At 65.1% G+C, this 224,659-nt stretch carries 211 protein-coding genes, 4 tRNA genes and 1 riboswitch (2 of these 216 running past the window's edge); of the genes, 113 read left to right on the forward strand and 102 right to left on the reverse strand.

Going from position 1 to position 224,659, the window contains the following annotated elements:
- The 4 genes from CIT40_RS06000 to ychF form a co-directional block, all read left to right on the forward strand.
- Positions 1-77 carry the end of an accessory factor UbiK family protein gene (locus CIT40_RS06000; protein ID WP_094895026.1) on the forward strand. Its footprint begins 172 nt before the window's first position, so the window shows 77 of its 249 coding nt (coding positions 173-249); the start codon falls outside the window, past its left edge; the stop codon is at positions 75-77.
- 245 nt (positions 78-322) lie between these two features.
- The gene (locus tag CIT40_RS06005; RefSeq protein WP_094895027.1) at positions 323-1,033 is read left to right on the forward strand and encodes a 50S ribosomal protein L25/general stress protein Ctc; all 711 of its coding nucleotides are present in this window, start codon (positions 323-325) and stop codon (positions 1,031-1,033) included.
- Between the two features lie 58 nt (positions 1,034-1,091).
- Positions 1,092-1,697 (forward strand): aminoacyl-tRNA hydrolase, encoded by a 606-nt coding sequence (pth, locus tag CIT40_RS06010; protein WP_094895028.1) that lies wholly within the window; start codon positions 1,092-1,094, stop codon positions 1,695-1,697.
- Positions 1,698-1,702: 5 nt separating this feature from the next.
- Entirely contained in the window at positions 1,703-2,800 is a 1,098-nt protein-coding gene (gene ychF / locus CIT40_RS06015; RefSeq protein ID WP_094895029.1) for a redox-regulated ATPase YchF, read from the forward strand.
- A 142-nt stretch (positions 2,801-2,942) separates the two neighbouring features.
- Here ychF and CIT40_RS06020 read toward each other — a convergent pair whose 3' ends face one another.
- A complete protein-coding gene (locus CIT40_RS06020) occupies positions 2,943-3,239 on the reverse strand; it encodes a DUF4282 domain-containing protein (protein WP_094895030.1) in 297 nt (98 codons plus the stop codon).
- 167 nt (positions 3,240-3,406) lie between these two features.
- Here CIT40_RS06020 and CIT40_RS06025 point away from each other — a divergent pair, with 167 nt between their 5' ends.
- The 3 genes from CIT40_RS06025 to CIT40_RS06035 all read left to right on the forward strand — a co-directional run bounded on the left by CIT40_RS06025 (position 3,407) and on the right by CIT40_RS06035 (position 4,689).
- A complete protein-coding gene (locus CIT40_RS06025) occupies positions 3,407-3,859 on the forward strand; it encodes a MaoC family dehydratase (protein ID WP_094895031.1) in 453 nt (150 codons plus the stop codon).
- A complete protein-coding gene (locus CIT40_RS06030; protein WP_094895032.1) occupies positions 3,859-4,344 on the forward strand; it encodes a MaoC family dehydratase in 486 nt (161 codons plus the stop codon). Before CIT40_RS06025 ends, CIT40_RS06030 begins: the two co-directional genes overlap by 1 nt.
- A gap of 198 nt (positions 4,345-4,542) precedes the next feature.
- Complete coding sequence (locus tag CIT40_RS06035) at positions 4,543-4,689, forward strand: hypothetical protein (RefSeq protein ID WP_162859507.1); 147 nt, start codon at positions 4,543-4,545, stop codon at positions 4,687-4,689.
- Between the two features lie 40 nt (positions 4,690-4,729).
- On the opposite strand, the gene CIT40_RS06040 is transcribed toward CIT40_RS06035, so the two are convergent.
- The 5 genes from CIT40_RS06040 to CIT40_RS06060 form a co-directional block, all read right to left on the reverse strand.
- The gene (locus tag CIT40_RS06040) at positions 4,730-4,867 is read right to left on the reverse strand and encodes a hypothetical protein (protein ID WP_167443326.1); all 138 of its coding nucleotides are present in this window, start codon (positions 4,865-4,867) and stop codon (positions 4,730-4,732) included.
- Positions 4,868-5,185: 318 nt separating this feature from the next.
- Complete coding sequence (locus tag CIT40_RS06045) at positions 5,186-5,608, reverse strand: hypothetical protein (RefSeq protein WP_028140177.1); 423 nt, start codon at positions 5,606-5,608, stop codon at positions 5,186-5,188.
- Between the two features lie 241 nt (positions 5,609-5,849).
- Positions 5,850-6,767, reverse strand: coding sequence for a hypothetical protein (locus CIT40_RS06050; RefSeq protein ID WP_094895033.1), 918 nt, complete (start codon positions 6,765-6,767; stop codon positions 5,850-5,852).
- A 272-nt stretch (positions 6,768-7,039) separates the two neighbouring features.
- Complete coding sequence (locus CIT40_RS06055) at positions 7,040-7,480, reverse strand: nuclear transport factor 2 family protein (protein ID WP_094895034.1); 441 nt, start codon at positions 7,478-7,480, stop codon at positions 7,040-7,042.
- A 230-nt stretch (positions 7,481-7,710) separates the two neighbouring features.
- Entirely contained in the window at positions 7,711-8,157 is a 447-nt protein-coding gene (locus CIT40_RS06060; RefSeq protein WP_094895035.1) for a nuclear transport factor 2 family protein, read from the reverse strand.
- A gap of 193 nt (positions 8,158-8,350) precedes the next feature.
- Here CIT40_RS06060 and CIT40_RS06065 point away from each other — a divergent pair, with 193 nt between their 5' ends.
- The 3 genes from CIT40_RS06065 to CIT40_RS06075 all read left to right on the forward strand — a co-directional run bounded on the left by CIT40_RS06065 (position 8,351) and on the right by CIT40_RS06075 (position 9,512).
- Positions 8,351-8,587 (forward strand): hypothetical protein, encoded by a 237-nt coding sequence (locus CIT40_RS06065; protein WP_094895036.1) that lies wholly within the window; start codon positions 8,351-8,353, stop codon positions 8,585-8,587.
- A gap of 170 nt (positions 8,588-8,757) precedes the next feature.
- Positions 8,758-9,144, forward strand: a complete 387-nt coding sequence (locus CIT40_RS06070; RefSeq protein ID WP_094895037.1) for a hypothetical protein — start codon at positions 8,758-8,760, stop codon at positions 9,142-9,144.
- Positions 9,145-9,149: 5 nt separating this feature from the next.
- Positions 9,150-9,512, forward strand: coding sequence for a hypothetical protein (locus CIT40_RS06075; RefSeq protein WP_094895038.1), 363 nt, complete (start codon positions 9,150-9,152; stop codon positions 9,510-9,512).
- A 101-nt stretch (positions 9,513-9,613) separates the two neighbouring features.
- On the opposite strand, the gene uvrB is transcribed toward CIT40_RS06075, so the two are convergent.
- From uvrB to CIT40_RS06095, 4 genes are all read right to left on the reverse strand, one after another.
- Positions 9,614-12,589: an excinuclease ABC subunit UvrB gene (gene uvrB, locus CIT40_RS06080; protein WP_094895039.1), complete on the reverse strand. Its 2,976-nt coding sequence runs from the start codon at positions 12,587-12,589 to the stop codon at positions 9,614-9,616.
- A gap of 93 nt (positions 12,590-12,682) precedes the next feature.
- The gene (locus CIT40_RS06085; RefSeq protein WP_094895040.1) at positions 12,683-12,913 is read right to left on the reverse strand and encodes a hypothetical protein; all 231 of its coding nucleotides are present in this window, start codon (positions 12,911-12,913) and stop codon (positions 12,683-12,685) included.
- Positions 12,914-12,970: 57 nt separating this feature from the next.
- Complete coding sequence (locus CIT40_RS06090) at positions 12,971-13,195, reverse strand: hypothetical protein (protein ID WP_094895041.1); 225 nt, start codon at positions 13,193-13,195, stop codon at positions 12,971-12,973.
- 103 nt (positions 13,196-13,298) lie between these two features.
- Positions 13,299-14,216: a LysR substrate-binding domain-containing protein gene (locus CIT40_RS06095; RefSeq protein WP_094895042.1), complete on the reverse strand. Its 918-nt coding sequence runs from the start codon at positions 14,214-14,216 to the stop codon at positions 13,299-13,301.
- 317 nt (positions 14,217-14,533) lie between these two features.
- Between CIT40_RS06095 and CIT40_RS06100 the strand changes: the two genes are divergently transcribed.
- From CIT40_RS06100 to CIT40_RS06110, 3 genes are all read left to right on the forward strand, one after another.
- Positions 14,534-15,313 carry a sulfite exporter TauE/SafE family protein gene (locus tag CIT40_RS06100; protein WP_094895043.1) on the forward strand — a complete coding sequence of 260 codons (780 nt, stop codon included), beginning with the start codon at positions 14,534-14,536 and terminating at the stop codon, positions 15,311-15,313.
- A complete protein-coding gene (locus tag CIT40_RS06105; protein ID WP_094895044.1) occupies positions 15,310-15,540 on the forward strand; it encodes a hypothetical protein in 231 nt (76 codons plus the stop codon). Before CIT40_RS06100 ends, CIT40_RS06105 begins: the two co-directional genes overlap by 4 nt.
- A 115-nt stretch (positions 15,541-15,655) precedes the next feature.
- A complete protein-coding gene (locus tag CIT40_RS06110; protein WP_094895045.1) occupies positions 15,656-16,354 on the forward strand; it encodes a glutathione S-transferase family protein in 699 nt (232 codons plus the stop codon).
- A 103-nt stretch (positions 16,355-16,457) separates the two neighbouring features.
- Here CIT40_RS06110 and CIT40_RS06115 read toward each other — a convergent pair whose 3' ends face one another.
- The 3 genes from CIT40_RS06115 to CIT40_RS06125 all read right to left on the reverse strand — a co-directional run bounded on the left by CIT40_RS06115 (position 16,458) and on the right by CIT40_RS06125 (position 17,705).
- Positions 16,458-17,102, reverse strand: a complete 645-nt coding sequence (locus tag CIT40_RS06115; RefSeq protein WP_094895046.1) for a SagB/ThcOx family dehydrogenase — start codon at positions 17,100-17,102, stop codon at positions 16,458-16,460.
- The gene (locus tag CIT40_RS06120) at positions 17,099-17,326 is read right to left on the reverse strand and encodes a hypothetical protein (protein WP_148667172.1); all 228 of its coding nucleotides are present in this window, start codon (positions 17,324-17,326) and stop codon (positions 17,099-17,101) included. The genes CIT40_RS06115 and CIT40_RS06120 overlap by 4 nt, the downstream gene beginning before the upstream one ends.
- Before the next feature lie 175 nt (positions 17,327-17,501).
- Positions 17,502-17,705: a cysteine-rich CWC family protein gene (locus CIT40_RS06125; RefSeq protein WP_094895048.1), complete on the reverse strand. Its 204-nt coding sequence runs from the start codon at positions 17,703-17,705 to the stop codon at positions 17,502-17,504.
- A 114-nt stretch (positions 17,706-17,819) separates the two neighbouring features.
- Here CIT40_RS06125 and CIT40_RS06130 point away from each other — a divergent pair, with 114 nt between their 5' ends.
- The 3 genes from CIT40_RS06130 (at position 17,820) to hmuQ (ending at position 20,979) form a co-directional block, all read left to right on the forward strand.
- Positions 17,820-19,367, forward strand: a complete 1,548-nt coding sequence (locus CIT40_RS06130) for a DUF1800 domain-containing protein (RefSeq protein WP_094895049.1) — start codon at positions 17,820-17,822, stop codon at positions 19,365-19,367.
- A 2-nt stretch (positions 19,368-19,369) separates the two neighbouring features.
- Positions 19,370-20,584, forward strand: a complete 1,215-nt coding sequence (locus tag CIT40_RS06135; RefSeq protein WP_162307827.1) for a DUF1501 domain-containing protein — start codon at positions 19,370-19,372, stop codon at positions 20,582-20,584.
- A gap of 80 nt (positions 20,585-20,664) precedes the next feature.
- A complete protein-coding gene (hmuQ, locus tag CIT40_RS06140; RefSeq protein ID WP_094895051.1) occupies positions 20,665-20,979 on the forward strand; it encodes a heme-degrading protein HmuQ in 315 nt (104 codons plus the stop codon).
- A gap of 16 nt (positions 20,980-20,995) precedes the next feature.
- On the opposite strand, the gene CIT40_RS06145 is transcribed toward hmuQ, so the two are convergent.
- The 6 genes from CIT40_RS06145 to CIT40_RS06170 all read right to left on the reverse strand — a co-directional run bounded on the left by CIT40_RS06145 (position 20,996) and on the right by CIT40_RS06170 (position 24,871).
- Positions 20,996-21,937 (reverse strand): aldo/keto reductase, encoded by a 942-nt coding sequence (locus CIT40_RS06145; RefSeq protein ID WP_094895052.1) that lies wholly within the window; start codon positions 21,935-21,937, stop codon positions 20,996-20,998.
- Between the two features lie 250 nt (positions 21,938-22,187).
- Complete coding sequence (locus tag CIT40_RS06150; RefSeq protein ID WP_094895053.1) at positions 22,188-22,643, reverse strand: GNAT family N-acetyltransferase; 456 nt, start codon at positions 22,641-22,643, stop codon at positions 22,188-22,190.
- Between the two features lie 71 nt (positions 22,644-22,714).
- A complete protein-coding gene (locus tag CIT40_RS06155) occupies positions 22,715-23,527 on the reverse strand; it encodes a PAS-domain containing protein (protein ID WP_094895054.1) in 813 nt (270 codons plus the stop codon).
- A gap of 129 nt (positions 23,528-23,656) precedes the next feature.
- Positions 23,657-23,815, reverse strand: a complete 159-nt coding sequence (locus CIT40_RS06160) for a hypothetical protein (RefSeq protein WP_094895055.1) — start codon at positions 23,813-23,815, stop codon at positions 23,657-23,659.
- Positions 23,816-23,888: 73 nt separating this feature from the next.
- Complete coding sequence (locus CIT40_RS06165; RefSeq protein ID WP_167443327.1) at positions 23,889-24,065, reverse strand: hypothetical protein; 177 nt, start codon at positions 24,063-24,065, stop codon at positions 23,889-23,891.
- 155 nt (positions 24,066-24,220) lie between these two features.
- Positions 24,221-24,871, reverse strand: coding sequence for a glutathione S-transferase family protein (locus tag CIT40_RS06170; RefSeq protein ID WP_094895056.1), 651 nt, complete (start codon positions 24,869-24,871; stop codon positions 24,221-24,223).
- A 528-nt stretch (positions 24,872-25,399) separates the two neighbouring features.
- Here CIT40_RS06170 and CIT40_RS06175 point away from each other — a divergent pair.
- The 7 genes from CIT40_RS06175 to CIT40_RS06205 all read left to right on the forward strand — a co-directional run bounded on the left by CIT40_RS06175 (position 25,400) and on the right by CIT40_RS06205 (position 33,578).
- Positions 25,400-26,602 carry a pyridoxal phosphate-dependent aminotransferase gene (locus CIT40_RS06175; protein WP_094895159.1) on the forward strand — a complete coding sequence of 401 codons (1,203 nt, stop codon included), beginning with the start codon at positions 25,400-25,402 and terminating at the stop codon, positions 26,600-26,602.
- Between the two features lie 159 nt (positions 26,603-26,761).
- Positions 26,762-27,241 (forward strand): DUF992 domain-containing protein, encoded by a 480-nt coding sequence (locus CIT40_RS06180; protein ID WP_094895057.1) that lies wholly within the window; start codon positions 26,762-26,764, stop codon positions 27,239-27,241.
- Between the two features lie 201 nt (positions 27,242-27,442).
- Complete coding sequence (locus CIT40_RS06185) at positions 27,443-29,491, forward strand: elongation factor G (protein WP_094895058.1); 2,049 nt, start codon at positions 27,443-27,445, stop codon at positions 29,489-29,491.
- A gap of 333 nt (positions 29,492-29,824) precedes the next feature.
- Entirely contained in the window at positions 29,825-30,097 is a 273-nt protein-coding gene (locus CIT40_RS06190) for a helix-turn-helix domain-containing protein (protein ID WP_094895160.1), read from the forward strand.
- Between the two features lie 109 nt (positions 30,098-30,206).
- Positions 30,207-31,949: a SulP family inorganic anion transporter gene (locus CIT40_RS06195; protein WP_094895059.1), complete on the forward strand. Its 1,743-nt coding sequence runs from the start codon at positions 30,207-30,209 to the stop codon at positions 31,947-31,949.
- A 97-nt stretch (positions 31,950-32,046) separates the two neighbouring features.
- Positions 32,047-32,886 (forward strand): shikimate dehydrogenase, encoded by an 840-nt coding sequence (locus CIT40_RS06200; protein ID WP_094895161.1) that lies wholly within the window; start codon positions 32,047-32,049, stop codon positions 32,884-32,886.
- A gap of 65 nt (positions 32,887-32,951) precedes the next feature.
- The gene (locus tag CIT40_RS06205) at positions 32,952-33,578 is read left to right on the forward strand and encodes a hypothetical protein (RefSeq protein ID WP_162307370.1); all 627 of its coding nucleotides are present in this window, start codon (positions 32,952-32,954) and stop codon (positions 33,576-33,578) included.
- A 155-nt stretch (positions 33,579-33,733) separates the two neighbouring features.
- On the opposite strand, the gene CIT40_RS06210 is transcribed toward CIT40_RS06205, so the two are convergent.
- Entirely contained in the window at positions 33,734-34,870 is a 1,137-nt protein-coding gene (locus CIT40_RS06210; RefSeq protein ID WP_094895061.1) for an alpha-hydroxy acid oxidase, read from the reverse strand.
- A gap of 117 nt (positions 34,871-34,987) precedes the next feature.
- Between CIT40_RS06210 and CIT40_RS06215 the strand changes: the two genes are divergently transcribed.
- The 11 genes from CIT40_RS06215 (at position 34,988) to CIT40_RS06265 (ending at position 46,056) form a co-directional block, all read left to right on the forward strand.
- The gene (locus CIT40_RS06215; protein ID WP_167361667.1) at positions 34,988-35,155 is read left to right on the forward strand and encodes a hypothetical protein; all 168 of its coding nucleotides are present in this window, start codon (positions 34,988-34,990) and stop codon (positions 35,153-35,155) included.
- A 220-nt stretch (positions 35,156-35,375) separates the two neighbouring features.
- Complete coding sequence (gene glmM, locus CIT40_RS06220; protein WP_094895063.1) at positions 35,376-36,719, forward strand: phosphoglucosamine mutase; 1,344 nt, start codon at positions 35,376-35,378, stop codon at positions 36,717-36,719.
- A 140-nt stretch (positions 36,720-36,859) separates the two neighbouring features.
- On the forward strand, positions 36,860-38,110 hold the full coding sequence (locus CIT40_RS06225; protein ID WP_162307371.1) for an MFS transporter: 1,251 nt from the start codon (positions 36,860-36,862) through the stop codon (positions 38,108-38,110).
- A 226-nt stretch (positions 38,111-38,336) separates the two neighbouring features.
- Positions 38,337-39,167 (forward strand): outer membrane protein, encoded by an 831-nt coding sequence (locus CIT40_RS06230; protein ID WP_094895064.1) that lies wholly within the window; start codon positions 38,337-38,339, stop codon positions 39,165-39,167.
- A gap of 168 nt (positions 39,168-39,335) precedes the next feature.
- On the forward strand, positions 39,336-40,097 hold the full coding sequence (locus CIT40_RS06235; protein WP_193550907.1) for an outer membrane protein: 762 nt from the start codon (positions 39,336-39,338) through the stop codon (positions 40,095-40,097).
- A 74-nt stretch (positions 40,098-40,171) separates the two neighbouring features.
- Entirely contained in the window at positions 40,172-40,762 is a 591-nt protein-coding gene (locus CIT40_RS06240) for a glutathione S-transferase family protein (protein WP_094895065.1), read from the forward strand.
- Positions 40,763-40,779: 17 nt separating this feature from the next.
- The gene (locus CIT40_RS06245; RefSeq protein ID WP_094895066.1) at positions 40,780-41,244 is read left to right on the forward strand and encodes a GNAT family N-acetyltransferase; all 465 of its coding nucleotides are present in this window, start codon (positions 40,780-40,782) and stop codon (positions 41,242-41,244) included.
- Between the two features lie 172 nt (positions 41,245-41,416).
- Positions 41,417-41,608, forward strand: coding sequence for a hypothetical protein (locus tag CIT40_RS06250; protein ID WP_244611917.1), 192 nt, complete (start codon positions 41,417-41,419; stop codon positions 41,606-41,608).
- Between the two features lie 80 nt (positions 41,609-41,688).
- Positions 41,689-42,861 carry a phosphoserine transaminase gene (locus tag CIT40_RS06255; RefSeq protein ID WP_094895068.1) on the forward strand — a complete coding sequence of 391 codons (1,173 nt, stop codon included), beginning with the start codon at positions 41,689-41,691 and terminating at the stop codon, positions 42,859-42,861.
- Between the two features lie 124 nt (positions 42,862-42,985).
- On the forward strand, positions 42,986-44,575 hold the full coding sequence (serA, locus tag CIT40_RS06260; RefSeq protein WP_094895069.1) for a phosphoglycerate dehydrogenase: 1,590 nt from the start codon (positions 42,986-42,988) through the stop codon (positions 44,573-44,575).
- A 308-nt stretch (positions 44,576-44,883) separates the two neighbouring features.
- On the forward strand, positions 44,884-46,056 hold the full coding sequence (locus CIT40_RS06265) for a thiolase family protein (protein ID WP_094895070.1): 1,173 nt from the start codon (positions 44,884-44,886) through the stop codon (positions 46,054-46,056).
- Between the two features lie 46 nt (positions 46,057-46,102).
- Here CIT40_RS06265 and CIT40_RS06270 read toward each other — a convergent pair whose 3' ends face one another.
- Positions 46,103-47,146 carry an AI-2E family transporter gene (locus CIT40_RS06270; RefSeq protein WP_244611918.1) on the reverse strand — a complete coding sequence of 348 codons (1,044 nt, stop codon included), beginning with the start codon at positions 47,144-47,146 and terminating at the stop codon, positions 46,103-46,105.
- A 369-nt stretch (positions 47,147-47,515) separates the two neighbouring features.
- On the opposite strand from CIT40_RS06270, the gene CIT40_RS06275 reads away from it, so the two are divergent.
- On the forward strand, positions 47,516-49,489 hold the full coding sequence (locus tag CIT40_RS06275; RefSeq protein WP_094895072.1) for a methyl-accepting chemotaxis protein: 1,974 nt from the start codon (positions 47,516-47,518) through the stop codon (positions 49,487-49,489).
- Positions 49,490-49,600: 111 nt separating this feature from the next.
- Here the strand turns inward: CIT40_RS06275 and CIT40_RS06280 are convergent, their stop codons facing one another.
- Positions 49,601-53,023 carry a PAS domain-containing sensor histidine kinase gene (locus tag CIT40_RS06280; RefSeq protein WP_094895073.1) on the reverse strand — a complete coding sequence of 1,141 codons (3,423 nt, stop codon included), beginning with the start codon at positions 53,021-53,023 and terminating at the stop codon, positions 49,601-49,603.
- A 661-nt stretch (positions 53,024-53,684) separates the two neighbouring features.
- Here CIT40_RS06280 and CIT40_RS06285 point away from each other — a divergent pair.
- Positions 53,685-54,119 (forward strand): phasin, encoded by a 435-nt coding sequence (locus CIT40_RS06285; RefSeq protein ID WP_094895074.1) that lies wholly within the window; start codon positions 53,685-53,687, stop codon positions 54,117-54,119.
- 497 nt (positions 54,120-54,616) lie between these two features.
- Positions 54,617-54,693: transfer RNA gene (locus CIT40_RS06290), tRNA-His, on the forward strand.
- Between the two features lie 44 nt (positions 54,694-54,737).
- Here CIT40_RS06290 and CIT40_RS06295 read toward each other — a convergent pair.
- Together CIT40_RS06295 and CIT40_RS06300 are read right to left on the reverse strand one after the other, a co-directional pair.
- Entirely contained in the window at positions 54,738-55,340 is a 603-nt protein-coding gene (locus CIT40_RS06295; protein ID WP_094895075.1) for a mobile mystery protein B, read from the reverse strand.
- On the reverse strand, positions 55,337-55,804 hold the full coding sequence (locus CIT40_RS06300; RefSeq protein WP_094895076.1) for a mobile mystery protein A: 468 nt from the start codon (positions 55,802-55,804) through the stop codon (positions 55,337-55,339). Before CIT40_RS06300 ends, CIT40_RS06295 begins: the two co-directional genes overlap by 4 nt.
- A gap of 324 nt (positions 55,805-56,128) precedes the next feature.
- On the opposite strand from CIT40_RS06300, the gene tenA reads away from it, so the two are divergent.
- Entirely contained in the window at positions 56,129-56,794 is a 666-nt protein-coding gene (tenA, locus tag CIT40_RS06305) for a thiaminase II (protein ID WP_094895077.1), read from the forward strand.
- 53 nt (positions 56,795-56,847) lie between these two features.
- On the opposite strand, the gene CIT40_RS06310 is transcribed toward tenA, so the two are convergent.
- The 4 genes from CIT40_RS06310 to CIT40_RS06325 form a co-directional block, all read right to left on the reverse strand.
- Positions 56,848-57,252: a nuclear transport factor 2 family protein gene (locus CIT40_RS06310; RefSeq protein ID WP_094895078.1), complete on the reverse strand. Its 405-nt coding sequence runs from the start codon at positions 57,250-57,252 to the stop codon at positions 56,848-56,850.
- Positions 57,253-57,599: 347 nt separating this feature from the next.
- Entirely contained in the window at positions 57,600-58,538 is a 939-nt protein-coding gene (locus CIT40_RS06315; protein WP_094895079.1) for an AEC family transporter, read from the reverse strand.
- Positions 58,539-58,764: 226 nt separating this feature from the next.
- Positions 58,765-59,688 (reverse strand): HpcH/HpaI aldolase/citrate lyase family protein, encoded by a 924-nt coding sequence (locus CIT40_RS06320; RefSeq protein WP_094895080.1) that lies wholly within the window; start codon positions 59,686-59,688, stop codon positions 58,765-58,767.
- A 2-nt stretch (positions 59,689-59,690) separates the two neighbouring features.
- Complete coding sequence (locus CIT40_RS06325; protein ID WP_094895164.1) at positions 59,691-60,857, reverse strand: CaiB/BaiF CoA transferase family protein; 1,167 nt, start codon at positions 60,855-60,857, stop codon at positions 59,691-59,693.
- Positions 60,858-61,341: 484 nt separating this feature from the next.
- Here CIT40_RS06325 and CIT40_RS06330 point away from each other — a divergent pair, with 484 nt between their 5' ends.
- Together CIT40_RS06330 and CIT40_RS06335 are read left to right on the forward strand one after the other, a co-directional pair.
- Positions 61,342-61,686: a hypothetical protein gene (locus CIT40_RS06330; protein WP_094895081.1), complete on the forward strand. Its 345-nt coding sequence runs from the start codon at positions 61,342-61,344 to the stop codon at positions 61,684-61,686.
- A 384-nt stretch (positions 61,687-62,070) separates the two neighbouring features.
- On the forward strand, positions 62,071-62,748 hold the full coding sequence (locus CIT40_RS06335) for a ParA family protein (protein WP_028150667.1): 678 nt from the start codon (positions 62,071-62,073) through the stop codon (positions 62,746-62,748).
- A gap of 77 nt (positions 62,749-62,825) precedes the next feature.
- On the opposite strand, the gene CIT40_RS06340 is transcribed toward CIT40_RS06335, so the two are convergent.
- The 5 genes from CIT40_RS06340 to trxB form a co-directional block, all read right to left on the reverse strand.
- Entirely contained in the window at positions 62,826-62,972 is a 147-nt protein-coding gene (locus CIT40_RS06340) for a hypothetical protein (protein ID WP_162307302.1), read from the reverse strand.
- A 130-nt stretch (positions 62,973-63,102) separates the two neighbouring features.
- Positions 63,103-63,249, reverse strand: coding sequence for a hypothetical protein (locus CIT40_RS06345; protein WP_167443328.1), 147 nt, complete (start codon positions 63,247-63,249; stop codon positions 63,103-63,105).
- A gap of 203 nt (positions 63,250-63,452) precedes the next feature.
- Entirely contained in the window at positions 63,453-64,361 is a 909-nt protein-coding gene (locus CIT40_RS06350) for a 4-hydroxy-tetrahydrodipicolinate synthase family protein (protein ID WP_094895083.1), read from the reverse strand.
- 458 nt (positions 64,362-64,819) lie between these two features.
- Complete coding sequence (locus CIT40_RS06355; protein WP_026201990.1) at positions 64,820-65,743, reverse strand: LysR family transcriptional regulator; 924 nt, start codon at positions 65,741-65,743, stop codon at positions 64,820-64,822.
- A 5-nt stretch (positions 65,744-65,748) separates the two neighbouring features.
- A complete protein-coding gene (trxB, locus tag CIT40_RS06360) occupies positions 65,749-66,714 on the reverse strand; it encodes a thioredoxin-disulfide reductase (protein ID WP_094895084.1) in 966 nt (321 codons plus the stop codon).
- 266 nt (positions 66,715-66,980) lie between these two features.
- Between trxB and CIT40_RS06365 the strand changes: the two genes are divergently transcribed.
- Positions 66,981-67,460: an Lrp/AsnC family transcriptional regulator gene (locus CIT40_RS06365; RefSeq protein ID WP_027547667.1), complete on the forward strand. Its 480-nt coding sequence runs from the start codon at positions 66,981-66,983 to the stop codon at positions 67,458-67,460.
- 298 nt (positions 67,461-67,758) lie between these two features.
- Here CIT40_RS06365 and greA (CIT40_RS06370) read toward each other — a convergent pair whose 3' ends face one another.
- The 3 genes from greA (CIT40_RS06370) to CIT40_RS06380 all read right to left on the reverse strand — a co-directional run bounded on the left by greA (CIT40_RS06370) (position 67,759) and on the right by CIT40_RS06380 (position 73,234).
- Entirely contained in the window at positions 67,759-68,232 is a 474-nt protein-coding gene (gene greA / locus CIT40_RS06370; RefSeq protein WP_027534300.1) for a transcription elongation factor GreA, read from the reverse strand.
- A 225-nt stretch (positions 68,233-68,457) separates the two neighbouring features.
- Positions 68,458-71,922 (reverse strand): carbamoyl-phosphate synthase large subunit, encoded by a 3,465-nt coding sequence (gene carB, locus CIT40_RS06375; protein ID WP_094895086.1) that lies wholly within the window; start codon positions 71,920-71,922, stop codon positions 68,458-68,460.
- A gap of 142 nt (positions 71,923-72,064) precedes the next feature.
- Positions 72,065-73,234, reverse strand: coding sequence for an MFS transporter (locus tag CIT40_RS06380; RefSeq protein ID WP_094895087.1), 1,170 nt, complete (start codon positions 73,232-73,234; stop codon positions 72,065-72,067).
- Positions 73,235-73,347: 113 nt separating this feature from the next.
- Between CIT40_RS06380 and CIT40_RS06385 the strand changes: the two genes are divergently transcribed.
- On the forward strand, positions 73,348-73,713 hold the full coding sequence (locus tag CIT40_RS06385; protein ID WP_094895088.1) for an ArsR/SmtB family transcription factor: 366 nt from the start codon (positions 73,348-73,350) through the stop codon (positions 73,711-73,713).
- Between the two features lie 175 nt (positions 73,714-73,888).
- Here the strand turns inward: CIT40_RS06385 and CIT40_RS06390 are convergent.
- Positions 73,889-73,964, reverse strand: a tRNA-OTHER gene (locus CIT40_RS06390).
- A gap of 54 nt (positions 73,965-74,018) precedes the next feature.
- Positions 74,019-74,720 carry a class I SAM-dependent methyltransferase gene (locus CIT40_RS06395; RefSeq protein ID WP_094895089.1) on the reverse strand — a complete coding sequence of 234 codons (702 nt, stop codon included), beginning with the start codon at positions 74,718-74,720 and terminating at the stop codon, positions 74,019-74,021.
- A 104-nt stretch (positions 74,721-74,824) separates the two neighbouring features.
- On the opposite strand from CIT40_RS06395, the gene CIT40_RS06400 reads away from it, so the two are divergent.
- The gene (locus CIT40_RS06400; protein WP_094895090.1) at positions 74,825-75,349 is read left to right on the forward strand and encodes a Dps family protein; all 525 of its coding nucleotides are present in this window, start codon (positions 74,825-74,827) and stop codon (positions 75,347-75,349) included.
- A 120-nt stretch (positions 75,350-75,469) separates the two neighbouring features.
- On the opposite strand, the gene CIT40_RS06405 is transcribed toward CIT40_RS06400, so the two are convergent.
- Entirely contained in the window at positions 75,470-75,991 is a 522-nt protein-coding gene (locus tag CIT40_RS06405; RefSeq protein WP_162307372.1) for a cupin domain-containing protein, read from the reverse strand.
- Between the two features lie 39 nt (positions 75,992-76,030).
- Between CIT40_RS06405 and CIT40_RS06410 the strand changes: the two genes are divergently transcribed.
- Positions 76,031-76,345 carry a hypothetical protein gene (locus tag CIT40_RS06410; RefSeq protein WP_244611919.1) on the forward strand — a complete coding sequence of 105 codons (315 nt, stop codon included), beginning with the start codon at positions 76,031-76,033 and terminating at the stop codon, positions 76,343-76,345.
- 42 nt (positions 76,346-76,387) lie between these two features.
- Here CIT40_RS06410 and carA read toward each other — a convergent pair whose 3' ends face one another.
- On the reverse strand, positions 76,388-77,578 hold the full coding sequence (carA, locus tag CIT40_RS06415; RefSeq protein WP_094895093.1) for a glutamine-hydrolyzing carbamoyl-phosphate synthase small subunit: 1,191 nt from the start codon (positions 77,576-77,578) through the stop codon (positions 76,388-76,390).
- Positions 77,579-77,724: 146 nt separating this feature from the next.
- Here carA and CIT40_RS06420 point away from each other — a divergent pair, with 146 nt between their 5' ends.
- The 4 genes from CIT40_RS06420 to CIT40_RS06435 all read left to right on the forward strand — a co-directional run bounded on the left by CIT40_RS06420 (position 77,725) and on the right by CIT40_RS06435 (position 81,881).
- Entirely contained in the window at positions 77,725-78,435 is a 711-nt protein-coding gene (locus tag CIT40_RS06420) for an alpha/beta fold hydrolase (RefSeq protein WP_094895094.1), read from the forward strand.
- 51 nt (positions 78,436-78,486) lie between these two features.
- Positions 78,487-78,942 (forward strand): GatB/YqeY domain-containing protein, encoded by a 456-nt coding sequence (locus CIT40_RS06425; RefSeq protein ID WP_094895095.1) that lies wholly within the window; start codon positions 78,487-78,489, stop codon positions 78,940-78,942.
- 68 nt (positions 78,943-79,010) lie between these two features.
- Positions 79,011-80,147 carry an epoxide hydrolase family protein gene (locus tag CIT40_RS06430; protein WP_094895096.1) on the forward strand — a complete coding sequence of 379 codons (1,137 nt, stop codon included), beginning with the start codon at positions 79,011-79,013 and terminating at the stop codon, positions 80,145-80,147.
- A gap of 123 nt (positions 80,148-80,270) precedes the next feature.
- A complete protein-coding gene (locus CIT40_RS06435; RefSeq protein ID WP_162307373.1) occupies positions 80,271-81,881 on the forward strand; it encodes an acyl-CoA synthetase in 1,611 nt (536 codons plus the stop codon).
- Here the strand turns inward: CIT40_RS06435 and CIT40_RS06440 are convergent.
- Positions 81,878-84,124 (reverse strand): ATP-binding protein, encoded by a 2,247-nt coding sequence (locus tag CIT40_RS06440; protein WP_094895098.1) that lies wholly within the window; start codon positions 84,122-84,124, stop codon positions 81,878-81,880. The genes CIT40_RS06435 and CIT40_RS06440 overlap by 4 nt on opposite strands.
- A 241-nt stretch (positions 84,125-84,365) precedes the next feature.
- Between CIT40_RS06440 and CIT40_RS06445 the strand changes: the two genes are divergently transcribed.
- On the forward strand, positions 84,366-85,139 hold the full coding sequence (locus CIT40_RS06445) for a DUF2189 domain-containing protein (protein ID WP_094895165.1): 774 nt from the start codon (positions 84,366-84,368) through the stop codon (positions 85,137-85,139).
- Positions 85,140-85,498: 359 nt separating this feature from the next.
- Positions 85,499-85,678: a hypothetical protein gene (locus tag CIT40_RS06450; protein ID WP_094895099.1), complete on the forward strand. Its 180-nt coding sequence runs from the start codon at positions 85,499-85,501 to the stop codon at positions 85,676-85,678.
- A gap of 18 nt (positions 85,679-85,696) precedes the next feature.
- Here CIT40_RS06450 and CIT40_RS06455 read toward each other — a convergent pair whose 3' ends face one another.
- Genes CIT40_RS06455 through CIT40_RS06465 form a run of 3 tightly spaced genes read right to left on the reverse strand, consistent with a single transcriptional unit; the run spans position 85,697 to position 86,983 of the window.
- Positions 85,697-86,209 (reverse strand): SRPBCC family protein, encoded by a 513-nt coding sequence (locus tag CIT40_RS06455; protein ID WP_094895100.1) that lies wholly within the window; start codon positions 86,207-86,209, stop codon positions 85,697-85,699.
- The gene (locus CIT40_RS06460; RefSeq protein ID WP_094895101.1) at positions 86,206-86,676 is read right to left on the reverse strand and encodes an SRPBCC family protein; all 471 of its coding nucleotides are present in this window, start codon (positions 86,674-86,676) and stop codon (positions 86,206-86,208) included. The genes CIT40_RS06455 and CIT40_RS06460 overlap by 4 nt, the downstream gene beginning before the upstream one ends.
- Positions 86,669-86,983: an ArsR/SmtB family transcription factor gene (locus tag CIT40_RS06465; protein ID WP_094895102.1), complete on the reverse strand. Its 315-nt coding sequence runs from the start codon at positions 86,981-86,983 to the stop codon at positions 86,669-86,671. Before CIT40_RS06465 ends, CIT40_RS06460 begins: the two co-directional genes overlap by 8 nt.
- Before the next feature lie 116 nt (positions 86,984-87,099).
- On the opposite strand from CIT40_RS06465, the gene CIT40_RS06470 reads away from it, so the two are divergent.
- Both CIT40_RS06470 and CIT40_RS06475 read left to right on the forward strand, forming a co-directional pair.
- On the forward strand, positions 87,100-88,545 hold the full coding sequence (locus tag CIT40_RS06470) for an LVIVD repeat-containing protein (protein ID WP_094895103.1): 1,446 nt from the start codon (positions 87,100-87,102) through the stop codon (positions 88,543-88,545).
- A gap of 195 nt (positions 88,546-88,740) precedes the next feature.
- Positions 88,741-89,361, forward strand: a complete 621-nt coding sequence (locus CIT40_RS06475; RefSeq protein ID WP_162307374.1) for a LysE family translocator — start codon at positions 88,741-88,743, stop codon at positions 89,359-89,361.
- 3 nt (positions 89,362-89,364) lie between these two features.
- On the opposite strand, the gene CIT40_RS06480 is transcribed toward CIT40_RS06475, so the two are convergent.
- Positions 89,365-90,168, reverse strand: coding sequence for an N-formylglutamate amidohydrolase (locus CIT40_RS06480; protein ID WP_094895104.1), 804 nt, complete (start codon positions 90,166-90,168; stop codon positions 89,365-89,367).
- 75 nt (positions 90,169-90,243) lie between these two features.
- On the opposite strand from CIT40_RS06480, the gene CIT40_RS06485 reads away from it, so the two are divergent.
- Complete coding sequence (locus tag CIT40_RS06485; RefSeq protein ID WP_094895105.1) at positions 90,244-90,642, forward strand: gamma-glutamylcyclotransferase family protein; 399 nt, start codon at positions 90,244-90,246, stop codon at positions 90,640-90,642.
- On the opposite strand, the gene CIT40_RS06490 is transcribed toward CIT40_RS06485, so the two are convergent.
- The gene (locus CIT40_RS06490) at positions 90,639-91,202 is read right to left on the reverse strand and encodes a chlorite dismutase family protein (RefSeq protein ID WP_094895106.1); all 564 of its coding nucleotides are present in this window, start codon (positions 91,200-91,202) and stop codon (positions 90,639-90,641) included. The genes CIT40_RS06485 and CIT40_RS06490 overlap by 4 nt on opposite strands.
- Before the next feature lie 271 nt (positions 91,203-91,473).
- Here CIT40_RS06490 and dnaG point away from each other — a divergent pair, with 271 nt between their 5' ends.
- The 4 genes from dnaG to CIT40_RS06510 all read left to right on the forward strand — a co-directional run bounded on the left by dnaG (position 91,474) and on the right by CIT40_RS06510 (position 99,281).
- The gene (dnaG, locus tag CIT40_RS06495; protein ID WP_094895107.1) at positions 91,474-93,510 is read left to right on the forward strand and encodes a DNA primase; all 2,037 of its coding nucleotides are present in this window, start codon (positions 91,474-91,476) and stop codon (positions 93,508-93,510) included.
- Between the two features lie 374 nt (positions 93,511-93,884).
- Positions 93,885-96,044, forward strand: a complete 2,160-nt coding sequence (gene rpoD, locus CIT40_RS06500) for an RNA polymerase sigma factor RpoD (RefSeq protein ID WP_094895108.1) — start codon at positions 93,885-93,887, stop codon at positions 96,042-96,044.
- 491 nt (positions 96,045-96,535) lie between these two features.
- On the forward strand, positions 96,536-97,609 hold the full coding sequence (locus tag CIT40_RS06505) for an AAA family ATPase (RefSeq protein ID WP_094895109.1): 1,074 nt from the start codon (positions 96,536-96,538) through the stop codon (positions 97,607-97,609).
- 766 nt (positions 97,610-98,375) lie between these two features.
- Positions 98,376-99,281, forward strand: a complete 906-nt coding sequence (locus CIT40_RS06510) for a DUF817 domain-containing protein (RefSeq protein ID WP_094895111.1) — start codon at positions 98,376-98,378, stop codon at positions 99,279-99,281.
- Between the two features lie 28 nt (positions 99,282-99,309).
- Here the strand turns inward: CIT40_RS06510 and CIT40_RS06515 are convergent, their stop codons facing one another.
- From CIT40_RS06515 to CIT40_RS06525, 3 genes are all read right to left on the reverse strand, one after another.
- Positions 99,310-99,546, reverse strand: a complete 237-nt coding sequence (locus tag CIT40_RS06515; RefSeq protein ID WP_094895112.1) for a hypothetical protein — start codon at positions 99,544-99,546, stop codon at positions 99,310-99,312.
- 469 nt (positions 99,547-100,015) lie between these two features.
- Positions 100,016-100,351 carry a hypothetical protein gene (locus CIT40_RS06520; protein ID WP_094895113.1) on the reverse strand — a complete coding sequence of 112 codons (336 nt, stop codon included), beginning with the start codon at positions 100,349-100,351 and terminating at the stop codon, positions 100,016-100,018.
- A 167-nt stretch (positions 100,352-100,518) separates the two neighbouring features.
- Complete coding sequence (locus CIT40_RS06525) at positions 100,519-101,046, reverse strand: hypothetical protein (protein WP_094895114.1); 528 nt, start codon at positions 101,044-101,046, stop codon at positions 100,519-100,521.
- Between the two features lie 234 nt (positions 101,047-101,280).
- Between CIT40_RS06525 and CIT40_RS06530 the strand changes: the two genes are divergently transcribed.
- Positions 101,281-102,087 carry a lytic murein transglycosylase gene (locus CIT40_RS06530; protein WP_094895115.1) on the forward strand — a complete coding sequence of 269 codons (807 nt, stop codon included), beginning with the start codon at positions 101,281-101,283 and terminating at the stop codon, positions 102,085-102,087.
- Between the two features lie 141 nt (positions 102,088-102,228).
- On the opposite strand, the gene CIT40_RS06535 is transcribed toward CIT40_RS06530, so the two are convergent.
- A complete protein-coding gene (locus CIT40_RS06535) occupies positions 102,229-103,059 on the reverse strand; it encodes an SDR family NAD(P)-dependent oxidoreductase (RefSeq protein ID WP_094895116.1) in 831 nt (276 codons plus the stop codon).
- 121 nt (positions 103,060-103,180) lie between these two features.
- Here CIT40_RS06535 and CIT40_RS06540 point away from each other — a divergent pair, with 121 nt between their 5' ends.
- The 4 genes from CIT40_RS06540 (at position 103,181) to CIT40_RS06555 (ending at position 106,933) form a co-directional block, all read left to right on the forward strand.
- Positions 103,181-103,555, forward strand: a complete 375-nt coding sequence (locus CIT40_RS06540) for a response regulator (protein WP_094895167.1) — start codon at positions 103,181-103,183, stop codon at positions 103,553-103,555.
- Positions 103,556-103,796: 241 nt separating this feature from the next.
- Complete coding sequence (locus CIT40_RS06545) at positions 103,797-104,408, forward strand: LysE family translocator (protein ID WP_094895117.1); 612 nt, start codon at positions 103,797-103,799, stop codon at positions 104,406-104,408.
- Between the two features lie 653 nt (positions 104,409-105,061).
- Positions 105,062-106,273, forward strand: coding sequence for a GGDEF domain-containing protein (locus CIT40_RS06550; RefSeq protein ID WP_162307828.1), 1,212 nt, complete (start codon positions 105,062-105,064; stop codon positions 106,271-106,273).
- Positions 106,274-106,306: 33 nt separating this feature from the next.
- On the forward strand, positions 106,307-106,933 hold the full coding sequence (locus CIT40_RS06555) for a peptidoglycan recognition protein family protein (RefSeq protein ID WP_094895119.1): 627 nt from the start codon (positions 106,307-106,309) through the stop codon (positions 106,931-106,933).
- A gap of 59 nt (positions 106,934-106,992) precedes the next feature.
- Here CIT40_RS06555 and CIT40_RS06560 read toward each other — a convergent pair whose 3' ends face one another.
- The 4 genes from CIT40_RS06560 to CIT40_RS06575 all read right to left on the reverse strand — a co-directional run bounded on the left by CIT40_RS06560 (position 106,993) and on the right by CIT40_RS06575 (position 110,416).
- Positions 106,993-107,385 (reverse strand): hypothetical protein, encoded by a 393-nt coding sequence (locus CIT40_RS06560; RefSeq protein WP_094895168.1) that lies wholly within the window; start codon positions 107,383-107,385, stop codon positions 106,993-106,995.
- Between the two features lie 264 nt (positions 107,386-107,649).
- The gene (locus CIT40_RS06565; protein WP_094895120.1) at positions 107,650-107,991 is read right to left on the reverse strand and encodes a hypothetical protein; all 342 of its coding nucleotides are present in this window, start codon (positions 107,989-107,991) and stop codon (positions 107,650-107,652) included.
- Between the two features lie 175 nt (positions 107,992-108,166).
- Positions 108,167-109,066 carry an RNA polymerase sigma factor RpoH gene (rpoH, locus tag CIT40_RS06570; RefSeq protein ID WP_094895121.1) on the reverse strand — a complete coding sequence of 300 codons (900 nt, stop codon included), beginning with the start codon at positions 109,064-109,066 and terminating at the stop codon, positions 108,167-108,169.
- Positions 109,067-109,285: 219 nt separating this feature from the next.
- The gene (locus CIT40_RS06575) at positions 109,286-110,416 is read right to left on the reverse strand and encodes an RluA family pseudouridine synthase (protein WP_414645422.1); all 1,131 of its coding nucleotides are present in this window, start codon (positions 110,414-110,416) and stop codon (positions 109,286-109,288) included.
- On the opposite strand from CIT40_RS06575, the gene CIT40_RS06580 reads away from it, so the two are divergent.
- From CIT40_RS06580 to CIT40_RS06595, 4 genes are all read left to right on the forward strand, one after another.
- Complete coding sequence (locus CIT40_RS06580) at positions 110,307-110,651, forward strand: hypothetical protein (protein WP_094895123.1); 345 nt, start codon at positions 110,307-110,309, stop codon at positions 110,649-110,651. The genes CIT40_RS06575 and CIT40_RS06580 overlap by 110 nt on opposite strands.
- A 57-nt stretch (positions 110,652-110,708) precedes the next feature.
- Positions 110,709-110,783: transfer RNA gene (locus tag CIT40_RS06585), tRNA-Glu, on the forward strand.
- A gap of 119 nt (positions 110,784-110,902) precedes the next feature.
- Entirely contained in the window at positions 110,903-112,720 is a 1,818-nt protein-coding gene (locus tag CIT40_RS06590) for a UvrD-helicase domain-containing protein (RefSeq protein WP_094895124.1), read from the forward strand.
- 54 nt (positions 112,721-112,774) lie between these two features.
- Positions 112,775-113,308 (forward strand): 2'-5' RNA ligase family protein, encoded by a 534-nt coding sequence (locus CIT40_RS06595; protein ID WP_094895125.1) that lies wholly within the window; start codon positions 112,775-112,777, stop codon positions 113,306-113,308.
- Positions 113,309-113,365: 57 nt separating this feature from the next.
- On the opposite strand, the gene CIT40_RS06600 is transcribed toward CIT40_RS06595, so the two are convergent.
- From CIT40_RS06600 to CIT40_RS06615, 4 genes are all read right to left on the reverse strand, one after another.
- Complete coding sequence (locus CIT40_RS06600) at positions 113,366-114,319, reverse strand: alpha/beta hydrolase (protein ID WP_162307375.1); 954 nt, start codon at positions 114,317-114,319, stop codon at positions 113,366-113,368.
- A 185-nt stretch (positions 114,320-114,504) separates the two neighbouring features.
- A complete protein-coding gene (locus tag CIT40_RS06605; protein WP_094895127.1) occupies positions 114,505-114,939 on the reverse strand; it encodes a hypothetical protein in 435 nt (144 codons plus the stop codon).
- A 177-nt stretch (positions 114,940-115,116) separates the two neighbouring features.
- On the reverse strand, positions 115,117-116,559 hold the full coding sequence (locus CIT40_RS06610; protein ID WP_094895128.1) for a PepSY-associated TM helix domain-containing protein: 1,443 nt from the start codon (positions 116,557-116,559) through the stop codon (positions 115,117-115,119).
- A gap of 2 nt (positions 116,560-116,561) precedes the next feature.
- On the reverse strand, positions 116,562-118,832 hold the full coding sequence (locus tag CIT40_RS06615; RefSeq protein ID WP_094895129.1) for a TonB-dependent receptor: 2,271 nt from the start codon (positions 118,830-118,832) through the stop codon (positions 116,562-116,564).
- 107 nt (positions 118,833-118,939) lie between these two features.
- Positions 118,940-119,135: riboswitch (cobalamin riboswitch) on the reverse strand.
- A gap of 961 nt (positions 119,136-120,096) precedes the next feature.
- Between CIT40_RS06615 and CIT40_RS06620 the strand changes: the two genes are divergently transcribed.
- The 3 genes from CIT40_RS06620 to CIT40_RS06630 all read left to right on the forward strand — a co-directional run bounded on the left by CIT40_RS06620 (position 120,097) and on the right by CIT40_RS06630 (position 123,844).
- Positions 120,097-121,257: an alpha/beta hydrolase family protein gene (locus tag CIT40_RS06620; RefSeq protein WP_094895130.1), complete on the forward strand. Its 1,161-nt coding sequence runs from the start codon at positions 120,097-120,099 to the stop codon at positions 121,255-121,257.
- 166 nt (positions 121,258-121,423) lie between these two features.
- A complete protein-coding gene (locus tag CIT40_RS06625) occupies positions 121,424-122,914 on the forward strand; it encodes an amidohydrolase family protein (RefSeq protein WP_244611991.1) in 1,491 nt (496 codons plus the stop codon).
- Between the two features lie 3 nt (positions 122,915-122,917).
- Positions 122,918-123,844, forward strand: coding sequence for a CobW family GTP-binding protein (locus tag CIT40_RS06630; protein ID WP_094895131.1), 927 nt, complete (start codon positions 122,918-122,920; stop codon positions 123,842-123,844).
- Positions 123,845-123,857: 13 nt separating this feature from the next.
- Here CIT40_RS06630 and CIT40_RS06635 read toward each other — a convergent pair whose 3' ends face one another.
- The gene (locus tag CIT40_RS06635) at positions 123,858-124,235 is read right to left on the reverse strand and encodes a tautomerase family protein (protein WP_094895132.1); all 378 of its coding nucleotides are present in this window, start codon (positions 124,233-124,235) and stop codon (positions 123,858-123,860) included.
- 157 nt (positions 124,236-124,392) lie between these two features.
- On the opposite strand from CIT40_RS06635, the gene CIT40_RS06640 reads away from it, so the two are divergent.
- Complete coding sequence (locus CIT40_RS06640; RefSeq protein ID WP_094895133.1) at positions 124,393-124,992, forward strand: TetR/AcrR family transcriptional regulator; 600 nt, start codon at positions 124,393-124,395, stop codon at positions 124,990-124,992.
- A 3-nt stretch (positions 124,993-124,995) separates the two neighbouring features.
- Here CIT40_RS06640 and CIT40_RS06645 read toward each other — a convergent pair whose 3' ends face one another.
- Together CIT40_RS06645 and CIT40_RS06650 are read right to left on the reverse strand one after the other, a co-directional pair.
- Positions 124,996-125,463, reverse strand: coding sequence for a hypothetical protein (locus CIT40_RS06645; protein ID WP_094895134.1), 468 nt, complete (start codon positions 125,461-125,463; stop codon positions 124,996-124,998).
- An 11-nt stretch (positions 125,464-125,474) separates the two neighbouring features.
- Positions 125,475-126,188 (reverse strand): hypothetical protein, encoded by a 714-nt coding sequence (locus CIT40_RS06650; protein WP_244611920.1) that lies wholly within the window; start codon positions 126,186-126,188, stop codon positions 125,475-125,477.
- Positions 126,189-126,316: 128 nt separating this feature from the next.
- Between CIT40_RS06650 and CIT40_RS06655 the strand changes: the two genes are divergently transcribed.
- From CIT40_RS06655 to CIT40_RS06665, 3 genes are all read left to right on the forward strand, one after another.
- Complete coding sequence (locus CIT40_RS06655) at positions 126,317-128,002, forward strand: methyl-accepting chemotaxis protein (protein WP_094895135.1); 1,686 nt, start codon at positions 126,317-126,319, stop codon at positions 128,000-128,002.
- Between the two features lie 283 nt (positions 128,003-128,285).
- Positions 128,286-131,588, forward strand: a complete 3,303-nt coding sequence (locus CIT40_RS06660) for an acetyl-CoA carboxylase family protein (RefSeq protein WP_094895136.1) — start codon at positions 128,286-128,288, stop codon at positions 131,586-131,588.
- Positions 131,589-131,685: 97 nt separating this feature from the next.
- The gene (locus CIT40_RS06665; RefSeq protein ID WP_162307377.1) at positions 131,686-133,551 is read left to right on the forward strand and encodes a sigma-54-dependent Fis family transcriptional regulator; all 1,866 of its coding nucleotides are present in this window, start codon (positions 131,686-131,688) and stop codon (positions 133,549-133,551) included.
- A gap of 182 nt (positions 133,552-133,733) precedes the next feature.
- Here CIT40_RS06665 and CIT40_RS06670 read toward each other — a convergent pair whose 3' ends face one another.
- On the reverse strand, positions 133,734-134,255 hold the full coding sequence (locus tag CIT40_RS06670; RefSeq protein ID WP_094895170.1) for a flavin reductase family protein: 522 nt from the start codon (positions 134,253-134,255) through the stop codon (positions 133,734-133,736).
- A gap of 125 nt (positions 134,256-134,380) precedes the next feature.
- Positions 134,381-135,478 (reverse strand): LLM class flavin-dependent oxidoreductase, encoded by a 1,098-nt coding sequence (locus tag CIT40_RS06675; RefSeq protein WP_094895138.1) that lies wholly within the window; start codon positions 135,476-135,478, stop codon positions 134,381-134,383.
- A gap of 214 nt (positions 135,479-135,692) precedes the next feature.
- On the opposite strand from CIT40_RS06675, the gene CIT40_RS06680 reads away from it, so the two are divergent.
- The 3 genes from CIT40_RS06680 to poxB all read left to right on the forward strand — a co-directional run bounded on the left by CIT40_RS06680 (position 135,693) and on the right by poxB (position 139,093).
- Complete coding sequence (locus CIT40_RS06680) at positions 135,693-136,619, forward strand: 2-dehydro-3-deoxygalactonokinase (RefSeq protein ID WP_094895139.1); 927 nt, start codon at positions 135,693-135,695, stop codon at positions 136,617-136,619.
- A 1-nt stretch (position 136,620) separates the two neighbouring features.
- The gene (locus CIT40_RS06685) at positions 136,621-137,253 is read left to right on the forward strand and encodes a 2-dehydro-3-deoxy-6-phosphogalactonate aldolase (protein ID WP_094895140.1); all 633 of its coding nucleotides are present in this window, start codon (positions 136,621-136,623) and stop codon (positions 137,251-137,253) included.
- Positions 137,254-137,356: 103 nt separating this feature from the next.
- Positions 137,357-139,093 (forward strand): ubiquinone-dependent pyruvate dehydrogenase, encoded by a 1,737-nt coding sequence (gene poxB, locus CIT40_RS06690; RefSeq protein ID WP_094895141.1) that lies wholly within the window; start codon positions 137,357-137,359, stop codon positions 139,091-139,093.
- On the opposite strand, the gene CIT40_RS06695 is transcribed toward poxB, so the two are convergent.
- Positions 139,090-139,455 (reverse strand): hypothetical protein, encoded by a 366-nt coding sequence (locus tag CIT40_RS06695; protein WP_162307378.1) that lies wholly within the window; start codon positions 139,453-139,455, stop codon positions 139,090-139,092. The two genes, poxB and CIT40_RS06695, sit on opposite strands and share 4 nt — an antisense overlap.
- Positions 139,456-139,522: 67 nt before the next feature.
- Entirely contained in the window at positions 139,523-140,431 is a 909-nt protein-coding gene (locus CIT40_RS06700) for a PaaI family thioesterase (protein ID WP_094895142.1), read from the reverse strand.
- A gap of 115 nt (positions 140,432-140,546) precedes the next feature.
- Here CIT40_RS06700 and CIT40_RS06705 point away from each other — a divergent pair, with 115 nt between their 5' ends.
- Positions 140,547-140,867 carry a hypothetical protein gene (locus CIT40_RS06705; protein ID WP_162307379.1) on the forward strand — a complete coding sequence of 107 codons (321 nt, stop codon included), beginning with the start codon at positions 140,547-140,549 and terminating at the stop codon, positions 140,865-140,867.
- Positions 140,868-141,045: 178 nt separating this feature from the next.
- Here CIT40_RS06705 and CIT40_RS06710 read toward each other — a convergent pair whose 3' ends face one another.
- The 3 genes from CIT40_RS06710 to CIT40_RS06720 form a co-directional block, all read right to left on the reverse strand.
- Positions 141,046-142,515, reverse strand: a complete 1,470-nt coding sequence (locus tag CIT40_RS06710; protein WP_162307380.1) for an amidase — start codon at positions 142,513-142,515, stop codon at positions 141,046-141,048.
- Between the two features lie 109 nt (positions 142,516-142,624).
- A complete protein-coding gene (gene atzD, locus CIT40_RS06715; RefSeq protein ID WP_094895144.1) occupies positions 142,625-143,728 on the reverse strand; it encodes a cyanuric acid amidohydrolase in 1,104 nt (367 codons plus the stop codon).
- A gap of 292 nt (positions 143,729-144,020) precedes the next feature.
- Positions 144,021-145,304, reverse strand: a complete 1,284-nt coding sequence (locus CIT40_RS06720) for an IS701 family transposase (protein ID WP_094890650.1) — start codon at positions 145,302-145,304, stop codon at positions 144,021-144,023.
- A gap of 1,212 nt (positions 145,305-146,516) precedes the next feature.
- Here CIT40_RS06720 and CIT40_RS06725 point away from each other — a divergent pair.
- Positions 146,517-148,856, forward strand: a complete 2,340-nt coding sequence (locus CIT40_RS06725) for a Tex family protein (RefSeq protein ID WP_162307381.1) — start codon at positions 146,517-146,519, stop codon at positions 148,854-148,856.
- 160 nt (positions 148,857-149,016) lie between these two features.
- Here CIT40_RS06725 and CIT40_RS06730 read toward each other — a convergent pair whose 3' ends face one another.
- From CIT40_RS06730 to CIT40_RS06740, 3 genes are all read right to left on the reverse strand, one after another.
- Entirely contained in the window at positions 149,017-149,388 is a 372-nt protein-coding gene (locus tag CIT40_RS06730; protein WP_094891707.1) for a response regulator transcription factor, read from the reverse strand.
- Positions 149,385-150,242 (reverse strand): S1C family serine protease, encoded by an 858-nt coding sequence (locus CIT40_RS06735; protein WP_094891706.1) that lies wholly within the window; start codon positions 150,240-150,242, stop codon positions 149,385-149,387. Before CIT40_RS06735 ends, CIT40_RS06730 begins: the two co-directional genes overlap by 4 nt.
- A gap of 174 nt (positions 150,243-150,416) precedes the next feature.
- Positions 150,417-151,559 (reverse strand): GGDEF domain-containing protein, encoded by a 1,143-nt coding sequence (locus CIT40_RS06740; protein ID WP_094891705.1) that lies wholly within the window; start codon positions 151,557-151,559, stop codon positions 150,417-150,419.
- Positions 151,560-151,750: 191 nt separating this feature from the next.
- Between CIT40_RS06740 and CIT40_RS06745 the strand changes: the two genes are divergently transcribed.
- Positions 151,751-152,626, forward strand: coding sequence for a dihydrodipicolinate synthase family protein (locus CIT40_RS06745; RefSeq protein ID WP_094891704.1), 876 nt, complete (start codon positions 151,751-151,753; stop codon positions 152,624-152,626).
- A 195-nt stretch (positions 152,627-152,821) separates the two neighbouring features.
- Complete coding sequence (locus CIT40_RS06750) at positions 152,822-155,143, forward strand: xanthine dehydrogenase family protein molybdopterin-binding subunit (RefSeq protein WP_094891703.1); 2,322 nt, start codon at positions 152,822-152,824, stop codon at positions 155,141-155,143.
- Between the two features lie 114 nt (positions 155,144-155,257).
- Here the strand turns inward: CIT40_RS06750 and CIT40_RS06755 are convergent, their stop codons facing one another.
- The 3 genes from CIT40_RS06755 to CIT40_RS06765 are packed head-to-tail and all read right to left on the reverse strand — an operon-like array spanning position 155,258 to position 158,469.
- Positions 155,258-156,454, reverse strand: coding sequence for an acyl-CoA dehydrogenase family protein (locus tag CIT40_RS06755; protein WP_094891702.1), 1,197 nt, complete (start codon positions 156,452-156,454; stop codon positions 155,258-155,260).
- A 15-nt stretch (positions 156,455-156,469) separates the two neighbouring features.
- On the reverse strand, positions 156,470-157,609 hold the full coding sequence (locus CIT40_RS06760; RefSeq protein WP_094891701.1) for an acyl-CoA dehydrogenase family protein: 1,140 nt from the start codon (positions 157,607-157,609) through the stop codon (positions 156,470-156,472).
- 5 nt (positions 157,610-157,614) lie between these two features.
- Positions 157,615-158,469, reverse strand: coding sequence for an enoyl-CoA hydratase (locus tag CIT40_RS06765; protein ID WP_094891700.1), 855 nt, complete (start codon positions 158,467-158,469; stop codon positions 157,615-157,617).
- A 180-nt stretch (positions 158,470-158,649) separates the two neighbouring features.
- Here CIT40_RS06765 and CIT40_RS06770 point away from each other — a divergent pair, with 180 nt between their 5' ends.
- The 6 genes from CIT40_RS06770 (at position 158,650) to CIT40_RS06795 (ending at position 163,978) form a co-directional block, all read left to right on the forward strand.
- A complete protein-coding gene (locus CIT40_RS06770) occupies positions 158,650-159,252 on the forward strand; it encodes a LemA family protein (protein ID WP_094891699.1) in 603 nt (200 codons plus the stop codon).
- Positions 159,253-159,384: 132 nt separating this feature from the next.
- A complete protein-coding gene (locus CIT40_RS06775) occupies positions 159,385-160,284 on the forward strand; it encodes a TPM domain-containing protein (protein ID WP_162307382.1) in 900 nt (299 codons plus the stop codon).
- A 5-nt stretch (positions 160,285-160,289) separates the two neighbouring features.
- A complete protein-coding gene (locus CIT40_RS06780) occupies positions 160,290-160,787 on the forward strand; it encodes a TPM domain-containing protein (RefSeq protein ID WP_094891697.1) in 498 nt (165 codons plus the stop codon).
- A 397-nt stretch (positions 160,788-161,184) separates the two neighbouring features.
- On the forward strand, positions 161,185-162,168 hold the full coding sequence (locus tag CIT40_RS06785; protein ID WP_162307829.1) for a hypothetical protein: 984 nt from the start codon (positions 161,185-161,187) through the stop codon (positions 162,166-162,168).
- 92 nt (positions 162,169-162,260) lie between these two features.
- The gene (locus CIT40_RS06790) at positions 162,261-163,778 is read left to right on the forward strand and encodes a hypothetical protein (RefSeq protein WP_094891695.1); all 1,518 of its coding nucleotides are present in this window, start codon (positions 162,261-162,263) and stop codon (positions 163,776-163,778) included.
- Positions 163,779-163,813: 35 nt separating this feature from the next.
- Positions 163,814-163,978: a hypothetical protein gene (locus tag CIT40_RS06795; RefSeq protein ID WP_167443329.1), complete on the forward strand. Its 165-nt coding sequence runs from the start codon at positions 163,814-163,816 to the stop codon at positions 163,976-163,978.
- A gap of 36 nt (positions 163,979-164,014) precedes the next feature.
- Here the strand turns inward: CIT40_RS06795 and CIT40_RS06800 are convergent, their stop codons facing one another.
- From CIT40_RS06800 to putA, 3 genes are all read right to left on the reverse strand, one after another.
- Positions 164,015-164,662 carry a glutathione S-transferase family protein gene (locus CIT40_RS06800; RefSeq protein WP_094891694.1) on the reverse strand — a complete coding sequence of 216 codons (648 nt, stop codon included), beginning with the start codon at positions 164,660-164,662 and terminating at the stop codon, positions 164,015-164,017.
- 150 nt (positions 164,663-164,812) lie between these two features.
- Positions 164,813-166,018: a CaiB/BaiF CoA transferase family protein gene (locus CIT40_RS06805; RefSeq protein ID WP_094891693.1), complete on the reverse strand. Its 1,206-nt coding sequence runs from the start codon at positions 166,016-166,018 to the stop codon at positions 164,813-164,815.
- Positions 166,019-166,134: 116 nt separating this feature from the next.
- On the reverse strand, positions 166,135-169,134 hold the full coding sequence (gene putA / locus CIT40_RS06810; protein WP_094891692.1) for a bifunctional proline dehydrogenase/L-glutamate gamma-semialdehyde dehydrogenase PutA: 3,000 nt from the start codon (positions 169,132-169,134) through the stop codon (positions 166,135-166,137).
- 113 nt (positions 169,135-169,247) lie between these two features.
- On the opposite strand from putA, the gene CIT40_RS06815 reads away from it, so the two are divergent.
- Positions 169,248-169,709 (forward strand): Lrp/AsnC ligand binding domain-containing protein, encoded by a 462-nt coding sequence (locus CIT40_RS06815; RefSeq protein WP_094891691.1) that lies wholly within the window; start codon positions 169,248-169,250, stop codon positions 169,707-169,709.
- 169 nt (positions 169,710-169,878) lie between these two features.
- Here the strand turns inward: CIT40_RS06815 and CIT40_RS06820 are convergent, their stop codons facing one another.
- The 4 genes from CIT40_RS06820 to CIT40_RS06835 all read right to left on the reverse strand — a co-directional run bounded on the left by CIT40_RS06820 (position 169,879) and on the right by CIT40_RS06835 (position 173,866).
- A complete protein-coding gene (locus tag CIT40_RS06820) occupies positions 169,879-170,079 on the reverse strand; it encodes a cold-shock protein (protein WP_008134691.1) in 201 nt (66 codons plus the stop codon).
- 208 nt (positions 170,080-170,287) lie between these two features.
- Positions 170,288-170,590 carry a SorB family sulfite dehydrogenase c-type cytochrome subunit gene (gene sorB, locus CIT40_RS06825; RefSeq protein ID WP_162307383.1) on the reverse strand — a complete coding sequence of 101 codons (303 nt, stop codon included), beginning with the start codon at positions 170,588-170,590 and terminating at the stop codon, positions 170,288-170,290.
- A 12-nt stretch (positions 170,591-170,602) separates the two neighbouring features.
- The gene (gene sorA / locus CIT40_RS06830; RefSeq protein WP_094891689.1) at positions 170,603-171,802 is read right to left on the reverse strand and encodes a SorA family sulfite dehydrogenase catalytic subunit; all 1,200 of its coding nucleotides are present in this window, start codon (positions 171,800-171,802) and stop codon (positions 170,603-170,605) included.
- Positions 171,803-172,132: 330 nt separating this feature from the next.
- Positions 172,133-173,866, reverse strand: a complete 1,734-nt coding sequence (locus tag CIT40_RS06835; protein ID WP_094891688.1) for an adenylate/guanylate cyclase domain-containing protein — start codon at positions 173,864-173,866, stop codon at positions 172,133-172,135.
- A gap of 419 nt (positions 173,867-174,285) precedes the next feature.
- Here CIT40_RS06835 and CIT40_RS06840 point away from each other — a divergent pair, with 419 nt between their 5' ends.
- Positions 174,286-175,824, forward strand: a complete 1,539-nt coding sequence (locus CIT40_RS06840) for a glycosyltransferase family 39 protein (RefSeq protein WP_094891709.1) — start codon at positions 174,286-174,288, stop codon at positions 175,822-175,824.
- A gap of 113 nt (positions 175,825-175,937) precedes the next feature.
- Here CIT40_RS06840 and CIT40_RS06845 read toward each other — a convergent pair whose 3' ends face one another.
- Together CIT40_RS06845 and CIT40_RS06850 are read right to left on the reverse strand one after the other, a co-directional pair.
- Positions 175,938-176,966, reverse strand: a complete 1,029-nt coding sequence (locus CIT40_RS06845) for a YcjF family protein (RefSeq protein WP_094891687.1) — start codon at positions 176,964-176,966, stop codon at positions 175,938-175,940.
- Entirely contained in the window at positions 176,963-178,432 is a 1,470-nt protein-coding gene (locus tag CIT40_RS06850; RefSeq protein ID WP_094891686.1) for a YcjX family GTP-binding protein, read from the reverse strand. Before CIT40_RS06850 ends, CIT40_RS06845 begins: the two co-directional genes overlap by 4 nt.
- A gap of 178 nt (positions 178,433-178,610) precedes the next feature.
- Between CIT40_RS06850 and trhA the strand changes: the two genes are divergently transcribed.
- On the forward strand, positions 178,611-179,306 hold the full coding sequence (trhA, locus tag CIT40_RS06855; RefSeq protein WP_094891685.1) for a PAQR family membrane homeostasis protein TrhA: 696 nt from the start codon (positions 178,611-178,613) through the stop codon (positions 179,304-179,306).
- A gap of 60 nt (positions 179,307-179,366) precedes the next feature.
- Positions 179,367-180,161 carry an SDR family oxidoreductase gene (locus CIT40_RS06860; RefSeq protein ID WP_094891684.1) on the forward strand — a complete coding sequence of 265 codons (795 nt, stop codon included), beginning with the start codon at positions 179,367-179,369 and terminating at the stop codon, positions 180,159-180,161.
- A 140-nt stretch (positions 180,162-180,301) separates the two neighbouring features.
- Here the strand turns inward: CIT40_RS06860 and CIT40_RS06865 are convergent, their stop codons facing one another.
- Positions 180,302-180,757, reverse strand: coding sequence for a MarR family winged helix-turn-helix transcriptional regulator (locus tag CIT40_RS06865; protein WP_162307384.1), 456 nt, complete (start codon positions 180,755-180,757; stop codon positions 180,302-180,304).
- A 75-nt stretch (positions 180,758-180,832) separates the two neighbouring features.
- On the opposite strand from CIT40_RS06865, the gene CIT40_RS06870 reads away from it, so the two are divergent.
- Positions 180,833-181,609, forward strand: a complete 777-nt coding sequence (locus tag CIT40_RS06870; protein ID WP_094891682.1) for an SDR family NAD(P)-dependent oxidoreductase — start codon at positions 180,833-180,835, stop codon at positions 181,607-181,609.
- Between the two features lie 79 nt (positions 181,610-181,688).
- On the opposite strand, the gene mdlC is transcribed toward CIT40_RS06870, so the two are convergent.
- From mdlC to CIT40_RS06890, 4 genes are all read right to left on the reverse strand, one after another.
- Positions 181,689-183,311, reverse strand: a complete 1,623-nt coding sequence (gene mdlC / locus CIT40_RS06875; protein WP_094891681.1) for a benzoylformate decarboxylase — start codon at positions 183,309-183,311, stop codon at positions 181,689-181,691.
- Between the two features lie 134 nt (positions 183,312-183,445).
- Positions 183,446-184,297 (reverse strand): HTD2 family dehydratase, encoded by an 852-nt coding sequence (locus tag CIT40_RS06880; RefSeq protein WP_094891680.1) that lies wholly within the window; start codon positions 184,295-184,297, stop codon positions 183,446-183,448.
- 14 nt (positions 184,298-184,311) lie between these two features.
- Positions 184,312-185,415 (reverse strand): CaiB/BaiF CoA transferase family protein, encoded by a 1,104-nt coding sequence (locus tag CIT40_RS06885; protein WP_094891679.1) that lies wholly within the window; start codon positions 185,413-185,415, stop codon positions 184,312-184,314.
- A 10-nt stretch (positions 185,416-185,425) separates the two neighbouring features.
- The gene (locus CIT40_RS06890) at positions 185,426-186,595 is read right to left on the reverse strand and encodes an acyl-CoA dehydrogenase family protein (protein WP_094891678.1); all 1,170 of its coding nucleotides are present in this window, start codon (positions 186,593-186,595) and stop codon (positions 185,426-185,428) included.
- Between the two features lie 126 nt (positions 186,596-186,721).
- Here CIT40_RS06890 and CIT40_RS06895 point away from each other — a divergent pair, with 126 nt between their 5' ends.
- Entirely contained in the window at positions 186,722-187,642 is a 921-nt protein-coding gene (locus CIT40_RS06895) for a LysR substrate-binding domain-containing protein (RefSeq protein ID WP_094891677.1), read from the forward strand.
- 249 nt (positions 187,643-187,891) lie between these two features.
- Here CIT40_RS06895 and CIT40_RS06900 read toward each other — a convergent pair whose 3' ends face one another.
- Positions 187,892-189,166, reverse strand: a complete 1,275-nt coding sequence (locus tag CIT40_RS06900; protein WP_094891676.1) for a cytochrome P450 — start codon at positions 189,164-189,166, stop codon at positions 187,892-187,894.
- A gap of 174 nt (positions 189,167-189,340) precedes the next feature.
- Positions 189,341-190,606: a cytochrome P450 gene (locus tag CIT40_RS06905; RefSeq protein ID WP_094891651.1), complete on the reverse strand. Its 1,266-nt coding sequence runs from the start codon at positions 190,604-190,606 to the stop codon at positions 189,341-189,343.
- Positions 190,607-190,989: 383 nt separating this feature from the next.
- Between CIT40_RS06905 and CIT40_RS06910 the strand changes: the two genes are divergently transcribed.
- The gene (locus CIT40_RS06910; protein WP_094891652.1) at positions 190,990-192,144 is read left to right on the forward strand and encodes a DUF898 family protein; all 1,155 of its coding nucleotides are present in this window, start codon (positions 190,990-190,992) and stop codon (positions 192,142-192,144) included.
- Positions 192,145-192,147: 3 nt separating this feature from the next.
- Complete coding sequence (locus tag CIT40_RS06915) at positions 192,148-193,260, forward strand: M48 family metallopeptidase (protein ID WP_094891653.1); 1,113 nt, start codon at positions 192,148-192,150, stop codon at positions 193,258-193,260.
- A 188-nt stretch (positions 193,261-193,448) separates the two neighbouring features.
- Here CIT40_RS06915 and upp read toward each other — a convergent pair whose 3' ends face one another.
- The 3 genes from upp to CIT40_RS06930 all read right to left on the reverse strand — a co-directional run bounded on the left by upp (position 193,449) and on the right by CIT40_RS06930 (position 196,734).
- Complete coding sequence (upp, locus tag CIT40_RS06920) at positions 193,449-194,078, reverse strand: uracil phosphoribosyltransferase (RefSeq protein WP_094891654.1); 630 nt, start codon at positions 194,076-194,078, stop codon at positions 193,449-193,451.
- Positions 194,079-194,243: 165 nt separating this feature from the next.
- Positions 194,244-195,470, reverse strand: coding sequence for a URC4/urg3 family protein (locus CIT40_RS06925; protein WP_094891655.1), 1,227 nt, complete (start codon positions 195,468-195,470; stop codon positions 194,244-194,246).
- A 7-nt stretch (positions 195,471-195,477) separates the two neighbouring features.
- The gene (locus CIT40_RS06930) at positions 195,478-196,734 is read right to left on the reverse strand and encodes a GTP cyclohydrolase II (RefSeq protein ID WP_094891656.1); all 1,257 of its coding nucleotides are present in this window, start codon (positions 196,732-196,734) and stop codon (positions 195,478-195,480) included.
- A gap of 312 nt (positions 196,735-197,046) precedes the next feature.
- Between CIT40_RS06930 and CIT40_RS06935 the strand changes: the two genes are divergently transcribed.
- The gene (locus tag CIT40_RS06935) at positions 197,047-198,171 is read left to right on the forward strand and encodes a threonine synthase (protein WP_094891657.1); all 1,125 of its coding nucleotides are present in this window, start codon (positions 197,047-197,049) and stop codon (positions 198,169-198,171) included.
- Positions 198,172-198,345: 174 nt separating this feature from the next.
- Here the strand turns inward: CIT40_RS06935 and CIT40_RS06940 are convergent, their stop codons facing one another.
- Complete coding sequence (locus tag CIT40_RS06940; RefSeq protein WP_094891658.1) at positions 198,346-199,161, reverse strand: DUF2927 domain-containing protein; 816 nt, start codon at positions 199,159-199,161, stop codon at positions 198,346-198,348.
- 123 nt (positions 199,162-199,284) lie between these two features.
- Positions 199,285-199,863, reverse strand: a complete 579-nt coding sequence (locus tag CIT40_RS06945; protein WP_094891659.1) for a L,D-transpeptidase — start codon at positions 199,861-199,863, stop codon at positions 199,285-199,287.
- Positions 199,864-200,114: 251 nt separating this feature from the next.
- Between CIT40_RS06945 and CIT40_RS06950 the strand changes: the two genes are divergently transcribed.
- The 4 genes from CIT40_RS06950 (at position 200,115) to CIT40_RS06965 (ending at position 203,210) form a co-directional block, all read left to right on the forward strand.
- On the forward strand, positions 200,115-201,662 hold the full coding sequence (locus tag CIT40_RS06950; RefSeq protein ID WP_094891660.1) for an acetolactate synthase large subunit: 1,548 nt from the start codon (positions 200,115-200,117) through the stop codon (positions 201,660-201,662).
- A 154-nt stretch (positions 201,663-201,816) separates the two neighbouring features.
- Positions 201,817-202,332 carry a hypothetical protein gene (locus CIT40_RS06955; protein ID WP_094891661.1) on the forward strand — a complete coding sequence of 172 codons (516 nt, stop codon included), beginning with the start codon at positions 201,817-201,819 and terminating at the stop codon, positions 202,330-202,332.
- A 351-nt stretch (positions 202,333-202,683) separates the two neighbouring features.
- The gene (locus CIT40_RS06960; RefSeq protein ID WP_094891662.1) at positions 202,684-202,878 is read left to right on the forward strand and encodes a hypothetical protein; all 195 of its coding nucleotides are present in this window, start codon (positions 202,684-202,686) and stop codon (positions 202,876-202,878) included.
- Between the two features lie 146 nt (positions 202,879-203,024).
- Positions 203,025-203,210 (forward strand): hypothetical protein, encoded by a 186-nt coding sequence (locus CIT40_RS06965; protein WP_148667173.1) that lies wholly within the window; start codon positions 203,025-203,027, stop codon positions 203,208-203,210.
- Positions 203,211-203,508: 298 nt separating this feature from the next.
- Here CIT40_RS06965 and CIT40_RS06970 read toward each other — a convergent pair whose 3' ends face one another.
- The gene (locus CIT40_RS06970; RefSeq protein WP_094891673.1) at positions 203,509-203,742 is read right to left on the reverse strand and encodes a DUF3551 domain-containing protein; all 234 of its coding nucleotides are present in this window, start codon (positions 203,740-203,742) and stop codon (positions 203,509-203,511) included.
- A 285-nt stretch (positions 203,743-204,027) separates the two neighbouring features.
- On the opposite strand from CIT40_RS06970, the gene CIT40_RS06975 reads away from it, so the two are divergent.
- The 4 genes from CIT40_RS06975 (at position 204,028) to CIT40_RS06990 (ending at position 206,382) form a co-directional block, all read left to right on the forward strand.
- Entirely contained in the window at positions 204,028-204,363 is a 336-nt protein-coding gene (locus tag CIT40_RS06975; RefSeq protein WP_094891674.1) for a hypothetical protein, read from the forward strand.
- A 144-nt stretch (positions 204,364-204,507) separates the two neighbouring features.
- A complete protein-coding gene (locus CIT40_RS06980; RefSeq protein ID WP_094891675.1) occupies positions 204,508-205,035 on the forward strand; it encodes a hypothetical protein in 528 nt (175 codons plus the stop codon).
- Between the two features lie 63 nt (positions 205,036-205,098).
- Positions 205,099-205,581: a transcription elongation factor GreA gene (gene greA, locus CIT40_RS06985; RefSeq protein ID WP_094891664.1), complete on the forward strand. Its 483-nt coding sequence runs from the start codon at positions 205,099-205,101 to the stop codon at positions 205,579-205,581.
- Positions 205,582-205,704: 123 nt separating this feature from the next.
- Positions 205,705-206,382 carry a hypothetical protein gene (locus CIT40_RS06990; RefSeq protein ID WP_094891665.1) on the forward strand — a complete coding sequence of 226 codons (678 nt, stop codon included), beginning with the start codon at positions 205,705-205,707 and terminating at the stop codon, positions 206,380-206,382.
- Positions 206,383-206,528: 146 nt separating this feature from the next.
- Here CIT40_RS06990 and CIT40_RS06995 read toward each other — a convergent pair whose 3' ends face one another.
- On the reverse strand, positions 206,529-207,302 hold the full coding sequence (locus CIT40_RS06995) for an SDR family NAD(P)-dependent oxidoreductase (protein WP_094891666.1): 774 nt from the start codon (positions 207,300-207,302) through the stop codon (positions 206,529-206,531).
- A 151-nt stretch (positions 207,303-207,453) separates the two neighbouring features.
- Between CIT40_RS06995 and CIT40_RS07000 the strand changes: the two genes are divergently transcribed.
- On the forward strand, positions 207,454-208,227 hold the full coding sequence (locus CIT40_RS07000; protein ID WP_094891667.1) for an outer membrane protein: 774 nt from the start codon (positions 207,454-207,456) through the stop codon (positions 208,225-208,227).
- Positions 208,228-208,423: 196 nt separating this feature from the next.
- On the opposite strand, the gene CIT40_RS07005 is transcribed toward CIT40_RS07000, so the two are convergent.
- From CIT40_RS07005 to CIT40_RS07015, 3 genes are all read right to left on the reverse strand, one after another.
- Positions 208,424-208,498 (reverse strand) — tRNA-Val (locus CIT40_RS07005).
- Positions 208,499-208,658: 160 nt separating this feature from the next.
- Complete coding sequence (locus tag CIT40_RS07010; RefSeq protein ID WP_094891668.1) at positions 208,659-209,951, reverse strand: coiled-coil domain-containing protein; 1,293 nt, start codon at positions 209,949-209,951, stop codon at positions 208,659-208,661.
- A gap of 119 nt (positions 209,952-210,070) precedes the next feature.
- On the reverse strand, positions 210,071-210,676 hold the full coding sequence (locus tag CIT40_RS07015; protein WP_094891669.1) for a DUF1134 domain-containing protein: 606 nt from the start codon (positions 210,674-210,676) through the stop codon (positions 210,071-210,073).
- Between the two features lie 139 nt (positions 210,677-210,815).
- Between CIT40_RS07015 and CIT40_RS07020 the strand changes: the two genes are divergently transcribed.
- Positions 210,816-211,301: a YHS domain-containing (seleno)protein gene (locus tag CIT40_RS07020; protein WP_094891670.1), complete on the forward strand. Its 486-nt coding sequence runs from the start codon at positions 210,816-210,818 to the stop codon at positions 211,299-211,301.
- Positions 211,302-211,308: 7 nt separating this feature from the next.
- Here CIT40_RS07020 and CIT40_RS07025 read toward each other — a convergent pair whose 3' ends face one another.
- A complete protein-coding gene (locus CIT40_RS07025; RefSeq protein WP_094891671.1) occupies positions 211,309-212,091 on the reverse strand; it encodes a 3'(2'),5'-bisphosphate nucleotidase CysQ family protein in 783 nt (260 codons plus the stop codon).
- A 259-nt stretch (positions 212,092-212,350) separates the two neighbouring features.
- Here CIT40_RS07025 and chpT point away from each other — a divergent pair, with 259 nt between their 5' ends.
- The 7 genes from chpT to CIT40_RS07060 all read left to right on the forward strand — a co-directional run bounded on the left by chpT (position 212,351) and on the right by CIT40_RS07060 (position 220,139).
- The gene (gene chpT, locus CIT40_RS07030; protein WP_162307385.1) at positions 212,351-213,004 is read left to right on the forward strand and encodes a histidine phosphotransferase ChpT; all 654 of its coding nucleotides are present in this window, start codon (positions 212,351-212,353) and stop codon (positions 213,002-213,004) included.
- A gap of 195 nt (positions 213,005-213,199) precedes the next feature.
- Positions 213,200-216,010 carry a hybrid sensor histidine kinase/response regulator gene (locus tag CIT40_RS07035; protein WP_109862214.1) on the forward strand — a complete coding sequence of 937 codons (2,811 nt, stop codon included), beginning with the start codon at positions 213,200-213,202 and terminating at the stop codon, positions 216,008-216,010.
- A 25-nt stretch (positions 216,011-216,035) separates the two neighbouring features.
- A complete protein-coding gene (locus CIT40_RS07040) occupies positions 216,036-216,512 on the forward strand; it encodes a chemotaxis protein CheW (protein ID WP_094894697.1) in 477 nt (158 codons plus the stop codon).
- 73 nt (positions 216,513-216,585) lie between these two features.
- Positions 216,586-216,951 (forward strand): response regulator, encoded by a 366-nt coding sequence (locus CIT40_RS07045; protein WP_007600538.1) that lies wholly within the window; start codon positions 216,586-216,588, stop codon positions 216,949-216,951.
- Between the two features lie 75 nt (positions 216,952-217,026).
- On the forward strand, positions 217,027-218,223 hold the full coding sequence (locus CIT40_RS07050; protein ID WP_094894694.1) for a protein-glutamate methylesterase/protein-glutamine glutaminase: 1,197 nt from the start codon (positions 217,027-217,029) through the stop codon (positions 218,221-218,223).
- Complete coding sequence (locus CIT40_RS07055; RefSeq protein WP_094894691.1) at positions 218,220-219,092, forward strand: CheR family methyltransferase; 873 nt, start codon at positions 218,220-218,222, stop codon at positions 219,090-219,092. The genes CIT40_RS07050 and CIT40_RS07055 overlap by 4 nt, the downstream gene beginning before the upstream one ends.
- 87 nt (positions 219,093-219,179) lie before the next feature.
- On the forward strand, positions 219,180-220,139 hold the full coding sequence (locus CIT40_RS07060) for an IS5 family transposase (protein ID WP_094894031.1): 960 nt from the start codon (positions 219,180-219,182) through the stop codon (positions 220,137-220,139).
- Positions 220,140-220,391: 252 nt separating this feature from the next.
- On the opposite strand, the gene CIT40_RS07065 is transcribed toward CIT40_RS07060, so the two are convergent.
- Positions 220,392-221,552, reverse strand: coding sequence for a glutathionylspermidine synthase family protein (locus tag CIT40_RS07065; protein WP_094895172.1), 1,161 nt, complete (start codon positions 221,550-221,552; stop codon positions 220,392-220,394).
- Between the two features lie 857 nt (positions 221,553-222,409).
- Here CIT40_RS07065 and CIT40_RS07070 point away from each other — a divergent pair.
- A protein-coding gene (locus CIT40_RS07070; RefSeq protein WP_094895173.1) for a hypothetical protein crosses the window boundary here: on the forward strand, positions 222,410-224,659 show its 5' portion. 675 nt of this gene lie beyond the right edge of the window; 2,250 of the gene's 2,925 nt are visible here — the first part of the coding sequence; it begins with the start codon at positions 222,410-222,412; its stop codon lies off the right edge, out of view.

A 224,659-nucleotide genomic window follows, 5' to 3' on the forward strand; every position in this document is an offset into this window, starting at 1 on the left:
ACATGGCCCGCCTGGCGCGCGAGGAGAACGAGGCGCTGAAGGCGCGCATCGCGGCGCTGGAGGCCAAGCTCGGGTAGGTTCAATTGAGGTCGTCATGGCCGGGCTTGACCCGGCCATCCATCCGTCTCGAAAGGTCATTTTGACGATGGATGCCCGGGTCAAGCCCGGGCATGACGAGCCGCCCATTCTCCTTGTCATTTCCGCATCTTCCGGGTAAAAGCCCGCCAGTTCGTGGCCCCCGCACCCCTGGAGGCTTGCTGCGAACGATGCCATGGGCCGCGCTGCGGCCCATTAACTTTTGCAAAAACAAGGACTTAACGACATGGCGACGACCGTCAAGGAATTGAAGGCGACCGCACGTCCGAAGAGCGGCAAGGGGGCCGCCCGGGCTGAGCGTCGCGCCGGGAAAGTGCCCGGAGTGATCTACGGTAACAAGCAACCCCCGCTCCCGATCTCGGTTGACGATCGTGAATTGCGCCAGCGCATCCTCGCCGGCCGGTTCCTGACCACGCTGGTCGACATCGACCTCGACGGCAAGAAGCACCGCGTGATTCCGCGCGACTATCACCTCGATCCGGTCAAGGACTTCCCGATCCATGTCGACTTCATGCGGCTCGGCGAAGGCGCCACCATCCGCATCAGCGTTCCCTTGCATGTCGTGAAGGCGGAAGGCTCGCCCGGCGTGAAGCGCGGCGGCGCCGTCAACATCGTGGCTCATGCGATCGAGATCGAATGCGGCGCCGAGAGCATCCCGCAGTACATCGAGGCCGATGTCGGCTCGCTCGAAATCGGTCACTCCTTGCATCTGTCGGACGTCAAGCTGCCGGCCGGCGTGAAGGCGCTGACCCGCGAGGACGCGACCCTCGTCACCATCGTGCCGCCGTCCGGCTACGCCGAAGAGCAGAAGGCCGCGGCTGCGGCTGCAGCTCCTGGCGCTGCTGCGGCTGCTCCGGCGGCTGGTGCTGCTCCGGCTGCGGGTGCTGCTCCGGCGGCCGCTGCCAAGGCTCCCGCCGGCGGCGACAAGAAGAAGTAATCTCTCAAAGCTGGCGCGCGGTCTCTGACCGCGCGCCGAGCGAGGGGCGCGCCGCGTCATGCGACTCTTTGTTGGGCTCGGCAATCCCGGCGCGAAATACGCACGCAACCGGCACAATATCGGCTTCATGGCCGTCGACGAGATCGCGCGGCGTCATGGTTTCGCACCATGGCGCCGTCGTTTTCAGGGCGAGACCTCGGAAGGCACGCTCGGCACCGAGCGCGTGATCCTGCTCAAGCCCACGACCTACATGAACGATTCCGGCCGCAGCGTTCAGGAAGCGGCGAGCTTCTTCAAGATCGCCATGGGCGACGTCACCGTGTTTCATGACGAGCTCGAGCTGCCGCCGGGCAAGGTGCGGGTGAAGATCGGCGGCGGGATCGCCGGCCATAACGGCCTGCGCTCGATCTCGGCGCATATCGGCAACGAGTATCGCCGTATCAGGCTCGGCATCGGTCATCCCGGCGTCAAGGAACTGGTGCACGGCCACGTGCTGTCGGACTTCGCCAAGGCCGACAACGACTGGGTGGCGACGCTGTGCGAGGCGGTGGCCGAGCACGCAGGCCTGGTCGCCAAGGGCACGGACGCGACTTTCGCCAACAGGGTGCATCTCGCGATGCAGGCGAAGGGATTTTTGACCAAGGACGACAACGGCAAGGAATAACGCTCGTGGGATTCAAATGCGGGATCGTCGGATTGCCCAATGTCGGCAAGTCGACCTTGTTCAATGCGCTGACCGAGACGGCCGCGGCGCAGGCTGCGAACTATCCGTTCTGCACCATCGAGCCGAATGTCGGCGAGGTCGCCGTGCCGGATCCCAGGCTCGACAAGCTCGCGGCGATCGCCAAGTCCGGCCAGATCATCCCAACCCGGCTGACCTTCGTCGACATCGCCGGCCTCGTCCGCGGCGCCTCCAAGGGTGAGGGCCTCGGCAACCAGTTCCTCGCCAACATCCGCGAGGTCGATGCCATCGCGCATGTCGTGCGCTGCTTTGAAGATTCCGACATCACTCATGTCGAGGGCAAGATCGCCCCGCTCGCCGACATCGAGACCATCGAGACCGAGCTGATGCTCGCCGACCTCGACAGCCTCGAGAAGCGCGTCGACAACCTCACCAAGAAGGCCAAGGGCAACGACAAGGACGCCAAGGAGCAGCTCGACCTCGTCAACCGCACGCTGGTGCTGCTGCGCGAGGGCAAGCCCGCCCGCCTGGTCGAGCGCAAGGCGGAGGAGGAGCGCGCCTTCGGGATGCTCGGCCTGCTGTCGTCCAAGCCCGTACTCTATGTCTGCAACGTCGAGGAAGGCTCGGCCGCGACCGGCAATGCGTTCTCCAAGGCGGTGCAGGAGCAGGCCGCCAAGGAAGGCGCCGTCGCCGTCGTCATCTCGGCCAAGATCGAATCCGAGATCGCCACCATTTCACGCGATGAGCGCGCCGACTTCCTGGAGACGCTGGGTCTCGAAGAGGCCGGTCTCGATCGCCTGATCCGCGCCGGCTACACGCTGCTCGACCTCATCACCTACTTCACGGTGGGCCCGAAGGAAGCGCGCGCCTGGACCATCTACCGCGGCACCAAGGCGCCGGGCGCGGCCGGTGTGATCCACACCGATTTCGAGAAGGGCTTCATCCGCGCCGAGACGATCGCATATGAGGATTACGTGGCACTCGGCGGCGAAGCCGGCGCCCGCGATGCCGGCAAGCTTCGCCTCGAAGGCAAGGAATACGTCGTCGCCGACGGCGACGTGATGCACTTCCGGTTCAATACGTAAGGCTGGATCGCGTGCCCCGGACGCAGCGCAGCGCGCTTGCGGTGCGCTGCAGAGCCGGGGCCCAGAAGTCTTGATTGTTGATGCATGGGTCCCGGCTCTGCGTCGCGTCATTTCATGCCGCGCCGCGTCCGGGACACGAGACTCACCGCAGCCCGCCGCCCTGGTCGCGGATCGCGCCGAGATGCTCGTTGATGCGGAAGACGATCAGGATCAGCTCGGCAAGGATGCGCGAGAACACGATCCCGACGACGACGCTCGCGATCGACGACAGCAGCACCAGGAAACCGCCGAACGGGCTGATCGCCATCGCAGCGAGCCCTGAGAAGATGCCGGAGAGGCCGAACAGGCAGATCAGCGCGATCACCAGCCAATAGAAGGTCTTGATGATCGTCGGCGTGATGAAGCGGTCCCACTGAAACAGATCGCTGAATGAAAACATTGCTCTCCCCAGGGCATTGGGCCTTGGTAAATGGATCTCGGTCCTCGGTTGATCCGACTCAAGACCAACGCTGCCACCCCGTATGTAGCACGAGCCATGCGGACCGGCGGGTTGAGATTGCCGCAAAGTGCGGCCACAATCTGTCATTCCCTCAAAGCTTTCCCAAGATGACCCTGACCTTTGAAGATTTCCCGCCCGGCCGGTTCGGAACATTCGGCCCGCGCCACGTTACCCGCGACGAAATTCTGGCTTTCGCGGCCGAGTTCGATCCGCAGCCGATGCACCTCGACGAGGAGGCCGCAGCCAAGAGCATGCTGCGCGGCCTCTCCGGCTCGGGCTGGCACCTCTGTTCGCTGATGATGCGGATGATGGCCGACGGATTCATTACCCGTGCCGCCTCGCTCGGCTCGCCCGGCGTCGACGAGGTGCGCTGGCTGTCGCCGCTCAGACCCGGCGACGATCTCATGCTCGATGTCGACGTGTTGGAAGCGCGCCCCTCGAAGAGTCGGCCCGAGCTCGGCATCGTCAAGTTCAAATGCACCGTGCACAACGCCAAGGGGGAGGCGCTGGGCGAGATGACCTCGCCGATCCTGATCAAGCGGCGCGAAGGGGCGGTCTGATGCGGTTCTTCCACGATATCGAGATCGGCCAGCGCCGCGAGATCGGCAGCTATACGTTCACGGCCGAAGGCATCAAGAATTTCGCGGCGAAGTTCGATCCGCAGCGTTTTCATCTCGACGAGGAAGAGGGCAAGAACTCGTTGTTCGGCGGACTTGCCGCCTCGGGCTGGCATGTCGGCTCGGCCTGCATGAGCCTGCTTGTCGCCGACGGCCAGCGCCTGGCGCGCGAAGCCGCAGCGCGCGGCGAGGAGGTCGCGGTGTGGGGGCCGTCGCCGGGCTTTCGCGACCTGCGCTGGATCCGGCCGGTGCTCGCCGGCGACACCGTCGCCTACGTCAATGTCGTCATCGACAAGCGTATTTCCGCCTCGCGCGCCGGCTGGGGCATCCTGACCGCCCGCACCACCGGCACCAACCAGCGCGGCGAGGAGGTCTATTCCATCACCGCCAGCGCCTTCGTGCCGATGCGTGCGAAGAGCGGTGGTTAGACCTGTTCCAAAATGAACGCGGCAAATGATGCGCGAGTGTTGCCCGCGCGCTATGGACGCGATTCCGGGCGGCTGCCATAAGCCTGCGCAAGATGGTTACCGCGACGCAGTTTTGCGGAACTAGTCAGTTGCTAACTAATTATGAACCTGTCGCTGTCTATTTGAAACGAATTGGGCAGACGACAGGGGACGAGGACCATGGCTGATCGCGGCGCACTCAAGTTTGTTGGATTTCTCTTCGCGACCGCGACGCTGGCAGTGATGCTGGTCGCCGGCATGGTGGTGAAGGGCTATGCCGATGGCGCCTACACCCTGGAAGCCTCGGCCGTCGACGCGAGCCGGTAAGCGTTCGTTAACTTCGCGGGGCCGCAAGCGGCTTCCGCCCTCAGCGGCTATAGACGAGCCCCAGCACCGCGATCGCGACCGCCAGCAATCCCACGAAGCGCAGCATGATCGTGCCGAATTGATTCGGCGCGGGCCGCATCGGAATCGGGTCGGTGTTGTCGGGCCGAATGCTTTCCATCTGAAATGTCCCCAAGCGCGGCCGCAAAGGCTGCGGGCGCTCGGCATTGGTCGGTGGAGAGCGGCAGACGGTTCAAAGGGCACTTCGTGTCCCGGACGCGCTGCAGCGTGCAACGCTGCTGCGCAGAGCCGGGACCCATCTCGAAGCCATTTCGACTGAGGCATGGGCCCCGGCTCTGCGGCGCGTCACCATAGCGCGTCGAAGACGCGCGTCACCGCGCTTGTGGTGCCGCACCGCGTCCGGGGCACGAGACCGCCGGAATCAAAACCGCCGCGCTCCTTTCGGAACGCGGCGGCTGATGATGGGCGGTGCTTGCGATCAGCTGTTGCGCAGGCCGTCGGCGGCGCGCTTCCACTGCGCGACGTTGTCGGCGATCATGCGGGTCGACTTCATCGCGGCCTGGCTGAGCTGGGCGTAGCCGGAGATCTCGCGCTGGACGCGCTGGCCTTCGGCATGGAGCAGGTCGCGCAGGCTCTCGAGCTCGGAGATCAGATTCTCGATCTCGGCGAGCGACGTGCCGGCGACGCGCTGGATCAGCGAATTGACGTTGGTGACGGTGGCCTCTGCGCTCGGGTCGAGCGGCGGCGCGTCGGTGGTCGTCGCCGCCGGGCGGCGCAGATAGGCGATATCGTTGCGGACGAAGTCGCGGATGCCGGCTTCGACTTCCGTGACTGCGGCGAGGTTGGTGTCGACCGTCTCGGTCTCGGCGGCTTCGGTCTTTTCCGGACGCATGGCGTTCATCGTTATTCCCCTGTTCGCGTTGAGCGCAGCGCGAGTGTCCCCCGCACGACGAATTCGGTCAGCCCGACTAGGACGTCGGATTTTGACCGCAACTTGGCCGAGATACGGCAAGGGCGGACGATTCGGGGGCTTTGCCGTGGCGTATGGTTAGGAGAGTGTGAATGCTGGCCCCGCGGCGAAGTGAATGCGGCTCGGCCGGTGCTTCATTCCCTCTCCCCGCAAGCGGGGCGAGGGCAGTGAACTACCAGCTCTTCTTGAAACCCGCCGTGACGCTCTTGTTGATGGCGCCTTGCGAGGTCTCGCCGACCGAGCCGGAGACGGTGACGTTGTCGAACAGCTTCTGCTCGGCGCCGACCTTGCGCAGCCATTTGTCGTCGGTGGTCGACAGCGTCTGGCCGGCGGTGACGCTGGTGCCGGTGTCGGTGAGGGTGACCTTGGCGGACTGGTCGGTTTCGTAATTGCGGGTGACGTGGCCGCCGATGCCGGGGACCGCACTCGTGCCCTGCTGGTTGACGCTGTAGCCGTTCTGCAGCGTCAGCGAGGTGTCGCCGGACAGCGGCACCGATTTGATCAGCGACGCCCCGAGCCTGCTCTGTTCCGAACCGGGATCGACGCGGGCTTCCACCGCGGTCTTGTCCCAGATCACGCCCGCGCCGGGCGCGGTTGCCGTCGCCCAGGCGCTGCCCGAGGATTGCGGCAGGTTGCCGCCATTGCTGGCCTTTTGCGCCAGCAGCTCGGACATCGTCCTGGGCTCGCTCGCCACCGTCATGTCGGCGCCGATCCGCGTATCCCAGAACGAAAACACGGATTGCTTCACCGTCACCGCCGAGGAGCCGTTGGCATTGGCGTTCGACGACCAGTCCAGCCCGTCCTTGGCGGCGGCCTGGGCGCGCTTCTTGGCGGCCATGGGGTCGATGCCGGTGCCGGCGTCGACCGCGAGCTGGCTCCAGTCGAGCTTGTCGACGTCGACGCCCTTCATCACGTCGGGGTCGTTGACGTCGGGGACCTCTGCCGCTTCGGTCTCCTCGTCGTCGGCGACGGCCGCGGGCGGGGAGAAGGGCGGAATGATCTGCGCCTGTAACGTCAGCACCGAGCCCAAGATGAACGCGGCCGCCAGCACCGGCAGCCTGGTCCAGCCAAAACCTGTCGAGAATTCCATCGTCCTGCCCGTGAACCCCAGCGCATGTGGTCCGCCAATATAAGGCGGTCCCTGGTGATGACCATGCGCCATTCGGTCTGCTTGCATCAATGCGGATTTATCGTTGCGAAATTGTGGCAACTCGCGTGGGGGACGCGAACCAACGGGCCGCGCGAAAGGCGCGCGCCCGACGACGAGCTCTCGATGCGACGGCATCCGGCGGGGCTGGAGGCCAGGACGTCGCGTCAGGCATCGTCATCGGTCCCGAACGGCGGGGCCCGTTGGTGTCCCCCTCAGCCGACGCTGGTCATCTTCGGCAGATGAATGGCGCGGCCGAGTGCCTGCTCGACCAGGTCGAAGGTGTCGATCAGGACGCGCATGCTGGTGAGCTTGCCCGCCCTGAACTGGGCGAACTGCGCGACCCGCAAGCTGATCGGCTTGTTGGAATCAAGTGCCGTCAGCGAATAACGCAGCATCGAGGCGGCGGAATCGACGCCCAGCATGATGCTCTCGCGGTCGAAGCGGCGGACCTGGAAATTGTCGGCGAGCTGGCGGACGACGTCGAGCACGGCGTCCTTGCCCTGGCGCGCGCCGAGGAACGGAAACATGTCGATCGGGCCGTAGAGCGCCCATTCGACGTCCTCGTCGATCAGGGCCTCGATGTCCTCGAAATGCCGGTCGTTGATCGCGCGGTGCAACGCGCGCGAGAAACGCCAGAGGCTGTGCTCTGTCATTTTGGGCAGTCCTGACGCTGGCTTTGCGATAGAAAACGGAAAACGACCCCAGGCGCAGTCAGGCGGTGGGGCTCAACTCATTCGTATACAAACAAAATAGGTGATTTCGGCCAAAACGCAATTCACGTTTTTGCAATGCACAATTGATGGCGATGTGTGAGATTTGCAATAGAACCCCGTAATTTCCCGGTGCGACGGGGCCGTCTGCCGGGTTCCAGGGCAGGAACGGTTCAGTCCTCCCGCTGCCCCTCGATCAGCGGCCCGATCTCGCGCTCGAGCACCTGTTGCACCAGATCGTAGGAATCAATGATCTCGCGGATCTCCGCCACCAGCCCGCCGCGGAAGCTGTAGAACACCGCCATGTCGAATTGCACGATGCGGTCGTTGTTTCGCTTCCTGAAATAGGTGTGCATGTAGGTCGCGACCTCGTCGCTCTCGGCAACGATGTGCCGCGCCTTGTAGCGGACCTCCGAATAGCGCGACCAGATCGTCTGCCAGAGTTCGCGCAGCTCTTGCTTGCCGTGGCGGGGCACCATATGCGGCAGCACGTCGATCGGCGCGTGGGTCAGGAAGTCGACGTCCTCGGTACAGCACGCCAGCGCGGCCTCGAGATCGCCGCGCGCGAAGGCGTCGAGCAGATGCAGCACGCGTTGCCTGTTCAGCTTTTCAACCGTCATGCTGCTCCCGCCCTGGTTGGCCGTGGATTGCCAACGCTACCGCGGGTAACGCGGGTACATCAATCGGCAAAAACACAGGGGGGCTGCTTCTCTCCGTGCGTCTCTGGACCATGGTGTCTTGTTGCCTAATAGGGAACCCGGACCCATCCGCTTTCGTTGAGGGGGCCAACGCCGCATCCGGAGACATCGACCCATGAAAACGCCGCTTCTCGCCGTCACCGCCGCGCTGCTCATGCTCGGCGCGACTTCCGCCGCCAACGCCAAGGGCTGCATCAAGGGCGCTATCGTCGGCGGCGTCGCCGGCCATTATGCCGGCCATCACGGCGTCTTGGGCGCCGCCGCCGGCTGCCTCTACGGCCGCCACCACGCCAAGGAGCAGGAAAAGCAGCGGCAGCAGCAGAGCCAGGTGAACGGGCAGGGGAAGCTGTAATTCTCTGTCATTCCGGGGCGCGCCAATTGGCCCGAACTCAGATGCGCAATTGCGCATCTGAGACTCCATCTCGCCCCTCGTTCCGCAGCCCAAAAAGTGCGTGACCCAGCTCACATCACGCCCGACCCGGCGCGCCTATCGTCATCCCTATGTCATCAGGGAGACGTGCCATGGCCGCCATCGCAACCGTCAGAAAGTCCCGCCTGCACAACGCGATCGAGGGACTCGCGCTGACCGCGATCCTGCAGAGCTTCCCGACCTTCGCCGCCGCCGCCTTCCTGCTCAAGCTCGTCGGCAACCACGACCTCGTCGGCGACCCCGGCGTCGCCATCTTCGTCGCCATCGCCTCGCTCGCCCATGCGATGCTGGCGGTGACGTTCGGCCCGAGCTTCCCGGTCTTCTTCAAGACCGTCTACGAGCCGAAATTCTTCGAGGCCCATCTGTCGTTGTCCGACAAGATCACGGCCTGGCGCACCCAGCCGGTCGCCTCGCTGCAACTGGTGACGATCGTGCTGCTGCTGTCGGTGATGGCGGTGGTGACGGCGAGCGTGGGGTGAGTATCATGACTTCGATCACCGCACCGAAATCCGCCCCCCTCAACTGCCTCGAAGGCTTTGCGTTGACCGCGATCCTGCAGGGCTTCCCGATCTTCGCCGCAGCATCGCTGATGGTGAAGCTGCTGGCCGACCATCGCGGCGGCAATCCCGTGCTCACCATTGCAATGGCGACGATCCTCTACAGCTTGCTCGCGATCTGGGCGGGATCGACATTCCCGAGATTTGCGAAGGCCTATGAGCCATCGTTCTTCGACGCCAGCCTGTCCTTCTCCGAAAAGATCGCCCGCTGGCGCGCCAAGCCAGAGACGTCGGTACAACTCATCGCGTCGGTGCTGCTGTTGTCGCTGCTGGCGGCAAGCGCGGGGTGAGGCCCCATCGTCATTACGGGGCGCCGCGAAGCGGCGAGCTAAGATGCGCAATTGCCCATCCGAGAATCCATAGCCACGAATGGCGCGGATGATACCGCCCCCTACCTCTTCTTCCATCCCCCGCGCCGTCCCGGCATCCCACCCGTCGACTTCGGCGCCGGCCCGAACTCCGGTCCCGACTGCCGTGAGTCCGTCGGCTGGATGATCCGGCTGGTGCTGCCGAACGGCTTTGACGGCAGCGTCTGCTTCTCCCGAAAGGGCAGCGACTCCGGCCCATGCATCTCGTCGAGATGCGGCTTGTGCACCCTAGAGCCACTGCCGCCGCCGCTGGCTTTAAGCGCGGAGCTGACCGTTTTCTTCTTCATCGCGCTGACCGGCAGATTGGCGGCATCGCCGTACTTCTTGCTGCCGGCATAGGCGCCGGCCTTGCCCTGCACAACGCGCTGCTTCGCGGTGGGATCGTCGACCACGGCAAGCTCGGTGGCGCGCAGGCGCTTGACTTCGTCGCGGAGGCGCGCGGCTTCCTCGAAGTTCAGGTCGGCGGCGGCCTCGCGCATGCGGGTTTCGAGATCGCCGAGCACGGCTTCGAAATTGTGGCCGATCGAGATGACGTCGTCGGTCATGTCGTGGCCGCCGACCTCGACCAGCACGTGGTCGCGCTCGTAGACGGAGTTGAGGATGTCGCCGATCTGCTTCTTCACGCTCTCCGGCGTGATGCCGTTGGCGGTGTTGTACTCGACCTGCTTTTCGCGACGGCGGTTGGTCTCGGCGATGGCGCGCTCCATCGACCCCGTCATCTGGTCGGCATAGAGGATCACCTTGCCGTCGACGTTGCGCGCGGCGCGGCCGATGGTCTGGATCAGCGAGGTCTCGCTGCGCAGAAAACCTTCCTTGTCGGCATCGAGAATCGCGACCAGCGCGCATTCGGGAATGTCGAGGCCCTCGCGCAACAAATTGATGCCGACCAGCGCGTCGAAGGCGCCGAGGCGCAAATCGCGGATGATCTCGATGCGCTCGATGGTGTCGATGTCGCTGTGCATGTAGCGGACGCGGATGCCCTGCTCGTGCAGATATTCGGTGAGATCCTCCGCCATGCGCTTGGTCAGCACCGTGATCAGCGAGCGATAGCCGGCCTGTGCGGTGGCGCGGACCTCGCCGACGAGATCGTCGACCTGGGTGCGGGCCGGGCGGATGTCGACGGGCGGATCGATCAGCCCGGTGGGACGAATGACCTGCTCGACGAACACGCCGCCGCTCTCGTTCAGTTCCCAGGCGCTCGGCGTCGCCGACACCGCGACCGTCTGCGGCCGCATCATGTCCCATTCCTCGAAGCGGAGCGGGCGGTTGTCCATGCAGGAGGGCAGACGGAAGCCGTATTCGGCCAGCGTCGCCTTGCGGCGGAAGTCGCCGCGGAACATGCCGCCGATCTGCGGCACCGTGACGTGGCTCTCGTCGGCGAACACCAGCGCGTTGTCGGGGACGTATTCGAACAGCGTCGGCGGCGGCTCGCCGGGCAGGCGCCCGGTGAGATAGCGCGAATAGTTCTCGATGCCGGCGCAGCTCCCCGTCGCCTCCATCATCTCGAGGTCGAAGGTGGTGCGCTGCTCGAGACGCTGCGCCTCCAGCAGGCGCCCCTGGTCGTGGAGCTGGTCGAGCCGCTGCTTCAGCTCCGCCTTGATCGACTTGATCGCCTGCACCAAGGTCGGGCGCGGCGTCACATAGTGCGAGTTGGCGTACATCTTGATGAATTCGAGCTCGTCCTGCTTGTGGCCGGTGAGCGGATCGAACTCCTCGATGGTCTCGATGGTGTCGCCGAACAGGTTCACGCGCCAGGCCCGGTCTTCATAGTGCGCCGGGAAGATGTCGATGACGTCGCCCCTGACACGGAAGGTGCCGCGGGTGAAGTCGTGCTGGGTGCGTTTGTACTGGAGCGCGACGAGGTCGGCGATGAGCTGGCGCTGGTCGATCCGCTCGCCCTTCTTCAACGCAAAGGTCATCGCGGTGTAGGTCTCGACCGAGCCGATACCGTAGATGCAGGACACCGAGGCCACGATGATGACGTCGTCGCGTTCGAGCAGCGCGCGCGTCGCCGAGTGGCGCATGCGGTCGATCTGCTCGTTGATCGACGAGTCCTTTTCGATGTAGGTGTCGGTGCGCGGAACGTAGGCTTCCGGCTGGTAGTAGTCGTAATAGCTGACGAAATACTCGACCGCGTTGTCCGGGAAGAAGCTCTTGAACTCGCCGTAGAGCTGGGCGGCCAGCGTCTTGTTCGGCGCCAGGATGATGGCGGGGCGCTGCGTCGCCTCGATCACCTTGGCCATGGTGTAGGTCTTGCCGGAGCCGGTGACGCCGAGCAGCACCTGCGAACGGTCGTTGCGCTGGATGCCTTCGACCAGCTCCTTGATCGCGGTCGGCTGGTCGCCGCGCGGCTCGTAGGGGGACTTGATCTCGAAGCGCACGCCGCCTTCCGACTTTTCCGGCCGCGGCGGCCGGTGCGGGGTCCACACCTTGGTGGAGCCGTCATTCTTGCGGAACTCCGGCCGGCCCTCGCGGATCAGCGATTCCAGCGCGTCCGCAGTCGCCTTGACGCCGAGCGCCTCCATCTTGCTGCGCGGCGGCCGCGCCAGCGCTTCGGCATCGTCCTCCTCGGTGGGCAGGCCGAGCTGCCGCGCCAGTTCCGGATCGAGCGTGGGGATCGTGGCGGCGGTGCCGTAATTGGCCTGCGGCGCTTCGTCGAAGCCGCCGCCCTCGGCGGCCGCACGGGCGCCCGGTGGCTGGGGATTGGGCCGCAGCGGCATCGATCGCGCCGCATCCTGCGGAAACTGCTTCTGAAGGTCTTTGGGCGTCGAGGCCCGCGCGCGATGCGCGGCAGCCTCGCCGCCGGAGCGGCGGTCGCGCGAATTGTCCGGCGGCGGCTGCAGTCCGGTGCCCGATCCAAGCCCGGCGTCACCGCGATTGATCGCGGGATTCAGCAGCTCAGCCAGCGCCGGCCCGATCGGCTGCACATCGGGCCGATGTGCCTTCGAGTTCGGAGCCTTGGTTTTCGGGGATTTCGGGGGAGCAGGTTTCTTCGCCATGGGGCGAATATGGGATGAGTCCGCCTCCCGATAAAGGGCGAATGACCGCCGCCATGCAGCCTGCTGACAGCAGGTTGGCAGCAGGGCAGGGGCTCACGCCGCCGGCAGTGGACCCTCGTCGTCCCCGCTCGCCAGATACGGCTCGAGGATGTCGAGGTGGATGCCGCCGCACGCGTCGCAGCGCATGGCCCAGTACTCGCATCCGGAGCGGCCACCAATCACACGGAGCACCGTAAGATCACCGCTGCATTCGGGGCATTTCGACACCACATCGCGGCTGTAGATCCTCGGTCGCGACCGGTCTTCGATTTCGATGACTGTCATGACCCGGTTCCCCCCTGTACGCTGTGTTGTCTTTGGTTTGCTTGCCGTCCCGCCGGCTTATTCGTCGTCGCTGTCGGCCCGGCGGCGGAAGCGGTCGATGTGGTGCTTGGCGTCGGCGATCGCGGCGCTCTGATCGGGCCAGGCGAAACCGACTTCCATCGCGGGAAACAGCACGCCGTCGATGGCGAGGGGGCTGAGGTCGGCGCGGCGGATGCGGGCGTGCCAGAGGCCTTTGCCGGCCTCGAAGGATTCAATGTCAAAGCCGTCGTAAAGGGTCGTCATTCCAGTCGGTCCCACGTTTCTTTTCGGAGGGTCAGGGGACCACGTTTACGGACTTCGGAATGTGAAGCCGTTCACAAGCGGCGGGCTTTTTTGCCTCCCGCCGTCAGTTCCGCCCGGTGACACGGCCCGTCCGCTTGACGGGGCGCGCGGCGGGTTCCGAGGCCGCGCGCATGATCCAGCGGCGGAACGCGGCAAAATCGCGCTGCTCGGTCTGGAAGCTGCGATAGACCAGATACCAGCGCATGCCCTTGGGTACCGAGAGGTCGAACGGTGCGACCAGCCGGCCGGCGGCGAGGTCGTCGTCGATATAGGGGCGGATGCCCATGGCGATGCCGAGCCCGTCGGCGGCGGCCTGCAGCGCCTGGCCGTAGAACTGGAACTCGGGCCCGCGCGGGTTGATGCGGGTGAGGTTCGCGGCTTTCAGCCAGATCGGCCAGTCCTCCGGCGAATGTTCGACGCGGATCAGGCTCGGTCCCTTCAGGTCGGACGGGCGCTTCAGACCGGTCGCGAGGCGGGGCACGCAGACCGGGGTGAGATCGCCGGCGAACAGCGGCTCGGCGACGAGGCCGGGCCAGTCGCCGGTGCCGAGCTTGATGCCGCAGCTCCAGTCCTCGCCGAACGGCACCGACGCGCCGCCGGTGGTGAAGCGCACCTCGATGTCGGGCTCTTCGCTGCGAAACTCCGACAGGCGTGGAATCAGCCAGCGCATCGCAAAGGTGTGGCCGACGCCGATGGTGAGCACGCGCACGCTGGCCGGCGCCGTCACCTGCGCGGTCAGGCTGGCCAGCGCGTCGAAGATCGGTGTCAGCCCGCTCTGATAGGCGCGGCCGGCCTGGGTCAGGACCAGGCGGTTGGCCTTGCGCTCGAACAGCGCGACGCCGAGCCGCTCTTCCAGCAGATGCACCATGCGGCTGACCGCGGCCGCCGACACGCTCAGCTCGAGCCCGGCCGCAGCAAAGCTGCCGGTCCGCGCCGCCGCCTCGAATGCCTTGATGCCGTTGAGAAACAGCAGACGCCGCAAATGCAGGACCCTATACCGGACCCTCAGGAAAGCTGAGGCCAGGCCAAGATAACTCAGTTTGCGAAGCTGGGGCAAGCGGGGCAGAAATATAAGCGTCATTGGGGCTGATTGTTGAAGTGAAGACAGTGCCCTTCGCCTCTCCGCGTGCGGGGAGAGGCTGGGACCAAGCAAAGCCTGGATTCCGGGTGAGGGGACTCTCCGTATCCAACTTTCACCGTCTCCGCGGAGACCCCCCTCACCCCACGCTCTCCCGCAAGCGCGGCAAGGGAGTGAGGCGGCTTCGGTCCCTTACGTGCCCATCACAGGAGATTCCCCACGTGACGCCCATCATGATCGCTGCCCTCGGATTGCTGATGGTCGCCACCGCGTTCCTGTCGGGGCTGTTCGGCATGGCGGGCGGGCTGATCCTGATCGGCGTGCTCTTGGCGCTGATGCCGCTGCCGACCGCGATGGTGCTGCATGCGATCACGCAGATGGCCTCGAACGGCTGGCGCGCGTTGCTGTGGCGGGCGCATATCCGCTGGCGGCCGGTCGCGAATTATATGGTCGGCGCTGCCATCGCGCTCGCGGCGTGGTCGCTCACCCGCTATGTGCCGGACAAGCCGATGGCGCTGCTGCTGCTCGGCATCACCCCGTTCATGGCGCGGCTGTTGCCCGCGAACATCAAGCCGGACCCCGACCGTCTGTGGCAGGGAACGGTCTACGGCACGATCTGCATGGGCCTGATGCTGATGACCGGCGTGTCGGGCCCGCTGCTCGACACCTTCTTCCTCGGCGGCGATTTCGGCCGGCGCGAGAAGGTCGCGACCAAGGCGATGTGCCAGCTCGTCAGCCATTTCACCAAGCTGATCTATTTCGGTGGCATCATCGACCAGGCCGCGAGCCTCGATCCCGTGCTCGCCGGCGTCGCCATCCTCGCCTCGATGCTCGGCACCACGCTGGCGCGGCGCATCCTCGAAGCCATGACCGACCAGCAATTCGTGGCCTGGTCGAACAAGCTGATCCCCACCATCGCCTGCTACTATATCGCCTATGGCGGCTGGCTGATGCTTCGCGTGCCGGTTCTGGCCGCCTTCGACAGGGGAGGTTTGCAATGAGCGAAATTGCCGATCCGCTGGTGCTGGACTTCGTCGAATGGGTCGCGCGCGAGCCGCGCGCCTATGCCGAGGTGATTTCGACCTGGAAGACCTCATGCCCGCGCCTCACCATCTGGGAAGACGCAGCCGACCGCGGCTACGTCGCGCGTGAGACGATTGCCGGTGTGGGGCTGGTGATCGCGGTGACGGAAGGCGGCGAAAAGCTGCTGCGAGCGCATGGGCGGTAGTTGCGAGTGTTTCGGCCTCCACAACGTCATTGCGAGTGCAAGCGAAGCAATCCAGAATGTCTCGGCGGCGGTAGTCTGGATTGCTTCGCTGCGCTCGCAATGACGGAGCCCCACCATGTCACTCAAGCTCTACGAACTCGTCGGCACCGATGCTGCGCGTCCGTTCAGCCCGTATTGCTGGCGCACGCGGATGGCGCTGGCGCACAAGGGCCTCGCGGCGGAATCGCTGCCCTGGCGCTTCACCGAAAAGAGCGCGATCGCGCCGCACGGCTCGGAGAAGGTTCCGGTACTGCTGCACGATGACAAGCCGGTGGTCGATTCCTGGGCGATCGCGAATTATCTCGAGGACAATTTCCCGGACCGCCCGTCGCTGTTCGGCGGCGAGGGCGGCCGTGCCATGGCGCGCATGATCAACGCTTGGGGCGACATCGTCATCGTCGGCGGCATCTTTCCGCTGATCGTCGCCGACATCCCGAACAATCTCGACGAGGTCGACGCCGCCTATTTCCGCCAGTCGCGCGAGGCGCGCTTCGGCGGCAGGACGCTGGAGCAGGCCATGGCAAGCCGCGACACCGGCGTGGTCGCGTTCCGCAAATCGCTCGAAGTGATGCGGCAAACCGTGAAGAAGCAGCCCTTCATCGGCGGCGCCGCGCCGAACTATGCCGACTACCTCGTGTTCGGCGGCTTTCAATGGGCGCGCGCGACGAGCCCGTTCAAGCTGCTCGAAGCCGATGATCCCGTCTATGCGTGGCGGGAAAAGCTGCTCGACGCGTTCGATGGCATGGCGCGGACATCGCCCGGATTCTCGGTCTAGCCGATCGGCGGATCAGCTGGCCGAAGGCGCAGCCCGCCGCGATGCGCGGTGCATCCTTGCTGGCAGCGCGCCGAACTGCCGTGCGGGCTCAATTGGCTGCGGATCAGCTCGCGGGAAAGCCGACCGTCTGCGACAGCAGCACCTGGTGGTCGTGAGGCAGTCCGAGCGCTTCCGCAATCGCCTCGCGGTTGATCCATGCGCGGATCACGGTGGCAAGGCCGCTGCTGGCCGCAAACAGATAGACGTTTTCCGTGATCGCGCCGGCCGCGACGGACGCGAAGCTTTCGCGGCTTGCGACCGGGATCAGCGTCATGCGGCCGTGGTCAGCGACATAGACGAGGTCGAGCGGAGCCTCGTCGACGAAATCCTGGTAGCCGGTAATGCGCCGGATGTCGCTGCCGGCGACCAGTTGCAGCGCATTGTCCCCGGCGTCGTAGCGATAGGCGCCGGAGGGAAGCGCGACGTAGATGTCGATTTCATTGGCATGCATCGCCGACGGTGCGGTGCGGCCGCCATCGTCCCGATTGATGCCATTGGCCGCCCACAGCAGGTTCGACAACATCGGCATCGGCAGCTCCGTGCGGGCGAATTCACGCTGCGACCGCCTGGCCGCTATCGCCTCCATCAACGGCAAACCGCCGGCCTTCTCGGGCGCAGGCAACACGATCCTGGGCGGCGCATCGCCCGTCGCGGGCTTGGGCCGGAGCCGCCCCATGGCGCCAAGCGCCAGCTTTGTCAGCGTGCTCATCGTGTTTGCCTTCTGTTCGCCCCGTCCTGTCGTTGCGGCGGGGGATCTTCCAGATTGGACGCGATCAGCGTGGCATGGCCCTGATTGACCAGTTCGACCGCGCGCTGCGCCTCGGTGGCCTGCGCTTCGAACAGCGCGCAACTGTCCACTTCGCCGTCGATCATCATCCCCTGCGCGGTCTGGAATCGCGCCATCGCGACACGCTTCGTGGCGAAGGCCTTCAAATCGAAATCCTCGTTGGGACGTTTGAGACGGACCACGAACATGCTTGCCTCCGCAGCGGCAGATAACCCGCATATTAGGGCGCACATTTGCCGCGGGGACGTTGCTCTAGGTCAAGGCCGGGGAACTCGTCGGCCGGGAGCTCTCCTTCGCAAGGCAAGCCGGTCGCCAGCCGATCTACTCCACTGCTTCCGCAGTCGCCGCAGCCTTGCGCAGGCAATCCCGGCACAGGCAATCCTCACCCTTCACCGGCATCGGCAGCCGTGCCGTCTCCTCCGCGCACCAGCAGTTGCCGGAGAGATCGCAGCCGAACTCGGTGCCGCAGCGCGCGCAGGTGAGGCGACGCGGTTCCGGGGCCGAGGATTCTTTCGGATTTGTCATGATTTACGTCGAAGCTTCGCCGTGACTTTCATGTCGGGTTCATCTGTCGCTGGGGTATATTAGGCGTCGCGCGCGGACTCCGAAAGCGGCTCCCGACACGCGAAGGACAAATCGATGGCCCGCGATTCGCAAGCCGCGCTCGTCGCGCTCAACCGCTTCGGCCTCGGCGCCCGCGGCGGCGCCTCGGGCGATCTCATCAACGCCGCCTCCGATCCGCGCGGGTTCGTGAAGGCAGAGCTCGTCCGTGGGAGCGGAGTGCTGCTGGAAGCGCCCGGTCTGCAATCGACCCAGCAACTCGGGCTGGCCGTCTTCGCCTATCAGGATCAGGTCAAGCAGGCGCGCGAAGCGGCCAAGGCCGCCGCGCCCGCCGGGACGCCGTCGCCTGCGGAACAGAAGCCCGGGCTCCGCCGCAATCTTTCGCTGAATGCGGCAGCAACGGAGGTCGCTGGCCAGATGACGGAGGCCAGGCCGGCGGACAATGCGGCAAAGCCGGACGCGATGCAGCCCAATGCGGCACCGCCGGCGGCGAAGCCGGCCCCGCAGCCGCTCAACGTGATTCAAAAGACCTTCCGCACCGAGGCGTTGGCGCGCCTGCAACGCGCGACGCTCGCGACCTGCGGCTTCACCGAGCGTCTCGTTGCGTTCTGGTCCAACCATTTCTGCATTTCCGCGACAAAGGGCGAGCTGGCGCGGATCTGGGCCGGCGCGTTCGAGCGCGAGGCGATCAGGCCGCATGTGCTCGGACGCTTCGCCGACATGCTAAGAGCGGTCGAGCAGCATCCAGCGATGCTGTTCTTCCTCGACAACCAGCAATCGCTGGGGCCGGATTCGCGCGCGGGCCAGAATCGCAAGCGCGGGCTCAACGAGAATCTCGCGCGCGAGATCATGGAGCTGCATACGCTCGGCGTCGGCGGCGGCTACACGCAGGACGACGTCACCTCGCTCGCGCGCATCATCACCGGCTGGACCTTTGCCGGACGGCAGGGGCAGCTCGGCACGCCCGGCTCCTTCGTGTTCAACAGCAATGCGCACCAGCCCGGCGCGCAGATGCTGCTCGGCAAGACCTATGAGCCGACCGGCCTGGCGCAAGGCGAAGCCGCGCTCGCCGAAATCGCGCGCCATCCGTCGACCGCGAACTTCATCGCCACCAAATTCGTCCGGCATTTCGTCGCCGATGATCCGCCGCCGGGATTGGTGGCGCAGTTGCGGGATGTCTTCGTCAGGACCGACGGCGACCTCAAGGCGCTCGCCGCGGCGCTGATCGATTCCGACGAGGCCTGGAAGGCGCCGCTGACCAAGATGCGCAGTCCCTACGATTTCCTCGTCGCGAGCGGCCGGCTGCTCGCGCGCGTGCCGGAGGATCCCGGCGCCTATCTGAACAGTCTGAATCTGCTGGGACAGCCGCTGTGGTCGCCGGCGGGGCCGAACGGTTTCCCCGATACCGGCGCCGCGTGGGCTGCGCCCGAGGGCATGAAGCTCAGGCTCGATATCGCAGCTCAAATGGGCGCGCGGCTCGGGCCCAATATCGATCCGCTGGATCTGCTGGAATTCGCGGCGGCGGATGCGGCCTCCATCGAAACGCGCAGAACCATCGAGCGGGCGGAGTCGCGCCAGCAGGCGCTGGCGCTGCTCCTGATGTCGCCGGAAATGCAGAGGAGATGATGATGATCGACTGCGTCGAGAACCGCCTCCTCACCTCGCGTCGTAGCCTGCTGCTCGGCGGCGCCTCGTTTGCAGCCTGGGCTTATTTGCCGAAGTTCGCACGTGCCGCCGATGGGCGCGATCCCCGGCTGATCGTGGTGATCCTGCGCGGCGCGCTCGACGGTCTCTCGACCGTCGCGCCGATCGGCGATCCCGACTATGCCGGCCTGCACGGCTCGATCGCGCTCGCCGCGGATGGAGCGCATCCCGCGATCATGCTGGATTCCTTCTTTGCGCTGCATCCGGCGATGCCGGAATTGGCGCGCATGTATCGCGACAAGCATGCCGCGGTGGTTCACGCGGTGGCGACGCCCTATCGCGACCGCTCGCATTTCGACGGCCAGGATGTGCTCGAAAGCGGGTATGCCGGGCCGGGCCGCGTGCAGTCCGGCTGGCTCAATCGCGCGCTGGAAGCGCTGCCGCGCGGCGAGCGGGTATCGAGCGCTCTCGCGGTCGGGCCCACCACGCCGCTGGTGCTGCGCGGCAACGCGCCGACCGTCGGCTGGGCCCCTGTGGCGCTGCCGCAAGCCGATGATGACACCGCGATGCGCCTCGTCGATCTCTACCGTCATCGCGATCCCGCGCTGGCGATCGCCTTGTCGCAAGGCCTCCAGTTCGACAAGGCCGCTGTTGGCGACGACATGAAGCCGAAGGCCGGCAATCAGGTTGCGCAGATGCGCCAGGTCGCGCGCGGCGCGGCCAAGCTGATGGCGTCCGACGACGGCCCGCGCATCGCCGCGCTCGCCTTCGACGGCTGGGACACGCATGCCAACGAAGGTGGACCGGTCGGGCGTCTCGCCTTCCTGCTCGGCGGTCTCGACGGTGCACTCGCCGAATTCGAAAGCGGCCTGGGCGAGCGCTGGCGCGACACCGTCGTCGTCGTCGCCACCGAATTCGGCCGCACTGCGCGCATCAATGGCACCGACGGCACCGATCACGGCACCGGCACGATCGCGCTGCTCGCCGGCGGCGCCGTGAAAGGCGGCCGCGTCATCTCCGACTGGCCGGGCCTCAAGCTGGCCAACCTCCATGAGGGGCGTGACCTCAAGCCGACCACCGATCTGCGCTCGGTGATCAAGGGCGTGCTGCAAGGACAGTTTGGCCTGTCCGATCGTGTGCTGGCGGAGACGGTGTTTCCGGATAGTGTCACAGCGAAGCCGATGCAGGGGCTTGTGTAATTCGTCATTCCGGGGCCCGCGCCTTGCGGCGCGTCCCGGAATGACGACATGATGATGCGAGCATCAGGAGAAACCGCCCCATGTACATCGCCATGAACCGCTTCCGTGTCACCAAGGGCTCCGAGGCCGCTTTCGAGCAGGTTTGGCTCGGCCGCGACACGCATCTGGACAAGGTGCCGGGCTTCGTCGAATTCCATCTGCTGCGCGGACCGGAAGCCGAGGACCACACGCTCTATGCCTCGCACACGGTGTGGGCGAACTACGCCGCATTCGAGGCCTGGACCAAGTCCGAGGCGTTTCGCGCGGCGCATGCGCGGGCGGGCGACACCAAGCCCACCTATCTCGGCCATCCCCAGTTCGAAGGCTTCGAGGTGATACAGACCGTGGCGAAGTAGCGCCGCGCCGTGAAAATCAGCCCAGCGTGATCTTGTCGATCTCAGCCATCTCCTCGGCACGGAGCTTCCAGGCGATCGCCTTGACGTTCTGCTCGATCTGCTCGACGCGGGTGGCGCCGGCGATCACGCTGGATACCTGCGGGCGGGCGGCGAGCCAGGAGAAGGCGAGCTCGAGCATGCTGTGGCCGCGCGCCGTGGCGAAAGCCTGCAGCTTCTCGACCATGTCCTCGTTGCGCGGCGTGACGTAGCGGTCGCGCAGCCGCGGTGTCTGGCCGAAGCGGGTATCACCGGGCGCGGCCTCGCCCTTCTTGTACTTGCCGGTCAGAAGGCCGCTGGCCAGCGGGAAGAACGGCAACAGGCCGAGCTTGTATTCCGTTGCTGCCGGCAGCAGGTCCTTCTCGATGTCGCGCACGACGAGCGAGTATTCGTCCTGGCACGACACGAAGCGGCTGACATTCATCGCGCGCGCGACGTACTCGGCCTCGGCGACGCGCCAGGCCGGAAAGTTCGAATTGCCGATGTAGCGAACCTTGCCCTGGCGGACGAGATCGTCGAGCGCGCGCAGGCTTTCCTCGATCGGCGTCAGGGGATCGTAGTCATGCTGCTGATAGAGATCGATGTAATCGGTCTTCAGCCGCGTCAGGCTCGCCTCGACCGCCGCCATGATGTAGCGGCGCGAGGCGCCCTGCTTGGTGCCGTCTTCCGCCATGGGCTTGGCGTATTTCGTCGCCAGCACGATGTCCTTGCGGCGGTCGCCCAGCACGGTGCCGAGCACCGTCTCCGAACCGCCCATGTTCGAGTAGATGTCGGCGGTGTCGAACAAGGTGATGCCGAGGTCGAGCGCACGATGGATCACCTTGCGCGAGGTCTCCAGATCGGTGCGCTGGCCGAAATTGTTGCAGCCGAGGCCGACCGCGGACACGCGCAGGCCGGAGGCGCCGAGATTACGAATTTCCATGGGAGATCCTGTCAGGTGAGCTGCGGCGCATTGTGACCAGCGCGGGCCGGGTCAGCAAGGCGCGCGCCGCGCTGCTGCCATGCCGACAGGGCGGACAAAAAAATGCGGCCCCTGTCAGACGCGGCGACTGACGGGGACCGCTTGGGGCGCTTGATCGGTGACGGGGGGCCTGATCAGACGCAGCTGCAGCATAGTCCCGCTATGTTACGCGCGGGTGACAGGCGGAGTTATCCACAGGTGCGCGCGGGGGTCAGAACAGCTTGCGATAGACGATGAAGCCGGAACGCTCCGCGACCTTGTCGTACAGGCGTTGCGCCGTGACATTGGTCTCGTGCGTCTGCCAATAGACCCGCGGCGATCCTGCCAGTTTCGCCTGCTCATACACGCCGTGAATCAACGCCGCGCCGACGCCCTGGCCGCGCGCTCCCTCTGAGGTGAACAGGTCCTGCAGATAGCATGACGGCTCGATCGCCGTGGTGCTGCGATGAAACAGGTAGTTCGTCATGCCGAGCAGCTTGCCGTCGCTCTCGGCGACCAATCCGTGCACCGGCTCGTAAGCATCGAAGAAGCGCTGCCACGTCACGCGCGTGATCTCGGGTGCAAGCGCGGTCGGGCCGGAGCGGCCGTAGAAAGCGTTGTAGCCGTCCCACAGCGGCAGCCATTGATCATAGTCCTGCCTGGTGACGGCGCGAATGGTGAGCGACATGTGGATTTCCTGCGATCGATGGGACGTCCTTCATACGTGAAGACGGGCGTGCCGATCAATCGCAAGTCGCATCACTCCGCGACCCGCAGGTACCGGATCAGCCTCCGGCCGGCGGGATCGCGCAGCGAGCGGTAGTAGTCGGCGCGTGAGGGCGCGTCGGTGTGGCGCACGAGGTCGGTCACCGGCGTGGTGCTGAGCATCCGTCCGCCGTCGGGCAGGGCGGTGCAGACGAAGCGCAGCACCTCGCCGTTGCGCAAGGCGATGTTGATCGGCGTGGCATCGCCGCTCCGCACCGTCTCCATCCGCTGCGCGATGAAGGTGCCGAGCTCGTCTTCGGGCAGCTCGAACGCGCCGGTGTCGCGGCCGTGATACATCAGCGCGATGAAGGGCGGCTTGCCGTCGGCGATCTCGTCCGGCACCGCGAAATAGTCGCGGAACGCGCGGTTGATGAACTCGGCCCGCGTCTCGACATCGAGCAGCACGATGCCGATATCGACCTGGTCGAGCGCGGCCGACAGCCGTGCCGCGATGGCGTGGCTCCGGCGCTCGGCTGCGACCGTACCGAGCAGCCGCTCGCGCATCAGGCCAGTGATGCCGGCGGTGCCCGCAGCCGTGATCGCCAGGAAGCCGAGCGGGATCAGATCGGCGCTAGTCAAGCCGAAACCGCCGTGGCGGCCGAGGAGGAGCAGCGCCGCACCGATCACCGCGATGGCCATGCTGGTGATGGCGGAGGCGAGACCCGACAATGCGCCGGCGAGCGCCACGATGCCAACGAGCAGCGGTGCGGGCGAGGCTGTGGGGATCAAGCGATCGAGAGCCATCGTCAGCAGCAGGGTCGCTGCCGTCAGCACTGGACCGTAGATCGCACGCCATCCGAACCGCATCGACCAGTCTCGCTCCTCCCCGAACGAGCTAAGGCGGCAACACTGACTGATCGTTCCGCCAATGCGATGCGTTTTCGCGCGGTGTGCTTAAGCTGCGCTTGCGCACAAGCGTAAGGCTTTCGGATGATTTTAGACCAGGTGCGTGTGCTCGAGGGGCTGCTGCAGCGAGGGAGCATTCAGCGTCGAGATTCCCGGGCCCTTGCGGGTGCCGACGAATATCAACAGCGAGGCCGCGACCAGGATGGCCGCAGTCAGGGTGATTGCAACAACTACCACAGGTGACTTCATCGACGTCCCGTCACGATGCCGGTCGGCGCGGGTCGCTCGGCGCCTCGAAGGCTCAACCAGGATGAAACGGAAATCAGACCGGCAGGCCCATCGCCATGGTCGCCTTGGTGGAGAGCACCGTCAGGGCGACGATCAGGCACAGCGAGAGCGCGGCGACGGCCAGCGAGGCCGCGACGGCGTGGATTAACCGGGAGGATGCGACGGGTGCGGGCTGGCCCTGAAAGCCTGCCGTGCCGGACGCCCGAATCATAGCCTAAATCCTTCAACGCGCGAGCGAATCACCCGCGACGTCGAACAATTTCACCGCTGCAACAGGCAATATTGCGGCGGCTATCGCGAGGAAAATGGCGGGATTGCGGCGAACACTCCCTTTGTGCCCGCTATTCGCCCGAGCACATGGCGCGCTCAGGCGCCGGCGGCAACGCTGGCGGGGTCGTCGACGTCGGCCGGCCGCCAGTCCATCGACACGAAGCCTGGCGCAGCTTCCACTCGCTCGAGCCAGTCGCGGATCGCCGGGAACGCCTGGAGGTCGAAGTCGCAGCGGTCGGCGAGGTGAGTGTAGCCGTAGAGCGCGATGTCAGCGACGGTCAGTTGGCGCGCGGCGAAATAGGCGTTGGTCTTGAGATGGTTCTCCATCACCTGGAGCGCGCCATAGCCGCGCTCCATCCAGTCCTCCAGCGAATGGGTCTGGAGGTCGCGGCCGCCCTTGACCAGCGACAGCCAGAAATAGGCTGCGCCGATGTTCGGCTCGAGTGCGTGCTGCTCGAAGAACATCCATTGCAGCGCCTCGGCGCGGTCGATGCGGTTCTCCGGTGCGAGCGGCGTGCCGACGGCGACGTACCAGAGGATGGCGTTGGACTCGGCGAGAAAGCGGTCGTCGCCGACCTCGAGCAACGGCACCTGTCCCGACGGGTTCTTGGTCAGAAAGTCGGGCGTGCGGCTCTCGCCGCGCAGAATGTCCACCTCGATCGCTTCGTAAGGCAGGTTCAGCAGCGCCAGCGCAAGGCGGACCTTGTAGCTGTTGCCCGAGCGTTGCATCGAATAGAGCTTGTACATTCTGGGAATGATTCCGGAAGACAGGGAGGCGCGGCGCTTGTTGCCCCGCGACGCGGCTAAACAATGATGCCGATGCGAATCCGCCGCAAGGGCCGGCCAATAGAAAAACTCGAAAACCCTACCGCACTGCAGCGCTGAAGAAGATCGTTTCCGTGTGGCCATGCAACGCAGTTCACGCTTGCGTTAACATGCGACGCATCGCGTCGCGTGATCGTGTGCGGCTGGACGATATGTGTCTCTGCTCGTCACGGCCAGGACAAGCCGGAGCATGACGGCGTATCGATTTCATGGCGACGCGCAACGCGCAAAAATTGCTCCGAGGACAAGCCTTCCGAAATATGAGGGATTCGCGCGGTAAAGTTGCGGAAAATTGCTGGAAATCGCTGCTCGAACCGCTCCAAATCCGCAAGTTTTTCTGAGATCTGGCCGAAGTTTCTTGCGGTGCAGCGGCACACGTTTTAGGGTATCTCATTCCCACAATCAGAGTCGTGAGGCCCAGGGCTTTTCGACGCTTGTCAGGAGATGATGATGTCCTTCCTTGCCGCTGCGCTCGACCGTGTGAAGCCGTCCGCGACCATCGCGGTCACGGATAAAGCACGTGCGCTGAAAGCGGCGGGCCGCAACGTCATCGGCCTGGGTGCCGGCGAGCCCGACTTCGACACGCCCGCCAACATCAAGCTGGCGGCGATCCACGCCATCGAGGCCGGCAAGACCAAGTACACCGCGGTCGACGGCATCCCCGAGCTGAAGGAAGCCATCATCGGCAAGTTTCAGCGCGAGAACGGTCTCACCTACAAGCCGAACCAGATCATCGTCGGCACCGGCGGCAAGCAGGTGCTGTACAACGCGCTGATGGCGACCACCAATCCGGGCGACGAGGTGATCATTCCCGCACCGTACTGGGTCAGCTACCCCGAAATGGTGGCGCTCGCCGGCGGCGAGCCGGTGCCGGTGGTCTGCACCGCCGCGACCGGCTTCAAGCTTCAGGCCGAGGCGCTCGAACGTGCGATCACGCCGAAGACCAAATGGGTGATCCTGTGCTCGCCATCGAACCCGACGGGCGCGGCCTACACGCGTTCGGAACTGAAGGCGCTCACCGACGTGCTGGTCAAGCATCCGCATGTGTGGGTGATGACCGACGACATGTACGAACATCTCGTCTATGACGATTTCGTCTTCACGACCGTGGCGCAGGTCGAGCCGAAGCTCTACGACCGCACCCTCACCGTGAACGGCGTGTCGAAGGCCTATTGCATGACCGGCTGGCGCATCGGCTATGCCGGTGGCCCCGCGCAGCTGATCAAGGCGATGGCGACGATCCAGTCGCAGTCGACCTCGAACCCGTCCTCGATTGCGCAATGGGCGGCGGTGGAAGCGCTGAACGGACCGCAGGATTTCATCCCCGCCAACAACAAGGTTTTCAAGGAGCGGCGCGACCTCGTCGTCTCCATGCTCAACCAGGCCAAGGGCATCGAATGCCCGCGTCCCGAGGGCGCCTTCTACGTTTATCCATCCTGCGCCGGCACGATCGGCAAGACCGCGCCGTCGGGCAAGGTGATCGACAACGACGAGACCTTCGTCACCGAGCTCCTTGAGACCGAAGGAGTCGCGGTGGTGCAGGGTTCTGCCTTCGGTCTTGGACCTGCGTTCCGCATCTCCTATGCGACCAAGACCTCGGACCTCGAAGACGCCTGCAAGCGCATCCAGCGCTTCTGCGGTAATTTGCGCTAAGCGCGTCTGCAGCAATATCGCGAAAAGGCCCGCTCAGGCGGGCCTTTTTTATTGCATCACGAAATCTGGCACGGGGATTACTCTTGTGGCATAGAACTCCCGCGCGGCTTGCATCGTCCCTTCCAACGCTCGCCTCATATTCATTGCCGGAGATATTTCATGCGCCGTCCACTCCTTCTCGCCGGGCTTGCCGTAGCCAGCCTCGTTGCCTCCGTTGCGGGTGCCAGCGCGCAGTCGCGGATGGTGAAGGTCGGCGTGCTCGAATGCCGCGGCGGTGCCAGCGTAGGCTTCATCGTGGGCTCGGTGACCCATCTCGGCTGCGTGCTGCGCGCCGACGGTCTGCCGGAAGACCGCTACGTCGCGACGATCCGCAAAGTGGGGCTCGACATCGGCATCACCCAGGAGACGGCGCTCGCGTGGGGTGTGTTCGCCCCGGTGAATCGGCTAGGGCCCGGCGACCTCGCCGGCAATTACGCTGGCGCGCAGGGCAGCGCCTCGGTTGGCGTCGGCCTCGGCGGCAACGTGCTGGTCGGCGGCTCCAACAATTCGATCGCGCTCCAGCCCCTCAGCGTGCAGGGCCAGGTCGGCCTCAACGTGGCCGCCGGCCTCGAAAGCCTGGAACTACGTCCGGGCCGTTAACGATTTGCGAGCTGGGCGCTTTCAATCTCTCCCACGAGGAGAGGTGGAACACCGCATTTGCGATCATGGAATTATAAGACTTGATCTAACTGACGACGCACCGCAGCGACGTTTGACGCTTGCCAAATCTCGGGGACGGGCAGAGCATCTGCGCTTGCCGACCCAATCATGGGCCGAGCTCCACACCAAGGAGGCGGCGAAATGGGACAAGACGTCAGAAGTCCCCGAGGTCCACGGTGCATTGCGCTGGTGGGCCCTTTCCAAAGCGGTAAAACCACCCTTCTCGAAGCAATACTGGCGCGAACGGGCGCAATCCCGCGCGCCGGCAGCGTCGATGCCGGAACCTCCGTCGGCGACGCCACGCCCGAGGCCCGTCATCACAAGATGAGCGTCGGCCTGACTGCCGCCACCACGAGTTTCATGGGCGACAGCTACACCTTCCTCGATTGTCCCGGTTCCGTCGAGTTTGCGCACGACATGCGCGCCGCGCTGCCTGCGGTCGATGCCGCCATCGTGGTCTGCGAGGCCGACGAGAAGAAGCTGCCGCAGCTCCAGATCATCCTGCGCGAGCTGGAAGAGCTCAAGATCCCGCGTTTTCTGTTCCTCAACAAGATCGACCGCGCCAACAAGCGCATCCGCGAAACGCTCGCAACGCTGCAGCCCGCCTCCCGCGTGCCGCTGGTGCTGCGCCAGATCCCGATCTGGAAGGACGAGCTGATCGAGGGTTTCGTGGATCTCGCGCTGGAACGCGCCTTCGTCTATCGCGAGCACAAGGCCTCCGAAGTGGTCGCGCTCGAAGGCGGCGATCTCGATCGCGAGAAGGAAGCCCGCTTCTCGATGCTGGAGAAGCTCGCCGATCACGACGACTCGCTGATGGAGCAATTGCTCGAGGACATCCAGCCGCCGCGTGATGCAGTGTTCGACGATCTCGCCCGCGAACTGCGCGAAGGCCTGATCTGTCCCGTGCTGCTGGGCGCTGCCGCGCGCGAAAATGGCGTGCTGCGTTTGATGAAGGCTTTGCGCCACGAGGCGCCGGGAATAACGGAGACCGCAAGACGTCTCGGCGTTGCCGAGACCCGGGACGCGCTCGGCTTCGTGTTCAAGACGCTGCATTCGCAGCATGGCGGCAAACTGTCATTGACGCGGCTGCTCGCCGGCCATCTCGACGACGGCGCAACGCTGCAATCCGCTTCCGGAGGAGCAGGCCGCGTCTCCGGCATCCTCGCCGTCAACGGCGCCTACGACACCAAGCGTGCCGCAGCCGAAGCCGGCGACACGGTGGCGCTCGCCAAGCTCGATCCGATCAAGACCGGCGACACGGTCTCGAGCGGCAAGACTCCGCCTGCGGCGCTCGCGGTCGCGGAGCCGACACCGCCGGTGCTTGCGATCTCGGTCGCGGCCACCGATCGCAAGGACGACGTCAAGCTCGGCCAGGCGCTGACGCGGCTGCACGAGGAGGATCCCTCGCTGGTCATCGTGATGAACGCCCAGACTCACGACACCGTGCTGTGGGGGCAGGGCGAAATGCATCTGCGTGTCGCCGGCGAGCGGCTGCGCGACCGCTTCGGCGTCAAGATCACCTCGCATCCACCCGCCATCGGCTATCAGGAGACCATCCGCAAGCCGATCGTCCAGCGTGGCCGCCACAAGAAGCAGTCCGGCGGCCACGGCCAATTCGGCGACGTCGTGCTCGACATCAGGCCGTTGCCGCGCGGCGAGGGCTTCAAGTTCGCCGAGAAGGTCGTTGGTGGCGCCGTGCCGCGCAACTACATCGGCGCGGTGGAAGAAGGCGTCGTCGACGGATTGACGCGCGGTCCGCTCGGTTTCCCCGTCACCGATTTGCAGGTGACGCTGACCGACGGCTCCTATCACAGCGTCGACTCGTCCGATCTTGCCTTCCGCACGGCGGCGCGGATCGGACTGAACGAAGGCCTGCCGCAGTGCCAGTCGGTGCTGCTGGAGCCGATCCACGTGGTCGAGATCGTCTGCCCGACCGAGGCCACCGCCAAGATCAACGCGATCCTGTCGGCGCGGCGCGGCCAGATCCTCGGCTTCGACACCCGCGACGGCTGGGGCGGCTGGGACTGCGTCCGAGCCATGATGCCGGAAGCCGAGATCGGCGAGCTGATCGTGGAGCTGCGCTCGGCCACCGCCGGTGCCGGCAGCTTCACCCGCACGTTCGACCACATGGCCGAAGTCACCGGCCGCGCCGCCGACCAGATCATCGCCGCGCATCAGCACGCGGCGTAGGTAGGCTGCGAGCGATAACGCACAACTCTCTCACCCTCTCCCGTCCTTACTGGGAGAGGGCTGGGGTGAAGGCGCTGACGTGTGTCCCGGACGCGCTGCAATGCGCAGCATTGCTGCGCAGAGCCGGGACCCAGAGAGCCACGGAGCGCTGCCGCATGGGCCCCGGCTCTGCGGCGCACCACTTCGTGCTGCGCCGCGTCCGGGCACGAGGCCGGGGTCTTGCGCGCAAAATTACACAAGGACGCAGGCCTTGCGTTTTGCATCAAATGATGTATTTTACATCATTGTACACGTTCTAGATATCATTTATAATCGTTGATACGTGAGGCCAAGGTGATCACGTCGTTCCAGATGCGGGCGGCCCGTGCGCTGCTCGGCATCGACCAGAAAACCCTGGCCGAGCTTGCCGGCGTTTCGCTTCCGACCATCCAGCGGATGGAGGCCTCGACCGGCAATGTGCGTGGCGTGGTCGAAACCCTGATGCGGGTGGTCGATGCGTTCGAGCGGGCCGGCGTCGAGCTGATCGGCGAACAGGCGCGCAGTGAAAGCGGCGGCCGCGGCGTTCGGCTGAAAGAGCCGGGGCCACCGCGTCGGGTGGGAGCGTGATCCCGCAATGATCATGCTCTGGAGCAGGTTGAAATAACGCACCGTCGCGCCGAAGCACGCGGCCGCACGATGCATCGGAGCGTTGTGGGCAGCGGAGCACTTTGCTGAAATGAGCATCACGGGCGAACACGCAGGCAAGCTGCACCAGCTTCGTCGACCAAGCTTTACCGAACTCTATCTGCCAAAGCTCGTGACAGTCTGGCGTGAAGGCTACGGCATCGCAGACTTCCGCGCCGACGTCTTCGCGGGCCTGACGGTTGCGATCGTGGCGCTGCCGCTGTCGATGGCGATCGCGATCGCCTCGGGCGTGACGCCGGACCGCGGCCTCTACACCGCCGTGGTCGGCGGCTTCATCGCTTCGCTGCTCGGCGGCAGCCGGTTCCAGATCGGCGGACCCGCCGGTGCCTTCATCGTCCTGGTCGCAGCGACCGCTGAGCGTCACGGCGTCGACGGCGTCATTCTCGCCACCCTGATGGCGGGGCTTTTCCTGGTCGTGGCCGGCTTCCTGCGCATCGGCACCTACATCAAGTTCATTCCCTATCCAGTGACGGTCGGCTTCACCGCCGGCATCGCCGTGATCATCTTCGCCAGCCAGCTCCGCGATCTCGGCGGGATCACGCTTGCGGGGAAAGAGCCCAGCGAGTTCGTTCCAAAACTGGTCGCGCTCGCCGGCGGCCTCAACACCATCAATCCATCCGCCGTCGCGGTCGCCATCGTCAGCATTGCCATCATCGCGGCCCTGCGGATCTGGCGGCCGTCCTGGCCCGGCATCCTGATTGCGGTCGTGCTCGCCGCCGTCGCATGTGCCGTGCTGTCGCTGCCGGTGGAAACCATCGGCTCGCGCTTCGGCGGCATTCCGCGCGAATTGCCCTCGCCGGCGCTGCCGGCCTTCTCGGTTGCGAAGGCGACCGCCGTGCTGCCGGATGCGATCTCGTTCGCGCTGCTGGCCGCGATCGAATCGCTGTTGTCGGCGGTGGTGGCCGACGGCATGACCGGGCGCCGTCACCGCTCCAACTGCGAACTGGTGGCGCAAGGCGCCGCCAATATCGGCTCGGCACTGTTCGGCGGCATCTGCGTCACCGGCCTGATCGCGCGCACGGCGACCAACATCCGCGCCGGCGCGCGCGGGCCGCTGGCAGGCATGCTGCACTCCGTGTTCCTGCTGCTGTTCATGCTGATCGCGGCGCCGCTCGCAAGCTACATCCCGCTGGCCGCGCTCGCCTCGGTGCTGGTCGTGGTGGCCTGGACCATGGCGGAGAAGCACGAATTCGCCACGCTCGTGCGCTCGTCATGGGGCGATGCCGTCGTGCTGCTCGCGACCTTCCTGCTGACGGTCTTCCGCGACCTGACCGAAGGCATCCTGGTCGGCTTCGCGCTCGGCGCGGTGCTGTTCATCCATCGCATGGCGGAGATGACTGGCATCGAGGAACGCTCGCCCTTGGTCGCCGGCGATCGCCCCGACGATGGCAACGGCGATCGCGTTCGCTACGATCCTGCGCTTGCGGTCGATCGCGACGTGCTGGTCTATCGCATCACCGGCGCGTTCTTCTTCGGTGCGGCTTCGGCGATCGGGAGCGTGCTCGACGAGGTCGCCGACAAGCGCAAAGCCTTCGTGGTCGATTTCGCCGCGGTGCCGTTCCTGGATTCGACGGCCGCCAACGTGCTCGGCCGCGTCGCCGCCAAGGCCCACCGCCAAGGCATCCGGCTGTTCATCACGGGCGCCTCGCCCGCGGTCCGCCGCGCGCTGCTCACCCATGGCGTGACGCCGCCGCGGGCGCGCTATCGCCAGAGCCTCGAACGCGCCATTGCCGACATCAAGGGCGGTTCGGGCGAGGAGACTGCGCCGAGCTGACGGCGGCTATTCTCCCGCCGCCACCACGGCGCTTGCGCGCTTGACAGAGCGGGCGCGACGCGAAATGGATCGCCTCGGATACGACCCCGAGGAAACGATGACCGTGCCCAAAGCTCCTGCAGCCTGTCTGATCGGATGGCCGGCCGCGCATTCGCGCTCGCCGCTGATCCATCATTACTGGCTGCGCACGTTGGGCATCGAGGGCGGCTACGTCATCGAGGCGGTGCCGCCCGAGGACCTCAGGGATTTCGTGCTGCGGCTGTCGCTGCGCGGATTCGTCGGCGCCAACGTCACGATCCCGCACAAGGAAGGCGTGCTGGCGCTGTCGACGCCCGACGCGCGCGCCAAGGCCGTCGGCGCGGCGAACACGCTGTGGTTTGCCGACGGCGAGCTGCGCTCGACCAACACCGACGTCGAAGGCTTCATCGGCAATCTCGACGCCAGCGCGCCCGGCTGGGATGCCGCCGAGGAGGCGCTGGTGCTCGGCGCCGGCGGCTCCGCGCGGGCGGTCGTGTTCGGCTTGCTCGAGCGCGGCATCAAGCGCATCCATCTCGCCAATCGCACCATCGTGCGGGCCGAGACGCTGGCAGGACAGTTCGGGCCGAACGTGCATCCCGTGACGTGGGACGGAATCGACGACGTGCTGCCGCGCGCAAAGCTTCTCGTGAATACGACCTCGCTCGGCATGCACGGCCAGCCCTCGCTCGATGTCGATGTCGGGCGCCTGCCGCCGGCGGCAGTGGTCGCCGACCTCGTCTATGTGCCGCTGGTGACGCCGCTGCTCGCAGCCGCAAACGCGCGTGGCCTGAAGACCGCCGACGGGCTCGGCATGCTGCTGCATCAGGCGGTGCGCGGCTTCGAGCTGTGGTTCGGCCGGCGGCCGGAGGTCACCCCCGAGCTGCGCGCATTGGTCGAGGCTGATCTCACAAAGACTTGAGCGGGGTGCGGCGAATAGCACACCATCTCCGGAGTTCTATCGTCGTGGGACAATCGGAGACCGTTATGGCTATTCAACGTGCAACTTTCACACGTCCACTGATCGCTGTCGCGATGGTGGCCGTCTCGACTTACTGCGCCTTCGCCCAAAGGGCGCCGGTGCCGACGCGGGTGCGCGGCACCATCGAAGCCGTCAACGGTGACACCATGCAGGTCAAGTCGCGCAGCGGCGAGGACGTCAAGCTGCGCATCGCGTCTGACGTCAACGTGTCGGGCATTACCAAGATTTCACTCGCCGACATCAAGCCGGGTTCGTTCATCGGTGCGACCACCGTGCCGGGACCGGACGGCGGCCAGAACGCCGTCGAGGTCCACGTCTTTCCGGAGAGCATGCGCGGCACCGGCGAGGGCTCGCGGCCCTGGGACCTCAAGCCGAATTCGAGCATGACCAATGCGACGGTGGCGGAAAGCGTCGTCGGCAATGACGGTCACACGCTGCTCGTCAAATACAAGGACGGCGAGAAGAAAGTCTTCGTGGCCGACAACACGCCGGTGGTGACCTTCGTGCCGAGCGACAAATCCGAGTTGAAGCCGGGCGCCAAGGTCATCGCCTTCATGAAGCAATTGCCGGACGGCTCGTTCGAGACCAACCGCGTCAGCGTCGGCCGCGACGGCCTGACGCCGCCGATGTGAGGGAGGAAGCGGAGCACTCGTAGGGTGGGCAAAGGCGCGTTTGCGCCGTGCCCACGCTATCTCTCTTTGGCGCACAATGGTGGGCACGCTTCCGCCTTCGCTCTTCGAGCTACGGCGGACAAGTCGCTTTGCCCACCCCATGGCGTCACCTGCCGTCACATCGCGATGACATGATCGTCGATCTCGTCGATCCGGTTGACGCCGCACAGGCCCATGGTGGTGAGCAGCTCTTTCTGGATGATGTCGATCGCCTTGGCGACGCCGACCTGGCCGCCGGCGCCAAGCCCGTAGGCGTAGGCACGGCCGAGCATGCAGGATTTTGCGCCGAGCGCGAGCGCACGCATCACGTCCTGGCCGGAGCGGATGCCGCCGTCGAACATGATCTCCATCCTGTCACCGACCGCATCCGCGATCTCGGGCAGCACCTCGATCGAGGACGGCGCACCGTCGAGCTGACGGCCGCCATGGTTGGAGACGACGAGGGCCTGCGCGCCGGTCTTGGCGGCTTCCTCGGCGTCCTCGACGTCGAGGATACCCTTGATGACGAGCTTGCCCGGCCAGATGCTGCGGACCCACTCGACGTCCTTCCAGTTCAGCGAGGTGTCGAACTGCGAGGCCGTCCACTCGGCGAGGCGATTGAGATCCTCGGTGTTCTTCACGTGGCCGGCGATGTTGCCGAAGGTGCGGCGCTTGCCTTGCAGCACGCCGGAGACCCAGGCGGGCTTGCTGGCGAAATCCAGCAGCTTCGACAGCGACCACTCGGGGGGCACCGTCATGCCGTTCTTGATGTCGGCGTGGCGCTGGCCGATCACTTGCAGGTCCACGGTGAGCACCAGCGCGCTGCACTTGGCCGCCATCGCGCGCTGGATCAACTCCTTGATGAAGCCGCGGTCTTTCATGACGTAGAGCTGGAACCAGAACGGCTTCTCGACATTGGCGGCGATGTCCTCGATCGAGCAGATCGACATGGTCGATTGCGTGAACGGGATGCCGGCGGCCTGCGCTGCGCGGCAGGCGTGGATCTCGCCGTCGCCATGCTGCATGCCGAGCAGGCCGACGGGCGCGAGCATCAGCGGCATGGTCGAGGGCTCGCCGAGGATCGTGGTGGAGGTGTCGCGCTTGGAGACGTCGACCAGGATGCGCTGGCGGAACTTGATCGCCTGCATGTCCTCGCGGTTGGCGCGCAGCGTCTCCTCGGCATAGGAGCCGCGGTCGCAATAGTCGAAGAACGCCTTTGGCACGCGGCGCTTATGCAGCGCGCGAAGATCGTCGATACAGGTGATGTGCTTCATGATCGTTCCCCGGCCCGTCTTCTACCCAAGAGTCTTGCATCGGAAGATTTCGGGGTCATCTAGCATGGTTGGCTGCACAGCCAAATCCGTTTGCAGAACGTTTTGCAGGAGGGCGTCATGACGAAACCGCACGCTGGACCTTCGCCGGAAGAGATCAAGGAAAAGCATGATCTCGAGGAAGCCCTGGAAGAGGGCCTGGAAGAGACCTTTCCCGGCTCCGATCCCGTCAACGTCACCCAGCCGGCGCCGAGCCGCGCCGACGGCCACGTGAAGCGCAGCGATTGAAGCTGGTTCCGCCCTGTTCCAGCGCGATGGACAGGAAATATAATGTTAACAAGATCTTACCGGAGCGGGGGCGTCCCTGGTTCCGTAATGATTCATCATATTTTTTGAAGCCAAGTTAGCCGCGCAGGCATTATAAGACCCCAGCAAATCAGGGATGCGGGCCCCGTTCGGGCAGCCCGTGGTTGTAGAGGGGTCCCCTGGTTGTTGCTTGGGGGACGATATGAGCCGCAAATATTTCGGGACGGACGGGATTCGGGGCCGCGCCAACGGACTGATCACGCCGGAGCTCGCGCTCAAGGTCGGCCAGGCCGCAGGCCTTGCGTTTCAGCGCGGTGACCACCGCCACCGGGTCGTGATCGGCAAGGACACCCGCTTGTCCGGCTACATGATCGAATACGCCATGGTCGCGGGCTTCACCTCGGTCGGCATGGACGTGCTGCTGGTTGGCCCGATGCCGACGCCGGCGGTCGCGATGCTGACCAAGTCGATGCGCGCCGATCTCGGCGTCATGATCTCGGCCTCGCACAATCTGTTCGAGGACAACGGCATCAAGCTGTTCGGCCCGCAGGGCTTCAAGCTCTCCGACGATGTCGAGAAGCAGATCGAGCAGCTGCTCGACGAGCCCATCGACAAGAGGCTCGCACAGAGTGCGAGCTTGGGCCGCGCCCGCCGCATCGACGGCGTGCATGACCGCTACATCGAATTCGCCAAGCGCACGCTGCCGCGCGACCTCTCGCTCGACGGCCTGCGCGTCGTGATCGATTGCGCCAACGGCGCGGCCTACAAGGTGGTGCCGGAAGCGCTGTGGGAATTGGGCGCCGACGTGGTGCCGATCGGCGTCGAGCCCGACGGCTTCAACATCAACAAGGATTGCGGCTCGACCTCGCCGGAAGCGCTGTCGCGGAAGGTGCGCGAGATGCGCGCCGACATCGGCATCGCGCTCGACGGCGACGCCGACCGCGTCATCCTGGTCGACGAGCGCGGCCATGTCGTCGACGGCGACCAGCTGCTGGCGGTGATCGCGCAGAGCTGGAAGGAAGACGGCCGCCTGTCACGTCCCGGGATTGTCGCCACCGTGATGTCCAATCTCGGCCTCGAGCGCTTCCTGAAAGGGCAGGGGCTCGATCTCGTGCGCACGCCGGTCGGCGACCGCTACGTGCTCGAGCAGATGCTGAACGGCGGCTACAATCTCGGCGGCGAGCAGTCCGGCCACATCATCCTGTCCGACTACGCCACCACCGGCGACGGTTTTGTCGCCGCGCTGCAGGTGCTCGCGGTGGTGCAGAAGCTGCGCCGGCCGGTGTCCGAGGTCTGCCACCGCTTCGATCCGCTGCCGCAGATCCTCAAGAACGTCCGCCACAAGGGCGGCAAGCCGCTCGACGATTCCGACGTCAAATCGGCAATCTCCGACGGCGAGAAGCGCCTCAACGGCCACGGCCGCCTCCTGATCCGCTCCTCCGGCACCGAGCCGGTGATCCGCGTCATGGGCGAGGGCGAGGACCGCATCCTGGTCGAGGACGTCGTCGACACCATCGTCTCCGCGCTGGGCCAGGCGGCGGCCTGATCCTTCTTACCCTCCCCTGGAGGGGGAGGGTAAGCGACGAGAGCACTCTCGCATCGCAGCCATCGACGATTGGCGGTGGTTCGACCGCTGCTCGCATCGTAATTAGGCAAGCGGCAATCTGCCGCGCCGGGATCGCTGCATTGAACAAGCCTGTCGTCGTCTCAGAGGAAACGCTGACCGAGCCCGTCGTCGTCAGCGACGTCGCCCCCGCCGCCGCCAAGGCAGCGGGGCCCGCCTATGTCGTTCTCGCCGGCATCAGCTTCTCGCACTTCCTCAACGACACCATGCAATCGCTGATCGCCTCGGTGTATCCGATCCTGAAGGACACCTACGCGCTCGACTTCGCGCAGATCGGCATGATCACGCTGGCCTTCCAGTTCACGGCCTCGCTGCTGCAGCCGGTGGTCGGGCACTACACCGACAAGAAGGCCCAGCCTTATTCGCTGGCGATCGGCATGGCCTCGACCTTCTTCGGCCTCTTGCTGCTGAGTGCCGCGCACCAATATCTCGTCATTCTCGTGGCCGCCGCGCTGGTCGGCCTCGGCTCGGCGGTGTTTCACCCGGAGTCCGCGCGCATCGCTCGGCTTGCCTCCGGCGGGCGCTACGGTTTTGCGCAATCGGTGTTTCAGCTCGGCGGCAGTTTCGGCACCTCGATGGGGCCGGTGCTGGCAGCGTTGATCGTGGTGCCGTTCGGGCAGGGCAGCATCGCCTGGTTCTCCTCGATCGCTTTCCTCGCGATCCTCATCCTCTGGCGCATCGGCCGCTGGTATGCGCCGCAGATCAAGGCGAAGACGGCGGCGGCGGTGCAGGCCCATCCCGACGCGCCGGGCTCGCGCCGCGTTGTCGTTGCGCTGCTCGTGCTGGTGGCGCTGCTGTTCTCGAAACAGCTCTACGTCTCGAGCCTGTCGAGCTACTACATCTTCTACCTGATCGACCGGTTCGGCGTATCGACGCAAGCCGCGCAGATGTACCTCTTCATCTTCCTCGCGGCGAACGCGGTCGGTGCGTTTCTCGGCGGTCCGCTTGGCGACCGCTTTGGCCGCAAGATCGTGATCTGGATCTCGATCCTCGGCGCGCTGCCGTTCACGCTGGCGCTGCCCTATGCCGGGCTCGTCGGCAGCGCGGTGCTCTCGGTCGTCATCGGTCTGATCATCTCTTCGACGACGTCGTCGATCATCGTGTTCGCGCAGGAGCTGGTGCCGCACAGATTCGGCATGATCTCCGGCGTGTTCTTCGGCGTTGCGTTCGGCATCGGTGGCCTGGGCGCCGCCGTGCTCGGCAAGGTCGCCGACCACACCTCGATCGAGTTCGTCTACCAGGTCTGCGCCTATTTGCCGGCGATCGGCCTGCTTGCGGTGTTCCTGCCCAAGCTGCCGCGGCACGCGCGTTAACGAAATCTCTCTCGCTGCACTGCGGCTTTACGCATCGTTAGCAGTTGCGGCGCGAAGCGCTGCATTTTTGCAACGCTTCCCGTCCATGCGCGCGAGCCGTCAGGAAAAATCAACCTTAAAAATTAGGGTTAAGTGGCGCTTAAACATTTGCTGGCATCGTCCGCTTCGTGAGTTTCCAGAACGTGAGGCCTGTGTATTTGCCTCACCGGCCAAAAGGACGAAGCCAATGCGTAGCGTTAAGTCTCTCCTTGCCGCGGGTGCGGCAACCCTGATCTCGTCGATGGCGTTCGCCGCCGACATGCCGATCGCGGCGCCCCCTCCCATGTACGCGCCGCCGGCTCCGCCCGCCGATTTCGGCGGCTGGTATCTGCGCGGCGACGTCGGCATGACCAACCAGAGCGCGAAGCGCATCGAGAGCGCCTTGCCGGCCGGGTATTCGAAGACGACCGAGGGCCTCGGCTTCGACTCGGCGGGGCTGTTCGATCTCGGCGTCGGCTATCGCTTCAACAACTGGTTCCGCGCGGACGTGATCGGCCAGTATCGCGGCAAGTCGAATCTGCACGGCAGCGACAATGTCGTCGGCCCCGGCTTCGTCGGCGTCAACAACTACACCGGCAGCAAGTCCGAATGGGTCGTGATGGCCAACGCCTACGTCGACCTCGGCACCTGGTGGTGCATCACCCCGTTCATCGGTGCCGGTGTCGGCGGCTCCTACAACAAGATCAGCGGCTTCCGCGACGACGGCGTGTCGTACAGCCCCGGTCTGAACAACAGCGTCGCCTACTTCGCCGACAACGGGAAGTGGAACCTGGCCTGGGCCGCCCACGCCGGTCTCGCCTACAGGGTCAATCCCGGGTTCACCGTCGAACTGGCCTACAGCTACATGAATCTCGGCGACGGCGCGCCCGGCAACTACCGCCTGTTCGACAACAGCGCTTCGGGCCCCACCTCGATCAAGGTCAGGGACATCACCTCGCACGACGTCAAGATCGGCGTGCGCTGGGATCTCAACAGCCCGCCGGCCTACATGCCGCCGCCGCTCGTCACCAAGGGCTGATCGGCAGACTGATCGGTTAGGACTTCTTAACGGCGCGGGATCATCCCGCGCCGTTTTGCTGTGCGTATTTTTCATGGCGAGCAGCGATGAAGGTGCCCGGCGCAACCATTGGTTAAGGTTAACGAGCCATGATCAAGGGTGAAAGTTCGAGTTCGATGGAGCGTTGCGATGCGTGGGCTTTTGTTGGCGGCGGCGATGTTGGGGACGGTGTCTGCCGCGCATGCGGCCGATATGCCTGATCTTCCGATCCTGCGCGGCAGCTTCACCGACGGGCTCAGCAACTCCAGCGTCAACTGGCAGGGCTACTATGTCGGCGGCCAGGGCGAGTACGGCGCGATCACGTCGAAGGTCGCTCCCGGCATCAACAGCGACATCCAGTCGACCTTCGTTTCGCCGGGGCCGGCCTACAACTGGCAACCGCTCGCGTTCGCCCACAGCAACAGCGCCGGCTATGGTGCGTTTGCCGGCTATAACGGGCAGTGGGACGATGTCGTGCTCGGTATCGAGGCGAACTACATTCACGGTGGCTTCAAGTCGACGTCCAACTCGGTCGGACAGACGTTCAACAACTTCAATGTGCTCGTGGCCACCACCGCGACATCCGCGGTCGTCGGCGTGTCCGATTTCGGATCGCTGCGCGCGCGGGCCGGCTATGCCTGGGGATGCTTCCTGCCCTACGCCTTCATCGGCGGCGGGGTTGGCAGCCAGACCGTCGAACGCTACGCTTCGGCGTCTCCCTCGCCGGTGCTGCCGGCGACCACGTTCGCGAGCAAGAGCAAGCTGGTCTATGGATACTCCGCCGGCCTCGGCGTCGACGTCATGGTGGTCGGCGGCCTGTTCCTCCGTGCCGAATACGAATACCAACGGGTGACGTCGGACATCGAGTCGAACGTCAATTCCGTCCGCGCCGGGCTCGGCTACAAGTTCTGACCGGCGCGCATGGCGCCGATTGACAGCGCCCGCGGGCCCTGATGCTCTGTTGCTCCAGAAGCGGGGCGGCAGTGATGAAGATCTACGGCGACAGCAATTCCGGCAATTGCCTGAAGGTGAAATGGGTCTGCGACAAGCTCGCATTGCCCTACCAGTGGATCGAGGTCGACACCCGCAAGGGCGAGACGCGCACGCCGCAATTCCTTCAGATGAACGGCGCCGGCCAGGTGCCCGCCGTCGCATTCGACGATGGCCGCACGCTGGCGCAGTCCAATGCCATCATCCGCTATCTCGCCCGCGACAGCGCGCTCGTTCCGCGCGACGCCTTTACGGCGGCCAAGATGGACGAATGGCTGTTCTGGGAACAGTACAGCCACGAGCCCTATATCGCGGTCTGCCGCTTCCTTCTCGTTTATCTCGGCAAGGACGCTTCCGAGCTCGACCCCGAAAAGGTCAAGCGGGGCTATGCGGCGCTCGACCGCATGGAGCAGCATCTTTCGGCCGGCCGCTTCTTTGCGGGTGACGAGGTTTCGCTCGCGGACGTCTCGCTGCTGGCCTATACCCGCGTGGCGCATGAAGGCGGCTTCGATCTCGGCCGTTATGCCGCCCTCCGCCGCTGGATCGGCGAGGTCGAAGCGTTTCTCGGCCTCCCGCCGGCGCGCTGAGGTTGGAGTTGTCTGACATGAACGCCGAATCCGTCTCCATTCGCCGCGCGCGCCGCGACGATGTTCCAGCAATCGTGGCGATGCTCGCCGACGATCATCTCGGCCGCGCGCGCGAGCGCGTCGAGGATCCGTTGCCTGCCGCCTATTACGATGCCTTCGCCCGGGTCGAGCGCGATCCGAATCTCGCGCTCGTGGTTGCCGAGAGCGAGGGCAGGGTGGTCGGTTGCCTGCAGCTCGCGATCCTGCCTGGCATCAGCTCGCAAGGCGGTGTGCGCGGCCTGCTCGAAGACGTTCGCGTGGCCACCGATTGCCGCAGTCGCGGCATCGGCGAGCGGTTGGTGCAATGGGCGATGGCGGAAGCGAAGGCGCGCGGCTGCAATCTGGTCGAATTGCTGACGCATGCGAGCCGCGTCGATGCGCAGCGCTTCTACAAGCGGCTCGGATTCGCTGCAAGCCACGTCGGCATGACTGTCCGCTTTTGAAGCAGTTCCTCGCGTGCGTTGCTTGAACAGCGAATTCGGATCGCGCATGCGTTCATATTAAGAGCTGATAAACTACCCAGCCGTCGTTCACGTTGAACCGGGAACGAAGGGTGTTAGGCAGCGTCTGACACCGGGCTCGGTCGGTTCGGGGATTGCGATGACAAGCTATTCAATGATCAAGGTCGGCAACGACTACGTCGTGCAGGCCAATGACAAGTGTATTTTGAAGGTCGGCAGCCGCCGCCGGGCCGCGCAATTGATCAGCGAGGCCACGGACTTGCTGAATGCGCTCGCGGTCGTCGAATCCCCCGATATCGCACCGGCAGCACCATCACGCCGCCGTGAGACGCCGGAACTTCCTTGACGACTCTACCCGTTTCCCGTATCAGCCGCGGCGGGACACCTCCCCCCAACGGGAGGCTGACTATCTGGAAGGGTAGATTGATGACTGTAGCGAAGCCCGCTTCGCGGCCGAACGTGCCGCATTTCTCCTCCGGCCCCTGCGCCAAGCGCCCCGGCTGGAACGCCCAAAATCTCAAGGACGCAGCCCTCGGCCGCTCGCATCGCGCGAAGGTCGGCAAGACCAAGCTCAAGCTCGCGATCGATCTGACGCGCGAAGTGCTCGAGGTGCCCGCCGATTACCGCATCGGCATCGTGCCGGCCTCCGACACCGGCGCGGTCGAGATGGCGCTGTGGTCGCTGCTCGGTGCGCGGCCCGTCACCACGCTCGCCTGGGAATCCTTCGGCGAAGGTTGGGTCAGCGACATCGTCAAGGAATTGAAGCTCAAGGACGTCACCAAGCTGAATGCAGCTTATGGTGAGATCCCCGACCTCTCCAAGGTCGATCCCAACAGCGACGTCGTCTTCACCTGGAACGGCACCACCTCCGGCGTGCGCGTGCCCAACGCCGACTGGATCAGCGCGACCCGCGAAGGCCTGACCATCTGCGACGCCACCTCGGCCGCGTTCGCGCAGCCGCTCGACTGGGCCAAGCTCGACGTCGTCACCTTCTCCTGGCAGAAGGCGCTCGGCGGCGAAGCCGCGCACGGCATGCTGATCCTCAGCCCCCGCGCAGTGGAACGGCTCGAGACCTACAAGCCGGCATGGCCGCTGCCAAAAATCTTCCGCATGACCAAGGGCGGCAAGATCAACGAGGGTATCTTCGTCGGCGAGACCATCAACACGCCGTCAATGCTCTGCGTCGAGGACTATCTCGACGCCCTGAACTGGGCCAAGTCGATCGGCGGCCTGAAGGCGCTGATCGCACGTGCCGATGCCAACACCAAGGTGCTCGCCGACTGGAAGGCGAAGACACCGTGGATCGACTTCCTGGCCAAGGAGGCCGCGATCCGCTCCAACACCTCGGTGTGCCTCAAGTTCACCGATCCCGCGATCACCTCGCTCTCGGACGACGCACAGGCGGAGTTCTCGAAGAAGCTCGTGGCGCTGATCGAGAAGGAAGGCGCCGGTTACGACTTCGCATACTATCGCGATGCGCCGGCCGGCCTGCGGATCTGGTGCGGCGCCACGGTCGAGGCCAAGGACGTCGAACTGCTGACGCAGTGGATTGACTGGGCCTTTGCCGAGACCAAGGCCACGCTCGCCAAGGCGGCTTAACGCGTTTCACCTCGTTTCGTCATGGCCGGGCTTGACCCGGCCATCCATCGCTCAAGAGATGGATCCGCGGGTCAGGCCCGCGGATGACGTTCCGTAACTGCAGCTCGCACCACGGATCATTCCCATGACCAAACCCAAAGTTCTCATCTCCGACGCGCTCTCGCCCGCTGCCGTGCAGATATTCAAAGACCGCGGCGTCGAGGTCGACTTCCAGCCCAACCTCGGCAAGGACAAGGACAAGCTCGCCGAGATCATCGGCAATTACGACGGCCTCGCGATCCGTTCCGCGACCAAGGCAACCGCAAAGATCCTCGACAAGGCGACCAATCTCAAGGTGATCGGCCGCGCCGGCATCGGCGTCGACAATGTCGAGATCCCCGCTGCCACGGCCAAGGGCATCATCGTGATGAACACGCCGTTCGGCAATTCGATCACGACCGCCGAGCACGCCATCACCCTGATGCTGGCGCTCGCGCGCGAGATCCCGCAGGCGGACGCCTCGACCCAGGCCGGCAAGTGGGAGAAGAACCGCTTCATGGGCGTCGAGATCACCGGCAAGGTGCTCGGCGTGGTCGGCTGCGGCAATATCGGCTCGATCGTCGCCGACCGCGCGCTCGGCCTGCGCATGAAGGTGATCGCGTTCGATCCGTTCCTGTCGCCGGAGCGTGCCAGGGACATCGGCGTCGAGAAGGTGGAGCTCGACGATCTGCTCAAGCGCGCCGACTTCATCACGCTGCACACGCCGCTGACGGAGAAGACGAAGAACATCATCGACGCGGTTGCAATCGCCAAGATGAAGAAGGGCGTGCGCCTGATCAACTGCGCCCGCGGCGGCCTCGTCGACGAGCAGGCGGTGGTCGATGCGCTCAATTCCAAGCACATCGCCGGCGCCGCCTTCGACGTCTTCGTCGAGGAGCCCGCCACCAAGAACGTGCTGTTCGGCCATCCTAACGTGATCTGCACGCCGCATCTCGGCGCCTCCACCACCGAAGCGCAGGAGAACGTCGCGCTCCAGGTCGCCGAGCAGATGTCCGACTACCTGCTGTCGGGCGCGATCTCGAACGCGGTCAACTTCCCCTCGATCACGGCCGAGGAAGCGCCGAAGCTGAAGCCGTTCATCTCGCTCGCCGAGAAGCTCGGCTCGTTCGCGGGACAGCTCACCGAGAGCGGCATCCTCAAGGTCGAGATCACCTATGAGGGCCATGTCGCCGAGATGAAGATCAAGGCGATCACCTCCGCCGTGCTGTCGGGCCTGCTGCGGCCGATGCTGGGTGAGATCAACGTGGTCTCTGCGCCTGTCATCGCCAAGGAGCGCGGCATGGTGGTGGACGAGATCGTCCGCGCCGCCCAGAGCGACTACGAGAGCCTGATCACGGTCACCGTCACCACCGAGCGGCAGGAGCGGTCGGTCTCGGGCACCGTCTATGCCGACGGCAAGCCGCGGCTCGTCGACATCAAGGGCATCCGTGTCGACGCCGAATTCGGCAAGTCGATGATCTACATCACCAACGAGGACAAGCCGGGCTTCATCGGCAAGTTCGCGAGCCTCTTGGGCGATGCCAAGCTCAACATCGCCACCTTCCATCTCGGCCGCGTCGCGCCCGGCAGCGATGCCATTGCCCTCGTCGAGGTCGACGGCGCGGTGCCGGCCGATCTGCTCGCCAAGGTCCAGGCGCTGCCGCAGGTCAAGCAGGTCAAGGCGCTGACGTTCTAGTCGAGCTTTCCCCGTCGTCATGGCCGGGCTTGTCCCGGCCATCCACGCCTTGCCGCACGGCACGAAGAACGTGGATGCCCGGGACAAGCCCGGGCATGATGAGCGGTGCGCGCGCTCCGTAATGACGGTCATCATATCATAAATTCCGACCTGCGGAACAACGCCGCCCCCGGCTTACGAGTGCGGCGCTTTGTTGATGTACCGCCGCGCTTTATTTCTCCCCCGCTCGCCAATCTTTGTGTACCAATGGCGCCCAGAACGCCTCGTATCCACGCTCCGTTCAAAATCGTTCGACAAGGGAGAAACACATGCGTGAAGCCGTCATCGTTTCCTATGCGCGCACGGGCCTCGCAAAATCCGGCCGCGGCGGGTTCAACATCACGCCGCCGATGTCGCTTGCGGCCCACGCCATCCAGCACGCGGTGAAGCGCGCCGGCGTCGAGAAGGACTATGTCGAGGACTGCTATCTCGGCAATTGCGCGCATGGCGCGCCGAACATCGGCCGCCAGGCCGCGCTACTCGCCGGCCTGCCGAAGACCACCGCCGGCGTCTCGGTGAACCGCTTCTGCTCCTCGGGGCTTCAAACCATCGCGATGGCCGCCAACTCGATCCGTTCCGACGGCGCCGACTGCATCGTCGCCGGCGGCGTCGAGAGCATCTCGATGCCGGGCGGCGGCACGCCGAAGGAATCGATCGATCCTGAATTGCTCAAGGTCGCGCCCGACATCTTCATGGCGATGATCGACACCGCCGACATCGTCGCCGAGCGCTACAAGCTCAGCCGTGAATATCAGGACGAGTATTCGCTGGAGTCGCAGCGTCGTATGGCGGCCGCGCAGCAGGCTGGCAAGTTCAAGGACGAGATCGTCCCGATGAAGACCCGGATGAAGGTCGTCGACAAGGCGACCAAGGCCGAGAGCATCGTCGACTACGTCGTCGATCGCGACGAGTGCAACCGGCCCGAGACCACGCTGGAGGGGCTCGCCAAGCTCGAGCCGGTGAAGGGCCCGGGCAAGTTCGTCACTGCCGGCAACGCCAGCCAGCTGTCGGACGGCGCGGCGGCCGTGGTGCTGATGGAAGCCAAGGACGCCGAGAAGCGCGGCCTCAAGCCGCTCGGCCGCTTTGTCGCTTGGGCGACCGCGGGCTGCGAGCCCGACGAGATGGGCATCGGCCCGATCTTCGCGGTGCCGAAGCTGTTGAAGCGTCATGGCCTGAAGATCGACGACATCGATCTCTGGGAGCTCAACGAAGCTTTCGCCAGCCAGTGCCTCTACTCGCGCGACAAACTCGGCATCGATCCTGCCAAGTACAACGTCAATGGCGGCTCGATCGCGATCGGACATCCCTTCGGCATGACGGGTGCACGCTGCACAGGCCATCTGCTGCAGGAAGGCGCGCGCCGCAAGGCGAAGTGGGGCGTGGTGACGATGTGCATCGGCGGCGGCCAGGGTGGCGCCGGCCTGTTCGAGATCTACAGCTAAGTCGACGAATTGATCCGGCGCGGCGCATGGATGCGCTCGCGCCGGATCAAGCCGCGGTATCGCGGACGGTCGGGCGGAAGATCCACTCACGCCAGACCACCATCAACGCCGCCATGATCACCGGGCCGAGGAACAGACCCAGCAGGCCGAACGCCGCAAGGCCGCCGAAGATTCCGACGAACGCGAGCAGAAACGGAAGCCGCGCGGAGTCGCCCACCAGGGTCGGCCAAACGAAATGATCCCCGGCGAACATCACGATCGCACCCCAGAAGAAGACACCGGCGGCCGCAAATCCGCTGCCGCCACCGGAAACCAGGATCAGCGCCGCAGCGCTGAAAGCGGCCCAGGCGCCGAACGGCAGCATCGCCAATGCCGTGGTGAGAATCGTGAATACGATGGCGTTGGGCACGCCCGCAATGAGATATCCGACGCCGATCAGCAGGCCTTCGCCGACGGCGACCAGCACCGTGCCGTTCACGGTGCCGCGCGTGGCATCGACCATCTTCTCCATCAAGCCCTCGCCGGCCTCTCCGAACAGCTTGTCGCATGTCTCGAGAATGCGGTTGGCGAGCAGGCGCCCGTTGCGGAGCAGGACGAACAGGGCGAGCAGCGAGAAGAGCAACAGGAACAGGCGGTGCAGCAATTGGGCGCCGAACGTCCGCAGCAGGTTCGACGCATCGTCCATGTTTACGCTCTTGAGCCAGGCCGCAGCGGCCTTCGGATCCGATAAATTGTCGCGCCACCATTGCTGCACGCCCTCGGCGGCGATCGGCAGGCGGGCGAGCCAATCGGGCACGTCGATCCCGCTCTCGCCGGCTTTCTTCATCCAGCCGACCAGCACGTCGCCCTGCTCGGCGATCTGATAGACCGCGAGTGCCATCGGCGTGAACAGAACGAGCGCCACGATGAGGGTGAACACCAGAGCCGCCGCCGCAGAAGGGCCGGACGTCATGCGCTTTGCGAATTTGGTGTAGAGCGGCCACAAGGTAATTGCCAGGATTGCCGACCATATCAGCGCCGGCAGAAAGCCGGCTGCCGTCCACAAGCCCAGCGCAGCCAGGGCGAGTGCAAGCGCGATGCGGGCATTCATCCGCGCGCTCGCACCCGAAGGAAGCGGCTTTCGGTCGGCGGTGCTCTCCTTCCGCGTGGGCGCAGGCGGCTTGGAGGCCACGGATTTCGCTCGGCCGGACATCGGATCAGGAGCTTTTGGCTGGCTGGGTCATCGCGGAAGGACAGGGCGCTGTAAGGCGGCGGGACGCAAGTGTGCTTCAAAGCCGCGGCGCGCCATTGGTTCCTATCGGGAAAAATTGGCAACGTATGTAACGCCGTGTGCATTCAAACGTGCATATGGCGAGCATAATGACAAATACACGTATTCATACGTGCCGGGAAATTAACGGAAGTTTTTGCCGCATTATCGCTTCATCAACCGTATCTGCCACCATCGGGGATTCGTCAGATGCGGCTTCTCTCCCTGCGTCTCACGCACAAGATCACGGCAATCGGCGTCGTCGGCGTCATTGGGGTCGTCCTGATCGGCGGCATCCACCTCTATGGCGAGAATGCGATGACGGTCTATCGCAACGCTGCCGAGAATGCGCGCGCAATCCAGGAGCTGAATAGCAGGATCGCCGTCGAGCTGCTCGAGGCGCGCCGCGCCGAGAAGGACTTCCTCCTGCGCAGCGATCCAACCAAGGCGCAGCGCCAGGCCGAGATCAGCAGACAGGTTTCCCTCGATATCGAAAAGCTCCGCGCCGGGATTGCAGCCCTCGGCAAGCCCGAGCTGGTCGCGAGGATCGACGCGATGACCGCATCGCTGAACACCTATCAGGCCCGTTTCGCCGCGGTGGTCGAGCAGAGACAGCGGCTCGGGCTCGACGAAAAGTCCGGTCTCGAAGGCCGCTTGCGGGCCTCGGTCCACGGCATCGAAACCAGGGTCGATGAGCTCCGGAATCCGTCGCTCAAGGTGACCATGCTGATGATGCGCCGGCACGAGAAGGACTTCATGCTGCGTCGCGACGCCAAATACGGCGACGACATCAGGAAGCGTGCGGCCGAGTTCGTGACCGGCCTCGACGACCCCTCCATTCCCGGCGCTGCGAAGGCCGAGTTGCGCCAGAAGCTCGCCGACTACCAGCGTGACTTCTCCGCCTGGATGGAAACCGCACTCGCTCTGGCGAGCGAACTGAAGGCGATGTCGGAGGCCTTCTCCGCGGTCGAGCCCGTCATCGAGCAGGTCTCGAAATCGGTCGACCAGATCCGCGCCGAAGCCGACCGGTTGAACGATGCCCAGCGCGACGGCATCCAATGGTGGATCGGCGTCGCGATCGCGCTGATCGCATCCGGCGTGCTCGGCCTCGGCATCTTTATCGGCCGCTCGGTCTCCAAGCCGCTGACGGCGATGCGGGCGGCGATGATCGAGCTCGCCAACGGCAATTTCGCCATCGTTCTGCCCGGACTCGGTCGTCCCGACGAGATCGGCGAGATCGCGCAGGCCGTCGAGACGTTCAAGGTCAATGCCGAGCGCAAGGCGCAGGAAGAGGCGGAAGAGAAGATGAGGCAGGACAAGCTCGCCGCCGAACGCCGCCGTGCCGACATGATCAGGATGGCCGACGATTTCGAAGGCGCGATCGGCGAGATCGTCGAGACCGTGTCGTCGGCCGCCAACGAGCTCGAGGCATCGGCGACCTCGCTGACCACCACAGCCAGCCGCTCGACCGAGCTCGCCATGCTGGTCGAGGCGGCCTCGGAAGAGGCCGCGACCAACGTGCAGTCGGTGGCCTCAGCCGCGGAGGAGCTGACCGCCTCCGTCCACGAGATCAGCCGCCAGGTGCAGGCCTCCGCGCGCATCGCCGGCGAGGCCGTCAGCCAGGCCGGGCAGACCAACGACCGGGTCGGCGAATTGTCGAGGGCGGCCGCGCGCATCGGCGACGTGGTCGAACTCATCAGCGCCATCGCGGGCCAGACCAATTTGCTGGCGCTCAATGCCACCATCGAGGCCGCGCGTGCCGGCGAAGCCGGGCGCGGCTTTGCCGTGGTGGCCTCGGAAGTGAAGGCGCTGGCCGAGCAGACCGCGAAGGCCACCGGCGACATCGGTCAGCAGATTTCCAGCATCCAGGTCGCGACGGAGGATTCGGTCGGCGCCATCAAGACCATCGGCGGCACCATCGAGCGGCTGTCCGAGATCTCCTCCACCATCGCCGCCGCCGTGGAAGAGCAGGGCGCCGCGACGGGCGAGATCTCGCGCAACGTCCAGAATGCGGCCGCCGGCACCACCCAGGTCAGCGCCAACATCAGCAGCGTCAGGCAGGGCGCGACCGAGACCGGTTCTGCCTCCTCCCAGGTGCTCTCCGCGGCGCAGTCGCTGTCGAACGACAGCAGCCGGCTGAAGATCGAGGTGAGCAGGTTCCTGGAGACCGTGCGCGCGGCGTGAGGTCGCCGCAAGAGACAACATCTGCGTAGCCCGCATGAGCGGAGCGATATGCGGGACCTGCCCGGTTATCGCTTCGCTCACCCGGGCTACAAGGCTTGTCCGCCGCGCCGTCTATGCTCCCGCCACCACCGGCGCGAACACCACTTCGATCAGCGTACCGTGGCCTGCGCTCTTGATGTTGAACTGGGCGCGATTGGCTTCGACCAGGGCCTTGGTCAGCGACAGGCTCAGCGCGGAATTGTCCGCGGCGTCGCCGGGCGGCGGGGTGCGGAACGGCTCCATCGCGGCGGCGACTTCGCGCTCGCTGAGGCCATGGCCGGTGTCGCGGATGCGAAGCGCGATCTCGCCGCGGTCGGATAGCGCGGTGGAGACGATGACCTGGCCGCCGGCGCTGGCGAGCCGGATCGAGTTCGAGATCAGGTTCATGGTGATCTGCCGCAGCGCGCGTGCATCCGCCGTCACCTGCGGCAGCGCGTGGGCGAGCGAGGTGCGGATGATGATGCGTTCGCGATTGGCCTGCGGCTGCATCACGGTGACACAGGCCTCGACGAGGTCGTTGAGGTTCAAACTCGCAAAATTCAGGTCGAGCTTGCCGGTTTCGATTCGCGACAGCTCCAGCAGATCGTCGATGATCGCGATGACGCGCTCGCCGGAGGCGCGGATGTCCTTCATGTATTCGCCGTAGCGATCATTGCCGAGCGTGCCGAAGCGCTCCGAGATCATCACCTCGGCAAAGCCGATGATGGCGTTGAGCGGCGTGCGGATCTCGTGGCTGATCCGCGCCAGCATGTCGGCCTTGGCGTTGGCCGCGTTGTGGACGAGGTGGCGGGCCTGCGTCAGCTCGCTCTCGTCCTTCTTCGCGTGGGAGAGATCGCGGAACACGGCGAAGAAGTTCGGACCATCGGGCCGCGTGCGGCCCATGATCATCGCGAGCGGCAGCACGCCGCCGTTCTTCTCGCGTCCCAGCACCTCGCGGCCGTGGTCGAGCAGGCTCGCGATATCCTGGCTCTTCACGCTTTCGAGATAGTCGGCGACGATCTGCTGGCTCTCGGGCGCGAACAGCGTCACCAGATTCTGCTGCAGCAACGCTTCGCCGTCATAGCCGAACAGCGCCTCGGCGCTGCGGTTGCAGGCGTGGATGTTGCCTTCGGCATCGAACATGACGATGCCCTCGGCCGTGGTGTCGAGGATCGCGGCGAGATCCTCGGCGTCGGCGTCGCCGGCTGCGGAGTCCAGCTCGGGCGCGTCGGGGAAGGATTCGGCGACGAGAGATTCGGCAACGATCGTCCCGGCGATGACAGGCGCCGCCTGCGGCAGCGCGCAGATCAACGCATGCGCGCTCTCGCCGTCCCAGTCGATCGTGTGCAGATGCGCTTCCGTGGTCGCAAGCGGCTGCTCGCCGTTCGCGAGCGTCGCGCTGATCGTGACCGGCGTGCCGGCTTGCGAGGTGCTGCTGGCCGAGGACACGCCGGGCTCGACATAGAGCGCATCGAGCCCGCCGGCGTCCTCCAGCGCAGCGATGCCGGCATAGCCCATGCGCGCGAGAAACGCCGGGTTGGCGTAGAGCAGGCGGTCGAGCCGGTAGATCAGGATGCCCGTCGGCAACAGGTCGAGCAGAGCGCGGTCGCGCGCGCTGGCGCCGCGTGGCGGTGGCGCGGGCTCGGTCAGCCATTCGGCCGGCGCGTGTGGCGGCTCGGGCTCCGGCGCCGGCGGCTCGGTGGTCATCTCCACCACGGGCTCGGCGCTTTCAGCCGCGATCGTCTCGCGCTCGCGTTCGAGCCGCTCGGACAATTGCCGGGCGAGCTCGTTGAACGCGCTGTTCTCGACCGGCGTCAGCGTCGGCGATCTCTGATCACTGGGTGATCTGACATCGCCGTGCGGGCGGAACGGCACGACATTCTGAGGGGTTTCGACTGGCGTTTCCACGTGTCTGTCCGGATCGGTTGGGTGTGAATTCGCGTCGCTGGTGGGTTCAAGCAGTTGGGGTTCGGATGTCGGCTCGGGCTCGGGTGGCTCGATCGGCGGAGGCGGCACCTCCGCGACCGGTTCGGCCAGCGGGCCGTGCTGCGCCGGCGGCGCGGCCACCAGCTCAAAGCGTCTCAGCGCTTCCAGTCGGTTGAGGCCGTCGAGATCGCGGCAGACGCCAAAGCCCTTGAAGCCGGCGAAATTGCGCGAGGAATCGTAGACCGGCAGGCCGGCGAGCTCGACCGGCAGAGCTGCGCCGCCGTCGGCCGGCCAGTTCACGGTGATCCCGGCCCAGGTGTCGTGGCTTGCAAGCGCCTGCGCGACGCGCCCCTCCGGATCGAGTGAAAATTGCTCGGCGATGTCGCGCCAGGGGCGGCCGAAGCCTGAGGCGGTGCCCGCGCCAATCAGGTGGATGAATTCGTCCGAGAGAAGCACAAAGCGGCCCTCTGCATCCATCTGCCAGAGGAAGCGCAGCGGATGCTGACGCGGCGCGGGCGGCTCGTGGCCCGACGATTCCCGGCCCGACGGCGGCTCGACCATGCCCGATGTGATCGGCGCATCCTGCGGCGACACCATGGCTTGATGCGGGTTTTCAACCGGAGTCTCTGGCGCGACGTCGGCGCTCTGCGCGGCCGCGTCCGGCTCCGGCACAGTCTCTTCGACCAGATCCGCGGCGACTTGCTCGCTCGTTGCGATCTCCGCTGCCGCCTCGTCAGGCGGCGGCGCGGGCGCGGTTGTTTCGCCCGGCTCGGCGAAGGCGTCGAACAGGGCGATGCCCGCCTGCGCATCCTGCTGCGCATCTTGCGATGGCGGCGTCTCGCCTGGCATCTGCTCAGGCTGCGGCGCGGATTCAACCGGCGCTTCGTTTGCTGCGACCTCGGGCGTGCTCTCGGGCGCGGCCGCTTCCGGCGCAGCCTGCGCGGCAGGCTCGATCAGCGCGACCAGCCCGACATCGGCGCCGCGGCCGACCCGCTGCAGCACCATCTGGCCGATGCCGATCGGCGTCTCGGCGCGGCCGTCGCGAAGCGCATCGCTGCGCGCCTGTTCGAGCCCGGCCTCGCCGAGATCGCGGAAGCCGAGCAGGGCGCGGGCGGCTGCACTGGCGCCGACGAACAGTCCGTCGGGCGCGAACGCCGCCATCGGCGTCGTCGCAGCCTCGACCAGGCGATGCAGCCGCTCGACCAGCGGCATGGTGCGCAAGCTCGGGTCCATCGCGGTGACGAGCACGGCCTGTCCACCATCGGCAAAGTCGAGCCGGGCGCAGGCGCAGGTCATCAGCGTGCCGAGCTTTGCGCCGAAGCCGCGCAGCCGTTCGAGCCGCACGGTGCCGTTGGCCGGCAGCTGCAGGGCGAGCCGGGCGATCTGGCGGCGATGGGGGTCTGCGGGGCCGAAAATCTTGTCCGTGAGCGCTGCATCATGCGCCGTGCCGAACAGTCTTGCGCCGACCGGATTGGCCCACAGCACGCGCGCCCCGTCGATCGACCACAGCCAGGTCGCGAGCGGCGAGGTCGCATGCACGGCCAGCCGGGGATCGCCCACACCTCGCAACTGGAAATCCGAACTCGTCATCCGACCGGCTGTGTCTCGCGCTGGAAGCTGCGGCTGCCGGGAATGACAGCCTTAAGAAAGGGTTAGTATCGCCCGCGCCCGCGCGCAGGTCCACGGCCGGGTCCCCCGCCGGTACCCCAAAGCCGCGATAACCTTAATCGAGCCAACCCCGCAAGCCGCCGCCCGGTTCATCCAAGGGATTCGAAGCCTATCCGCGGCGACTCCTGACCCTCCCCTGGAGGGGGAGGGTCGGCTCGCAGCGCGCTAGCGATGTGAGCCGGGGTGGGGTGATCTCTCCCCTCGGACAGTGTGCGAGGTGGAGAGACCGTCACCCCACCTCGGTTCGCATTGCGGGTTGCTTCATGCGAACCGATCCTCCCCCTCCAGGGGAGGATGGGCACCATTGACGCCGCCCGACTTCCGCCCCCGCAACCCCCGGTTCCCCCATACCGGAACCTCACCCTCACCGAGATTAAATTTCGCAGCGCACCCTCCCGGCGCGTTGCGCTGCACAATGTTGACATGATAGGCAGCCATAATACTGGGCACTGGACGAGCCATCTCGTTTGTTCGCGTTTCCAGTCTTCGTTCCCGCCAGTTTCAAAGCTGAGACAAGGCCCCGGTAGGCCGGCGGGCGCGCCAGAAGGCTCACTCCATTTTTCAATTAGCGTGAGGGACAACCATGACAGGTGCGACTGATCCGTTTTCTGCCTCGATCATCCCGTTCGAGGTTCCCGAGCAGATGCGTGCGTTCGCCGAGAAGGGCGTGTCGCAGGCCCGCGAGAACTACGCCAAGTTCAAGGACGCCGCCGAGAGCCATAACGGCACCGTCGAGGCCGTGTTCTCCTCCGCCCACAAGGGCGCGAGCGAATACGCCGCCAAGGTGATGGAGTTCATGAAGGCGAACACCACCGCCCAGCTCGAGTTCACCCAGCAGCTGTTCAGCGTGAAGTCGCCGCAGGACGCGTTCGCGCTGTGGACCGGCCATTCCAAGACGCAGCTCGAGACCTTCCAGGCCCAGGCCAAGGAGCTCGCCGAGATCGCCCAGCGCGCAGCCACCGCCGCCGCCGAGCCGATCAAGGCCAGCGCCTCGAAGTACATGCCGCCCGCCGCCTGAGCGCTGAGGCAGGTTTGAATTGAGAGAAACCCGGGCCGAAACGCCCGGGTTTTTCTTGGCCGTTCGCGCTCGTCCCGCCGAAGCCCTGGCGAAGGCGGACGCGCAGGCAACCGCCGGAGTGCACGCCTCGTCCTCCGAGATGACCGCTCCGCGGTCTCCCCGGGATGAGGCTAACGGGCGCCGGTGTCCGCTGGAATTGCCGCCGCGCACGCCACCGTCATCCTGAGGAGCCCGCGGAACGCGGGCGTCTCGAAGGATGGCCGCAGCGAGCCCTGCCAACTGAGGGCTTTCTCCTCAAGGGACTCCGCCTGCAGCGGGGGAGCGATACCCTCATCATCGCCATCGCCCCGATTTCCTCGCCCCGGGGGGGCAATTCCACCCGGTTTTTCACCCCATTGCGGCCTTGCCAAACCGGGCCGTTGCACCTAGTTTCCGCCCCGTCCAGCCCCCCTCGGTCGATGGCCTTTTCAGGTAGCCCAAGGGCGGCTCGCCAGGATGCAGTTGTAGCTCAGTTGGTTAGAGCGCCTGTCTGTGGAACAGGAGGTCGGTGGTTCGAGCCCACCCAACTGTACCAGTGCCCGGAGAATGCGACCTCAGGTATTTGGTGGCGTCACCGCCTCAGAGATCATCTCTCCGCCCAACGAACTCCATCAACGGCCCAATGTCATCCCGGTCCGCGGCCCTAAGCGCCGCGATGTACGCAGCACGCCGCTCGTTCATCTGCTGAAGATCGTGTCCGCCCGCCCAATCGATCGGCTTGGCCTTGTAGACGCGGACCAGCACTGCATCCGCCATGATACGGGCGTGCCTGCCGTTGCCATTGGGAAACAGGTGAATCTTGACGAGGCGATGGTGCAACCGGATGGCGGCTTCGGAAGGCGGATAGGTTTTGTTGTCGGCCCAATACTGGGCGTCACCCATGAGGGTTCGAAGCTCCATGGGAATGTGGATCGGATCGATGCCGATGTTCTTTCCGGTCGTTCGAAACGTTCCCGCCCAGTCCCAGACGTCACCGAACAGGCGCTTGTGCAGGGTGACGGCGAAGTTGTCGGTCAGAACGTGCGCCTTCTGCCGACCAAGCCAAAGCAGGCCGGACACGATGTTGGCCTGCTCCAGTTGATCCAGCTCGCCTTGCGTCGTGATGTGCTTATGCTTGAGCCCGCCAAGCTCGTTGGGATCGAGCGGCGTCGCACCCTCGGGGTACTGTAGATTCCCGATCACTGATCGCGCCAGAAATTCGGCGGCATTTCCAGCGCAAGCTCACGGGCGAGTCGTTCGACTTGCTGGGCGATCTTGTCGTCCGGCAGTTTCTGGTTTTCGAGGGCCATGTGCTTGCTGGCCGTATCGACGATGGCCGCAGCCTTTTTTCGAGCCTGGGCAGCAATGAGATCCTCGACATCTCCTGATGCCGGAATGATCGCATAGACGAAGCGGCATCCCATCGCCTCGGCTGTCGCCTGCATCGATTTCAGGGTGATGCTGCCGGAGAGTTCGGCGCGTTCTGCGGTGGTGACGCGCGCGCGGGTGACCCCCATCGCCTTTGCGACGTCCGCGCCCGACATGCCGAGCGCGCTGCGCACCGTGCGCAGCCAGCCTTCGGGCGGCGTTTTCATGCCGGCAATGCGTGCGGCAGCGGCACCGACGAGGTTGCGGTACTGCTGCTGAACGATCTTTTTGACACTCATTTGTCGACCCGCATGGCTGAACAGAGATCCACATTGGATATTTATATATATCCAAACATGAAGTAGATGAATACGGAAATATATCCATATCTTTATTAAGTGGGTATATTTAAGTATTCGATATGGGCCGAGTGGTTCCAGAAGTTCCTACGGCAGGACTCACTTTTAAGGGGGCCGGCCTCGATCGGCGGCAGGTCGAGCAGTTTTGCCAGCCTGAGTGCGGCGCCGGCATCGCCAGCGCTGTCACGTAGCTCCTCGGTTCGCTATGCAATACCGGTAGTGAGCCAACGACGTTCATCGACAAGCAAGCAGGCAAAAACCATCGTGAGTTTTTTCGAGCGTCTCAAGACATCAGCACCCGCCGAGTGGCGGGCCTACACCGAGCATCCCTTCACGAACGGGTTGGCCGACGGCTCGCTCCCAGAAACTGCGTTTCGTCATTACCTCGTTCAGGACTACCTTTTCCTCATCGAGTTCGCGCGCGCCTACGCGCTCGCGGTCTACAAGTCGCCCAGCCTCGCCGACATGCGGGAGGCCGCGACCGGCCTGTCGGCCATCCTCGACGTCGAGATGAACCTGCATGTGAAGCTCTGTGGCGAGTGGGGCCTTTCCGCGAGCGACCTTGAGCAGGCCCCTCCGGCGGCCGAGATGCTGGCCTATACGCGCTACGTGCTGGATGCGGGAATGCGCGGCGATCTGCTGGCGCTCAAGGTGGCGCTTGCGCCTTGCGTGATCGGGTACGCGGAGATTGCGACGCGGCTTGCCTCGCTCCGCCATGCGGACGCCGCGACGAACGCCTATCGCGTCTGGATCGACGAGTACGCCGGCGCGCCGTACCAGGAGGTCGCTGCCAACGCGCGGGCGCATATGGAGCAACTCGCCGATCGCTACGCCACGCCGGCCCGCGAGGCGGAGCTGATTACGATCTTCAAGGAAGCCACCCGGCTCGAGGCGGACTTCTGGGAGATGGCCTGGCGTGCAGGCAAGTGAGTTACCGAATTGCGGTGACCGCGCGCGGAACTGCTACGGAGCTGCATCCCCTCTCACGCAATCATCGCCTTGATCTGCGCCGTATCCGCAAACTCGATCAGCTCCGCGATCTTTCCGTCCTGAAATCTGAACAGGTCCAGGATCTCCGTGCTGACCGTCTTCCCGGTCGGGTTGTATCGCACATTGACGCGGCAATGGATGGCGACGCGGTCGCCGTCGACCAGCTCGGCCAGGATCTCGCGGCCCTCGAAGCCGAAGCCGGCGGTCAATTCAGTGAAGGCTGCGTGCAGGGTCGCGCGGCCCTCCATGCGGCCTGTCATTTCGAGCGCGCTCTTGTCACCCATCAGGGTGAAGGCGCCCTCGGGATGAAAGGCCGTTACCACGCCGTCGGTGTCGCCACCGTCGCGCGCGGCGTAGGCGTCCCGGATCAATGCGAGCATGTCTTCGCGGCTTGCCATGGTACCCTCCCTGCAACAGGTGTCTTGGCAATATAGCTACCTTTGCGTGCAATGGCAAAATCGCCGGGATGATGCCGCCAGGGGCCCGTCGGGATCGGTCGTTTTCGTTCCGTGCATTCAGCAGAAAACAGCAGCCCGCCCGCCGAACCTTTTCGTGCTCTCGCGTGTTTGAACTGCGGCAGGATGAAGCAAGGGAGCTGAGACATGAACGGGATTATCTATCTGGTCGGACTCGTCGTCGTGATCGGTGCGGTACTGTCCTTCCTGGGCCTGCGTTGATCGCTTAGATGCTGTCCGAGGCCGCGCGGCGTCGTCCGCGCGCCCCGGGCATCCGCGCGTTTGACGCGCTACCCCGCCACCACCCACACCACCACCGGCAGCGTCGCCGCCGCCAGCAGTGTGCCTAGCGCCACCGCGCCCGAGACCGGGTTCACCAGCCGCTGATACTGCACCGCGAAGATGTAGGCATTCGCGCCGGTCGGCATTGCCGCGAACAGCACGACGACGCCGGCGGCAATCGGCGGTAGGTCGAGGAGTCTTGCCAGCACGAACGCGGCGGCCGGCATCGCTGCCAGCTTCAGCGCGCACATCACCAGAATACTCAGCTTCTCGCCCTTCACCTCGAACCGAAACAGGTTGATGCCGAGCGCGATCAGCGCGGTCGGCGAGCCCGCCTGCGCCAAGAGCTCGATGGTGCGGTCGACCACGGGCGTCAGGCCGAGGCCGGTGAAGCGCCAGACCACGCCGAAGCCGATCGCCAGCATCAGCGGGTTGCGGGCGAGGTCGGCGAGCACGGGGCGGATCACCGTGAGCGGCGAGCCGGTGCGTTTGCGATTGACCAGCTCCATCTGCAAAATGCCGCAGAGCCAGAGCAGCGGCGTGTTCACCGACAAGATCAGCGCCATCGGCCCCGCGGCCTCGTTGCCGAGCGCGGAGAGCACGAGCGGAATGCCGAGCATCACGATGTTACCGTAGACCGAGCCGATCGCGAACACGACGCCGTCCTCGCGGTCTTCACGCCGTGCGCGGAGCAGCACGGAAATCGCCAGCGCCGCGATCCAGATCAGCGCCAGAGCGCCGTAATAGGTGCCCCACATCCGCCAAGGGCTGACGTCGGGGAATTCGGAGACGACGATGGTGCGGAACAGCAGGGCAGGGATCGCGATGCTGAAGGCGAATTCGCTGATGCCCTTGTGCGCGCTCTCGGAGACGAAGCGAAACAGCACCGCGGCATAGCCTGCCGCGATCAGCGCGAACACCGGCGCGACGATCAGCAATGTGGACATGCGTGCTTACGACTCCAGGGCTATCGCATATGAGAGCTATTCCCGCGGCCATCCTTCGAGACGCCCGCTTTAAGCGGGCTCCTCAGGATGACGACGGAGTGTGTGATTTCAGTTCAAGAACGCGCCGACGCTGATGAGCCTCATCCTGAGGAGGCGCGTTAGCGCCGTCTCGAAGGACGAGGCGTGCGCACCGGCCGCCGTTACAAGTCATGTGTGATTACCCGCGCTACGATCCCAGCCCGATGATCCGGCGCGCCATGCGCACATTGGCATAGTCGATCATCTTGCCGTCCAGCGTCACCGCGCCCTGGCCGTTCGCTTCGGCCTGCTCCATGGCCTCGACGATCCGCCGCGCCTGGTCCAGCTCCGCGGCCGTCGGCATGAAGGCGCGCAGCGTCGGCTCGATCTGGTCGGGGTGGATCACCTGCTTGCCGTCGAACCCCATCGCCGCGGCCTTTTGCGCGCTGGCCTCGGTCAGCCTTTCATCGCGGAACGCGCCGCAGGGGCCGTCGATGGCCTGAAGGCCGAACGCACGCGCGGCGACCAGAAGGCGCATCATCGGATAAGCGAACAGGTCGAGCGGGGCTGAGGCGTAGCCGGTCTGCGCCGAGCCGACATGGCGGTAACCGTCCGGCGACACGCCGATGTCGGAGGAACGGGCGCCGATCGATGCCGCGAAATCGCCGACGCCGAGATGAAGCGCGGCAATGCTGTCGTGACAGGCAGCGAGCGCGTCGACATTGACGAGGCCGAGCGCGGTCTCGATCAGCAAGTCCAGCGCGACCGGCGCGGTACGATCGGGCGCGGCCGCGCGCATCTGCTCGGCGATCGCGGCGATGTCGCTCGGGCGCTCCGCCTTAGGCACGATCACCGCGTCCAGCCTTGGCAGCGCCGCCAGCGCGCGGATCTCCTGCGCGATGAAGGGGCTGTCGACGGCGTTGATCCGCACCGTGACGCGCTTATCACCCCAGTCGAGCGAGGCGAGCGATTGCACGGCCTCGTTCAACGCAAGGCTCTTCTCGGACGGCGGCACCGCGTCCTCGAGATCCATGAACACCGCATCCGCCACCGAGGCCGCCGCCTTGGCGACGAGACGGGCGCGATGCGCGGGGACCGCCAGATAGGCCCGCATGGGCCGCAGCGAAGCCATCGTCAAATCTCCTTCGCCAGACCGAGTTCGTCGAGGATGGCCTGGTTGTGCTCGCCCACATCCGGCACCGGATCCATCCGCGGCTTGAGGCCCGGAATGGTCAACGCGGGCAGGAAGCTCATCACCGGCCCGCATGGCGAGCCCACGCTCTGCACGCGGGAGCGCGCGTGGAGTTGCTCATGCGCCAGGAACGCCTCGACCGAATTCAGATGCGCATTGGCGACCCCGGCCTCGTCCAGCAGCCGCAGCACCGCCTCGCTGGTCATGGTTGCAAAATGCCGCTCGATATGCGCCTGCAACTCGTCGCGGTTCTGCATCCGCAGCGGATTGGTGCGGTAGCGCAAATCGTCGGCAAGTGCGGCATCGCCGAGCACGATGCGGCACAGCGAGCGCCATTCCCGGTCGTTCTGGATGCCGAAGAAGACGGTCGTGCCGTCGCCGACCCGGAACGGCCCGTAGGGCGCGATCGTCGCGTGCCTGGCCCCGGTGCGCGGCAGTGGCCGTCCGGTGCTCTGCGTGTAGAAGGCGGGGTAGCTCATCCAGTCGGTGATGGAGTCGAACAGCGAGGCCTGAAACGCCGTGCCCTTGCCGGTCCGCTCGCGCCGATACAGCGCCATCAAGACGCCGTTGAGGATGTACATGCCCGTGGCGATGTCGACCACCGACAGCCCGACCTTGGCCGGCTCCGCCTCGGTGCCGTTGATGGCGAGCACGCCGGCCTCGCATTGGACCAGCAGATCGTAGGCCTTCTTGTCGCTGTAGGGGCCGCCGGTGCCATAGCCCGACACGTCGCAGGCGATGATGCGCGGGTATTTTCGTAACAGTGATGCGGCATCGAGGCCGAGACGCTCGGCCGCGCCCGGCGCCAGGTTCTGGATGAACACGTCGGCCTGCGGCAGCAGGGCGTCGATCACCCCGCGGCCGTCCTCGCTCTTGATGTCGATGGCGAGGCTTTCCTTGGACCGGTTGGTCCAGACGAACTGGCTCGACATGCCGTTCATGACGTGGTCGTAGTCGCGGCAGAAATCGCCTGCGCCCGGCCGCTCGATCTTGATCACCCGCGCGCCCCAGTCCGCGAGGTGCCGGCTGGCCAGCGGCGCTGCGATCGCCTGCTCGAGCGAGACCACGGTGACGCCCGCCAGCGGCAGCTCCGCTTCATTCCCTTCCATGAAATCGCTTCCCTTCGTGCGCTTTTCGACCAGCGCAGGAGACAGGCCGACCACCCCACGCGCATCTTTTTGATGATGGCATCATGCTCCCGTTTTGCCCGACGAGTCAAATCTGACTTCGCTAAATCCTAAGGTGAAATGCGTAAGGTTTCCCGGGACTTGGCTACTGTGCATGGGGTTGTTTTCTCGTTTTTGGTTGAGGGCTTCCCGGCTGTCTTCTCCACTCTCCCATCTGTCGTCATACCCGGGCTTGTCCCGGGCATCCACGTCCTCAGTGCTGCGTGGCCAGCGTGGATGGCCGGGACAAGCCCGGCCACGACGTCGCGGAGAGTTCCGCGTCTCGAACGCTCTCCGAACGACTGCGGGTAAGGTTGCCGCGCCCTGTTGCCGAGACCGCACAGCTTCGACCTTTCGCATCCCCCCTCGTTGCCAACGAACCCCCGTTCACCCACTATTCCCTCCGACTCGACATGTGGGGGGATCGATGCCGGCGCTTCGCTTCAAGACATCCTTGGCTGCTGCAACCCTGGGGATGGCCCTGGCCGTGCTGGTCCAGCCCGGTGCCGGCTTCGCCTACACCCCTGAGGAGCAGCAGGCCTGCTCGCCGGATGCGATGCGGTTGTGCAGCGAGTTCGTTCCGAACGTCGATGCCATCACCGCCTGCATGATCAAGAAGAAGGCGCAGCTGTCGCCGCAATGCGCGGTGTTCTTCCGCCGCGGACCCGAGCCGGGCGAGGCCCGCGCCGGCAAGCCGACCAACATCGCGCCCAAAACCGCGAAGAAGAGCACCAAGCCGGCGGCCAAGAAGAAAAAGACCACCGACGGCTGAGCGCGGGACACAAGCGTTCCCTGTCCGAAACCTTCGTCATGTCCGGCCATCAGCTCCGCGCCAGCCCGCGGACTCCTTTTGTTCGCGCTGGCCGTGCGGATGCCTGCGGCAATTACCAGCGTGCGATCGAAAAGGTGCGGATGAGAGTTTGCGCGGGAGGGTTGCATCCCGATTCGACTCGCAGGGCTGCTCAAAAAACGCACAGATGCGTGCGCGCACGGCGTTTCATTGCAGTCGGCATCTCGTCCTGCGACGCAGTGTGACTCAAAAGCCAACACGCCTTGTTATTTCGTGGCTGTAACGCAACTCACGATAAATTTTTCTTTCACGAATCAGCGCGGTGATTCATTTTCGCGGTCTGGGGTCAATCTGGAGGCCGAAGGTATGAACGTCATTGTTTTCGCATCGCGTAAAGGCGGCTCGGGCAAGAGTACCCTCGCCGCACATCTTGCCGCACAGATCAAGGCGAGCAAGCAGGTCATGCTTGTGGACGCAGACCCGCAGGGCTCGCTGACACTGTGGCACAAGCTGCGCGGCACCAACGAACCGCCGATCAAGGCGGCCGTGAACTCCGTCAGCGGCATCGTCTCCGCTGCCAAGCGCGACGGTTATGAGTGGGTGTTGATCGACACGCCGCCGAACCTCTCGGCCGTCGTCGACGACGCGATCAAGAACGCGACGATGGTGGTCATTCCGGCGCGTCCCGGCGTGTTCGACGTCAACGCGGTGCAGGAAACCATCCAGATGTGCCGCGCCGCGCGCAAGCCCTACGCGGTCGTGCTCAACGGTGCGCCGGCGCGCCGCGACGAGTCCGAAAGCCCGATCGTCACCATCGCCCGCGAAGCGCTGGCGAAGTTCCGCGCTCCGGTGTGGGGCGGCCAGATCACCAACCGTTCGGATCTGCTGATGGCGCTGAGCCACGGCGAAGGCGCGCGGGAATATCAGGCCGAGAGCCGTGCGGCTCAGGAAATCGCAAGGCTGTGGGCGGCGATCGAGCGTTCAGTCAAGGCCATTCGCGGCACGGCGTCGGCGTCCGGCGCAATGCACAAACAGGCTGCTTAATTTCATTATTCATTTCCCCGGACGAAAACGCGCGGTGACTGTCCGCGCGTTTTGCGTTTTCGGGATCCGCTGAAGGGCTACGCCACCATCAGCATGTAGAACACGATGACCGGCGACAGCGTCAGGATCACCGACCAGATGCCGACGGCCCAGAGAATGTCCTCGGTGGTAAAGCTCTGCTGACCGGCGTCGTAATGCGACGCCATTTCATTATGGCTATTCACAAATGCCCCCCGCGATTTCTTCGCTTGGGCGTGACCATAGACCGGATGTTTTAAGATTCCGGCGGGCAACCCCGCTCGCATTTTGAGCGCATTTGTGATCCCGGTTTAACCATCCGCGCGAGTCGCCGTCTCAGGCGAGCCAGACCCGAAGCAGCAGCACCGGCATCAGGCCGAGCATCACGGCCCAGAACCCGAACGACGATACGACGAGAATTCCCTGCAAAAGATCGGCCGGCGCGAATTGCTGCGCGGCCGTAGGCCGGTTGCGATGCCCCATGGTCATTCCCCCTGTGAAAAGTCCTTGAGCAAATGATAGGCGCGATTGCGTAAACGAGGCGTGGATAGGGAATGCGGCGGGTGCGAAGGCCATTGAGGTGATGTTAATCACAACGCAAATCGTGCCATTCCCACGGGCGTCATTCCGGGTTCGCGACTTCGTCGCGCCCCGGAATGACATGCGGTTGACGTGAAGAGCGTCAGCTACGCCGCAACCTTGGTCCGCCGCTCGATCTCGCGATCGATCGCGGCGGCGAGCTCGCTGCTCACTTCCACCATCGGCAGGCGCACCTCGGGGCTGTCGATCAGGCCGCATCGCCACAGCCAGTACTTCGCCGGCGCCGGGCTCGGTTCGGCGAACAGCAGCCGCGTCAGATCGGCGACCTCATGCCAGCGCGCCAGCGCCGCGTCGTGGTTGCCGCGCTTCGTTTCCGCATACACCGCCGCAAACGTCGCCGTCTCGACATGGGCGGACAGCACGATGCCGCCGTCGGCGCCGTCGACGAGCGCCTCGAAATAATTGGCGTCCTCGCCGGTGAGCACGCGAAATTCCTTCGGCCGGTCGCGCAACAGCGCGATCGATTGCTCGCGGCTCGCGCCGCAATCCTTCATGCCGACGATGTTCGGATGCTCGGCCAGACGCAGAATGGTCTGGTTGGTGATGTTCACCGAGGTGCGATAGGGGATGTTGTAGAGCGCGAGCGGCCATGCCGCGTGATCGGCAAGCGTCTCGAAATGCGCCAGCAATCCGCGCTGCGAGGGCCGCACATAATAGGGGCTTGCGATCAGATAGCCGTCGATCGGCCAGTCTGCGGTCTCGTCGAGACGGTCCTTCAGCCGCGACGTGTCCGCGCCCGACAGTCCGAGGCAGATCGGCAAGGTGCGCCGGCCCGCCGCCATCTCATCACGCACGATGGCGACGAGACGTTCGAGCTCGGCGTCGCGCAACGTCATGCCTTCGCCGGAGGTCGCCCCCAGGATGAGGCCGTCGATGCCTTGCGTGCTGTAATGCCGCGTCAGCCGCCGCAGCGATCGCTCGTCGAGCGCGCCACCCTGAAATGGCGTCACCAGCGGCAGCCACAGCCCGTGCAAATGATCTTCAAGTCCGGTCATGTTTCCATCTCCTTCTCGGGAAACCTGAGACGGAGGGCACATGAAAAAACCCCGTCCAGGCGGCGGGGTTTTCGGGATTGCAGCGATGACGAAGTCGGTCTAGCGCGCGCAAAATTCCGAGGTCCCCGGATGGGGGCCTTTTTTCGAGGCGATCGCCTTCGACGAGATTGCGCACGACTTCGTGATCATTTGCAAATGATGCGGGGTATGCCTGGAACTGTCAATACACGCGGAGGGCGAAGGTCGATTTGGACGAAAAAAAGCCGGGCCCAGAGAGCCCGGCTTAAGGTATTGGCCACGTGAGGCCGACACAATCACCTTCCAAGAGGGATTACTGAACTCCCGCGCCACTGGAGGAGGGGGACAAATGCGCAACGCGAAGGCTCAGCGTGCAAACAGTATGAGCTTGACGAGCGGCCCGCAGCAACAGCCGAGGCCGCATGTCAGTCATGCGGAAATCAGGACGGCCAGCGCTGCGCTTTGCTGACGACGAAGTCGCGGAACACCTGCACGCGCGCGACCGTCTTCAATTCCTCGGGATAGACGAAATACGTATCGAGCTGGATCGAATCGGACTCGCCGAACAGCTGCACGAGTTTGCTCTGTTCCTCGACGAGGTAGTCGGGCAGCGCCGCGATGCCGAGGCCCTGCTGACAGGCGCGGACCAGGCCGAGGATGTTGTTGACCCTGAAATAGGCTTCGCGCGGACCCGAGCCGTTGCGGCCCGCTTCGACCAGCCAGTTACGGTTCTGCAGATGCGGTGCGAAGTTGCCGTCCGAAAGCGTGATGATGCGATGGGAGTCGAGCTCTTCCAGCGTGCGGGGCGTGCCGAAGCGCTTGATGTATTCCGGAGAGCAATAGGCGTGGAAGCCCATCGCGAACAGCTTGCGCTGGATGAGATCCGGCTGCGTCGGCTTGCGGGTGCGGATCGCGACGTCGGCCTCGCGCATCGACAGGTCGAGCTCCTCGTCGGTGACGATCAGCGAGATCCGGATCTCCGGATAGAGCGCGGTGAACTCGCCGAGCCGCGGGATCAGCCAATTGATGCCGACGCCGGGCGTGGTGGTGATCTTGAGGTCGCCGCTCGGCCGCTCGCGGCTGTCGGTCAGCTTGGCGCGCGCCGCCTGGAGCTGCATGAACACGTCATGCGCGGTGCGGAACAAGAGGTCGCCCTGCTCGGTGAGGATCAGGCCGCGGGCATGGCGGTGGAACAGCGAGACCGAAAGCTCCTGCTCCAGCGCCGAGACCTGGCGCGACACCGCCGATTGCGACAGGCCGAGTTGCTCGCCCGCATGCGTGAAGCTGCCAGCTTCCGCCGCTGCGTGAAACACCTTCAGCTTGTCCCAGTCCATATCCGTAAATCCGTCGCGTGTTCGAGGCATGATCTTTATTCCGCTGCCGCGCGCTCGCTGGCGCGCAGGGCCAAGAAACGTTCGGCTTCGAGCGCTGCCATGCAGCCGAGGCCGGCGGCCGTGACGGCCTGGCGATAGGTTTCATCGGCCACGTCGCCGGCGGCGAACAGGCCGGGCACCGAGGTGGCGGTCGAGTTCGGGGCGACCTCGACATAGCCCGACGGTTTGAGCTTGATCTGGTCTTTCACGAGCTCGGTCGCCGGTGCGTGGCCGATGGCGATGAAGACGCCGTCGGTCTTCACGTCCGTCAGCGCGCCGGTCTTGACGTTCTTGAGGCGGACATGGGTGACCTTGTTGGGGTTCTCGGTGCCGCAAATCTCGTCGACGGCGCTGTCCCAGATCACCCGGATCTTCGGGTGCTTGAACAGACGCTCCTGCAGGATGCGCTCGGCCCGGAAGTGATCGCGGCGATGCACGATGGTGACCTTTGAAGCGTGGTTGGTGAGGTACAGGGCTTCCTCGACCGCGGTATTGCCGCCGCCGACCACCACGACCTCCTTGTTGCGGTAGAAGAAGCCGTCGCAGGTGGCGCAGGCCGACACGCCGCCGCCCTGGAATTTGACTTCGGACGGCAACCCGAGCCAGCGTGCCTGCGCGCCCGTGGCGAGGATCACCACGTCGGCGAGATAGACGTCGCCGCTGTCGCAGGTGAGGCGGAACGGCCGCTGCGAGGTGTCGAGCTTGATCACCAGGTCGGAGACGATCCTGGTGCCGACATGCACCGCCTGCTTTTCCATCTGCTCCATCAGCCAGGGGCCCTGGATCACGTCGGCGAAGCCCGGATAGTTCTCGACGTCGGTGGTGATGGTGAGCTGGCCGCCCGGCTGGATACCCTGGATCAGGATCGGCTCGAGCATCGCCCGCGCGGCGTAGATCGCCGCCGTGTAGCCGGCGGGGCCGGAGCCGATAATGACGACCTTTGCATGAACAGGAGCGGACATTCGACGGGCGCCTTTGCACGGGGGACTTGCAGCGCGGGCGCGGAACGTGCCGGGAGGCCTCGCGGAGGCGCTGAAATATCAGAGCTAATCTAAGCCTTCTGGTGAGCTATGCAAGAATTGCATTGCCTGGCGGCGGATTTTTCCAACAGGGAACAAAAGTCGATTGCGGTGCACGCGCAATAAAATTGCGCTATTCGTGCGGACTGGCTATGAGGATTGCGAGAAACCAACCCAATACCGGCGCAAAGGCCAGGAGTTCCAATCACGTGTCGCGGAACCTAGACGAGATCGACCTGAAAATTCTCACCGAGATCCAGGCCGACGGTCGAATCACGAATGTCGAACTGGCCAAGCGGGTCGGCATCTCGCCGCCGCCCTGCCTGCGCCGGGTCCGGGCGCTGGAGGAGGAGGGCTACATTCACGGCTATCGCGGCCTGCTGGATGCCCGCAAGCTCGGCTTCGACGTCACCGTGTTCGCCGCCGTGCACCTGTCCAGCCAGGCCGAGGCGGATTTGCGCGCCTTCGAGGAGTTCGTCCGCGCCGAGCCCCTGGTGCGGGAATGCTGGATGCTGTCGGGCGAGGTCGATTTCATCCTTAAATGCGTCGCCCCCGACATGGCGACCTTCCAGGATTTCGTCACCCATCTGACTGCGGCGCCGCACGTGCGGAATGTGCGGACGTCTCTGGTGCTGCACAATTCGAAGTACGAGGCAGCCGTGCCGCTGGATGTGAAGGGGCGGAGGTAGGGCGCCAGCCCGGCCTGTCTATTCCGTCATCCTGAGGCGCGAGTGATGGGGCGCGGAACGCCCCATCGGGAGCCTCGAGGGATGCACGGCCCGCGTCCATCCGCGTGTGGCAACAGCTGGGCCGTCGCCCTTCGAGGCTCGCCGAAGAGGCGAGCACCTCAGGGTGACGGTGAAAGAGTTGCGCTCGCAATGACGCACGGAGAGGGCACGATCTCACTCACGCAAACTCTGCGCAGATACAAAAAGGCCGCGCGGTGCGCGGCCTTTTCGAAACGACATCATATGCAGCGGAAAATACTTACCGCCACTCCACCTTGGTAATTTCATACGCCTTGGCGCCGCCGGGTGCGTTGACCTCGACGGTCGAGCCTTTCTTCTTGCCGATCAGCGCGCGGGCGAGCGGCGAGGTGATGGAGATGCGGCCCTTCTTGGCGTCGGCCTCGACCTCGCCGACGATCTGCCAGACCGCCTTCTTTTCGGTGTCCTCGTCGACCAGCGTCACGGTGGCGCCGAACTTGATGGTGTCGCCGGACAGTTTCGAGATGTCGATGATGTCGGCGCGCGCGAGCTTGTCTTCGAGCTCGGCGATGCGGCCTTCATTGTGGGACTGCTCTTCCTTCGCGGCATGATATTCCGCGTTCTCCGACAGGTCTCCGTGCGAGCGCGCCTCAGCGATATGCTCGATGATGCGCGGACGGTCCTCGGACTGGCGCTTCTTCAATTCTTCCCCGAGCGCGGCAAAGCCGCCCGCTGTCATCGGAACCTTTTCCATCTCTTCTCTCGTCCTTCGGTCACGCGCCCCCCACGACAGCGGGCGCGGCAACCTTGATTCGTCGGTATTCCCGGCGCTGAACACGCGGCCACCGGAACGTTATGTGGGCTTGGCGCCGGAACAGAACAACCACCATGGCCGGACAGTTCCTCCGGCCATTGTGGCTTCATTGCCAGTCACTTAGCGGCCGGCTTGACCCCTCGGGGCTCGGCCCGCCGCTCGCGATCAGGTTTCCGAAAAGTAGCTCTGCAGGGTACGTACCTCAAGGTCTCCGCCGAGATAGGCGCGGATGCCCTGCGCGGCCGCCACGGCCCCCGAAAGAGTGGTGTAATACGGCACTTTATGCAAGAGGGCCGCGCGCCGCAGCGATCGGCTGTCAGCGAGCGCCTGCGGGCCTTCCGTGGTGTTGAAGACGAGCTGGACGTCGCCATTGGTGATGGCGTCGACGATGTGCGGCCGCCCCTCCAGCACCTTGTTCACCCGCTCGGTCGGGATGCCCTGGTCGGTCAGGAAGCGCGCCGTGCCCGATGTCGCCAGCACCTTGAAGCCGAGCGAATGCAATTCGCGGACGGCCTCGGCGATGCGGGTCTTGTCGCTCTCGCGCACCGAGACGAACACCGTGCCCTTGCGCGGCACCCGCGTGCCGCCGCCGAGCTGGCTCTTGGCGAACGCCACCGCAAAGGAGCGGTCGATGCCCATGACCTCGCCGGTCGAGCGCATCTCGGGACCAAGCACGGTATCGACGCCCGGGAAGCGGGCGAACGGGAACACCGATTCCTTCACGCCGACATGCTTGAAGTCCGCCTTCTTCAGCTTGAAGTCGGCGAGCTTCTCGCCGGCCATGATGCGCGCGGCGATCTTGGCGACCGGCGTGCCGATGACCTTGGCGACGAAGGGCACCGTGCGCGAGGCGCGCGGGTTGACCTCGAGCACGTAGATGTCGCCGTCCTTGATGGCGTATTGCACGTTCATCAGGCCGACGACGTCGAGGCCGAGCGCGAGCTCGCGGGTCTGTCGCTCCAGCTCCTCGATCATCTTGGCGTCGAGCGAGTGCGGCGGCAGCGAGCAGGCGCTATCGCCGGAATGGATGCCGGCTTCCTCGATGTGCTCCATGATGCCGACGATGAAGGTGTCCTTGCCGTCGCAGAGGCAATCGACGTCGATTTCGGTCGCATCCGACAGATAGCGGTCGAACAGCAGCGGGTTCTTGCCGAGCACGGTGTTGATCTGCCCGGTCTTGTCGTTCGGGTAGCGCGCCTTGACGTCGGCCGGCACCAGCTCCGGCAGCGTGCCGAGCAGATAGTCGCTGAGCTGGTTCTCCTCGCGGATGATCTGCATGGCGCGGCCGCCGAGCACGTAGGACGGGCGCACCACCAGCGGCAGGCCGAGATCGGTCGCGACCAGGCGCGCCTGCTCGACCGAATAGGCGATGCCGTTCTTCGGCTGCTTCAGCCGGAGCTTGTCGAGCACGCGCTTGAAGCGGTCGCGGTCTTCGGCGAGGTCGATGGCGTCGGGCGAGGTGCCGAGGATCGGCACATCGGCGGCTTCCAGCGCACGCGCGAGCTTCAGCGGGGTCTGGCCACCGAACTGAACAATCACGCCGTGCAGCGTGCCGTTGGTGCGCTCCTTGGCGATGATCTCCAGCACGTCCTCGGCGGTGAGCGGCTCGAAATAGAGCCGGTCGGCGGTGTCGTAGTCGGTCGATACCGTCTCCGGGTTGCAATTGACCATGATGGATTCATAGCCGGCGTCATGCAGCGCGAAGCAGGCGTGACAGCAGCAATAGTCGAACTCGATGCCCTGGCCGATGCGGTTCGGGCCGCCGCCGAGAATGATGACCTTCTTCTTGTCGGACGGCGTGCTCTCGTCCGCCGGCGCGCCCGCGAACAGCGCCTCATAGGTCGAATACATATAGGCGGTTGGCGAGGCGAATTCGGCCGCGCAGGTGTCGATGCGCTTGTAGACGGGGCGGACGTCGAGCGCATGGCGCTTCGCCGTGACCTCGGCCTCCGTCGTCTGCGCGATCACGGCAAGCCGCGCGTCGGAGAAGCCCATGGCCTTGAGCGTGCGCATGCCGAAGGCATTGCCCGGCAGGCCATTCTTGCGGACCTTCTCCTCCATGTCGACGATGCCGCGCATCTCGCTGAGGAACCACGGGTCGATCTTGCAGGAGTTGAAGATCTCCTCGTTCGACCAGCCGAGCCGCATGGCTTGGGCGACCTGGAGAATCCGGTTCGGCGTCGGCGTGCCGAGCGCGGCGCGGATCGCGTTCTTGTCGTCGTCGCGGCCGAGACCCTCGATCTCGATCTCGTCGAGGCCGGTGAGCCCGGTCTCGAGCCCGCGCAGCGCCTTTTGCAGGCTCTCCTGGAAGGTGCGGCCGATCGCCATGACTTCGCCGACCGACTTCATGGATGTGGTCAGCGTGGTGGAGGCGCCCGGGAATTTCTCGAAGGCGAAGCGCGGCACCTTGGTGACGACGTAGTCGATGGTCGGCTCGAACGAAGCCGGGGTGGCGCCGCCGGTGATGTCGTTGGCGATTTCGTCCAGAGTGTAGCCGACCGCGAGTTTTGCCGCGACCTTGGCGATCGGAAAGCCGGTGGCCTTCGAAGCCAGAGCGGAGGAGCGCGACACGCGCGGATTCATCTCGATCACGACCATGCGGCCGTCCTCGGGATTGACGCCGAACTGCACGTTGGAGCCGCCGGTCTCGACGCCGATCTCGCGCAGCACCGCCAGCGAGGCGTCGCGCATGATCTGGTATTCCTTGTCGGTCAGCGTCAGCGCCGGCGCGACCGTGATGGAGTCGCCGGTGTGCACGCCCATCGGATCGAGGTTCTCGATCGAGCAGACGATGATGCAATTGTCCTTCTTGTCGCGCACCACCTCCATCTCGTACTCTTTCCAGCCGAGCACGGATTCTTCGATCAGCACTTCGTTGGTCGGAGACGCATCGAGACCGCGTTCGATGATGTCGAGGAACTCTTCCTTGTTGTAGGCGATGCCGCCGCCGGTGCCGCCCATGGTGAAGGAGGGGCGGATGATCGCGGGCAGGCCGATCTCCGACAGCGCCATTAGCGCCTGACCGAGCGCATATTCCTGGTAGCGCTTGCGGCGGTCGCCTTCGCCGAGCGTCCACTGCCGATCGTGCTCTTCGAGGGCCGCGCCCGAGAGCTTTTCGCGTTCAGCCTGACGCTTGTCGCGGAAGGACTTCTTCAGGGCGGAGGCGTTGGCGAGCCGCGACTTCGGTGTCTCGAGCCCGATCTTGGTCATGGCCTCGCGGAACAGCTGGCGGTCCTCCGCCTTGTCGATCGCGTCGGCGGTGGCGCCGATCATCTCGACGTCGAACTTTTCCAGCGTGCCCTGCTGGCGCAGCGACAGCGCGCAGTTCAGCGCGGTCTGGCCACCCATGGTCGGCAGCAGCGCGAAACCGCCAGGAATGACGTGACGTTCCTTCTCGATGATCTTTGCGACGATCTCGGGGGTGATCGGCTCGATATAGGTCGCATCGGCCAATTCCGGGTCGGTCATGATCGTGGCCGGATTGGAATTGACGAGGACGATGCGATAGCCCTCTTCCTTCAGCGTCTTCACCGCCTGGGTGCCCGAATAGTCGAACTCGCAGGCCTGGCCGATCACGATGGGACCGGCGCCGATGATCAGGATGGTGGTGATGTCTGTACGTTTGGGCATCAACTCTCGCCGGACTGGAATTTGGGCACAAAAAAAGGGCGCGCTCTTGCGCGTCCCTTTGGCCGAGAGCGCGGTGGTCTCCCTCGCGCGCGGGTGGGTCTTAGACCAGATTCCGGAGCGGCGAAACCCCGAAAAACGCCCATCAACCGGCAATTTTGACGGGTTTTGGCCGGGCCTGCCAGCCACGGGCGAGATGCACCAGAAGCGAGGCCGCAACGCTCGATCCGCCGATCCAGCCCAGGTCGGTCGGCGAAAGGGTGGCCAGCACCGCGCCACCCAGCGCCCCGCCGATGGCGAAGCCGAGATACATGGCGGAGGCGTTGAGCGACAGCGCGATCATCGAAGCCTGCGGCTCGATCCGGATGATGCTGGCGATCTGGGCCGGATAGAACGCCCAGCCAGAGAGGCCCCAGAGGAAGATCGTGCCGAGCACCGCGTAATGCGCCTGTCCGGGCATCAGCTTCAAGACCAGCGAATGCAGGATGAGGGCGCTCGCCATGCCCGCAAGTCCGAGGGCGGCGGTCGTAAGCGTTCCGAGCCGGTCGGCCAGGGTGCCGCCGAGCATGTTCCCGATCGCGGCCGCGCCGCCGAACACCAGCAGGGCAAGGCTGATCTGCGAGGCATCGAAGCCGAGCCCACGCAGCGGGACCGCGAAATAGGTGAACACGGTGAAGCCGCCGAGCGCCCATAGGATCGTGATCACAAGCGCGGTCACGACATGGCCGTGACGCGCCACCGCCAGCCGTTCGCCGAGCGAAGCCGTGTTGCGGGGCAAGCCGCGGGGCAGGCCGAACAGGAGGGCGACGAGCGCGATCGCGCCGATCAGGGCAACCATGGCAAAGGTCGCGCGCCAGCCGAACAGGCTGCCGACGAGATTGCCGATAGGGACGCCGATGACGGTCGCGACCGTCAGGCCCGAGGTCACCAGCGCCACGGCGCGGCCGCGCCGTTCGGGCGAGGCGATCGCGACCGACACGGCGAGCGCCGTCGGCATGCACAGGCCGGACCCCAGTGCCATCAGCATCCGCGAAGCCAGCAGCAGGGCATAGTTGGATGCCATCATGGCCGCGAGATTGCCGGCGATGAAGGTGGACAGTGCCAGCGCCAGCACGGTACGGCGGTCGATGTTGTTCAGCGACACCGCCAGGATCGGCGAGCCCACGGCGTAGGTGAGGGCGTAGGCGGTGACCAATTGCCCGGCGGCCGAGACCGAAATCGAAAGGTCATTGGCGATCGATGGCAAAAGACCAGCAATCACAAAGCCTTCGGTGCCAATCGAAAAAGCTGCCAGGGCCAGCCAGAACACGCTCATTGGACAATATCCCTATGTTCAACGTTTATTGAACTATTGAATGTGATGCTCCATAAGTCAATTGGTTCAAGAACTATTGAACATTGCAGCCGTATCGCTATGATCTGGGGATCATGAGCCGCACGCCTCTCCACCCCACCCGCGAGCAGATCGAGCTGCCGATGGTTTTGGATTGCCTCAGCGATCCGATCCGACTGGCGATCGTCTACCAGCTCGCCCAGCAGGAACGTGTCAGCAGTGAGCTCCGCTGCGGCGAGTTCTACAGCCTCGCCGGCAAGTCGAACCTCGCCTACCATTTCGCCAAGCTGCGCGAATGCGGCGTCATACAGACGCGCGTGGCCGGCACCAACCGCTTCATGCGGCTGCGCCGCGAGGATCTGGACGCGCGTTTTCCAGGCCTGCTCGATGCAGTGATCAAATCCGCGAGCAAGGATGCGGAGCGGCTTCGGCTGTCGACGGATGTGGTTGAGGCAGACTGAGGTTTTCGCGGGCAGTCCGTCTACGCTTCCGCTGCGCTCCAGCTACGCCGGACACGCTTCGCCCCTTCGGGTCTTGCGTGGCTGCGCCACGCCCGGCTTCGCCCTTCGGGCTTCGCCGCGGCAGCCTCGCTACGACAGGGCTTGCCGAGCCGAAGCTGGCGCAGCCAGCGAAGGCTGGAGACCCGGCCTGGATTTGAACCAGGATGAAGAGCGTTGCACCGCCCTCGCGTAGACGCTTCCGCCACCGGGCCACGGCGATCATGTCCGATTGCAGTGCGACAAGCCACAACGGCTAATTGTTATGCTTAACGAACCAGAGGCGGCCGCGCGATGAAGGTCATGCGCCAGCGATTATGGCCGATATTGGTATGGGCGCGCTGGACCGCGAAGCCCGCTGCTCTCAGCCTGCCGGTGATCTCCTCCTCGCTGTAGCGCTGCAGTCCGATGCGCGTGCGCAGATGACGGTAATCGGACAGCGCGGTGCTGATCAGCCCGACCAGCGCGTCCTTCAGGAAACCGTGGCGGAGGCCGAAGCCGAGCAGCGCCATGACGTCCCTGACCATGCCGACATTGGGCTGGAGGATGTCGCCGAGCACCAGCTTGCCGGAAGGCGTCAGCAATCGCCTGATGTTGCGGAGCGCGGCATCAAGCTCGTCCGGCGCCATGTATTGCGCGACCGAGTTCATCACGACGAGGTCGATCGACTGGTCCTGCATGTTGCGGACGTCGTCGAGCGAGCGGACGCGGATCTTCGTGTTCGGGGCAAACCGCGCGATCAGCCGGCCGCGCACGCCGGGGGCGGGCTCGGCGAGAATCAGCTTCCCGCAAGCCGATGCCACCTGGCTCGCCGACAGCGCTTCGCCACATGCATAGTCCAGCACCGTCGCATCCGGCGAGGAGATGTAGCCGATGATGTCCCGCGCGATGATCTGGAAGTGCAAGTCGCGATGCAGCTTGCTGACATAGATCGTGTGCGTCGAGTCGTAATAATCGATCCAATCGTCCATGGTATCCCGCCCGGCGGTTCCTGTCCTGGAACCGCGCTGCCCGCCTTGCGTTAGGGGTGCGACGGCGCGCCGTCAATGTCCGCGTCCTAACAGGAAGGTCCCCCGTGAGCAAAACCAGCAACAAGGTCTCGCCCGATCTCGATACCCCCACCGATCTGTCGCCCGACGGGGTCAAAAAGGTCTCGGAAGCGCTCAACGTGCTTCTGGCCGACGCGTTTGCGCTGTATCTGAAGACCAAGAATTTCCATTGGCACGTCAGCGGCCGGCACTTCCGCGACTACCATCTGTTGCTCGACGAGCAGTCCGACCAGATCTTCGCCACCACCGACCAGCTCGCCGAGCGCGTCCGCAAGATCGGCGGCACCACGCTGAAGTCGATCAGCCAGGTCGCAAAGCTCCAGACCATCAAGGACAACAACGAGGAATACGTCCCGCCGCGCGAGATGCTGCGCGAGCTGATGCAGGATAACAAGCATGTCGCCGCCGCGATGCGCAAGGCGCACGACGTCTGCGACAAGGCCGAAGACGTGGCGAGCGCCAGCCTGCTCGAGAACTTCATCGACGAGACCGAGCGCCGGACCTGGTTCCTGTTCGAGGCGACGCGTCAGGAAGGCGGCAACGAGGCGTAGTGGGAGTCGTCGTGGGGGCTCTTGTAGGGTGGGCAAAGCGAAGCGTGCCCACGAACTGAGAGCGGTGGGCACAGCGCGCAAGAGCGCGCTTTTGCCCACCCTACGGCATCGCCTGTTTGGCTACCGCCATAGCCTCATCAACGCCCCATCCTTCCCCGTCACGGGATCGGACGGCGGCGTTGCGACATCCGGGATCGTCTTCAGCGCCTTGGCGTGGTTCTCCGGCGTTGCGCGCGTGATCTCCATCTTGCTGCCCGGCGGGTAGGCGCCGATCACGCAGAAATCGTCGCTCGCCCTGATGCATTGGTGTCCGGTGCCGGCAGGCAGGATCGCGACATCACCCGCCTTGATCTCGAGCTCCTGGCCGTGGTCGCCGCCGAAGCGGACGCGGGCACTGCCGCGCGCGACGCCGAGCACCTCGTGAACCGTCGCGTGGTAATGCAGATAATCGTAGACGCCGTTGCGCCACGTGCCGCCCCAGCCGTTCGCCGCGAACAGATCTTCGATGGTCTCTTCAGGTCGCGCGGGATCGAGCTTCACCGCGTCCTGATAGACCAGGAAGGGCAAGATGTTGTTCGGCACGAGCCCGTCATCCTCAAACACGATGGCGAGCGGCTCGGCGTTGTCTCGGACGGCGGACATGGCAGGGCTCCGGGTCACAACGGTCACGAAATCAAGACGATGCTCGCCCCCCTTTGTTCCTGCGCCGCCTTGACGGAGATCAAGGCATGCGCGGCCAATGGCGGGCACGCACATCGACGCGAAAGAAAAGGGAACGCCATGTACGCATCCGACGTTGCGCAGCGCCATTTTTCGGCGGCCGTTGCCGAGGCGGAGACTTCCGGCCTTGGGCACGAAGCCGTTTGCCGCGCTCTGCTCAGTCTCGTGATTTCGAAATATCTGGAGACGCGGTCGATTGCCGACATTCAGGCCGAGCTGCGCTTCATCGCCGAGAACTGCGATCCCGACACGGACTTCATGTTCATGCGTCCGTGACGGCGAGCCCCGGCGGATTCATCCGCCGGGCGGTCTCGCGTCTTACGCGCTCTTCTTCTGCCGCATCAAATCCGCGAAGCGCTGGAACAGATAGTGCGAGTCGCGCGGGCCGGGTGAGGCCTCGGGGTGGTACTGCACCGAGAACACCGGCTTGCCGTCGAGCTGGATGCCGCAATTGGAGCCGTCGAACAGCGAGATGTGGGTCTGCGTCGCGCCCTTCGGCAGCGTGGTCTCGTCCACCGCGAAGCCGTGGTTCATCGAGGTGATCTCGACCTTGCCGGTGGTCTCGTCCTTGACAGGATGGTTGGCGCCGTGATGGCCCTGATGCATTTTCTTCGTCTTGGCGCCGACGGCGAGGCCCAGCATCTGGTGGCCGAGGCAGATGCCGAAGGTCGGCGTGCCCGACTTGATGACGTCCTGGATCACGGGCACGGCATATTTGCCGGTGGCGGCCGGATCGCCCGGACCGTTGGACAGGAACACGCCGTCCGGCTTCATCGCCAGAATGTCTTCGGACGAGGTCGTCGCCGGCACCACCGTCACCTTGCAGCCGACGCCGGCGAGCAGGCGCAGGATGTTGCGCTTGATGCCGTAGTCGATGGCGACGACGTTGAACTCGGCCTTGTCCTGCCTGCCAAAGCCCTTGTCCCAAACCCAGGGCGTCTCGTCCCAGCTGAAGCGCTGGCCGCTCGTGACCATCGGCACGAGGTCCATGCCCTCGAGGCCCGGCCATTCGCGTGCTTCTTCCTTCAACCCATGCAGGTCGAACTCGCCGTTTTTGGCGTGCGCGATCACGGCGTTCGGCATGCCCTTGCTGCGGATCAGCGCGGTCAGCGCGCGGGTGTCGATGCCGGAGAGGCCGATGATGCCGCGGGCCTTGAGCCAGGCGTCGAGATGCTTGGTGGCGCGGTAGTTCGAGGGATCAGTGATCGCGGTGCGCAGGATCACGCCGCGCGCGCCCGGCGTCGCCGCCATGTTCACCGTCTCGATGTCTTCCTCGTTGGTACCGACATTGCCGATATGCGGGAAGGTGAAGGTGATGAGCTGGCCGGCATAGGAGGGATCGGTGAGGATCTCCTCATAGCCGGTCATCGCGGTGTTGAAGCAGACCTCACCGACGGCGTGGCCTTCGGCGCCGAGACCGAAGCCTTCGAGCACCGTGCCGTCGGCAAGCACGAGGAGCGCGGTCGGTTTATGGTCCGGCCAGGCGGTATCGTTGTCATGTTGTGTCATGAGCGCGTTTCATAGTCCTCGCGCGGGCCGCCGTCAAAGCGGAGATGGGCGGATTCACATGCGTTTTTGCATATTTGACAGCCCGCCCCCGGCACTTAAGCTCTGGCGCATAATTTCCGGCAATTTCCTGGGCTTGCGAGGCAATAATGGACCGGACGACCCCGATTGTGCTGGTTCCGGGCTTGGCCTCCTCGGCCCGGATCTACGCCCAAATGATCCCCGCGCTCTGGCGGTTCGGCCCGGTCATGGTCGCCAACCATATCCGCGACGACAGCATGGCGGCGATCGCCCGCCGCATCCTGAGCGAGGCGCCGCCGCGCTTCGCAGTCGCCGGCCATTCCATGGGCGGCTACATCGCGTTCGAGATCATGCGCCAGGCGCCCGAGCGGGTGGCGAAGCTCGCGCTGATCAACACCCAGGCGCGGCCCGATACGGCGGAGGCGACCGCGCGCCGCCGCGGCCTGATGGAACGTGCCAGCCGCGGCGAGCTTCACGCGATCCGCGAGGAGAGCTTTCCGGAGCTGGTGCATCCGTCCCGGCGCAACGATGCCGATATTCTGAAGCTGGTGCATGCGCAGGACGAGGATGTCGGCGTCGAGGGCTATCTGCGGCAGCAAACCGCGATCATCGCTCGGGTGGATTCGCGCCCGACGCTGTCAGCCATCAAATGCCCGACGCTGGTGCTGACGGGCGATGCCGACAACACCATCCCGAATGCGCTCTCCAAGGAGATGGCCGAGGGCATCCCCGGCGCAAGGCTCTTGATCCTCGATCGCTGCGGACACCTGCCGCAGCCGGAACAGCCGGAAGCGACTTTGCGCGCGCTCTCCCAATGGCTCGGAAGCGAGGTTGTCTAGGGGCCGCGAACGGCCTAGATCAGGCGTCAGATACTCGAAGGGATCACGATCATGCTGCGCGACGACATCAACAATGCGGTCAAGGAGGCCATGAAGGCCAAGGACGAGCGCAAGCTGTCCACGCTGCGCATGGTCAATTCGACCATCAAGAACGCCGACATCGATGCGCGCGGGCAGGGCAAGCCGCCGCTGTCGGATGCTGACCTGCTCGGTGTTTTTCAGAAGATGATCAAGCAGCGGCAGGAATCGGTCGAGCTCTACGACAAGGGCGGCCGCGCCGAGCTCGCGCAGCAGGAGCGCGAGGAGATCGCGGTGATCTCGGCTTACTTGCCCAAGCAGATGTCGGACGACGAGGTGAAGAAGGCGATCGCGGATGCGATCGGCGAGACCGGTGCGAGCGGCATGAAGGACATGGGCAAGGTCATCGCGGTGCTGCGCGCGAAGTATGCGGGGCAGATGGATTTCGGCAAGGCCAGCGGCTTGGTGAAGGCGGCGCTGTCGGGCTAGTGCCTCCCCTTTGATGCCGCGTCACTTCGGTCTACTCTCCTCCCGACTGACAAATCGGGAGATAACCGATGACCGCCATCAAGCCCTTTCGCATCGACATCGGCGACGACATCCTCGCGGACCTCAAATCGCGTCTGGCCCGCACGCGCTGGCCGGGAGCTGAACTCGTCGACGACTGGAGCCAGGGCGCGCCGCTGAAATGGATCCAGGAAATCTGCACCTACTGGGCTGATGGCTACGACTGGCGTGCCCGCGAAGCAAGACTCAATCGCTTTGAGCAATTCACGACCGAGATCGACGGCCTCGACATCCACTTCATCCATGCGCGCTCGAAGGAGCCGTCGGCGCTGCCGCTGATCATCACCCATGGCTGGCCGGGCTCGATCGTCGAATTCCAGAAGGTGATCGCGCCGCTCACCGATCCCGCCGCGCATGGCGGCAATCCCGCCGATGCGTTTCACGTGATCTGTCCCTCCCTGCCGGGCTTCGGCTTCTCGGCCAAGCCCACGACCACCGGCTGGGGCGTCGACCGCATCGCCGCGACATGGGCCAAGCTGATGGACCGCCTCGGCTATGCGCGCTACGGCGCGCAAGGCGGCGATTGGGGTTCGGCGGTGACGACCTCGCTCGGCGCGCAGGATGCGCCACATTGTGCCGGCATCCACATCACGCTCGCCTTCAACGCCGCGCCAAAGCTCGAGGGCGAACCGACGGCGGAGGAGAAGCGCGCGCTCGCGGGCCTCAAGCACTATGCCGATCTCGACTCCGGCTATTCCAAGCAGCAATCGACGCGCCCGCAGACGCTCGGCTATGGACTGACGGATTCGCCGAGTGGGCAGGCGGCCTGGATTCTGGAAAAATTCTGGGCCTGGACCGATTGCGACGGTCATCCCGAGAACATCTTAACCCGGGACGAACTGCTCGACAACGTCATGCTCTATTGGGCGACGGAGACGGCGACGTCCTCGGCGCGGCTCTACTGGGAGAGTTTTGGCAAGCGCCGGACCACGCCTGTCGTCAAGGTGCCAACCGGCGTTGCCGTTTTCCCCAAGGAGATCATCACGCCGGTGCGGCGTTGGATGGAGCCGAACTTCCATGACATCACGCATTGGAGCGAGATGGAGAAGGGCGGCCATTTCGCCGCGTTCGAGCAGCCGGAGCTGTTCGTGCGCGATGTCAGGAAGTTCTTTGCGACGGTGCGGTGAGACGCATTCTCCGTCATGCCCGGGCTTGTCCCGGGCATCCACGCCCTTAAACTCAGGCCAAACAAGAACGTGGATGGCCGGAACAAGTCCGGCCATGACGTCGAGACCGTGGAAACGCCTTTCATGCTCACCGAAGCCGCAACCTACGACGAGCTCGTCCGTAATTTCCGCTGGGACATCCCGGCGCGTTTCAACATGGCGGAGGCGTGCTGCGATCGCCATGCCGACGGCACCGGCCGGCTCGCGCTGATCTATGTCGACGAGAACGGTGCGACCGGCCGCACCTCCTTCGACGAGGTCGCGGAGATGTCGCGCCGCTTCGCCAATGTGCTGCAGGCGGACGGGCTCGTCCGCGGCGACCGCGTCGCGGTGTTCCTGTCACAGTCGCTGGAATTGCCGATCGCGCATATGGCGGCGTTCCGCTCCGGCCTGATCTCGATCCCGCTGTTTGCATTGTTCGGCGAGGACGCGCTGGAATTCCGCCTGTCGAACTCGCAAGCCAAAGCCATCGTCACCGACGAGGGCGGTTGGGAGAAGCTGTCCAAGATCCGCGATCGGTTGCCTGATCTGAAGACCGTCTATGTGATCGGCGAGCGCGCGCCTTCGGGCACGACATCGTTCTGGGACGCGGTGAAAGCCGCTTCGCCCGACTTCGCGCGGGTCGATACGTCGTGCGACGATCCCGCGCTGATCATCTACACCTCGGGCACGACGGGCAATCCCAAGGGCGCGCTGCATGCGCACCGCGTCGTGCTCGGCCATCTGCCGAACGTGGAGATGTGCCACAACTTCCTGCCCCGCCCCGGCGATCTCATGTGGACGCCGGCGGACTGGGCCTGGATCGGGGGCCTCGTCAACGGCCTGCTCGCGTTCTGGTATCACGGCATTCCCCTGGTCGGTCATCGCGCGCGAAAATTCGAGCCGCAGGCGGCGATGCAGATGATGGCCGATCTCGGCGTCCGCAACGTCTTCCTGCCGCCGACCGCGCTGAAGCTGATGCGGCAGGCCGGGGTGAAGCATCCGGGCGTCAAGCTGCGCAGCATCTTCACCGGCGGCGAGTCCCTCGGCGGCGAATTGCTCGGCTGGGTGCGTGAGACCTTCGGCATTGACGCGCACGAGGTGTTCGGCCAGACCGAATGCAATCTCGTGATCGGCAGCAACTCCAATTTGTTTCCGATCCGCCCGGGATCGATGGGCAAGGCGACGCCGGGTTTCGACGTCCGCATCGTCAACGACAAGGGCGAGGAATTGCCGCGCGGCCAGCGCGGCATCATCGGCGTGCGCCAGCCATGCCCCGTCACCATGCTGGAATACTGGCGCAATCCCGAGGCGACGGCGAAGAAATATGCCGGCGAATTCCTGCTGACCGGCGATCTCGGCGTACAGGATGAGGACGGCTATTTCTGGTATGTCAGCCGCGAGGACGATGTCATCACCACCGCCGGCTATCGCGTCGGCCCCTCCGAGATCGAGCACACGCTGATGAAGCACCCGTCGGTGGCAATGGCCGCGGTGGTCGGCATCCCAGATCCGATCCGCACCGAATCGATCAAGGCCTGGATCGTGCTGCGTCCCGGTTTCACCGGCACCGACGCGCTGGCGCGCGAGATCCAGGAGTTCGTCAAGGTGCAGCTCGCCGCGCACGAATATCCGCGCTTCGTCGAATTCGCCGAGACGCTGCCGATGACGGCAACCGGCAAGGTGCTGCGGCGCGAGCTGCGGGCGAAGGGCTAGGGCTCTCGTCCAGACTCGCGTGGCATCCCCGACAATGCAGACCGCAACATTGCAGCAAGATCCTGTCTTCGGAACGGCTTTGTCAGAATGCGGGCGCTGATTCCGTCCGGCGTCTTGACGGGATCCTGGCTGTAGCCGGAGGTGAAGAGCACCTTGAGTCCAGGTCGCAATCGAATGGCCTGCCGCGCCAGCTCCGGCCCGAACATGCCGCCGGGCATCACGACGTCGGTGAACAGCAGCTGGATGTCCACCGTCTGCCGCAGCACGTCCAGCGCCGCGGGCCCGTTCGACGTCGTGATGACACGGTAGCCGAGCGCCTTCAGCTCGTTCTCGACATAGGCTCGCACCATGTCGTCGTCCTCGACGACGAGGACAGTCTCGTGCCCGTTGGGTGCCGTGACGCGCTCTGCCGGCAGCGGCTCTTCGTTCGGCGGTGTTGCGAGACGGGGAAAGTACAGCCTGATGGCACTGCCTCGTCCCGGTTCGGACTGCATCTGCACAAGTCCGCCGGATTGTTGCGCGAACCCGTAGACCATGCTGAGGCCAAGGCCCGTCCCCTTGCCGACCTCCTTGGTGGTGAAGAACGGCTCGAACGCGCGCCCCAACACTTCGCTGCTCATCCCGGCTCCGGTATCCTTCACAGCCAGCATGACGTAGTCGCCCGGCCGCGGTTCGCCGTTGACGTCGAGATCGGACTCGCCGAGCGATGCGTTACACACCTCGACCGCCAGCTTGCCGCCGTCTGGCATCGCATCGCGCGCGTTGAGCACGAGGTTGAGCACGGCAGTCGCCAACTGGCTGGGATCGACGCTGGCGAGCCATAGATCGGGCGCGAAGGTGAAGCTGGATTCGATGTGCTCGCCCAGGGTCCGCCGCAGCAGCTGCTTCATGCCGGTCACCTGTTCGGCGATGTCGATCTCGCGCGGCCGCAGCGGCTGCTTGCGCGCGAAGGCGAGCAGGCTCCGCGTCAGGTCGGAGCCGCGCTCGGCGGCGGTCGCGATGTCATTCGCGATCCGGTGCAATTCCTTGTTGGCCGCAAGCCTGTCGGCGAGGTGCTCGGAGTTGCCGAGGATGACGGTCAGCAGATTGTTGAAATCGTGCGCCACGCCGCCGGTGAGCTGGCCCATGGCCTCCATCTTCTGGGACTGGCTGAGCTTGTGGCTGAGATCGGCGATGGCGGCGCGCTGCTGTTCGAGCGACTCGGCGGTGCTGTTGAGAAGGGACATCAATCCGCCGAGCTCGCCGCCCGGGTGGGGCTCCGGAATACGCGCGCTGAGATCGCCGCGCCCGAGGCTCTTGGCCATGGCGGCGAGCCGCCCGACCTGGCGTCCGATGCTCACGGTCGTGAGGATCCACAGGCCGGCGAGCAGCAGCAGCAAGGCCACTGCAAGAATTGCCATATCCTCGTACAGCCGGCGGTTCGCCGCCGCGACCAGCCTGTCCTTGGAGCGTCCGACCAGGATGTAGAGGCCGGCCTTGCGGATCGAGGGCGAGCGGGCAACGCCCCAGATCTGCGTGCGGCCCTCGCGATCGGTCACCTCCCGAAACGGCTCGCCATCGGGCGCTGCCGCAAAGCGGAACAGGTCGGAGCCCGCAATCGAGCCGCCGACGGGCCCGGTCCAGCCGCCGCTCTTGGGGGCGACGAGGATCGTTCCCTTGGCGTCGACCAGCAGGATGTTCTTCTCCGCGAGCAGCCGCTTGTCGTGAAACTCCGCGAATTTGTTCAGGTTGAATGACGCGAGCAGCACGAACTTCAGCGCGCCAGCCTCCGATCGCACGGGATAGGCGATCTGCAGCACCGACAATCCGGTGAGACGGCCGAACACCGGCTCCACCGCGACGACATCTTGCAGCCCTTTCACCTGCTTGAAATAGCCGCGGTCGTTGAGGTCGAGCGTGCGGTTGGTCTGCAGCGAGTCACAGAACAGGCTGCCGTCGGGATCGATGGTCAGGATACCCGTGAACTGCGTATATTCCTCGCGGACATCGGACAGAAACGCCGAGCACGCCGCCTTGTCGCGCGTGTCGAGGTCGCGGGCACGGGCGAGCCCGTAATGGAGCTGGGCGGTGCCCTGGATCTTCTCGTCGAGATCGGCGGCGATGTCGTCGGCGGATGCGGCCAGATTTGCCTGCGCCGCGTCGATTTCGCTCGTCCGGTTCTGCACGAAGCGCAGCCCGACCAGGATCGCCGGCACGAGCATGGCGGCGATGACGAGGATCAGTAACCGGGTACGCAGGCTCATCGGTGGGGCGGTCCGCTCTCAGGCGTATCTGCTCGGAGGTACAATTTGCGGCACGATCGTCTGCGCAATCCATAGCATTGGCGGGATAATCGCACCAATGGTCAAGCATTTCGCACCGCGAGCATCTTTGTCTCGCCGCTGCTCCTCGCGCCGGCCGGCATCAAGTTGCGCCGGCGCGCAGCGGCGCTAATATCGCGGCATGCGCGCGGCGAAAGATCGCGCCGATGTGTGGAGGAAGCTGATGTCCATCTCGGGCAAGATCGATCCGGTGGTGCGTCCCGTCGCGGCGACCGACATCGCCGAGGCGCTGGTCGAGGGCCTGCGCGATTTCCAGGCTCTGCCGTTCTACGGTCTCTGCTTCGGCGGGCTCTACGCCGCCGGCGGCATCGCCATCATGTTGTGCTTCACGGCCTTCGGCATGGTCTATCTCGTCTATCCCCTGGCGGCAGGCTTCGCGTTGATCGGACCGTTCGTGGCGATCGGTCTCTACGAGATCAGCCGCCGCCGCGAGCGCGGCGAGCCGGTCTCCTTCGGCGCGATCTGGTCCGCCGTGCGATCGCGCAGCGAGATCGGCTGGATGGCGTTCGTCACGTTGTTCGTGTTCGTGGTCTGGATGTACCAGGTGCGACTCCTGATCGCGCTGCTGCTCGGTCTGCACGCCTCGTTCTCCAGCCTTCAGGAATTCATGACCGTCGTGCTGACCACCAATGAAGGCCTGCTGTTCCTCGGCATCGGCAATGCGGTCGGTGCGGTGCTGTCGCTGATCCTGTTCTCGCTGACCGTGGTGTCGTTTCCGCTGCTGCTCGACCGCGAGGTCGATTTCGTCACGGCGATGGTGACGAGCGTGCGCGCCGTGGTGACGAGCCCGTTGCCGATGATCACATGGGCCGCCGTGATTGTGATGCTGCTGATCGTCTCGGCGCTGCCGTACTTTCTCGGGCTGATCGTGACGCTGCCGGTGCTCGGGCACGCGACCTGGCATCTTTATCGGCGGCTGGTGGCGCCGACGGCGTAGGAGAGCTACGAAGCGGCCGAATAGATCGCTTCGATCGCCTTATTCGCTCGTGGGCGGCATCGGGCGCTTGAAAAGGGCGGCGCTGGCGAGAAAACGATAGCTAATTCTGATGATTGCGCGCACGGTGAGCCGAAGTCGGGCAGGCCGGTCGTCTTCTGTGCACACGCGCCGCGACGATTCCAAGCTCGCGACTTGAACGGTTCATTCCTGGCGTCGGCGGAACCGACACCTCGTCACGACGATCATTGGCATGTTGCCCGTTGCTGCGGCCGAGCCGCGCGCGGCGGGCTCGTGCCGCCCGATGCCGGGACGATTCCATCGCGGTCGATATGAGATCGAACGCCAACTGAAAGCACCTGATGCAAACTCTCTCCCCACGGCACGTCAAGACAGACGAAGCGCTCCGGCTCGGCGTGGAGCAGGGCTGGTACGCGATCAAAGTCAGCGGGACCTTTGTCTCGGGGCCGCACGACTCCGAAGGGGATTGCCGTCGCAAGATCGACGAGATTCATCCCCCGGTCGTGAAGAAGAAGCGATGAGATCTCAGGGGTCGGCCGCTACGGCGTCTTGATCCCCATCGCCTTCAGCGCATCGAGCATCCGCTGCGGCGGGCCCATTTTCACCGCCAGCGGCTTGCCGGTCTCGAGGACGCTCTTGAGACCGGAGAGGATCGCCGGCCAGCCCTGCCGTCCGCCTTCGAGGATGTCGTCGCTGAGCTCGCGGTCGTGGCCTTCGCTCATCGTGAGGCGGACCGCATCGCCGGCCTGCTCGATCTCGTAGGTCACGAGCGTCGGGCCGAGCTTCTCGATCAGCTCGGGCCAGTTCACGTTGAACGTGACCGACAGCTTTCGCGGTGGATCGTAGGCGAGAACCTCGCCGCTGATGTGCAGCGCGCCGTCAGGCGTGCGCACCATGAAGCTGCCGCCAAGCCATGGCTCGACCTCCACTTCATTGCCGAAGAAATACTGCTTGCTGAACTCCGCCGAGGTCAGCGCTTCCCACACCTTCTCCGGCGTCGAAGCAATGTAGATGGTGTAGACCGTCAGCGGCTTGAACTGATCCAGCTTCATTTTGCGTCGAATCCCTTGTTGAGGGCGGTGCGGGGTATGGCGAGTACCTTGCCTCTCTCCAGCAGGCTCTTGAGCCCGGACAGGATCGCCGGCCAGCCATTGGAGACGGCTCCGAGATATTTGCCGCCCTCGACGAAGCCGTCATGCAACACGGTCAAACGCACGAGCGCGCCGAACGGTTCGATGGTGAAGACGACGCGCGAGATCGGCTCGCCGCGCAGCTCTTCGAACTTCTGGTGCTTGAAGCTGTAGGACAGCCGTCGCGGCGGATCGGCCTCGAGGATTTCGCCGGAATCGGTGACTTCGCCCTCGAGCGTGAGCGCAAAGGGTGAGCCGACCTTCCAGTCGGAGCGGACCTCGGCGCCGAACCAGTATTGCCTGGTGAATTCGCGCGACGTCAGCGCTTCCCACAGCTTTTCCGGCGTGGTCTCGATATAGGTCACGTAGACGAATTCCGGCTTACTCATCGCGCTTCTCCAACTGGCGTTTCAACTCGCCGAGCGCGGCCAGCTTGCCGCGCTCGAATTTCCTAATCCAGCGTTCGCCGATCTGATGGATCGGCACCGGGTTGAGGTAATGCAGCTTCTCGCGGCCATGCCTGATGGTGGCGACGAGATTCGCCTCCTCCAAAATGGCAAGGTGCTTGGTCACGGCCTGCCGCGTCATGGCGAGGCCCTCGCAGAGCTCGCTCAGCGTCTGGCCGTTTGTCGCATGAAGCCTGTCGAGCAGCGATCGTCGTGATGCATCGGCGAGCGCTTTGAAGACCTCATCCATGACCGGGATAATAGGCAACCAAATGGTTGCATGTCAAGATGGTGTCTTTGGTGCAGGCATTCGGCTGTGTTACCGTTGGGGCTCAGCCAGCACAGATCGGTTCCGGGAGGACATTGATGTTCCGCTGCGTCTTGACTGCTGCCATCCTTGTCCTTTTCGTGTGCAGCACCGCGGCCGAGGCGCAGCAGCAAACCATCGGCGCGCCGCCCGAAGCCTCCAACATGAAGCTCGTCGGCAGCAACGATCTCCAGGCCCGCAGCGCCTATCAGCCGACCATCCATCACCGGGGCAATCGCTGGATCGCCTATATCGGCCATCACGGCGGCACCGATGATGTGCCCGCGCCCGTCAATCCGATGACGGGCAAGGCCGAGCCGAACGGAACCTCCATCATCGACGTCACCGATCCCGCCCGTCCGAAATATCTGCGGCATCTGCCGGGGCAGGAGGGCAAGTACGAATCCGGCGGCGCGCAGATGGTGCGGGTCTGCGACGGCAAGACGTTGCCAAAGGGCGATACCAACGCGGTCTACATGCTGCGCACCTTCGGCAGCGAGGCGCATGAGATCTGGAACGTCACCGATCCCGCCAGCCCTGTGCTCATCACGCGCATTGGCGGCCTGAAGGACACGCACAAGAGCTGGTGGGAATGCGACACCGGCATTGCCTATCTCGTCTCGGGCGCGCCGGACTGGCGAACACGGCGTATGACGCAGATCTACGATCTCTCCGATCCCGCGCATCCGCAGAAGATCCGCGACTTCGGACTGCCCGGTCAGGAGCCCGGCTCGACCGGCGCGGTGCCGACCGAGTTGCACGGGCCGATCTCGACCGGGCCCAATGGCAATCGCGTCTATTTCGGTTACGGCACCGACAAGGACGGCATTTTGCAGATCGTCGATCGCGAGAAGCTGCTGAACGGACCGAAGGAGCCGACGCCGGACAATCTGCGCTATCCCGAGATTGCGCGCCTGCCGATGTCGGCCTTCAACGGCGCGCATACGACGTTTCCGATGCTCGACATGCCCATCGCCGAATTCGCCGAGGACAAGGACGGCAAGACCCGCGACATCGTGATGATCGTGGACGAGGCCATCCTGAACGAATGCGGCGAGGCGCGACAGATGGTGTGGTTCGCCGACGTCACCACCGAGACGAGGCCGATGATGATCTCGAGCTACACCGTGCCGGAGGCGAGCGGGCGGTTCTGCCAGCGCGGCGGCCGGTTCGGCGCGCATTCCTCCAACGAGAGCATGGAGCCGGTCTATTACAAGAAGATGGCCTTCATCGCCTTCTTCAATGCCGGCGTGCGCGCGCTCGACATCCGCGATCCCTATCACCCGAAGGAGGTCGGCCATTTCATTCCCTCGATCACGGCTGCGACCGACAAGCGCTGCATCCCGATCGAAGGCGGCGAGCGCTGCAAGGTCGCGATCCAGACCAACAATGTCGAGACGGACGACCGCGGCTACATCTACATTGTCGATCGCGCCAATACCGGTTTGCATATCCTCGAGCTGACCGGGGCGGCACGCGCCGCGGCCGGGCTGCCGAAGAATTGACGATCAGGCGCGAGGTGATGTCGGCGTCGATGTGGTACACCGACTTCCACATTCTCCACCGTCATTCCCCGCGAAGGCACGCTTTCGCTGAGGATGACACCGCTGATTGAGCGCGCGCATCGCGCTCATCCGGCTTCCGTTCCCGTCCATCCCATGCATTAATACGCGCACGCTGCCCCGAGCCCGAGTCCTCCCATGATGTCCATGCAAGCCTATTTCGCCTTCCTCGCCGCCTGCATTGCACTGGCGCTGCTGCCGGGGCCGATCGTGACCCTCGTCATCGCCAACGGCCTGCGCCACGGCACGCGTGCCGCGCTGACTAACGTGGCCGGTGCGCAAGCCGGGCTTGCCATCGTCATCGGCATCGTGGCGGTCGGCCTGACCTCGCTGATGGCGACCATGGGTTACTGGTTCGACTGGGTGCGCTTTGCGGGCGCTGCTTATCTGGTCTGGCTCGGCATCAAGCTGATCTGGGCGCCGGTCGAGGGCGTCAATGTCGACGAGCCGCCGGTGCCGCCGCGCGGCGGCTTCTTCCTGCAGGGTTTCCTGGTGCTGCTGTCGAACCCGAAGGTGCTGGTGTTCTTCGGCGCCTTCATCCCGCAGTTCATGGACATGAACCAGCCGCACTTTCCGCAAGTCGCGCTGCTTGGCGCGACCTTCATGGTCACTGCTGTGATGACCGATGCGCTCTACGCCATTGCGGCAGGCCGCGCGCGAAGATTCTTCTCGGCGCGCCGCACCCGGATGATGTCGCGCATCTCCGGCGGCTTCATGATCGGCGGCGGCATCTGGCTGGCGCTGACCCGGGCGAAGTGAGCTTTACCCCAAAAGCTTCGGCCGCAGCTCCACCTCGATCTCGGCAAAGATCCGCGCCAGCCGTTCGGCCCATTGCTGCTGGCCCGTGTGATCCGTGATCAGATCCTGCCGGATCTCGATGCCGGTGCTGACGAGGCCGCGCGCTTCGCCGTGCACGGGGATAGTGTAGTCGGTGAGGTCGTTCACCGCATAGGGCTCGTTGTCGCCAACGACGAGGTCGCCCTCTGCGCGCAGATGCTTGAGCAGCAGCTGCGGCAGCACGGTGTCGCGGTTGTAGAGCGCGCCGATGTGCCAGGGTCGCGCGACGCCGGCATAGACTGGCGTGAAACTGTGCAGCGAGACCAGCACCGTCGGCCGCTCGTCATGCACGCGGCGGTCGATCGCGGCATCGATGCGATGATGATAAGGCTCGAAAATCTCGCGCCGGCGCGCCGCGCGCTCGCCGTCCGAAATCCCTTCGTTGCGCGGGATCGCGGTGGCCTCGGAGATCACGGGGATCGAACTGGCCGCGGCCGGCGGACGGTTGCAGTCGATCACGAGTCGCGAATAACGCTGCGCAATCAGATGCGCGTCGAGCAGCTTTGCGAGCCGGTCGGCGACGCCGGCAATGCCGATATCCCAGCCGATGTGCCTGACAAGTTCGCCCTCCGCGAGGCCGAGATCGTCCAGCGCGTGCGGCAGCATCCGTCCGTAATGATCCGCGGTGAGCAGGAAGGGCGAAGTCCCCTCCGCATTCTCCTCGTGCACGGGCGGAGTGTCGTCCTCGCCGAGCAGTCGATCGGCCGCCTCGGCCGTGTGCAGGTCCATCCTGATTGCCTATGAAACGATTACGTGTCTAAACGGAGTAACGCCATTGCATCGACGTCGCAACGTTCAAACAGCATGACCTCCGATCGCCTCTTCGTCTACGGCACCCTGATGCGCGGCTTCGACCATCCGATGGCGCGGCTGCTTGCGGGGCATGCGGATTTCATGGGTGAAGCGACCTGCCGCGGCCGGCTCGTCCTGGTGAAGCATTATCCGGGTTTGCTGCTGTCTGACGCGGCCTCCGACATTGTCCACGGCGAGCTGTTCCGGATGCGCGTGCCTGACGAGCTGCTGGGCGAACTCGACATGTATGAGGCCTGCGGCGAGGGTTTTCCGGAGCCGACCGAATATCTGCGCCGACTGGTCGACGTGACGCCGCCTGATGGCGCCACCGAGAAGGCCTGGACCTATGTCTACAATTGGCCGGTCGCGGGTCTGCCGATCATCGAGTCCGGGCGGTTCTTGCCGCTTTAAGCCGACAGCACCTCCTTCACAACGCGCACGTCGACCTCGCGCTCGACGTAACTCCATTCCTCGGTCCGCCTCAGCATCCCCACCAGCTCCTCGAACAGCGAGGCGTGCGCGGGGGCGAATTCGAACCAGGTCAGGAAGTCGAAGGGCTCGCCGAGGTCGCGGCAGTGATAGAGCTGGCGCGCGATCGCGGGCAGGAAACGAAGACTGCTGGCGATGTGGTGCGACTTGTCCTCGAAGATCCTGCGTCGCTCCTCCTGGGTCAGGTCCCACCAGGCCTGCGATTTGCGGATCGGGATCAGCGCCGCGCTGGTTGCTTCAACCCGGCCGAGCCCGGCCTGCACGGCGGTGAGCTGCTGCTTCTCGGGCCGCTCGGTGTAGCGCAAGCTGCTGGGCGCGCCGACCAGCCGCCACGCATTGCGCGAGGGCACCAGCGGCAATGAGATGGCCCCGCTGTCGGTCACCGACAGCGCGGGCATGAAGGGCAGGGGCTCGCCGGTCACGGCTGCGACCGAGGTGACACGCCAGCCCCCGCTGTGGCCGCCTCGAAACGTCCTGAACATGGGCGCTATGGAAGCGTGGAACCGGGCCGGGTTCAAGTGGCTCGTCATTCCGGGGCGCCCCGAGGGGCGCGCCCGGAATCCATTTCTCCCGGCAGTCCAGCAGCCCGATAGATTCCGGTCCGCCTTGCGGCGCCCCGGAATGACGGGAGCATGACGCGGCCTGTGCATAGGTCGAATAAGTCGGATAACCCGCCTAGACCTAACCTTTAGCCGGGCCGCACCTATATCCCTGATCCGTCGCCCGACTCAAACGCTCGGCTAAACCCACCTCATGCGCTTCACGCCCCAATTCCTCGACGAGCTTCGGGCCCGGCTTTCGGTCTCCGAAGTCGTGGGCAAGCGCGTCAAGCTGAAGAAGGCGGGGCGGGAGTGGAAGGGGCTGTCGCCGTTCCAGCAGGAGAAGACGCCGTCCTTCTACGTCAACGACCAGAAGGGTTTTTACCACGACTTCTCCTCCGGCAAGCACGGCGACATCATCAGCTTCGTGATGGAGACCGACGGCCTGCCGTTCGGCGAGGCGGTGGAGCGGCTCGCCAGCATGGCGGGCCTGGCGCTGCCGGCGGTGACGCCGGATGCGGCGCGGCAGGAGCAGCGCCGCCGCACGCTGCACGACGTCATGGATCTCGCCGCCACCTATTTCGCGGAAACGTTGGCCTCGCGCCTGGGTGCCAAGGCGCGCGGCTATCTCGCCGACCGCGCCATCTCGCCGGCGACGCAATTGCAGTTCCGCCTCGGCTATGCCTCGCCCGATCGCTTCGCGCTGAAGGAGCATCTCGGCAAGCTCGGTGTTTCCGTCGAGGACATGGTCGAGACCGGCCTGCTGGTGGCCGGCGACGACATTCCCGTGCCCTACGACCGCTTCCGCGATCGCGTGATGTTCCCGATCACCGATATGCGCGGCCGCGTCATCGCCTTCGGCGGGCGCGCGCTGGAGAAGGACGTTCCGGCCAAGTATCTGAACTCGCCCGAGACGCCGCTCTTCCACAAGGGCGACAATCTCTACAATCACCAGACCGCACGCAAAGCCACCCATGATGGCAGCGCGCTGATCGTGGTCGAGGGCTATGTCGACGTCATCGCCATGGTCACCGCGGGCTTTGCCGGCGCCGTCGCGCCGCTCGGCACGGCGCTCACCGAAAGCCAGCTCGCGCTGCTCTGGAAGATGGCGGACGAGCCGATCCTCTGCTTCGACGGCGACCGCGCCGGCCAGAAGGCGGCATATCGTGCCGCCGACCTCGCCTTGCCCTTCCTCGCACCCGGCAAGAGCCTTCGTTTCGCGCTGCTGCCGGAGGGGCAGGACCCCGACGATCTCGTGCGCTCTGGCGGCCGCGGCGCCATCGAGGACGTGATCGCGGCGGCGAAGCCGCTGGCCGAGATGCTCTGGTCGCGCGAGCTCGAAGGCGGCAATTTCGCCACCCCCGAGCGCCGCGCCGCGCTGGAGGCGCGCATCAAGGAGCTCGCGAACGGGATCCGCGACGAGGTGGTGCGGCGCTATTACCGCGACGATTTCGTCGAGCGGCTGCAGCGCGCCTTTGCCCCCGAGGGCGGGCGCGGCGGCTTCGGCAGCCGGGGCAATTTCCGTCAGGGTGGTGGCGCCCGCCAATTCCAGCCCCGGGTTGCGGGAGGCGCGAATCGATTCGGTGGCCAAGGATTCGGGGGAGCATTCGGGGGAGGATTTAGCGGAGGGCGCCGCGGCCCGCCGGGCTCCTCCCCGCTACCCTCCGGCCCCTATCAGGCGGCGAGCCCCCAGCTGGCGGCGAGCCCGATCATGCGCGGCCAGCGCAGCGCCATTTCCCGCCGCGAGGCGCTGATCCTGCAGATCCTGATCAACCACCCCTGGCTGCTGGACGACCACCTCGAGGAGGTCGCCGCCCTGGAGCTGGCCCATCCCGAGGCCCACAAGCTCCGGGCCGGCATCATCGCCGCCTTCGCCAACGACCACCACCACTCGCCGGACCCGACCGAGCAGGCCGAGAAGATGCGGTCGGACATCGAGAAAGGCGGATTTTCACAGCTTCTTCAAAGGGTTGAGAGCGGTATCACGACGCAAGCCGTGTGGGGGGCCCGCGAGGGCGCCGCGCGAGACGATGTTCTCGCCACCTGGCACCAGCTCGTTGCCTTGCATCGGCAGTACCATTCACTACTTAGAGAGCTGAAGGACGCCGAACTGGCCTTGGGGGAGGATCCCAGCGAGGCCAATATGGCGTGGCTGCGTGATGTGAAGGCTCGGTTGGCCGAAGTCGACGGCACCGAGGCCCTGATCGAGGGTTTTGGCGAGCTGTCGGGCCGGTTCCAGAAGAGCGTGTGATGAAAGAATCATGCGGACGGCCGCAGCCGGAACCGCTAAAAGACTCGCCAAATCCAAGGTTTGGCGGCAAAAACAGGGTTAATCGAGGCTTAACGGTCTTGTAGCACTTTGGCCCCCAGGCGGCCGCAGGCAGAACAGACGCGTCAGGAATGAATCCGCGCAATAGCTGTTGGCACTTCACCTGCATCCGCTGCGACAAAGAGGCTCACGAAGCGTTAGGCAAATCCGGCGAGAGAAGGGTCGGGGTGGCGAGAGATGTGCGCGCCGCCCTTTCCGTGTCGAGATCTGGCGAAGCGAGAGCGTCGAGCAACAGGTTCAAGTGATTTCACGCGGGCGTGGCAACCGTCTGCATGAAGCGCGTTTAGGAGCAATGGATGGCCACCAAGGCAAAGACGCTGCAGGCGAAGGACAAGGAAAAAGACGACAAGGCAGCGGACGCGCCGGAGAAGGACTCCCAGGACGCGCCCTCGCCCTTGCTCGATCTGTCCGACGCGGCAGTGAAGAAGATGATCAAGCAGGCCAAGAAGCGCGGCTTCGTGACCTTCGATCAGCTCAACGAAGTCTTGCCGTCCGACCAGACCTCGCCCGAACAGATCGAGGACATCATGTCGATGCTCTCCGACATGGGCATCAACGTCACCGAAGCCGACGATAGCGAAGGCGAGGAAGAAAAGGACGAGGGCGGCGAGGACGAGACCGACAACGAGCTCGTCGAGGTCACCCAGAAGGCCGTCACCGAGGTCAAGAAGAGCGAGCCGGGCGAGCGCACCGACGATCCCGTGCGCATGTATCTGCGCGAGATGGGCACGGTCGAGCTGCTCTCCCGCGAAGGCGAAATCGCCATCGCCAAGCGCATCGAGGCCGGCCGCGAGGCGATGATCGCAGGCCTGTGCGAAAGCCCGCTGAGCTTCCAGGCCATCATCATCTGGCGCGACGAACTCAACGAAGGCAAGATCTTCCTCCGCGACATCATCGATCTCGAAGCCACCTATGCCGGGCCCGACGCCAAGGCCGGCATGAACAATGCGATGATCGCGGGTCCCACCGGCGAGAACGGTGAAGCGTCCGCCGAGGGCGGCCAGGCTGCCGCGACCGGTGCGCCCGCGCATGTCGCCCCGCCCGCAGCGCCGCCGGCGCCGACCCCGTTCCGCGCCGGGCAACCCGCCCCCGGCGGCAGCCCGGGTGGCGAGGCCAAGGATCCGGCCGAATCCGCCGCCGAAGCCGACATGGACGAGGACGACGAGTTCGAGAACCAGATGTCGCTCGCGGCGATCGAGGCCGAGCTCAAGCCGAAGGTGGTCGAGATCTTCGACAAGATCGCCGACAGCTACAAGAAACTGCGCAAGCTGCAGGAGCAGGACATCCAGAACCAGCTCGAGAGCACCTCGCACGGGCCCTCGCTGTCGCCGCACCAGGAGCGCAAGTATCGCAAGCTCAAGGACGAGATCATCGTCGAGGTGAAGTCGCTGCGCCTGAACCAGGCGCGTATCGATTCACTGGTCGAGCAGCTCTACGACATCAACAAGCGCCTCGTCTCGCACGAGGGCCGCTTGATGCGTCTCGCCGACAGCCACGGCGTCGCGCGCGAGGACTTTTTGCGCAACTACACCGGCTCGGAGCTCGATCCGCGCTGGCTCAACCGTGTCTCGAAGCTTTCGGCCAAGGGCTGGAAGAACTTCGTCCATCACGAGAAGGACCGGATCAAGGACCTCCGCCACGAGGTACATCAGCTCGCGGCGCTGACCGGCCTGGAGATCATCGAGTTCCGCAAGATCGTGCACTCCGTGCAGAAGGGCGAGCGCGAAGCACGCCAGGCCAAGAAGGAGATGGTGGAAGCCAACCTCCGTCTCGTGATCTCGATCGCCAAGAAATACACCAACCGCGGCCTGCAGTTCCTCGACCTGATCCAGGAAGGCAACATCGGCCTGATGAAGGCGGTCGACAAGTTCGAATACCGCCGCGGCTACAAGTTCTCGACCTACGCCACGTGGTGGATCCGGCAGGCGATCACGCGTTCGATCGCCGACCAGGCCCGCACCATCCGCATCCCCGTGCACATGATCGAGACGATCAACAAGATCGTGCGCACGTCCCGCCAGATGCTCAACGAGATCGGCCGCGAGCCGACTCCGGAAGAGCTCGCCGAGAAGCTCGGCATGCCGCTGGAGAAGGTTCGCAAGGTCCTCAAGATCGCCAAGGAGCCGCTGTCGCTCGAAACCCCGGTCGGTGACGAAGAGGATTCACACCTCGGCGATTTCATCGAGGACAAGAACGCGATCCTGCCGATCGATGCCGCGATCCAGTCGAACCTGCGCGAAACCACCACGCGCGTGCTCGCCTCGCTCACTCCGCGCGAAGAGCGCGTGCTCCGCATGCGCTTCGGCATCGGCATGAACACCGACCACACGCTGGAAGAAGTGGGCCAGCAGTTCAGCGTGACGCGCGAACGTATTCGCCAGATCGAGGCGAAGGCGCTGCGGAAGTTGAAGCATCCGTCGAGGAGCCGGAAGCTGCGGAGTTTCTTGGATAATTAATTCGGATCGTCATGCCCGGGCCTGACCCGGGCATCCATCCAAACGAAAACGGCGGGCCGAAGCCCGCCGTTTTTGTTTTACCTATACGAGCTACGCGGCCTTGCTCTGTGCACCCTCGTCCGTTTGGTCAGCATACATCCAAAAGTGATCGACATAAGCCGGCACATATCCGTCTGCGATATTCCAAAATTTACGTTGGGTGTCTCGGATTTCGGCCTCGTCCAGATCGCCTTCGTAAGTGGCTGTCTTGGTCGTTCTTGTTAGCCCTGCGCCTTCTAGAACTGCTGCCAGCGCGTTCCTCAATCCACTGCCAGAATCGTTGTTTAGCGAAAAACGAACTATTACTCTCAATGTAGTCTCCTGTGTTAAGTTTCATGGTGCCATCGACAATCCCCTTCTTTGCAACAGCAGGACGAAATTATGCGAAAATTGCACGTTCGTCAATTTTTGTGTATAAAGTTCACGAGAGCGAATATTGGAGGTAATATAGTATGGCTCAAGCTGATCTTGTCGGAATTGCCGAAATTGCGGAGCTGGCTAAGACCTCGAAACAAGCGGTTTCGAACTGGCGGCTACGCTATGATCACTTTCCCAAACCGTTTCAGACCCTTCAGAGTGGCCCGGTGTGGAGGCGTGAAATTGTAAGTGCATGGGTCAAAAGTTTTCGTGGAGAAGAAACCCACGTTCTGAGTTTTATCAATCTCAAGGGAGGGGTTGGAAAAACGACTACTGCTGTGGCAGTAGCGGAAATTCTCGCGCAAGAAGATCGAAAGCACGTTTTGCTGATTGATCTTGACCCGCAGACTAATGCGACCGTCACCGTGATTACGGAAGACAAGTGGGCCGAGTTGGACAAAGACGGCAAGACCATCGCTCAGCTATTCGCGGATCGACTCAGTCCTCAGAGCCAGCCTCAGTTCGACATTGAGACGGCCATCGTCCGGCGCGTTTCAACGATCAATGATGGGATCGCTCGATTAGATCTATTGTCTTCCAGCATCAGGCTAATTGAGATGCAAGACAAAATCCCAATGATTGCGCTTACCGGAAATTTTACGACAAATCCGATCGAGATACTTCGTGAAGCTCTCGCACCCGTAATCGAACGTTACGATTACATAATTATCGATTGCCCGCCCAGTCTTGGTGCAATCACAAAGAATGGCCTACGTATTTCGACAGGTTACGTAATCCCAACAATCCCAGACATTGTATCGACGTGGGGCATTTATCAGATCGTTGATAACGTCGCTCGCTTCTCAAACGACATCGGGAAGGTGATTCCGCCTGTTGGAATCGTCGCGACAAAGGTACAAGCAAACAATTTGCATCGTAGGGTAATCACCGATCTACGATCGGGTCGACTTGGGCACTTTGGAGCCTCTGGAGGACTTCGGCAGCCTCCGCTTTTCGCCAATACCATTCCTCAAACTGTAGATGTTGCGCGCGGTGCTGACGTTGATGCGGACATCCGAACATTTAAGGGTAAGTATGGAGCAGCCTATCCGGCACTACGTGGACTTACAGAGGAAATTACCCAGCTATGCGAAAAGAGAAAGAGCTAGTGGCGCTCTTGCGCGGTTTGGTCGACCTCTTGGCTCTGGAGGCAGATCGAAATCCAGACTTTGCGAATAGGCTAGATATCGTCCTGAACTCTCTGCCCGCGAAGATCGGTCGGTCCCCCAAAGCTTTGGGTGCCTCTCAAGAAAATGCTCCGGACGTCTATTCTAAGTGGGAAGAGATTGGCGAGACGGAGTTCGTATTGTGGCTAAGGGCATTATCGAAAGAGACGCTCCGGGCGATTATCCGTGCCAACGGATTTGATCCCGCCGGTCGCACCCCAAAGTGGAAGGATGTCGAAAAATTATCCTCGTTTATTGAGGACAGTCTGCGTGCTCGACTAGCGCGTGGTGCGTCATTTATGACGAACGAGAGGTCTGACTAAGTCGCCGCTTGCTCGCTCATCCATGAGATCGAAACCAAACAGAGGGCATCCGTCGATCATCCAAAAGTCACGAAAGCTTTCTGCCTCGTCCTGGCCGAGGGGCGTCCAAAGAATGCCGGCGCGCCCGCACCATTGTTATCGCGTCAGCACCTCGCATGCGCTATCGATAACACCTCTCTGCCCTAACCTGCTCGATCCGCTCTAGCGGCGGGTGGTCGCTCTTCTCCGCGTCTCGGGGTCTTGCTCCATGATTAGCTGCGCGCGGGTTTGCCGCTCAAGCCCCATCCTCTGTCTGTCATTTTTTGACCGAGATCGCCCACCACGGTTCCAATCGTGCATCACGTTTCCGGTCAATCGCCCCAGCCCGACGAGTCCACACCGGCATAATGCCGGCGAGTGCCGCCGCAACCTGGCCGCCCCTCCGCCGTTTCATCATCCGTGAACGACGCCTCGGACGCTTCATGGCACGACGCCGATCGACGGCGGCCCTCTATGAATTTCTTCGCTTCGGCATCAAGCAGGGCTGGGCCTGTCTGTTCGGCGGCATCGCTGTGGCGCTGATGATCGCGACCTGTCGCTTCTATCCAGCAGGCGCGCCGCTGGCGCGTTACGACTTCCTGTTTCTCTGCATGATCGCCGTCCAGATCGTCCTGCTCGCGACGCGGCTGGAGACGCTGGACGAGGCGAAGGTGATCGTGATCTACCATGTGGTCGGCACGGTGATGGAGATCTTCAAGACCTCGGTCGGCTCCTGGATCTACCCGGAGCCGAGCGTCTTCAGGATTGCCGGGGTGCCGCTATTCACCGGCTTCTTGTATTCGTGCATCGGCAGCTATCTCTGCCGCGCGTGGCGGTTGTTCGATTTCCGCTTCGAGCGGCATCCGCCGCGCTGGGCGCTCGCGGTGCTGAGCATCGCGATCTACGTCAACTTTTTCACGCATCACTACGTGCCCGACCTGCGCATCATTCTGTTCGCCGCAGCCGCGCTTCTATTCTCGCGCACGACGGTCTATTTCAAGGTCTGGAACGATGACCGTTCGATGCCGCTACTTCTCGGCCTCGCTCTAGTGACAGCGTTCATCTGGTTCGCCGAGAATATCGGCACCTTTACCCGGACGTGGCTCTACCCGTCCCAGCAGCACGGATGGGCGATGGTCTCGCCCGCCAAGTTCGGCTCGTGGTTCCTGCTGCTCATCATCAGCTATACGTTGGTGAGCCTGATCAACAAGCCGCGGGGTCGGGGCGCATCGCGTAGCATGCCGTCGGTCGCGTCCGAATTGAAGGCAGCCTAGTCCGATCACGCAGGCGCCGCCCGCGCACCTATTTCTTCTTCGCCCCGACCCGCTCGAGCCGCTTGATCTCCAGCACCGGCTTGCCGCTCTTTTCGGCGATCTCGCGGTCCTGTTCCATGAGGAAGGCGCGGGCGGGTTCGTCGCCGTCGAGGCCGCCGAGCAGCTCTGAGGGCACGCGGCGGTTGGAGCGCTGGGAATCGTCTTCATAGAAGACGTTGAAGAAGGCGAATTCGCCTTTGGGGTTGGTTCCGGGTTTCTTGGCCATGGGCGGCTTGTCGTCGATTGGCGGGCCGCAGTCAAATGACTTTGCGCCTCGCCGGGGCCGGCGCGGAACCGTGGCCGCGGACCCGCTGCCTGAGAGACCCTCTCTTCAATAAACGGCGGGCCGAAGCCCGCCGTCTATTTTTGGTCTTCAGCGTCGCCCGGGGCTGGCGGGGCGACAACCTAAAATAGAAGGCTATAGAAGACGCTCTGCGATGGCAAGGCAAATCACGAAGGCCTCGTTGTCGCAGTGAGCGGATCAGATATGCGTTGGTCGCGTCATGCGATTTCGATTCACATCGAAGCATTTGTTCAGAGCATCAAACTAATTTGTTCATCTTGCAAGCCTTCGCGATGCAGCGCGCGTGAGGCGCCGTGTCGGAAAGTTGCATCAGCCTGCACATCTTCCCGCCTACGTGCAGATGATGCGGGCCAACATATGTAAACGGGCCTCACGCTTCTCGGCGTGCGCATCATTTGGGCCGTGTGCGCCGCGCGACCTCCTGCACGGCGAGCCGCGATCCGTGTCCGCCGCGCTTGCCGCCGTCCTCGTTGCGTCCCTGCGCCATGATCGCGCTGCCCATCGCGGCCGAGCCGAAAGTGATCAGGAAGGAGGCGAGCAGCAGCGCGAGCGCAATGCCGGGCGAGCTGTCGGCGAAGATCAGCTCGCGCAGATGCCCGGGGTTGAGCCAGAGCAGGCCGCCGACCAGCAGCGTCGCGGCGCAGGCACCGATCGCGAGGTTGATGGCGAGCAGGCGGAACAGCGGGATGCGGAGGAGGGAGAGGCGACGTTGCTGGTGGTCGGGCATGGCTGATCGCTTCGTGCTGCCTTGGAGCGCTATCGCCGCCCAAGTATCAATATCATAGCGCGATCTCTCTCCGTCGTCATTCCGGGGCGCGCGACGACTTCCGCCTTTGCTCTTCGAGCTATGGCGGACAAGCCGTCGCGCCCCGGAATGACACGCGGTGGGAATGCTCACGCCGCCGGCGCCGCCCGGCCAACCGCCTCGCGCGCCTGCGCTGCCTGCTGCCGCTCCATCAGGGTCTGCCAGAGCGTTGCGATGCTCGCTTGCGTCTGCGGCGCGATCAGGCAGTGGCCTTCATTATCGAAGCCGCAGAACCGCACCGAGGGGTCCTTCTTCACCTCGATCAGCGCCTGGTTGATCATCTCCAGGCACGTGATGGCCTCGCCGACATCGTGCAGGCGGGTGTGATGCAGGATGTCCATCAGGCGGAAGGTCATCACCGCGGGCTGGCCGAAGTTGATGCCGGGGCGGCCGAGCTCGAACAGCACGTTGACGGCCGGAAGCACGCCCCTGATGTGCTCGAGCACGCCGGCGACGTCCTCCACGCTGCAGGCGACGAGATGGGACGCCTGGGGCGGGATCGCCACCGGCGCGCGCGGCGCAAGGCCGAGCGAATTGGTCACCTCCTGCTCGATCCATTGCCGCACGGCTGCGGGGGCATTGCGGATCTGCTCGGCGGTCAAGGTAATTCCGGTCATGGATGCTTCTCCTGGGCGGCTCCTGTTCGCTGCAATCTAGGAAGCGGGCGGCGGGACAGCTTGATGCGGATCAAGTCTTGCCCATTCACGTCTTGCCCTTTCAGCCTCGTCCTCTCCAGCCTTGTCCTCTCCAGACTTGCGCCTTCAAGCCTTGCGCTTTGACGCTCGCTGCTTTCCCGGGCATGATCCGCGCGCTGCTTCGCAGCCACGATTTTCCCTCAAAGGATTGCCCACATGCTGAGACTGCTTCTCGCCGCCGCGTCCGTTCTTTGTCTGGCCGGCGGCTCGGCGCAGGCCGCGCGCTGCGGCGGCGACTTCAACGCTTTCGTCGCCAGCATGGCGCAGGAAGCGCAAGCGGCCGGCGTCTCTGCAAGCGTGACCAACACCGCGCTCAGTGGTGTCACCCCCGATGGCGCGGTGCTCGCCTTCGACCGGCGCCAGCGCCACACGTTCAACAAGAGCTTCGAGCAGTATGTCTCGACCCGCGTCGGCCCCGGCCGCATCAATGGCGGCCGCGCCCTGCTGCAACGCCACGCCGCGTTGCTCTCGCGCATCGAACAGCAGTTCGGCGTGCCCCGTACCATCCTGGTCGCGATCTGGGGGCTGGAGAGCGATTTCGGCAAGGGCGACATCGGCAAGATGCCGGTGGTCCGCACGCTGGCGACGCTCGCGCATGATTGCCGCCGCACCGATCTGTTCCAGGGCGAGCTGCTCGCTGCGCTGAAGATCGTGCAGCGCGGCGACCTGCCGCTGCGCGACCTGATCGGCGCCTTTGCCGGCGAGATCGGCCAGACCCAGTTCCTGCCGTCGTCCTACATCAAATACGGCGTCGATTTCGACGGCGACGGCCATGTCGACCTCCGCCACAGCGTTCCAGACGTGCTCGCCTCGACCGCGAATTTGCTCCATACCAACGGCTTCAAGATGGGCCAGCCCTACGGCGAAGGCACCGCCAATTTCGAAGCGATGCGTGAGTGGAACAGGGCGGTGGTGTATCGCAAGACGATCGGGTATTTTGCGGATCGGCTGGCGGGGCAGTAGGGCAGCCAAATACAAGGTGTCATCGTCCGCGAAGGCGGACGATCCAGTATTCCGAGACGGTTGTGGTCCAATGCATCGGCCGCGGCGTACTGGATTCCCCGCCTGCGCGGGGAATGACAGCGCAAGGCGCGGCGACCGACCTCACGTCCCCTTCGCCATCTTCTCCAGCTTCCGCTGCAACGGCGCCCAGTATGTCCCCGGGCGGAAGCGCTGCAACAGGTCCATGAAGCGGGCGTCGTTGCCGATCAGGATGCGGGGCTCGTTCTTCTCGATACCCCTGATGATGCGCAGCGCGGCATCCTTCGGCGTGGTCCTTGCCGCGTTCTCGAACCGCTCGATCGATTGCGCGCGGCGGGCATTGTCGGTGACGCCGACGCCGGTGCGGGAGTTGCGCGCAATCGCGGTGGCGACGCCGCCGGGATGCACCACCGACAGCCTGACCGGGCTGCCCGCCACAGCGAGCTCATGCCGCACGCTTTCGGAAAAGCCGCGCACCGCGAATTTCGCCGCCGCATAGGCCGATTGACCCGGCGGCGCGATGATGCCGAAGATCGAGGAGAGGTTGACGATGTGCGCCTCGCTCCTCGTCTTCAGATGCGGCAGGAAGGCACGCGTGCCGTGCACCACGCCCCAGAAATTGATGTCGAACAGCCAGTCCATCTGCGCCTGGTCGATCTCCTCGAACGAGCCCATCAGCGCCACGCCGGCATTGTTGACGACGATGCCGAGCGCGGGATGCGCCGCGATTGCTTCATTCGCGAATTGCACGATGTCGTCGGGCTCGCCGACGTCGACGCGGTGCAGGGTGACCTTGCGCGTTGACCCGATCTCGGCTGCCAGCGCCTTCAATCCGGCTTCGTCGCGATCGGCCAGCGCGAGATCGCAGCCGCGCTGCGCAAGCTCGAGGCCCAGTGCCCGGCCGATGCCGCTCGCAGCACCTGTAATGGCGGCAGCGCCGCGAATTGCAGTCATGTCGATCCCCGGTCAAGCCCCGATGAGGGAACTATGCTTTAGATTTTTTCAGAATGGAACCGAACCGCAGACGAATTCGCCCCTTAACATACGTTGCAAAAATCAGGAATTGGAGACGCTGATGGGACAGGCACAGCCACTTCGCGCAACAGCGCTGATCGTTGAAGACGACGCCATGCAGAGAGAGATGCTGAGCCTGCTGCTGGAAGAGAGTGGCTATCAGGTCATCCAGTGCGAAAGCGCCGAGGCCGCCGAGCGCGTGCTCGACAAGAGCGCCGGCGCGCTCTGCCTGATGATGACCGACGTCCAGCTCGCGGGGCGCATGAACGGCGTCGAGCTCGCGCATGTCGCAAAGCAGCGCAATCCCGGGCTCGACGTCGTCGTCACCTCCGGCCGTCCCCTGATGCAGCCCTTGCCCGACGGCGCCAAGTTCTGGGCCAAACCCTGGGCGCCGCTCGACGTGCTGCGCGAAGCCGAGATCGCGCAATTGGTGTGAGGAAGGCTTAGCCTTGCTGCGAAGCGATTCGGCTCTCTAATCCGTCATCCTGAGGTGCGCGTGCGGCGGCGCGATAGCGCCGCCGCACAAAGCCTCGAAGGATGCACGGCCGCGGTGCCGCGACAGCCGGGCTGGCACCCTACGAGGCTCGCCGAAAGGCGAGCGCCTCAGGGTGACGGCTTACATTCCGAAGGCAGCAGCCCGGCTTCCTCGCCGCGGTGTGCGGTGATAGCATCCGGCCATGTCCTGGTCCTTCCTGCTCACTTCGCTGATCGTCGTCGCTTCCCCCGGTACCGGCGTGCTCTACACCCTGGCTGCGGCGCTGACGCGCGGCTCGCGCGCCAGCCTGGCGGCCGCCTTCGGCTGCACGCTCGGGATCGTGCCGCACATGATGGCCGCCATGCTCGGGCTCGCCGCCGTGCTTCACACCAGCGCGCTCGCCTTTGCCGCGCTGAAATGGGGCGGGGTGCTTTATCTGCTCTACATGTCCTGGCAGGCGCTGCGCGAACGAGGTGCGCTGGCGGTCGAGGGCGAGATCGGCGAGCGTTCAGTCGGCCGGGTCATCGTCACCGGCTTTCTCATCAACATCCTCAACCCGAAGCTGTCGATCTTCTTCTTCGCCTTCCTGCCGCAGTTCATCGCCGCGGACGAAGTCCATGTGCTGGCGCGCATGCTGGAATTGAGCGGCGCGTTCATGGCGATGACCCTTGCGGTGTTCGTCGTCTACGGCCTCTGCGCCGCCTCGGTGCGCGAACACGTCATCTCCCGCCCGCGCGTCATGGCCTGGCTGCGCCGCAGCTTCGCCGCCGGTTTCGCCGCGCTCGGCGCCAAGCTGGCCTTCGCGGAGAGGTAGCTTCCTCTTCATCGCTCCCCGGGAATGGGGGCGAGGGAGCGGGGAGCGGCGCTCGTCGCAAAACTCGGCCAATAAAAAAGCGGGCCTCGCGCCCGCCACTCCTTCACACTCTCTCAACGCTGACCCGACGCCCGGGCGGAGCGAGGCTCCACCCGGGCAAAGAAAAAGAAGCCTGGTTACTTCTTCTTCGCCGCCTTCTTGGCCTTCTTCGCCTTCTTCTTCACAGCCTTCTTCGCTTTCTTAGCCATAGGATCCTCTTCAGGGTTAATGGTGAAACGCGACACGAGGGATGCTCGGCGGAGGGCCAGCCTCGCAACATCCTCGATGACAAGCTCAGCAGATTCGCAGCTCGCTGCCCCGCGCTGTCACATCTCCGTCATCGCGTTATCCACAGCTCAGATGCATTTTCGGGTGATTTTGGTGCGCGAATCCGCATTGCGGCCTCGAAGCGGCGTCGCCGCCGGCATCCCTAACGAGACGCCAACGGAAAGGGGGCCGTTCATGAATCCAAAACCAAAGGCGCGATTTTCCGGATCGCGGTGAGACTCCATTAAGCGCGATGGCCGCATTCTCCTCCGCAAGAAACGGGGATGAGTCATGGACGGACGGCTACCAGGGACGGGGGGCGCGACGCTGCGCATGCCGCACGCGTCATGCTGAACGTATCGACGCTCTGGACCGTCTTCGTCGTCAACTTCCTGGCGCTCGGCGTGATCTGGGCCTACGTGATACGCTCCTATCCGAAATTCGCCGCCGCGCGGTTCTGGATGGCATCGTCCTTCGTCGGCGCGATCGGGGCGATGACGGCGCTGATCCGACTGTTCGTCTCGTCTCCCCTCCCGCTTCTGCTTGGCGCGGCCGGCGTCATCGCCGCGAGCTGCTTCGCCGCCATGGGCATTCAGCGCTTCTATGGCCGGCCGGTCTCATGGCGACTGATGACGGTTACGGGAGGCTTGAGCCTCGCCGGCGTCGTGGTCTTCATGGTCGGCTTCGAGAACATGCAGCTGCGCATGCTCAGCTACACGCTCGGTCAGGCCCTGCCGCTGATCCTGGCGCTGCGTCTGCTGCTGTCGCCGCCCGAGGGGCGCGTCAGCCCGGGCGCGCGGCTGTCCGGCATCGTCATCCTCACCATCATCGCGATCCTCGTGGCCCGCACGATCGGCAATCTGCTCGGCCAGGATCTCTCGGCAAAGGCCGGCGGCCAGACCCATGCCGTGATGGTGCTGGGACTCCTGTTCCTGTCGATGACGCTCAATTTCGGCTTCTTGCTGATGGCGATGGACCGGCTGCGGGCCGAGGTCGCCGACCTCGCACTGCTCGACGATCTCACCGGCGTCGCCAACCGGCGGCATCTGCTGCAGCGCCTGACCGAGGAATGCGCCCGCTCGGAGCGCAGTGGCGCGCCGTTCTCGCTGCTGGTGATCGATCTCGACGGCTTCAAGACCATCAACGACACCCACGGCCATGCCGCCGGCGATGCCTGCCTGCAGCACTTCACCCTGATGGCGCAGACGCGGTTGCGGCCCGGCGACATGCTGGCCCGCACCGGCGGCGACGAGTTCTGCGTCGTGCTGCCGTCATCGTCCCTGCGCGAGGCCGCCGCAATCGCCCGCCGCGTGCTCGAGGTCTGCCGCCAGGATGCCGAGGCCTGCACCGGCAGCGAGATCCCGATCGCGATCTCGATCGGCGTCGCGCAATGGGATCGCGGCATCGGCGCATACCCGGATCGCCTGATGGCCAATGCCGACCACGCTCTCTATGCCGCCAAGAAGAACGGCAAGAACGATTTCGCGGTCTACGATCCGTCGCCGCCGCTCGCGCCTGAGCCGATCGGACAGGGCGAGGCCGCGCGCAATTTCGCCTGAGGCCATGCTAGGTTGGGTCTCCGTTGGACCCGCATGATGATTTCTCGCCTGCTCGCGGCCGCTGTCGCCGCCTTCTTTCTGATCGCGCCTGCCGCTGCCGGGGATGCCGAGCTCGCAAAGCTCGCACGCGCCTCCGGTACGCCCGACATTCCCGGCCTGAAGATGGTCTGGCTGGCGCCCTGGGGTGACGTCCGCGGCGCAAGACCCTGGCGCAACATCATCGTGCACCAGACCGAGGGGCCGGCGGGCTCGGCGCGCGGCGGCGCGGCGGAGCAGTCGAAGAACCCGACGCGGCGCGGCGTCACCGTGTGGGTGGAGACCGACGGCACGGTCTATTGGGCGGTCGCGGAAAACCTGGTGCCGACCCATGGCGACGGCGCCAACCGCAACGACAACAAGTACATCGACAACGGCGCGACCTACCGCCGGGTCGTGCGCGACAATTCCATCGGCGTCGAGTTCGCCGGCAACTATCCTGATGTGACGACCGGTCCGACCGACGCGCAGGTCGCGGCGTGGCGCGTGCTCGTGAAGCTGCTGCGCGCGCGCTACGACATTCCGCTCGACCACGTCTATGCCCACAACTGGATCGACTACAAGGATTCGCGCTATTGCGAGGGCTGCTGGCTCGCGACGCTGGCGCGGATGTGGGGGGAATAGAGCCAAAGCGCAACCACGATTCACCGAATCCCGTCGCGCCTTGGCAAGCTTGTCTCCTTTCACGGGAAGGCCTTGGGCAAGTCTGCCGAAGGCTTCGTGACGATCTGATGCGCATCGCGCCAGATCACTTCGCGCTGGTGCGACGTCGTGATTGCCCGCACCGGCAGACCCCCTTCCTCGAGCAGCCAGGCGCAGTAACGCGCGCGGCTGACCGCCTCGCGGGCTCGCGGATCGAACCAGCAGATGCCCCAGATCGAATCGCGCCGCTTGAAGTGCCGCGCGATGCGGCCGGGAAGCGGCAGATGCCGCGAGAACCAGTCGAACTGCTCCGTCAGCTCGTGCCGAATCCAGTCGGGGCAATCAGTTCGGTCGAGATACCAGGATGCACGAAAGAAGCCGCTCTCCACGCGGCTGTGCGGGTGGATGAGCGGTGTAACGAACCGCAAATACATGACGATATGGCGCGACGCCGTGGGCGTCGCGTTCCTCGTAATCAGATTGAATGGTCGAAAGAACAGCCGCGAAGCGGCGTTCAGCTCATGACCGTGCGCGGGCAAGCCGTGGGCAGGCGGCGGTCGGAACGTCTTGATCTAGACTTCATGCCGCCTCCCTTGAAGAGCGTGAACAATCGGCGCGGTATTGCACCGGGCCGCAGCACATACACGAGCCGGCGTCCCGCGACAAGAGCGATCGAGCGAAGCGCTTCGACCGCGATTTCACACCGCCTGCGCCATCCATCCGAACAACCGTCGCATCAATCCCGGCCGCTGCGGCAATTCGGGTGGATCATCGACGGCGAGCACGCGCTTGAAGAAGTAATCCAGGAACACCATGTCGTTCGGCTCGGTGACGGTGAATGTCTCCTCGCCGAAGAACACGCTGTAACTGAAGAAGAACGGACCCATGATCGGGATCGTCGCTGTCGACGCATAGTCCTTGGAGATCACGAACTCCGACGGCTCCAGCCCATGCTCGCGCATCGCCTGCTCGACCAGCGGCAGCTTGCGCATGAACTGGGCGGAGAAGCCGCCGACGGTGGATTGCAGGATGATCGACACGGGGTATCCGCTCTGGGGGAGGTGACCAGAGGTATGTCGGACGACCCGCCCGAGGCGTTCAAGGCGGCAGCCTCGTGAACATGCGGCAGCTCACACGCAAAACAAAAAAGCCGGCGTTGCCGCCGGCTTTTTCTCTCTTTCGATCCGCCAATTTCTCTCCGCGGAAACGCCCCGCTTAGTGGGCTGCTTCCAGCGCGGCCTGTTCGGCCCTTGCGATCGTGCCCTTGACCGCGGACTGCACCTTCTCGAAGGCGCGGACCTCGATCTGGCGGACGCGCTCGCGCGACACGCCGAACTCGGCAGCGAGGTCTTCCAGCGTCATCGGCTCATCGGCGAGGCGGCGAGCCTCGAAGATGCGGCGTTCGCGCGGGTTGAGCACGCCCATGGCGCCGTTCAGCGCGTCACGGCGTTCGTCATATTCCTCGTGCTCGGCCAGCATGGCTTCCTGGTTGGGCGTATTGTCGACCAGCCAGTCCTGCCATTCGCCGGCTTCGCCGTCGTCGCGAATCGGTGCGTTGAGCGACGCGTCGCCGCCGAGGCGGCGGTTCATGTCGATCACGTCCTGGGCCGTGACGCCGAGACGCTTGGCAATGATCTTGACCTGATCGGGGCGGAGATCGCCCTCGTCCAGCGCGTTGATCTTGCTCTTCGCCTTGCGCAGGTTGAAGAACAGCTTCTTCTGGTTCGCAGTGGTGCCCATCTTCACGAGCGACCAGGAACGCAGGATGTACTCTTGAATCGACGCCTTGATCCACCACATCGCGTAGGTGGCGAGACGGAAGCCCTTCTCGGGCTCGAAACGTTTCACCGCCTGCATCAGGCCGACATTGCCTTCCGAGACGACCTCGGAGATCGGCAGGCCGTAGCCGCGATAGCCCATGGCGATCTTGGCCACGAGACGGAGATGGCTGGTGACGAGTTGATGCGCCGCGTCGCGATCGTCATGCTCGCGCCAACGCTTGGCGAGCATGTATTCCTGCTGGGGTTCCAGCATCGGGAATTTGCGGATCTCGGCGAGGTAACGGGAAAGACCGGATTCTCCGTTGAGCACCGGCAAAGCAGCGGTACGGGCCATACTGAAGCCCTCCAAAGGTTCAGGCCCCCGATAGCGGCGGGCCAGGCAGACGACCGCTTTGTTAAAGCCGGCCGTAGCTGCGATGTTCCACGTTGGTCATTTCCAACGCAGGCGCAATATACCCCATCGGGGGGCAAAAAGGGAAGGATTGCTGACGTCACGTCCCCGTGTGGCAGCTATAATCTTTTGTAATGTAACGCTTTTCTTAAGGGGCCTGCGTCATACCGCCGCTTTCAGCCTGCCTTGAAGGAGAAGCAAATCCTCCGGCAAAGCCGCCTCCCAGTGAAGTAATTCTCCGGTCCTCGGGTGCTCCAGTACCAGTAGGTACGCATGCAGGGCCTGCCGCCCAAGCGCGGTCAGAGCCGCCTGCGATTCGGGCCCGAGCTGGTTCGCCTTGGTCTTGAAATGCGGGCCATAGACGGCATCCCCCATCAGAGGGTGCCCGATATGGGCGAGATGGACGCGGATCTGGTGGGTGCGCCCGGTCTCGAGCTCGCAGGCCAGCAGCGTCGCGATCGGCTTGCCGTCGCGCCCGTTGAAACTCTCCAGGATCTCCCAATGCGTGACGGCTTCCCGGCCGCCCTGGCGCACCGCCATCTTCTCGCGCGCATGGGGATGGCGGTCGATCGGCGCGTCGACGGTGCCGCGATGGCGGCCCGGCACGCCCCACGCGAAGGCCATGTAGCCGCGGCGCATCGGCCCGGTGCGGCCGTGATCGGCAAATTGCGCGGTCAGCGAGGCATGGGCGAGGTCGTTCTTGGCGACCACCATCAGCCCCGTGGTGTCCTTGTCGAGCCGGTGCACGATGCCGGGCCGGCGCACCCCGCCGATGCCCGACAGCGAAGCGCCGCAATGGGCGATCAGCGCGTTGACCAGCGTGCCGGTCTCGTGGCCGGCGGCCGGGTGCACCACCAGCCCCTTCGGCTTGTTGAGGACGACGATGTCGTCGTCCTCGAACACGATATCGAGCGCGATATCCTCTCCCTTGGGCTCCGGCGGGGTGGCTTCCGGCACGTCGATTGTGATCGTATCGCCGGATGTGACGTGATAAGCGGGGTCGCGGACGGGGGCAGTCTTCAGGCTCACCGCGCCCGCCAGGATCAGGGCTTTCAGCCGCGATCGCGACAGGTCGGTGAGGTGTGCCGCCAGCACGCGGTCGAGCCGGGCCGAGCCCTCGCTGCCGTCGACGACAACCTCCAACCTTTGCGCAGAGCCAAGACCCTTAGGATCAAGTTTTTCCATGACCACGACTGACACCGCTGTTCCCGAACCGAGCCCCGAGCAGGCCGCGCTGTTCGCGCGGGTGCGGCGGATGATGCTGATCGCGGGGTTGACCACGGCGCTGGCGATCTGCGCCGTGCTGATCGCGGTGGGCTACCGCCTTTTCAAGTCCGAGGGAAGGGCGGCCGAGCCGGCCGGCGACGTCACCGCCATGCTGCCGAAGGGCGCCAAAATCGTCTCGACCGGCCTCGCCGGCGATCGCCTCGTGGTCACCCTGGATCTCGGCGGGGTCATCGAAATCCGCACCTTCGACGCCCACACCCTGAAGCCCGCCGGAAAGCTGAAATTCGCCAATGAGCCGTAAAAGGCCCGTGGGGGTCCTTGCGGCGGACAAATTTCGAGGTTATTGGCTAGCCCTCACGCTCCCTTCGTCTAGCGGTTAGGACGCGGCCCTCTCAAGGCTGAAACAGGGGTTCGATTCCCCTAGGGAGCGCCAAGTATAATCCTAAGCCATTGAAAAGCTGTATCCCCTGGGCGACCATGTGAGCCTGGAGGGACCGCTTTGCCACGTACGCAGCTCACGCGGCGGTCCGCAATGGTGCTCGCGGTCGTCACATGGCAATCCTGATCCCCAGCCTCGGCTTCGCGCGCTTCGACAGCCGTGGGGAGCTGCGGCTCGCGGAACGGCTCAAGGACTTTCTCGAAGAGAACGCCGTCGTCTGGCACAACCTCCCCGTCGGCCCGCTCAACCGGCATCCGGATTTCATCATCGTTCATCCCGCGAACGGGCTGCTGGTGCTCGAGGTGAAGGACTGGCGTCTGGAGACGATCGTCTCGGCGGACAAGACGCAGGTCGAGTTGCTGACCAGCCGTGGCGTGGTGCGCGAGACAAATCCGCTCGAGCAGGCGCGCAAATATACGTTCGACGTCGTGCGCACGGTTGAGCGCGACGGGCAGCTGCTGTTTCCGCCCGGGCATCGATTCATGGGCAAAGCCATCGTGCCGTTCGGCCATGGCGCCGTGTTCACGAACATCACGCGCAAGCAGTTCGAACAGACCGATCTCAAGGACGTGTTCTCCGAGCAGCTCTGCATGTTCAAGGACGAAATGACGGAGGGCGCCGATCCCGAGGAATTCCGCTCACGGGTGTGGCGCATGGTCTATCCGCGTCTCGGAGAGCCGCTGTCCATGCCGCAATTCGACCGGCTGCGCGCGCTGCTGTTTCCGGAGATCCGCATCCGGCAGATTGCGCTGCCTCTGGAAGACACGAGCGGTGTCAATCCCTCGGACCGCACGCTTGCGGTCATGGACATGCATCAGGAGCAGTTCGCACGCAGCCTGGGCGAGGGGCATCGGATCATTCGCGGCGTCGCCGGATCGGGCAAGACCCTGATCCTGGCCTTCCGGGCCGAGTATCTCGCGCGAGCGGCGGCGAAGCCGGTGCTGATCCTGTGTTACGCCAATGGCATCGCCGGGCGGCTCGAGGATGCCATGCAGAGCCGGGGCGTCGAGAACCGCGTGCAGGTCCTCACCTTTCATTCATGGTGCTACCGGATGCTGCGGACGTACGGCATTCCCGCGCCGTCCGAACGCGATTATCCTGATTACGCCGAGCGGCTTGCGGCCAGCGTCGCAGCGGTCGTGAAGGCCGTCGATCAAGGCCATATCCCGGCGGAGCAATACGACGCTGTCCTGATCGACGAGGCCCATGATTTCGAGCCGCAATGGCTCGCGCTCGCGGCCAAGATGGTGAACCCGCGCACCAAAGCGCTGATGGTCGTCTACGACGACATCCAGGCCATCTACAAAGGACGCGAACGCCCGGTGTGGAGTCAGCTCGGCATCGAAGCCAAGGGCAGGACCACCGTGTTGAAGGTCAACTACCGCAACACGGCGCAGATCGTCGCCTTCGCGAGGCGCTTCGCGGCGGACGTCATCGGCGCTCCCGGCACGACGGCCGACGACGAGCACGCGATCCTGTTGCCCGAAGATGCGGGCCGGCAAGGGCTGGAGCCGGAGGTTCGACGGTGCGTGAGCATCGACGCAGAAGCGCACTGCGTCGCCGAATGGTTTCTCGACAGGAAGAAAGCCGGTTACGAGTGGTCGCAGATGGCGTGTCTCTACCCGGAGCACTGGATCGGAGGAAAAGTTGCGCAGATCCTGGCCCGGCATGGCGCGCCGATCGATATGGCCAAGGACAATCGCAACAGAGTCTCGGTCAAGCGGGTGGCCGTGCGGTTCCTGAGCATGCATTCCGCGAAGGGACTGGAGTTTCCCTGCGTCGCCATCGCTGGCCTCGGCCTGCTCGGCCGTCACGGCGAGACCGTCGAGGAGTGCGTGCGACTGACCTATGTCGGAGTGACCCGGGCGACGCACGAAGCGCTGCTGACGTATTCGAGCGAAACGGCGTTGGTGCAGCGTCTGATCGCGTAGACTAACGCCGCGGCCGCGATCTCTTTTTTGATGGTTTCACATTGAGCATGACCAATGGCATTGGCGATCAATATCAGGGCCGACAACGAGTCGGCAGGCGAGATCGAGCGGCTGTGGGATCAGGTTGCGGCGTTCGAGGTCGAGCCCTCGATGCGCGCGCTCGGCTACCGACCTCACTTTACATTTGCGATCTACGACGGACCCGAGATCGACGAGAAGTCCGCGTGGGAGGCAATGCTGGCAGCTATTGCCGGCGAGACGCAACTGCGGATCGCGTTCAACCGAATTCGCTGGTTCGAAGGTTCTCCGCTCGTCCTCTGGGCGGAGCCGGTGGTCGACGAAACCCTGGCTCGCATCCACGGCGCGATCAGCGCGGCCATCGATCCAGCGCGTTGTCGTCCTCATTACCGGCCAGGCGCCTGGACGCCTCATTGCACGCTCGGCACGGCCATTGCCGACGGACGGCGCAATGACGCGATTGCCTTTGCACGGGCGTTTGATCGCAGCTTTCAAGTGCTGTTCGATGTGGCCGATTGCGTCGTCTTTCCGCCTGTGCGGATCATCGCCGAGCGAAAACTACCCTCGTAGTTGGTCATCGCTTCGGCGTGATTGATGGCATGCATCGAACACGCGCCACTGTCCTCCTCACGCCGTCGTCCCGTCAATCGACCGCCGGATCACCTTCTGCACATCCGCATTCGACAGGAACAGGTCGTGGTTGATGATGCCCCAGCCTTCCGCTGACGCATCGACCACGCGCACGCCGAGCCGCGCGATGGCGGCCTTTTCCGCTGCGCCGACCCGGGTCATGCCGCCGGCGAGCTGTCCCGACAGCGCCAATGCGCGGTCGTTGGTCGAGGCAATCACGGTGATCTTGCCGGCCAGCGGACCGATGCGCTGCACCGCCGAGGAGAACACGTCCATGTCGATGTCGGGCGCGGCGAACACCACCGCACCGATCTTGCCCGTGATCGTATCGCCGTATTTCGCATAGAGCTGGCGCAGGCTTTCGAGCGTCAGCATGGTTCCCATGCTGTGGGCGACGATGTGCACGCGGCCGGCGCCCGGCGTCGACACGAGCGCGGAGAGCACGCGTTCGAACTCGTCGCGGGACCACATCGCGCTGTCGCGGTCATAGGCATAGTCGAACAATCCTGCCCTGGAGGGCCAGGAGAACGCGATGGTCCGGCCCCGGAATCGAATTCCGTCCGAGAGATGCGCGGCATCCAGCACCGCCGTCTCGAACGTCTGCTTGAAGCCGTGGACATAGATCAGCACATCCCCTCCGCCGGTCTCGGCGGCGAGATCGCCGGCGTCGGCCGACACCGGTTCGACCCGGTCGAGACGCCAGTCGCCGATTCCAACCGAGGCGAGGGACAGCCGGCTCTCGTCGGGGGCCACCAGCCTCGCCCGCGCAATCGTCAGGCTCGTCGCGCGCTCCGGCCCGAACCAGGGCTTGGAGCGGCCGCCACCCACGGCTTTGCGCGTGGTGGCGACGAGCACCGTCGGTTCGACTGACAATGACGATGCGTCATAGGTCGCGCCGGTCGCGCCCAGGCCGGCGCATCCGCCGAGCGCGAGAGCACTGCCCGCTGACATCAGTCCGCCCAGCAAAGTCCGGCGCGACATGGAAGGATTTGTTTGAAGAGGACGTCGGCCTATCACTGGGAACCCTGGAACTTCGCCCCCGACAGCGCGGCCCCATTAGCTCCCTGAATGACAATGGGGGCGAGATGACGGCGGAGCCGCCTCATGCCTGCCATGGCGATCGAGGGAATGCCGGGTCAATCGACGATCTCGATGGAATGGACCTCGCACCAGTCGCGCAAGGCCCGCTCCGTCGCCTTGTTCCGGTAGTGATGCCAGGCATCGATCGCTCCCCGTCGGGAGAGCAGGCCCTTGAACTTCTGGTAGGCGCCGCGCTTGCTGAAGAAATAGCGAACGTCGTCGAGATCGTTCGGGAGCGTTTCGCGGACAAAGGCGATCACGAGAGGCTTGCCGAGGTCGAAATCTCGAGAGTTCGGGATCCGCAGATACTTGGTCTCGTCTTCGATGTCGTCGGGAAGTTCCTCGTCCTCGAGCTCCTGCAGGTCGTCCTGATCGAACTGGTAGTAGATCTTCCCCGTCTGCCTGCAGACGAAGGTGTGGCACTCCCCCATGCCGCCGCTGAGGTCGCCGAACTCGAAAGCCTGGGAGATGTCTGCGAATTTCACGGGCATTGGATACTCCTCTCCTTCGAGGCAATGAACCCGAGCTGCGGCCAGAACCCAGCGGATGTTCCTTGCGTTCAACCGGTCGGGACGTGACAAACCTCCACCGCGGCCAAACATGGAACCCCCTCGCGCCTTTTGCAATACATGGCCGGCGCCACGGTTTGTTGCGGGCAAGACAGTCGGTCAACGACGCAGATAGCGCCAGCCGATCACGACGCCGCTCCCTGAGACGATGGTGCCGAGGATCGACAACAGCCACACCACGATATCCCAGGCCGGGCGATACATCAGCAGCAGGCGAAAATCGAAACTGTGCAGCGCGTTGAACAGCCAGCGATATGTGCGACGGCTGCCATCGGCGCGGCCGACGATGTCGCCCGTGACCGGGCTGATGTGTAACCATGTTGTCGCGTCGTCGTCGAACACCGCGCGCAATACCGGCAATTCGCGGTCGTGATGATGTGCGTACCAGTAGGAATCGTATTCTCCGAGGACGATCCGTTCCGCGAGGCGCGCTTGCGGCAGCAATTTCGTTGCGGCGCTCCAAAGCCGCTCCTGCGGGAGCGTGACGATCTGGCCCGACGTCGCATCCAGAGGCCGCTGGACGCCGTCGCGCGATGCGGCGATCATCATCGGGCTGTCGTCGAGCCAGACGAAGCGCGCTTCGACCGCGGCGGATGGCGGTGTCGGCAGCCTCGCCGCAATGGTCGGCGCATCGTGGCCGGCGTAGCGTTGCAGCGCTTCGGGCTTGGTGTTGCTTCCTGCGAAATATTCGCCGGGATTGAGCGACAGCCAACCGGAGAACGTCCATGTCAGCACGAAGATGCCCGCGATCAGGCCAGTGACGTGGTGCCACGCCATCCAGCCGCGATACGGGGTGATCCTCCCGCTGGCGTAGCGGTGCTTCAATCGGACGCGAAGGATGCCGATCCAGATGCCGGTGACGCCGATGATCAGGCAGATTCCGGAGATCCACAGCACCACGGATCGCCACAGCGGTCCATCCTGGCGCAACACGGTCGGATAGATCCAGTGCGGGATCGAGCCGAGCCAGTTCCAGACGCGTTCGGTCCGGCTGGTGTCGAGCGCGACCTCGCCGGAGCGCGAGGAGATATAGAGCTTGGTACCGGCATCGTCACCGAGAGCAATGAGGTAGAGCGGTCTCAGCGGATCGTAACGGGCCGTGACGCTCCATTGGTCGCGATCGATGATGGCTTCGAGCCGTGGCGATCGGGCCGCCGGATGATGTTGTGCGACCGCGAGCGCCTGCCGTTCCGAGATGCCGGTGATGACGCGGCCGTCGACGGCCGAGATGGCCCGCCGCTTGCCGTCCCAGCCGGTGATCCGATACACGGGTTCGTCGGCAAGCATCGACAGTCGGAGATCGCGCGGATAGCGCGTCGCGCCAGCCGCCTTCATCGCGTCGTCCGGCGAGAGCGCCGCCGTCTCCCATTGAACGTCCGGGAGCGCTGCCAACCGTTCCTTGTCGGAAAGGCCGGGAAAAGCCACGTACATCATCACCACGCCGGAGATGATCCACATGGCGAAGAACAGGCAGGTGACGATGCCGACCCAGCGGTGGACGATATACAGCCACCGCCGGAGTGTGCGTTTCAGGGCCCGCATGCTCAGAATTTCACGTTGACTGCGAGCTGCGCCGTGCGCGGCATGCCGAGCATCCACTGTGTGGTCCCGCCCGACGTCGTGTAGACCTCGTCGAACAGATTGTAGATGCGGAACGACACGGTGGTGTTGAGGTCGGGCTTCCACTGCACACCGGCATTGACGATGTTGTAGGCCGGGCGCGTCACCGTGTTGGCGTTGTCCGCATAGGTCTTGCCGACGATCTGCACGCCTGCGTTGGCCGACCAGTTCGGTGCGAAGGCCCAGGTCGCCCAGATGTTGGAGACGTTCTGCGGCACGTTGACCGGTACGTTGCCGGCATAGTTCACGGTTCCGCCCCCGACAGCCTGCACGAAATCATCGTATTTCGCGCGCAGGAAGGCGGTGTTGGCATCGATCCGCCAGCCATGATCGAGCAGGAAGCCCACCGACGCTTCGACGCCGCGCGACGATTGCTGGCCGACCTGGACGGTCAACGACGGGATGTTCGGATCGCGTGCCAGCAGGTTGTTCTTCACGATCTCGTAGCCGGCCAAGGTCCATTCGCCGCGTCCGCCCCAGAACGATTGCTTGACGCCGATCTCGATCTGTTTGCCGGTGGCGAGGTCGAAGTTCCTGTTTGCGGAGGAGAGTGAGATGAGCCCTCCGACCGGATCGACCGCGGTGGAATACTGGCCGTAGAAAGCGAGATCCTTGACCGGTGTGTAGACCGCACCCGCGCGCCAGGTTGTCGAGGAGAACGACTTTTCGAAGCTGTTGGCGGGCGCGACATAGTCGGTACGCGCGATCGTCGGCTCGTCCTGACGGATGCCGGCAATCAAGGACAGCTGCTCGGTGACCGACAGCCTGTTCTCGGCAAACAGCGCGTATTGGTTGGTCACGCTTCCGTAGCCGGGCACCGTGGCGTTCGGACTGTTGAATACGCCGGGAACGAAATTGAACGGGTCGACGGAAGACGAGCCGCCATAGGGCGAATTGTTGGTGTGGGTGAAGTTGATGCTGTTGACGTCGAAACCCGCGAGGAACTCGTTGGCCATGCCGAAGACATGCCCGCGGAATTTCGCATCCATGCGATTGCCGACTTGCTGTTGGACGTGAAAAATCTCGATATAACTGCTTCGGTTGATCAGGCCGGTGGCGGGATTGTAGGCGTAGCTTTCGACGTCCTTCCAGTGTCGCTTGGAGTTCAAATAATAGAGCGAGTTCTGAACCGATATTCCGTCGGCGACCTGCCATTCGGTCTTCACCTGATTCCAGCTGTCCTGGTATCGGATATGGCTGTCGCTGACGTTGTAGTTCTTGAAGCGCAGCGATTCATCGAGCCTGCCGTTGATCAGCGGCGTGCCGAAGTAGCGTGACGGCTGGCGGTCACCATAGTCCGTAGACAGCGTCCAGGTGACGTCTTCGTTCTGCTTGAGCTGGATCACGGCATGAAGGGCGACATTGGAGGTGTCGTCGCGGTCGACCCAGCCGTCGGACATATTGCCGGAGGCCGTGATCCGGTAGGCGACGTCCTTGCTGACCGGACCGCCACTGTCCACGGCAATACGCCGCGTCATGTTGGTGTCCAGCGAGATCTCGGCCTGGTTGCGGGGAACCCACAAGGGCAGTTTCGAAACGACGTTGATGGCGCCGCCCACCGCACCCGCCCCATACATCACCGACGCAGGCCCGCGTAGCACTTCGATGCGCTCGGTCGACCACGTATCGAACGGAAAGGTCACCGTCCCGGCGCCGATATAGAGCTGGGTGCCGTCGTACAAGGTCATGACGGACCCGAGGCCGGTGAAGCCGCGGGTGTTGAAGGAGACGCCGCCATTGCCGGGGGCCGGGCTCGCCGTGAAGCCGGTGGCGTTCTGCGTCACGGCCTCGAGGAGGTTCTGCTGGCCGCGTTCGGAGATGGTTTCGGCGGAGATCACCTCCACGCTGCCCGGCGTCTGCAGCCGCGTCAGTCCGAGCCGGCTCCCGGCCGTGCTGGCCCCGGTGAGGTTGAGCGTCGGTGCAGCGAACACGGGACCCGTCGAGCCGGCAACGGGTTTATTGGCGTTGGCAGCCGCGTTGCGTTGCTGGTGGGAACGCACGGAGCGCGCGGCCGCGGCGCGGCGGTTGCTGCGCGCAGCCGGCGTTGCCGTATGCTGCACCACCACGGGGTCGAGCGTCTGGGGCGATCCGCCGGATTGTGCCGAGCCATCGGTCGACCAAGCGAGGCAGGAGAGTGCAACTGAATTGAACAACGTGCGGCGATGCCGCAGGGCGAAGATTGTCTGGGAGGTCATCAATGGACTCGCGATAACGTGGCACGTCACCGCGAACTCAGCTTGGCCGCTGCCTCGAGAAAAAGGCAGCTCAACACTCACCAGGACACCCCGCCCAATGTGCTCGCGTGTGACCACGACTGACGGCAGGTCTCCTGGCTCGCGGGTCGTTGCCTGTCGCCGCCTTCCCAAGCCCGAAGGCTCAGTGGCAATTTGGCGAAGGCTCGCCGCTTACAGTTGCGGGGGCAGCCACGGCATTGGGAGATCCCCGCACCGTATTCCCTATTGATCTCCCGAAGGAGAACCGTCGCAATCAACCTAGTTTCATTTGCAAACAGCTGTCAACCGGGAGTCTCGCGAAGGCAGATCAGCGCGTCGCGCCATCATCGGGCAAAGTGCGGAAGTCCACCGGTCGCAAGAACCGGTCGCCGGATGGGGCAGACGGCAAGTGCCGAACACGTCGAGGAGGATGAAGTTCGTCCAGGCCAGCTGCCCGTCGGGCAAAACAGCAGATCCGCTGTCAAGCCTTCCTCTCGAAAACATTCCACTTTACCGAAATTCGGTTTTGTCGTATGTGTCCGCCGTCCCGGCCCACATGAGGGGCGGTCGTACGTCGTTTCGAGCGCGGGCGGGGATTGCGGTGGACGCGGGCGGCGTCAAGGCGGAGCTTGCGCGTGCAGGGCGAGAGAACCTCGTGAGCGCGCGCGAACCGCGAAGACGAACGGCGCTCCTGCGTACGGCAAAACCGCGTCGTCCTGGCCGTCGTTGCCACGGTCAAGCTGTTCGAAGATGCGCGCGAGCCCAACCGGGCGACCGGCATCGTCAATTCGAATGGCGAGGGAGGCCAAAAGGAAAGTTCGGCTCCCGGGAGAGCGCGGCATATTGGCCGTCAGACCATCGCGCAGGGAAGGCCTGGTTTCGGCTGCCCTGTGTCTCCCCTGTGCATTGCGTGTGCATCCATTGAGCACGGGGGTCTTTACGGGTGCCAGCCGGCGCCCGGCCTTCCCTGCACCCTTTCTTTCGAGAGGGTGTGAAGAGGAGCACAACTCGGGCAAATCATTGCCGCGAGACCGCGAACGTGTGGCCCACCCACCTGCGACAATCGCGCACGGTTCGACAGCCCGGTTCCAACTTGGCGCGAGGCCAGGTGCAACACAATCTCAACCGAACCTGCTTAGGCCTGTCACCTGCTCATTCCTCGGTCTGATTCCACGGTCTCTTGCGACGGGTCTCCTGCATGACATCGGCTTGGCGTTTCTCTCTCCTGCTTCTCGTCCAGTTCCTCATGGGGGTTTCCGCCCACGCACAGGAGGGCCAGGTCGTCAAATTGTCGGCCGGCATCGAATATCAGCGCATCGCGCGCTGGGATGCCGATCAGCTCAACAAGATCCTGCAGGTCGACACGCCCGCTTTCGCCGGAATCACCGCGGCCTACAGCCCGGCGCGCAATGCCGTCCGGCTCTATCGCGTGACCTATTCGTCCGTCGTGCCCGAGCGCGGCAACAAGCCGACGATCGCCTCCGGGCTGCTCGCGATCCCCGAGGACAGCGGCACCTCGTTCCCGATGGTGTCGTATCAGCACGGCACCGTCTACGGGAAGCAGGAGGTCCCCTCGTTTCCGCAGCAGTCGCCGGAAACGCAATTGATGATCGCCCAGTTCGCCGGCCAGGGCTACGCCGTGATCGGCGCCGATTATTTCGGGCTGGGAACGTCGTCGGAGCCGGAAGGCTACATGGTCAAGGCGAGCCACCAGCAGGCGACCTACGACATGCTGATCGCAAGCCGCGCCGTGCTCGATCACCTCAAGCTCACCACGACCAAGCTGTTCCTCGCCGGCTGGTCGCAAGGCGGCTTCGTGACCATGGCCATGCTCGAAAAGCTCGAGCAATCGGGCGTCAAGGTCGACGCCGCCGCCACCGCGAGCGCGCCGGTCGATGCGTTCGTGGCGCTGAACGGCTTTCTCAATTTCCCGCGCAAGAACGATGCGAGCTGGGTGAATTCGCTGTTTATCCTGACGGCGTTCTCCTTCGAGAATTATTACGGGGTGCCGGGGCTCGCGCGCTCGCTGATCGCGGATGCCTATTACGATGTGTCGCGCAAGGCTTACGTGCGCGAACCCTTCGATCCGGCCGACGTGCCCACCGACCTGCACAAGCTGATCCGCGCCGACTATTTCGATCCGCAGTTCTTCGCGGCATCGGCCTATGGGCGCCTGGTCGCGCAGACCCAGGCGTATCGCTGGATCGTCAAGAGCCCGGTCCGCAACTATTACGGCGAGAGCGACGAAGCCATCAGCGTCGGGCTGGGCCAGCTCGCCATGACCTATCAGCGCGCAATCGGCAGCGGCAACACGGCGGTCGGCGCCGTCTCGACCGGCAGCACCAGCCATCGCGGCACCTTCGCGACGGCCGTGCCGAAGTGGAAATCCTGGTTTGACGGGCTCTGACGGCGCGCGCGATTCCGCATGATGCGTCGGCATCGGCGGCGGTAGTCGCTGCCCCGAAAATCTGCCTCTATGCGCGCCGGGACGGTACGCGATGCGGCCGGTCTCCCGCCTCCAAAGCTGCTGCCGGGCCTTTGGGGATTTGGCAATGGTTTTTCGGAGTGACGAGATGAGCGGCTTGGTGATTTCTGGCGGCCGGGTGGTGGATCCCGCGAGCGGGATGGACGCCGTCGGCGACGTGGCGGTGGTGGATGGCAGGATCGCCGCGGTCGGCACCGGTCTCGGCGGCGCCGAGCGGGTGATCGACGCCACCGGCCTCGTGGTCGCGCCCGGCTTCATCGATTTGCACGCCCATGGCCAATCCGTTCCGGCCGACCGCATGCAGGCGTTCGACGGCGTCACGACCACGCTCGATCTCGAGGCCGGCGTGCTGCCGGTCGGGTCCTGGTACGAGCGCCAGGCGAGGAAGGGCCGGGTGCTGAACTACGGCGCCGCCACAAACTGGGCGTTTGCGCGCATCGGCGCGATGACGGGCTCGAACGCCGAGAGCTCGCTGGAGGCGTTCGGCAACGCCATGCGCGACCGCCGCTGGATGGACAATGTGGCCACCGACACGGAAGTCGCCGGCGTACTCGAGCGTCTCGGGCGTGGCCTCGACGAAGGCGGCATCGGCATCGGCATCCTCAATGCCTACGCCCCGGGCGCCGGCGTGCAGGAGCTGACCGCGGTCTGCCAGCTCGCAGCAGCCCAGAACGTGCCGACCTTCACCCATGTCGCGTTCATGTCGCGCATCGACCCCGAAAGCGCGGTGGAAGCCTATATCCGCCTGATCGGCTATGCCGGCGCCACCGGCGCGCACATGCACATCTGCCATTTCAACTCGTCGAGCAAGACCGACGTCGAGCGTTGCCGCGAGCTGATCGCGAAAGCGCAGGCGCAGGGCCTGCCCATCACGGTCGAGGCCTACCCTTACGGCACCGGCTCGACCGTACTGGCCGCCGCCTTCTTCAGCGACCCCGAATTCGTCGAGCGCAACGGCACCGGCTACGATTCCGTGCAGCGCGTGACCGACGGCTATCGCTTCCACGACCGCGAGGAACTGTTGATGGCGCAGGCCGACGAGCCGTCCGCCATGGTGCTCTGGCACATCCTCGACATCGAGAACAATTCGCATCACCGCGACCTGCTCGACATGTCGGTGCTGTATCCCGGCGGCGCGATCGCGTCCGATGCGATGCCCTGGACGATGCCGGACGGCAAGACCTACACCGGCGATGCCTGGCCGCTGCCCGACGATGCCACCTCGCATCCGCGCTCGGCCGGCTGCTTCACCCGCTTCATCCGCGAATGGGTGCGCGAGCGCAAATCCGTGTCGTTGCTCGAAGGCGTGCGCAAATGCGCGCTGATCCCGGCGGAAATCCTCTCGCAGAGCACGCCGGCGATGCGCGCCAAGGGCCGGCTCGCGAAGGACGCGGACGCCGACATCGTCGTCTTCGACTACGAAAAACTCTCGGACCGCGCCACCTTTACGGCGATGAACCGTCCCTCGGAAGGCGTGCGGCACCTCGTCGTCAGCGGGCAGCCGTTGATCGCCGACGGCATTCTCGATGTCGCGGCGCGGCCGGGCAAGCCGGTGCGCCGCCCCGTCGTCGGGGGCTGATTCATGCCGGTCCCCATCCTGCTGGTGACGGGCTTTCTGGGGGCGGGCAAGACCACGGTGGTGAACCATCTGCTGGCGCATGCGCAGGGACGGCGGATCGCCGCGATCGTCAATGATTTCGGCGCCATCAACATCGATGCCGAGCTGATCGCCGGCGCCAGCGACGGCGTGGTCAGTCTCGCCAACGGCTGCATCTGCTGCTCGCTCGAAGGCGATCTGCTGCGCACGCTCTCGACGCTATTGCGGCGCGATCCGAAGCCCGAGCATATCGTGATCGAGACCAGCGGCGTCGCCGATCCCGCCGACATCGTCCGCAACCTGATGGATCCCGTGATCGTGCGCGAGGCGCCGCTGGAGACGGTGCTGTGCGTGATCGACGCAGCGACACCGCCGGCCGCGCTCGAGGATGCCCTCCAGCGTTCGCAGTTGCGCGTTGCCGATATCGTGGCCTTGACCAAGCTGGATCTGGCGGACGAGGGCGCGGGTGCGCGGATGCGTCAGGCCATCCGCGCCTTGCGCCTTCCTGCCGTGGTGGTCGATGCGCGCCATGGCGAGATTCCGTCCGCGCTGCTGTTTCCCGCGAACGTCGAGCGTGCGCCCGCGCCGCGCGATCCGGGCCCGAAGCGCCCCTCAGAGGAGCGCTTCGAGACGCTGAGCTGGACCTCGGACCGCCCGGTCTCGCTGCCCCGCCTGCAGCAGGCCATCGGCAAGCTGGCGCCGAAACTGGCGCGCGCAAAAGGCCTGTTCGAGACGGTCGAGCAGCCGGGGCGCCAGATGGTGTTCCAGTTCGCCGCCGGCCGCGCCACGCTGGCGCCGGGCGAAGCGCCGACGCCGGGCGCGCCGCGCGCGCGGATCGTCTTCATCGCCGAACTCGGGGTGCTGTCGAAAGCCGAGCTCGAGGGCGTCATGGAGGCTTGTGTTGCGGATTGAAACCGCGGCCGCGTCACGCAAACTGCGCGATGCCGTGTCCCACCGACCAGTTCTCCTTGGGCGCGTCGAGCACGTTGACGAACACGTCTTCGGGCCGGATGCCCGGATTTGCGCCGAGACGATCCGCGATCTGGCGATACAGCGCCTTCTTCTGCTCGGCGGTGCGCGAGGCGAACACGGTGATCTGGATCAGCAATGCGTCGTCGCTGCGCGCGACGCCGTAACCGGTGCCGCAGCGGAAGTTCGCCGGCTCATGCTCGGTGATGGACATGAACGCGTCGTCCTCGGGCACGTCGAGCGCCGCGCGCATGGCCTGGTAGAGTCCGTCGAGAATCGCCTGCCGGTAGGCTTCGGACTTGCCGGCGCGCATCGCGATGTGAAGCAGTGGCATGAGCGGGTCCCTTTGCATGCGGGCTCGATCCGGCGGCGCAGGTCGCCTTGCCGGTTCGTCCGATTGACGGAACGGACTATCAATCCCATCTGGTTTTTGACACGATGTCGAGAAAGCATGTTCTTGACAGCGTGTCAAATACTTTGAGGAACGGAATTTGAGGCCGCGCGAATTCGATCATGACGAGGTGCTGCGCATCGCCTTCGACCAGTTCTGGCGCAAGGGTGTGCGCGGCACCTCGCTGTCGGACATCGCGCGCGATGCCGGGGTGCAGCGCGGCAGCCTCTACAATGCCTTCGGGAGCAAGGAGGCGCTGTTCCTGCAGGCCTATGGACGTTATGCGGAGGATTATCTCACAACCCTGCAAAAGGCGCTCGGGACGGGCAGCTTGCGCAAGCGCCTCACTGCGTTCTTCGATCTGACCATCAGCAATTTCCGTTCGGGCACGCCGCCGCGCGGATGTCCGACCACGCGCGGCCTGATGGAGCTCGGCGCCGCCGAAGGCGAGGGGCTGGACGAGGATGCCCGCCGGGCCTTTGCAAGCCTGGTCTCGCGCATCGTCGCGCTGGTCGAGGACACGTTTACGGCCGGAGCGGCGCGCGGCGAGTTCAAGGGCGACGCGGCGGCGGCGGCGCTCCATATCGTCACTGTGACGCGCGGCCTCGCCGTGCTCGAACGCGCCTTCGGCGACGAGGCGCAACTGCGCAAGATCGCCGCCGGCACCATCGATCTCGTGCTTGGCAGGAAAGGCGACTAGATATCAGCACAAGGCGAGGGCGTTGACCGCCCGCATCGCCGCAGCTTGCTGGCCGGAGCTGACGAAGGCGCAGACGATGGATTCGAGCTCGCCCGGCTGATTGCGACGCGCGACCGCCAGCAATCGCATCAGGTCAGTCTCGTCCTTCGACAGGCGACGACAGGACGGCGGCATGAAACACAGCTCGCATGGACGGCCGCTGCGCAGGATTCTGACCAGCGCGGCCACCCGCGCCACCAGCAGGGGACTGTCGGCAATATCAGGCGCCTCGTCGGCAAAGCGATAGGCGGCTTCCCAGCAATCGGAGGCGCCGGTCGCATAGGCCGCCCCGATGAAGCGGAATAGCGACAGCGCGACGCGGCAGAAATCATCGTAGTTGTCGACGCATGGGCGCGCTCCAAGCGCGGCCTGGAGCGGACAGCGCCGCGATTGGCCGGCGTCCGGCACAGAACCGCAAATATCCGGGGGCATGAACGGTCTCGTCAGTGCAATGTCGGGCTTCCGACCAGCCAGCCCTTCATTGCCATGGTCCGGTCATGGTCGAATGATCGCAATTTCCGGTCGGGCAGGATCAGCCCTGCCATGCGAAAGATCGTCGCGAGCCCGCGCACGGGCGCGAGCGCCCAATCGGCGCCGACCGGCGGCAGCCAGCTCTCGAACCGTTCGCGCACGATGTCGATGCGGTCCCGTTGTGCCGCGGCGATGGCGTGCAAAATTCCTTGCTCGCTGTCCGACATGCGCGGACATGTCGGGCAGTGCACCTCGATCGCGGTGTGGGCCGTGCAGGCGAAGATCTCGATGATGGATTCCAGCGAAAGCACGGCATCGCCGACGCGGAAATGGTCGTACACCTCCTGGATGTCGGCTGCGGTCGGAACGGCGCCTCCGCTGCGTGCCTTGGCCCGGAATCCCCAGATGAAGAGCCGTTCCGCGGCGCTGAGCGCGGGAAGCTCGGTGGACGCGGTCGGTGTCGATCGATGCATGAAGTCTCCGGCGTCGGCAGCGCGCTCGAGTGTGATGCTGCAAGTCTGCATCGATCGTTCGGGCAGAGCGGCGGCCAAGTCAACGCGGGGTGGCCCGATATCGAGGCTTTCTAGATTGGAAGAACCGCAATCCAATGCGTGCCCGCGTCCAATTTTCAATCGCTCGAACCGCTGAATCTCGCTGCGGCCTTTCTCCCGCGTCCCGCGGAGCACAATTCGTTAACGAGCCCTTAGGCGGGTCATGGCATACCAAAAACTCGTTAGGGCAACGGCCGGATTGCCCAATTCATGATTTTAACCGGTGCACGCCAGTTGCGGCGCCCTGTTCAGAGAGAACGACTGTGCTGAACCAGATTTCGATCCGTACCAAGCTTTTCAGTGCCGTGATCGCCATGGCGGTGGCAATCTGCTGCGTGACCGGTATCGCGCTGTGGTCGATGTACCAGCGGATGTACCAGGACAGGGTCAATCTCCTGAAGGCGATGGTCGAAGCCGGCTACAGCCTTGCGGAGAAGTTCGAGGCTTCGGCCGCAGCCGGCCAGATGACGCGGGATGAAGCGCAGGCACGCTTCAAGGACGCGCTGCTCAAGATCCGCTATTCCGGCGACGAATATCTGTTCGCCCATACCTATGACCAGGTCGGGTTCGCCCATCCCAGTCCGAAGCTGATGGGCAAGGATGTCTCCGGTATCAAGGACGCCAAGGGCGTCCCTGTCATCCCCGCGATGATCGACATCGTGAACAAGAAGAACGAAGGCACCTACGCCTACGACTGGCCGCTGCGGCAGGACGATCCCGCGACGGCGGTGAAGTTGTCCTACGTCAAGGGGTTTGCGCCGTGGAAGATCTTCATCGGCACCGGCGTGTTCGTCAACGACATCTGGACCGACTTCATGACCATGTTCTGGAAGATCGTCGGCATCATCGCGCTGCTTGCGCTTCCTGCCATCGGCCTCGTTGGTTTGGTCGGCCTTGCCGTCAGCCGTAGCATTCGCGGCGTCAGCGCGGCGATGCAGGCGCTGGCCGACGGCGATTTGTCGATCGACCTCCCCGAAGCAAAGCGGGTGGACGAAGTCGGCCAGATGGCGCGTGCCACGATCTATTTTCGCGACCGTATGGCCGAGAGCGAGAAGCTGCGCGTCGAACAGGAGAGATTGCGTGCAGATACGGCCGCACAGCGCAAGCAGGACGTGTATCGCCTCGCCGACGATTTCGAACATGCGGTCGGCGCCATCATCGAGGCCGTTTCGAATGCGGCGGGGAATCTCGAGAATTCCGCCGGCAGCCTGACCTCGACCGCCGACCGGTCGCAGGACCTGGCGCAGGCGGTGACCTCTGCGTCCGGCGAAGCTTCGAGCAACGTCCAGTCGGTCGCGGCGGCGACCGAGGAGCTCAGCTCCTCGATCACGGAAATCAGCCGGCAGGTGCAGACCTCGGCGCGCATGGCCGGCGAGGCCGTCGCGCAGGCACAGAAAACCAACGAAAGGGTCAACGAATTGGCCCGCGCCGCGAGCAGCATCGGAGACATTGTCGCGCTCATCAACGGGATCGCCGCGCAGACCAACCTGCTTGCGCTCAATGCCACCATCGAAGCCGCACGTGCGGGCGATGCCGGCCGCGGCTTCGCCGTGGTCGCGTCGGAAGTGAAGCTGCTGGCTGAGCAGACCGCCAAGGCCACCGGCGAGATCGGCGAGCAGGTCAGCGGGATGCAGGCTGCGACCGGCGAGTCGGTGGCGGCCATCAAGGAAATCGGCGATACCATCGGCGGCCTCTCCGAAATCGCATCGGCGATTGCCGCAGCAGTCGAGGAACAGGGCACCGCGACACAGGAAATCTCGCGCAACGTTCAACAGGCCGCGCACGGAACGCAGCAGGTGTCGGCCGGAATCGCCGACGTGCAGCGAGAGGCGTCAGAAACCGGAATCGCGTCGACCCAGGTTCTTTCTGCGGCCCGTTCGCTGGCGGCTGACAGCACGAGCCTGAAGCAGAGGGTCACCTCCTTCCTCACCTCGGTACGTGCAGCCTGAAGACCAGGCGTCCAGTATTCCGCTTTACGGCATTGGCAAAGCGCCGATGCCGTTTTCCTTGACATGACCTGTACAGTGATCGACGTGTAATGGCGTCGAGCGAGGGCACGTCCGTGCCCTCGCGACAGCATCGAAGGACCTCATGAACGCGGGCGTCGTCGAAACGACTTGCCTCTCCACTTTGGACAGCCTGTGGGACAAGGCTTGGCCTCTCCCGCTGGGCACGACCGGCGAGGTCGACCAGCATCCTGCGTGACATGCTGCATGCGAGTGAAAGAAAACGATGTCGTTCAAGAAACTCCTGATCGCCAATCGCGGCGAGATCGCCATCCGCATCGCGCGCGCGGCGGCCGATGCCGGCATCGCCACCGTTGCGATCCATCCCGCTGATGATGCGCTGTCGCTGCATCTGCGCGTTGCCGACGAGGCGGTTGAAATTCCCGGCCGCGGCGCCCGGGCCTATCTCGATATCGATGCGGTGGTGAAGGCGGCGACAGGCGTCGGCTGCGACGCCGTGCATCCCGGCTACGGCTTTCTCAGCGAGAACGCGGCGTTCGCCAAGGCCTGCGCCGATGCAGGTATGACGTTCGTCGGGCCGAAGCCAGCCGCGCTCGAATTGTTCGGCGACAAGGTCGCGGCCCGGCACTTGGCAAAGCGTTGCGGCGTGCCGATCATCGCCGGCACCAGCGGGCCGTCGAGCCTCGAGGAGATCACGGCGTTCTTCGCTTCTCTCGGCAGCAATGCGGCGATCGTGATCAAGGCGATGGCCGGCGGCGGCGGGCGCGGCATGCGCGTGGTCGAGAACGCGGCCGGTCTCGCGGAGGCCTATGCACGCTGCCAGTCCGAGGCGAAGGCGGCGTTCGGCTTCGACGGCGTCTATGCCGAGCGGCTGATCCGGCAGGCGCGCCATATCGAGGTGCAGATCATCGGCGACAAGCACGGCGCGATCTCCCATCTGTGGGAGCGCGAATGCACCATCCAGCGCCGGCACCAGAAGCTGATCGAGGTCGCGCCCAGCCCGTCGTTGGGCGATGCCCTGCGCGGCCGTATCATCGAGGCGGCCAAGCAGCTTGCGACCGCAGCCGCTTACGACAATCTCGGCACGTTCGAGTTCCTGGTCGATGGCACCGCCGAGGACAGCTTTGCCTTCATCGAAGCCAATCCAAGGCTCCAGGTCGAGCATACCGTGACCGAGGAGGTGCTCGGCCTTGACCTCGTGCGCGCCCAGCTCGCGGTCGCATCAGGCGCGACGCTCGCCTCGATCGGCCTCGCGCAGGGATCGGTCCCGAAGCCGCGCGGCTACGCCATGCAGCTCCGCGTCAACATGGAGACGCTGGACGCAACGGGCGCGACGCACCCGACCGGCGGCGTGCTCGCATTGTTCGAGCCGCCGTCGGGGCCCGGCGTGCGCGTCGATAGTTTCGGTTACGCCGGTTACAAGACCAGCGCGGCCTTCGACTCGCTGCTTGCAAAGGTCATCGTGCATACGCCGGGTGAAGCCTGGCATGACGTCGTTGCAAAGGCTTCGCGGAGCTTGCGCGAATTCCGGATCGAAGGTGTGGTCACCAATATCGCCTTCCTCCAGGCGGTGCTGGCGCATCCCGATTTCCGGACCAACCGCATCGCGACCGATTTCATCGATCGCAATGTCGCAAGGCTCGTCGATGCCGCCGATGGTGCGGCAAAGCCGCTCTACTTCGCCCCGTCCGGGCGAGATGGCGCGCACGCCGAGACGCACGTCGCGCAAGCGGTGCCTGAAGGCACGGTGATGGTCGCAGCACCGCTGCAAGGAACCATCGTCACCATTCAGGTGAAGGAGGGCGAGATCGTTCGCCCGGGCCAGCAGCTCGCCGTGATCGAGTCCATGAAGATGGAGCATCTCGTGATGGCCGAGCAGGGCGGCCGCGTCATGAAACTCGCTGCCGGCGACGGCGCCACGCTGATGCATGGCGAGGCGATCATGTATCTCGAACCGCTCGACGTCGCGGCTGACAGCGCGGCCGCGGAGGCCGATATCGACCTCGATCACATCCGCCCTGATCTCGCCGAGCTGATCGCGCGTCAGGCCAACACGCAGGATGCGAACCGACCGGCCTCGGTCGAGCGCCGCCGCAATACCAACCAGCGCACCGCGCGCGAGAACGTCGCCCAGCTCGTCGACGAAGGCTCGTTCATGGAGTATGGCAGCCTCGCGATCGCAGCGCAGCGCCGCCGCCGCAAGCTCGACGATCTCATCAAGAACACGCCGGCCGACGGCCTCGTGATGGGCGTCGCCACCGTCAACGCCGAACAATTCGGCGGCGAGGCCGCACGTTGCATCGTCGTGGCCTACGACTACACCGTGCTCGCGGGCACGCAGGGTCACATGAACCACAAGAAGATCGACCGCATGCTGACGTTGGCGGAAGACTGGCGCGTGCCGCTGGTGTTTTACGCCGAGGGCGGCGGCGGCCGGCCCGGCGACACCGACCGGCTCGGCATGACCGGGCTCGACGGTCCGTCCTTCGTGCAGTTCGCAAGGCTCTCCGGCCTCGTGCCGGTGATTGGTGTCGTCTCCGGCTATTGCTTCGCCGGCAATGCCGCAATGCTCGGCTGCTGCGACGTCATCATTGCCACCAAGAACGCCTCGATCGGCATGGGCGGTCCCGCCATGATCGAGGGCGGCGGGCTCGGCGTCTATCATCCGGCCGAGGTCGGCCCTGTCTCGTTCCAGTCGCCGAACGGCGTCATCGACATCCTGGTGGAGGACGAAGAGGAGGCGACAAGGGTCGCTCAGAAATATCTGTCCTACTTCCAGGGCGCGGTGTCCGAGTGGGAGGCCGCCGACCAGCGCCTGCTGCGCCGCGCCATCCCCGAGAACCGGCTGCGCGTCTACGACATCCGCAGCGTGATCGATCTCGTCGCCGACAAGGACAGCGTGCTGGAGCTGCGCCGCGACTACGGCGTCGGCATGATCACCGCGCTGATCCGGATCGAGGGCAAGCCGTTCGGCCTGATCGCCAACAATCCGCGCCATCTCGGCGGTGCGATCGATGCCGATGCCGGCGACAAGGCGGCACGCTTCCTCCAGCTTTGCGACGCCTTCGATCTGCCGATCGTCTCGCTCTGCGACACGCCCGGCTTCATGGTCGGCCCCGAAGCGGAGAAGACCGCGATCGTGCGCCACGTCTCGCGCATGTTCGTGACCGGCGCGAGCCTCACCGTGCCGCTGTTCGGCATCGTGCTGCGCAAGGGATATGGCTTGGGCGCACAGTCGATGATCGGCGGCGGCTTCCACGCCTCGTTCTTCACCGCGGCCTGGCCGACCGGCGAGTTCGGCGGCATGGGCCTGGAGGGCTACGTCCGGCTCGGCTTCCGCAAGGAGATGGAGGCGATCGCCGACCCCGAGGAGCGCGAGACCTATTACCGCAACAAGGTCGCCGAGCTCTATGCCAACGGCAAGGCGGTCTCGATCGCCTCGGTGTTCGAAATCGACAACGTCATCGACCCCGCCGAAACACGGCGCTGGATCACGGCCGGCCTGCGGTCGGTGCCGACGCCGCCGGCGCGGCCCGGGAAGAAGCGGCCGTGCATCGATACGTGGTGAGGGCGGTGCAGCAATAGCCCCCGTTCCCTGTTCCCGATTGACATCCCCGCCTGTGGTGCCAGACTTTGCACAATAATACAGGGTGGAGACGTCCGCGATGGCCAGCCTGTCGGCCTCGAACCATGTCGCCCGTGTCTTGTCCGTCGCCAATCAGTTGGCCGACGTCGATGCCTCGTCGCGGATCGCGAGTTCCTGGCGGCGTTGCCTCATCAGCCACAAGCTCGATCCCGCCCGGCAGGGGCCGCCGCAGACGCTTAGCGAAGCCGAGATCCGTCACGTCGCCGAGCCGATGGAGGAGATGATCCGGCTCGTCACGCCCGAGCTCGACGACCTCGCCCGCGTGCTGCGCGATGCCGGCTATTGCGTCAACCTGGCGGATGCCAACGCCACCATGCTGTTCAGCCGCCTGCCCGGCGAGGCCGACGCGCGGATGTTCATGGACTGGAAGATCTACACGGGCTCGAATTTTTCCGAGGCTTTCGAAGGTACCAACGGGCTCGGCACCGCTCTTGCGGAGCAGAAGCCGATCCTGGTGCATCGTGACGAGCATTTTCGCGCGCAGTGGCACATGTTCTCCTGCGCCGTGGTGCCGCTGTTCGACCAGGCCGGTCGCCTCACCGGCGCCGTGAACATCACTTCTTGCCGGGAAGATCTCGAGCGCGCTGCGCATCAGCTCGCGCTCGCGGTGACGATGGAGGCGACACGGCGCATGGAGGGCGCGATCTTCCGCGGTCATTTCCGCAACGCCTGGATCGCAACCGTGCCGGGCGACGGCGGCAGCGGTCTGCTCGCCTATGACGAGGATCGCCGCATCGTCGGCGCCTGCCGTTCGGCGCGCGCATTGCTGGGGCTCACCGACGGCTTGATCGCATCCGGCATCGATCTGTCGCGCTACGTCAAGTTCGATCATCATGCCGCTCGCAGCGCGGACGAGACAGTCGAGTTGCGCCGCGCCGATGGCAGCGGGTTGGGGCAGGGGCATGTTACGCCGCCGCTGCGGGCGAGATCATCGGTGCGCCCGCTTGCACCGCGCCGCGATGAGCCGGTCGATCGCTTCGACGCATTGCATCGGCTCGCCGGTCGCGATCCCGGCTTGATCAGAAGCGTCAGGCGGCTCCGCAGTATCGGCGATCACAATCTGCCGGTGCTGCTGTACGGCGAAACCGGCGTGGGCAAGGACGTGTTCGCGCGCGCCATTCACGCCGGCAGTAGCCGGGCGCGCGGCAATTACGTCGCGCTGAACTGCGCGGCGATGCCGGAGAGCCTGATCGACGCCGAACTGTTCGGCTACGAGGCCGGCGCCTTCACCGGTGCGCGGCGCGACGGCTCGAAGGGGCTGATCGTGCAGGCCGACGGCGGTACGCTGTTCCTCGACGAGATCGGCGACATGCCGATCGCGCTGCAGACGCGGCTGCTCCGCGTGCTGGAAAACCGCGAGGTCTGGCCGCTCGGCGCGCTCAAGCCCGCCGCCGTCGACATCCGCCTGATCAGCGCCACCCACCGCGATCTCGGCCGCATGGCGGAGGAGGGCGCCTTCCGCGCCGATCTCTATTTCCGCCTGCGCGGCCTGGAGGTGCGGCTGCCCGCCTTGCGCGAGCGCGCCGACCGGGACGACGTCATCCGCCAGATCGCGCGCGAGGAGGCGCCGAACTGCCGCGTCTCGGACGAAGCATGGTCGCGGCTCTCGGCCTATTCCTATCCCGGTAACATGCGCCAGCTTCGCCACGTGCTGCGGCTCGCCGGCTGCACCGCGGAGGATGGGGTGATCACCGATGCCGATCTCGATCTGCCGCCGTTCGGCGGGAGGGCAGAGCCTGATCTCGCAGCGGCCGAGCGTGCGACGATTGTGGAAGCTTTGCGCAAGCATGGTGGCCGCGTCACGGAAGCGGCGCGGGTCCTGAAGCTTGGTCGCGCAACGCTGTATCGGAAGATCAAGGCGATGAAGATCGAGACGGCGCAGTAGGCGTCCCTTTCTTCCCCGCTCCCCTTCTTGTGGGAGAGGGTGGATCGCCGCGGAGCGGCGAGACGGGTGAGGAGTGTCTCTCCACGAGTCCAATTCTCAACTGAGCCCTCGGAGATATACCCTCATCCGGCGCTTCGCGCCACCTTCGCCCACAAGCGGAGAAGGAAAGAGAGCGCCGTTCTTTACGAAAAATCGCTCCAGCTCAGATGCCGCGAGTCGAGATCGCCTACCGTGACGGTGCCGCGCATCTCGCGCGGCGTGTGGAAGCTGCTGCGGAGATAGATCAGCGGAGTCGCTTCCGCGCCGTGCGACACGCCGCGCACCTCGCCGACGAAGATCGAATGCGTCGTCGTCTCGAATTCCTGCGCCAGCACGCAATCGAACGCAGCGACGGCATCCGTAAGCACCGGCGCACCCGTGGCCCCACGCGTCCACTGTCCGAACGCAAAGCGGTCGTCGCCGTTGACGCCCTTCTGGCCGCTGAAGGTGAGCGCGAGCAGCGCGTGATCCTCATGCAGGAAGTTGATCGCGAAGGCGCCTTCCTCGCGGATGCGCGCATGTGCGCTGGCGTTGCGGTTGACGCAGACGATCAGCGAGGGCGGGCTATCCGACAGCGAGCAGGCCGATGTCACCGTCAATCCCGTGCGCTTGCCGTGCTCGGCCCCGACCGTGACCAGCGCCACGGCTCCGGCACATTGGCGCATCGCCTGCTTGAAATCCTTTGCGTCGAGAGGATTGGCGTCGAGAGGACTGGCGTCGGCCGTCACGCGGAAATCTCCGAAAGAAAATAGAAGCGGGTGCGGCACGATCGCGCCGCACCCGCTGAGCGTCAAGCCGCCTTCTTCGCGGAGCCGAGATGCTTCAGGCGCGGCATCACCTCGTTCTTGAGCAGCGAGAGCGAGTGGTGCCAGGCTTCCGGCTTGTGCTTGTAGTCGAAGCCGAACACGCAAAGCACGCCGAAGCCGCCGACCTCGTCGTAGATCTTCTCGATCTTCTCGGCCACGGTCGCGGGCGAGCCGACGATCCAGTTCCGCTTGGCGCAATATTCGACGGTGACGTCGCTATCGGGCACGTCGGGCGCGTGCTTCAGATAGTCCTTGAAGCCGAAATGGCCGAGCAGCGGCAGGAAGTACTCGCCCATCATCCGGCCCATCATGTCGCCGGTCGAGAGTTTCCAGGCCTCCTCGTCGGTGTCGGCGACGAACACCTCGCGCACGAGGCGCCAATCGGCGCGGTTCGGCTTGCGCCCGGTCTTGGCCGCCCCGATCTCGACCGAGTCCCAGTGGCTGCCGACATAGGCCGGGTTGAGGTTGAGGCTCATCGGAATGAAGCCGCGCTCACCGGCAAGCTTCAGCGTGTCCGAGTTCTTGGAGAGCCCGGCGACTCCGATCGGCGGATGCGGTGTCTGCAGCGGCTTGATGTGCGGCTTGAGGAAGTCGAACATCGTGTCCGGCTTGGTCACCGTCCAGAACTTGCCCTTGTAGGTCCACGGCGCGGGATCGCTCCACATCTTCAGGATGATCTCGAGCGCCTCGCGGGTCATGTCGCGGTTCTGCCCGCTCATGCCATCGACGTTGAACATGGCCCAGTCGCTCGGCAGGCCGGATGCGGCGACGCCGAAATTGAGCCGGCCGCCGGAGAGATGGTCGAGCATCGCGACGCGGTTGGCGAGCTCGGCCGGGTGGTGATAGGGCAGCAGGAAGCCACCCGGCCCGATGCGAAGCTTCTTGGTCTGCATCAGCGCCTGCGCGATCAGCAGGTCCGGGGTGGGATTGGGTTCCCAGGGCGCGGTGTGGTGCTCGCCGATCCAGGCCTCCTGATAGCCGAGTTCGTCGAGCCAGCGCAGGACCTGCAGGTCCCAATCGTGCCCTTCCTTCAGGCCGCACTCCGGCGGATGCGAAGGCATCGTGAAATAGCCGATTTCCATGGGTTTCCTCATCTGATGTTGACGCGTCTTGTCGCGCGTTGACGGAGTTGAGCAGGCCTGCTCGAGCAAGCGGTGTGCCAGAGCGGCGCAGCTTCAAATCGACGAGAAAGGGCTGGTTTGCCCGCGCAATAGCCGGTATCTCGGCAAAGACTTGAAAGACCTCGTCTCATCGTCGCGAGACGGCGTCCCGGCCGTGAGACGAGGACAGTTCCGAATGACCGAGCCCGCTTATGTCGCGGTGGACTGGGGCACCAGCAGCTTCCGGCTGTGGCTGGTCGATCGTGCCGGCCAGGTGTTGGCCGAGCGCCGCAGCGGCGAGGGCATGCTGGCGGCCGCGAAGGCCGGCTTTCCGGCCGTGCTGCAATCACATCTCGCGGCGGTCGAAGCGCCGGATCATGTGCCGGTTCTGGTCTGCGGCATGGCCGGCGCCAAAACCGGCTGGGTCGAGGCCGGTTATGTCGACACGCCGGCACCGCTCGCGGCCGTCCTGAACCAGGCCGTGCGCGTCCCCGGGCAAGCGCGTGACATCCGCATCCTGCCGGGCATCGCGCAGCGCGACGCCAGGGCGCCCGACGTCATGCGCGGCGAGGAAACGCAGCTGCTCGGGGCGCTCGGCTTTGAAGCCGCCGGCGAGGCGCTGGTCTGCATGCCCGGCACGCATTCGAAATGGGTGCGGGTGAAGGACGGCATCGTCGAACGGTTCTCCACCTTCATGACCGGCGAGCTGTTCAGCGTCGTCTCGCGCGAGACCATCCTGTCGCTCGCGGTCGCCGGCGCCGACGAGGCCGAGGATGTCGCAAGCTTCCAGGCGGCGGTGAAAGCCGCTTACGAGGCGCCGGCCTTCGTCGCCAATCATTTGTTCGGCGCGCGGTCGCGCCAGCTGCTGTTCGGCGGAACGCCGGCCGCGGCGCGCGAGACGCTGTCGGGCACGTTGATCGGCGTCGAGCTGGCGGCCGGGCTCGCCGGCCCCGTGCCGCAAGCGGGTGTCAGGCTGATTGCCGCGGGGCGGCTTGCGGTGCTGTACCGGCTGGCGTTCGAGACGCTGTCGGTCAACGCCAGTCCGGTCGATGCGGATGAAGCCGTTCGACGCGGCCTGTCGATGGCGGCTGCCGCGATCTGGACGACATCAAAGGATTTTTGAGATGAGCATTCCCTTCCCGCCGATGAAACGACCGCTGGTTGCGATCCTGCGCGGCGTCAAGCCCGAGGAGACCGAGGCGATCGTCGGCGTGCTGATCGAGGCCGGCATGACCGCGATCGAAATTCCCCTGAATTCGCCCGATCCGTTCCGCTCCATCGCAACGGCGGTGAAGCGGGCGCCTCCGGACGTGCTGATCGGCGCCGGCACGGTGCTGGCCACCGCGGATGTCGATCGTCTCAACGACGTCGGCGGCAGGCTGATGGTCTCGCCGAATGTGGATACGCAGGTGCTGGTGCGTGCGCATCAATACGCCATGGTGACGCTGCCCGGCGTGTTCTCGCCGACCGAGGCGCTGCTCGCGGCGCGCTCCGGCGCATCGGGCCTGAAGTTCTTCCCGGCCAGCGTGTTGGGTGCGTCCGGCATCGCCGCGATCCGCGCCGTGCTGCCGTCGGGTGTGATGATCGCGGCCGTCGGCGGCGTCTCCGATCAGAACTTTGCCGAATACATCAAGGGCGGCGTTACCGCCTTCGGGCTCGGCTCCAGCCTCTACAAGCCCGGCATGAGCGCGGCCGATGTCGCCGCGCGCGCCAGGGCGACGATCACGGCTTACGATCGGGCAATTCAGAAAGACTGACGGCAATAAACTAGCCGTGATCCCGTCCTGGCCTATTGTGCCTCATATTGCCGCGATGCTGATGTGATGCATCGCGGAGTGAGACCGGCGACAGGAGACCGACATGGCGATCAACAACGTGGCCGATCTGTTCGTGGCAACGCTCGAACAGGCCGGCGTCAAGCGCATCTACGGCATCGTCGGCGACAGCCTGAACGCCTTGACGGAGTCGCTGCGCCGCCGCGGCACCATCGAATGGATCCATGTCCGCCACGAGGAGGTCGCAGCCTTCGCTGCGGCCGGCGAAGCCGAGATGACCGGAAGCCTCGCGGTGTGCGCGGGCTCCTGCGGCCCCGGCAATCTGCATCTGATCAACGGCCTGTTCGATGCGCATCGCAGCCGCGTCCCCGTGCTGGCAATCGCTGCGCAGATCCCGACCGCCGAGATCGGCAGCGGCTATTTCCAGGAGACCCATCCGCAGAACCTGTTCCGCGAATGCAGCCATTATTGCGAACTGGTCTCCGACCCGAGCCAGCTTCCTTACGTGCTGGAAAATGCGATCCGCGCGGCGGTGGGCCTGCGCGGCGTCGCCGTCGTCGCCATGCCCGGCGATGTCGCGTTCCGCAGCCCGCCCAAGCGCGGGCTGTCGACCACCCGCGGGCTCAGCGTGGCGGCGCCGAAGGTGATGCCGCAGGCGGATGAGCTGCAGGCGCTGGCGGATCTCCTCAACGGCGCCGAGCGCATCACCCTGTTCTGCGGCCGCGGCTGCGCCGGCGCGCATGCGCCCTTGATGCGGCTGGCGGAAGCGCTGAAGAGCCCGATCGTGCATGCGCTCGGCGGCAAGGAGCATGTCGAATATGACAACCCCTACGACGTCGGCATGACCGGCTTCATCGGCTTCTCCTCGGGCTACGCGGCCATGCATGCCTGCGACGCCCTGGTGATGCTCGGGACCGATTTCCCCTACAAGCAGTTCTTCCCCACCGATGCGAAGGTCGTGCAAATCGACATCCGTCCCGAGAATCTGGGACGCCGCTGCAAGATCGACCTCGGCCTCGTCGGCGACGTCAAGCTGACCATCGAAGCGCTGCTGCCGCTGCTGAAGGCAAAGACGCAGCGCAAGCATCTCGACGACGCCGTCGCGCACTACAAGAAGGCGCGCGAGGGCCTGGATTCACTTGCCAAGGGCACGCCGGGAAGCAAGCCGATCCATCCGCAATATCTCGCCAAGATCATCAGCGACCATGCCTCCGACGACGCGGTTTTCACCGCCGATGTCGGCACGCCCACGGTGTGGGCCGCGCGCTATCTCGACATGAACGGCCGCCGACGTCTGATCGGCTCTTTCGTGCACGGCTCGATGGCGAATGCGATGCCGCAGGCGATCGGCGCGCAGGCGGCCCAGCCCGGCCGCCAGGTGATCTCGCTGTCGGGCGACGGCGGCTTCACCATGCTGATGGGGGATCTGATCACGCTGACGCAGATGAAGCTGCCGGTGAAGGTGGTGATCTTCAACAACGGCGTGCTCGGCTTCGTCGCGCTGGAGATGAAGGCGGCAGGCTTCGTCGACACCAATGTCGACCTGGAGAACCCCGACTTCGCAGCGATGGCGCGCGCGATGGGCATCTTTGCCAAACGCGTCGAGGACCCGGGCGAGCTGCCCGGTGCCGTCAAGGAGATGCTCGCCCATGACGGCCCGGCGCTGCTCGACGTCGTCACCGCCAAGCAGGAGCTGTCGATGCCGCCGACCATCACGCCCGAGCAGATCAAGGGCTTCAGCCTCTGGGTGCTGCGCGCGGTGATGAACGGCCGCGGCGACGAGGTGCTCGACCTCGCCAGGACGAATCTCCTGCCCCGCTAGCCCCGCTTCACCGAAGGCGCGGGCAGTTGCGCGTGGCGGCGCTGGAAGCGTTGCCAGTGCAGCACGCTGCCGATCGTCAGGGCCGGCACGAAGCCGAGCACGATCAGGAAATGCGGCAGCTGCGTCGGCGAGACGAAGGCGATCGCGATGTCCGAGATCAGCCAGAGCGCGGCAAACATCACCGCGAAGTCCGTTCGCGGGCAGCGCAAATAGTAGAACACGGCCGTGATGACCATCGCAGGCCCGATCGCCACGCCGATCATGATCGCGGTCAGCTCCTTCGGCGTCAACGCGTCGAGCATCATCGAGGCCAGCAGCCAGAGCGCGGCGAACATGGCGATGATGTCGAGCGGATGCCGCAACCGAATACCTCTCGCGGGGACGTACCATCGTTGTGGCCGGAACTGCGGCCGTCAAGTCAAAATACGCCTATTCCTCGTCGCGTCCGGGCGTCGGGCGCAGCATGAAATGACCGAAGGCGGTGGCGATCGGCTTGTCCGCATCGTCCTGCCAGGCGCGCGCCTCGAAGGCGACGATGCGCCGGCCCTGCTTCACGATCGAGACGTTGGCGAAGGTGTCGAGCGCGCGGCCGGAGCGAAGATAGTTGATGGTGAGTCCGATCGGCTTGGGCAGCGCGGCGATGCCGAGCTCGCGCCTCACGCCGAAGATCGCAGTGGTCTCGAGGAAGGCGCCGGTCATGCCGCCATGGATCGCGGGCAGGATCGGATTGCCGATGATCTGCGGAGAGAACGGCATCGTCAGTGCGCCGTCGTCATTGACGCGAATGCCCAGCGCGCGCGCGAACGGGCTGTTCGCGAACGGACCGTCCGGATCCTCCGGGGCCTCCAGCGTCGGGATGCTGCGCGTATCCATCCTGCGGTCTGCCAGCATGTTGGTGCGGTTGGCGCCGATCATGAAGCAGGCGGTTGCGGTCGCGACCGGATCGTCCTCGGACTCCTGGTAGGCCGTCGAGCGCACGAAGGCGATCGAGCGCGTGGTGCGGTAGCAGACCGAATGCGCCTTGATGTCGAGACCGGGCGTAGCCGGCTTCTGATAGTCGATGCGCAGATCGAGCGTTGCGATCGCGCTCGTGCCGTCGAGCGCAAGTTGCACCGCCATGCCGCAGCTCTCGTCCAGCATCGCGGTGACGACGCCGCCATGCAGCACGCCGGTCTCGGTGTCGCCGACGAAGACGGGACGATAGGGCAGGCTGGACCAGGCCTCGCGAGGTGCGAAACGGTCGAGCTGCAGCCCGCTGATATGGCCGTAGTCGGAACGGCGGCCCTTGATGGCTTCGGCGAGTTCCTCGAACGGGAGCGTGATCGGTAGGGTGCTCATGGGGAGGTTCTAGACCAGTGTCGGGCGCGGCGCAAAACCCCCGAATGGGCCTCGACAGGGCGGACCAAAGCACCGATGGTGGGCGCTTCGTTCGTCGTTGCTGCAAGGAGCGCCCATGGCCGACCCCGAAATGCCCGCCGCCAATCAGGGGCCCGTCATCATTTCGAGCTCCAGCTCGGAGCGCGCGCCGATCATCTATTTCGACGGCGCGTCCTGTTTCGGCCATCACAACGGCGCGATCCAGATCGAGCTCGCCGCGAATTTGCTGATGCCGGTCGGTGCCGCCGTCAGGGTCGACGTGATTCAGACCGCGCATCTGCGTTGCAGCGTGGCCGCCGCGCTGGCGCTGCGCGAAGCGCTCGACAAGGCGCTGGCGATGTACCAGCAGGGCCAGAAGCAGCCGATGGCGGAGGAGATCCCGGCGGTGAAGAATTGAGGCTGGCGGTGCGACTGCGTCGGCCTTCATGGTTGGAGACGCGCCGCAAGGCGGCGCTCCTCACCATGAGGGTCTAAGATATCGCCGCGAAACAACACCTCATCCTGAGGAGCCCGCCAAAGCGGGCGTCTCGAAGGATGGCCGCAAGCGCAGGGCCTACGACTAAATAGGCCAAGCCTCAGCTCACATGCACCTTCGGCTTCCTGCCGCCGTTCCACTTGCCGTCGAGTGCTCGCTCGATCTGGGCGGCGAGCTGCAGCAGCAGGCCGTCACCCGCCTGTTTGGCGATGGCCTGGATGCCGAGCGGCAGGCCGTGGTCCTGGCTCGCCATCGGCATCGAGATCGCCGGCATGCCGCAGAGATTGGCCAGCGGCGTGAAGGCGAAGAAGCGCCAGAGATTGCCGAACCAGTCGAGCACATCAGGGTTGTCGGAGATGGTGAGGTATTCCCTGGTGCCGACCTTCGGCGTCGGCAGCGCGGTGATCGGCGTCAGGATCACGTCCCACTGCTCGAAGAAGGCACCGAAGCCGCGCGAGGTCGTGTTGAACACGCCTTGCATCTTCGCGCGCTCCGCGAAAGTCGTGTGGCGGCCGGCTTCCCAGATCCGGATGTTCATGGGCTCGATCAGATCTTCCGGCGGCCTTTCCAGTCCGCGCGCGGCCAGCATGTTGGAGATCACCACCGCGAAATTCGAGATGTAGCACATCGTCTGCGCCTCGAACGCGGCGCGGAAATCCAGTTCGGGCAGTGCGTAGTCGACGTGATGGCCGAGGCCTTCGAGGAAGCGGCCGGTCTTCTCCAGCTCGGCTGCGAGCTCGGGCGTCGCGGTGTAGTCGCCCCAGCTGTGCGACAGCGCGATGCGCAGCTTGCCCGGATCGCGTTTGATCATCTCCGAATAAGGCTGCGCCGTGGTCCAGAACGGCATGAACTCGCCGGGCGCTGGTCCGCGGGCGTGATCGACGAAGGCGGCGGTGTCGCGCACCGAGCGCGACTGGCAGCCCTGGATCGAGACGAGGCCGGTGAGGTCCGACATGTGCGGCGCCAGCGAGAACACGCCGCGCGAGACTTTCAGCCCGATATTGCCGTTGACACCGGCGGGAATGCGGATCGAGCCGCCGCCGTCGGTGGCATGTGCGATCGGCACCACGCCGGCGGCAACCATCGCGGCGCTGCCGGCCGACGAGCCGCAAGTGGTATAATCGGTATTCCAGGGATTGCGGGTGACGTAGACGGCGGGATTGTCGGCCGACGAGCACACGCCGAATTCCGGCGTGGTGGTGCGTCCGATCAGATTGAGGCCGGCCTGGCGAAATTTGCCGGTGAGGAACGTATCGGCCGCGGCGCGGTTGCCGCGCATCAGCAGCGAGCCCATTTCCTGCAGCCGGCCCTTCATGGTCGGCCCGAGGTCCTTCATCAGGAACGGCAGGCCGGCGAACGGACCTGCCAGATTGGCGCCGTCCTTGGCGGGATCGGCAATCACGTCCTCGAACAGCTCGACGACGCCCGACAGCGCCGGATTGACCTTGGCGACACCCGCGGCAGCCTGGCGTGCCAGCTCCTTTGCCGTCAGCTCGCCCTTGCGGACGCGCGCCGCGAGGCCCAGGCCATCGTGCTGCGCCCATTCGTTCCAGCTCATCGGCAAAGTCATGAAGTCAAAATCCCATTGAGACGGCGTCACCCTTTTCGCAAGGAGCCGCGTTTAATCAACTGAGCCGGCACGAGGGGCAGGGTTGCGCCGGGCGGAGAGGTCGGGGTCATTAGAACAGTCGGGAGATCGCCGCAACCGGTCCGCCGCCGGCCGGCCCCTGATGCTCGGCGCCGCCGGAGACATAGACCACCCCGGTGCCGGCAAGGCCTGCGATCAAGCCGCCGACCGCCGCGCGGGCATGGCGTGTCGAGCTGATGTCGGTGTCTTCCAGCATGGTGTGACGGAAGCCGCGCACGCTGCCATCGGGCGAAGCCTCGGCCTTGGCGAAAATGTTGACGAGCTCGCGACCCGGCTGCGGATTTGCACCAAGCCCGACGCTCTGCAACGCAGATACCACCGCGGCCGCATCGATTGCGTCGTTCATCACGGCATGCCCGATCTCGAACGCGCTGGCGGACGTCTCCGAATTGCCGAGCACGATGACGACGTTGTGCATCAGTTCGATTCCGGACGAGGTCGAGGCGACCTTCGAGAACAAATCATAGCGCCGCAGCACATCCTCATCGCAAATGTCGGATGTGACCTCGCCGAGTGCGACCGCAACCCCGAGCGCGGAGGCGCCGCGCGAATAAGCCATCGAGCTGTAAGAGCTGATCGTCGCGGTCTTGTTGCCGCGCGCGGCGGCCGCCTCGACGCGCTCGCTGGTGAGCAGCGGGCACTTGATCTGCACGAAATGGACGTCAATGGGATCGGTGATGCCGGCATCCGCCATCGCGGCCTTCACGGCCTTGGCGGTCTCGGCGATCTGCGCCGAGCGGCCAAGCTCCTCAGGCAGGAAATCGCGGGTCTGCGCCATGCCGATGCTCAAGCGCTTGCCGGAGATGCCTTTCGGCGACGTCTCGACCTGCCGGCGCGTGAAAACCGTAATGTGCGGGCTGAGCACGCCCTCGGTGCCGCCCGACATCACGAAGGCGATGCGCTGCTCGACCTCATGTGGCGTCAGGCCGAGCTTCGGCGCCAGCGCCGTGGACAGTGCCGCAACGGCATACTCCCGCGTGAAGTCGTTGACGCCGCCATTGCCCTCGGTCTTGCCGAGCACGGCCAAAATGGAGGCCGGATTGATCGCGCCTGAAACGATCAGGTCCATGAGGCCGGACACGTCGCCGGGGCCCCTGGTGGCGAGCTTGAAGACGCCGACCGATGTGGTCCGCATTGGTAGTCCTCGTGGGCAGTTCGGTGGTCCGGCGGGGCCAGCCAGCCGTGGAACGGGGGTGGATGTCAAGGTGCACGGTGCGTAGGGCGGATTAGCGAGCGTAATCCGCCTCTGTCTGTCTCTGCGGGGCAGCGCTGCGGATTACGCCTTCGGCTAATCTTACTGCGTCACGGTCGTTCGTCGGGTTCTAGGTGGGGCGATGGCTCCGCAGCAGGGACACCGTGACAAGGTTTTGATGAGATCGTAAATCAGCCGCACGCGCACGGTTGCGATCGAGTTTGGGACGTGGCGTTCAGGCCGCGCGGGCAGAGCCTCTGGGTCGATAATCGTCGGGTAAGGCAGGGACCTGGAGCGGCGTGACGGAACGAGGTCCTGAGGGGGGAATCATCGCCTGCTCGGCGATCAAGAACCCATAAGCCGCGATGCACAGGGTCGCGTGGTGATGGAAGCCGCGCCAGCCGCGTCCCTCGTAGTGACCGAGTCCGACCTCCTGCTTCAGCTCCTGATAGTCGCGCTCGATGCGCCAACGCAGCTTGGCCATGTCGACGAGCTGCTGGATGTCGATAGTCTCGGGCAAGGTCGAGAGCCAGTATCTGGTGGGCTCTGCTTCGCCCTCCGGCCATTCGATCAACAGCCATTCGGGCGATGATGTCTCGGGGATCAGCTTGTTGTACCCGACGCGGACGCGCACATGCGCGAAGCGCGAGGACAACTTCTCAGCCGAGCCTTCGCGCCACGTCACCGTGCGCCAGGCCTGCTTCGGCAAACCGAGCGCCACCTTCTTGGCCGAGATCAGATCGGGCTCGTCGCGACGGCCCGTGTTGTTCATCGGCTTGTCCATCCGCCGTGGGCCGCTGCCTGGGGCCCACATCAATATGGTCGGCACGATGCTGACCACGTAAGGCACCCCCAACTCCGTCATGCCCGCGCGCAGTTGCGAGTCCCTGCCATAGGCCGCGTCCATCAGTCCAACGCCGCGCGGCAGGCCGGCCTTGCAGGCCCATCTGATCTGCTCCAGTGCAATTTGCGACTTTGTCTTGAACTTGACCTCCTTCGGAACGCCTGCCTTGTTCCGTCGGACACGGTCCTTGGCCCACTCCTGTGAAAGATAGAGCCGATAGGCGACCGGCAAGCTGGCAGAGCGGTTGGCGATCGACAGCGACACTGCCACCTGGCAATTGGCCTGCTTGCCGAGTTGCCCGCAATATTGGTGATGTACGCCGACCGAATGCTTGCCTTGCTTGGGGAACGAGGTGTCGTCGATGATCCACGCCTCGATCGGTCCGCTCCTCTCGATCGCAGGCAGCACAAGCTCTCGCACCTTGGCGAGCACATCCTCGTCCGACCAGGTCGCGTCGGCGACAAAATGCAACAGAGATTGGTGCTGGGCGGACGCTCGAGCCGGTGCCGTCCGCGCTGCCATCGGCTCCACGCTCTTGCGCTCACCCGGCAGTATCAGGCCGGTGCAGTAGTCACGCAGCTGCCTCGTCCGATCCGCGTGACCGATCACGCTCCCAAGACCCGCTACGTACTTCCCAAACCGCGCTTCGCAATCTCCGCCCTGATCGAGATCCATCTGGCCCTCCAAGTGCCAAATAACGAATCTCCCCAAATACTTGATTCTCAGTCTCAATAGACCGCGACACGCTGACTCAGTAGTACTAATCCGCCCTACAAGACCTTGCGTTGCCCGTCAGGCAAAACACCAATTCCTCGGTCAATCGACCTGCGTCAAAATATTCCACTTTACCGAAATTCGGTTTCGGCGTATGTGTCGTCCATCCTGATCCGGCGAAAGGGGCGGTCGTACGTCGTTTCGAACCGCGGATCGGGGAGCGGTGGACGCGGCAGCGTCGTGCACGAGAGGCGGGAGCAGGGCGGGCAAACCCCGTGAGGTCCTGGCCGCGTGCGGACGAGCGGCGCTGATGCGTACGGTCAAATCGCGTGGTCCTGGCTGTCGTTGCCACAGCCAAGTCTTGCGGAGGTGCGCCGGGCCCAACCGGGCGAAGCGCGCCGTCAATTCGCGAGGACGAGGGAGGCCAAAGGAAAGTTCGGCTCCCGGGAGAGCGCGCCATACGCCGTCAAACATCGCGCAGGGAAGGCCGGACGTCTCGGCTTCACCTGTTGATCCGTTGTGCATTGCGTGTGCGTTTTCATCGCACGGCGGATTGTGGGTGCCAAGCCGGCGCCCGGCCTTCCCTGCGCCCTTTCCATTGAGGGCGTGAAGAAGAGAGCAAGACTCGGGCGGAAGCGCCGCGAGAAGGAGAAGGCATGTCCGCGAGTCACAATCACCGACATCGTAGAGTGGGCAAAGCGGCTTGTCCGCCATAGCTCGAAGAGCGACGGCGGAAAGCGTGCCCACGCGTCTCGTGCCGCAAGATGAATTCGGTGGGCACGGCGCTTCGCGCCTTTGCCCACCCTACGGGACTGGCGGCGTGGCGAGAGCGGGCGACACATTTCGCTCTCGTGCCCCGGACGCAGCGCAGCGGCCCCGGCGATGCGAAGCATCGTTCGGGCTGGTGCGCTGCAGAGCCGGGGCCCATGTCGCCGCATGCCGTGCCGCTTTTGGGTCCCGGCTCTGCGCAGCAGCGTAAGAACGCTGCAGCGCGTCCGGGACACGAGAGCAGCACGTCCCCACGAATGTGGCGAGATCGCATCATCTCGACAAAAAATCCCCTGTCGACGGTTCTCTGCGGTACCTTGATGAATCGACCCCGGTTGGTCCATAAGCGGCGTCCCGTGGCCGGTGGTTCGCCGCCGCGTTGCGTGCTTGGAGGGAATTTCTCGCGTGGCAAATATCAACCAGAAAATTGCGCAGGAGCTTGGGGTTCGGGCCGAGCAGGTCGAGGCGACGGTGACGCTGCTCGACGGTGGCGCCACGGTTCCCTTCATCGCCCGCTACCGCAAGGAAGCGACCGGTGCGCTCGACGACGCACAATTGCGCACCCTGGAAGAGCGTCTCGGTTACCTGCGCGAGCTCGAAGACCGTCGCAAGGCCATCCTCGAATCAGTCCGCGAGCAGGGCAAGCTCGATGCTGCCCTCGAAGCCTCCATTCTCGCCGCCGACAGCAAGGCCCGCCTCGAAGACATCTATCTGCCGTTCAAGCCGAAGCGCCGCACCAAGGCGGAGATCGCCAAGGAAGCCGGCCTCGAGCCGCTCGCCAACCAGCTGATGGCGGAGCCCACGAACGATCCGAAGATCGTGGCCGAAGCCTTCGTCAACGCCGAGAAGGGCGTTGCTGACGCCGCCGCAGCGCTGGACGGAGCCCGCGCCGTCCTGGTCGAGCGTTTCGACGAAGACGCCGATTTGATCGGCGCACTCCGCGAGGAGATGTGGACCAATGCGCGCATGGCCTCCAAGGTGCGCGACGGCAAGAAGACCGAGGGCGAGAAGTTCGCCGACTATTTCGACTTCTCCGAGCCGCTGACCAAGCTGCCCTCGCACCGCATCCTCGCGATGTTCCGCGGCGAGAAGGAGGAGATCCTGGACCTGCAGATCCAGGCCGAAGCCGAGGCGCCGCCGCCCGGCGTGCCCAGCGCCTACGAACTGAAGATCATGAAGCGGTTCGGCATCGCCGATCTCAAGCGCGCCGGCGACCGCTGGCTGATCGACACCGTGCGCTGGGCCTGGCGCACCAAGATCCAGGTGCATCTCAACATCGATTTGCGCATGCGGCTGTGGAATGCCGCCGAGACCGAGGCCGTGCGCGTGTTCGCCTCCAATTTGCGCGACCTGCTGCTGGCCGCTCCGGCCGGCACCCGCGTCACCATGGGGCTCGATCCCGGCTATCGCACCGGCGTCAAGGTCGCCGTCACCGATGCGACCGGCAAGGTGGTCGATACCGCCGTGATCTATCCGCACGAGCCGCAGCGGCAGTGGAACGAGTCGCTCGCGATCCTCGGCAAGCTGGCATTGAAGCATCGTGTCGAGCTGATCGCGATCGGCAACGGCACCGCCTCGCGCGAGACCGACAAGCTCGCAGGCGATCTCGTCAAGGGGCTGGCCGAGCTGAAGATGACCAAGATCGTGGTGTCCGAAGCCGGCGCGTCGGTCTATTCGGCCTCGGCTTTCGCCTCGGAGGAATTGCCCGGTCTCGACGTCACCCTGCGCGGCGCGGTCTCGATCGCGAGGCGGCTGCAGGATCCTCTCGCCGAGCTCGTCAAGATCGAGCCCAAGGCGATCGGCGTCGGCCAGTATCAGCACGATCTCGGCCAGGCCAAGCTCGCCAAGTCGCTGGATGCCGTGGTCGAGGACTGCGTGAACGCGGTCGGCGTCGACGTTAACACCGCGTCCGCGCCGCTGCTTGCCCGCGTGTCGGGTGTCGGCTCGGGCCTCGCCCAGAGCATCGTGGCACACCGTGACGCCAACGGCCCGTTCAAGTCGCGCAAGGCGCTCAAGGATGTGCCGCGGCTCGGGCCGAAGGCATTCGAGCAGTGCGCCGGCTTCCTGCGCATCCTCGGCGGCGAGGACCCGCTCGACGCCTCCGGCGTGCATCCGGAAGCCTATCCGGTGGTGCGCCGGATTCTCAGCGCCACCAAGAGCGACATCAAGGCGCTGATCGGCTCCAGCGAGATCGTGCGCACCTTGAAACCGAAGGATTTCGTCGACGAGACCTTCGGTCTGCCGACGGTCACCGACATCTTGAAGGAATTGGAGAAGCCTGGCCGCGATCCGCGTCCGGCCTTCAAGGCCGCCGTGTTCATGGAGGGCGTCGAGGAGATCAAGCATCTCAAGAAGGGCATGATCCTCGAGGGCACCGTGACCAACGTCGCCGCCTTCGGTGCCTTCGTCGACATCGGCGTGCACCAGGACGGCCTCGTGCACATCTCGGCGATGTCCAGGACCTACATCAAGGATCCGCGCGAGGTGGTGAAGCCCGGCGACATCGTCAAGGTCAAGGTGCTGGACTTCGAGGTCGCCCGCAAGCGCATCTCGCTGACCTTGCGCCTCGACGACGAGGTCGGGCCTAAGAAGGACGCCCCCGGCATGCAGCGCGACAACGGCGCGCGCAATCCGTCACGCATGACCTCGTCCGCTCCGCGCAAGCAGGAGTCGTCCGGTGGCGGCGGCGCTCTCGCCGAAGCGCTGCGCAGGGCGGCGGAAAAGAACAACGGCAAGCGGGTGTGAGTTCCTAGCCTCTCCCCGCGCTTTGCAGGGAGAGGTCGGATCGAGCCCTATCCCAGTCGTCATTGCGAGCGTAGCGAAGCAATCCAGACTGTCTCCGCGGAAAAACTCTGGATTGCTTCGCTGCGCTCGCAATGACGCTGAGAGAGTGGCGCGTCGCCGCTCAGAGCTCTATCACGCCGCGGCGCGCCGCATGCGCGACGGCATCAGTGCGGCCGGTGGCATCCAGCTTGTCGAGCAGCGAGCCGACGTGGAACTTGACGGTGTGCACGGAGATGCCGAGCTGGCGCGCGATCATCTTGTTGGAGGCGCCTTCGGCCATCAGCGCCAGTACATCGAGCTCGCGCTGCGTCAGTGCGATGTCGTCGGGCATGACGCGCGGATCACGGGCGACGATCGTCGCCGCCGCGGTCTCGCCCGGCGCGGCGAGGCGAACCCCGGCGACGCTGCCGAGCAACGCCTCGAGGCGACCGGCGAGCGCGGGGTCGTCGATCTCCAGAGCGAGCACGATCTCCGGCGTTTGGTCCTCGCTCACGCCTCCGGCCTCTCGCCGACCGTGACCTTGAAGCTGACCGGCTCGCCGCCGCGGCGCGCGGCGACGTCGACCACCGCGCCGACGCTGGACGGACCCAGCGTCCGCGACAGCGCGCGCACGCCTGACAGCTTCTGGTCGTTGACCGCGACGATCACGTCGCCCTGGCGGATGCCGGCGGCGGCCGACGGTCCGGCCTTGTCGACATTCATCACCATCGCGCCGACGCCGTCGTCGAGCCGGAGCGGCTGCAGCCCGAGGCCGAGATATCCGCGGGCGATGCGGCCGCGCGTCTCCAGCTGCGCCGCGACGCGCTCGATCGTCGCGGTCGGGATCACCAGCACGCGCCGAGGTCCGAGCACGGCCATGCCGAAGGCTTCGCCCGATGCATCGAGCGCAAGGCCGCCCTGCTGGCTGCCGCGCAGGCGAATGTCGAGATCGATCCGCGCATCGATCTCGCCGCCGCGCAAGGAGCGCCAGCCGTTGCCGGAGGCCGACACCATCCCGAGTGCGGCGCTCGACGTGTCGCGGCTGGTGGCGACCACGATCGCCAATGCGCCCAGCGGCGGGACTGTCGCGGTGAGCTTGATTGGGGCCGTCGCGGTGTCGGCGCGCAGCAACGCGATATCGGTGGTGTGGTCGCGGCCGGCGATCGTGGCGGCCGCGCGGCGGCCGTCGGGGAGGCCGATCTCGACGTCGCCCTCGTCGGCCAGCGCCTCGTCGGCGGTGACGATCAGGCCGTTCTTCCAGACGAAGCCGGTGGCGCGGGAGCGATGCGAGTGCACGGAGACGATGGACGGCGCGGTGCGCGCAACCAGATCCGCGAGGGCGGACGACAGGGAGGTAAGGTCGGTCATGGTTGGCTCCTATGAGGTGTCTCCAATCTGGGATATCGCGGGGAATCGCGAAACTGGCCGGGTGGCCAGGACAAGGAATGGCCTCTACAGCCCACGGCCGACGAACATAGGATTGGGAGCGGCTCACAGGAACATGCAGCAATCCGAGAATTGCGTCACATGGCCGCGAGGAGTTCAGCGGATGCCTGCAGCGCGTTCGAGGACGGCGTTCTCGTCCGACCAGGTCCAGCGTCCGCCTCCATTGCGCTTGGCGACATAGAGGGCGCGGTCGACCCGCTCCAGCAGCTGCGAGGCCCTGGCTGCGGTCACCGCGCCGGTGCTGACGAGAATGCCGGCGCTCGCCGCGATGCGGACCGGAATGTCCGTCAGCAGGAACGGCATCGAGAGATCGGCAATGGCCTGGCGTGCCAGCGCGAGTGCTTGCTCGCGGCCGTCGTCGCCTGCCGCAACCGGCTTGAGCATCAGGAACTCGTCGCCGCCGAATCGTGCGGCGATGCCGTTGCTGCCGACGCAGAGCGACAGCCGCTCCGCGACCTGACGCAGCAGGTCGTCACCGGCTTGATGGCCGTGACGGTCGTTGACCGGCTTGAAGCCGTCGAGATCGATGGCGACGATGGCGAAGTCGTCCTTCGTCTCGGCCAGCGCCTGGAAGAACGCGGCGCGGTTCGGCAGTCCCGTGAGGAAGTCGTGGGTGGCCTGCCGCGCCAGGCGGTGCTTGGCTTCGAGGCGCTCCACGAAGGCGGCGCTGAGATGCCCGGAAGCCTCGCGCAAGGTCAGCCAGAAGAACACCAGCATGATCGCGCCGATCTTGTAGGCGAATTCCGGCCGCAGTAGGCCGCCGACGATGGTCGGCGTCAACAGCACGGCGGCCGTGGTGAGGATGATCCACGGACGGATCGCCGCGCGCGAAACCATGCCGACGCAGAACGACATCGAGAGCCCGAACGCGATCCAGGCGCCGGGGTCGTCGTCGATCTCGAGCGCGCGATAGGAGAGCATGCCGAGCGCGAGGCCGAACGCGGATGCGCCGGCCCCGTAGATCCGTTCCCAGCGGATCACGTCGGCATCGGAGAATTGCGCCGCGCGCGAACGGTAGCGGAACAGGGAAAAGATGCGGGCTGCGGCCGTGATGAAGATGAAGACCGAGATCACGGCATAGCCGATATCGCCGCTCATGATCGCGAGCGCTACGGCACCCGTCACCGAGGTGACGCCGATGGCGGACACCTGCGGCAGCGACGTGTACAGGAGATCGACGAGCTCGCGCCGGATGCGCGGATCGGGATGCAAATACCTGGACAGCATTGTGAGAGGCATGCCGGCACCATCGCCGTCACTCCCTAACATGGGGTAGGAGAGGGGCGCGACACGGATGGCCGGCGCGCAACGTCCTTAAGAAGTGGTCAATGCGCGCGCTTGCTGGCAATTTTGTCGCGTGTTAGCAGCAATGCCGGGTGGGCGACGCCGGCTTGCCGGTGTGCTGCCGGCCTTCCTCATTGGACTCCGACATGGCCGAATTTCACGGTGTGTTTCCCTACCTGGTGTCGCCCGTCGATGCCGACGGCACGGTGCGCACCAACGTGCTCGCAAGGCTTTGCGACGATCTGATCGGCGCCGGCGTGCACGGGCTGACGCCGCTCGGCTCGACCGGCGAGTTCGCCTATCTCAATGCCGCCCAACGGACAGCGGTCGTGCGGACCACGATCGAGGCCGCAAAGGGCCGCGTGCCCGTGATCGCGGGCATCGCCTCGACCTCCACGGCGGATGCGGTGGCGCAGGCGAGGGCGTACCAGACGTGTGGTGCCAACGGCATCCTGGCGATCCTGGAGGCGTATTTCCCGCTCACCGACGCCCAGATCGAATCCTATTTCCGCGCCATCGCGGATGCCGTCGACATTCCCGTCGTCATCTATACCAACCCGCAATTCCAGCGCTCCGACCTTACCCTCGACGTCATCGCGCGGCTCGCCGAGCATCCGCGCATCGGCTACATCAAGGACGCCTCGACCAACACCGGCCGGCTGCTCTCGATCATGAACCGCTGCGGGGACTCCTTGCGGGTGTTCTCGGCTTCCGCTCATATCCCGGCCGCGGTGATGCTGATCGGCGGGCTCGGCTGGATGGCAGGCCCGGCCTGCATCATCCCGCGCCAGAGCGTCGCGCTCTACGACCTCTGCAAGGCCGGCCGCTGGGACGAGGCGATGACGCTGCAGCGCAAGCTGTGGCGCATCAACGAGGCCTTCGCCCGCTTCAACCTCGCCGCCTGCATCAAGGCCGGCCTCGCGATCCAGGGCTACGACGTCGGCGATCCCGTGCCGCCGCAGGCCCCGCTGACGGACGACGCGCGCAAGATCGTGGAGGCGGCGCTCAGGGAGCTGGCGTAGCCATACCCTCCGTCGCGTCATGGCCGGGCTTGACCCGGCCTTCCACGCGCCTCCACACGAGAAGAACGTGGATGCCCGGGACAAGCCCGGGCATGACGAAATCGCGGATATCCCGCCCAAAACCGCGGCTGGCCTCGCATGCCTCGATCCGCTAAAAGGCTGCCGCATTTCAAGAGACTTCGAGGATCCCACGGAATGAACATTCTTCCCGGCAATTTGCGTTTCGGAGCGGGCCAGCCCGTCAGGCGTTTGGAAGACCAGCGGCTGCTGACCGGGAAGGGGCAGTTCATCGACGACAAGCCGGAAGACGGTGCCTTGTGGTTGCACGTGCTGCGCTCGCCGCATGCCCACGCCAGGATCGTCTCGATCGACACCGGCGCCGCGGCATCGATGCCGGGCGTCGCCGCGATCTACACCGGTGCTGACCTCGTCAAGGACGATGTCGGCACCATTCCGACCTTGAGCATCTTCAAGCGCCCCGACGGCAAGCCGATGACGGTGCCGCCGCGCCGGCTGCTCGCCCATGAAATCGTGCGCTACGCCGGCGAAGCCGTGGCCGCGGTGGTGGCGGCCTCGCGCGCTGAGGCGCAGAGCGCGGCCGAGGCGATCGCGGTCGAGTACGACGTGCAACCGGCGGTGGTCGACCCGGTCGAGGCCGTCAAGCCGGGCGCGCCCGTGGTGTGGCCGGAGGCGCCCGACAACATCGTCGGCGCGATGTCCTACGGCGATGCCGCCAAGGTGGACGAGGCTTTTGCCAAAGCCGCGCACACGGTCGAACTCGATCTCGTCAGCCAGCGCCTCGTGCCGTCCGCGATGGAGCCGCGCTCGACCATAGCCGAGATCGACAAGAAGACCGGCCGCCTGCTGCTGCACGTGCAATCGCAGACGCCGGCCTCGACCCGCGACGTGCTGGCGGAGGCCGTGCTCAAGCGTCCCAAGGACAGCGTCCGCGTGCTGGTCGGCGACATCGGCGGCGGCTTCGGCCAGAAGACCAATCTCTATCCCGAGGACGGCATCGTCGCATACGCCGCGACCAAGCTGAACAAGAAGATCCGCTGGCGCGGCGACCGCACCGACGAGTTCGTCGGCGGCACCCATGGCCGCGATCTGACCTCGACCGCCTCCTTCGCGCTGGATGAGAAAGGCAAGGTGCTGGCCTATCGCGTCAAGTCGATCGGCTGCACCGGCGCCTATTCCTCGGGTGCCGCGAACATCATTCCGCTCGTGCTCGGGCCGTTCGTGCAGACCGGCGTCTACGATTTGCCGCTGGTGCATTTCGAGGTGAAGTCGGTGATGACCCACACGGCGCCTGTGGGCGCCTATCGCGGCGCCGGTCGCCCCGAGGCGGTTTTCATCGTCGAGCGTCTGTTCGACGCCGCGGCCCGAAAGATCGGAATGGATCCGCGCGCCATCCGCAAGGCGAACTACATCAAGCCGGCGCAGCTGCCCTACACCAACGCGGCCGGGCAGGTCTACGATTCCGGCGCCTTCGCACACATGCTCGACCGCGCCGTGAAGCTCGCCGACTGGGACGGCTTTGCCGCGCGCAAGAAGGCGGCGAAGAAGAAGGGCCTGCTTTACGGCCGCGGTCTCACCTCCTACATCGAATGGACCGGCGGCCGCGCCCACACCGAGAAGGTCAGCCTGCATGCGACCTCGCAGGGGCGCGTCGTGCTGCATTCCGGCACCATGGCGATGGGGCAGGGGCTGCAGACCACCTACACCCAGATGATCTCCGACACGCTCGGCATCGCCATGGACAAGATCGACGTGGTCCAGGGCGACACCGATCTTGCGCAGGGCTTTGGCAGCGTCGGCTCGCGCTCGCTGTTCGTCGGCGGCACGGCAGTTGCGGTCTCCTCCAACGATCTGATCCAGAAGGCGCGCGAGAAGGCGGCGAACGCGTTGGAGACCTCGATCGAGGACATCGAATATCAGGGCGGCATGCTCACCGTGGTCGGCACCGACCGCCGCATCAGCCTGTTCGATCTCGCCGAGAAGGAAGGCGGCGCCAAGCTGAGCGTCGATTCCGAGGGCGAGGTCGACGGTCCGAGCTGGCCGAACGGCACGCATATCTGCGAGGTCGAGATCGACCCGGAGACCGGCGTCTCCAGGGTGGTGCGTTACACCACGGTCGACGACGTCGGTGTCGCCGTGAACCCGATGCTGGTCACCGGCCAGATCCATGGCGGCGTCGCGCAAGGCATCGGCCAGGCACTGTATGAGGGCGTCTCGTATGATGCCGACGGCCAGCTCCTCACCGCGAGCTACCAGGACTACTGCATCCCGCGCGCCGACGACGTCCCGCCGATCGTGGTGACGCTGGATGATTCCGCGCCCTGCCGCACCAATCCGCTCGGCGCAAAAGGCTGCGGCGAATCCGGCGCGATCGGCGGCCCGCCTTGCGTCGCCAACGGCGTCATGGACGCGCTCGCCGAGCTCGGCATCACCCAGCTCAACACGCCCTTGACGCCGCAGAAGATCTGGCAGGCGATCAGGGACGCGAAGGCGAGCTGACGCTTTCGACCGCGTCTCGTCATTGCGAGCGCAGCGAAGCAATCCAGAATCTCTCCGCAGAAGAGGTCTGGATTGCTTCGTCGCAAAGGCTCCTCGCAATGACGGAGGAGAGAGCTAAATCCCCAGCATCATCTTCGCGATAATATCGCGCTGGATCTCCGACGTGCCGCCGAAGATCGTATACGCCCGGCCGTTGAGATATTCCGGCACCGTGGTCAGCATCTCCTCAGGCGTCGCCGGCTCATGATTGAGCTGGTAGAGCGGGCGCATCGGCTCGACCGCGAGGGCGTCGTGGCCGATCACGTCGACGCCGAGCTTCGTCACGGCCTGGCGGATTTCGCTGTTGCGCAGCTTCAGGATCGAGGACACCGCGCCGGGATTCTGTCCGGTCTGCAGCGCCGAGAGCACCCGCAGCTCGGTCATCTCCAGTGCGTCGATGTCGACCTCGACTTCGGAGATGCGAGAGGCGATATCGGGGCTGTCGATGGCGCGGCCGGTCAGATCCGATTCAGCGAGATCCGCGATCGCCTTCAAGCCCTCGCGCAGCTTGGCTGAGGCGATGCCCGAACCGCGCTCGAACTCCAGCAGATATTTGCCGTAGGTCCAGCCCTTGCCTTCGTCACCGACGCGGTTGGCAACGGGGACGCGGACGTCGTCGAAGAACACCTGGTTGACCTCGTGATCACCGCCGATGGTGAGGATGGGGCGCGTGGTGATCCCCGGCGTCGTCATGTCGATCAGGATGAAGCTGATGCCGTCCTGCTGGCGCTCGCCGTCGCTGGTGCGCACCAACGCGAACATGCGGTTGGCGTGGTGGGCGTGCGTGGTCCAGATCTTGGTGCCGTTGATGACGTAGTCGTCGCCGTCCCGCACCGCGCGGGTCTTGAGCGAGGAGAGGTCGGAGCCGGAGCCCGGCTCGGAATAGCCCTGGCACCAATAGTCCTCGCCGGAGAGAATCCGCGGCAGGTAGAAGTTCTTCTGCTCTGGACTGCCGAAGCCGATGATGACCGGCCCGACCATCTTCACGCCCATCACGTTGACATTGGGCACGCCGGCGCGTGCGGACTCCGTCTCGAAAATCCAGCGCTGCGCCGGCGTCCAGGCCGGCCCGCCATGCTCCACCGGCCACCCCGGAGCGCCCCAGCCATTGGCGTGCAGCGCGCGCTGCCAGGCCATGCCGATATCAGGGTCGGAGAACACCGACGGCGTCAGCGCGGTCGCGCGCTTCATCTCCTCGGTGAGATTTTTCGCGATGAAGCCGCGCACCTCGTCCTGGAAGGCGCGCTCTTCGGCATTGAAACTGAGGTCCATGAGGCTCTCCCGGTGTCAGGCCTTGCGGCCGAGTTCGGCGTGACGGGCATAATGATGCGCGCTGCCGCCGAACAGTGTGTCGAAGGCGACGAGCCGCTTGAAATAGGCACCGACCTCGAGCTCCTCGGTGACGCCCATGCCGCCGTGAAGCTGGATCGACTGCTCGCCGACGAAGCGCGCGCATTTGCCAATCTTCGCTTTCGCGCCGGACGCCGCCCGGGCCCGCTCGGTCGGCGCAGCATCCACCTTCAATGCCGCCCGCAACGCCATCGAGCGCGCTTCGTCGACCTGCATCGCCATGTCGGCGAGGCGGTGGCGGATGACCTGGTTGGCCGACAGCGGCCGGCCGAACTGTTTTCGGATCTTGGTGTAGTCGAGCGTGGTGTCCAGCAGCGTCTGCATGATGCCGACGGCCTCCGCACCCAGCGCGGCCATGGCGCGATCGACCGCCCATTCGATCGCCGGCAGCGCGTCGCCGCCGTCACCGAGCAGGGCGTCTTCCGGCAGATGCAGATCGGACAGTGTGAGGTTGCAGGCGCGTCCGCCGCCGAGGCGCGGATAGTCGGAAATCGCAAGCCCCGGCGCTGTTGCCGGGACCACGAACAGGCCGATCCGTCCCGAAGGGCCGTGATGGTCGTGCATGAGCGCGGAGACGATGATCTCATCGGCGGCGTGGCCATCGAGCACCGCGATCTTGCTGCCGGCGAGGCGCCAGCCTTGCGCCGTCCTGGTCGCCGATGTCGCGACCTTGGCAAGATCGAACCTTGCCGCGCGCTCCGAATGCGCAAAAGCGAGCTTCAACGATCCATCGGCGATCTTCGGCAGGCTCGCCTGCTTCTGCTCATCGGTGCCGCATCTGGCGATCAGTGCGGCCCCCAGCACCACGGTCGCGACATAGGGCTCCGACACCAGCCCCCGGCCGAACGCTTCCATCAGGATGCCGATCTCGACCGCGCCGCCGCCGAGGCCGTCGAACTCCTCGGGAATCGGCAGCGCCAGCCAGCCGAGCTCGGCGAATTGTTTCCACACCGCCGGGCTGAAGCCGAGCGGATCGTTCGCCATCTTGCGACGGTGATCGGCGTCGTAGCTTCCGGCCACGAAGCGCTCCGCGCTCTCGCGCAGCAGCCGTTGCTCGTCACTGAGATTGAGATCCATTGCGTCTACTCCGCGGCCGCCGGCGGCTTGCGCACCGAGGGATGCAGGCCGGAGGGATCGACGATCATTCCGAACTCCTGAAGATTGTGCGCGTGGCAGAGCTGATGCAGCGCAAAGGCCTGGTCGATCGCGGCGGGCTGGCCCATCACATCGACCGAGCGGTTCACCGCTTCCTTGGTCATCTTCAGCGCGAATGACGGCTTTGCCGCGATCCTGCGCGCCAGCGCCAGCGTGCTCGCCGTCAGCTCCGCGCGCGGCACGACCTGGTTGACCATGCCCAGCTGCTGCGCCACCTCGGCGCTCCAGTTGTCGGCGGTGAACAGGAATTCCTTGGCCTTGCGCGGGCCGAGCTCCCAGGGATGCACGAACCATTCGACGCCGCACACGCCCATGGTGACGACGGGATCGCAAAATTGCGCATCGTCGCTGGCGACGATGAGGTCGCAGGCCCAGGCCAGCATCAGTCCGCCGGCGATGCACTTGCCGTGGACCTCGGCAATGGTCGGCTTTGCCAGGTTGCGCCAGCGCCGGGTGATCTGGAGATAGATTTCCTGCTCGCGCGCGAAGCGGCCATGGGCATTGGGTTCGGCAAAGCCGCCCCAATTCCCGATCGGTGGAAAATCGACCCCGGCGGTATTTTTGCCGCCGGGCCGCAGATCGTGGCCGGACGAGAAGTGCGGGCCGTTGCCGGCGAGGATGATCACCTTGACCTCATCGTCCTGCACCGCCGCGTCGAAGGCGGCGTTGAGGTCGTAGGTCATCTGCAGGTTCTGCGCGTTGCGCGCCTCCGGCCGGTTCATCACGATCCGGGTGACCGCCGGATCCGGCCTCTCCACGAGGATGGTTTCGAACGAGGTCATCGCGCTTCCCCCTCAGCGTTTCCAGTTTGATCTTATTGTTCCGCCAAGTTGACTATGTCGGCCAGGGATAGGCAAGAGGCTTGCGTCAGTCGGCTGCTTTTCGCGCCGCCGGCACAAGATGTCTGGCATCACGCGCGCTCAATCTGGTAGTTTGCGCCAGATTCCACCGGGAGAAATTTAATGCGCAAGATCCTGACCGTGCTGGCGGCGCTGGCCTCGCTGAGCCTCACCAATTGCGGCTACAACGCGATCCAGAGCGAGGACGAGCAGATCAAGGCCAATTGGTCCGAGGTCGTGAACCAGTATCAGCGCCGCGCTGATCTCGTGCCCAACCTCGTCAACTCGGTGAAGGGCTTTGCCCAGCAGGAGAAGGACGTGCTGCTCGGCGTCACCAATGCCCGCGCCAAGGTCGGCAGCATCCAGGCGACGCCGGAGGTGCTGAACGATCCCGCCGCCTTCCAGAAGTTCCAGGCCGCCCAAGGCGAGCTCTCCAGCGCGCTGTCGCGGCTGCTGGTGGTCACAGAGAATTACCCGCAGCTGAAGTCGGATGCGCTGTTCAAGGATTTGATGTCGCAGCTGGAGGGCACCGAGAACCGGATCACGGTGGCGCGCAACCGCTACATCAAGTCGGTGCAGGACTATAACGTCACCATCCGCTCGTTCCCGAGCAACCTCACCGCGATGGTGTTCGGCTACAAGGAGAAGCCGAACTTCTCGGTCGCAAACGAGAAGGAAATCTCGACCGCGCCGAAGGTGGATTTCAACACCGCGCCGGCGAAGTAAGCGCGTTCAGTCCCGATGCCTAACACACACTCCGCTGTCATTCCCCGCGAAGGCGGGGAATCCAGTACGCCGCGGCCTCTCCGTATCTCGCTGGCGTCTTTGGAATACTGGATCGCCCGGTCAAGCCGGGCGATGACGCTGAATGTGTGGCGCGTGGTTTTCGTTGCAGCACTCGTCCTCGCCCTCGCATTCCCCGCCTTCGCCGACGTCGCCATCCCCCAACTCACCGGCCGCGTGGTCGATCAGACCGGCACGCTCTCCAGCAGCGACATCGCCTCGCTGTCGCAGAAGCTGCGTGACTTCGAGACGCGCAAGGGCAGCCAGATCGCCGTCCTGATCGTGCCGACCACGCAGCCGGAGACGATCGAGCAATTCTCGATTCGGGTCGCGGAGGCCTGGAAGATCGGCCGCAAGAAGATCGACGACGGCGCGATCCTCGTCGTCGCCAAGAACGACCGGCATCTGCGCATCGAGGTCGGCTACGGCCTCGAAGGTGCGCTCACCGACGTCACCTCGCGGCGGATCATCGACGAAATCATCACGCCGAAATTCAGGAGCGGCGATTTCGCCGGCGGTATCGCTGACGGCGTCGAGCGCATGATACGGGTGATCGACGGCGAACCCCTGCCGGTTCCTTCGCCCACCGTGAACTTCGGCAGTCTCGATGACCTTGCACCGCTGTTCATCGTCACGCTGTTCGTATCGGTGGGCATCGGCGGCGCCTTCCGCGCCGCGCTCGGGCGGCTGCTCGGGTCAATCGCGACCGGCGGCATCATCGCGGCGCTGAGCTGGTTCATTCTCGGGTCTGTCGGACTTGCCCTCGCGCTGGGTGGTCTCGGCTTCATCATCGGATTTATCGCTGATCTATTTTCGGCGATCACGCCCGGCACCGGCCGCTCGCGCGGCGGCTCGTGGTCGAGCGGCTCGTCGTCGGGCGGCTGGAGCAGCGGATCGTCGAGCAGCAGTGACAGCGGCAGCTTCAGCGGCGGCGGCGGCAGTTTTGGCGGCGGCGGCGCCTCGGGGAGCTGGTAGCGGTCATGAGCATCAAACGCATTGCCAGACATCTCGTGCAGCATCATTGGCGGGCACAGCAGATCTTTCCGCCAGCCGTGCTCGGGCGCATCGAGCAGGCCATCAAGCAGGGCGAGACCACCCATTCCGGTCAGGTCCGCTTCGTGGTCGAAGGCGCCCTCGACGGCGCGCCGCTGTTCCGCAACCAGCCGGCCCGCGAGCGTGCGCTCGACGTGTTCTCGCATCTGCGCATCTGGGACACCGCGCACAACAACGGCGTCCTGATCTATCTCCTGCTCGCCGACCGCGATGTCGAGATCGTCGCCGACCGCGGCATCCACGCCAAGGTCGGTGCCGAGGGATGGGAAAGCATCTGCCGCGCGATGGAGACCGAATTCAGGTCGGGCCAGTTCGAGCGCGGCGTGATCGACGGCATCGCAGCGGTGTCGCGCGAGCTGGCGCGGCATTTTCCGCCGCAGGGCCTGCAGAGTAACGAGTTGCCGGATGCGCCCGTCGTGATGTGAACGAGTGTGATGTGAGGCGCTGCGCGCGTGCGCACGCTGCCACTCTCTCTCCGTCATCCTGAGGTGCAAGCCATGTGGCGCAGCGCGCCGCATGGAGAGCCTCGAAGCATGAACGGTCGAGCTACAGCCGGGCCGTCGTCCTTCGAGGCTCGCTCCGCTCGCACCTCAGGATGACGGAAGCGAGATAGCTGCCTAGCGCATATTCCGCAGCCGTTCATCTTGCGCCGGTTACAAATTGTTTCACGCCCGCCACACCGGTTCCATCTTCCCGGCTCAATTCAGCCCCTGATGACTTCCTAAAATTTCGGTAAGCGGGTCCGCAGGTAAGGATTTCGCAAGCAATGAAAGTTACCAAAAGGTCAACCCAGACTGGAGTATTTGAGCCGTGAGCGAACCAATGCCCGAGCAGGCTGCCCAGGACACCGGCGTCGTCGAAGCTGCTGCGACCGCGCCGCAGGCGATCGAGGGCGCCGGGATCGAGGCTCCCTCGATTGCGCCGGACCACGAGGCGCCGCCCAAACCTGATCCGGTCAAGATCGAGCCGCCAAAAATCGAAGCATCCCGGATTGAGGCGCCTAAGCTCGAAGCCAGAGCCGAGGCCAAGCCCGAGCCGAAGCCCGGCAAGCTCATCGTCATGGCGCCTTCGGAGCGGTCGCGGAACGGCTCGTGGGACCGCGAGGATTTTGCCCCGCATGTGAAAGCGGAAGAGGCGCGCGAGACCGGCGGCAAGCGCCGTCTGTCGGCGATGGCCGCGGTGGTAGCGATCGCGGCGAGCGTCGGCGCGATCAGCGGCGCGCTCGCAACTGCCGGCATGATGCACTTCGCCGCCCCCGCGAAGGCGCCGGTGCAGGTCGCCGACACCAGCGCGCTCGATGCTTCGGTGGCCCGGATCGATGCCGACCTCGTCGCGCTCAAGGCCAATGTCGAGCACAGCTCGAAAACCGGTATCACCCAGTTCAATCGCGCCAACGACCGTCTCGACAAGCTCGAGAAGGCGCAGGCCGAGCCGATGGCGAAGATCGCAAAACTGTCGGAGACCGTCGACAAGCTCCGCGTCGCGCCGCCCGCCGCTCCCGCGCAGGCCGCTGCAGCGGTGCCCAAGGAGACCACCGGCTCGATCGCACCGGCCCAGGTCGCGACTGCCGCCGCACCGCCTCCGGTGCCGGCCGCGCCCAAGACCGAGGTCGGCCGTATGCCGACGGTCGACGGCTGGCGGCTGCGCAACGCCGCCAATGGCGGTGCACTGATCGAAGGCCGTGACGGCCTCTACGAGGTCTATCCGGGCGATCCCATCCCCGGCGTTGGCCGCGTCGATGCGATCCGCCGGCAGGACGGCCGTTGGGTTGTCGTCACCAGCAAGGGGCTGATCGTCTCGCGCTGAGCGGCCCAGATACGATTTTCGAAAGGCGCTTCACCACCATGTGAAGCGCCTTTTTGCTTGAATAGGCCGACCGCCGCGGTGTTACCTCAGGCATGAGCCGCGCGTTGCGAATTCTCCTTGCCGCCGCCGTCCTGTTTGGCGGCACCGCCGCGCTATCGGCCGCGGAGACCGCGACGCTGACGCGCGGCACCGCCATCATCGATCCCGATCTCTTGCGCAGGCTCGACGAGGGCGACGCGCTCGCCATCCCGCGCCTGTTGGCGCCGGAGCGCAAGGCGGATGGTCCGCTGACGACCGACCGGCTGTTCGCGTCGCTGCCGCAGCTCAAGGATATTCCGCCGGCGATCGATGCGGAATTCGACCGCTACATCGCAGGGCAGAAGGCGGCCTTTCCGAGCGAGAGCGTCGGCGTCGGCGAAGGCTTTGACGTGCAGCTGTTCGACCGGGCCAATCTGAAATCGCGCGACACGCGCTTCGTGCTCGCCGGCATCGTCAACCGCATGGACCGCGCCTATGCGTCGGAGGAGTCCTGCGGCGAGATCCGGCTGATCTATCGGCTGGCGCGTTTCGACGGCACAACCGCGACGCGGCTGCCGATGACGCTCAATCTGGTGATGAAGGCGCGCGATGCACGCCAGATGGACGCGAATGGCAAGCCGATCAGTTGCGCCGAGGTCGCGCGGCGCTGGCTCGACAACGGCAACTGGCAGGGGCTGATCGGCAGTCGAGACGACGCCATGCTCGATCGCATCGAGACCAACATCCAGCTCTCGGTCGCGGCGAAGTCGGCGCTGCATGATTTCCGTTCCGACTATCTGCTCAAGGTGTTCAAATACGACACAGCCACCAAGACGTTCGCAGAATCGACGCTGGAGAACCAGATCGACCGTGACCGGATCATGGCGGACGACGCGCTGCGGCGCGACTTCAAGGATTGGCTGCTCGCACCCGAGCATCTTCGCGCGTTCGATCGCGGCACCGTGCTGATCCCCGAGAAATTCCTGGCCAGACGTGCGGTGGTGCCGACGCCGGCCGGCCTCGATGCTTCGGCGCTGCAGCCCGAATTCGGCATGATGCAGGCTGAATGGGAGGGCAAGGGCGAGCCGGTCTTCACCGACAACGACGTGGTCGGTGCGTTGAAGCAGGCGGCCGCGCGCGGCGAACTGCGGAACATCCGCTCGGTCGCGGGCTTCCAGCGCCGTCTCAACGACGTCACCTGCTCGGGCTGCCACCAGACCCGCGGCATCGGCGGCTTTCACTTTCCGGGCGTCGATTGGCTGGCGGACAAGCCGTCGAATTCCACCATCGTGCCGGCCTCGCCGCATTTCTTCGGCGACCAGCCCCGCCGCCGCGACATCCTGACCGCATTCGCCGCGGGCAAACGCCCTGATTTCTCACGCGGATTTGCCAGCCGGCCGCAGACCCGCGGCAGCCGGGAGCTCGCCGGGAGCGAGTATCAGGACGGCTGGGGCGCGCATTGTTCCCTGCAGGACGCGGGACCTGAAACGCGAGATGAGAGTTTTACGTCATGGAGCTGTGCTACAGGCTTGACCTGTCAGGCCGCCGCGGCCTCGCGCCACATCGGCATGTGCTTCATCAAGACGCGTTAGGCCACCGAGCGATCTGCAAGCGATTTGGATGACCCATGACGGATAGCAGCAACGCCAACAAGGCGCGCAATCGCGAGATCGCGCGCAATGAGGAAGCCAAGCAGGTCACCGGCAGCGCCCGCGTCAGCATCTGGGCGATTGCGGTGGCCGTCATCGTCGGCGGGATCCTGTTCACGCTCGGCTGGCTGGGGCTGCGGTAGTTTCCCGTCGCCCGCGCACGGGGCGAGGGAGAATCGTCACGTCGCGTAATTCGTCATCCGCTTGCCCGGCAGCAGCTCGTAGGCCGGCTTCCAGCCGGGCAGCGTGGCCATGCGGCCGAGCCAGGCGTGGATGGCGGGATGGCTCGCGGCGAAATCAAAGCCGTGCTCGTCGCTGGGATAGTGCAGATAGGCCATCATCGAGATGTCGGCGACCGTCGGCCTCGCACCGATCGCGAAGGCGTTGTGCTGGAGATGGCCGTCAAGAATGCCGAGGAAGTCCTCGAGCCGGCGGCGAAAATGCTTCAGCACCTGCGGGTCGTTCTTTTCGGTGAAGGCGCGCATGAAGCGATAGGTCGCCATGTAGCCGGTGAGCTTGTGGTTGTCCCAGAACAGCCAGCGCAGCAGCTCGAACTTCTCGTCCTCCGTCTCGGCGCCGAAACGGCCATATTGCTCGGCAAGCTTCAACAGCAGCGGCGCAGTCTGCGTCATCTTCACGCCGTCGACTTCAAGGACGGGAATCTCGCCCATCTCGTTGACGGCCTTGCGCCATTCCGCCGTGCGCGTGACGCCGCCGCCGAAATCGGTCCACACCGGCTCGAACGTCTCGCCGCACAGCGTCAGCATCAGCGCCAGCTTGTAGCTGTTGCCGGATTCGGGGAAGTAGTGCAGGCGGTAGTGCGGCATGGGACCTCGCGAGGAGCGGTGTTGGTGTGAATATAGTGAGATCGTCCGGAATCGTCATTGCGAGCGCAGCGAAGCAATCCAGCAATGCGTCCGCGGTGGCATTCTGGATTGTTTCGCTGCGCTCGCAACGACGGCTGCAGCAGCGCCGCCTTACCCCACGGCCCCCGACGACCGCAGCTGCCTGATCGTCGCCTCGTCGTATCCCGCCTCGCGCAAAATCTCATCGCTGTGCTCGCCGACGCCGGGCGGCTTGCGCGGCTGGACCTTCTTGGTGCCGTCGATCCAGATCGGGCTGGAGATGGTGAGCATGGTGTCGTTCTCGAACGGCACCAGCACCTCGTTGTCGAGCATCTGCTTGTCGTTAGGGATCTCGTCCAGAATGGCGACGACGCCGAACACGAGCCCGTTGCCGTCGAGGATCTTGCGCCATTCGGCGAGATCCTTGGTGGCGAAGGTCTCGTCAAAAATCTTGACCAGTTCGACCGAACGGGCTTGACGCTCGGCCTTGGTGGCGAAGCGCGGATCGCTGATGAGGTCCTCGCGTCCCAGGCACTTCGCCAGCGCCGGAAACTGCTTTTCCTCGCTGAGCAGCGACAGGATCAGCCAGCGGCCGTCCTTGCACTGATAGTGGTTGGCGACCGCGTTCAGCGCGCGTTCGCGCGGACGCCGCTCGCCGAACTTGGCGCCGCAGAGCTTTGCCTGCGCCAGCACGCTCGCGGCCCAGACGCCGTTCGCCATCAGATTGGAGGCGACGTGCGAGCCCTTGCCGGTCTTCTCGCGCTGATACAGCGCCGTGACGATGGCGCCGTAGAACGCCATGGCGCAGGGATGGTCGCCCATGCCCGCGACCGAGCGGGCCGGGGTGGTGTCGGTGTCGGCGCGGACCAGGTCCATCAGGCCCGAGCGCGCCCAATAGGCGTTGCTGTCGAAGCCGGGCTTGTTGGCCTCCTCGCCCTTCTCGCCATAGCCGGTGAAGGAGGCGTAGATCAGCCGGTCGTTGAGATGGGCGAGATGATCATGGGTGATGCCGAGCTTGGCGCGCACCGGCGGCGGCATGTTGGTGATGAAGACGTCGGCCTCCGCGACCAGCTTGTAAAGCACGGCCTGCGCCTCCGGCTTGGCAAGGTCGAGCGCGATGCTCTTCTTGTTGCGCGCTTCCAGCAGCCAGGCAAAATTATGCTCGCCGGTGGGATAGCCCGGCAGGTTCGGCAGGTTGCGATAGGGGTCGCCGGCGCCGGGCGGCTCGATCTTGATGACGTCAGCGCCGAAATCCGACAACACGGTCGCCGCCGCGGGCGCAGCGATGAAGCTCGCGCAGTCCAAAACCTTCAGGCCTGAAAAGATGCCTTTTTCCATCGCGGCGTCGCTCCCTTAGCTTCGGTCGTTTCCCGCGCGCTGGAATTGGCGCGGGCCGGTGTTGGGAGCATTAGACCGATGTTTTGCAGGGATGCAACGGCGCCTGGCGCAGGGCCTCACTCCTCCCCCGCAAGCAACGCCGCGTTGCCGCCGGCTGCGGCCGTGTTGATCGTCACGGTCTGCTCGGTCGCGAAGCGGGCGAGGTAGTGCGGGCCGCCGGCCTTGGGGCCGGTTCCCGAGAGGCCGTTGCCGCCGAAGGGCTGCACGCCGACCACGGCCCCGATCATGTTGCGGTTGACATAGATGTTGCCGATCTGGAGGCGGTCGATGATGGCCTCGATGGTGTCGTCGATGCGGGAATGGATGCCGAGCGTGAGGCCGTAACCGGTGCGCTCGATCGTCGCAAGTACGCGTTCGAGACTTTCGGCGCGGTAGCGCACGACGTGAAGGATCGGGCCGAATACCTCCTCGGTGAGCTGGCCGGCGTCTTTGAGCTCGAAGATGTGCGGCGCGACAAAGCAGCCTTGCGGCGCGTGGCCTGCAAAGTGCAGTCGCGCCTCGCGCGTCATCCGCGCGATATGCGCCTCCAGCCGCTGCTTGGCCTCCATGTCGATCACCGGGCCGACATGGGTTGCGACGTCGCAGGGATCGCCGATCCTGAGCTCGCGCGCCGCGCCCGCGATCATCTCGATCATGCGGTCGGCGACGTCCTCCTGCACGAACAGGAGTCGCAGCGCCGAGCAGCGCTGGCCGGCGGAGCGGAACGCCGAGGTCACGACATCGTCGGCGACCTGCTCGGGCAGCGCGGTGGCGTCGGCGATCATCGCATTGATGCCGCCGGTCTCCGCGATCAGCGGCACGATCGGGCCGTCCTTGGCGGCGAGCGTGCGGTTGATGCTGCGGGCGACCTCGGTCGAGCCGGTGAAGACGACGCCGGCGATATCGGCATGCGCGGTCAGGGCGGCACCGATGCGGCCGTCGCCGGCAACGAGATGCAACGCATCTTTCGGGATGCCGGCCTCGTGCAGCAGGGCGACGGCCTCGCGCGCGATGCGCGGCGTCTGTTCGGCAGGCTTGGCCACCACGCTGTTGCCGGCCATCAGGGCTGCGGTGACCTGGCCGAGGAAGATCGCCAGCGGAAAATTCCACGGCGAGATCGCGACGAAGACGCCGCGGCCGCGCATGGCGAGCGTATTGCTCTCGCCGGTCGGGCCCGGCATCGCCGCATCAACGCCGAACAGCTTGCGGCCTTGCGCGGCATAATAGCGGCAGAAATCGACGGCTTCGCGCAGCTCCGACAGCGCGTCGTCGAGCGTCTTGCCGCCTTCGGCCTGTAACAGTGCGATGAAGCGGGCGCCGCGGCTTTCCAGGAGATGCGCGGCCTGCTCCAGCGCTGCCGCACGCGTGGTCGCCGGTGTCCGGCTCCAGCTCGCAAAGCCGGCACGCGCGGCAGTCACTGCCGCATTGGCCTGCTCCGCCGTGGCATCCGCGATCGGCCCGAGCCCGGCGGTCTCGGCCTTGACGTCGGTCAGCAGCCGGTCGAGCCCGAGGCGCGCGCCGAATTCGACGCCGCGCGAATTGCGCCGCTCCGGCGCGTAGAGATCGCCCGGCAGGGGAATTTTGGAATGGGCCGCCGCTTCCGGCCGGACGATGGCGTCCGCCGGGCGCTGCAGCAGCGCCGCGACAGGCACGCGATCATCGGCGGCCTGCGCCACGAAGGAGGAATTGGCGCCGTTCTCCAGCAGCCGCCGCACCAGATAGGCGAGCAGATCGCGGTGGCTGCCGACCGGCGCATAGGTGCGGGTGGCGATCTCGGGGCGATCTCCTGCCAATTGCTCGTACAGCGCTTCGCCCATGCCGTGCAGGCGCTGGAATTCGAAGCCGCCACCGTCTGCTGCGAGCTCCAGCACGGTCGCGACCGTCAGCGCGTTGTGCGTGGCGAATTGCGGGAAGATGTGCGGCCGCAGGGCCAGCAGCTTCGTCGCGCAGGCGACGTAGTTCAGATCCGTCATCGCCTTGCGCGTGAAGACGGGATAGCCGTCGAGCCCGCGTTCCTGCGCGCGCTTGATCTCGGTGTCCCAATAGGCGCCCTTGACCAGCCGCACCATCAGCTTGCGGTCATGCGCGCGCGCGAGCGCATCGACATGGTCGATCACCGCACTGGCGCGCTTCTGATAGGCCTGGATCGCGAGGCCAAAGCCGTCCCAACCTCTCAGCGAGGCATCGGCGAGCGTCGCCGCGATCACATCGAGCGACAGCTCCAGCCGGTCGGCTTCCTCGGCATCGACGGTGAAGTTCAGGTCATGGGCCTTGGCACGCTGCGCGAGGTCCAGCAGCAGCGGCACCAGCTCGGCCATCACGCGCTCGCGGCTGATCGCCTCGAAGCGCGGATGCAATGCCGAGAGTTTTACGGAAATGCCGGGCCGGTCGGGCAGGGGATTGCTTCCCGCAGCCTTGCCGATGGTCTCGATCGCGCTGGCATAAGCGTCGAAATAGCGCCTGGCGTCCGCGGCCGTGCGCGCGCCTTCGCCGAGCATGTCGAAGGAATAGCGCGGCCTTTCGCCGGAGCGCGGCTTGCCCCGCTCCAGCGCCTGCTCGATGGTCTCGCCCAGCACGAAATGATTGCCCATCAGCCGCATCGCCTGGCGCGTGGCGGTGCGCACGGCCGGTGCGCCGAGCCGCTTCACCAGTCGGCCGATCGTGCCGCCCGGCGTCTCGCCGGGCTGGATCACCCGCGCCGACAGGCCGAGCGCCCAGGCCGAGGCGTTGACCAGGAAGGCCGTGGATTTGGTCTCGTGGTGGATGAAGTCGCCCTCACCGAGCTTGTCCTCGATGAACTGGTCGGCGGTGCGCGCGTCGGGCACGCGCAGCAGCGCTTCCGCCAGCACCATCAGCGCGAGCCCTTCCTTGGTCGAGAGCGCGAACTCCCGCAGCATGTCCTCGACGCCACCCAGCCGGTCGTCGCGCTTGCGGATCGCCTCGATCAGCCGCGTCGCGGTCCGGTCGATCCGGGCCTCCTGTGGCGGGCTGAGATGCGACGCCGGCAGCAGGCGCGCGGCGATCTCGGCATCATCGGGCGCGTAGGGGGCGGTGAAGGGCGGCGGGATGTCCGGCATGGCGTGTCCTGTGGCTCGATTCAGGATAAGGCCCCTGTGACCGTGGTTCGATAGACAATTTTGTCGATTTGCCTTAGGAAATGAGGATCAGAGGCTAGATAACCTTACAAGATATGGATCTGGATCGAATCGACCGCAGAATTCTCTCGATTTTGCAGGAAGACGGGCGCATCGCCAATGTCGAGCTCGCCGAACGCATCGGCTTGTCGCCGACATCCATAGGCGAGCGGCTGAAGCGCTTGCAGCGCGAGGGCTTTGTCGAAGGCTATGGCGCGCGGCTCAACCCGCACCGGCTTGGTCTCGGCCTCCTCGTGTTCGTCGAGGTGCTGCTCGACAAGACCACGCCGGACAATTTCGAGCGGTTTGCGCGTGCGGTGAAACTCGCACCGGAAGTTCTGGAGTGTCACATGGTTGCCGGCGGCTTCGACTATCTTGTGAAGGCGCGGCTTGCCGACATGGCGGCGTATCGACGCTTTCTCGGCGAGACCCTGCTGTCGATGCCGGGTGTGCGCGAGACGCGGACCTATGCGGTGATGGAGGAGATCAAGCGCGACGCACCGTTACCGGTGGGCTGACGAAGTGCCGTCGCGATTGTCATTGCTGAGGCGTTGAACGCGCGGTCCTCGCGGGAAATAGCTCTCCGTGTGCAGTCGCAACGCCTGTCGTCGAATGCACTGGCCGTCTTCTGAAATTTTCTTGGCCCGGCTCCCGGATCGATCCGGGAGGCAGCAAAAGCTGGCGGGCTTATACTTTGAGGTTCTCTGCGGAAGTCTTGCCCCGGTTTGCGATCTCTTCGTATTCCACCGTCTGTCCTTCGTTCAGGGACGACAGACCGGCCTTCTGCACTGCCGAGATATGCACGAACACATCCTTGCCGCCCGACGCAGGCTGGATAAATCCATAACCCTTCGTCGGGTTGAACCACTTGACCGTACCTTTAGCCATCACGACTTCTCCGCGGGTCTTCCTCCGAGATCTCGAACCGCCAATCCCCGCCAACCGGCCGGTTCGGTCCTAACAGGATACGCGGAATGTGGCTGGCTTGGTAGCTCAAACCACATCCGCCTTTCGCCGAATTCCGCTCAACTTCGCGGCGCTTTTACCGGTTTTGCCCGTTTCGCGGTCAACTGGCCGGCGTGCTGCGCGCCGTCAGTCAATACGTCGCGGCCAAATACTCGACGATCTTGCCGACGTCGGCATCGTCGATCGGTGCGCCATAGACCTTGATCATCTTGGTCACCTCCGCCTGCCAGAAGCCTTTCTTGTCCTTCATCGGCGGCTGCGTCTTGATGTAGTCGGCCGAGTGGCAGGCGCTGCAATTGCCTTGGACGACTTCGAGATTGGGCCCGGCCTTGAAGGCGGCGACCTCGTCCGGAAGCTTGTAATTGACGGGCGCCGCGGTCGCGGCCGTCAAGCCGGTGGCGAGCGTGATGGCGAGGAGAACGGTGCGCTGCATGATCATTCTCCCTCAGGCCACGGTCACGCGGACGGTTTCGACGACGTTGCGTAGATAACCCGCCGGATTCCAGCGCGGTGTGTCCGGTTGTGTCTCGCCGCCATTGCCGGCGGCGCGCACCTTGAGCTCAACATTGCCTGCCGCAAGCTTCACCGGCAGCATCCATTCGCGGAACGCGTATTTGCCGAGATCCTTGCCGAGCTTGGCGCTGGTCCAGGTCTTGCCGCCGTCAGTGGAGATTTCGACCTGCTTGATGCCCTTGCCGCCGTCGAAGGCGATGCCGCGCAGGGTGGTGCGGCCGGCCTTCAGCTTGGCACCATCAGGCACGCTGGTGATGAAGGAGCGGATCGTGAAGCGGTTGATCGGGATCGTCGCCTTCGGCGTGGTGCCGGGCTCGATGGCGTTGTTCGGGGTATCCGGAATGCGATAGGCCGACTTCATCCAGAAGCCGTCATAGACATTGTCGACGACGGTGATCTCGTTGAGGTGCTTGACCCAGTAGGTGCCGTAATAGCCGGGCACGATGAGGCGCAGCGGAAAGCCGTTGAGGAACGGCAAATCCTCGCCGTTCATGCCATAGGCCAGCATGACCTCGCCGTCACTGGCGTGATCGAGATCGAGCGCCTTGACGAAGTCAGGCGTCTTGTCGCTGACCGGCCCGTCCATGCCGCCAAAGGTGACCTGTTTGGCGCCGGCCTGCACGCCGGCCATGTCCAGCACGGCCTTTAGCGGCACGCCCCGCCAGCGCGCGCAGCCCATCGCGCCGTTGGCGAGCTGGCCGCCGGCGACGCGCGGCTCGAAGAAGCCACGGCTGTTGCCGGAGCACTGGTTGACGGCGACGAACTCCGTCGCCTTCATCTTCCTGATGTCCTTCAGCGACAGCTTGAGCGGCTTGTCGACCTTGCCCTTGACCTCGAGCGTGAACTTGTCGGGGTCGAGATTGTAGGGGAGGTCGGAGAGGTGATAGCGCACGAAGAACGCATTGTTCGGCGTGATCGGGCCGTCATTGAAGATCGCGAACGGGGTCTCGAGCTGCGGCGGCCGGCTGGTCAGCCCGATCATCGGCCGCTTCTGCGGATATTTCACCAGCGGCCGCTCGCCGTTGGCAAAGGGCAGCGTGACGGTGTCGAGTGCCAGCGCCTTGCTGGAATTCAGGGTGGCCGCGAGTGCGGTGAAGCCCGCTCCTTTGAGCAGGTCGCGTCGATCGAACATTCTGGTCTCCTCCCGGGAGCTTTTCGTCGGACCAGCGGTCATCACCGCGATCCTGCGCTCATCTGTCGCAACGAATGAGATGAAGTCAATTCGTGCTTTCGCAGCAGGCCCATGCCGCTGCGTTGCAGCAGGCCGGTGTTGCGGTTGTCATGCAATGGAGTCGGACCGTAGCCGCGCGGGCGGTGCACCTCTCCCGCTTGCGGGAGAGGTCGGCACGAAGTGCCGGGTGAGGGTTTTCTCCTCTAGGGGATTGTCCCTTTGTGGAGAGACCCTCTCCCCAGCCCTCTCCCGCAAGCGGGAGAGGGAGCGCACCGCCTTCGTCGCTATGACTTATGCCGCGACGCGCTCGCTTCGGTCGACCAGCGCGGCCAGTTCCCGCGCATTCGCTACCACGCGCACCGCCATCGGCTCGTCGCGGCCGCGGATCGCGACCTCCTGTTGCGGCAGCGTATCGTCGGCGAGGCCCGCGGTGCCTCGGATTTCGTCCGAGACGATCGCCTCGCAGGCCAGCGTCTTGGTCATGTCCTGGAGGCGGGCGGCGACGTTGACGGCATCGCCCAATGCCGTGAAGACGATGTGATCGCGATAGCCGATGTCGCCGATGATGACCTCGCCGCCGTGAATGCCGATGCCGAAGCGGATCGGCTGGCGCAGATCGTGGCTCAAAAGCTGGTTCAGTTCGTCGATATGGGTGGCGATGCCGCTGGCCGCCTTCAGCGCCTGCCGGCAGGCGGTTTGCGGATCGGCCGTGAGCCCGAACAGCGCCAGCATGCCGTCGCCGACGAACTGGTTCGGCTGGCCGCCATTCTCGATCACGGCCTGCGAGACCGCGCCGAGGAAGCGGTTGACGATGAAGACGGTGTCGAACGGAAGCCGTTTCTCGGCGAGCTGGGTCGAGCCGCGCATGTCCACGAACAGGCTGACGAGATAGCGCTCCTGGCCGATTCTGGCCGGTGTCGAGGCCTGCCCGTCCGTCGAATGCGTGTGAGGCGTGAAGAGCTGGAAGAAGGAGAGATCGGACATCGGCCGCAGCTGGCAGGCCAGCCTGATCGAGGGGTCGTTGGTGCCGACACGGGTGAGCACGAAGGCTTCGCGCTGCGACGGTGTGGGCAGGGCGTCATGGTCGCCGATGATGCGGATGCGGCAGGTCGAGCAGCGGGCGCGGCCACCGCAGACGCTGGCATGCGGTACATTGTGGCGCAGGCTCGCTTCCAGCACGGAGAGGCCCTTGGGGACCCGCACCGTCTTGCCGTTGCCGTAGGACAGCGCGATCATGCCGCCGCGCCGCTCGCGCCAGGCCCTCACGCCGCGTGCGGCCAGCGCGAGGCCGAGTAGCCCGAAATAGGTGATGGTGAAGGCGCCGGTGATGCGGTCGAGCGTGTTGCCTTCCGCGACCGTGCCGACCTGGCGGCGCGTGAGATTATGCGTGCGCCATTCCCCGTCATCGGCCTCGATCGCGACGCTGCGGCCGCCCTGGTAGATGCCGAGCAGCGACAATGTCGGGACCAGCACGGCGGCGGCGAGCAGATAGGGGGCGGCGCGCGTGAAGAACGGCTTGAGGCGGAGCCAGAAATAAATCCCGATGCAGCCATGCACCCAGGCAATGAGCAGCAGGATCGTCATCTGCCAGAGCCGGCCGGGCGCTGCGACGAAGAACAGATAGAGCTCCTGCGGATAGAGCTTCTGGTGATCGTACAGCGTGTAGCCGAGCCGGACCCCGACCACGTGCGCCATGACCAGTGCGGGGATGCTCAAGCCCAGCACGAGCTGAAGCGGCTCGATCGTCCGCCAGCGGAACTGCCGGCGCTGATACAGCGCGTAGATCCCGAGCCCCATATGCGTGAGAGCCGCGGTGTAGAACAGGATCGCGACGGGGAGGAACTGCCAGAACGAGGTGTGGTAGTAGACCCCGGCCTCCATGGCCTCGACCGAGATATTGCCGAGCGCGTGGTTGAGGAAATGGCTGATCACATAACAGAACAGGATCACGCCGCAGACGAGCCGCACCTGCCGCACGCTGGTCGCGCGGACGAGTTCGGACATCGGTGCAGGAGCGCTGGCCATGATTCGCTTGTATCAGTTCACCAATGAGAACAGCCAGCGTAGCGTTTAATTCCCGACGTGGACAGGTTTGAGGTTCACATGTCTGACAAGGTTACCATACCGTAGGGTGGGCAAAGGCGCGAAGCGCCGTGCCACCGAATCTATCCGTTCACGCGCAGCGTGGGCACGCTTCCGCCGTCGCTCTTCGCGCTATGGCGGACAAGTCGCTTTGCCCACCCTACGGATCCTCCCTGTGGCTATGGGTCCCGGGTCTTCGCTTCGCCTGTCCGGGACGCCCCCTGGAGAGGGCTTTCCCCACATTGACTCCCCGTCCCAAGTTGGGGAAAAGCGCGGCCGTGACGATCGCTCCCGACATCTCCACGAAGCCAGACGGCGCCGAACGCCGTCTCATCCTTGTTGCCGTGCTTGTCATCGCCGCGATGACGCTGCTGCGCACCGTCTACGCGTCCGCGATCGAGCTGCGTACCGACGAGGCCTATTACTGGACCTGGTCGAAAGAGGTCGCGCTCGGCTTCCTCGATCATCCCCCTGGTATCGCCTGGCTGATCCGGTTCGGCACCGCGATCTTCGGCGACACCACGCTGGGGGTCCGCTTCGGCGGCATCGTCGCGATGCTGGTGACGCAACTGCTGCTTGCCGACATCGTCCGCCGTCTCACCCACGATGTGCGCGCGGTCGTGTTCGCCGTGCTGATGCCGGAAGCTGCACTCTACTACGGCCTGCTGATGGCCAAGGTCGCGCCCGATGTCGCCATGATCCCGTTCGCAATGGCGATGATGTGGTCGCTGGTGCGGCTGGCGCAGAGCGGCGACGGACGCTGGTGGCTTGCGGCCGGGCTGTTCGCCGGCCTTTCGATGCTGTCGAAATTCACCGCCATCATGTTCGCACCCGCGGTTGCCGCCTTTCTGCTGGTGCCGGATTGGCGCTGGCGCTGGCTGCGCAGCCCGTATCCATATCTCGCGGTGCTGGTCGCAATCGCAGCGTTCTCGCCGGTGCTGATCTGGAACGCGCAGCACGATTGGGCCTCGTTCCGTTTTCAGGGCGTGCGCGCCACCGCCAATTACGGCATCTCGTTGCGCACCCTCGGCGACTTCATCGGCCTGCAGTTCGGCCTGGTCGGCTTCGTCATGTTGCCGGTGGTGCTGACCGGACTGGTGCTGACGGCCTGGCGCGGCGCTCGCATGCGCGAGCCGGTGGCGATCCTGCTGTCCACCGCGGTGCTGGTGCCGTTCCTGTATTTCCTCGCGAAGTCGACCACGCTTCGGGTCGGCGACACCTGGCCGATGTTCATGTGGCCGGTCGGCTTCGCCGCCGCGGCCGTGAACCTCGCGACGATGGCGAAGGAGAATTGGTCGGCACGGATGCTGAGCTCGTCGGTGTTCTGGGCGAGGACAGCGGTCGGCTCCGGCATCGCCTTCGTCGTGATCGTGTTCCTCTATTACGTCGCCGCGCCCTGGAATCTGCTCGGCAAGATCGATCCGATTGGCGCAGAGGCCGGCTACGAGCAGGTCGCCGCGCGCGCGCAGGCCGCGCTCGACGAAACAGGCGCGACCTGGATCGCGACCACGGACTACCGCACCTACGCCATGATGCGCTGGCTGTTCAGGGGCCGCGTGCCCGTCATCGAAATCAACGAGCGCGGCCGCTTCCAGGATTTCCGCGATCCCGGCATGGACCGGATCAGGGGCCACGCCGGTATCTATGTCGGGCGCGAGCCGGACGATCGCTCGTCACTGTGGGAGAACATCCCGGCGAAGCGCGAGCCGCTCGGCGAAGTCGAACGAAGCTGGCGCGGCATTCGCTCGGATACCTATGTGATCGAGAAGCTCACCGGCTGGACCCCTGAGCTGTCGCCGCCGAAGGATTCGCCGCTGTTCCAGTGGAAAGTGCTGGCGGACTGCTTACCCTCCCCTGGAGGGGGAGGGTCGATCGCGCGCAGCGCGAGCGGGGTGGGGTGATCTCTCCACGCGGGCAGTGTTCAATGGGGAGGGACTGTCACCCCACCCCGTCTCGCATCGCTGGCGCGCTGCGAGCCGACCCTCCCCCTCCAGGGGAGGGTAAGAAAGAGCCGCTACTCCTCCCCGTCCTTCTTCCGTAGCAGATCCGTCGCGAGATCCGACAGCTTGGGCGGCGGCAATGCCGCAAACGGCAGCGGCCTTGTGACGTCGATCGCCGCCAATCCCAGCCGTGCCGTCAGCAATCCGTTCAGCACGCCTTCGCCGAGCCGCTGCGACAGCTTTGCCGCGATGCCGTGGCCGAGCATCTGCTGCACCAGGCTGTCGCTCGCGGCCATGCCGCCGGTGATGGCGAGATGGGCGATGACGTGGCGGAGCAGGCGGATCATGCCGAGCGCGCCGGGGCGGCCGCCATAGAGAAAGGCGAGCTGGCGGATCAGGCGCAGTGCGGCGACCAGCACGAACAGCACGTCGATCGCGGCACGTGGGCTCACCGCGGTCACGATCGAAACCTTTTGCGCCGCCGACGACACCAGCCGCCGCGCCTCCGCATCCAGCGGCGACATCAGCTCGCGCTCGGCGAGCCGGATCATGTCGGCGCCGTCGATGATCTCGCCGGTGTGGCTCTCCAAGGCCGCGCGGGCGCGCGCGAGCTGCGGGTTCTGGTGTGCGATCTTGAGCAGATCCTGTACGATGACGCGGCTTTCCTTGCGGTCGTCGCTGGCAAGCACCGATGCCGCGCGCTCATGCAGTTTCTCGATCGTCGCAAGGCGCGCGAGGCCGAACGCCTCGCGTCCGATCACGACGGCCAGCGCCAGCGCGGTGACCAAGGCAAAAGCGAGGCCGACATAGCCGAGTGCCTCGCTGCGCGCGAACAGGTCCTCGATCAGATGGACCACGCCGAGCCCGGTGCCGAGCAGGGTCAATCCGCCGAGGCCGGACCAGAACAGCGTGCCCCAGGGAAAACCGCGCCGCGCCGGCAGCGCGGCCGCGATCGGCACCGGCAGCATCGCCGGATCCGGCTCCGGCGTGATCTGGATCGTGGCGCGGCTGAGCCGCGTCGTCTCGTCGGCTTCGGTGACGACGACGCCGGGATCGTCGAGCCGGAACGTCGCCGGCCGCCGTGGCTTCGATCGGTCGTTCATGCGAGCTTGTCTCCGATCAGGAACTGCAAGGCACGGTCGAGGCGGATGTGAGGCAGCGTCGGCTCGCTCGTTCCCTCACGCTCGAGCTTGGGCGGGCGGAAGCGCAGGAAGCGGAAATCGCTCTTCTCCGCGGCCAGCGTCGAGAGGCCGCGGAACGCGGCATTGCCGTTGAACAGCGGCTCGGGATCCAGCGGCAGATCGCCCGGAAAGGTCGCCACTTCCGTGTTGCCGTCGAAGAACTCGCCGCCGGCGCTCTCGCCCGCGGCCGGTGTTCCCAGGATCGACGGCAATTTGTCGCGGCCATGCGCGACCTGAGCTTCTCGCGTGGCGCGCACCGCAGCGAGCGCCACCACGTCGATCAAAGCGCCGGTGTTTTCCGCGCGCGCAACGGCGCCCGAGACCGCGCGGCGCAGCACCGCTTCGAGCCGGTCGTGGCTGGAATGATGCAGATGGTCGGCCTTGGTCGCCGCGAACAGGATGCGGTCGATGCGCGGGCGAAACAGGCTGGAGAGGATCGTGCTGCGGCCGATGTTGAAGCAATCGAGAATGCCGGCCAGTGCTGCTTCGAGATCGTGCAGCGCCTCGGGGCCGGAGTTGAACGCGGACAGCGCGTCGGCCAGCACGATCTGGCGATCGAGCCGGGCGAAATGATCCCTGAAGAACGGCCGCACCACGACGTCCTTGTAGGCCTCGAAGCGGCGCACCATCATCGCCCACAGCGATCCCTCCGGTGCCTGCCCGCCAACGGGCACGTCGAGCGGCGCGAAGGTCAGCGCCGGCGAGCCTGCGAGATTGCCGGGCATCAGGAAGCGGCCGGGCGGCAACAGGCTCATCGCGAAGCGCTCGTCGCGGCAGGCGCGCAAATAGTCGGTGAAGAGCTTTGCCGCGGTGAGCGTTGCTTGCTCGTCCTGGCGTGCCTCGGGCTCGAGCGTTGCCAGATGCGCGTGCCATTCGCTCGCGAGATGCGCTCGTGGCGCCTCGCGCGACAAGGCCAGACTCTCCGCCGACCATTGCTCGAAACTCTTCTGAAGCAGCGGCAGGTCGAGCAGCCACTCGCCGGGATAGTCGACGATGTCGAGCGTCAGCGTGCGGTCGGCGCCGTTCGGCCGCTGATAGTCGATGACGAGCCTGAGCTCGCTGATGTCGACGGTCGAGCTCGGCCAATGCCGCTCCTCGACCAGCGCGCGCAGATGGCTCTCATAGGCGAACCGCGGCACGGCGTCGTCGGGCTGCGGTGCCAGATGCGCCCGCGCGATCCGGCCCGAGGCATAGGCGTCGAACACCGGAAACCGGCCGCCGCGGGTCAGGCCGTGGATCAGCGCGGTGATGAACACGGTCTTGCCGGCCCGCGACAGGCCGGTAACGCCTAACCGCACCGTCGGATTGAAGAAGTGCTCGCCATAGTCGATCAGCGCCTGCGCGGACAGCCGCGCTTCTTCGACCATGTCCTGGAAACTGAATGCCATATGAACGTTAATGGACCTGGGGCGGGCGGACTGTGTGACCGTTCACAAAAGTGGCAATTGCCTTGGGAAAATCAAGCTCCATACTTCCACCGTCTTTGCCGGGAAATCAGCCGTTTGAACGACGCGCCGATCCCGAAGCACCCATACAACAGGACATTGCCTCAACTTGCGGATTGTCATGACCGTCTTCCACCTGAAAGAGTTCGCATCCAGCTCCGTCCACGCCGCCGCGGATGCGATCGGCTGGAACTACGACCGCGCCGAGCTGATCGCCGACGGCATCATCCACGCGATTGGTGTGCTGTCCGGGATCATCGCCGCCACCGTCCTCGTGGTGCTTGCGGCGGTCTATGCCGACACGACCGATATCGTCGGCGTTTCGATCTACGTCGCCGGCCTGCTCTCGATGCTGGTGCTGTCGGCGACCTATAATCTCTGGCCGGTCTCGCCGGTCAAATGGCTGCTGCGGCGGTTCGACCATTCGGCGATCTACCTGCTGATCGCCGCGACCTATACGCCGTTCATCCTGGAGCTGAAGGACAGCGGATTCGCGCTGGCGCTGCTCGTCTGCGTCTGGTGCGTGGCAATTTTAGGCATCGTGCTGAAGCTTCGCTGTCCCGGCCGGTTCGACCGCGTCGCGGTCGGCATCTATCTCGCGATGGGCTGGAGCGGCGTGATGCTCTACGACGCCGTGGTCAAGGCGCTGCCCGCGCTGGTGCTGGGCTTCATCCTCGCGGGCGGCCTGCTCTACAGCTTCGGCGTGATCTTCCACGCCTGGCGGCGGCTGCGCTTCCAGAACGCGATCTGGCACGGCTTTGTCTTGGCCGGCGCGGCATGCCATTATACCGCGGTGCTCGACCTCGTGTTGAGCTGAGCAGGAACCGCGCGGCGGAATAAGCGGCGCGGTCTAAAGCGGGACAAGAGGAGACGTCGCATGCAGGTGACCGGCAAGGTCGTGGTCGTCACGGGCGGCGCCAACGGCATCGGCAAGGCGCTGTGCGAGGCGTTTCACAATGCGGGCGCGGCCAAGGTCGTGGTCGCTGACATGGACGCCGCCAACGCGCGGGCGGTGGCGGCGATGGTGGATGGCGCGGCCTTCAAATGCGACGTCGCGCAGGAAAAGGACATCGCGCATGTCATCGCGGAGACCGAGCGTCAGTTCGGGCCCATCGATCTGTTCTGCTCCAATGCCGGCATCGGCGGCGGCTTCGATCCGATGTCGGTCAATGCCGGCGGCGCCTCCGACGAGCCCTGGCAGCGCAGCTGGGCGATCCACGTCATGGCCCATGTCTATGCGGCGCGGCATCTGATCCCGCGCATGAAGGCGCGCGGCGGCGGCTATTTCCTCAATACCATCTCGGCCGCTGGCCTGCTGTCCCAGGTCGGCAGCCCGGCCTATTCGACGACCAAGCACGCCGCGGTCGGCTTTGCCGAGAATCTCGCGATCTCGCACAAGGCCGACAACATCAAGGTCTCGATCCTCTGCCCGCAGGGCGTCGACACCAACATGCTGCGCTCGATCCCGAAAGGCCCGCAATCCGGCGACGGCGACCTCACGCCGGAGCAGGTCGCCAAAGACGTGCTCGCCGGGCTCGCGCAGGAGACCTTCCTGATCCTGCCGCACCCGCAGGTGCTCGGCTACATGCGCAGGAAGACCGAGAACTACGACCGCTGGCTCGGCGGCATGGCCAAGATCCAGGCCAGGATGCGGGAAGAGTTCGGGAAGTAGCGGAGGCTGTTGCTGCGATTGACGCTGTCATGCTCCGCGAAAGCGGGGCATCCAGTACGCCGCAGCTCATCGATTGAATCACTGATGTCACGGAGTACTGGATCGCCCGCCTTCGCGGGCGATGACACCGTGAGTACAGCTTACACCACCGCCTCATCCCCCACCCGGCTCGCCCGCAACGCCTGCGCATAGAGCATCATTCCCTCACGCACCTTGCGCTGTTCGGCTTCCGTCAACTCCGCCAGCGCGCCGCGCACCTGCTGCCGGCCGAATGCGTGCAGCGCATCCAACGTGCGCCGGCCCTTCGCCGTCAGCGACAGCCTCTTGCTGCGTGCGTCGCTCTCATCCGGCGTCTCCCTGAGCTCGCCGCAATCGACCAGTTTACGCACCAGGCGGCTAACGCTGGATTTTTCCAGCCGCAGGAAATCGCCGAGCTCGCCCGAATTCATCGGGCCGCGGATGCCGATCTCCAGGATGGTGTGCACGGCCGAGGGCGGATAGTCCGAAGCCGCCACCGTCGCGTCCATGAAGCCGAGCTCGCGCACCATCAGACGCGAGGCGGCGCGAATGTCGTCGATCAAGGCAAGCTCGGCCATCTTGACTCCCGGCATATAGTTGTATCATACAACTATATGCGTGCAACGGCGCGCGCAAGCGTTTTGGAGTGGACCATGAGCGGAGCATTGCCGGCGGGGACGCGGATGACGGGCAAGGTCTGCCTGGTGACCGGCGGCGGCAGCGGCATCGGCCGCGCCACCGCGCTGCGGATGGCGAGCGAAGGCGCCGAGGCGATCATCGTTGCTGGCCGGCGCGAAGCCGAGATCGAGGCGACCGCCGCTTCATGCCGTGAGCTCGGCACCGAGGCGATCGCGCTCAAGACCGACATCACGCGCGAGGACGACGTCGCGCGTCTCGTGCGCACCGCGATCGAACGCTGCGGCCGGATCGACGTCGCCTTCAACAATGCCGGCTTCCAGGAGCGCCGCGCACCGCTGGAAGAGCAGGGCACGGATATCTACGACAGCGTGTTCGACACCAATGTCCGCGCGCTGTTCCTGTGCCTGCGTCATCAGTTGCCGGCGATGCTGGCACAAGGGCGCGGCAGCATCGTCGTCAACGCCTCCGTCAGCGGCGTGCGCAATCCCAATCCCGGCTTCTCGCTCTACTCGGCCTCCAAGGCCGCCGCGATCTCGCTGACCCGTTCGGCGGCGATGGAGAACGCCCCGCGCGGCATCCGTATCAACGCCATCGCGCCCGGCCGCGTCGTCACCGACATGATGCTGCGCGCCGGCGTCGGCGACATCGCGACGGTGAGCGCCGGCCTGCCGCTGCGGCGGATGGGCAGTCCGGAGGAGGTAGCGGAAGCCGTGGTGTGGCTGTCGTCGGACGCGTCGTCGTATGTGGTCGGCCACGTGCTGGCGGCAGACGGGGGATTTTTGGCGTCGTGATGCCGTAGCCCGGATGAGCGCAGCGATATCCGGGAGAGTGTTCCCGCATGTCGCTGCGCTCATGCGGGCTACGCGCGCCTCAATGCTTCTGCCCGTACAGCACCGGCACCGCCGAATCCACGACGACCTCCACCAGGTTCGTTCCCTCGAACGCCATCCCGCGCTTCAGCGCCTCGCCGAGCTCCGCCGCCTTTGTCACTCGCACCGCATGGCAGCCCATGCCTTCGGCGAGCCGCACGAAATCGATCCCCGGCAGCTCCAGCCCGGGCACATTCCTCACCTGCATCACCTGGCTGAACGAGCGCATCGCGCCGTAGCCCGAATTGTTGATGACGACCACGGTGAGCGGCAGCTTGCGCTGCGCGGCGGTCCACAATGCCTGGATCGAATACATCGCCGAGCCGTCGCCGATCAGGCACACCGTGCGTTGCTTTGGCTTGCCGAGCGCCATGCCGACCGCGGCGGGCAGGGAGTAGCCGAGGCCGCCGCTCGCCATGGTGTAAAAGCTGTCCTGGCCGCGCATCGGTAGAAATTTCTGCATCGCCGGCCGGTGCGAAGGGACTTCCTCGACGAGCGAGGCGTCGTCGGGCATCGCCTGCGACAGCGCATGCAGCAGGAACTCGACCGGCAGCGGATCGGCGGCCTGCGGCGCCGGCGGCAGCGTGCGGCCCTTTGGCGTGGCGCGCTTGCTCTCGGGCAGCAGCTCGAGCAGCAAATTCAGCGCCGGCTTCATAGTGGCGATGATGCTGGTGCCTGATGACGTCACCGCCGCGGCATCCGGATCGTCGGTGATCTGGAAGATCGTCGCGCCGCCGTCGAAGATCGCGGCATGGCCCTCGACGTGGAAGGTGAACACCGGCGCGCCGATGACGACGACGAGATCGTGTTCGCGCAGCGCATCGGAGAGCTGCGCCGGCGAAGCATGCAGGAAGCCTGCGAATTGCGGGTGCCGCTCGGGGAACGAGCAGCGCGCCGAGAACGGGCTGACCCAGACGCTCGCCTTCGCCTTCTCGGCGACGCGCACCATCAGATCGACCGCGCCGGCGCGATCGATTCCGGGGCCGACGACGAGGGCAGGGCGCTTTGCTGAGCCGAGTGCGGCGACCAGCGCCTTCATCGCGTCGAGCTCGGGTCCGATCTCGCGGCTGACCGTGCGCGCCTCGACCGGCGCGCAGGCATGCGCCCAGTCGTCGACCGGGATCGAGACGAAGGTCGGCCCGCATGGCGGCTGCATCGCGGTGTAATAGGCGCGCGCGATCGCGGCCGGCACGTCCTCGGGCCGCGCCGGCTCGACGCTGTATTTGACGTAAGGCCGCGGAAACTCCGAGGCACGCTCGGCATAGAGGAACGCCTGCAGGGGGAGGATCGAGCGTGCCTGCTGGCCGGCGGTGATCACCAGCGGCGTCTGGTTGCGATGCGCGGTGTAGATGTTGCCGAGCGCGTTGCCGACGCCGGCGGCCGAATGCAGGTTGACGAAGCCGGCGTTGCGCGTGGCCTGCGCATAGCCATCGGCCATGCCGACCGCACTGGCCTCCTGCAACGCCAGCACGTAGTCGATGTCGTCGGGCCAGTCGGAGAGAAACGGCAGCTCGGTTGAGCCGGGATTGCCGAACACTTTCGTGATGCCGAACGCGCGCAGCAGGTCGAGCGTTGCCTGCTTCACGGTGACGGATCTGCTGCCGCTCTTGCCGTTTTTGGCCATTGGTTTCCGTCCCCTGTTGTTTATCGCCGGTATCAGCCCCACCCGTCATTGCGCAGCGAAGCAATCCAGACTGCCTCAGCGGAAAGATTCTGGATTGCTTCGCTACGCTCGCAATGACGAGGAGAGAGCGATGGCTACCACACCGCCGTGCCCTTCATCGTCGGCTGGCCCTCCGCATTCGCGGTCCACAGCTCCATGCCATCAGCGGTCTCGTTGGCGTTCACCGAGAACTCGCTACCCTCGAACAGCGGCTGCAGGCCGCGATAGGTAAACTTCTTCGGCGCCTTGCCGCCGTGCAGCTTTGCCGCCATCTCGATGATCAGCGCCGCCTGCAAGGGCCCGTGGAAGATCAGGCCCGGATAGCCCTCGACCTTGGTGACGTAGTCGCGGTCGTAATGGATGCGGTGGCCGTTGAAGGTCAGCGCGGAATAACGAAACAGCAGCACGGGATCCGAGACATGGGTCTCGCGATGTTGCGCCTTCGGCGGCGGAGGCGGGGCCTTGGCGCTCACCGGCGCGCTGCCGGTCATCTCGCGATAGACGATGTCCTGCCGCTCGCGGATGGCGGTGCCGCGCGGCGAGGAGATGCTGTGCTCGACCGAGACGAAGCACAGCGTGCCGGTCGAACCGGATTTTACCTGCACGTCGGCGATGCGCGAGGTCCGGGTCGATTCGTCGCCGACCTGCAGCGGCTGCAGGAATTCGATCTCGCCGCCGGCCCACATCCGGCGCGGCAGCGGCACCGGCGGCAGGAAGCCGCCGCGGGTCGGGTGGCCGTCGGGCCCGAGCATCGACATTGGAAACACCGGCTGCGCCAGGCACCAATGCACCGTGAACGGCGCGGCGTCACCCTTTTTGGGCTCGCCAACCTCCTGGAACAGCGTCGCGCGCAGGCCCGTCACGAGCTGCGAGGTGACGATGTCGGTGGCCTCCGTGCTGCGGCCAATCCATTGCCGCAAATGATCGATGTCGAGCTTCTCGGTCATGACGCCTCGCTCTGTTACTTCCTTGATTGGGGCTTTTCGCCGATCGCGGGCACGGCGCCGTAGCTCCGCGTCTCGCCGACGATGATCGGTGCCGGCGCGGGATAGCTGACGCGACCGTTCGGCGTGTCGACTTCGATGCGGCGCAGATGCGGGTGCCTGGTGAGATCGGCCATGGTGTTGACCTCGGCAAAGGCGATGTCGGCGTCCGACAGCCGCTTGAGCAGCTCGTCGCGCGTCATCTTGCCGAACGCCTCCGCCACTGTCGTGTCGGTGAAGTCGCGGTTGCGCACGCGCTCGACCATGTTGGCGACGCGGGGATCGGCGGGCAGATCGGGCTGATCCAGCACCTTCGTGCACAGCGTCTTCCACTCGCGCTCACTCTGGATCGAGATCAGGATGTCCTTGCCGTCCTTCGAGGTGAACACGCCATAGGGCGCGATCGAGGGGTGGCGCAGGCCCATGCGCTTGGGCGGATTGCCGGCCTCGGAATTGAGCAGCGGCACGGTGCACCAGTCCGCCATCACGTCGAACATGGAGATGCGGATATCGGCGCCCTTCCCGGTGCGCCCCCGCGCGATCAGCGCCTCCAGGATCGCCGCATGCGCGGTGGCGCCGGTTGCGACATCCACGATCGACATGCCGACGCGCGAGGCGCCGTCGGGATTTCCGGTGATCGAGGCAAGGCCGCTCTCGGCCTGGATCAGGAGATCATAGGCCTTGCGGTTGGCGTAGGGACCTTCGTCGCCATAGCCGGTGATGGTGCAGGAGATCAGTCTTGGATAGTCCTTCAGCAAGCGCTCGCGCGAGAAGCCGAGCTTGTCCATCGAGCCTGGCTTGAGGTTCTGGATCAGCACGTCGGCGCTCGCGATCAGCTTTTCCAGCTCGGCGCAGCCCTCTTTCGTCGCGAGATCGACCACGGCCGATTGCTTGCCGCGGTTCAGCCAGACGAAATAGCTGCTCTGGCCCTTGGCCGCTGCGTCATAGCCGCGGGCGAAATCGCCCTCGGGCCGTTCGATCTTGATCACCTCGGCGCCGGCATCCGCCAGCCGCGAGGAGCAGAACGGCGCCGCCACCGCCTGTTCGACCGCAATTACCCTGATCCCGTCAAGTGCTCCCATGATGGTGGCCTCAATACGAGCGCGGCATGCCGAGCACGTGCTCGGCGACGAAGGACAGCACGAGATTGGTCGAGATCGGCGCGACCTGATACAGCCGCGTCTCGCGGAATTTGCGCTCGACGTCGTATTCCTCGGCAAAGCCGAAGCCGCCATGGGTCTGGATGCAGGCGTTCGCCGCTTCCCAGGACGCGTCTGCCGCCAACATCTTCGCCATGTTGGCCTCGGCGCCGCAGTCGAGCCCGGCCTCGTATTTGCGGGTCGCTTCCTTCACCATCAGTTCGGCGGCGCGCATCGAAGCGTAAGCCTTGGCGATCGGGAACTGGATGCCCTGGTTCTGGCCGATCGGCCGGCCGAACACGCTGCGCTCTTTCGCGTAGTTCGTCGCCTTGGCGATGAACCATTTGGCGTCGCCGACGCACTCGGCCGCGATCAAGATGCGCTCGGCATTCATGCCGGAGAGGATGTAGCGGAAGCCCTTGCCCTCCTCGCCGATCAAATTCTCCGCCGGCACCTTCATGTCGGTAAAGAACACTTCGGTGGTGGCGTGGTTCATCATGGTGCGGATCGGGCGGATCTCGAGGCCGTTGTTCTTGGCCTCGCGCATGTCGACGATGAACACGGAGAGGCCATCGGTGCGCTTCTTGGACTGCTCCTTCGGCGTGGTGCGCGCCAGCAGCACCATCAGGTCCGAATGCTCGGCGCGGCTGGTCCAGATCTTCTGGCCGTTGACGATGTAGCTGTCGTTGCCCTCCTTGCGGGCGAAGGTCTTCAGCGACGAGGTGTCGGTGCCGCTGGTCGGCTCGGTGACGCCGAACGCCTGCAGGCGCAATTCGCCGCTTGCGATCTTCGGCAGGTACTTTGCCTTCTGCTCGGCGTTGCCGTGCCGGAGCACCGTGCCCATCGTGTACATCTGGGCATGGCAGCCGCCGCCGTTGCAGCCCGCGCGCTGGATCTCCTCCAGGATCGCGGCTGCCGCGGACAGCTTCAGGCCCGCGCCGCCATATTCCTCGGGGATCAGCACCGAGAGATAGCCGGCCTCAGTGAGCGCGTCGACGAACGCCTTGGGATAGGCCATCTCACGATCGAGCTTGCGCCAATATTCGCCGGGAAACTGCGCGCAGAGTTTTGCGACGGCGTCGCGGATGTCGGCGTAATCTTCGGTGTGGTGTTCTTCGCTCATGGCGTTTCCAATTCTCTAGCGGCAGTCAAGATAACGCCGGCCGATCCCGAGGCGTTGTGGAAACAACGCCAGCCCCCTATGCTTATTTGTTATAGCGTATGGAATAGCCTTCCAGGATTGGCAAGCATGGATTTTCGTCAGCTCAGGACCTTCAGTTGCGTGGCCGAGCTCGGCAGCCTGTCCAAGGCCTCCGACACGCTGCGCGTGGCGCAGCCGGCGCTCTCCAGGCAGATCAAGCTCTTGGAACACGAGTTGCGCACCGAGCTGTTCACCCGCAACGGCCGCGGCATGGTGCTGACGGAAGCGGGCCGTCTCTTGCTGGCGCGCACCTCCGGCATCGTCCGACAGATCGACCAGATCCGCGACGACATCCAGTCGTCGCAGGGGCCGCCGTCCGGGCAGGTCGTGCTCGGCCTCGTCCCGACCGTGAGCTGCGTGTTGTCGGCGCGCTTCGCACGGCGCTGCGTCGAAAAATTTCCCGGCATCTCGCTGCGCATCGTCGAGAGCTACAGCGGTCATCTGGTCGAATGGCTGCACCGCGGCGAGATGGATCTCGGCATCCTCTACGGCCGCTCCGCCGATCTGCATCTCAACGTGGAGAGTCTCGGGCGCGACAACATCGTCGCGGTCGGCCCGCGCGGCTGCGGCCTTGCCCGCAAGAAGAGCGTCGACATCGGCTGGCTGCTGCGGCAGCGGCTGGTGCTGCCCTCTCACTCGCACGGCCTCCGCGCGCTGATCGAGCACGCTGCGGCCCAGCGCAAGATCAAGCTCAACGTCCAATTGGAGGCGGATTCGTTCCGCGTGCTGACGAGCCTGGTCGAGGAGGGCCTCGGCTTCGCACTGCTGCCGCCGTCGTCGGTCCATGGCGAGGTCGCGGACGGAAGGCTGGAGACGACGGCAGTCTCGAAGCCGATGACGCGCGAGCTCATTTTCGCTTCTCCGATCGACCGCCCGGTCTCGACGGCGTCTCTGGCCGTCACCGCACTCCTGCGCGAGGAAGTCGCGGCCTGCCGCAAGGACGGTGTGTGGGACATCAAATTGAGTTAGATGCGCTGGTGTCGTAGACCAACCGGGCGCAGCCCTGCCTTCGCATCTGGCGCGAGCTGTCATGCCGGAATTCTATAGCTGGGCTAGCTCTTCGCGCCATTCTCAGCTGTCATTGCCCGCGAAGGCGGGCAATCCAGTATTCCAGAGGCCGCGCGGTTGGAATCGAGGGGCCGCGACGTACTGGATGCCCCGCCTGCGCGGGGCATGACAGCGGAGTTTGAGCGGCGGCTACCTGCTCTCAGCGAGAGCCTACCCCGGAATCCGCACCGGCAGCGTCTCGTAGCCCTTGATGAAGCTCGAATAGATCCGCTTCGGCTCGCCGACGACTTCGATGCGGTCGAAGCGCTTCAGCATCTCTTCCCAGACGATTCTGAGCTGCAGCTCGGCGAGGCGCATGCCGACGCAGCGATGGATGCCGAAGCCGAAGGAGAGATGAGTGCGCGGGCGCGGGCGGTCGATGATGAACTCGTTCGGCTTGTCGAACATCTCCTCGTCGCGGTTACCGGAGACGTACCACATCACCACGCGATCGCCGTTCTTGATCTGCTTGCCGCCGATCTCGGTGTCCTGCAACGCGGTGCGCCGCATATGCGCCAGCGGCGTCTGCCAGCGGATCACCTCGGGCACCATGGAATCGATGAGCTCAGGATTGGCGCGGAGCTTGTCGAACTGGTCCGGGTTCTCGCTCAGCGCCAGCACCGAACCGGTCATGGTGTTGCGCGTGGTGTCGTTGCCGCCGACGATGAGCAGGATGATGTTGCCCATGAGATTGTCGGGGTCCATGTGGCGCGTGGCGTCGTTGTGCGCCATCAGCGACAGCAGATCGTTGCGCGGCGCCGAGTTGACGCGCTCGTTCCACAGCTTCGACATGTAGGCGTAGCACTCGTCCATCTCGCGGCGGCGCTCTTCGGCGGAGGCGACGATGCCGCTCTTGGGCAGCGCGGTCGAAACGTCGGACCAGCGCGTCAGCTTGCGCCGCTCCTCCCAGGGGAAGTCGAACAGGGTCGCCAGCATCTGCGTCGTCAGCTCGATCGAGACGCGCTCGACGAAGTTGAAGGTCTCATTGCGCGGCAGATTGTCGAGCACGGTCTGCGAGCGTTGCCGGATCAGCTTGGCCAGCTCGTCCAGATGGGTCGGGGTGAACATCGGCGACACCGTCTTGCGCTGCGACGAGTGCTTTGGCTGGTCCATCGCGATGAAGCTCGGATAGTCGTAGCCGGGCGGCACGTCGCGGATCGCGATTCCGCCGAGCGTCGAGTCCGAGGAGAAGATGCCGTGGTTGGTGTCGACATGCATGATGTCGTTGTACTTCACCACCGACCAATAGGGTTCGATCCGCGCATTGGTGCAATAATGCACCGGCTCTTCGTTGCGCAGCCTTTCGAACCAGGGCCACAGCGTGTCGTCCTGGAACAGCCGCGGCGCGCCGGGGTGGAATTGCGACAAGGGCGTCGCATAGGCCTCTTCGCGCGCCTTGCGCATGCGTTCGGCCTTGTCCACTTTAACCGGCGTTTGGATGTTCATCGTCGTGGCTCCAGTTGTTGTCTTACCTCTCCCGCTTGCGGGAGAGGTCGCGCGAAGCGCGGGAGAGGGTTCTATCCTCTCGGGGGCTGTCCCATTGCGGAGAGACCCTCTCCCCAACCCTCTCCCGCAAGCGGGAGAGGGAGCCGCAGCATCCCCCGCCGTTATAGCTCAAACTCACGCCGCAATCTTCACCGGCAGCTCTTCCAGGCCCTTCACGAAGCTCGAATAGACCCGCTTGGGCTCGCCGACCACTTCAATATGGTCGAAACGCCTAAGGATTTCCTCCCAAATTATCTTGAGCTGGAGTTCGGCAAGGCGCAGGCCCACGCAGCGGTGGATGCCGAAGCCGAAGGACAGATGCGTGCGCGGGCGTGCACGGTCGATGATGAAGTCGTAGGGCTTCTCGATCGCCTCCTCGTCGCGGTTGCCCGAGACGTACCACATCACGACCTTGTCACCTTTCTTGATCTGCTTGCCGCGGAACTCGAAATCGGCGAGCGCGGTGCGCCGCATGTGGGCCAGCGGCGTCTGCCATCGGATCACTTCGGGGACGAAGCTGTCGAGCAGATCAGGGTTTTCGCGCAGCTTGCGGTATTGCTCCGGATGCTGGCTCAGCGCGAGCAGCGAGCCCGACATGGTGTTGCGCGTGGTGTCGTTGCCGCCGACGATCAAAAGCACGAGATTGCCGAGGAAATTCTTCGCGTCCATGTCGCGCGTCGCGGGGCCATGCGCCATCATCGAGAGCAGGTCGCTCTTCGGCGGCTGCGCGACGCGCTCCTTCCACAGCCGCGCAAAATAGCCGGCGCATTCGGCCAATTCGGCCTGCCGCTCGTCTTCGGTTGCGACGAGGCCGTCGGGCCCGGGAATCGTGGTGGCGATGTCCGACCAGCGCGTCAGCTTGCGGCGGTCCTCCCAGGGAAAGTCGAACAGCACCGCCAGCATCTGCGTCGTCAGTTCGATCGAGACCCGGTCGACCCAGTCGAACACCTCACCGCGCGGCAGATTGTCCAGGCACTCGGCCGAACGCTTGCGGATGTTGAGAGCGAGATTGTCCAGGTGCGTCGGCGTGAACATCGGCGCGACGGTCTTGCGCTGCGCGGCATGGCGCGGCGGGTCCATCGAGATGAAGCTCTCGCGGCGCAGGTCCGGATCGATGTCGCGGATGGTGATGCCGCCGAGCGAGGAGGCCGACGAGAACACCGAATGGTTGGTCTCGATCTCCATGATGTCGTTGTAGCGCGTCACCGACCAATACGGCCCGAACATCGAGTCCTTGCAATAATGCACGGGATCTTCCCGGCGTAGCCGATCGAAATACGGCCAGAACGTATCGGTCCTGAACAATTCCGGATCGCCCGGATCGAATTGCTCCAGCGGCAGTGAATTGGCGCGCTCGCGAAGTGCGTCGAGCTTGGCCGCGCTCTCGATGGTCCCATGCATGACCGTTCTCCCTGGCACGCACCGCGCGTTCTCGTTGAATTCTGCGCTGCGGTATTTGATTTGCAATTACAGCCGGTTGTCTGCGCCGGAGCAAGGGAGAGTTTTGCCACATCCAGCCTTGCGACAGGGTGGATGCGTAGCCCGGATGAGCGAAGCGACATCCGGGACTTTGCTCGCGGCGTTCCCGGGTATCGCTCCGCTCACCCGGGCTACAGGACTGGGCTACGAACCTCATCAACGTGACCCTCCGCACACCGCTTGACGACGGAATCGTGCCAGAAACCGACTGGAATCGAGGTAAATCGAACCCCGCTATCTTGGGGACCGACCAAGCTCTGATCTATAGTTTGACCCAACCAAGACCGCATCCCGAGGTTGCCGCCGTGAACGACATGCAATGGACCCCGATCGGCTCCGAACCCCTGCCTCCGCCGCTGCCGCCGACGCGGGTCGACTTTACCGGCAACCGTTCCGAGTTCCGGAAAATGGTCACCAAAGGTGCCATGCTGGAGCTCGTCACCTTCGGCTTCTACCGGTTCTGGCTCGTCACCGACGTCCGCCGTCATCTTTGGGCGAACACCGCGATCGACGGCGATGCCGCCGAATATACCGGCCGGGCCAAGGAGCTTCTGGTCGGCTTCCTGTTCGCGCTCGCGATCCTGGTGCCGATCTACCTCGCCTACTTCCTTGTTGGCATCGAGTTCGAGCGCTGGCAGGGCTTTGCCTCGACGCCGCTGTTCATCAGCTTTTACGCCTTCGGCCAGTTCGCGATCTTTCGCGCGCGACGTTACCGGCTGACGCGCACGGTCTGGCGCGGTGTCCGCTTCTGGATGGACGGCTCGGGCTGGGCCTATTCGTTCCGCGCCATGGCGTGGGGCCTGCTCGTGCTGCTGACGCTCGGCCTGGCGCTGCCCTGGCGTGCGGCCTCGCTCGAACGCTACAAGATGCAGCACACCCATTACGGCGATCTCCGCGGCGATTTCGAGGGCGACGGCTGGACCTTCTTCAAGCGCGCCTGGTGGCTGTGGCTGCTCAGCCCGATCGCGCTGCTGATTTTCCCGCTCGCGCCGTTCGTCTATGCCGACTTCAAGGCGCGCGAATGGCGCTGGTGGCTCGACGGCATCCGCATCGGCGGCGTCAGCCTGTCCTCCGACCTGCCGCACGACGCCTTCTACGGCCTGTACTGGAAGGTGATCGGCTGGTGGATACTGCTCTCGATGGTTTTCTCCGCCTATCTCGGCGGCAGCGCCTTGCTGGTGGTCCGGCTGAGCGGCGTTCCGGCCGATCAGGTGTTCGGCTCCGACAACACCGCCAGGAGCATCCCGATGCTGGTGTTGATGGTCCTCGGCTATTTCGCCGTCGCCCTTGCGGTCAACATCGTCATGCGGGTCTATCTTCAGCGCGATCTCTGGGCCAAGGTGCTGGAGACCGTCGAGGTGCACGACATCGCTGCCGCGGCGGACGTGCGCGGCAGCGGCCAGCTTGCCAGCGCGCTCGGCGAAGGTTTTGCCGACGGGCTCGATGTCGCGGGATTCTGAGCTGTGAGTGACTTGTTTGCCGAGGCGCCGGCGCAGTCCGCCAAGCCGACCATCTTCTTCGACGGCACGTCGAGCCGAAGACGGCAGGTGACGTTGGCGCTCGCCGATGCGCTCGAGATCCTCGAGGAGGGCGAGGCGCCGGTTCGCTGGGCCTATGCCGATATCCGCCGCGCCGACAGTCCGGCCGGGATCTTGCGCCTGGCGTGCATCACGGCGCCGCCGCTGGCGCGGCTCGAGATCCGCGACGCAGCGCTCGCCGCCGACGTGACCGTCCGCTGCACCCATCTCGACGAGCACCGGACCTCGCGCCGCGGCGTCGCAAGGATCGTCGGCTGGTCGGTGGCCGCTGCCGTCTCCATCGTCTGCGTCGTGCTGTTCGGTGTGCCGCTCGCCGCCGACCGTCTCGCGCCGCTGGTGCCAAAACCGATCGAGCGGCGCATCGGCGATGCCTCCGAAGTCCAGGTGAAGACCATCTTCGGCCGCAGCGTGTGCGAAGACCCCGCCGGCAAGGCCGCGTTCACCAAGCTGGTCAACCGCCTGCGCGATGCCGCCGGCCTCGACGACGATTCCATGACGGCGGGCGTGCTGCCGACCGCGGTGCCGAACGCATTCGCGCTGCCCGGCGGCAAGGTCTACGTGCTGAGGGGCCTGCTCGACAAGGCGGAGAACCCCGACGAGCTTGCCGGCATCCTCGCCCACGAGCTCGGCCATCTCAAGCATTACGACAACATGCGCGGGCTGATCTACAATGGCGGCACATCGTTCCTGATCGGCCTGTTGTTCGGCGACGTCACCGGCTCGTCTGCCGTGATCTTCGCCTCGCGCAGCGTGGTGGAGGCCTCCTACTCACGCGAGGCCGAAACCGCTGCCGATACATTCGCGATCGAGATCATGCACAAGCTCGGCCGCTCGCCGAAGCCAGCTTTTGAGCTGATGTACCGCATCACCGGCAAGGAGGGCGGCTCGAAGCTCACGACGATCCTCGCCAGCCACCCGCTGACCGAAGACCGCCTCGCGCGGATGACGAAAGAGGATCGCCCGGCCTCCGGCCCGCCGCTGCTGACCGACAAGGAATGGCAGTCGCTGAAGCTGATCTGCGGCAGCGGGAAGATTTGAGCTGCGAGAATCTCGTCCGTAGCCATGCTTCGAGACGCCCGTCTACGACGGGCCCTCAGGATGAGGGCGGAGTATGCGGAGCGATTTCAACAGAATCCTGGGCAACTCAGCCTCATCCTGAGGAGACCGCGCAGCGGTCGTCTCGAAGGATGAGGCGCTTGCTCCGACGTCGCCGCGATGGAGACGCCCTACCGCGTCCCGTAGGCGCGGTCGCCGGCGTCGCCGAGGCCCGGTACGATGAAGCCGGTCTCGTCGAGACCTTCGTCCACGGCCGCCGTCCAGATCGGCACATCAGGATGCAATCCGCGCAGCCGTTCCAACCCTTCCGGCGCTGCGATCAGGCAGGCGAGGCGGATATCCTTCGCGCCGCGCTCCTTGAGCCGGTCGATGGCGGCCACGGCCGTGTTGGCGGTCGCGACGACAGGCGTCACCACGATGGCGAGGCGCTCGCTGAGATCCGACGGCGACTTGAAGAAATACTCGACCGCGGCAAAGCTGTGCGGCTCGCGGTAGAGCCCGATATGGGCGACACGCGCGGTCGGCACCAGATCCATCATGCCGTCGACGAAGGTGGTGCCGGCGCGCAGCATCGGCACGAACACCAGCTTCTTGCCGGCGATCTTGGCCGAGTGCATCGTCGCCAGCGGCGTCTCGATCACGGTATCGGTGAGCGGCAGATCGCGCGTCACCTCGTAGCAGAGCAGCATGCCGATCTCCTTGATCAGCTCGCGGAACGACTTTGTCGAGATCGATTTGTCCCGCACCAGCGTCAGCTTGTGCTGCACCAGCGGATGATCGACGATCGTGACGCCTTCCATGATCGGTTGCTCTCTTCTTCCCTTCTCCCCTTGTGGGAGAAGGTGGCGCAAAGCGCCGGATGAGGGGTCGTCTCCGCAAACTCCAGTGAGAGATGAGCCCGCGGAGAGAACCCCTCACCCGGCTTCGCTGTCGCGAAGCCACCCTCTCCCACAAGGGGAGAGGGATTAGAAAACCGTACCGTCGCTGATCACCTTGAGCGGCGGTGAACCATCGGGACGGCGTGCAAACGCGATGGCGCGGCCGGCGGCCCAGGTGCCGCCTTCCAGAATGCTGGCGAGCGGCAAGGTCTCCGGCGAACGACCGAGTTTTGCGCGAACCAGTTCGGCGAGCCGATCCAGCAGCGCCACCGTCAGCGCGCGCCATTCCACGACCAGCAGCGAATCCACCGCATGCGCGCGCTCGGCATCCGCGGCGTCGCGCAGCCGCAACACCTCGTGATCGACGAACAGGCCGCCATTGCGGTATTCGGCAAGGCCGGTGAGGCCGTCGATGTCCGTGACGTCGTAGCCTGCGCGCTGCAGCGGTTCGATCAGCGAGTAGCTCAGCCATTGCGACAGCTTGTGCAGCGGCACGAGGCCGTCCGTGTTGATCGCCGGATGGCGCCAGCAATCGCCGAGCGGAATGCCTGATAGTTCCAGCCGCGACGGCCAGATCGGCCCGAGCTGGTTCAGCACCGCCGACAGGATCGCGGGCGCGGCAATGGCGCCGTCTACCGCTTGGGCTGCGATGTAGTCGAACAATCCGCCGGGCCGCGGCGTATCGTGCAGACCGAACACATCGGCGTGCTCCGCGACCTGCCTGCCCAAACGCCGCAGCAGGTCGGTGCGACCTTCCAGCCCGAGCAGCGGATTGGCTTCGCTCGCCTGAAAGGCTGAGGTGAGTGCGGCGAGCGGCAGCTTTGCCAGCACGTCCGCATCCGCCCTGAACGGCGCGCGCGCGTCACCCGAGAACAGGCCGCTCGCAAACATGTCGAGGCTTGCGATCGCGAGCCCCTCGGACCGGCCGATGCTTTCGCCCGTCACGGCATCGCGATATCGCCACGCCGCACCCGCGCCGGCATCAAGCAGCACGCTGACGATGGCGAGGTCGAACTCGGCCCGCGCCCGCGCGGCGCGATCCGGCCACGAGGTCGCGTCGGCCAGCCCCGCCCAGCGGTCAACGCCGCCGAGCACAAAGTGCCGCCAGCGCGCGTGGAACGGAATCTCCAGCGTCGGATAGGCTTTGCGCGTCACCGCGAGCACGGCCTCCGCGACGCCGTCCATGCGGTCGAGATCGATCGTGAAGTGGCTCAAGCCGCCGGCAAGGCCGACCTGAAGCATCTGCCCGGCCCGCACGCGCACCGCATCTGCGGTGAGCAGCGAGCGTGCCTGCAATTCCAAAGCGTCCGCCATCGCGTGATCAATATTTTTCCAGCGAACGCCCGACGACGCCGTCCACGTCCTTCTCGGGCGCGATGTCGGTGGAGTAATAGCCGGCGGCCTTCTTCGCCGCGATCTCGACATGGGCGTCGGCCGGGATCAGCTCCAGCGGGATCGGCACCCGCTCGACGATGTCGATGCCTTGTGAGGTCAGCGCATCGTGCTTCATGTCGCTCATCGACAGGAAGCGGTCGATGCGCTTCAGGCCGAGCCAGTGGATCGTATCCGGCATCAATTGCTGGAAGCGCGCGTCCTGGACGCCGGCGACGCATTCGGTGCGCTCGAAATAGGCCGCGGCTGCATCGCCGTCCTCCTGGCGCTTGCGCGCGTTGTAGACCAGGAATTTGGTGACCTCGCCGAGTGCGCGGCCTTCCTTGCGATTGTAGATCACGAGCCCGAGCCCACCCTCCTGCGCCCCGCGCGCGGATTCCTCGATGCCGTGGATCAGATAGGGCCGGCAGGTGCAGATGTCGGAGCCGAACACGTCGGAGCCGTTGCACTCGTCATGCACGCGGCAGGTGATCTTGGTGCGATGGTCCGGCAGCTTGGTCACGTCGCCGAACATGTAGACGGTGGTGCCGCCGATCGGCGGCAGGAACACCTTCATGTCCGGACGCGTGACGAGCTCGGGGAACATGCCGGCGGTCTGTTCGAACAGTGTGCGGCGCAGCTCGGTCTCGTTGGTCTTGAAGCGCTCGGCAAGGCCGGGCAGGTACCACACCGGATCGATCGCGATCTTCACCACGGAGACGCTGCCATTGGCGTGCACGACCTCGCCGTCGGCGCGCAACCGCTTTGCGGCGAGCGCCTCGCGAATCTCGGGCAGGTCGAGCCGTGCCCGCGTCACCGCGATGCTGGGGCGGATGTCGGATCCCTCGGCGATCTCCTTGCCGAAATTCTCCGCGACCAGATGCCCCCAGGGATCGAGCGCGACGATCTTGGCGGGATCGCGCCATTGCTCGAACGGCCCGATGGTCGCGGCCGGAAACGTGTTGGTGAGGTCGGGCCGCCGGATCGGATCGAGCGCGCCTGCGGACACCGCGAGCGCGCGGTACATCGCATAGGATCCGCCATGGCTGCCGATCACGTTGCGATCGCCGGCGCGCGACACCGTTCCGATGACCGGCCCTCGCGCGCGTGCGTCCGTGGCGCCCCAATGGATCGGGAAGGCGGCTGTCCTGCCCGGCTCCGGATGCGAAGTCAGGCGGATGTGGTCGGTACGGTTCGCGCGGCTCATGACCAAACTCCCAAAAAACCAACGGCCCGCCGCTCGGACGGGCCTGGCTCGGTCGCGCCGCCACCGGCGACGCAAGCTCAATCCAACATAGTGTAGCGGCGAGAGGCGACAGACAAGTTAATCGTGGCAGGCGGTGCAGAGGCCGCTCCGGCGCTCATCCGATCGGCGAAGCACGCCGCATTACGGCGTATATCTATGTAATCGCTTGAATTTTTGAAGGGGCGGGGGCGCCGCCGGCGTTCCAACGGGCGACTGGATAAAACCTTCATATTCGGACATATCGACCGCATCAGCCCGCCTCGGAGATCCCCCATGCCCGCCAGCTACATCGACCCCCGCAACGGACAGCTCTACCCGCTCGACCAGCCGCGCTGGTGCTCGGACGAGCGCACGCCGCTGCTGGTGACGCCGGGGGCGGGTATCTCGCGCGAGGACATCGACGGCCGCACGCGCTCGCTCTGGCGCTATCGCGCGGCGCTGCCGGTCGAGATCGCAAATCCGATCTCGCTCGGCGAGGGCTGCACGCCGCTGGTTCAGCAGGATTGGGGCGAGTTGCGGCCGTTGTTCAAGCTCGAATGGTTCAACCCGACCGGCAGCTTCAAGGACCGCGGCTCTTCCGTGATGCTGTCCTTCCTGCGCCAGATCGGGGTCGATGCCATTCTCGAAGACTCCTCCGGCAATGGCGGCTCGTCGATGGCCGGGCTCGGCGCGGCCGGCGGCATGCGCGTGAAGATTCTCGCGCCGGCTTCGACCTCGCCCGCCAAGATCGCGCAGGTGCGTGCTTATGGCGCGACGGTGCAACTCGTCGAAGGCCCGCGCGAGGAGTCCGAGGCGGAAGCCATCCGCCAGTCGAGCCAGACCTTCTATGCCAGCCATAATTGGCAGCCTTTTTTCCTCGAAGGCACCAAATCGCTCGCCTACGAGATCTGGGAAGATCTCGGCTTCCGCGCGCCCGACAACGTCATCGTCCCCGTCGGCGCCGGCTCGAGCCTGCTCGGCTGCGCCTTCGGCTTCCGCGAGCTGCTGAAGGCCGGGCAGATATCGAAGCTGCCGCGGCTGTTCGCGGCGCAGCCGCTCAATTGCTCGCCGATCGATGCGAGCTTTCAGGCCGGCGTCGACACGCCCGTCGCGCGCGATGTGACCAAGACCATCGCCGAGGGCACCGCCATCAAGCACCCGCTGCGCCTGCGCGAGATCATCGCCGCGTTGCGCGAGAGCGGCGGCGGCACCGTCGCGCTTACGGAAGATGAGATCGTCGCTGCGCTGCGCCGTCTCGCGCGCCAGGGCCTGTTCGCCGAACCGACCAGCGCCAGCGCAGCCGCGGCGCTCGACAAGCTCGCCGCAGCAGGCGCGATCAAGGCGAACGAGACCACGGTCGCCGTCCTCACCGGCACCGGCCTGAAGGCTGCGACGACAGTGGCCGATCTGGTGCAGTAGGCTCTCTCTTCTTCCCTTCTCCCCTTGTAGGAGAAGGTGGCGCGAAGCGCCGGATGAGGGGTATTTGTCCGCGCACGCGATGAGAGCTGAACGCGCGGACACATACCCCTCACCCGTCTCGCCGCTATCGCGGCGAGCCACCCTCTCCCACAAGGGGAGAGGGAAACATGCACCTCAATCCTTCAAATCATTCACCTGCTTGACCCAGCTGCGCACATCCGCGAGCACGGTGGGCAGCACCGCCTTGACCTCGGTCACGGTCATGCCTGCCTTGATGCGGGGATCGTACAGCAGATTGAGGATGTACTGGTCGTAGACGTCGAAATAGCCCATCGAGACGTTGTCGTTGAACATGGTCCAGGGCACGCTCGCGGTGTCGTTGATCGGCCCGAGCGATTGCAGCAGCTCCTCATAGGCGCAGTCGAGGAAGGTGAAATCGCCGTTGTCGACGGTGAGGATGACGTCGGAATGCTCGATCTCGAAATTGTCGTTCTTGCGGAAGCCGGACAGGCATTGCGGATCGAGCGAAGAGCGGATCTCGCGCGCCTTCTCGGCGCCGTAGAAGCTAGTGAGGGTGCGGAACAGGTCGCGGTCGCGCACCAGCTTCACCCGCACGTTGGCCGCTTCATTGCTGTCGATCATGGCGATGTCGAGATGCTGCACGCGCTTGCCGATGTCGGCCACGACTCTTGCGAGCTGCGCCTTGCGGTCGGCGCGGTCGCTCTCGGCGTAGACGCGCACCGGTCCGTCGAACTTGCGGATGCGGTCGACGCGGCCGGCGAGGTGATATTCGGCGCCGAACGCCGTCTTCAGGAATCCGTCGACGATCTCGCCGTCGGTAAAGCTCTTCTTCTCGGCACGCTGGCGCGAGGCGACCGCAGGCAACTCGCCCGCGACGGCGGTGACCGCGACGTCGGGTGCATAAGCGAGCGCCGTGAACGCCAGCAGGGCGACGCGAAGGGCAGCCGAGGACGGGTTCAATGCGCTCATCGTCGTGCGACGCTGCCGTATTCACGCCGCGCGCACAAGTCCGCAGATTTACGCGGCCTGCGGGTTGCCGGTGTTCTCAACCTCTCCCGCTTGCGGGAGAGGGAGCGCACCGCCGGTACGGCACTAATTGTTCAGCACCACCACCGTGGTGCCGACCCCGACGCGACCATAGAGATCGCTGACGTCGTCGTTGGTCATGCGGAAGCAGCCCGAGGAGACCGCTTGGCCGATCGTCTCCGGCTCGTTCGAGCCGTGGATGCGGTACAGCGTCGAGCCCAGATACATCGCGCGGGCGCCGAGCGGATTGTCGATGCCGCCCTTCATGTGCCGCGGCAAATCGGGGCGGCGGGCCAGCATCTGCGACGGCGGCGTCCAGTCCGGCCATTCCTTCTTGGCGGTGATCTTGTGGACCCCGCCCCAGCGGAAGCCGTCGCGGCCGACGCCGATGCCGTAGCGCAAGGCCTGGCCGTTCTGGAGCACCAGATACAGCCGGCGCTCCGTGGTGTTCACCACGATCGTGCCGGGGGCGTAATTGCCGTTGTACATGACGGTGGTGCGGGGGATCGGGCTGGAGCCGCCGCGGAAGAAGTTCGGGCCGCCGCCCATGACGTCGCGCGAGTCGAACTCTTCGGCGCGTGCGCCGCCCGCCATGGCCGACAGCAGTGCGATGGCGGCAATCGGAGCGGCAAAAAACCGGATCATTGTTTCCCCCAGCAAAAAATCGATTCAACCAAGGCCACAGGCCATATTTGCGGGCTTTTCGCAAGCCACGGCCCCGTGAGGGAGATCGTCCGGCATAGGCGTTATCAAATCGGCAACCATGCCATTTGCCGAAAAGCGTTAGCCAAACCCGCGCGGGGCAGGGCCGCGATGCCGCCTATTGCTTTGACGGGGCGAGCGAACAATGATTGATCAAACGGAACTCTGGATATGGCGATTGCGGGAGCTTGCGGATGAACGGTGCGGAAAGCCTGGTGCGGACGATGGTCAAGGGTGGGGTGGATGTCTGCTTCACCAACCCAGGCACCTCCGAGATGCATTTTGTCGCAGCGCTCGACCGCGTGCCCGGCATGCGCTGCGTGCTCGGCCTGTTCGAGGGCGTGGTGACAGGCGCCGCCGACGGCTATTTCCGCATGAAGGGCACGCCCGCCTCGACGCTGCTGCATCTCGGCCCCGGCCTCGCCAACGGCCTTGCCAATCTGCATAACGCCAAGAAGGCCAATTCCGGTATCGTCAACATCGTCGGCCAGCACGCCGTCTACCACATCGGCTTCAACGCGCCGCTGACCTCCGACATCGAGGGCCTGGCCCGGCCGATGTCGTCCTGGGTCCGCACCTCGCCGGATGCCAAATCGGTCGCCGCCGACGGCGCCGCCGCGATTGCCGCCGCCAAGAGCGCGCCGCCGCAGATCGCGACCCTGATCCTGCCCGCCGACACCGCCTGGAACGAGGCCGACGGCGTCGCCGAGGTGCCCGCCGAGCAGCAGCGCGCGAGCTATTCGCCGCAGGCGGTCGAGCAGGCCGCAAAGATCCTCCATGGCGACGGCGAGGGCACGCTCTTGCTGATGACCGGCAGCGCGCTCTCGGAGCAGGGCCTGGCGCTGGCCGAGCGCATTGCTGCCAAGACCGGCTGCACGGTGATGGGCCCGACCTTCCGGCCCAGGATGGCGCGCGGCCGCGGCCGTTACTCGATCGATCGCATCCACTATGTCATCGATCAGGCACTGCCGATGCTGGCGAAGTTCCGTCACATCGTGCTGGTCGAGTCTGACGATCCCGTGGCGTTCTTCGCCTATCCGAACAAGCCGAGCGTGCTCAGGCCCGAGGGCTGCGACGTGCATCGCATGACGGCCTGGGGCGAGAACTCGGTCGCCGCGCTCGAAGCGCTCGCCGGCGCGGTCAAGGCCAGCGCCAAGGACGTCAAGCCGCAGGCTTTGCAGGAGTTGCTCAAGCCGACCGGCGCCCTGACCCACGCCTCGATCGCGCAGTCGATCGCCTATGCGATCCCCGAGAATGCGATCCTGGTCGACGAATCCCTCACCACCGGCCGCGCCTTCTTCCCGCCGACGGCGGCGGCCGCCCCGCACGACTGGCTGCAGAACATGGGCGGCTCGATCGGCTTCTCCACCCCGCTGTCGATCGGCGCCGCGATCGCCTGTCCCGACCGCAAGGTGATCTGCATGGTCGGTGACGGCAGCGCGATGTACACCATCCAGTCGCTGTGGACCCAGGCCCGCGAAAACCTTGACATCGTCACCATCGTGTTTGCCAACCGCATCTACCAGATCCTGCGCGGCGAGTTCGACAATGTCGGCGCCGGCGAACCGGGCCAGCGCGCCAACGACATGCTCCGGCTCGACCGGCCGACGCTCGATTTCGTGGCGCTGGCCAAGGGCATGGGCGTGCCCGGCCGCGCCGTCACCAATGCCGACGAGTTCAACAAGGCGCTGGCCGAGGCCGTCGCCGAGCCCGGGCCGCGGCTGATCGAAGTGCAAATGTAAGACTGTCGATCGCGCCGCGAACTCCGGCCCTCTTGTAGCCCGGATGGAGCGTAGCGTAATCCGGGGCTCCCAGTGTTTTGCGAGAACCCCGGATTGCGCTACGCTCCATCCGGGCTACTCACTTTGCAGTCCGCGTGATGAGCCCGGAGGCACGATGCAGACCGAGCTGAACAAGGTGATCGCGGCTGTCAGGGACTTCTATGCCCACGAAGGCTTCCTGTTCGAGAAGGACGTCGGCGAGCGCGCGGTCACGCACCGCTTCGCCGTGTATCTGGAGAAGCAATTCGCCGGCTGGTCGGTCGACTGCAATTACGACCGGCTCGGCGAGCGCACGCTGCATCTGCCGCACGGCACCATCATCTCGACCGACGACCATCTCGGCAAGTCGATCTACCCCGATGTCGTCGTGCATCAGCGCGAGATTCCGAACAATCTGCTCACGGTGGAGATCCGCAAGGCGAGCAATCACACGCCGCTGGAGCACGACCGGCACAAGCTGAGGGCGCTGACCGACGCGCATGTCTGGTTCGCCTATTGGATCGGCGTGCTGCTGGTGCTGGACAAGCAACATGTGACGATGTCGGAGGTCTATGTCAGCGGCGTCGTCGATGAGCCGCTGTCGCGCTGGTTCGCGACGCGGCTGGAGAGCGGCCTTGGGGCGGCGCATTAGGGCGTGTGCTTCCGGACGGCGAATTCGTGGCGCGCTCGCCCGGGCAGCTGAGCGCCGGTTGGTCGAGATTGATCTCGCCAATTGACGCGAACACTGTTACACATCAGGCATCACCGCGCGCTGCGTGGCTGTTATCGGTGACTGAGAGCCTCGCGCTCCCGCCTTCGCTCAAGCCAAGGCGGTCAAATGTCAGATGCCATACATTTCGAAATCTGCGACTGGCCCATACCAAATTGATGTGGGTCCTTATGATCGCGGCTGCGGCCTTCTTGTAAGGCAAGTCATTCGTTCACCATGCGTGCGAACTGCAACCCGGGGCGGCAGCCGGTTCAAGCCAAACGGGAGCCCGAAATGGCAAACACCGCAATCATCAGGGACGCTTATGGAGTTCCGGCGATCTTCGTCGGCTCGAAAACAGGCCGGGACGATGCCCCCTTTGTTTTCGTGAAGGTCGGAGATGAGGAACGCCGCATGCGCTGGTCTGAATGGGATTCTCTTCCGGCCTGGACCGGCGAGAAGCCGTTTTGGGCGAGCAGAAGCAGGTAGCGATGAGACCCTCGGCATGAAGGCAGCGCGCCGTATGGACAATGGCGCTCCTGCTTGCGTCAGCGCCGGCCGCATCCGCCGCGGACCGAACTGCCGGGCGATCGAGAGCACCGGTGCACGCCTCTCCTGTCACGACGCGGGTGACGATGGCGAGTGAACATCAGGGGATTGAATACACGATCGTCCAGACCATCAATCCGTCGGGCTGGAAATGGTCGTTTGAACGGCATGGCCGCTCGCCCCGAACGGGCATCGCCTTCAACCGGGCGGAGGCGATCGCCGCCGTTCGGCGTGCGATTGATCTCTTGCTCAGAGAACAGCAGCGCCAATAGATGAACCTTGGCTCGCCGCTTTGATACAGACCTGTATCGGGATTTTACGATCTCCCTCCCGGGGCTGGAAGACCGCCGCCTGCGCTTGATTTAAGCGGGCGGCGTTTTTGTTCCCAAGGTCCGAATGTCCATATTCCCGAGCAAGCTTCCGACGTCGTTCCGGTTGCCTCCGGTCACGGACCTTCTGACTGAGATCTTATCTCATCACACACCGGCCGAGAGGCCGCCCGCGGGACCGGGGCGGCCTTCGCATCTTTGCCGTCTGCAGCGCGCGCGCTAAGCGCGCGCTGCTACCACGTCAGTAATAGCGCTGCTGCGAATACGCGTAGCGCGGGTTGATGCCGCAATAGGCCGACGTGCCGGAGGCGGAGGCCTGACACTGCTGATAGCTCGTGAACTGGCAGTTGCCGGGATAGCCCCACATGCGGCCCTGCAGGCAGTACCTGTCGTTGGTGGGGTGAGCCTGGGCCGCCGGGGCCGCCACGGCCATCAAGGCCGCGAACGAGGCAAGGGTGAGGATGGTGCGACGCATTTCAGTCTCCATTGAAGGACGGTTGGAAGAGCAGGTGATGAGGGAACACGCAGCGCGATGCGCGGGTTCCGGGTTGTGCCCGACACTTTGTCGTATTTGTCTTGGTCTCCGCAGTGGGCATTGCGTTCGACATGCGTCTATGATGCGCCAAGCCCCGGTGAGCAATGTGATCTCGGCCACAGTTCGCGGCGGGCCTTTTGGCCTATCGTGATCGAACTTGCCCGCGTCGCTTCCCCCGAGGCTCACGCTTTCCACGTTAGGATCAGGCAATTTTTGGAGGTTCTGATGCAAAAATCATATTTGCTGGCCGCGACAGCGGCGCTGGCGCTCATCATGCAGACATCGCTCGCGCCGGCCCAGACCGCGCCGGCTGCCGGCGGAACCGCCGCGCCCGCGGCGGCAACCGCTGCGCCGGCCGCGACGACGGCGCCGGCTGCGACCACCGACACGTCCGGCCAGCCGACCGACTCCAAGAAGAGCGCGTCGAAGAAGCCGGCGAAGAAAAAGATGACGCGGCAGCAGGAGATCGACCACTCCGTCGACAGCGGCACCGTGCCCGCGCGCTATCGCAGCTCGGTGCCCAAACAGTACCAGCAATATATTCCGTTCGACAAACAGTGACGGACCGCACGGCGGCGCGACGCGATCAGCCGTTGCGCCGCCGGTGCCTGCCGAAGTGGGGCCTCGCCGGTCGGCTGCCGATGTCACATCCCCGGTGGCGGTCTGCGGACGCAATGCTAGAGTAGGTCGAATCCGGGGGGAATGATGAGTGACGACGTGAAGGATGCTGGCCTCGTGGCCATGATCAGCAGCATCCTTGGAGGCAACAAGCGCGCAGACAGTGTTGCACCGCCGCCGCTCACCGAGGGTCCGCCGACCGTGCCGTCGAACGGAGCGGACGCGGTCGCAGCGCCCGACCCTGAGGCGAGATCGACCGGGCAGGAGGATGCGGCCAAGAATTCGGCCAAGGGTGCGACCAAGGGTGCGGCCAAGGATGCGCCCAACGCTGCGCCGGCCGCATTGGTCGAGCAACCTGCGAAAATCGTCACGACGCGCGATGGTAAGCAATTGTTGCCGGCGGAAGCGATCGCCGATCTCGTGCTTGGCGAGCTGCGCAAGCTGGAGGATTTTCCGGCGACCGGGGCCTCGGTCACGGTCTACGGTTACCGGCACTGGAACGCCATGATCACCTTCGCGCCGTTCTCGACCAATTTCCAGAACGCGACGCGGTTCCGCCAGGCCATGCCGGACCTCGTCTTCAAGCTCCGTCGTTTCGTCGAACTTGAGATATAGTTCGGGGTTAATCACCGGCGGCGCGAGCTGCCGCCCCCCGGACAGTTCGACAGGATCTCCAGATTGAGCGTCGCCTTTACCAAGGAAGAAAGCGCCGAAACCGCGTCCGAGACGCTGTTGCCGGATCGCCCGATCTCGCCGCATCCGAATCTCGTGACGGAAGCCGGCCTGCAAGCCTTGCAGGCCCAGCTTCAGCAAGCCCGCGAGGCCTATGAAGCCGCGCAGACGATCGAGGACGTCAACGAGAAGCGCCGGCAATCGGCGGTGCCGTTGCGCGACGCCCGCTACCTGACGGAGCGCTTGCGGACCGCGCAGCTCGTTCCCAGCCCTGCATCGAACGACAGTGTCGCCTTCGGCAGCACGGTGACCTTCAGCCGCGCCGACGGCCGCGTGCAGACCTATCGCATCGTCGGCGAGGACGAAGCCGACCCCAAGGCCGGTTCGATCTCGTTCGTCGCGCCGGTGGCGCGGTCGTTGATGGGGAAGGCGGTGGGTGACGTCGTCGGCGCGGGTGCGCAGGAGATCGAGATCCTGTCCATCGGGTAGTGGCCGGGCGCGGTAAAATTGCGTGGCCAAGGGCGCTATCGACAGGAGCAGTGTCATTCGCCTAATGCATGATCCGGACAAGCGCGAGGCCGTCGTCTCCGCCAAACGAAGCCTGATGGTTGGATGAGACGGTTTCTCACTGGAGCGTTGCCGTTCTACGCGCTGGCTATACTGGCCATGTGCATGTACCTGGTCCTTTACCGGACGAACCTTTTCGACCTGAACGCCATCGTCCAGGGCGCGACCGGGTCGGCATGGTTTCCGGCCTTCATGTTCGTCTGCGTGCTGCTGGAAGCGGTATTCCCCTATTTCGGCTATTTTCCCGGCACGGCCCTGATCCTGATGTCGGTGGCGCTTAGTCCGAAGGCCGTGGATGGCTCCGTCTTCGCCGCGGCATGGTTCGCTATCATCGTGGGCGCCGTTCTCAGCTACGGACAGGCGCGTTTCTTCCGGCCGTTCCTGCAGCGGGTCGCCTCGAAAGCGGCCCTGCGCCGGTGCGAATCCCTGTTCGATGCCTACGGCGCTTACGCGCGCATCGCGCTGTTCGTTCATCCCAACGCCAGCGCGATGTACTTCACCGCGCTCGGACTGCTCGGCCGCAATTTGACGCGGGAGCTCGCCTATCTCTGCGCAGGGGCCGCGGCCGCCGTCGGCATCCTGTTCGTCATCGTGACCAGGCTGGTGTCGTCCGTCGGCCCCACCGATGACGGCGAATTGCAGCTGTTGCTCGCGGCAGCGCTGGTGGCGATCGGGACGTTCGTTGGCCTCTACACGGTGTGGCGGACCGGGCGGGCGGTGTGAAAGTTCGCTCCGTCATTGCGAGGAGCTCTTGCGACGAAGCAATCCAGGCTGCCACCGCGGAAAGATTCTGGATTGCTTCGCGGAGCCTGTCATCGGGCCGCGCTTCGCGCGGACCCGTTGGCTCGCAATGACGAAGAATAATCGCCCTACGCCTGCGGCAGCTCGACGCCCGTCAGCTTGCTCAATCTGCCGATGAGCTCGTCCTGAAATTTCGGATCGGTCGCCTGGCTCGCCGGCTGCTGCTGCGCGAGATGATGCCAGTAGCGACCCGACACCAGGGCAGCGGGATCCTCGCTCGCCGCGAGCCAGCTCTGTGTCCGCGCTCCCGTGTCGATATCGACCGGCGCACCCGCGCCGCCCATCTTCGTGCGCACCCAGCCGGGATCGACGGCGTTGCTCAGAACCTTGGGCCAGCGCCGCGGCAACGCGAACGCCAGCGCGACGATTTGCAGCTTGCTCTCGGCATAGGCCCTGGCCGCATCCCAGGGACGCCTGGTCCAGTCGAGGTCGTCGAGCGAGCCTTCGCCGCCCCGGTGCAGGCCGCTGCTGAGATACACCAGGCGGCCGGGCCGTTCGATCAGCGCCGTCAGCATGTACGGCGCAAGCGTGTTGATGGCCAAAGTCTCGGCGTGGCCTTCCGCTGTCGCGCCGCGGCCGGGCCGGGTGTAGACGCCGGCGTTGTGGATGATCGCATCCATGCGCCCGATCGCGTTGACCTGATCGGCGATAGCCTTCGTCTCGGCCGCGCTGCTGAGATCGCCGACCACGATCCCCTGGGCTCGCGACCTCAGCTCGCCGAGCGCGTGACCGCGATCGGCCGACCGCGCATGCAGCACCACGCGGTGTCCCTGATCGAGCAGCATTTGCGCCGACGCCCGGCCGAGGCCGTCGGTGCTGCCGGTGATGAAAATGGTCGCCATGCGGTTCTCCTCGGATATTTCAGGGCGCACTCCACGATGTCCGCCGCGGCAAGGTCGCCCCAAGGTGTTGCATGCGGATCACATACAACCAGCCAAAAAGCGATAAGATCAGTCCCAATTGCATGACGCATGAGATTCGTGGGGGACGCTGATGAAGAAGTTCCTGCTTTCCGTCGCAGCATTCGGAATGGCCTGCTCAGGTGCCAACGCCGCCGATCTTGCGGCGCGCCCTTACACCAAGGCGCCGCCGATGGTCGCTGCCGTCTACGACTGGAGCGGCTTCTACATCGGCGCCAACGGCGGCGGCGGATCGAGCCACAAGTGCTGGGATTTCATTTCTCCCGGGCTCGGCGTCAGAGTCCCCGAAGGCTGCCACGATGCCACGGGCGGCACGGTTGGCGGGCAGGTCGGGTTTCGGTGGCAGTCCGTCAACTGGGTGTTCGGCATCGAAGGCCAGGGCAACTGGGCCGACTTCACGGCCGACAACGTCAGCACGGTGCTCTTCGCGCCCACAGGTCTTCGCAATCGTTCGCAGATCGAGGCGTTCGGCCTGATCACCGGTCAGATCGGCTATGCCTGGAACAATGTCCTGCTTTACGTGAAGGGCGGCGGCGCGGCAGTGGCCGACAAATACCGAACCAACGACGTCGTCACCGGCGCGTCATTCGATCGGGCCAGCGAAACGCGTTTCGGTGGCGTCATCGGCGGCGGCCTTGAATTCGGCTTCGCTCCGAACTGGTCGGTCGGCGTGGAGTACGACCACATCTTCCTCGGCCATCGCGATATCTCCTTCACCGGGACGGGCGGCTTCGGCGGCGTCACCGCCGGCGCCTTCACGCGCCGGGAGCGGATCGGCCAGGACGTCGACATCGGGCTGGTGCGGTTGAACTATCGCTGGGGCGGTCCGATCATCGCGAAATATTAAGGCTTCGGGAAAGCCGTAACCCTTTGATCCGACTGAGGTCGGCTACTGTGCATGGGGTTGTTTTCGCGATTTGCCGGAGCGGGAGCAAGACGCCCGGTCCGTCCACGTTCTTCGAGTTACGCCGTACCCGCTTCGCCATGATTGGTCTTGGCTGCATTGAACGCGGCTGCGCCACGCGAAGCCTCTTGGCGAAGCGTGGTGGGCGCACAAGGGATCGAACCTTGGACCTCTCCCGTGTGAAGGGAACGCTCTCCCGCTGAGCTATGCGCCCGGGACCATCATGCTGACGGCCGGACCTTTCAGGCCGGCCGGCGCATTGGAGCCCGCGATTTAGAAGTGCGGGCTTGAGGTGTCAAGTTTCCAGGCGCCGCGGCGCTGGAAAACCTTGGCCCGGACGCGCAATTCGCTGGCCCGGCCGGATTTCGGGCCGCCTACGCGCCCTGCTGGCGGGCGCGGGAGGCGTGGGCCTGCAGCGCCCGGATCCGCTCAGCCAGCGTTCCGCCGCCTTCGGGCAGGCTCGGCGCGCCATTGCTCGCGGCGTCGTTGGCCGGACGCGGCGCCGGCTTCGGCGGCTGGCCGGCTTCGGCCGCCAGCAGCGCCTCAATCGGCGAGTTGGGGCCTTCGAGCTGCATCGCGAGCTTTGCCACCTCGGCGGCGATGTCGTTGATGCGCTCGCGCAGGAGCGCATTCTCCATGCGCTCGGTCGCCCAGGAGCTTTCCGCCTGCTGCTGGATCGCGTTGAGGTCGCGCTGCAGCTTGGCGCGCTCGTCGCGGGCGGTGCGCAGCTGCTCCTCCAGCGCGGTCTTTTCCGCGCGCAGCGCCTCCGCGGCCGCCGACGATTTGCCGCCGCTCAAGCCCGCGATCTCGACCCGCAGCTGCTTGATGGTGCGCTCGTCGCCCTCATGGAGCTGGCGGAGCTGGTTGTTCTCATACTCGCGCTCGGCCAGCAGCTTGCCCTGCGTGGCGAGGCGGCCTTCGAGGTCGGCGACGCGGCCGGACAGCATCTCGGCCTCCTTCACCTGTCCGATCAGCTGGCGATCGAGCTCGGTGACGCGCTGGCTCAGATTCTCGACCCGGCCGCGGGCATCGCCGAGCTCGCGCGAGGCGGTCTCGGATTCGGTCCGCTCCTGCGCCAGCCGGGCCTGGGTTGCGGCAAATTCCTTCTCGGCATCGCCGACGCGGTTCTTCAATTCCTCGATCTGGGCGCGCACCGCGACCAGCTCGACCTGGCGGCTCTCCGCCATCATCGAGCGGTCGGACAGTTCGGAGTTGATCTTGGCGAGCTCGCCCTGCTTGTCGGTCAGTGCGTTCTCGGCAGCGCGCAGGGCTTCCGTCTTGGCGTTGAATTCCTCTTCGGTGGCGCGGAGCTGCTCCTTCACCGCCTTCTCGCGCGCCTCCAGCGCGAAGATCGTGGCGTTCTTCTCGCCGAGTTCGATCTTCATGCGGTTGATGGCGTCGCTCTTCTTGCCGAGCTCGGCGAGCTGGCTGGTGGTCTTGTTCTTGAGCTGGTCGACGCTCATCTCGAGCCGCCGCGCCGACATGGCGAATTCGGCGCGAAGCTGGTCCTTGTCGGCCTGGATCTCCGCCATCGACAGCGGCGTTGCCGCCTCGAGCCGGCGCGTGGTCAGGCGCACGGCGCGGTTATGCACCAGCGGCACGATCGCGAGCCCGCACAGCATCGAAAGCAGGAAACCGATCGCCAGGTACATGATCGGTTCGACCATGGGGCAGAACTCCCAAGCTTAAGGAAAAATTCACCAACGACCATGCCATGGCGGGCCGGCAAAAAGCCAGCCCCGCTCTGCCGTTAACCTTGATCGTACCCGGGTGGGAGGAGAGCAGCCTAGAATGGGTTCCAGGTCGCTCGCGGCGTGAACTTGAGATAGCCGATATTGGCGCCCAGCCGCAGGCCGAGCCCGGAGCGGATCGGCACCAGCACGATGTTGTTGGCGGTGAGCGCCGTCATGCCGAAGCCGCCGATGATGTAGGCCGAGCCGTCGAGGCCGGCGAAGCGCTGGTAGATCGCGTTGGTGGCGGGCAGGTTGTAAACCAGCGTCATGGTGCGCGCGCCGTCGCCGCCCCAGTCGAAGCCGAGCGAGGGGCCCTGCCAGTAGACGCGCAGATCGCCGGCGTTCTTGGTGTAGAGCGTGCCTTCGCCATAGCGCAGGCCGGCGACGAACGCGCCGGAGCCTTCCTCGCCCAGGATGTAGCCGTTGGGCAGGCCCCATTGGCTGATCGCCTTCTCGATGATCGAGGCGAGCCCGCGCGAGACGTTGCCGAAGAAGCGGTGCCCGGCGCCGACCAGCTCGTCCGGCCCGTAGGTGGAGGGCGTCGGGGTCCGCTGCGGCGGGGGCAGGTCCGGCGGCGGCGCCGTCTGGGCCGAGGCCGGCACGATCCAGCCGACCGTCGCGGCAAGCGCGAGCGCAGCAAGGCGTGATGCGAAAGTCATAAAAGAACCCCTGGTACCGAAACCGGTCGCTTCCTTAACCTGACGCCAACAGGCGCGGCTCTAGGTTGCGCCGGATGTCCCCTCGACTCGGATGTTATCCGCAGCAACTATGACGGCACAACGGCAGGAAGATAGCCCTTTGCGCCCCGGAATCGCCTTGATCGGCCTCCTCGTCTGCCTGTTGTCGGGCACAGGGATCACCGGCCCGGGGCGGCCGGCCGAGGCCGCCACCACCGAGCGGGTCGTCGTCAACCGCTTCAGCGGCATTGCCATCGAGGGTTTTGACCCCGTCGCCTATTTCGTCGAGGGCACCGCCCTGCAGGGTACGGCGGAGTTCGAGGCGAACCTCTGGGGCGCGGTCTGGCGCTTCCGCAACGAGGGTGACCGCGCCTCCTTCCTGGCCCATCCGGAAATCTACGGGCCGCAATTCGGCGGCTACGATCCCGTCGATATCGCCCGCGGGGTGACCATCGCCGGCAATCCCCGCTTCTTCGCCATCGTGGCGCAGCGGCTCTATTTGTTCAGCCGGGAAGCCAATCGCGACGCCTTCGCCGCCAACTCCGAGCGGTTCCTCTATGAAGTCGGAAAGCGCTGGCCGGCGCTTTACGAGCAGCTCGGTCAGTAGCGGCTTGTTAGAATCCCGCGGCCTGCGGGTCGCCCCAGGCGATGAACTCCGGGATGATGAAGCCGCTCGCCTGCCGCTCACCGAAGCGCAGCTCGCCGCCCTTGCCGTCGGTCACCCTGCCGCCGGCCGCGGTCACGACCGCGGAGCCGGCCCCCACGTCCCATTCACAAGTGGGCCCGAAGCGGGGGTAGATGTCGGCGCTGCCTTCCGCGATCCGACCGAATTTCACGGCTGAGCCGACCGTCCGTCTGACGGCGTTGGGCCTGTTGTCGATGAACGCTTCGCTCCTGGGATCGCCGTGCGAGCGGCTCACCGCCGCGATCCAGGGCTCGCCTTGCGGCGGCAGCTTGCGGGTGTGGATCGGCTCGGCCGCGCCGATGGTAGCGCCGTCAAACCTCACCCGCTCGGCGCCGCGGCCGACGATGCCGCGCCAGAGCAGGCCAAGCGCGGGCGCGGCTACGATGCCCAGCAGCGGCACGCCCGATGTCACCAAAGCGAGGTTGACGGTGAATTCGTCGCGGCCGGCGACGAACTCCTTGGTGCCGTCGAGCGGATCGATCAGGAAGAAGCTGCCCTCGAACGGCGGGGCGGCAAGCTCCGTCCGCTCTTCCGACAGCGTCGGAATGTCGTTCGCGAGCTGGGCGAGGCCCTCGGCGATGACGCGGTCCGCGGCAAGGTCTGCCTCGGTTACCGGCGAGCCGTCCTGCTTGCCGTCGACCCGCATCGCCGCGCGGTTGACGCCGAGGATCGCCTCGCCCGCCTTCACCACCAGCGCGGTGAGCGGCTCCATCAATCGGGATGCGGCCTCGGCGTCGATGATCCTCACCTGTGTGCCTCATTCGTCGGCAAGTCTGGAATCGGCAAGTCTGGAATCCGCAAGTCTCGCCTCCTCGGTTGATTCGCCCGCAGCCCTTTATGGCCACTTCGAACCTATCGCAAGCTAGCTGCCACGGGCTGGCGAATGTTAGAACCTACGGCATCCGTCAAGCATGCGTGATTCGCGGCGTCCAGCGCCGTGCGATTTCAGGAACCCTCCAGGACCCCTTTATATGTCTGACGCCTCGTCGCCCGCGACCGCCACTGCTCCCGATATGCTCGAACTCGCAGCGCTGCTGTGCTCGCGGGTCTGTCACGATCTCATCAGTCCCGTCGGCGCCATCGTCAACGGGCTCGAAGTGCTCGACGACAATCCCAAGCCGGAAGACCGCGAATTCGCGCTCGACCTGATTCGCAAGAGCGCCAAGACCGCCTCCGCCCGGCTCCAGTTCTGCCGTCTCGCCTTCGGCGCCGCCGGCTCCTCCGGCGCGCAGATCGATCTCGGCGATGCCCAGACCATGGCGCGCGGCCACATCGAGGACGGCAAGTGCTCGATCACCTGGAATCTGCCGCGGCTCCTGTTGCCGAAGAACCGCGTCAAGCTGCTGCTCAACATGCTGGTCGTGTCCCAGCACACCATCCCGCGCGGCGGCACGCTGACGATCGACCCGATCGGCGAGGGCGAGACGATGAGCTTTCGCATCACCGCGACCGGACATAATGCGCGCCTGCCGCAGAACATCTCCGAGCTCTTGAGCGGCGAGCGCGGCCCTGCCGCGGACGCGCATGCGATCCAGCCTTATTATACGCGGCTGCTCGCACAGGCCTGCGGGCTCACCGTGACGCTCAAGCCGGAAGGCGAAGCCATCATCATTACCGCTTCGTAAACGCGCGCAGCGCTCGGCGTCTTAATCAAATCTTTACGAGGCGCTTCGGCTTGTCCGGAGCGCCTTGTCTTTTTGTTGGTTCCGTTCTTTTGCACATACTCAACCAATATTAAACGCTTTGCGGTGAAGCTGGCCCCATTCCGAATAGGCGCATCACAATTCGTGCGCGCCCTCCCTGTATGAAGGCCTGTTTTCATGGATGATCTGTTGCGGGAGTTTTTGACGGAGACCAGCGAGAGCCTGGACACCGTGGACAATCAGCTGGTGAAGTTCGAGCAGGAGCCGAACAACGCCAAGATCCTGGATAACATCTTCCGCCTGGTCCACACCATCAAGGGCACCTGCGGCTTCCTCGGACTGCCCAGGCTCGAAGCGCTGGCCCATGCCGGCGAGACCCTGATGAGCAAATTCCGCGACGGCATGCCGGTGACGGCGGACGCGGTGTCGCTGATTCTGGCTTCGATCGACCGGATCAAGGAGATCCTGGCCGGTCTCGAGGCCACCGAAGCCGAGCCCGAGGGCAACGACCGCGATCTGATCGACCAGCTGGAAGCGATGGTCGAGCGGGGCATGGCGGCTATGTCAGGCTCGGCGCAGCCGATGCCGGCTGCTGCTGCCGCCGCTCCCGTCGCGGAAGCACCGCCGCTGGTGCCGGAAGCGCCGGTCGCCGCAGTGCCCGCAAAGGAGATGACTTCGGGCACGCTGATCGACCAGACGCTGGAGCGCCCGTTGCGTCCGGGCGAAGTCTCGCTCGACGAGCTCGAGCGCGCCTTCCGCGAGACCCCGATCGAAGCGCCGGCCCCCGTTGCCGAGGTCAAGGCAGAGCCCGCCGCCGAAGCGCCGGCGCCGGTCGCCAAGGAAGCCAAGGCTTCCAGCGAAAAGGCGACCAAGGAAAAGGTCGCGAGGAAGCCGGCCGCCGACGAGGCCGCAGGCGAGGGCGACCGCATCGCCAACCAGTCGATCCGCGTCAACGTGGACACGCTGGAGCATCTGATGACCATGGTCTCCGAGCTGGTGCTGACCCGCAACCAGCTGCTGGAGATCTCCCGCCGCAACGAGGACACCGAGTTCAAGGTACCGCTGCAGCGCCTCTCCAACGTCACCGCCGAGCTGCAGGAAGGCGTCATGAAGACGCGCATGCAGCCGATCGGCAATGCCTGGCAGAAGCTGCCCCGCATCGTCCGCGACCTCTCGGGTGAACTCGGCAAGCAGATCGAACTGGAGATGCACGGCGCCGACACCGAGCTCGACCGCCAGGTGCTCGATCTGATCAAGGACCCGCTCACCCACATGGTGCGCAACTCCGCCGATCACGGCCTCGAGACCCCCGCCGAGCGCCTCGCCTCCGGCAAGGGCGAGCAGGGCACCATCCGCCTGTCCGCCTATCATGAAGGCGGCCACATCATCATCTGCATCGCCGACAACGGCCGCGGTCTCAACACCGACAAGATCAAGGCCAAGGCGATCTCGAGCGGCCTCGCCACCGAGGCCGAGCTCGAGAAGATGAGCGAAGCCCAGATCCACAAGTTCATCTTCGCGCCCGGCTTCTCGACCGCCGCCGCCATCACCTCGGTCTCGGGCCGCGGCGTCGGCATGGACGTGGTGCGTACCAATATCGACCAGATCGGCGGCACCATCGACATCAAGTCGGTGGCCGGCGAGGGAAGCTCGGTCACCATCAAGATCCCGCTGACGCTCGCCATCGTCTCCGCGCTGATCGTCGAAGCCGCCGGTGATCGCTTTGCGATCCCGCAGCTCTCGGTGGTCGAGCTGGTCCGTGCCCGCGCCAACAGCGAGCACCGCATCGAGCGCATCAAGGACACCGCGGTGCTGCGTCTGCGCAACAAGCTGCTGCCGCTGATCCATCTGAAGAAGCTCCTCAAGATCGACGACGGCGCGGCCTCCGATCCCGAGAACGGCTTCATCGTGGTGACCCAGGTCGGCAGCCAGACCTTCGGCATCGTCGTCGACGGCGTGTTCCACACCGAAGAAATCGTGGTCAAGCCGATGTCGACCAAGCTGCGTCACATCGACATGTTCTCCGGCAACACCATTCTCGGCGATGGCGCTGTGATCATGATCATCGACCCCAACGGCATCGCGAAGGCGCTCGGCGCCGCCGGCTCCTCGGCCCACGACATGGGTGACGAGAACGGCGCCCATCACATCGGCTCGGGCGAGCAGACCACCTCGCTGCTGGTGTTCCGCGCCGGCTCGTCCCAGCCCAAGGCGGTCCCGCTCGGCCTCGTCACGCGCCTGGAAGAGCTGCCCGCCGACAAGATCGAGTTCTCCAACGGCCGCTACATGGTGCAGTATCGCGAGCAGCTGATGCCGCTCGTCGCCATGGACGGCGTCACCATTGCCAGCCAGGGCGCCCAGCCGATCCTGGTGTTCGCCGACGACGGCCGCTCCATGGGCCTCGTCGTCGACGAGATCATCGACATCGTCGAGGAACGGCTCAACATCGAGGTCGGCGGCTCGGCTAGCGGCATCCTCGGCTCGGCCGTGATCAAGGGCCAGGCCACCGAGGTGATCGACGTCGGCCACTTCCTGCCGATGGCGTTCTCCGACTGGTTCACCCGCAAGGAGATGAAGCCGTCGCTGCACTCGCAGTCGGTGCTGCTGGTCGACGACAGCGCGTTCTTCCGCAACATGCTGGCCCCGGTGCTCAAGGCGGCAGGTTACCGCGTCCGCACTGCGCCGACCGCGCAGGAGGGCCTCGCGGCACTGCGCGCTCAGACCTTCGACGTGGTGCTGACCGACATCGAGATGCCCGACATGAACGGGTTCGAGTTCGCCGAGACCATCCGCTCGGACAACAATCTGGGCTCGATGCCGATCATCGGCCTGTCGGCGCTGGTGTCGCCGGCGGCGATCGAGCGCGGCCGTCAGGCCGGCTTCCACGACTATGTCGCCAAGTTCGACCGTCCCGGTCTGATCGCGGCGCTGAAGGAACAGACCGCGAGCGCCGCCGGCGCCTCCGATCTGAGCCGGGCGGCAGCGTAACGGACAGGATCAGGAGACACCCAACATGACCAGCAAGAGCAAGACCCAATCCACCGAAGGCGCCATGGTCGAATACGTCACCGCGATGATCGGCGGCCAGCTGTTTGGCCTGCCGATCTCCCGCGTCCAGGACGTGTTCATGCCCGAACGCGTCACCCGCGTTCCCTTGTCCTCGCGCGAGATCGCGGGCGTGCTGAACCTGCGCGGCCGCATCGTCACCGTGGTCGACATGCGCGCCCGTCTCGGCCTGCCGCAGCCCGAGGACGGCAAGGTGCCGATGGCGGTCGGCGTCGATTTGCGCGGCGAATCCTACGGCCTGCTGATCGACCAGATCGGCGAAGTGCTGCGCCTGCCCGAGGCCGGCATGGAGGAAAACCCCGTCAACCTCGACCCCCGCATGGCCAAGCTCGCCGGCGGCGTCCACCGTCTCGACGGCCAGCTCATGGTCGTCCTCGACGTCGACCGCGTCCTCGAGCTCGCGCCCGAGATGATGGCGGCCTGATACGCCGGCATCGCTGCCGACGGACTTGCAATTGGAAGCGTCCCCCGCAATGGGGGAGGAAGCAGAGGTTCACATGCGAACTTGTCTCGTCGTTGATGATTCCAGCGTCATCCGCAAGGTTGCGCGCCGGATCCTGGAGGGCCTCGACTTCCAGATCCTCGAAGCAGAGGACGGTGAGAAGGCGCTGGAGGCCTGCAAGCGCGGCTTGCCCGATGCGGTGTTGCTCGACTGGAACATGCCCGTGATGGACGGCTACGAGTTCCTCGGTCATCTCAGGCGGATGCCCGGCGGCGACCAGCCCAAGGTGGTGTTCTGCACCACCGAGAACGATGTCGCGCATATCGCGCGCGCGCTGCATGCCGGCGCCAACGAGTACATCATGAAGCCGTTCGACAAGGACATCGTGACGGCGAAATTCCAGGAAGTCGGACTTATCTGAGCCCTCGCCGGAGGCTGGAACGGATCCTTCGGTGCCTGTTTTCAACTGTATCCTTTCAGTCTGAGTTGGTGAGTAATGAGTGTTGCGTTCGCAGGAAATTCCGCCACGACGGGCTCGCGCGAAGCTGGGCCGCTTCGGGTGATGATCGTCGACGACTCCGTCGTCATCCGCGGTCTGATCTCGCGCTGGGTCGGCGCCGAGCACGACATGGAGGTCGCAGCCTCGCTGCGGACCGGGCTGGAGGCGGTCAACCAGATCGAACGCATCAACCCCGACGTCGCCGTGCTCGACATCGAAATGCCCGAGCTCGACGGCATCTCGGCGCTGCCGAAGCTGCTGGCGAAGAAGCGCGATCTCATCATCATCATGGCCTCGACGCTGACCCGGCGTAACGCGGAGATTAGCTTCAAGGCACTGTCGCTCGGCGCGGCCGATTACATCCCGAAGCCGGAATCGACGCGCGAGGCGTCGGCCGCGGACGTCTTTCATCACGACCTGATCGAGAAGATCCGCCAACTTGGCGCACGGCTGCGGCGCAGGCCCGCGGTTGCAAGTCCGCCGCTGGCCCCCGCGAGCCCGGCTCCGGCCCAGCGCGGTCTCGTTGCGCGGCCTGCCGCGCCTGCGCCGGCCACGTCCCTGTACCCGCAATCGGCATCGGGGATGACCACGCGGCCGTTCTCGTCGCAGGCCCCCAAAGTGCTCCTGATCGGCTCCTCGACCGGCGGTCCGCAGGCGCTGATGGCGCTCGTCACCGAGCTCGGCCCGGTGATCGACCGCGTCCCCGTGTTGATCACCCAGCACATGCCGCCGACCTTCACGACCATCCTTGCCGAGCATCTGGCGCGTTCGAGCCGCCGACCGGCAGCCGAGGCGGTCGACGGCGAGCCGGTGAAGCCGGGACGCATCTATCTCGCCCCCGGCGGCAAGCACATGCGCGTGGCGCGCAGCGGCGCGGACACCGTGATCGCGCTCGACGACGGCCCCGCCGTCAATTTCTGCAAGCCCGCGGTCGATCCGCTCTTCACCTCCGCCATCGACATCTGGCACGGTAGCATCCTCTCCGTGATCCTGACCGGCATGGGCTCGGACGGCATGCGCGGCGGCAAGGACATCGTCGCCGCCGGCGGCAGCGTCATCGCGCAGGACGAAGCCTCCAGCGTGGTCTGGGGCATGCCGGGCGCGGCTGCCAATGCGGGCATCTGCGCGGCGATCCTGCCGCTCAACCAGATCGGCGCCAAGGTCAACCGCCTGTTCGCGGGAGATCGCTCGTGACCCCCACCGATTACGACTATCTGCGCAAGTTCTTGAAAGAGCGCTCCGGCCTCGATCTGTCGGCCGACAAGCAGTACCTGGTCGAGAGCCGACTGTTGCCGCTGGCGCGCAAGGCGAGCCTCCCCGGCATTCCCGATCTCGTGCTGAAGATCAGGAACGGTGATGGCCGGCTTGCGGCCGACGTGGTCGAAGCGATGACCACCAACGAGACCTTCTTCTATCGCGACAAGATCCCGTTCGATCATCTGCGCGAGACCATCCTGCCGGGCCTGATCCAGGCGCGCGCGGCGCGCAGATCGCTTCGCATCTGGTCGGCGGCGTCGTCGACGGGGCAGGAGCCCTATTCGATCGCGATGTGCGTGAAGGAGATGGGCGCCGCGCTCGCCGGCTGGCGCATCGAGATCGTCGCCACCGACCTGTCGCAGGAGGTGCTGGAGAAATCCAAGGCCGGCCTTTACAGCCAGTTCGAGGTGCAGCGCGGTCTGCCGATCCAGCATCTGATGAAGTACTTCACGCAGGCCGGCGAGGTCTGGCAGCTCAACGCCGACATTCGCGCGATGGTGCAGTTCCGCCAGCTCAATCTGCTGCAGGACTTCTCCCATCTCGGTACGTTCGACGTGATCTTCTGCCGCAACGTGCTGATCTATTTCGACCAGGACACCAAGGCGATGATCTTCGAGCGCATGGCGAAGGGGATGGAGGCCGACGGCACGCTGCTGCTTGGCGCTGCCGAATCCGTCGTCGGCATCACCGACGCGTTCCGCCCCATCGCGGACCGCCGCGGTCTCTACCAGCTCAACCCCGCGCGCTCCGGCCGACCCATGGGCGGATTGATGCCGCCGTCGTTGAAGGTCGCCGCGGCGAGGTGAGCTGCTTCTTCTTTCCCTCTCCCCTTGTGGGACTGTTGCGTAATCCATCAATTGTGATTCTCTAGGGCGAAGCCTTGGAGATTGACGATGGCAGTGAAGCAGACGGGGCAGCCGAGCTTTATAGAGGCGTGGTTGCCGAAAGGGGCTGGCGCTAATGCGGCGCTGGATCGGCTGTCTGGCTTGGTCAAATGGTACCGGTTCGAGAAGCTGCTCGCCCATTTGCGTGATGAAGCGGGGCCCGGTCGTCCAGGCTATCCGGTGCTGGTGTTGTTTCGCGCTGTGCTGCTGCAGTCACTCTACGGTCTGTCGGAGCGCGAACTCGAGGAGGCGCTGGGCGACCGGTTGTCCTTCAAGCGCTTCGTCGGTTTGAGTCTTGAGGACGCGACGCCCGACCATACGGTTCTGAACCGCTTCCGGAACCAGCTCGTCGAACAAGGTCTGTTGGAGAAGTTGTTTGGTGAACTCGATCGTCAGCTTGAGAATGCCGGCGTCATCCTCAAGCGCGGCACGATGCTGGATGCGACCTTGATCCAGGCAGTCTCGGCTCCTCCGAAGGAGGATCGTCCCTCAAACGACCCTGACGCCCGGTTCACCAAGCGGCAAGGCAAGAGCGGCTCGACCTTCGGCTACAAGGCTCATGTCGGCGTCGACGAAGGATCAGGCCTGATCCGCTCGGTTCTGACCACGCCCGCCAATGTCAACGACACCACGCCGGCCGATGAGTTGATCCGCGGCGACGAAGCCGTGGTGTGGGCCGATGCGGCTTACGATACCCATGCCAGACGAGCTCGGCTGAAGGCGGAGGGCAAAAAGCCCCGCATCGCCCGACGTCCCAACCGCCACCATCCGGAGTTGCCGCCGAGGCTCAAACGCTACAATCTTCTCGTCTCTCGACGACGGGCGACAGTCGAGACCACCTTCGCTACCCTCAAACGCAGGATGCGGCTGACCTGCATCCGTTACGTCGGTCTCATGAAGGCAAGCGGACAAGTCCTGCTTGCCTCCATCGCATTTAACATGAGGCGATGGGCCACGATCGCCGCGTGAGCCGCCCCCCGAGGGCGACCACCACATACCTTCGCCAGCAATCGCCCCCGACCAAGACCTTCTCCTCTGCCGTCTTCAGCTCCAAAAGCCAATAGCGCAACAGGCCCCTTGTGGGAGAGGGTGGCTCGCCGCTAGCGGCGAGACGGGTGAGGGGTTCTCTCCTCACGATCAGTCTTGCGAGTGGAGAGAACCCCTCATCCGGCGCTTCGCGCCACCTTCTCCCACAAGGGGAGAAGGCAAGGAATTCATCGCTCACAAAATCGCGTGCGGCAGAAACCGCGAGCGGTTGCCGGTGATCGGGCTCTCGTCCTCGCGGATCGACAGGCCGCACGGCGCGTGGTTCACCAGCCAGCTTCCGACCACCGGATAGAACCCCGAAAAGTTCGGCAGCGGCGCCAGCGCCTGCCGCACGAAACCTTCGGCGCCGTAGGGACCGGCCTGCTCGTCGAGCGCCATGCCGCCGGACACGAGGGTGACGTTGGCGCCTTCGCGCGACAGCAGCGGCTTGCGCACATACGACGTTCCGAGCTCCGCTGCCCGCGCGTCATCCTCGAAGAACGCCGGCAGCAGATTTGGATGATTCGGAAACATCTGCCACAGCAGCGGCAAAATGCCCTTGTTCGACAGCACCGCCTTCCACGGCGGCTCGATCCAGCGCGTGGCTGCGTCCTTGAGCTTCGCGCCGAAGGAATCGTGGAACATCCACTCCCACGGATAGAGCTTGAAGGCGAGCACGATGTCGACCTCGTCGAGATCGACGAAACCGCCTGGCTCGTCGCGCCAGCCGATCTGCTCGATGTCGAGCAGCCTGGTCGAGAGCCCGGCCTGGCGCGCGGTGTCTTCGAGATAAGCCAGCGTGCCGGCGTCCTCGGAATTGTCCATGGTGCCAGTGAGATGAACGTGACGGCCGGCTGCGATCTCCTTCCACGCCGCGATCAATCGCTCATGGATGGAGTTGAACTGGTCGGCGCGCACCGGGACGATGCGGCGCTCGATCGCCTGCTCAAGCCAGGTCCATTGAAACACCGCGGCCTCGAAGATCGAGGTCGGCGTGTCCGCGTTGTATTCGAGCAGCTTTGCCGGCGACTTGCCGTCGAACCTGAGATCGAGCCGGCCGTAGAGGCTGCGATCGTCACGCTGCCAGCTATCGGCGATCAAATTCCAGAACGCTTCCGGAATTTGCAGCCGCCGCAGCCGTTGCTCGTCGCCGATCACACGGCCGGCGAGCTCCAGGCACATCGCCTCGATTTCGCCGGTCGGCGTCTCGATGCCGCGCTCGATCTCGTCCAGCGTGAAGCCGTAATAAGCGCGCTCGTCCCAATAGCGTTCACCGTCGATGGTGTGGAAGGCGAAGCCGCATTGCGCCGCAGTCTCCCGCCAGTCGTCGCGCTCCAGGCAATTGATGCGCTGCATCCGCTAACTGCCGCTGTGCCCATGAATGATTTGACCACCGCCCATCATGGTGAGCATGACCCTCTCGACCGCTTCATGGCAATTCAGTCTTTGACCCTCTGGCGCCGGACCAACAGTTTCCACCAGATGCGTGCCTCTCGACAGGCCCTAGGTCGATAGCATGGCACGGTGTTGCAAGCCTTGACCAGCCCCGCACAGCGCGGACCGTTAGAATGTCCGCGCGGGCCGGAAAGTCGCGGGCGGGGTTACGCGCATCGGCGTTCGCGGCGCCAGCCGAAGCGATGAGCCGGCAAGATTCCCGGGGCCGACGCCGGAAGGCTTGACCGTCGGTACGTTCTTCTTGTGGATTTCGGCATGACCGTAGGAGCCGTTTCCTCCGCCGGAAGATCCTCCACCGTCCTGGCAGCTGCATGTTTTATCGTACCATTGTCCTGTCTTTGCGTCATACCACGCGCCGTTCTCCGGAGACGTGGGGTAGGTGATGCAGTGCCAATGCTGGCCTCCCGGACATTGTCCTTTCGCATGAGCCGAAGTGGGGATTGCCATCGCAGCGCACATGAGCGCGGCATGAATCGCGGCAGGGAAAGTTGACGTTTTCTCGCGTCTCATGGGCTGGGCCTCGCGAATGAAAGCAAGGATGCCTGCGCAGCCGGGCTGCACGTTGATGTGGCTCAACGGCGAAACATTTCGCTGCCCGCTTGCGGGCTCGGCACGTCGCGACATCGCTGAAAGGTTTCATTGTAAGGGCGTTCCGCGATTTCCTTTCAATTGAAAAGCGAGCGCTGTTGATCCTGCTCAAGTCCGGCGGCAGCGATCGGCTCCAAATGCTTATGATCGCTTCATCAGGATCCATAGCTATGCAAGCCAATGTGCTCCATTCGATCCAGTATGAGCGAAACCATCGCGGATATCGCGGCAGCCAGTTGCGCGCCGTGCTGTTTGCCGCCGTGTTGTTCGGCTTGTTTGCCTGCGGTGGAGCCGCGGCGCAGCAGGCCGGCATCGTCGCCAACGGCAACGCCGTCGTGACGGGCTTTTCGGGCGCACTGCCGCCCGCGGTGATCGCACCGGGCGTCGATCCCGCCGACAAGACCCTTATCGATCTCAACGGCCCCGCCGCACGCGTGTTTGATCTGCAAGCGCCGGGAGCGCCGCCGCAGGCGCAATTGCTGACGACGCCAAAGCCTTTCACCGTCACGGCCGGTCAAACCGGCCAGCTGTTTGGCGTTGCGCTGGATAGCGCAACGCCGCCGAACGTGTTCGTCGCGGCGACCTCGGCCTACGGATTGCCGATCGTCGTTCCAGGCGCTGCCGGAGAGTTCAATCGCGCCAAGCAGGGTACGCCCAAGGCGGTCTTCATGCCGGCACTGTTCGGACCGGCCCAGTTCGGCGGCGGTCCCGGCTCGATCTGGCGGATTGACGGCGTCACCGGCGAAGTTCGCCTGTTCACCAACGTCACGCTCGAGGGGGCCCCCAATCCCGGTCCGGCGCTTGGCGGACTTGCCTTCGACGCCGCGTCCAACACGCTGTTCGTGGCCGACCGCGCCACCGGCATGATCCACGCATTTGACTCCACCGGAGCGGAGCGATCCCGTTACGATCATGGTGTGCAAGGGCGTAGCGCCGCCGGCCTGCCGCCACTGCCGTATGATCCCGCCGGGCGTCTCGATATCTCAAGTCCAAAATTTCACACCGGCGATCCCGCGACCTGGGGCTATGCCAATCCACAGCGTCTGATCTTCGGTCTCGGTGTCCGCAACGGACGCCTGTATTATGCCGTCGCCAAGGATCTCCAGATCTGGTCGGTGGCGATTGGTCCGACATTCGGCACGGATCCGAGGTTGGAAGTCAGCGTTGCGCCCGGTCCCGGGCCGAGCGAAATCGCCAAGATCGCGTTCGACGATCAGGGGCGCATGTTGCTCGCCGAGCGCGCCGCGCCGAGCGGCGCCTATGACTTCGATGTGCTGACGAAGGAAGCGACGGGTCGCGTGCTGCGCTATCTGCCGGCGCCGCCCGGCACCAGCGGGCCGCAATGGCAATTGCAGTCCGACGAATACGCGATCGGCTTCGCGCGGCAGATGCGCAACGGCAATGGCGGCGTCGCCGTTGGCTTCGGTTACGACGATCAAGGCCGGATTGATCGCGCCGCCTGCGGACAGTTCCTGTGGTCGACCGGCGAGCAGTTGCGCAATTCGAACGATCCCGCGATCGCCACGCAGCTCGCAACCGGCGGTCCGGCCGAGGTCAATGGCGTGCAAGGCAATGACATCATGGCCGTGCGGCCGGCCAATGTGCCGCCGTGGCAGAGCTACTTCGCCGACTATGATGATCAATTCCAGGACGCGAGCGCGCGTGGCCATCTCGGCGACATCGCGATTTTGCGCGTCTGCGCTCAGGCCGGATTCAATCTGCCGGGCTGGTACCGGCCGCGCGTCGAGCTGTTCCCGGGATTCTTCTGGTTCCGTCTGCACGGCAAGAAGCCGCCGCTGCTCGACTGCCCGCCAGGCTCGGGCAATCAATGCGCCTGCCCGCCGGGCACTACACAGCAGCCCGGCTTCCAGTGCTGCCCCATCGGCATGTTCCCGGGACCCAATGGGCAGTGCGCATCGCCGTGTCCGGATGGATCGACAGATCCCGGCAAAATCGAGGCCTGCTTGAACGGCTTCGATCCGAACTCTTTCGATCCCAATGATTGGTCGAAGCTCAGCTGTCTCGATGGCTCGAAGGCCGTTCACGATGCCAACGGCTATCATTGTCCCACGTTCAAGTCGCCGGTCTGCCCCGCAGGCTTCGAGCTGGATCCATCGGGCAATTTCTTCGGTTGCAAGCCGACGGTTCAGGAACAGGCGTGTTTGCAGGTTCTACCGAATTTCAACCAGCCCGGCCTCGATGGCAGCTGCTTGCAGCTTTGTCCGTCTGGTTCGTGGGCGTATACGGCCAACCAGTGCTGCCCCGACGGCACGTTGCCCGGCCCCGACGGCAAATGCGGCAAGCCGCAGCACCCTTCGTGCCCGCCCGGCCAGTTGACGTCCAAGGGCATCTGCTGCTCGTCGACGACGAAACCTCAACCCGATGGCACGTGCTCGCCGTCGAAGCTGCAATGCCCGCCC

Source organism: Bradyrhizobium amphicarpaeae (genome assembly GCF_002266435.3).
Lineage (GTDB): Bacteria > Pseudomonadota > Alphaproteobacteria > Rhizobiales > Xanthobacteraceae > Bradyrhizobium > Bradyrhizobium amphicarpaeae.

Excerpts from the sequence above, each read along its gene's own strand:
- CIT40_RS06005 (WP_094895027.1), top strand. The coding sequence starts at position 323 with ATGGCGACGACCGTCAAGGAATTGAAGGCGACCGCACGTCCGAAGAGC.
- pth (WP_094895028.1), top strand. The coding sequence starts at position 1,092 with ATGCGACTCTTTGTTGGGCTCGGCAATCCCGGCGCGAAATACGCACGC.
- CIT40_RS06020 (WP_094895030.1), bottom strand. The coding sequence starts at position 3,239 with ATGTTTTCATTCAGCGATCTGTTTCAGTGGGACCGCTTCATCACGCCG.
- CIT40_RS06025 (WP_094895031.1), top strand. The coding sequence starts at position 3,407 with ATGACCCTGACCTTTGAAGATTTCCCGCCCGGCCGGTTCGGAACATTC.
- CIT40_RS06030 (WP_094895032.1), top strand. The coding sequence starts at position 3,859 with ATGCGGTTCTTCCACGATATCGAGATCGGCCAGCGCCGCGAGATCGGC.
- CIT40_RS06035 (WP_162859507.1), top strand. The coding sequence starts at position 4,543 with ATGGCTGATCGCGGCGCACTCAAGTTTGTTGGATTTCTCTTCGCGACC.
- CIT40_RS06040 (WP_167443326.1), bottom strand. The coding sequence starts at position 4,867 with ATGGAAAGCATTCGGCCCGACAACACCGACCCGATTCCGATGCGGCCC.
- CIT40_RS06045 (WP_028140177.1), bottom strand. The coding sequence starts at position 5,608 with ATGAACGCCATGCGTCCGGAAAAGACCGAAGCCGCCGAGACCGAGACG.
- CIT40_RS06050 (WP_094895033.1), bottom strand. The coding sequence starts at position 6,767 with ATGGAATTCTCGACAGGTTTTGGCTGGACCAGGCTGCCGGTGCTGGCG.
- CIT40_RS06055 (WP_094895034.1), bottom strand. The coding sequence starts at position 7,480 with ATGACAGAGCACAGCCTCTGGCGTTTCTCGCGCGCGTTGCACCGCGCG.
- CIT40_RS06060 (WP_094895035.1), bottom strand. The coding sequence starts at position 8,157 with ATGACGGTTGAAAAGCTGAACAGGCAACGCGTGCTGCATCTGCTCGAC.
- CIT40_RS06065 (WP_094895036.1), top strand. The coding sequence starts at position 8,351 with ATGAAAACGCCGCTTCTCGCCGTCACCGCCGCGCTGCTCATGCTCGGC.
- CIT40_RS06070 (WP_094895037.1), top strand. The coding sequence starts at position 8,758 with ATGGCCGCCATCGCAACCGTCAGAAAGTCCCGCCTGCACAACGCGATC.
- CIT40_RS06075 (WP_094895038.1), top strand. The coding sequence starts at position 9,150 with ATGACTTCGATCACCGCACCGAAATCCGCCCCCCTCAACTGCCTCGAA.
- uvrB (WP_094895039.1), bottom strand. The coding sequence starts at position 12,589 with ATGGCGAAGAAACCTGCTCCCCCGAAATCCCCGAAAACCAAGGCTCCG.
- CIT40_RS06085 (WP_094895040.1), bottom strand. The coding sequence starts at position 12,913 with ATGACAGTCATCGAAATCGAAGACCGGTCGCGACCGAGGATCTACAGC.
- CIT40_RS06090 (WP_094895041.1), bottom strand. The coding sequence starts at position 13,195 with ATGACGACCCTTTACGACGGCTTTGACATTGAATCCTTCGAGGCCGGC.
- CIT40_RS06105 (WP_094895044.1), top strand. The coding sequence starts at position 15,310 with ATGAGCGAAATTGCCGATCCGCTGGTGCTGGACTTCGTCGAATGGGTC.
- CIT40_RS06110 (WP_094895045.1), top strand. The coding sequence starts at position 15,656 with ATGTCACTCAAGCTCTACGAACTCGTCGGCACCGATGCTGCGCGTCCG.
- CIT40_RS06115 (WP_094895046.1), bottom strand. The coding sequence starts at position 17,102 with ATGAGCACGCTGACAAAGCTGGCGCTTGGCGCCATGGGGCGGCTCCGG.
- CIT40_RS06125 (WP_094895048.1), bottom strand. The coding sequence starts at position 17,705 with ATGACAAATCCGAAAGAATCCTCGGCCCCGGAACCGCGTCGCCTCACC.
- CIT40_RS06130 (WP_094895049.1), top strand. The coding sequence starts at position 17,820 with ATGGCCCGCGATTCGCAAGCCGCGCTCGTCGCGCTCAACCGCTTCGGC.
- CIT40_RS06135 (WP_162307827.1), top strand. The coding sequence starts at position 19,370 with ATGATCGACTGCGTCGAGAACCGCCTCCTCACCTCGCGTCGTAGCCTG.
- hmuQ (WP_094895051.1), top strand. The coding sequence starts at position 20,665 with ATGTACATCGCCATGAACCGCTTCCGTGTCACCAAGGGCTCCGAGGCC.
- CIT40_RS06145 (WP_094895052.1), bottom strand. The coding sequence starts at position 21,937 with ATGGAAATTCGTAATCTCGGCGCCTCCGGCCTGCGCGTGTCCGCGGTC.
- CIT40_RS06150 (WP_094895053.1), bottom strand. The coding sequence starts at position 22,643 with ATGTCGCTCACCATTCGCGCCGTCACCAGGCAGGACTATGATCAATGG.
- CIT40_RS06155 (WP_094895054.1), bottom strand. The coding sequence starts at position 23,527 with ATGCGGTTCGGATGGCGTGCGATCTACGGTCCAGTGCTGACGGCAGCG.
- CIT40_RS06160 (WP_094895055.1), bottom strand. The coding sequence starts at position 23,815 with ATGAAGTCACCTGTGGTAGTTGTTGCAATCACCCTGACTGCGGCCATC.
- CIT40_RS06165 (WP_167443327.1), bottom strand. The coding sequence starts at position 24,065 with ATGATTCGGGCGTCCGGCACGGCAGGCTTTCAGGGCCAGCCCGCACCC.
- CIT40_RS06170 (WP_094895056.1), bottom strand. The coding sequence starts at position 24,871 with ATGTACAAGCTCTATTCGATGCAACGCTCGGGCAACAGCTACAAGGTC.
- CIT40_RS06175 (WP_094895159.1), top strand. The coding sequence starts at position 25,400 with ATGTCCTTCCTTGCCGCTGCGCTCGACCGTGTGAAGCCGTCCGCGACC.
- CIT40_RS06180 (WP_094895057.1), top strand. The coding sequence starts at position 26,762 with ATGCGCCGTCCACTCCTTCTCGCCGGGCTTGCCGTAGCCAGCCTCGTT.
- CIT40_RS06185 (WP_094895058.1), top strand. The coding sequence starts at position 27,443 with ATGGGACAAGACGTCAGAAGTCCCCGAGGTCCACGGTGCATTGCGCTG.
- CIT40_RS06195 (WP_094895059.1), top strand. The coding sequence starts at position 30,207 with ATGAGCATCACGGGCGAACACGCAGGCAAGCTGCACCAGCTTCGTCGA.
- CIT40_RS06200 (WP_094895161.1), top strand. The coding sequence starts at position 32,047 with ATGACCGTGCCCAAAGCTCCTGCAGCCTGTCTGATCGGATGGCCGGCC.
- CIT40_RS06205 (WP_162307370.1), top strand. The coding sequence starts at position 32,952 with ATGGCTATTCAACGTGCAACTTTCACACGTCCACTGATCGCTGTCGCG.
- CIT40_RS06210 (WP_094895061.1), bottom strand. The coding sequence starts at position 34,870 with ATGAAGCACATCACCTGTATCGACGATCTTCGCGCGCTGCATAAGCGC.
- CIT40_RS06215 (WP_167361667.1), top strand. The coding sequence starts at position 34,988 with ATGACGAAACCGCACGCTGGACCTTCGCCGGAAGAGATCAAGGAAAAG.
- glmM (WP_094895063.1), top strand. The coding sequence starts at position 35,376 with ATGAGCCGCAAATATTTCGGGACGGACGGGATTCGGGGCCGCGCCAAC.
- CIT40_RS06230 (WP_094895064.1), top strand. The coding sequence starts at position 38,337 with ATGCGTAGCGTTAAGTCTCTCCTTGCCGCGGGTGCGGCAACCCTGATC.
- CIT40_RS06235 (WP_193550907.1), top strand. The coding sequence starts at position 39,336 with ATGCGTGGGCTTTTGTTGGCGGCGGCGATGTTGGGGACGGTGTCTGCC.
- CIT40_RS06240 (WP_094895065.1), top strand. The coding sequence starts at position 40,172 with ATGAAGATCTACGGCGACAGCAATTCCGGCAATTGCCTGAAGGTGAAA.
- CIT40_RS06245 (WP_094895066.1), top strand. The coding sequence starts at position 40,780 with ATGAACGCCGAATCCGTCTCCATTCGCCGCGCGCGCCGCGACGATGTT.
- CIT40_RS06250 (WP_244611917.1), top strand. The coding sequence starts at position 41,417 with ATGATCAAGGTCGGCAACGACTACGTCGTGCAGGCCAATGACAAGTGT.
- CIT40_RS06255 (WP_094895068.1), top strand. The coding sequence starts at position 41,689 with ATGACTGTAGCGAAGCCCGCTTCGCGGCCGAACGTGCCGCATTTCTCC.
- serA (WP_094895069.1), top strand. The coding sequence starts at position 42,986 with ATGACCAAACCCAAAGTTCTCATCTCCGACGCGCTCTCGCCCGCTGCC.
- CIT40_RS06265 (WP_094895070.1), top strand. The coding sequence starts at position 44,884 with ATGCGTGAAGCCGTCATCGTTTCCTATGCGCGCACGGGCCTCGCAAAA.
- CIT40_RS06270 (WP_244611918.1), bottom strand. The coding sequence starts at position 47,146 with ATGAATGCCCGCATCGCGCTTGCACTCGCCCTGGCTGCGCTGGGCTTG.
- CIT40_RS06275 (WP_094895072.1), top strand. The coding sequence starts at position 47,516 with ATGCGGCTTCTCTCCCTGCGTCTCACGCACAAGATCACGGCAATCGGC.
- CIT40_RS06280 (WP_094895073.1), bottom strand. The coding sequence starts at position 53,023 with ATGACGAGTTCGGATTTCCAGTTGCGAGGTGTGGGCGATCCCCGGCTG.
- CIT40_RS06285 (WP_094895074.1), top strand. The coding sequence starts at position 53,685 with ATGACAGGTGCGACTGATCCGTTTTCTGCCTCGATCATCCCGTTCGAG.
- CIT40_RS06300 (WP_094895076.1), bottom strand. The coding sequence starts at position 55,804 with ATGAGTGTCAAAAAGATCGTTCAGCAGCAGTACCGCAACCTCGTCGGT.
- CIT40_RS06310 (WP_094895078.1), bottom strand. The coding sequence starts at position 57,252 with ATGGCAAGCCGCGAAGACATGCTCGCATTGATCCGGGACGCCTACGCC.
- CIT40_RS06315 (WP_094895079.1), bottom strand. The coding sequence starts at position 58,538 with ATGTCCACATTGCTGATCGTCGCGCCGGTGTTCGCGCTGATCGCGGCA.
- CIT40_RS06320 (WP_094895080.1), bottom strand. The coding sequence starts at position 59,688 with ATGGCTTCGCTGCGGCCCATGCGGGCCTATCTGGCGGTCCCCGCGCAT.
- CIT40_RS06325 (WP_094895164.1), bottom strand. The coding sequence starts at position 60,857 with ATGGAAGGGAATGAAGCGGAGCTGCCGCTGGCGGGCGTCACCGTGGTC.
- CIT40_RS06330 (WP_094895081.1), top strand. The coding sequence starts at position 61,342 with ATGCCGGCGCTTCGCTTCAAGACATCCTTGGCTGCTGCAACCCTGGGG.
- CIT40_RS06335 (WP_028150667.1), top strand. The coding sequence starts at position 62,071 with ATGAACGTCATTGTTTTCGCATCGCGTAAAGGCGGCTCGGGCAAGAGT.
- CIT40_RS06345 (WP_167443328.1), bottom strand. The coding sequence starts at position 63,249 with ATGGGGCATCGCAACCGGCCTACGGCCGCGCAGCAATTCGCGCCGGCC.
- CIT40_RS06350 (WP_094895083.1), bottom strand. The coding sequence starts at position 64,361 with ATGACCGGACTTGAAGATCATTTGCACGGGCTGTGGCTGCCGCTGGTG.
- CIT40_RS06355 (WP_026201990.1), bottom strand. The coding sequence starts at position 65,743 with ATGCCTCGAACACGCGACGGATTTACGGATATGGACTGGGACAAGCTG.
- trxB (WP_094895084.1), bottom strand. The coding sequence starts at position 66,714 with ATGTCCGCTCCTGTTCATGCAAAGGTCGTCATTATCGGCTCCGGCCCC.
- greA (WP_027534300.1), bottom strand. The coding sequence starts at position 68,232 with ATGGAAAAGGTTCCGATGACAGCGGGCGGCTTTGCCGCGCTCGGGGAA.
- carB (WP_094895086.1), bottom strand. The coding sequence starts at position 71,922 with ATGCCCAAACGTACAGACATCACCACCATCCTGATCATCGGCGCCGGT.
- CIT40_RS06380 (WP_094895087.1), bottom strand. The coding sequence starts at position 73,234 with ATGAGCGTGTTCTGGCTGGCCCTGGCAGCTTTTTCGATTGGCACCGAA.
- CIT40_RS06385 (WP_094895088.1), top strand. The coding sequence starts at position 73,348 with ATGAGCCGCACGCCTCTCCACCCCACCCGCGAGCAGATCGAGCTGCCG.
- CIT40_RS06395 (WP_094895089.1), bottom strand. The coding sequence starts at position 74,720 with ATGGACGATTGGATCGATTATTACGACTCGACGCACACGATCTATGTC.
- CIT40_RS06405 (WP_162307372.1), bottom strand. The coding sequence starts at position 75,991 with ATGTCCGCCGTCCGAGACAACGCCGAGCCGCTCGCCATCGTGTTTGAG.
- CIT40_RS06410 (WP_244611919.1), top strand. The coding sequence starts at position 76,031 with ATGCTCGCCCCCCTTTGTTCCTGCGCCGCCTTGACGGAGATCAAGGCA.
- carA (WP_094895093.1), bottom strand. The coding sequence starts at position 77,578 with ATGACACAACATGACAACGATACCGCCTGGCCGGACCATAAACCGACC.
- CIT40_RS06420 (WP_094895094.1), top strand. The coding sequence starts at position 77,725 with ATGGACCGGACGACCCCGATTGTGCTGGTTCCGGGCTTGGCCTCCTCG.
- CIT40_RS06425 (WP_094895095.1), top strand. The coding sequence starts at position 78,487 with ATGCTGCGCGACGACATCAACAATGCGGTCAAGGAGGCCATGAAGGCC.
- CIT40_RS06430 (WP_094895096.1), top strand. The coding sequence starts at position 79,011 with ATGACCGCCATCAAGCCCTTTCGCATCGACATCGGCGACGACATCCTC.
- CIT40_RS06435 (WP_162307373.1), top strand. The coding sequence starts at position 80,271 with ATGCTCACCGAAGCCGCAACCTACGACGAGCTCGTCCGTAATTTCCGC.
- CIT40_RS06440 (WP_094895098.1), bottom strand. The coding sequence starts at position 84,124 with ATGAGCCTGCGTACCCGGTTACTGATCCTCGTCATCGCCGCCATGCTC.
- CIT40_RS06445 (WP_094895165.1), top strand. The coding sequence starts at position 84,366 with ATGTCCATCTCGGGCAAGATCGATCCGGTGGTGCGTCCCGTCGCGGCG.
- CIT40_RS06450 (WP_094895099.1), top strand. The coding sequence starts at position 85,499 with ATGCAAACTCTCTCCCCACGGCACGTCAAGACAGACGAAGCGCTCCGG.
- CIT40_RS06455 (WP_094895100.1), bottom strand. The coding sequence starts at position 86,209 with ATGAAGCTGGATCAGTTCAAGCCGCTGACGGTCTACACCATCTACATT.
- CIT40_RS06460 (WP_094895101.1), bottom strand. The coding sequence starts at position 86,676 with ATGAGTAAGCCGGAATTCGTCTACGTGACCTATATCGAGACCACGCCG.
- CIT40_RS06465 (WP_094895102.1), bottom strand. The coding sequence starts at position 86,983 with ATGGATGAGGTCTTCAAAGCGCTCGCCGATGCATCACGACGATCGCTG.
- CIT40_RS06470 (WP_094895103.1), top strand. The coding sequence starts at position 87,100 with ATGTTCCGCTGCGTCTTGACTGCTGCCATCCTTGTCCTTTTCGTGTGC.
- CIT40_RS06475 (WP_162307374.1), top strand. The coding sequence starts at position 88,741 with ATGATGTCCATGCAAGCCTATTTCGCCTTCCTCGCCGCCTGCATTGCA.
- CIT40_RS06480 (WP_094895104.1), bottom strand. The coding sequence starts at position 90,168 with ATGGACCTGCACACGGCCGAGGCGGCCGATCGACTGCTCGGCGAGGAC.
- CIT40_RS06485 (WP_094895105.1), top strand. The coding sequence starts at position 90,244 with ATGACCTCCGATCGCCTCTTCGTCTACGGCACCCTGATGCGCGGCTTC.
- CIT40_RS06490 (WP_094895106.1), bottom strand. The coding sequence starts at position 91,202 with ATGTTCAGGACGTTTCGAGGCGGCCACAGCGGGGGCTGGCGTGTCACC.
- dnaG (WP_094895107.1), top strand. The coding sequence starts at position 91,474 with ATGCGCTTCACGCCCCAATTCCTCGACGAGCTTCGGGCCCGGCTTTCG.
- rpoD (WP_094895108.1), top strand. The coding sequence starts at position 93,885 with ATGGCCACCAAGGCAAAGACGCTGCAGGCGAAGGACAAGGAAAAAGAC.
- CIT40_RS06505 (WP_094895109.1), top strand. The coding sequence starts at position 96,536 with ATGGCTCAAGCTGATCTTGTCGGAATTGCCGAAATTGCGGAGCTGGCT.
- CIT40_RS06510 (WP_094895111.1), top strand. The coding sequence starts at position 98,376 with ATGCCGGCGAGTGCCGCCGCAACCTGGCCGCCCCTCCGCCGTTTCATC.
- CIT40_RS06515 (WP_094895112.1), bottom strand. The coding sequence starts at position 99,546 with ATGGCCAAGAAACCCGGAACCAACCCCAAAGGCGAATTCGCCTTCTTC.
- CIT40_RS06520 (WP_094895113.1), bottom strand. The coding sequence starts at position 100,351 with ATGCCCGACCACCAGCAACGTCGCCTCTCCCTCCTCCGCATCCCGCTG.
- CIT40_RS06525 (WP_094895114.1), bottom strand. The coding sequence starts at position 101,046 with ATGACCGGAATTACCTTGACCGCCGAGCAGATCCGCAATGCCCCCGCA.
- CIT40_RS06530 (WP_094895115.1), top strand. The coding sequence starts at position 101,281 with ATGCTGAGACTGCTTCTCGCCGCCGCGTCCGTTCTTTGTCTGGCCGGC.
- CIT40_RS06535 (WP_094895116.1), bottom strand. The coding sequence starts at position 103,059 with ATGACTGCAATTCGCGGCGCTGCCGCCATTACAGGTGCTGCGAGCGGC.
- CIT40_RS06540 (WP_094895167.1), top strand. The coding sequence starts at position 103,181 with ATGGGACAGGCACAGCCACTTCGCGCAACAGCGCTGATCGTTGAAGAC.
- CIT40_RS06545 (WP_094895117.1), top strand. The coding sequence starts at position 103,797 with ATGTCCTGGTCCTTCCTGCTCACTTCGCTGATCGTCGTCGCTTCCCCC.
- CIT40_RS06550 (WP_162307828.1), top strand. The coding sequence starts at position 105,062 with ATGCTGAACGTATCGACGCTCTGGACCGTCTTCGTCGTCAACTTCCTG.
- CIT40_RS06555 (WP_094895119.1), top strand. The coding sequence starts at position 106,307 with ATGATGATTTCTCGCCTGCTCGCGGCCGCTGTCGCCGCCTTCTTTCTG.
- CIT40_RS06560 (WP_094895168.1), bottom strand. The coding sequence starts at position 107,385 with ATGTATTTGCGGTTCGTTACACCGCTCATCCACCCGCACAGCCGCGTG.
- rpoH (WP_094895121.1), bottom strand. The coding sequence starts at position 109,066 with ATGGCCCGTACCGCTGCTTTGCCGGTGCTCAACGGAGAATCCGGTCTT.
- CIT40_RS06580 (WP_094895123.1), top strand. The coding sequence starts at position 110,307 with ATGACCACGACTGACACCGCTGTTCCCGAACCGAGCCCCGAGCAGGCC.
- CIT40_RS06590 (WP_094895124.1), top strand. The coding sequence starts at position 110,903 with ATGGCAATCCTGATCCCCAGCCTCGGCTTCGCGCGCTTCGACAGCCGT.
- CIT40_RS06595 (WP_094895125.1), top strand. The coding sequence starts at position 112,775 with ATGGCATTGGCGATCAATATCAGGGCCGACAACGAGTCGGCAGGCGAG.
- CIT40_RS06600 (WP_162307375.1), bottom strand. The coding sequence starts at position 114,319 with ATGTCAGCGGGCAGTGCTCTCGCGCTCGGCGGATGCGCCGGCCTGGGC.
- CIT40_RS06605 (WP_094895127.1), bottom strand. The coding sequence starts at position 114,939 with ATGCCCGTGAAATTCGCAGACATCTCCCAGGCTTTCGAGTTCGGCGAC.
- CIT40_RS06610 (WP_094895128.1), bottom strand. The coding sequence starts at position 116,559 with ATGCGGGCCCTGAAACGCACACTCCGGCGGTGGCTGTATATCGTCCAC.
- CIT40_RS06615 (WP_094895129.1), bottom strand. The coding sequence starts at position 118,832 with ATGACCTCCCAGACAATCTTCGCCCTGCGGCATCGCCGCACGTTGTTC.
- CIT40_RS06620 (WP_094895130.1), top strand. The coding sequence starts at position 120,097 with ATGGGGGTTTCCGCCCACGCACAGGAGGGCCAGGTCGTCAAATTGTCG.
- CIT40_RS06625 (WP_244611991.1), top strand. The coding sequence starts at position 121,424 with ATGAGCGGCTTGGTGATTTCTGGCGGCCGGGTGGTGGATCCCGCGAGC.
- CIT40_RS06630 (WP_094895131.1), top strand. The coding sequence starts at position 122,918 with ATGCCGGTCCCCATCCTGCTGGTGACGGGCTTTCTGGGGGCGGGCAAG.
- CIT40_RS06635 (WP_094895132.1), bottom strand. The coding sequence starts at position 124,235 with ATGCCACTGCTTCACATCGCGATGCGCGCCGGCAAGTCCGAAGCCTAC.
- CIT40_RS06645 (WP_094895134.1), bottom strand. The coding sequence starts at position 125,463 with ATGCCCCCGGATATTTGCGGTTCTGTGCCGGACGCCGGCCAATCGCGG.
- CIT40_RS06660 (WP_094895136.1), top strand. The coding sequence starts at position 128,286 with ATGTCGTTCAAGAAACTCCTGATCGCCAATCGCGGCGAGATCGCCATC.
- CIT40_RS06665 (WP_162307377.1), top strand. The coding sequence starts at position 131,686 with ATGGCCAGCCTGTCGGCCTCGAACCATGTCGCCCGTGTCTTGTCCGTC.
- CIT40_RS06670 (WP_094895170.1), bottom strand. The coding sequence starts at position 134,255 with ATGCGCCAATGTGCCGGAGCCGTGGCGCTGGTCACGGTCGGGGCCGAG.
- CIT40_RS06675 (WP_094895138.1), bottom strand. The coding sequence starts at position 135,478 with ATGGAAATCGGCTATTTCACGATGCCTTCGCATCCGCCGGAGTGCGGC.
- CIT40_RS06680 (WP_094895139.1), top strand. The coding sequence starts at position 135,693 with ATGACCGAGCCCGCTTATGTCGCGGTGGACTGGGGCACCAGCAGCTTC.
- CIT40_RS06685 (WP_094895140.1), top strand. The coding sequence starts at position 136,621 with ATGAGCATTCCCTTCCCGCCGATGAAACGACCGCTGGTTGCGATCCTG.
- poxB (WP_094895141.1), top strand. The coding sequence starts at position 137,357 with ATGGCGATCAACAACGTGGCCGATCTGTTCGTGGCAACGCTCGAACAG.
- CIT40_RS06700 (WP_094895142.1), bottom strand. The coding sequence starts at position 140,431 with ATGAGCACCCTACCGATCACGCTCCCGTTCGAGGAACTCGCCGAAGCC.
- CIT40_RS06705 (WP_162307379.1), top strand. The coding sequence starts at position 140,547 with ATGGCCGACCCCGAAATGCCCGCCGCCAATCAGGGGCCCGTCATCATT.
- CIT40_RS06710 (WP_162307380.1), bottom strand. The coding sequence starts at position 142,515 with ATGACTTTGCCGATGAGCTGGAACGAATGGGCGCAGCACGATGGCCTG.
- atzD (WP_094895144.1), bottom strand. The coding sequence starts at position 143,728 with ATGCGGACCACATCGGTCGGCGTCTTCAAGCTCGCCACCAGGGGCCCC.
- CIT40_RS06720 (WP_094890650.1), bottom strand. The coding sequence starts at position 145,304 with ATGGATCTCGATCAGGGCGGAGATTGCGAAGCGCGGTTTGGGAAGTAC.
- CIT40_RS06735 (WP_094891706.1), bottom strand. The coding sequence starts at position 150,242 with ATGACCGACCTTACCTCCCTGTCGTCCGCCCTCGCGGATCTGGTTGCG.
- CIT40_RS06740 (WP_094891705.1), bottom strand. The coding sequence starts at position 151,559 with ATGCCTCTCACAATGCTGTCCAGGTATTTGCATCCCGATCCGCGCATC.
- CIT40_RS06745 (WP_094891704.1), top strand. The coding sequence starts at position 151,751 with ATGGCCGAATTTCACGGTGTGTTTCCCTACCTGGTGTCGCCCGTCGAT.
- CIT40_RS06750 (WP_094891703.1), top strand. The coding sequence starts at position 152,822 with ATGAACATTCTTCCCGGCAATTTGCGTTTCGGAGCGGGCCAGCCCGTC.
- CIT40_RS06755 (WP_094891702.1), bottom strand. The coding sequence starts at position 156,454 with ATGGACCTCAGTTTCAATGCCGAAGAGCGCGCCTTCCAGGACGAGGTG.
- CIT40_RS06760 (WP_094891701.1), bottom strand. The coding sequence starts at position 157,609 with ATGGATCTCAATCTCAGTGACGAGCAACGGCTGCTGCGCGAGAGCGCG.
- CIT40_RS06765 (WP_094891700.1), bottom strand. The coding sequence starts at position 158,469 with ATGACCTCGTTCGAAACCATCCTCGTGGAGAGGCCGGATCCGGCGGTC.
- CIT40_RS06770 (WP_094891699.1), top strand. The coding sequence starts at position 158,650 with ATGCGCAAGATCCTGACCGTGCTGGCGGCGCTGGCCTCGCTGAGCCTC.
- CIT40_RS06775 (WP_162307382.1), top strand. The coding sequence starts at position 159,385 with ATGACGCTGAATGTGTGGCGCGTGGTTTTCGTTGCAGCACTCGTCCTC.
- CIT40_RS06780 (WP_094891697.1), top strand. The coding sequence starts at position 160,290 with ATGAGCATCAAACGCATTGCCAGACATCTCGTGCAGCATCATTGGCGG.
- CIT40_RS06785 (WP_162307829.1), top strand. The coding sequence starts at position 161,185 with ATGCCCGAGCAGGCTGCCCAGGACACCGGCGTCGTCGAAGCTGCTGCG.
- CIT40_RS06790 (WP_094891695.1), top strand. The coding sequence starts at position 162,261 with ATGAGCCGCGCGTTGCGAATTCTCCTTGCCGCCGCCGTCCTGTTTGGC.
- CIT40_RS06795 (WP_167443329.1), top strand. The coding sequence starts at position 163,814 with ATGACGGATAGCAGCAACGCCAACAAGGCGCGCAATCGCGAGATCGCG.
- CIT40_RS06800 (WP_094891694.1), bottom strand. The coding sequence starts at position 164,662 with ATGCCGCACTACCGCCTGCACTACTTCCCCGAATCCGGCAACAGCTAC.
- CIT40_RS06805 (WP_094891693.1), bottom strand. The coding sequence starts at position 166,018 with ATGGAAAAAGGCATCTTTTCAGGCCTGAAGGTTTTGGACTGCGCGAGC.
- putA (WP_094891692.1), bottom strand. The coding sequence starts at position 169,134 with ATGCCGGACATCCCGCCGCCCTTCACCGCCCCCTACGCGCCCGATGAT.
- CIT40_RS06815 (WP_094891691.1), top strand. The coding sequence starts at position 169,248 with ATGGATCTGGATCGAATCGACCGCAGAATTCTCTCGATTTTGCAGGAA.
- CIT40_RS06820 (WP_008134691.1), bottom strand. The coding sequence starts at position 170,079 with ATGGCTAAAGGTACGGTCAAGTGGTTCAACCCGACGAAGGGTTATGGA.
- sorB (WP_162307383.1), bottom strand. The coding sequence starts at position 170,590 with ATGCAGCGCACCGTTCTCCTCGCCATCACGCTCGCCACCGGCTTGACG.
- sorA (WP_094891689.1), bottom strand. The coding sequence starts at position 171,802 with ATGTTCGATCGACGCGACCTGCTCAAAGGAGCGGGCTTCACCGCACTC.
- CIT40_RS06835 (WP_094891688.1), bottom strand. The coding sequence starts at position 173,866 with ATGGCCAGCGCTCCTGCACCGATGTCCGAACTCGTCCGCGCGACCAGC.
- CIT40_RS06840 (WP_094891709.1), top strand. The coding sequence starts at position 174,286 with ATGACGCTGCTGCGCACCGTCTACGCGTCCGCGATCGAGCTGCGTACC.
- CIT40_RS06845 (WP_094891687.1), bottom strand. The coding sequence starts at position 176,966 with ATGAACGACCGATCGAAGCCACGGCGGCCGGCGACGTTCCGGCTCGAC.
- CIT40_RS06850 (WP_094891686.1), bottom strand. The coding sequence starts at position 178,432 with ATGGCATTCAGTTTCCAGGACATGGTCGAAGAAGCGCGGCTGTCCGCG.
- trhA (WP_094891685.1), top strand. The coding sequence starts at position 178,611 with ATGACCGTCTTCCACCTGAAAGAGTTCGCATCCAGCTCCGTCCACGCC.
- CIT40_RS06860 (WP_094891684.1), top strand. The coding sequence starts at position 179,367 with ATGCAGGTGACCGGCAAGGTCGTGGTCGTCACGGGCGGCGCCAACGGC.
- CIT40_RS06865 (WP_162307384.1), bottom strand. The coding sequence starts at position 180,757 with ATGGCCGAGCTTGCCTTGATCGACGACATTCGCGCCGCCTCGCGTCTG.
- CIT40_RS06870 (WP_094891682.1), top strand. The coding sequence starts at position 180,833 with ATGAGCGGAGCATTGCCGGCGGGGACGCGGATGACGGGCAAGGTCTGC.
- mdlC (WP_094891681.1), bottom strand. The coding sequence starts at position 183,311 with ATGGCCAAAAACGGCAAGAGCGGCAGCAGATCCGTCACCGTGAAGCAG.
- CIT40_RS06880 (WP_094891680.1), bottom strand. The coding sequence starts at position 184,297 with ATGACCGAGAAGCTCGACATCGATCATTTGCGGCAATGGATTGGCCGC.
- CIT40_RS06885 (WP_094891679.1), bottom strand. The coding sequence starts at position 185,415 with ATGGGAGCACTTGACGGGATCAGGGTAATTGCGGTCGAACAGGCGGTG.
- CIT40_RS06890 (WP_094891678.1), bottom strand. The coding sequence starts at position 186,595 with ATGAGCGAAGAACACCACACCGAAGATTACGCCGACATCCGCGACGCC.
- CIT40_RS06895 (WP_094891677.1), top strand. The coding sequence starts at position 186,722 with ATGGATTTTCGTCAGCTCAGGACCTTCAGTTGCGTGGCCGAGCTCGGC.
- CIT40_RS06900 (WP_094891676.1), bottom strand. The coding sequence starts at position 189,166 with ATGAACATCCAAACGCCGGTTAAAGTGGACAAGGCCGAACGCATGCGC.
- CIT40_RS06905 (WP_094891651.1), bottom strand. The coding sequence starts at position 190,606 with ATGCATGGGACCATCGAGAGCGCGGCCAAGCTCGACGCACTTCGCGAG.
- upp (WP_094891654.1), bottom strand. The coding sequence starts at position 194,078 with ATGGAAGGCGTCACGATCGTCGATCATCCGCTGGTGCAGCACAAGCTG.
- CIT40_RS06925 (WP_094891655.1), bottom strand. The coding sequence starts at position 195,470 with ATGGCGGACGCTTTGGAATTGCAGGCACGCTCGCTGCTCACCGCAGAT.
- CIT40_RS06930 (WP_094891656.1), bottom strand. The coding sequence starts at position 196,734 with ATGAGCCGCGCGAACCGTACCGACCACATCCGCCTGACTTCGCATCCG.
- CIT40_RS06935 (WP_094891657.1), top strand. The coding sequence starts at position 197,047 with ATGCCCGCCAGCTACATCGACCCCCGCAACGGACAGCTCTACCCGCTC.
- CIT40_RS06940 (WP_094891658.1), bottom strand. The coding sequence starts at position 199,161 with ATGAGCGCATTGAACCCGTCCTCGGCTGCCCTTCGCGTCGCCCTGCTG.
- CIT40_RS06945 (WP_094891659.1), bottom strand. The coding sequence starts at position 199,863 with ATGATCCGGTTTTTTGCCGCTCCGATTGCCGCCATCGCACTGCTGTCG.
- CIT40_RS06950 (WP_094891660.1), top strand. The coding sequence starts at position 200,115 with ATGAACGGTGCGGAAAGCCTGGTGCGGACGATGGTCAAGGGTGGGGTG.
- CIT40_RS06955 (WP_094891661.1), top strand. The coding sequence starts at position 201,817 with ATGCAGACCGAGCTGAACAAGGTGATCGCGGCTGTCAGGGACTTCTAT.
- CIT40_RS06960 (WP_094891662.1), top strand. The coding sequence starts at position 202,684 with ATGGCAAACACCGCAATCATCAGGGACGCTTATGGAGTTCCGGCGATC.
- CIT40_RS06965 (WP_148667173.1), top strand. The coding sequence starts at position 203,025 with ATGGCGAGTGAACATCAGGGGATTGAATACACGATCGTCCAGACCATC.
- CIT40_RS06970 (WP_094891673.1), bottom strand. The coding sequence starts at position 203,742 with ATGCGTCGCACCATCCTCACCCTTGCCTCGTTCGCGGCCTTGATGGCC.
- CIT40_RS06975 (WP_094891674.1), top strand. The coding sequence starts at position 204,028 with ATGCAAAAATCATATTTGCTGGCCGCGACAGCGGCGCTGGCGCTCATC.
- CIT40_RS06980 (WP_094891675.1), top strand. The coding sequence starts at position 204,508 with ATGAGTGACGACGTGAAGGATGCTGGCCTCGTGGCCATGATCAGCAGC.
- CIT40_RS06990 (WP_094891665.1), top strand. The coding sequence starts at position 205,705 with ATGAGACGGTTTCTCACTGGAGCGTTGCCGTTCTACGCGCTGGCTATA.
- CIT40_RS06995 (WP_094891666.1), bottom strand. The coding sequence starts at position 207,302 with ATGGCGACCATTTTCATCACCGGCAGCACCGACGGCCTCGGCCGGGCG.
- CIT40_RS07000 (WP_094891667.1), top strand. The coding sequence starts at position 207,454 with ATGAAGAAGTTCCTGCTTTCCGTCGCAGCATTCGGAATGGCCTGCTCA.
- CIT40_RS07010 (WP_094891668.1), bottom strand. The coding sequence starts at position 209,951 with ATGGTCGAACCGATCATGTACCTGGCGATCGGTTTCCTGCTTTCGATG.
- CIT40_RS07015 (WP_094891669.1), bottom strand. The coding sequence starts at position 210,676 with ATGACTTTCGCATCACGCCTTGCTGCGCTCGCGCTTGCCGCGACGGTC.
- CIT40_RS07025 (WP_094891671.1), bottom strand. The coding sequence starts at position 212,091 with ATGGAGCCGCTCACCGCGCTGGTGGTGAAGGCGGGCGAGGCGATCCTC.
- chpT (WP_162307385.1), top strand. The coding sequence starts at position 212,351 with ATGTCTGACGCCTCGTCGCCCGCGACCGCCACTGCTCCCGATATGCTC.
- CIT40_RS07035 (WP_109862214.1), top strand. The coding sequence starts at position 213,200 with ATGGATGATCTGTTGCGGGAGTTTTTGACGGAGACCAGCGAGAGCCTG.
- CIT40_RS07040 (WP_094894697.1), top strand. The coding sequence starts at position 216,036 with ATGACCAGCAAGAGCAAGACCCAATCCACCGAAGGCGCCATGGTCGAA.
- CIT40_RS07045 (WP_007600538.1), top strand. The coding sequence starts at position 216,586 with ATGCGAACTTGTCTCGTCGTTGATGATTCCAGCGTCATCCGCAAGGTT.
- CIT40_RS07050 (WP_094894694.1), top strand. The coding sequence starts at position 217,027 with ATGAGTGTTGCGTTCGCAGGAAATTCCGCCACGACGGGCTCGCGCGAA.
- CIT40_RS07060 (WP_094894031.1), top strand. The coding sequence starts at position 219,180 with ATGGCAGTGAAGCAGACGGGGCAGCCGAGCTTTATAGAGGCGTGGTTG.
- CIT40_RS07065 (WP_094895172.1), bottom strand. The coding sequence starts at position 221,552 with ATGCAGCGCATCAATTGCCTGGAGCGCGACGACTGGCGGGAGACTGCG.